This window comes from Rickettsia fournieri (genome assembly GCF_900243065.1).
Classification (GTDB): Bacteria; Pseudomonadota; Alphaproteobacteria; order Rickettsiales; family Rickettsiaceae; genus Rickettsia; species Rickettsia rickettsii.
The window spans coordinates 335,858-566,543 of record NZ_LT978484.1 but is presented as its reverse complement, the minus strand read 5'-3'; the positions used below and the strand labels follow the sequence as shown (position 1 = coordinate 566,543).

The window sequence follows — 230,686 nt, the reverse complement described above, 5'->3', positions numbered from 1 at the left end:
TACTATTTGGTATAATTGCTTCCATAATTAGGAAAAATATGATTGACCATTAATAAAGGGGGTATATAATATTTTTTTATTTTGCAATTATAATGACTAAATTACTAAAATCATTTTTTATTACTATCATCATTTTTAATAACATTGCTTGCGCAAAAGAAACAGGGTTCTATATAGGAGCAGAAGGTGGAATAGTTGAACCGGTCGTTAGTAAATTCCGACATAAACACTCAAATACCGAAATAATTTTAAAAAAATCAAGTATGTATAGTGGGAAAATAGGCTATATAATATATCCACAGATAGCTATTGAATGCTCAGCAACTTATCAACCTAAATATCGTCTGCATTACGTATTACCTCAGCAAAATTTAAGTAATGGTCTCACTATTCCTAAAACCCCAGGTAATACTACCGTATTATCAAATATATATATGCTAAATCTTATTTATGATTTAGAAAAAATAAAAACTTGCACACCTTTTGTAATACTTGGAGGTGGAATAGCACAAGTAAAAGTTAAGCCTACCTCTTCTAGGTGGAGTGTTATAAATAGCGATTATTTTAAAGTAAGAAAAACTCATAAAAATTGTGTTGCTTGGCAAGCAGGTCTTGGAATTTCACAAGATGTAACTTCAAATTTAAGTATTGATGCAACTGCAAAATTACAAACGGCATATAGAGTAAGAATTAATTATGATACACTTGATATGAAAACGGGGCAATTCGTGCCAGCAAATCCTATCAAAAAAACTATAGCCGTTGGAGAATTTGGCGTAGGATTTACTTATAGATTGCCATTTTAATAATTCTGTGATTTATATGAAAGCTACAATGTCATCCCGCGGGATGACACGAATAATTCAACTATATAAGGAAAAAATATGTCTCCAAAAGCTACTAACTCTTCTTCTCCCCCTAACGGTCATGATAAGATGGCAAAAAAAACACATTCCGCACAATCCGTTGTTAACGGTGCGGTTTCAGATCATAACACTTATGATGAAGTACCGTATGAAAGCTACCCATATGCTCTTACAAATCCTTATCACTTAAGTACACTTGCAACTCTTTTCGGTGTAAATGCTCCTGAAGTCGAGAATGCAAAAATATTAGAGCTTGGTTGTGCAGCAGGCGGTAATTTAATACCACATGCAGTTCTTTATCCAAAAGCTTATTTTGTTGGGGTTGATTTGTCTAAGGTACAAATTGACGAAGCAAATAAAAATGTTAAAGCACTAGGATTAAAAAATATAGAATTCCATCATTGTTCGATAACCGACATTAACGATTCTTTCGGTAAGTTTGATTATATAATTTGCCATGGCGTAATTTCTTGGGTACCAAAAACCGTTAGAGATAAAATTTTTGAAGTTTGTAATAAAAATCTTAGTCCAAACGGAATAGCATATATTAGCTATAATACCCTCCCTGGCTGGAATATGGTCCGTACTATTAGAGATATGATGATGTATCATTCTAGCTCATTTGCAAATGTACGGGATAGAATAGCTCAATCTAGATTGTTACTAGAATTTGTTAAGGATAGCTTAGAAAACTCTAAAACTCCTTATGCAGAAGCATTAAAAACCGAAGCAGGGCTACTTGCTAAACAAACCGATCATTATTTACGTCATGATCATCTAGAAGAAGAAAATGCTCAATTCTACTTCTATGAATTTATGAATGAAGCAAGAAAGCACAATTTACAATATTTAGCCGATTGTAATCTTTCGACTATGTATCTCGGTAATATGCCGCCGAAAGTAGTAGAGCAGTTAAAAGCGGTAAACGATATAGTTAGAACCGAACAATATATGGATTTCATTACGAATCGTCGTTTTAGAACCACTTTACTATGTCATAGTGATGTGAAAATTAATAGAAATATTAACAATGATGATATAACGAAATTTAATATAATCTTTAATATAGTGCCTGAAAAACCACTCAAAGAAGTAGATCTTAATAATGCTTCCGAAAATTTAAAATTCTTCTTAAACGGCAATCAAGACTCTAACTTAACAACTAGTTCGCCTTATATGAAAGCTATTTTATACACTTTCAGCGAAAATCTAAATAATCCGTTAAGCTTTGAGAAAATAACCACTGAAGCTAATAAAAAGCTACATAATACTAAATTAAACGAAATCAAAGCTGAGCTTTTAAATAATGCAATGAAGCTAGTACTACAAGGTTATATTAGTATTACAAATCAGAAGCATCGAAATAACCCTGAGCTTGATAAGCCTAAAACAACAAAAATGGTGATACATCAAGCAACCAATACACCTTCTATGTGGGTTACAAATTTAAAACATGAACCGATCGGCGTTAATTTCTTTGAGAAGTTTGCACTTAGATATATGGATGGTAAACATGATAAAAAAGCAATCATTGAGGCTGTACTTGGTCATGTAGAAAAAGGCGAGCTAACTTTAAGTAAAGAAGGTCAAAAAGTAGAAAACAAGGAAGAAATACGCAAAGAACTAGAAAGCTTATTTATTCCGATGATCAAGAAATTTTCTTCTAATGCTTTGTTGGTGTAGCCAATTTGCACTCTGTCATACCGTGGTCTTGCCACGGTATCCATGATACTAAACAAAAATTATTTATTGATTCTCCTACGCCAATGGCGTATAATTATTATGAGTAAAAAACTGATTTCAGTTGTTGAGCTTCCAGAGTTTCAAAAATTCGCTAAGAATAATTTAAATGAAAAAGAATGCTTTGAAATAATACATTACATTGCTGCTAATCCTGACCAAGGTGATATAATAAAAGGCACTGGAGGTATAAGAAAGTTACGATTTACTTTAAGTAGTTAATAAAGGTAAAAGTGGCAGTATAAGAATAATTTATTTTTACTACAATGAAAATATGCCGGTATTTTTAATAACCGGTTTTATAAAAAGTAAGATGGAAAATATTAATCATAATAGTTGTAATGAATTAAAAAAATTAACTGAAGAATTGGTAAAATTATATGTCGGACTAGGCAAAAATGAATAATAAAAATACTAATCAAACCAACAAAAGTATATTAATTGGAATGCAAGAGGCTGTTTTATACACTAAAGGAAAATTAAAAGCAAATAAACATGATATAAAATTATCTAATATAGACGTGCATGAAGCAAGAGATAAGTTAAAATTAACACAACAACAATTTGCTACAACATTTGGAGTGAGTGTTGCAACTTTAAGAAACTGGGAACAAGGCAGAAGATTACCTACCGGAGCTGCAAAATTACTTCTTAAGATTATTGAGAAAGAACCTAATGTTGTAAAACGAGTTTTACGAGGATAAAATAGAGATAAGACACAACCTATATAAACACCATGCCTATATTTTTTTATTTATTTGCAACATTAATAACTATCAGTAGCTTATGCGTTGTCTTAAGCAAAAATTCCGTATATTCGGTATTATGGTTAATTTTTGCATTTATCAACGGTGCAGGGCTTATGATTTTGCTTGGAGCAGAATTTTTAGCTATGATGCTGATAGTGATTTATGTTGGAGCTGTAGCAGTATTATTCTTATTTGTGATAATGATGCTAGATATGCATTTTAATAAGACAATAACGCAGCTAAAAGCAAATCTAGCTTTAAGTATTTTTATAGCTTTGATTATGTTTGCCGATTTAGTAATAATTATTTTACTTGGTACTAAAAATATTAATTTCAACTCCAATGTATCGTTTGCCATAACAAATAATATCTCAAATACTAAAGCAATAGGAGGCGTACTATACACAGACTTTATGCTACCGTTTCAAATGGCAGGCCTTATATTATTTGTCGCTATGATTGCATGTATTACGTTAACACTAAAGAAGCGTGAGGGAGTAAAACGTCAAGATATATCAAAACAACTACGTCACAATAAAGAAAATACCATATTAATGACAAAGCCTATTCTAAATAAAGGTGTTGAGAATATTAAATATGAATGAATATATTTCGCTTAATCATTATTTAATCTTAAGCAGCTTAGTTTTTACTATCGGAATGTTTGGATTATTTATGCATCGCAAAAATATTATCAATATATTAATGTCTATTGAGTTAATGCTGCTTGCAGTTAACATAAATTTTGTTGCATTTTCCGTATATATGCAAGAATTATCGGGACAAATTTTTAGTATTATAATCTTAACCGTAGCAGCTGCCGAAACCTCAATCGGGCTTGCAATATTACTAATATATTTCCGTAATAAAGGCTCCATTGAAATTACCGACATTAATCAGATGTGGGGATAATGATGTATCAAAATATTTCTATAATGATCATCATGTTACCGCTTGCATCTAGCATAATAAACGGGTTATTCGTAAGGGTAATAGACAAAAAATTAGCGCAAGTAATTGCAACCGGCTTTTTATCTTTATCTGCCTTATTCTCATTAATAATATTTTGCGATGCAGGCTTAGACGGGAATATAATCCATATTAAATTATTACCATGGATTGAGGTTGGAAATTTTAAAGTAAATTGGTCGATTTATATCGATCAGCTAACTAGCATAATGTTTATAGCCGTAACATGGGTGTCAAGCATCGTGCATATCTACTCGCTTGGATATATGGCCGAAGATAAGGGGATTATACGCTTCTTGTCTTTTCTTTCTTTATTCACTTTTTTTATGTTAATGCTAGTATCTAGCGATAATTTCTTACAGTTATTTTTCGGTTGGGAGGGCGTCGGCGCTTGCTCATATTTACTAATAGGTTTTTGGTATTCAAAAGAATCAGCCAATAAAGCAGCGATTAAAGCTTTTATAATAAATAGAGCCAGCGATTTTGCTTTTATCTTAGGCGTAATGACGATTATTGTTTATTGTGGCTCGGCAAATTACAAAGATGTATTGTCATCTGCAGAATTATTATCTAATATAAAAATATTTTTACATTTTTCCATTCTAGACATTATTTGTTTATTATTATTCATCGGTTGTATGGGTAAATCTGCACAGATCGGTTTACATGTATGGCTTCCTGATGCGATGGAAGGACCGACTCCGGTATCTGCACTTATTCATGCAGCAACCATGGTAACGGCAGGAGTATTCTTAGTAGCACGCTGCTCGTATTTATTTGAATATAGCCCTTTAATTCTACAATTTATTACGATTATCGGCGGTGTTACTTGTCTCTTTGCTGCAAGCATTGCTATTATGCACAGCGATATAAAGAAGATTATTGCTTACTCAACTTGCAGTCAGCTTGGTTATATGTTCATGGCGTGCGGAGTATCTGCCTATAATAGCGGAATATTTCACTTAGTAACTCATGCCTTTTTTAAGGCCTTATTATTCTTATCAGCCGGCAGCGTAATACATGCCGTTCACGAGCAGGATATTTTTAAAATGGGTGATTTAAGAAATAAAATGCCGGTAACTTATGGCAACTTCTTAATCGGCTCACTTGCACTAATAGGGATTTATCCTTTGGCAGGATTTTACTCTAAAGACTCGATTTTAGAAGCGGCTTATAGTAGCGGCTCGTTTATGTTTATTTTTGGAATAGCAGCAGCAATACTTACCGCTATTTATTCAATGAAGATTATTATGTTGGTATTTCATGGCAAAACTAAGCTAGAAAAAGATGTTTTTGAGCATGCTCACGAACCGGCTAAAGTAATGAACAATCCACTTATATTACTTGTCGCCGGGAGCTTTTTTAGCGGTATGATCGGCTATTATTTACTTGCTATGGACAAACCAAACGGTTATTTCCATGCAAGCCTATTTAATTTACATATTTATAAATTACTAATTAGCCACCCGCCTTTATATATTAAGCTACTACCTATGGCAGTCGGTATAGTGGGGATTGTTACTGGGATTTACTTATATAAGTCAAGTACTGTTATGTCATTCCCGCAAAAGCGGAAATCCAGTAAAAATATTAAAAACGCCTGGATCCTGCGGTCAAGCCGCGGGATGACACCCCTTGTATTAATTTCCAACATATTACGAAATAAATATTACTTCGATGAAATATATAATTGCTTAATTGTGAAACCTATTAACTGTTTAGCTTCTTTATTTTATCTTGGCGATCAGCAAATAATTGATCGTTTTGGACCGAACAGTTTTTCACGAGTCGTTAATTGCTTTAGCGTTCTTACCGGCAAAATACAAACAGGATATGTTTTTAATTATGCTTTGTATATAGTATCATTTATTGTTGTAACAATTAGTTATTTTGTTTGGAAAAACATAATGTACTGATGTTATTTGCGTTAAAAACTAAAACCGTCATTGCGAGCGAATATAAAGAGCGTGGCAATCTCATGAAATAATAACAAATTCCTGAGATTGCTTCGTCAATTACTTCGTAATTTGCTTCGCCATGACGGAAAAAAACTCATAAAATCTTAAAGAATGTTAGAATTACCTATTATATCTATCAGTATTTTTCTGCCGCTAATAAGCGTGCTATATATTTTGCTGTTTATTAGTCAAAGTAAAAAAGCAGATAAACCGATATATGTAATGTATGTTGCAGTGCTTAGTTCTGTTTTAACATTCATCTCAACTATCTATATTTTAATAGAGTTTGACTCCTCAAAACCCGCTTATCAATTTGTTGAACGCTACGCTTGGCTTGATAAGATCGGGCTTGAATTCCATGTAGGCGTTGACGGTATATCAATATTTTTTGTGGTTCTAACTTCTTTTCTTACTCTTATTTGTATAATTGGAAGCTTATTTACCGTTAAAAAATATATTAAAGAGTATTTGGTATGTTTTTTATTAATGGAATCTTTTTGTATAGGGGCATTTACCTCGGTAAATTTACTATTGTTTTATCTGTTTTTTGAAGCAATATTAGTGCCGATGTATATTATGATCGGCGTATGGGGTGGCAAGAATAGAATATATGCGGCTCTTAAATTCTTCTTATATACGTTCTTTGGTTCTGTATTTTTCCTGCTTTCATTAATTTATATTTATAGCAAAATGCATAGCTTTGATTTAACCTATATCTTTCAGCTTACCGATAATATTCCATTATTTGCTCAGCAAATTTTATGGTGGGCTATCTTTATTGCTTTTGCCGTTAAAATCCCTATGATTCCTTTTCATACTTGGCTACCCGATGCACACGTACAAGCTCCAACCAGCGGCTCGGTTATTCTTGCCGGTATTTTGCTAAAACTCGGCGGTTACGGTTTTTTAAGAGTATTACTACCTCTATGTCCGAGTGTATCACAAGAATTTGCAATTTACGTAATTTACCTTAGCGTTATTGCTATAATATATGCATCACTCGTTGCGCTTGCTCAAAAAGATATGAAGAAGATGATAGCATATTCATCTATTGCACATATGGGATATGTTACGATAGGTATTTTTAGCTTTACTAAAGCCGGAGTTAGCGGAGCAATATTTCAGATGCTTAGCCACGGCGTGATTTCTTCATGTCTATTCTTAATAGTCGGTACTTTGTACGAAAGATTACATACAAAAGAAATAGCTAAATATGGTGGTGTGGCAAGTAAAATGCCGGTGCTTGCCGCATTTTTTATGATTGCAATGCTCGGCTCTGTCGGGTTACCCGGAACTAGTGGATTTATTGGAGAATTTTTAAGCCTGCTTGGGATTTATAAGGTGAATGTAGTAGCAACCTTTATAGCAGCTCTCGGCATAATCTTCGGGGCGGTTTACATGCTGAAATTATACAAAGAAGTAATGCTCGGTGAAATTACCAATAAAGAAATTATGCATTTCAGAGATTTATATAAATACGAAATAATCTCAATAGCTCCTTTAATATTATTAATTATTTACTTTGGTCTAATGCCGAGTTCTATTTTAAATGTATTTAGCTTATCGGTGGAAAATTTGTTGGTAAAATTTTAATTGCTTACAAAAAATATAAATGCTACTCTAATTATAGAACTTAAAAGTGAGATTTATATGAAAAATAGCAAAAGAAACTAAAAAACAAACCATGAATTAAACAACGCAACTAAAAAACTAGGTCAAGAAGCTAATAAGGTAACAGGCATAGATATAAGTCATGTGGTAAATCCTGATGCATCAGATCATAAAGAAGCTTGAAGAGATGCTCGTGAGAAACTTGGAATTGGTCATAATAATCAACAAGATAATACAGAATTAACTGGGACCACACCAGAAGAGCATCATGAAAATTAAATGCAACAGATGTCATACCGTGGCTTGACCACGATATCTAGTAAAATTATTAGTATTTTGAATTGCTTTTATGGATACCGTGGTCAAGCCACGGTATGACAAGGACATGCTATCACTTCATCAATTACAATTTAAAAACTTATTTGATCTAAATATTACTTTTCTTCCTTCTTCTATCACATATATAAAAGGAGCTAACGGTTGTGGGAAAAGCTCGTTGCTACGAATGATAGCAGGAATTATGCAACCGAGTAGCGGTAATATCTACTATAGAAACTGTAATATTAACAATATCGCTAAACTTTACTGCACTTATATCGGTCATAATTTAGGTCTAAAATCAGAAATGACTGTTTTTGAGAATCTAAAATTTTGGTCAGAAATTTATAATTCCGCTGAAACCCTATATGCTGCTATTCATTACTTCAAATTACACGACTTATTAGATAAAAAATGCTATAGTTTGTCTAGCGGAATGCAGAAAATCGTAGCCATAGCAAGGCTTATTGCTTGCCAATCTGACTTATGGCTACTTGATGAAGTTGAAACTAACTTAAGCAAAGAAAATAGGGATTTACTCAATAATCTAATTGTCATGAAAGCAAATAGCGGCGGTATTGTTCTTCTATCCTCTCATCTAGAAAGCTCTATAAAATCTGCACAGATATTACAGCTTGATTAATTATTATTGTTTTGCGTATTTTTATAAATCTCCCAATGTACAATAAAAAATATAAGGCTAACTATAATCCAAATTGAACAATTAATTATTGTACTTACAGCATGTGTTTTAGTAACTTCTATATATTATTCTTATAACTAATTCTCTTGTCTTCTAGCTCTTTTAGAGGCAACCCTTTTAATTGTTCATATAAATCCTTATAATATGATTTTAGCTTTAAATATTGCTCATTAGTACTATATATTTTATGAGTTCCTCTTATTCCGGTAGGAATAATGTAATGAATGCATTAAATGTAATAGAGAGCGTTATCAATAAAACTATAGTAGTAACAAAACAAACTACCATACTATAAATCTGTTTTATAAACATAATTTTTTAGTTTTTATAATTATTTACAATTAAGAGAATAAAAGTCAAAAAAAAGAAAAGCAATAATTAAATTACAAAGGTTTATGAAATCTCGAATGCAAGGTTCGAATTTTCATGATATATTTTTTTAATTTAACTTTTTTGAAATGAACCTATTAACAGAATCACAATAGCATAATATACGTATATATTCCGAATAAATGAAGAGTAATTAAACGAGTATATTACCTATACTCGTAATCTTTGTGTAGTTTACTAGCGAGTGCCTGTTCCCATCTATCGCCATTTTGCAGTAATCTTTCCTTATCGTAAATAAGTGCGGTATGAGTTAGACTTGCAAACTCAAAATTAGGACCTTCAACTATTGCATCTACAGGGCAAGCTTCCTGACATAATCCGCAATAAATGCATTTTGTCATATCTATATCATAACGAGTAGTACGCCTGCTGCCGTCTTCTCGTTCGTCCGCTTCAATTACTATCGCTTGTGCCGGACAAATCGCCTCACAGAGTTTGCACGCAATGCAGCGTTCTTCACCGTTTTCATAGCGACGTAGGGCATGTTCACCCTTAAATCTTGGACTAACAGGGCTTTTTTCATAAGGATAATTTATGGTAACTTTGGGCTTAAAGAAATACTTTAAAGTCAAAGCCATCCCCCTTACTATCTCATATAGAAAAAACGATTTTAAATAGTTTATCATAAAAATTATATATTAAAGATCAATGTATTTCTGCAGGGCATCACCCGCATGGATACCGAGTCGTCATTGCGAGCAGCCGTAGGCTGCGTAGCAATCTCGTCAAATATCCTTAGATTGCTTCGTCAATTACTTCGTAATTTCCTCGCAATGACAGGTAAACCGATCAAGCAACAATGACAATAACACCTAAATACTCGGTAAATTATCTGTATAAACAAGCACGTTTGATACTAACACTACCCAAAATAAAGTTAGAGGTAAAAATACTTTCCAGCCAAGTTGCATTAATTGATCATAGCGATATCTTGGTAAGGTCGCTCTAATCCATAAAAAACAAAACAATAAGAATCCGACCTTAAATACAAACCAAAAGAACCCCGGAATACAATCTAACCACGATATATTAAAGGGCGGCAAGTAACCTCCTAAAAAGAAAGTCGTAGTCATTGCACTAACTAATATCATATTAGCATATTCACCTAGAAAAAATAAAGCAAATCCCATAGAGGAATATTCAACATTATAGCCAGCGACTAACTCCGATTCTGCTTCAGGTAAATCAAAAGGTAATCTATTTGTTTCGGCAAGCACCGAGATAAAAAACACGACACCCATAGGTAGTAGCATTAAATCAATCCACCACGGCATTGTTCTTTGTGCTTCAATGATCTCACTTAAATTGAGAGTACCGGTAGTAAGTAGCACGGTAATAATAACCAGCCCCATTGACACTTCATAAGAAATCATTTGGGCAGAGGAACGTATAGCTCCTAAAAAAGCATATTTTGAGTTACTAGCCCAGCCAGCAATAATAATGCCGTAAACACTTAAAGAAGAAATAGCAAGAATATATAAAACACCTACATTAATATCTGCCAGAACTACGCCCTTTGCAAAGGGTATAACTGCCCAGCCGATTAAACTTAATATAAAAGTTATCATCGGTGCTAAAATAAATAATATTTTATCGGAATTGGTTGGAATGATCGGCTCTTTGAATAAGAGCTTAACCGCATCGGCAATAGGCTGAAGTAATCCAAACGGACCGACAACGTTAGGTCCTCGTCGAAGTTGCATTAATCCAATAACACGACGCTCTGCATATGTTAAATACGCAACGCACAATATTAAAGGGATAGTAATTGCAACTACCTTTAGAGCGATGATAATTAACGGAAAAATATATTCAAAAAAGAGTTCTAGCATGATTGTACTCTTATTATATCATTCCCGCAAAAGTGGGAATCCAGAAAATAATTTACAAAAAAAGAGCTGGATTCCCGCTTTTGCGGGAATAACATACGGGGTGAGAATAGCATATTTTCATTATGCCGCCTCCTCGTCTCTTGCTTCCTTAGCCTCAACGCACTTAGCCATAGTGACCGAATTTTTACTAATCACATCAGTCATATAATAATTAATAGGTTCTGCAGTGATAGGCTCTTTTGATAACTTATCTTTAGAGCTAAACTTACTAAATTTATTTTCTATAATTCTATCAATACTAGCAAATACCTTATATTCTTTAGCAAGCCTTACTCTTACTTCTTGCAAATTATCCATTCCGATATCTATTTTTAGATAACCGGCAAGCTCTTTAATAATTTCTATATCTTCTTTAGCTACCCCTACAGGCGATACTGCTTTTTCTGCTATTTGCGGTCTACCTTCTAAATTTACGTAAATTCCGCTCTGCTCGGTATAAGCAGCCGCAGGTAAAATTACATCAGCACTGCTAGCACCTGCGTCCCCGTGATGTCCTTGATATATTATAAAAGTCGATTTCAGCTTATCAAATGGGATGGCGTCCGCTCCAAGTAAATAAGCGAGTTCCAACTCTTCGAGCTTAATAGGAGTATTAAAACCAATATCAAGACCGCCAACTATAGAAGCGTGATTATGCAATATATTAAAACCTTTCCAATCATCACGCATAATATTATATTCAGTCACTATCTTATGAATAAGCGACAATATAGCATATCCGTCATCTCTTGCATATACACCGTCACCTACTATAATCATCAGATATTTTGCTGCTTTTAAGGCTTTCGTAAACTCATGAGTACCAATGGCTAGCTCCTCAATAATCTTAATATCACTTCCTAAATCCTGAATTTTATAGGTTTGGTTATGCCCCCCACCTATTCTTGCTACTTTTAGTGAGTCGGCACGTACTCGCATACCTATTCTACTATTTAATACTGGAGCTATTTGCCTTGGATTTGCTCCGATTAACAAACATAAATCAGCCTTTTCTATCTCTGCAATAGTAGTATTAAATAAATAATTGCCTCGCTGCATGGTATCTAGTTTATAGTCAAACTGATTAACGCTGTAATTATTAGAGCCAAGCTTTTGCAATAATGTTTTTAACATAAACATTGCTTCGACAGAAGAGAGAGAACCAGCAATAGCAGCAATCTTTTCTGGTTTTACGGATTTTATTTTATCCGCTACTGTCTTTAAAGCTTCACTCCAGCTAGCTTCTACTAACTTACCGTTTTTTCTGATATAAGGACGATCCAAGCGCTGATATTTTAAACCGTCATAACTAAAACGATTCTTATCCGAAAGCCACTCTTCATTTATTTCTTCATTAACACGAGGTAATATCCTCATTACCTCATCGCCTCTACTATCAATACGAATATTAGAGCCTTCGGCATCATGCACTCCAATGCTAGCGGTATGTTTTAGCTCCCATTTACGAGCTTTAAAAGCATAAGGCTTAGAGTTCAAAGCACCGACGGGACAAATATCGATCATATTACCGGAAATTTCGGAATCTAAAGTTTGCTCTAAATATGAAGTTACTTCCATGTGTTCTCCACGGTGAATAGCTCCCATTTCCTCTATTCCCGCTATATCGCTCGCAAATCTAATACATCTTGTGCATTGTATACATCTAGTCATAGCTGTTTTAATCAGCGGTCCTATATATTTATCTTTAATAGATCTCTTATTTTCGTGGAATCTATTAGTACCTTTGCCGTATCTGAAAGCCTGATCCTGTAAATTACACTCTCCGCCCTGATCACAAATAGGACAATCTAAAGGATGGTTAATCAGTAAAAACTCCATCATCCCTTCACGTGCTTTTTTTACCATAGGCGTATCGGTATGAATAACCATACCGTTACTTACCGGCATAGCACAAGAAGCTATAGGCTTTGGTGATTTTTCCATTTCAACCAAGCACATACGGCAATTACCAGCGATTTTTAGACGCTCATGATAACAAAAATGAGGGATTTCTTTTCCTGCTTGTGTACAGGCTTGATAAACGGTGCTACCTTCTGATACTTCTATTTCAGAGCCGTCTACGTTCAGCTTTATCATTTTTATTTTATCCAATAAGTCATAGGGTCTGGGGATGCTTTGTCTTCTATCATATATTTAAAACCGATGGCAACACGAAGTATATACCAAACAGCGAGTATAAAGTATAGTACTACTCCAATCATGATAAACGTAAATATAAAACATACAATCCACCCAAGAACCCCAAGGCAAAAAGTACGAAATAAAAACACGTAATGACTAATTGCAAAGTGATCGCCTTTATCTTTGTTAAGATATGCAAAAAATACCCCGATTAACGGCAATATCGGAGCTACGATCCCGCATAAATATAATATATATACCACAATTAAATTTTTCTTACCGCTCTCGGTATATTCTTTAAGATGCTTGTCCATATTTTTACCTCTTTATGTCGTTCCCGTGTGGCGTTGTTGCATGGCTATCTGAGTTGTCATTGCGAACAGCCGTAGGCTGCGTGGCAATCTCATGAAATAATAACAAAATCCCAAGATTACGTACGTACAATTGCTACGCAAATTCCTCGCAATGACGATACCAGCAAACTACCCCTTCAAACTCTCTACCACAAAATGCATAATACTGCCGTGCTTTATATAATTTATTTCATTATCCGTAAATATTTGCAATATTAAATCGATTGTTCTTATTGCACCGGTTTGTTTTTTTATCACGCATTTAACAGGATTATAAGAGCTTATATTCTCGCTTAAGCCTGTAATGTCAATAGTTTCTGAACCGTCTAACTTTAAATCTAATCTTGTATTATTGCCGGTAAAAGTTAACGGTAAAATACCCATACCTACTAAATTTGAGCGATGTATTCGCTCAAAGCTCTCGGCAATCACTGCCTTTACACCAAGCAACCCAGGTCCTTTTGCTGCCCAGTCTCTAGATGAGCCGCTGCCATATTCTTTACCTGCAAAAATCACTACTGATACATCATGAGCTTTGTAGTCCATAGCTGCATCGTAGATAGTTTGCTGCGTGCCGCTTAACTGGTTTATGGTAAACCCGCCTTCTACACCTTTACACATCTCATTTTTTATACGAATGTTAGCAAATGTGCCACGCATCATTACTTCATGATTTCCTCTACGTGATCCGTAAGAGTTGAAATCTAGAGACTCTATATGATGGTCCGTTAAATATTTAGCAGCAGGGCTGGTTTTACTAATATTACCTGCCGGCGAAATATGATCGGTAGTAATAGAATCACCGAGAATTGCTAGAATTTTTGCAGATTTTATATCTTGTATATTATTCTTGCTGCCTATATCCTTAAAATAAGGCGGATTATTAATATAGGTACTATTCTTATTCCAGTTATAAGTAGAACTATTAGTAACCTGTAAATCTTTCCACTCTTTCGTTCCGCTAAATATATCAGAATATTTTTCTATAAACATAGAGGAATTAATTGAATTTGCAATAACTTCATCTATCTCTTCTTTGCTTGGCCAAATATCTTTTAAATAAATATTTTCTCCTATAGGCATATTTGTTAGATCTATATTAAGAGTGCCGCTAAGTGCATATGCTACGACTAAAATAGGCGAGCCGAGATAGCTTGCTTTAGTAAGCGGATTAATTCGCCCTTCAAAATTCCTATTACCAGATAAAACAGAAGCAACAACTAGCCCGTTTTTGTTAATAGTTTCCTCTATTTCTGGATTTAGAGGTCCGGAATTACCGATGCAAGTAGTGCAACCGTAACCTACTAGATTAAACCCTAATTCATCTAAATATTTATCAAGACCACTAAGCTTCAAATATTCCGTTACGACTTTTGAACCAGGAGCAAGAGAAGTTTTAACCCAAGGTTTTACCTTTAACCCGTGTTCTAGTGCTTTTTTAGCAAGAAGTGCTGCACCAATCATAACCGAAGGATTAGAAGTATTAGTACAGCTAGTAATTGCTGCAATTACCACATCGCCGTTACCGATTTCGTAATTCTGATTTGCTACGGCATATTTTTTATCAATGTCTTTATTTTCTAAAGCAAAATTCGGTAATTCATATTTAAAATTACTTGCTACATCGTTTAAGTTTACTCGATCTTGCGGACGTTTTGGACCGGCAAGTGAACTATGTACCATAGATAAATCTAGCTCTAAAACCTCGGTATATTCTGCCGCATGTTCAAAATCATACCAAAGATTCTGCTTGATTGCGTATTGCTCTACTAATCTGATTTGCGTTTTTTCTCTACCTGTTAGCTCTAGATATTTTATAGTTTCTTGATCAATCGGGAAAAAGCCGCAAGTAGCACCATATTCAGGCGACATATTAGAAATAGTAGCACGATCGGCAATCGTTAGGTTTTTAAGACCCTCACCGAAAAACTCGACAAATTTACCTACTACTTTCTTTTTCCGCAACATCTCGGTAACGGTTAAAACTAAATCGGTTGCGGTAGCTATACCTGTTAATTTTCCTGTTAGTTTTACCCCAATTACCTCCGGCAGGATCATAGTAAGAGGTTGACCTAGCATGGCAGCTTCTGCCTCTATTCCGCCGACTCCCCAACCAAGCACCGATAAACCGTTTACCATAGTTGTATGGCTATCCGTTCCAACTAAACTATCAGGATAAAGAGTGCCGTCTTTATGCCACACGACTTTTGCTAAATATTCTAAATTTACCTGATGACAAATACCCGTACCCGGCGGCACTACTTTAAAATTATTAAATGCTTGCTGCCCCCATTTAAGAAATGCATAACGCTCTATATTACGTTTCATTTCCATTTGAACATTTTTATTGAATGAATCCTTAGCTGCATAAGAATCAACGCTTACGGAATGGTCTATTACCAAATCAACAGGAATAAGCGGGTTAATTTTTAACGGATCGCCTCCTATTTTCTTCATCGCATCACGCATAGCCGCCAAATCTACAATAGCAGGCACACCGGTAAAGTCCTGCATCAAAACTCTTGCCGGCATAAAATCTATTTCCGCATCAGATTTTTTAGTTTTTAGCCATTCTTTAAATACAAGTAAGCTTTGCTTTGAACCATTAGAACGTAATACATTCTCAAATAATACTCTTAAACTATATGGAAGCTTTTTTAAGGGAAGATCGATATCGCTTACCGCTTTATTTATATCGTAAATTTTGTATGAAGTATTATCGACTGATAACTCTTGTATATATTCTGAATTATGTACTTTTGACATTTGTTTCTCACTTGATTATGTGGAATGAACATCGTCATTGCGAGCAGCCTTAGCACTGCGTGGCAATCTCAGGAAGTTTGACAAGATTGCCACGTCGCTTCTCTCGCTCCTCGCAATGACGGAAAAAAGCCTTGCAATGACATTAAAATAACCTTATCCCAAAACGTAGATTTTTCAAACAACTTAATGTTGATCTGATAAAGTTTTTTGAAGATCGAGAAGCTTAGTTGCTATTTCCGCTTCACTTAAATTCGTAACGTTAATAGCCGTTTCCGTAGCTATATTAATATAATTTGCCGTTACTTCGGTCACACCACCAGAAATAAGATAAGTGTTTTCGGATTTATGCATATCATCTATATAAACCTGCATTAAACCGGCTTTTAAACTAACAATCATCGGAACGTGACTCGGCAGCACTCCAAACATACCCTCCTCACCCGGCATTGTTACCATTTTAGCTTGCTTTTCAAATGCAATACTTAAAGGAGTAATTATTTTGACTAGAATTGTTGCGTTCATAGAATAATATAGTAAACTTACTATGTCATTCCCGAGTAGGCGGGAATGACATCAATGTCACTTCAACGTCTGCGCCTTCTCTATAGCCTCGTCTATAGTTCCAACCATATAAAAAGCAGCTTCCGGTAAATCATCGTATTGACCCTCTACAAGTCCTTTAAAACCTGCGATAGTATCGGCTAGATTAACAAATTTGCCTGCAGCTCCGGTAAATACTTCAGCGACATGGAAAGGCTGCGATAAGAAACGCTGTATTTTTCTAGCACGTGCCACGGTTAGTTTATCTTCTTCGGATAGCTCATCCATACCTAAAATAGCGATAATATCCTGCAACGATTTATAAGCTTGTAAAACCTGCTGCACTTGTCTTGCTACACTATAATGTTCTTCACCGACAATCATCGGATCAAGTACCTGCGAATTACTATCTAACGGATCAACTGCCGGATAAATCCCAAACTCGGCTATCTGACGGCTAAGTACTGTTGTAGCATCTAAATGTGCAAAAGAAGTAGCAGGAGCAGGATCAGTTAAATCATCTGCCGGTACATATATAGCCTGCACGGAAGTTATTGAGCCGTGCTTAGTAGAGGTGATACGCTCTTGTAGTTCGCCCATATCGGTTGCAAGAGTAGGCTGATACCCTACCGCTGACGGAATCCTACCGAGTAACGCCGATACTTCAGAACCTGCTTGAGTAAAACGGAAAATATTATCTACAAAAAACAAAACATCCTGCCCTTCATTCATATCTCTAAAACTCTCCGCAATGGTCAGACCGCTTAACGCAACTCTTGCCCTTGCTCCCGGCGGCTCGTTCATTTGTCCATAAACTAAAGCTACTTTTGACTTTTCAGGCTCTGCAAGGTTAATAACACCCGAGTCAATCATTTCATGGTAAAGATCATTACCTTCTCTAGTTCTCTCACCGACTCCTGCAAATACCGTATAACCGCCATGTGCTTTAGCTACGTTATTAATAAGCTCCATTATAAGCACGGTTTTACCGACTCCTGCACCACCGAATAGTCCTATTTTACCGCCTTTAGTATAAGGAGCAAGTAAATCAATAACTTTAATACCGGTTACTAATATATTACGCTCGGTTGACTGATTGGTAAAATCAGGAGCAGGCTTATATATAGAAGAAATATTTGAGCTTTTAATGTCTCCTTTACCGTCAATCGGCTCACCTACAACATTCATAATACGCCCAAGCGTCTCAGTACCTACAGGAATACGAATAGGACTGCCTGTATCTATTACTTCTACGCCCCGCACTAACCCTTCCGTAGAATCCATAGCAATACAACGCACCGTGTCATCACCTATATGTTGTGCTACTTCCAGTACTATCCTTTGTTTATCGTTATAGCACTCTAGAGCATTTAAAATTTCCGGTAACTCACCGTTATTCGTAAATTTTACATCCACTACCGCTGAAATAATCTGAGTAATTTTTCCAATATTTTTTGTCATGATTTTTTCTTTTGTTAAAAAATATACTACGAATAAAATGAAGAACAGATAGACGCAGTTTAATGTGGAAAAGAGCAAGGCGTTTCATATTTTTTGACAGCGTACATACTAGTACGTGAGGATCAAAAAATATGAAACAACGACGCCAATTTTCAAATTAAACGAGTATATCTAAACCGCTTCTGAACCGGCTATAATCTCTATTAATTCCGTAGTAATAATAGCCTGTCTTGATCTATTTAGCTTTAAAACTAACTTGCTTATTAAATCATTAGCATTATTTGTTGCATTTTCCATAGCGGTCATTCTAGCTCCCTCCTCACTTGCTCTACTTTGTAGTAAAGCATAATTTATTTGGGAATTCACATATAAATTAATTAGATTAGAAATGAGATTCTCTCCCTCATATTCATAATTATAGTCAATTGATTTGGACTCGCCTACTATGTCACTCGTCGCTCTCCTATTATTTATAGGCTTCGCTCCTCGTTCCTTGTATCCGAATCCGACTAAATTAACTATAGGATTATCTATCATAGAATCATCCTGATATTTTGCTACCGGTAAAATCTGTTGTCTAGTCATAATTTGAGTCATTGCGTTCTTAAATTTATTAAAATATATAACACAATTACTAACTTTTAGATTTTCTACTGCCGACATAATTTTTTGTTTTACTTGTAGCATCAGATTTTCATCATGAATTTTGGGTAACTCAAAATAACTATCAATATAATTTACATATTGCCTTTTTAGTGCTTCGTAACCTTTTTTTCCAATAATGATAAGTTTTATTTGTTCGCCTTTATTTTCTAACTCTTTAATATCATTCTTAACTTGCTTAATTATACTGTAATTAAACGTTCCGCATAAACCACGCTGTGATGTCATAACTATCAATAAATTTGTTTTATTCGGCACGGTATTAAAAAATTTCTGCTCTTCTATAGATAACTCATACATATCAATTGATAATATAGCAGACATCATGTTACTAATAGCCTCAATATAAAAATTTGAATTGGCTATTTGACTCTTTATTTTTGCCATTTTAGAAGCTGATACTAGTTGCATTGCTTTAGTAATCTTTTGTGTAGATTTAACGCTTTTAATTCTAGTTCTTAACTGCTTTAAATTTGACATATTTATTTAGTATTTTTATGTCATTGCGAGGAACGAAGCTTTGTTGCAATCTCGTCAAATATCCTGAGATTGCCATGCTCCTTTCAGTCACTCGCAATGACGATTTAGTATCCACACAAAAACAACATCATCTTATTTAACAAATTCCTTAACGAAGTTTTCTAAAAATGCTTTCAGTTTCTGCTCGGTTTCTTCGGTTATACGTTGCTCGTTTTTTATTGATTCCAAAATATCTTTTTTATTTAACCTTATCTCCGTAAGCATTTTATCTTCAAATTCTTTTACTTTCTGAAGCGGGACATCATTTAAATATTTCTTAGTTCCGACATAAATACTTACTATTTGTTCTTCTACCGGAAAAGGATTATATTGAGCTTGTTTTAATATCTCAACTAATCTTTTACCGTGATCGATTTGTGCTTTAGTGGCAGGGTCTAAATCTGATCCAAATTGCGAGAAAGACTCAAGCTCTCTAAATTGAGCAAGCTCTAGCTTTACCGAACCTGCTACCTGCTTCATAGCCTTTATTTGTGCTGCAGAACCAACACGGCTTACCGAAATACCGACATTAACGGCAGGTCTTACGCCTTTATAAAATAGCTCACTTTCTAAGAAAATTTGACCGTCGGTAATCGAAATAACATTTGTTGGGATATATGCGGATACGTCACCTGCCTGCGTTTCAATTATAGGAAGAGCAGTAAGTGAACCGCTGCCTTTTTCCTCTGACATTTTAGCAGAACGCTCAAGCAACCTTGAATGCAGATAGAACACGTCGCCGGGATAGGCTTCTCGCCCGGGAGGTCTTCTAAGTAATAATGAGATTTGTCTATATGCAACGGCATGCTTACTTAAATCATCATAAATAATAAGTGCGTGCATGCCGTTATCACGAAAATATTCGCCCATACTACAGGCAGAATAAGGGGCAATGAATTGAAGAGCTGCAGCTTCTGAAGCAGTAGCCGAAACAATGAGTGTATAGTCCATGGCTCCGGCATCTTCTAGTTTTTTTACTATTTGTGCAACACTTGATCTTTTCTGCCCAATAGCTACATAAATACAATAAATTTTATCACTTTCATTAGTAAGTGAATGAACTTGTTTTTGATTAATAATAGTATCAACGGCTATAGCCGTTTTTCCGGTTTGCCTATCACCGATTATTAACTCTCTTTGTCCTCTACCTATTGGGATTAACAAATCTATAGCCTTTATTCCGGTTTGTACGGGTTCACTCACGCTCGTTCTTTCTATTATCCCCGGAGCCTTCATCTCGATATGTCTGTACTCTTTACTTGCAATATCGCCTTTGCCGTCAATAGGATTACCTAGAGCATCAACAACACGACCAAGCAAAGCTTTTCCTACCGGTACTTCTAAAACTTCTTTAGTTCTTTTGACATTATCACCTTGCTGTACTTGGTTATCATCCCCCATAATTACAGCACCGACACTATCGTTTTCCAAGTTTAAAACAAGGCCCTTAACACCGGATTTAAATTCTACTACTTCACCGGATTTTACATTAGCAAGACCGTAAATTTGGACTATACCGTCACCGACGGTTATTACCTGCCCTACTTCCTCAAGCTCACTTAAGCAATTAATATTAGCTATTTCCTTTTGTAATATTTCAGCTACTTCAATAGGCTTTAGTTTCATGCGGTTTATGTCTCCTAATTTTCTTGTCATTGCGAACGAGCATTGCCCGTGTGGATACCGAGTCGTCATTGCAAGCAGCCGTAGGCCTCGTGGCAATCTCATAAAATATCCTGAGATTGCTTTGTCAATTACTTCGTAATTTCCTCGCAATGACTATATAAATATCTATGCAGCAATATTAACTGTCTTTAAAGCTTTCGTTATTTTCTCTAAACTACCTTTTATTGAGTAATCTTGCAACATACTATCATATTTAATTACAATACCACCAATAATAGTATTATCTATATCAAATAATATTTCTGTTTTTTGATTTAATTCTTTTTCTATACGAGATTTAATCCACTCCTGCTCTTTAGGTTGTAACTTATTTGCAGAAATAACCTGAACTATCTTTATATTTTTACTTTCATATAGTAAAGTATTATAAGCATCTACTATATTAGATAAAATAGCAGTACGAGAATTTTTTACCAATAACAATAAAAAATTTTGTACTATTGTGCTAATTTTGATATTTTTTGCTAATGAATTGACTGCGTTAATTTTGTCGTTCTTATTTACTATAGGAGAAAATAGGAACTCTCTAATATCAAAATTATCGGTAATTATACGGTTTATAGAAGTAATTTCTTCAAAGATCTTATCTTGTATATTATCAACCATAGCGTTATTAAATAACGCTACTGCATAATTCTCGATTAAATTACCTTTGTTCATTTTCTTAATTTATATCTCCGAAGTAAAATGAAACGTATATACGAAGATCAACTTCAACAAGAGCAAGGAGTCTATAAGGCGAGGAGCGGAGCATATACTTAATACGTGAGCACCACAGCTCTTATAAGACGACGTAGCCAAATTTTTGAAGTTCATCGAGTATTATATATGTATTGCCCTATCATAAGCAGAGAATACTGATTCATGCATCATTTCCGATAAAGTCGGATGCGGGAAGATAGTGTTAATTAAATCCAACTCCGTTCCTTCTAAATTTTTTGAAACCACATATCCTTGTATTAATTCCGTAACTTCCGAGCCTATCATATGAGCTCCAAGCAACTCACCCGTCTTAGCATCAAATATAGTTTTAATTAAGCCATCGCTATCACCGCTTACTAAAGCCTTACCGTTAGCTATAAAAGGAAATCTGCCTATTTTAAGCTCATAACCTAAGGTTTTTGCTGCTTCTTCAGTCAAACCGACGCTTGCTATTTGCGGCGAAGAATAAGTGCAACCAGGAATATTATGTTTATTAATAGCATGCGGTTTTAAGCCCGCTATGCTTTCCGCTGCAATAATACCTTCATGGCTTGCTTTATGAGCTAAACAAGGCACTCCTGCTACATCGCCTATAGCATAAATTCCTGATGCCGCAGTTTGCATTAACCCGTTAGTAGTTATATAGCCGTTTTCTACTTTAATTTTTGTTTTCTCAAGACCTAAATTTTCCGTATTAGCTGTAATACCTACTGCCATAAGTAAAATTTCAGCTTGTAATTTTTGTGTTTTATCTGCTAACTCTAACTCAACTTCTATCTTATCTTTTGATTTTGTTTGCTTAATTAACTTAGAATTTGTAATAATTTTTATACCTTTCTTCTCAAAGTTCTTATGAGCGATTCCGCTAATTTCCATATCTTCAGCAGGCAATATTCTATTATGTGCCTCAATTACGGTAACATCCACACCAATACTATTATAAAACGAAGCGAATTCTATACCGATTGCACCTGAGCCGACAATAATCATAGATTTCGGCACATGCTGCGGTATCATAGCTTCTTTAGAAGTCCAAATTTGTTTACCGTCGGGCTTAAAGCCTTTTAAAACCCTAGATCTTGCGCCGGTAGCTATAATAATATTTCCTGCTTTTACTGTAGGTTTATCATTTATATTTATTACCTTATTTCCTGCAAGACTTGCTACTCCGTATATCACGGTCACTTTGTTTTTCTTCAGTAGTAACTTAACACCGCCTGCAAGCTTATTTGAAATCTCTCTTGAGCGTTCGACTATTTTCTTAATGTTGATTTCAGCACCTTTAGCATCAATTCCATAATCTTTAGCATGTTTTATATATTCAAAAACCTCAGCAGATTTAAGCAGGGATTTAGTCAGTATACACCCCCAATTAAGACATACCCCACCCAAATGCTCTTTTTCTATTAATACAACTTTTTTCTTTAATTGTGCTGCTCTAATTGCTGCAACATATCCACCTGGACCACCGCCTATAACGGCTACATCATATTGTTCCATTTTATTTTTATTTTGTTAGTTTGTTTGTTATGAGCATTAACGTCATTGCTAGGAGATGCACAAGCATCGACGCAGCAATCTCAGGAATCATATACTATCTCCTGAGATTGCCACGCTCCTTGCAGTCGCTCGCAATGACGAAAATGGAAATGACACTAGAGTATACTACTCTTCAGCATCCATCTATTCTTTTCATGCACCTTAATTCGTCCAATAATCATATCGGCTGTACCCTCATCACCCTTTGCTTGTGCTACTTTGAGTCCCTTATATCATGTATCTCTAATAATATCTTGATCTTTCGTTAGACTTTTAAGCATTTCATTTGCTGTTGCGTTTAGATTTGCCTCATCTATAGATGCAAGTTTTATTAAATCTGATAATGCGGGAACTTTAGCATTTAAACTTCTTATTCTTTCAGCAAGCTCATCTAAGCTTTCAGCTAAATCTTCATACTGCCCCTCAAATAATAAATGTAGACTTCTAAACTCTGCTCCTTCTACATTCCAATGATAATTTTGTGTTTTAAAATATAAAGCATAGCTATCTGCTAAAATTTCTATGAACTTTTTGACTTTATAACATTTCTTTAGATACTTCAAGCGATATTGAAATTTATATAATTTCACCTAATTGCAATGATTATATATTAATTATTAATTTTTGTTAATAATTTCTTGACTATCAAATAAGTACTGCTGATTATGCCCTTCAATTTTAAAAATCCAAAGGAATAGCAAAATGATACATCAATTAACTTCATTTTTAACCACTGTGGCAAGAATTACTACAGCAAGAGCAACAATTGGAGATCAAGAATATAATATGCTTCAAATAGGATATAACGGAGAAAATTATTATATAGATCCTACTACAAAAAATTTAATTGTATCGAATTGTCCTAAAAACAATATGACAACGATGGAGTGTAGCAAAGGAATTGAATTATTAAATAGCGATATCATGAACCTAATATTTAGAGGGTTTTTCAAAATAAGGGACTGTTGCGAGATAATTTTTAATAGTAAAATGAGAGGAAAACAGATAAATAAATATTTAGCTCTGTCCAAATATTTTTAAAAAGAAATTCTGTTTAATATTGAGATAAAATTTATTCAATAGTATAGTAATTTAATAGAGATTTGTTTACAGAGTTAGGATTTTTATTAACAAATTTCTCTAAGCTATTAAAGTTGTTAAAACCACTAATCGTTTTAAATTAAAACATATGGCATTCATAAATTCAGAGAATTGATTTTTGGCAATTCCTATATATCTAACCCGTTTATTATCTTTTGAAAATACCCTCTCAAAAGGTGCTCTGATTTTCGTATAATATTTATCAAGGTCAAAATTCTTATCTTTCATATTATTTTTCTTTATTGAGCAAAGATGGAACCCCTTTTTAGCTGCTGCATTCTTGGCAGAGATTGTACAATAACCTTTATCAACATATGTAGCACCGGAGCTTGGCATAACATGCTTAAAACCTTTGCTATCAGTAACATTTGCAGGGGTAACTGCAACCTTATTGATCATTCCTGATTGAATATCGACACTCACATGTTTTTTATAACCATACCAAAATTTATTTGCTCCCTTACAGCCAATTTTAGCTTGTTTATCCTTTACAACCTTAGGCAGAGTCTCATTATTCAATTTATCATATTTTTGTGTTCTTAGTTTATCACGTTCCTCCCAAAGATTAGCTTTTGAGATTAAATGAGAAGCATCTACAAAGGTAAATACTTCACCCATATAGCCTTGTGCTCGTAGTTGATCTCGGAATTTTACAAATATTTTTGATAGTAAATTAGTGCCTATTTTTTTACGTATTTTACTAAATACACTATAATCAGGCGTCTTCTCTGTAAGAGCAAAATCACAAAACCATTTTGCCGCTGTGCTATCAGCTAAATAACGTTCCAATTCCCGATCCGATAAGTCTTCCATAAATTGCAGCAGCAAACATTTAAACAGCCTCACTATACCATAGCCTTTATAGTTAGCTTCGCATTCTACTGCTAATAACTCAGCTTCAACTGCTTTAAAATTGAATAAACTTTTGAATTTACGATATTGATGATCCACACTTATTAACTCATCTAAACTTACCATTATCATTTGATACTCAGACATATGAACATATTTTTTGTTTTTTTTAATTATACCTGCTATCCTCTCATCTCGCAACAGTCCCTTTAATTTATGGGATAATATTTGGTTTATTTGTAGGTAAGCAATTAGGTATTATGCTATTTTCATATCCATTTGTAAAATTAAACTCTGTAATTTACCAAGTGATACTTCATGGTTAAAATTTTATTCTATAGCTATACTTGGAGGGATTGGATTTAAAGTTTATTTATAGGTAGTATTACGTTTGAGAGCAGCTGCCCTTCAAACTCTATAAGAGCTGCAGTAATAATAGGCTCTTTAATTTCTGCATTATTTGGCGTAGCCGTTCTAAAATATTGTACTGGAAAAGAGTAAAGAAGCAAATTAAACGAGTATACTCATTAAATAACGATGATAGGATTTTAATAACACATCATATTTTTGTTTGGAAAAAACAGGATATGGTACTATATAGATATTATTAGAAGAAGAAATCGCTTTTTCAAGCTTATTTAGCATAAAAGGCATATTATAATTATGCTCTACTAAAATTATTGAAGTAAGATTGTAAGTTACAATAAAATCAACCGCTTTCTTAATATTATCTTCTTCAGACATTATTTTATTCGGAGCAAATATTACCTGCTGTTCTATAACATTACGTTCCTTTAACAAATTTTTTAATTGCTCTGTAGATTCTATACCAGTAATAAATAATATAGGTGCATAGCCTGCCTTAAGCCAAGCAATACCGGTTTCAATTTTATGTCCTCCTCCTGCAAACACTATTATTGCATTAGTGGTATTACTATTAAGCTTATAAGAATTTATTAAATATAAATAATAACCAAAACCACCGACCCAAAGAGCAAAAATTGTGAGTAAAAATTTTCTGATCATTTAAATATTTTATTAAATTCAGTTTGAATAATTTTATCAAATTCAGACATTTCAACATGAATCCCTAACTGATTTAAAGATGTTACTAAAGAATTTTCAAGTCCACAAGGAATAATCCCACTAAACTTACTTAAATCTGTTGAAATATTTATAGCTACACCGTGATATGTAACCCATTTTCTTACTCTAACACCTATTGCAGCAATTTTAGCAAATTCATCTTTCCTTACTTTTACCCAAATTCCTACTTTATCTTTAATAATATATGCTTTAATTCCAAAATAATTTAAGCTATTTATAATCCATTCTTCAAGCATTTTTATATATAGCTTTAAATCTTTGTGTCGATTTGGTGAAGCTAAATTAAGAATTGGATAAATAACACGCTGACCCGGTCCATGAAAAGTAAATTTACCGCCACGTCCTGTGTAAATTACCGGAATATCACCGTAATTTAATAATTCTTCTTGTTTATAATTAGTACCAGCTGTATATACTGCCGAATGTTCAACTAAATAAATAATTTCCGGCTCATGATCACTAATTACTTTGTTAACGTAATCTTCCATTAATTTCAAAGTAACTTGATAATCCGCAAAATCCGGTATAGTTATAAATCTTATCATATTAATTCAGATTTATATTTCAATATTAATGCATCTAAAATGGGACTGTTGCGAGATGAGAGGATAGCAGGTATAATTAAAAAAAACAAAAAATATGTTCATATGTCTGAGTATCAAATGATAATGGTAAGTTTAGATGAGTTAATAAGTGTGGATCATCAATATCGTAAATTCAAAAGTTTATTCAATTTTAAAGCAGTTGAAGCTGAGTTATTAGCAGTAGAATGCGAAGCTAACTATAAAGGCTATGGTATAGTGAGGCTGTTTAAATGTTTGCTGCTGCAATTTATGGAAGACTTATCGGATCGGGAATTGGAACGTTATTTAGCTGATAGCACAGCGGCAAAATGGTTTTGTGATTTTGCTCTTACAGAGAAGACGCCTGATTATAGTGTATTTAGTAAAATACGTAAAAAAATAGGCACTAATTTACTATCAAAAATATTTGTAAAATTCCGAGATCAACTACGAGCACAAGGCTATATGGGTGAAGTATTTACCTTTGTAGATGCTTCTCATTTAATCTCAAAAGCTAATCTTTGGGAGGAACGTGATAAACTAAGAACACAAAAATATGATAAATTGAATAATGAGACTCTGCCTAAGGTTGTAAAGGATAAACAAGCTAAAATTGGCTGTAAGGGAGCAAATAAATTTTGGTATGGTTATAAAAAACATGTGAGTGTCGATATTCAATCAGGAATGATCAATAAGGTTGCAGTTACCCCTGCAAATGTTACTGATAGCAAAGGTTTTAAGCATGTTATGCCAAGCTCCGGTGCTACATATGTTGATAAAGGTTATTGTACAATCTCTGCCAAGAATGCAGCAGCTAAAAAGGGGTTCCATCTTTGCTCAATAAAGAAAAATAATATGAAAGATAAGAATTTTGACCTTGATAAATATTATACGAAAATCAGAGCACCTTTTGAGAGGGTATTTTCAAAAGATAATAAACGGGTTAGATATATAGGAATTGCCAAAAATCAATTCTCTGAATTTATGAATGCCATATGTTTTAATTTAAAACGATTAGTGGTTTTAACAACTTTAATAGCTTAGAGAAATTTGTTAATAAAAATCCTAACTCTGTAAACAAATCTCTATTAAATTACTATACTATTGAATAAATTTTATCTCAATATTAAACAGAATTTCTTTTTAAAAATATTTGGACAGAGCTAAATATTTATTTATCTGTTTTCCTCTCATTTTACTATTAAAAATTATCTCGCAACAGTCCCATTATAGGTACAAATAATAATTTATCTTCTTTCCCTAAATGCTCAAATGAATCTAGTACCATAGAAGTGGCTTTTTCATTCTTTTTTCCCTCTCCAGCAAGCCAAGCATATGACTGAGCTCTTATATTTCCTTTATCATCCGTAATTATATAAAAACCGGCATTTGCTTTACTCATACCGTCTAAAACACATCTTTCGGAATCATGTCCTATAGATTGGCAAGAATTACTAAATTTACCAAGCATAAAACCTTTCATATCATCGGCAGGTAATTTAGAAAAATTATACTTTTTGCCTTTTACCTCTATATCAAAATTAATATCAGACATATAATATTCTTTTATAAAGTTCAATGCTTTTTGAAAACTATTATTATCTAGTTTTCCTTTTAAAGAAAAATTAGCTAAATTTTTTGCATGTAATTTATTTTCTTCTGATAATTCTTCTTCGTTGTACTTATAAGATTCTTTAATTACTATTTCAGTTACTTGATTTACTAATTATTTAAATCATTTTTAGTTATCTGCTGAAAATCATTTAATTTATTTTCTTTAAGAATTTTTTGAAATTTTTCAGTTTTTTCCAGTAAGTGTGCATTACTGAAAATATATAATGAGTCTCTTCCAGATTTATTTAAAATTTGAAAAAATTCTAATGTTTTGGAAGACAATGTTTGTGGTAAATTAAATTGAAAACTCAATTCTATTGTTGCTTTTGTATCATAATTAACAGTTTTTAAGTAACTTTTTATATCGTCTAAATTTCCAAAGTAAGTAGATAATTTTTTAGCCATTTCTAAAGAATTTAAACCGCCATTCTCCGTATATAAGTCAGCGATTTTCGACAATATGGCAATACTTCCTTACATAGTTCTTTACTAATAAGATTTTTTTAAGGCGTGTATTTGTACTTAAATATTGCTTATGTATTTTTTCAAAAACATCATTAGTATTTAATTGATCAAAATTATTTTCTAATAATTCTTTTAATGTATAACTAGACTTTTTATTAAAGCCCTCTTTATATAATAAATGAATATTTGCCAATAATATTTCAGCATCGTCTTGGTTTATTCCAGCTTTTTTTAAAGTCATGGTATTACTTTTAGCATTTTCTTCTAAGGTTGTTATGGCCTTTTCTAAATTAATTTCTTCTTTTATAATTATTCTACAGAAAACCATAAAACATGGTAATAACCACAAAATATGATAATTTTTTAGAAAATAGCAAGAATTAGATTAATTTTTCTTAACGAAATCAAGGGATGAGTGTTAAGGATAATTTAGAAATACATCAAATAGCAAATTATATAGAGTAACTTGCTATTTATATTAGATCACACCAAATATTGCTTTAAACATCTACCGGTATGGCTTTCCTCACAGGCAGCGATGTCGGCAGGGGTGCCACATACAACTATCTTACCGCCTTTGTCGCCACCTTCAGGACCGACGTCAATAATATAATCTGCAGTTTTTATAACATCTAAATTATGCTCGATAACTAAAACAGTATTTCCCATATCAACAAGTTTATGTAACACTTTTAACAATTTATTAATATCGTCTATATGTAATCCCGTAGTCGGTTCATCAAGTATATAAAGCGTTTTACCGGTTGAACGTCTTGATAATTCTTTAGCAAGCTTAACGCGTTGTGCTTCACCACCTGAAAGAGTAGTAGCAGACTGACCGATTTTAATATAGCCTAGACCCACTTCATTTAAGGTAATTAATTTTTCATAGATTAACGGTATTTTTTCAAAAAACTGCATCGCATCTTCTACAGTCATCATCAAAATATCGGCAATAGATTTACCTTTATATTTTATTTCAAGCGTTTCTCTATTATATCTGTGACCGTTACAAATATCACACTTTACATATACGTCAGGTAGGAAATGCATCTCTATTTTTATTAGCCCGTCACCTTGGCATGCTTCACATCTACCGCCTTTAACGTTAAACGAAAATCTGCCTACTTTATACCCTCTAGCTTTTGATTCAGGTAATTCCACAAACCAATCCCTAATATGGGTAAAGGCACCTGTATAAGTCGCAGGGTTTGAACGAGGAGTTCTACCTATCGGAGATTGATTAATATCGATAATTTTATCAATATATTCAAGTCCTTTTAACTCTCTATATTTGCCGGGAAATACTTTGCTAGTTGGCTCTAAATGCTTTAGAGCCGCTTTATATAGAGTATGAATCATCAAACTTGATTTACCGCTTCCCGATACTCCCGTTATAGCGGTAAAAGTACCAAGCGGAATTTTGATATCAACATTATCTAAATTGTTGGAAACCGCCCCAAGTAATTCAATTGCCCTATTATCATGCCCTACTCTTGTTTCAGACGGCACTTTGATTGTTTGACGACCGCTTAGATACCTACCTGTGATACTTTCTTCAAAATTCTTTATTTCTTCAGCATTTCCTTCCGCAATAACACGACCGCCGTGAATACCGGCTCCCGGTCCTATATCAATAATATGGTCTGCTTCATATATTGTTTCTTCATCATGCTCGACTACCAAAACGGTATTACCCAAATCTCTAAGCCTTTTTAGTGTCTCAATTAATCTTGTATTATCTCGTTGATGAAGACCAATAGACGGCTCATCAAGTACATATAAAACACCACTCAGTCCTGAACCTATTTGAGATGCAAGACGAATACGCTGACTTTCCCCCCCCGATAAAGTACCTGCTTCTCGTGATAACGTTAGATAATCAAGCCCGACATTCATAAGAAATTTTAATCTCTCGGTAATTTCTTTGAGTATACGCTCAGCAATAAATAATTGCTTTTTATTTAATTTTTCTTCTAAGTGACTAAACCATTTTTGCAAGGCTGCAATACTCATACCTGCTACTTCGCCTATATGAAAATTTGCTATTTTAACGCATAATGCTTCGTCTTTTAATCTAAACCCTGAACAAGCAGTACATTTATGCTCTGACTTAAATTTAGCTAGTTCTTCTTTAATTAAAACCGATTCTATAGTACGGTCCTTTTCTTGCAAACTTGGTATTATACCGGCAAAAGGTTGTTTTATTATTTGCGTTTTAGAACCATCGTGAAATTCAAACTTTATTGCCTCTTCTCCTGAACCTTCAAATAAAATATCCTTAACATTTTGTGATAAACTTACAAAAGGTACTTCAATAGAAAATTTATAATGATCAGCAAGAGCCTTTAATGTCTCTAGGATAAATTTAGAAGCTGTACTACCCCAAGGCACTATTGCACCGTCTTTAATAGCAATTCTTTGATCCGGAACTATTAAATCTCTATCAAAGAAAAACTCCTTACCTATCCCTTCACATTTAGGACATGCTCCAAAAGGGCTATTAAAAGAAAAGATTCGAGGCTCTATTTCAGTAAGCTGAAAACCCGATACCGGACAAGAATATTGCTCGGAAAAAGTAATACGCTGATTTTTTTCAAACTCGCTCTTAACTGCCGGCGGTAATTCTACAATTTCCAAATAAGTAATACCCTCGGCAAGATTTAATGAACTCTCTAAGCTATCTGCAAGTCTATTACCTAAACTTTCGTCTAGAACTATTCTATCAACGATCACTTCTATATTATGCTTCTTATTTTTATCAAGTTTCGGTAAATCATCAATTTCGCAAACTTCCCCGTTAACTATTAATTTCTGAAAGCCTTGCTTTTTCAAACTCATAATTTCACGCTTGAACTCACCCTTATGTCCTCTAACAATAGGAGCGAGTAAATATATTTGCGTACCCTTAGGTAGTTCGTTAATTATATCTACCATCTCGGAAACTGTTTGGCTATGTATCGGAAGACCGGTTGCCGGAGAGTAAGGAATACCCACCCTTGCATATAATAACCTAAGATAATCGTAAATTTCCGTTATAGTTCCAACCGTAGAACGTGGATTTTTGGAAGTAGTTTTTTGGTCAATTGCAATAGCAGGCGATAATCCGGAAATAGATTCTACATTAGGTTTATTTTGTAAATGTAAGAATTGCCTTGCATATGAAGATAAACTTTCAACATATCGCCTTTGACCTTCTGCATAAATAGTATCAAACGCTAAAGAAGACTTGCCTGAACCGCTAAGACCGGTGATAACAACAAATTTATTCCTTGGAATATTAACATTTATATTTTTTAGATTATGCTCTTTAGCACCGCGTACCTTAATATATTCTTGGTTCATAATCACTTCACTACAAAATTTTTGAGATATTTTTTAAAAAACCTGTAGTATTATAGGCGCTTTTATTTTATTATTGCAATAATAATATTTTAAAGTAGGTAGTAATCTATGGCAGGTAGTTTAAATAAAGTAATATTAATAGGTAATGTAGGGCGTGATCCGGAAATGAGAACTACGGGCGAAGGGAAAAAAATCATTAATCTTTCCTTAGCAACAACCGAAACTTGGAAAGATCGCATTACCAGTGAACGAAAAGAACGAACTGAATGGCATAGAGTAGTGATATTTAGTGAAGGGTTAGTATCTGTTGTAGAACGCTATGTCACAAAAGGTAGCAAATTATATATTGAAGGTTCATTGCAAACCCGTAAGTGGAATGATAATTCAGGTCAAGAAAAATATACCACGGAAGTTGTGTTACAAAACTTTAATTCACAATTAATATTATTAGATAGTAAAAACTCTAATAATCATACTCAAGATTCAGGGCATAGCGAATATAAACATCCTGAAACTAAAAATCATTCCTTTGATCATAGCGACTTAGACGACGAAATACCGTTTTAATCAAAATTGTTATGAAAAATTTTATTTGGGCAATAATATTTTTAATACCAATATTTCTTTCAGGGTGTTCTACTACTCATGATGTAGCTAGCAGGGTAAAGCATTCGCAATATATAGCAACTCAAAATAACTTTCAGATGAGGCTAGTAAACGGTGGTGATTTTACTCTTACGACTTATCAGCGTATTACCGACCGTAACCTACCTTTTGTATTCTATATTGAGGGAGATGGACATCTTACGGATGGATCTGCTAATTCCGACAACCCTACTCCCGTTAATCCTATGCTCTTAAAGCTTGCTACAATGGATAAAAGACCGAACATTGTTTATATAGCAAGACCTTGCCAATATACTCCTTTAGAAATGAACTCAAAATGCATTAGCGATTATTGGTTAGATAAAAGAATGGGGCAGGAAGTCGTAGATTCAATTAACAATGTCATAAATATTATCAATAACGGACAAAAATTTAGCTTAGTCGGCTTCTCCGGTGGCGGCGGGCTTACAATATTAATTGCCGCTCAAAATAGTAATGTTAAAGATATTATAACGATTGCCGGTAATTTAGATACTAAAAAGTTTGATAAATATCATAATTATCGTGGTTACTTAGTTAAATCCTTAAACCCGATAAATTATGCAAAACAGGTTAATAATATCCCTCAATTACATCTCTCCGGTATGGATGACAAAAGAGTCCCGCATTTCATAGCAGCACTTTACGTAAAAACAAGTAACTCACCGTGTGTAAAAAAGCAAACTTTTCCTAATATTTCTCATGCAAAAGGTTGGGATAAAGTTTGGTCTAATATATTAGATATTCCTCTGATTTGTAATTAGGCATTAGGAAATATTATTAATTTATATTCAAGCACTTATCATGGCTTTTGCCCTTAATGTTATGCCGGCTGTACCAAATTGTTTTAGACATTTTCCAATCTTTAAACGCTTTACTTCCGTAACATTTACATATGCTGTATCAGCTGCTTGTATGTATGTTATTAGCTCTTTTGGTTTTCCTCATTTAATAAAAACCTTTGGAAACTGGGGAGTATTAATTATTATGATTCCAACAAGTATTGGATTTGGTATATTTCATTTTGAAAAATTGGAGAAAGCAAATGGAAATTATCCGACAAAATCTTTTGCTCCTTCTCCGGTGATGTCTGCTTAATTGATAAATATTTATAGCAGGTTTCCTGTAATATCTCTTAGTTTAAGACACTCAGCAAAAATTATAAAATTGCGTATTATTAGAGAATTACAGGAAATAATCAGAAGTTTAATAATTAGTAATAATTATAATCTATAATGTTGCCGACGTTTCACTAAGCCTTGCAGCTTAAGACCGCCTTTAGCACACATCCATCGCAGTAACTCGTTAGCAGCGTTTGCATATTCACCTCGGTTTAGCTTTTGCCGCAATGTTGATGCTTGAAATACCCCAGCCCCGCAGTTGAAAATAAACGAGATTAAGGCGGCTTGTTGGTTTTCGGTTAATGGCATACCCTAGTGGACGATTATCGATACATTTACCAGCTTCGAGTAATTATTATTTATCTTTCTACAGATCCTCGCTTGCTTTTTTGCGATATATTCTTGGGAGTAGTAATAAGAAATGAAGAAGGGGAGATTTATGTTTGTTAATAGTAGCCCTTATGCGTTCTAGTGTTTGTTTAGTATTTTTATTAGCATGTGTTATAGCATCCATATAAATACCTACTTCTTTCTGTTCTTTTTTGAAAGCTTTTTTTGAAAGCTTCTTTATTTCCTATGTTAGCCAAAGCTTTAAAACTATGTTTTATAACTTGTCCAATATTTTTAAAAACATGCAAATTATCTTTTTTAGCTGTTTCTGTGCACCATATATCTAGATTCTCTAATTCTTTTTTGATTTCAGGATTTGCCTTCCCTTTTTCATAAGTATTAATAATCTTTTCTAATTTTTCTTTAAACTCTTTTTCGTTATTACTCGGTTTTAAATTAAGCATTACACCAGAATGGTCTGATGATAGTTCTGTGAGGGTATTAATAATCATTTCTTCTTTTAATCCATTATTAGCTCCATTAAGCAAATTTGCATATTTATGTCTACATATGGAGCGATACTTGTGATATCATGATTATTAAATATTAGTTAACACAAAAGAAATTAAAGCTTTAATTAATAAACTTGAGAAATATTTTTATATTTCGTTTTATAAGGTGATAAATTTACTATTTAGAAGAAAGAGAAAAGCTGCTTAGTTTAGAGACTTGGTGAAAGACAATTAATATTCAGTTAAACGGTCAAAAGCTTGATTTTATGCTGCATCTGCGGTTTGATACGTTTGTAGAAATACCGAGAAATGCAGAATGGCGCACCCTAAAGGATTCGAACCTCTGACCCACAGATTAGAAATCTGTTGCTCTATCCAGCTGAGCTAAGGGTGCTAAACATTTATGGTAAACGTTATATCAGTTTAAGCAAAGTTTTTCAAGGATTCTTTTTTTATTAAAAATAATAAGCAAATATGATAAAAAATATTCATGGATAAATTCTACAATTACAATTCTTCTTCACATCAGGCTTTACTTAGTTTTAAAGTAAAGCCTAATTCTAAACAAAATCTAATTAGCAATTTTGTAATTATTAATAATATCCCATATCTAAAATTATCTATAAAAGCAATACCGAAACAAGGTAAAGCGAATGAAGAAATCATAAATTATTTAGCAAAAGAATGGAAATTATCACGTAGTAATATCGAAATTATTAAAGGTCATACTCATAGCTTAAAAACGATATTGATAAAAAATATTAATGAAGACTATTTAAATTTGATTATTAATTCCTATATTAAATAAGGTGCAGTTGTTGCTAGACTTCCAATGTCATTCCCGCATAGGCAGGAATCCAGTTTATATTTATTATTTTCTAGATTCCTGCTTCCGCAGGAATGACATAAGCAGTCATATGACGAAAAAATAATTTATTAACTAGAATAATTATGATACAAGAAAAAAAGAAATTTGATGCCGAGGTTGGCAAGATTTTAAATTTAATGATTCACTCTCTTTATAGTAATAAAGAGATTTTTATGAGGGAGTTAATTTCCAATGCTTCGGATGCTTGTGATAAATTACGTTATTTATCTCAAAGTAATAGTGCATTAGTAGCTGGCGATAGCAATTTTAAAATTACAGTTAAAGTCGATAAAGATAACGGACAAATCATTATCCGTGATAACGGCATCGGCATGAATAAAGACGATTTAATTGAAAATCTCGGTACTATTGCAAGATCGGGTACGGCAAATTTTCTTAAAAGCCTATCCGGTGATTCTAAAAAAGACAATATGCTAATCGGTCAATTTGGTGTTGGATTTTATTCAAGCTTTATGGTAGCCGATAAAGTGACTGTAACCTCAAGAAAAGCTGGGGAAGATAAAGTCCATATTTGGGAATCAGACGGGCTTGGTGAATATACTGTCTCAAATTCAGATAAAGAGTTCACAAGAGGCACGGAAATCGTTTTACACATCAAAAAGGAAGAAGATACATTCCTTGATCATTTTAGATTAAAACACATCGTTAAAAGCTATTCCGATCACATAGCAGTACCGATATATTTCTTTGATGAAGCTGGTAATAATGAAATCCAGCTTAATTCAGCTTCTGCATTATGGACAAGACCGAAATCGGAAATTACGGAAGAACAATATAAAGAATTCTACAAAAGCCTATCTTATGCCATTGATGCCCCTTGGATAACTATGCATAATAAAAACGAGGGAGCTATAGAATTTACTAACCTACTTTTCATTCCATCAAGCAAAACATTTGATTTATTCCACCCTGATCGCAAAAGGCGAGTAAAATTATATATAAAAAGAGTATTTATATCTGATGAGAATATAGATTTAATCCCATCATATTTAAGATTTTTACGAGGCGTGGTTGATTCAGAAGATTTACCACTAAATATTAGCCGTGAATCACTGCAGCATAATAGCGTGCTTGAGAAAATCAAAAATGCTATTACAAAAAGAGTGCTTGGCGAGCTTAGAAAAAAGAAAGAGGAATCACCTGAAGAATATAATAAGTTTTGGGCTAATTTCGGCGGTGCTTTAAAAGAGGGTTTATGTGAGGCTACTACCAACCATGAAAAATTATTAGAGGTATGCATATTCAGAAGTGCCTTGCATAATAAAATGATCAGCCTTGACGAATATATAGCGAATTTTAAAGAAGGGCAGAGTACTATATATTATTTAAGCGGTGATAACCCCGATAAATTACTTTCAAGCCCACAAATCGAAGGGTTGTTAAGTAAAAAAATCGATGTATTACTTTTTACCGATACAGTGGATGATTTTTGGGTAAATGTTAATAGCAAATATAAAGAACATGCTATTAAATCAGCGACAAGAAGCGATATCGATGTAGAGCAAACTACTTCACAATCTGAGGAGAAAAACACAGATAGTAAAAAATCCGATGATGAATATAAATTGCTAACAGATTATTTTAAAGAGACACTAGGGGAGTTGGTAAAAGAAGTTAAGATCTCTAAAAAACTTACTTCAAGTCCTGCTTGTCTTGCCGTTAGCGACGCTGCTATGGATATTCGTATGGAGAGATTTTTGATTGAACAGAAACAAATAGCTAATGCCTCAGCTAAAAATCTAGAGTTAAACCCTAAAAATAAAATCATAGAGAAAATCTTTAACGACTTAAAAGCAAATAATAAAAATAATGAAGAATTGGTTAATCTAATATTTGATCAAGCCTGTATTTTAGAGGGTGAACCGGTTGCTGATACAGGTGCATTTTCAAAGAGATTAAACGATATTGTACAAAAAGCCATATTATACCTTTAAACTTTTTTAATTTTAATGTAGAATAGTTGCAAACGTGAGTTTAGAAGTATTGTTCTGTTCGATGTCATTCCCGCGTAGGCGGGAATCCAGAAAGAACATTCAAAATATCTGATTATAGAATTTTATAATTAATAAAATGAATTCCCGCCTACGTGGGAATGACATCGAGAAAATGTCTTATTACGATATTATATTTAGCAAACATATAGATAAGATCAAAAGCGAAGGAAGATATCGAGAATTTAAGGCCTTAAAAAGACAAGCCGATAATTTTCCTTTTGCAGAACACGCTAATAAACAAATAGTTATGTGGTGCATTAATGACTATTTGGGTATGAGTAAACATGCAAAAGTAATGCACGCTTCTATAGATGCCTTGCTAAAATACGGTGTTGGATCAGGTGGAACTCGCAATATCGGCGGTAATAATATAGCCATTCTTGAGCTTGAAAAAGAACTTGCAAATTTACACAAAAAGCAAGCAGCTTTAGTTTTTACATCCGGTTTTGTTGCAAATGATACAACGCTTGCAAGTCTTGCTAAAATCATGCCGGATATAGTATTTTTCTCCGATGAGCTAAATCACGCATCAATAATTGCAGGGATTACAAGTTCAAGAGCCGAGAAATATATATATAGACATTTAGACGTTAAGCATCTAGAAGAGCTTTTACAATCAGTCGATATTAATAGACCTAAAATTGTTGTTTTTGAATCGGCTTACTCTATGGACGGTTTTTTCTCACCTATCAAAGATATAATCAACTTAGCCAAAAAATATAATGCTTTAACCTTTATCGATGAAGTTCATACGGTCGGTTTATACGGTAAACAGGGTGGCGGTATTGCCGAGCTTCTTAATTGTAGTGATCAAATCGATATTATTCAAGGGACGCTTGCCAAAGCATATGGTACTATCGGCGGTTATATCACTAGCAACCATAATTTAGTCGACGCTATAAGACTAACCGCTCCAGGGTTTATTTTCACTACTTCATTGCCGCCGGTAATTTCTACCGCTGCAACGCATAGTATTAGACATCTTAAAGAATCGAATGAAGAACGAATAAAACATCAAGAAGTAGTTACAAAACTTAAAAATTCTTTTGAACGTTTTAATATACCTTATTTGAAAAATGAAAGTCATATAGTGCCGATAATTATTGGTGATCCGATTAAAACGGCGAAAGCCTCAAATATGCTCCTTAATGAATACGGTATTTACGTTCAACATATCAATTTTCCAACCGTACCGAGAGGTACGGAACGCCTCCGAATCATCCCAACCCCTGCCCATACCGACAAAATGATCAATGATTTATCTGTAGCTTTAGTGCAGATATTTGCCGCACTTGATATAGAATTATCTTCTGCTAAAGAACTGAACGAAGAAGTACGCTTAAATCTTATTGCTTAACGCCATTGTGAGGAAAATTACGCAGTAATTGACGAAGCAGTCTAATAAAAAATGCTCTTAATGCCATTCTGCTTGGCATTGTTGCGTGGATCGGTTTTCCGTCATTGCGAGAAGAATTACGTAGTAATTCGACGAAGCAATCCAGTAAAAAATTCTGTAAATCAGAATTTTTTACTGGATTGCCACGTCGCTTCGCGCCTCGCAATGATGATTTGGCCTCCACGTAACAACACTTTCAGTTATTTAACTCATAACGATATATATCTTTGGTTAACAACGCCACAAATCTTATACCCAATTTATTTACTTGCTTTTGCTCCTAAATCATCTAGTTTATTGCAATATACTCTAAAAAAAGTAAGATATAACCATTTAAATTCTTTTTAAAAAATAAAGGGTTACCCCATAAATACCTTATCTTTATATAATTTAAAAAATAGTTGTATTTTTATACCACTATAATATTAATTTTTTATTTCTATATAATTAATTTGTTTACTTTGAAGAATTTATAATTTATTTTTTCTGCAAAATTTCAATACAAAGCTGTAATTATTAAGCTTTTAAAGTTAACTCAGATAAAGAACAAACGAGCAATAACAAAAAAGAAAAAAGTACTTCTACAAAATCGACTACGTCTAATCGCTTAGCTCATGACAATATCCATCTTTAATTTAGCAATGTCTAAAAAATATAAGTAATATGAATTTTAACTTAATATAATTACCGAATATGTCTTTTTTTGACCGCAAAACTGCAATTATTAAACTCTTAAAACTCATGCCGGCAAAGAGTTTACTGCTTCTAAAATAGCAACCTGGCTAGTTGATACTTATCCTGAAGAAGCAAAGAAAAAAGAGGAAGCAAGCAATGATAAACGATTACTTAAAAGCAAAGTAAGAAAGAGAAAAATTATTATCATGATTTATAGAAATGAATTGAATAAGCTATTGAACGCTATACAAAAAATAGAACCGAAAATTAAAATAACCAAGAGAGGACGCTGGTTTAGATATTGTTATGTTAACAAATTAATAACATAATTAATCATGATAATAAATGCTATGAGATATTTGATCTTAAATCCGCAATTATTAAGTTTCTTAAGATTAATGCCGGAAAAGAATTTACTGCTTCCCAAATAGCCGTATGGATAGTTGAAACGTACTCTCAAGAGGCTGCTCGAAAATTGTAAACAAGTAACGATAAGCTATTAATGAGCGTTAACAAGATGAGTAACACAAAAGAAATAGCGATAATTTTGTATAAAAATGAAATGAAGAAGCTATTACCTACAACCATACCAAAAATAGAACCGAACATTAAGATAATAAAAAAAGGGCTTTTGACTAAATATTGTTATGTTAATAATACTAATAGAGCGGTTAATTATAATGAGGTATATTATAATAAAAAATTTGACCGTAAAAATGCAGTTATTGAGTTCCTTAAAGCTCATCCAGGGAAAGAATTTAGTAATGCTCAAATAGCCACATGGATTGTTTTAATACTTATCCTGACGAAACAAAACGAAAAGTACAAACAAGCAACGACAAACGATTACTTAGCACTAAGAATAAAGTAGCAGAACAAAAATTATCATAATGATTTATAGACACAAATTAAGGTTATTACGTACTATATCAAACATCGAACCGAACATTAATACAATAAAAAAGGGAAATCGGGCTAAATATTATTATATTAATAATACCGATAAGATATTTGATATATCCAAAATTATTAAAGCCCTTGAAAATTATAAGAAGCAGGAGCTTACTGCTATGGAAATGGCTCAATTGCTATTAAGTGCTAACGCGAAATAGTTAGTGATTGCAAAAATAGACGACTATATGCCAGCAAAGGTGAGTTCTGCGAAACTCACAGTTAGCAATGCCTAATCCTAATGGGATTTTACAAAAACTATTGCATATTGCAGCTCTTTAGTTTATTTTGATTAGCAAACTATATACAGAATTAATGGATTATTAAAATGGGAATTACCATATTAAAAAACGAAGGATTGGATTTTCATGCAAGAATTTCTACTCCTTTAAGTGAGATAGATGACGATATTCAAAAAGAATTACTTGATTTAACCAAAAAAGTTAAAATAGCAGGTTTTAGAGCCGGTAAAGTACCGGTTTCAATTGTTAAGAAAAAATACGGTACTTCCGTCAGGAATGATATAATAGAAAGAAGAATTAACCATTCAGTAAATCACGTTATTAAAGAGCATAATCTAAATATAATCGGTAGACCCAAAATTGAAGAATTACAAAACGAATCCGATAAAGCTTTAGAATTTACCGTAAAAATAGAGCTATTACCTAAAATTACTATTCCGGATTTAAAAAAAATCTCACTAGACCGTCCAAAATTAGAAGTAAACTCTAAAGATGTTGAAGAACAACTAGAAAAACTTGCCGCATTAACAAAAAATTATACTAAAGAAAGTAAAGCAAAAATAAAAGACGGAGATCAGGTTACTATTGATGCAATCGGGTACATCAAGGAGAAAGCTTTTGAGGACGGTAAATTAAATGATTTTAAAGTAATAATAGGTAGTAATGCACTTATTCCCGGTTTTGAGAAACAATTAATAGGTTCTAAAACAGGTAGTGAAGTAGATGTTAATGTGACTTTTCCTGAAAATTACCATGCTAAAGATTTAGCAGGTAAGGATGCTCGTTTTGTAGTACAAATTAAAGCAGTACATACTGCAGAACCTACCGTTATCGATGACGAATTTGCTAAAAAATTCCAAAGTAATAGCCTTGAAGAATTACGTACACATTTTACTAAACAAATAGAAAATGAGTCGGAAGAAGCTATTAATACTATAATGAAAATGAACTTATTTGATAAGTTAGAAAAATTGTTAGATTTTGATGTACCGGAATCTTTATTAGAGCAAGAAAAAAATATTCTAAAGTCCGAAACCGATAAAAATGAACAAGATGAATCATTATTGAAAGATAAATCCTCTCAAGAAATAACAGCATATTATAATAAATTAGCCCTACGCCGTGTGCGAATAGGCTTATTACTTGCTGAATATGCAAAATCTAAAAATTTGCAATTAGAGCCTGATGATTTAAGAAAAGTTATTATGCAACAAGCACGTAATTTTCCTGGGCAGGAAAATATGATATTTGATTTTTATAAAAATAATCCTAGAGCAATTGAAGGACTTAAAGGTCCTGCCTTAGAAGATAAAGCTGTACAATATATATTTAATCACGAAATAAAACTTAAAGAAAAGAAATATACTAAGGAAGAGCTAGAGAAATATCTAGAAGCAGAAGAGCAACGTATTACTTTAATTTAAAGCTTATTCATTGTCATTGCGAGCGAACGTTAGTGAGCGTTGCAATCTCAGGAATCCTCGCAATGACAATCCTCAGTATCCACGCAGGCAATACCTAGTAGTATTACTCCTGATTTTTTATAGTCTCTAAAGCAAGTTTAACTATTTTATTTACTCCAGCATTAGTGTAGGTAGAGATAGGAAAAACTTCTTTATTAGTAACTTTCTGCAACTTATTTATTTTTTCCTGTATTTCCTCATCTGTGAGAACATCGCATTTATTAAGACATATGATTTCGATTTTATTTTTTAGATAATCGGAATATGATTCAAGCTCAAGACGTACCGTATTATAATCTGCAACTACATCATTACTAGAGCCGTCTATTAAATGTATTAATACATTACATCTTTCTATATGCTTTAAGAATTTATCGCCAAGTCCGTGACCTTGATGAGCCCCCTCAATTAAGCCAGGAATATCGGCTATGACAAACTCTTCGTCATCAACATATACCACTCCAAGCTTCGGCACTAAAGTAGTAAAGGGATAATCGGCAATTTTAGGCTTGGCTGCCGTTACAACGGATAAAAAAGTAGATTTACCGGCATTTGGAAGCCCCACAAGCCCAACATCAGAGAGAAGTTTTAAACTTAAATGAATCCACATTTCTTTGGCAATTTCTCCTTCCGTACGCTTTCTTGGAGCTTGATTAACCGACGATTTGAAATGGCTGTTACCAAGACCGCCACTTCCTCCTTTAATTATTTCAAAGCTTTGATCATCCACAGTGAAATCATACAATAATATATTGCCGTCCTCGGAAAAGATTTGAGTACCGATCGGAACATCAAGAACTAATGATTTTCCTGATTTACCGCTTCTATTTGAATCTTTACCGTTTTCGCCGTTTTCTGCGGTAAAATGCTGTTTATATCGATAATTTACTAGCGTATTAAGATGGTGATTACTCCTGAAAATAACACTACCACCACGTCCACCATCACCACCGTCCGGTCCGCCTCTGTCAATAAATTTCTCACGATGGAAACTAACACAACCATTGCCACCGTTCCCACCTTTTATATATATTTTAACTTCATCAATAAAATGCATATGATTTATATTTTCAACGTCATTGCGAGGCGCGAAGCGACGTGGCAATCTCATCAAATCTCTTGAGATTGCTACGCTCCTTGCAGTCGCTCGCAATGACTACAATGTTTACCTCTCCCGAATACCCTTATACTCTCTATGTACATAACCGGTGTAAAGCTGTCTAGGTCTGCTGATTTTTTGTTCAGGGTCTTCGTGCATTTCTTTCCATTGTGCCATCCAGCCTACGGTTCTTGCTATTGCAAAAAGTACCGTGAACATTTGCGACGGTATACCCATAGCCTTATAGATAATACCCGAATAAAAATCAACATTTGGATATAATTTTCTCTCAATAAAATATTCATCTTTAAGAGCGATAGCTTCAAGTTCTATTGCTATTTGTAGGAGCGGATTGTTGTCTAGCTGCCCGAGTTCCTTTAATACTTCTTTGCACGTTTCTTTAAGTACTGCGGCACGCGGGTCATAGTTTTTATATACACGATGACCAAAACCCATTAACCTAAATGGATCATTTTTATCCTTAGCTTTAGCTATATATTTAGGAATATACTCAGAACTACCGATTTCTTTAAGCATATTTATTACCGCTTCATTAGCCCCACCGTGAGCAGGTCCCCAAAGTGAGGCAATACCCGTGCTAATACAAGCAAAAGGGTTAGCTCCGGATGAGCCGGCAATTCGGACTGTTGAAGTAGAAGCATTCTGCTCATGATCGGCATGTAGGATAAATATCTTATTAAGAGCATTTTTTATTATTGGATTTACTGTATATTTCGTACAAGGCGTTGCAAACATCATATGCAGAAAATTTTCGGTAAAATCTAACGAATTATCAGGATAAATAAACGGTTGTCCTATAGAATATTTATAAGACATTGCAGCGATGGTATGTATCTTAGCAATCATTCTAATAGCGGTAAGTTCGTAATCTGCTTCCTTAAAATTCAATAAATCAGGATAAAATGCCGAAAGAGAACCGACAGCCGCAAGCATAATAGCCATAGGATGAGAAGAGCTACAAAAGGTTTGAAATAAATAGTGTAATCTTTCATTCACTAATGAATGATGAGCAACCTGTTTAGTGAAATTATTATACTGCTCACCACTTGGTAGTTCCCCATAAATCAGTAAATATGCTACTTCTAAAAAATCACTTTTCTCAGCTAAGTCTTTAATATCATATCCTCGATGCCGCAAGATTCCTTTATCACCGTCTATATAGGTGATAGTAGACTGACAAGAAGCAGTAGACATAAAACCCGGGTCGTAAGTAAAGCAATCGGCTTCCGCAGATACCCTACTTATATCGATTACATCCTCACCAATACTTGCTTTAAGTATAGGTAATTTAAATATTTTTCCTCTGATTTTTAATTCAGCAAATTCTGAATCATTATTATTTTCATTGGTCATATGGATATACCTTATTTTTATACATCAGTAAGTATAACCCTAATTTAATGAAATTAGAAATGAATTATGATTTATTAGAATTTAAAAATTTTCTTTGATATCTTGCTCAACTTGCAAGGTTAATGAAAATTTAAAACGCACATGCTTCTACTTTCAACTGCAAGCCTAAAGCGTTTAATAAAGATCCTATATTGTCGACACTTGGATTACCTTTGCTAGATAACATTATATATATGTTGTCTATTTATATGAGCTTCTTTAGAGATTTTTGCTATATCTCCTCTTGCTCTAACGCTTCATTAATATACCCTACTAATATTTCCTCATTTTGTAATTTTTCTTTTAAATAATCTGTAAACTTTCCATATAACACCCTCAATTTCGTTTATAAACTTCTTCTATTATTTCTAAGGCTTTTTTAATATCTTTGCCTTGAGTATCTTTATTACCTGCATTTAATAGCAGAATATCTGTTATAAAAATTGTATTTGTTTAGTGTTTTGCATATTAAGCTTAACTAGAGATGATTACACTGTCGCATATATACGACTAATTGTCCAGTGGAAAATTATTTTGAAAAGTACGTGAAGCTGTGAGTACTAGATTAATGTACAAGTTATGCAAGAAGTCTATTATTGACTAAATACTCCTTAATCTTGAGTAAATCATACCAAGAGGTGCGTTTTTGCATAGGTTGGCGGAGTAAATAGGCAGGGTGGAAGATTGCCGTAGTTTGAATAGGAGTGGATAAATATTTATTGGTATAAAAATAATATTCTTGTCTAATTTTAGTAATACCCGAATTTTTTCCAAGTAAGCTAGTTGCAGCCGTGCTACCGACTAGAATAATTAGCTGCGGGTTAATAAGAGCAATATGCTTCTCTACAAAAGGTCTACAAATATCGACTTCTTCGAACGTCGGCTGTCTATTAGCAGGAGGACGCCAAAATACCGTATTAGTAATATAAGCGTTATTTTTTCGTGAAATTCCGATAGCGTGTAGCATATTATCAAGTAAATTGCCACTTTCGCCGTAAAAAGGTATTCCTTTCAAATCTTCGGTACTTCCCGGGGCTTCGCCTATTAACATAATTTTAGCTTCTAAATTACCGTCACCGAAAACCGTATTAGTAGCAAATTTCTTAAGTTCACAACCATTAAAATTTAGTAGAGATTCTTTTAGTTCTTCGATATTATTAGCTTTATCGGCAAGAGATCTTGCTAGGGTTATATTATCATGAACTTTATCATTCATATTGAATGCAGTTTCTTTTGTAGACATAAGTTTTACTTGTGGCTTTTCAGTTAGTTCAGTATTATTACGTACCTTTAATTGCGGTGGATGTTCATGGCAATAATATTCAACACCGATTGCACTTAACCATTTAAGCGTATTATTCATTATCTTAAAATAAAATATGTTAAAATATTCCGTACCACACGAACTAAATGGCATAAGGCTTGATAAAGCTCTATCATCGCTTCTTGAAAATGTTTCAAGGAATCAAATCCAAAAAGCTATTAAAGATTCGCAAGTACTAGTTAATGATGTAATTATTTCTGATCCTGATGTTTTGGTCAAGGAGAATGATATTATATTATTTTCTTTTAAAGAACCTGAAGAGCTAAAAATTGCAACAGCAAATGTAGCACTTGATATAATATATGAAGACGATGATTTGATAGTAATTAACAAAGCTGCAGGTATGACGGTACACCCGGGAGCAGGGCATCATGACGATACGCTTGTTAATGCTTTATTACATCATACAAAAAACTTATCGGATATCGGCTCATCAGAAAGACCCGGGATAGTACATCGTTTAGATAAAGACACTACGGGCTTGATGGTAGTTGCTAAAAATAATAAAGCACATATGCTACTTGCAAATCAGATAGAACAAAGGCAGGTAATACGGAAATATAAAGTGTTAGTGTGGGGAGTAATAAATCCGCTAGAAGGAGTCATTAAAAATAATATAGGTCGCAGCCGAAGCGATCGCCAAAAAATGACCATATTAAAATATGGCGGCAAAGAAGCCGTTACACATTATAAGACTCTAGAATTATTTTATAAAGGTAGTATTAGTATGGTGGAGTGCAAGCTTAGTACGGGTAGAACTCACCAAATTAGAGTACAGCTAAGCCATTTAAAGCATTCGGTAGTCGGCGACCAAACTTACGGCAATAACGACCGAAAAATTGCTCATTCTCCCCCTGAACTAAAAGCAAAATTAATTGATTTTAAACGTCAAGCCCTGCATTCTTGGTATTTAAGTTTTACTCATCCGACTAGTAATGAGATTATGGAATTTTCTTGTGAGTTGCCAAGGGATATGGAAGAGATAATTAGTTTATAATTGACAAAATATTAATTTTTTAATATAATATTAAGGATTAATATTTATTTATAAAATGAAGCTAATTCTAAATTAGAAGAAGCCTTATATTCTATGGAAGAGGGTATTTTAAACCTTAGAAAACAAAAAGCGAGATTAGAAAAGATTTTTACTTTTCTGCAAGATTTAAGTACCGCCACAAACAAAATTATTTCCTTAGATATATCAAATTATAGAGATTGGCCAGAAGTAAAAGATTTTATTTTAAAATTAGGTAATAATTTATCTTTTAAACGCAATCTATAAAAATTGCTAGCTCTTCCCAATATAGTACAGAACATGAAATTAAAATTTCTGAATTCGTCAATGAAATTCTTTCTCTAAGATTAAAAACAGGCATAGATATTAATAATAGTACGTATATTGATGATGCAAATTATAGGAAAGAAATTTTATTAAAAAAATTTTTAGAAGAATTTAAAAAAAATGATTTTAATGAGCAAGAAGAACAATTAAATAAATTTATAAAAGTTGCATGCAAAGAAGCAAAAGCGCCTGATAATATAGACATGCAATACATGCAAGCTCTGCGGATTTTCTCCGAATTTGATTTCAGTAAAATAGATGAAAAATATTCTAATTTACAACATCTTTTTACAAAGCTATATAAAGCACAAGAAGTAAAATCAGAAATTTATCATTATGAAGTAGAAGATGATTTACATTTTTATATGGTAAAAGTTAATGGAGTAAATGTAACTACTTGGCAAAATTTCTCAAAGAAACAGGGGGAGTTTATAAACCAGTTCGGGAAAAAAGAATATAGAAAAGCTTTTATGGAACTAGATGCTTTTGACTCTAGCATAGAATATCATGACCAAGATTTAACAGATGTATATGTAGTTTTTACCTATAATAAAGCATGGGAACAGAAAAGTAGTATTGGTATACCATCGGTAGAAATGATTATAACTATGGCAACTTCCAAAACGCAAATTTTATTTCACATATAGGAATAATAAAAGCTCCAATATATGACTATAATAATACTAAAAAACATTTAAGTCTTTCGCTTAAACTTCATAGTTTTATTGCTAAATGTGCAGAGATTATTTATCCTAACAAAAAAGAATATATGATTACTGTTCCAACAAAAAATATGACTCATATTATTATTAAAGAATATGAGAAAAAACAAATTTTAGATAAAATATATATAGGACATCAAGACACAAAAATACCGCAAGAATCTTTAGAGGAATTAAAATCTAAATATCAAAATACTAAGTGTACACGATATGAGGGACAAGAGTATAAGCATTATTTTAAAGCTTATTTAGAATATATTTTAAAAAATCAACAAGAAATTTTAGGTGAGAAGAAAGCTCCCATAAAATTTACCGAAGCAGGATATGGTGCTTTTTCTGACTTGATTTTGTATGGGAAAAATGGTGAAGTACTAAATAAACTAACTGCTGACCAGATAAAAGGAGAGTTCGCTTGGTTTTGTACTAGTCCTTATTTATTAAAAAATCAACACGAACAAGAACCTTTAATCACTTGTGATTTAGAAACATTAGCAAATCTTAGCTTTAAAAATAGCTATATAGAACATGAATATTATTCAGAAATAATTGGTGATATAATAACATAAAACGGTTTATGAAAATAATTAAAATACCTAAAACCAAAAATTATCTTAAAATAGATATTATAACTCTAGAACCCGAATATTATAAGAATAAATTTTATATTTCGTGAATTTACTGAACTTAAAAAACTAGCATCGCTAGATAGTGTAGATGAGATTTTATAAATGAAAAATTTTGGCAGAAAATAAAACTTTCCATGCAATGTTCTATAAAGCAAATTCTTAGTGACGCTACAGATAAATTAAATAAAATAGGTATTAGTTCGCCGCAATTAGAAGCACGAATTTTACTACAGCATGTTATAAATAAACCTACTGAGTATTTACTTATTAATCTTGATGAGCAGTTAAATGAAGCCGAGATAGAAGCTTTTGAAAAACTGTTAGCGAGAAGATTAAAGCATGAACCGATAGTATATATTACAGGTGTTAAAGAATTTTACTCACGTGAATTTATTGTTAATAAACATGTATTAATTCCAAGAAGCGATACTGAAGTTTTGGTGGATGTTGTATTTCAATGTCATTCCCGCGAAAGCGGGAATCCAGAAAAAAAGCAACCGGATCCCTGCTTTCGCGGGAATGACATAAGCGAAAACTGCAATGACAAATTCTTAAATATCCTAGAACTTGGCACAGGTAGCGGCTGCATTGCTATCAGTCTATTATGTGAGTTACCGAATGCTAATGTAATTGCAACCGATATAAGTCTTGATGCTATAGACATTATCAAAAGTAATGCGGCAAAATATGAGGTAACGGATCGCATTCAGATTATTCACAGTAATTGGTTTGAGAATATTGAAACTCAGAAATTTGATTTTATCGTTAGCAACCCGCCATATATAGCTCACAGCGAAAAATCAGAGATGGCAATTGAAACAATCAATTATGAACCGTCTATTGCTTTATTTGCTGAAAAAGACGGACTGCAAGCTTACTTTCTCATCGCCGAAAATGCCAAACAATTCTTAAAACCAAACGGTAAGATTATATTAGAAATAGGGTTTAAACAGGAAGAAGCGGTAACCCAAATTTTCTTAGATCATGGTTATAATATTGAAAGCGTTTATAAGGATCTACAAGGTCACAGTAGGGTAATATTATTTTCTCCTATTAATCTCAATCGGTCATATGCAAGACGTATCGGTAAAAGCTTATCAGGAGTGCAACAGAATTTATTAGATAACAAACTACCAAAATATTTATTTTCTAAAGAAAAGCTTGTAAATGAAAAACGTAAAGTATTTCTTGAGATAGGCTTTGGTATGGGTGAGCATTTCATTAATCAAGCTAAAATGAATCCTAATGCACTTTTTATTGGGGTAGAGGTATATTTAAACGGAGTTGCAAATGTTTTAAAGCTTGCAGGAGAACAAAATATCACGAATTTTTTATTATTCCCTAATAATTTGGATTTAATATTAAATGAGATACCAAGCAATAGCCTTGATGGAATTTATATTTTATTTCCCGATCCATGGATAAAAAATAAGCAAAAAAAGAAACGTATTTTCAATAAAGAACGACTTAAGATTTTACAAGATAAGCTAAAAGACAATGGTAATTTAGTATTTGCTTCCGATATCGAAAATTATTTTTATGAAGCAATAGAGTTAATACAGCAGAACGGTAATTTTGAAATTATAAATAAAAATGATTATTTAAAACCGCACGATAACTATGTAATTACCAAATATCATCAAAAAGCTATTAAGGCGAATAGAACGCCGAAATTTATGATTTTGCGGCACGTTTTAGGCGATCATTAATTGCAGCCCCTATATTCACTTGAGGTATAGGGCTAACTGCTATACCTCTTACATCATGAGATGCAGCATAATCGTCAAGTATTCTTAAATAAGCATAAAGATTTGCAGCGGCTTCTATAAAGTCACCTTTTACACTTAAGTTTAATGAAAATCTTCCTGTAAGATTGCTATTGCCAAAATTTAATCCGATTTCTTTATCCTCTAAATTTATAGCATTTAGCCTAACCGGTACTTTTGGTGAATAGTGTTTTGCAAGCATTCCCGAAGCTTTTATAGTACTTATCTCTGATGCTTTTAAAACTTCTATCCCTAGTATTTCTCCTAAAATTTCAGCAGTTATAAACCCTTCTCTAAGAATAGTAGGAGTAACAGTTGTTGTATCGATTATCGTTGACTCTAGCCCATATTTAGACTGATAGATTTCAGGTGCTAAAATAAAAATTTCCTTATTATCCTTAAAATGTTTTGTGACATGCTCAGCGTTAGTCGGACTAATATAGTTTGAAGGGTTAGCACTTGGGGCAGCTATAGGTATGCCTGATTGTCTGATAAGCTCTAACGCTACAGGATAAGATGGTATCCGAAGTGCTATGGTATTTAGTCCTGCTGTTACGCTAGGGGCAATATTTGCATTCTCTTTTAAAGGGACAACTATAGATAATGGTCCAGACCAAAATTTTTCTGCTATTTTTGTAGCTAAATCGTCAAACTCCCCTATTTCCTTTGCTTGCTCTATGGAGGAGACATGCACGATAAGCGGATTGATAGCAGGGCGCTCTTTGAACTGAAAAATCTTTAAACACGCCTCATTATTTGTGGCATCCGCACCAATCCCATATACTGTTTCAGTCGGAAAAACAACCACTTTACCTGATTTTATAAATTGAACTGCTTTGTTTATCATAAGCGGTTAAACTTAGCTACTTTATCAAATAATTCACAAATATTCTGTAATAACGACAAACGATTTTGAGCGATCTTTGGATCAGAGTCATTAACGAGTACATTATCAAAAAAGCTAGTAATGGGAGTTAATAGAGACGATAATAAATTTAAGGCTTTCTTATAATCTTTATCAACTATACTATCTATAATTTGCGGAGAAATTTTTTGGATTACTTCAAATAATTCTTTTTCAGGTTGTGTACTAAAGAGACTCGCATCAACTAAGCCGGTAATTTTCTGATCACCAATTATATTGCTAGCTCGTTTGTAAGCATTTAATAATTGCTTGCCTGCGTCTTCTATTAAAAATTCTTTTAACGCATCAAGCTTAAAGTTTGTATCTACTAAATTTAAGTCAAGAACTGCATTAATTAACGCAATATCATAGTCATTTTTAAAGTAAAATTTTGCTCTTTCTTCAAAAAAAGATATTATTAAATTCTTATTTTCGTCAGATGAATCTTTATATAAGTTTATAGAAAAATTAATTAAATCATTAAAATTTAGCTCTAATTTATTTTCAAGTATTATTCTTATTATACCAAGAGCTTGACGTCTTAAGGCATATGGATCACCTGAGCCTGTTGGTGTTTCCCCTGCTATCATCAAACCTACTAAACTATCTAGCTTATCGGCTAAAGCAAGTAAAGCCGCATTTCCGCTTGGTACATTGTCGCTCAAACCTTGCGGTTTATAATGGTCTCTAATTGCAGCGGCTATTTCTGCATTTAGCCCTTCATGTTTTGCATAATAATAACCCATAATCCCCTGTAAATCAGGAAATTCCCCGACCATCTCAGAAACAAGATCACTTTTGCAAAGTCTAGCTGCTGTAATCAAATCCTTATTATTTGGAGCTATATAATTACAAATATCGGTTATGCGTTCAACTTTTTCTCTTAAATTACCAAGCTTTGCATGAAATGTTACAGCTTCTAATTGGACTAATCTTGATTCTAAAGTTTTAGCTATATCCTGCTTACAAAAATATAAAGCATCCGAAAGACGTGCCGATAGAACTTTCTCGTTACCTTGAATAACTAGTTCAGCATTTGTAAATCTGCCATTACTGACAAAGAGAAAATACGGTGTGAAATTTCCTGTTTTATCAAATAAACAAAAATATTTCTGATGCGTACGCATCGAAGAAATAAGTACTTCTTTAGGTAACTCTAAAAATTTTTGTGGTATTTTTCCAAGCAGTACAACAGGAAATTCGCTAAGCCCTATTACTTCTTCTACTAAACGATTATCTTCTTTTATAATTAAATCATGAGAATTTGCTAGTTCCAGTAAACCGGTTTTAATTATTGCCTCTCTCTTTGCTCTTTCTAAAATAACATGATTGTCTAAAAGCTTATTTCTATAATCTTCAAAATCTGTTACTTCTAATTTTTTATTATCAGTAAGACGATGCCCATACGTAATATTATTAGCGGTTAAATGCCCAAATTGCATCGGTAATATTTCGCCGTCAAATATGCATAAAATATTTCGCAGAGGTCTAATCCATTTTATTTTGTAATAACCCCAAAACATCGATTTTGCCCAGCTATATTTATTAATAGCCTCTATAATAATCTCCGGCAAAATCTCTTTTATTTCTCTTTCTTCTGTTTTTTTGACAAAGAAATAATATAGCTGATTACTAATTAATTTAGTAGAAAGCTCTAATTTACTAACATTATGAGCTTTACAAAAGCCGTTAATAGCGGCTTCCGGAGCTTCTATGCTTGGTCCTTTCATTTCTTCCTCTTTTGGCAAAGTTATCTTTGGCAAATGGGTAGCATGCAGCGTTATCCTGCGAGGTCCCGCGAATACTTGTACTTTTGCAAATATTTCGTTTTCTTCAAAAATTTTCGTGAATATATTTAAATAACCCTCTTCAGCATTTTTTTGCATAAAAGCCGGAATTTCTTCGCTAAATAGCTCTAATAATAACTCGCTCACTTGTTCATCTCCAACCATTTTATACAACAAATTCTAGCTAAATGACGCACTCTTAAAACATAAGAAGCACGCTCAGTGACGCTAATTACTCCAAGTGCATTTAGTTGATTAAATGCATGACTTGCCTTAAGGCATTCATTATAAGCCGGCATAGGTAAATTAGCTTTGATTAATCTCTCACACTGGTCTTCGCTATCCTTGAAATGTCGCAGTAACATTTCACTATCGGCAAGCTCTAAATTATATTTTGAAAATTGCCGTTCAGCTTCGAAATCCACTTCACCGTATTTTAAAGCTTTTTCGCCTACTTGCCCATTCCAATCAAGCTCTCTTACTTCATCAACACCTTGAATATATAAAGCAAGCCTCTCGAGTCCATAAGTGATTTCACCGGCAACGGGACGGCATTCAATACTGCCGATTTGCTGCATATAAGTAAATTGCGATACTTCCATACCGTTACACCATACTTCCCAGCCAAGCCCGGCAGCACCTAAGGTTGGCGACTCCCAATCATCTTCAACAAATCTGATATCATGAATTTTTAAATCTATGCCTAAACATTCTAAGCTTTTAAGATATAACTCTTGAATATTATCCGGCGACGGCTTTAATATAACTTGAAACTGATAATAATGCTGCATTCTATTAGGATGCATGCCATACCTGCTATCCCCTGGTCTTCTTGATGGCTGAACATATGCAACAGACCAAGGTTTAGTACCAAGGCAGCGAAGTACAGTTGCAGGGTGAAACGTACCGGCTCCAACATGGGCATCGTAAGGCTGCAATATTGCACAGCCATAATCCTGCCAATAATTTTGTAATGTCAGAATAATTTGCTGAAATGATAGTTTTTTCATAGGGTATTATTATTGGGAAAGAAAATTTTGATCAGTTAAAAGGATCGAATATTTTTATATTAAACATATTATAATGTTTGATATTTCTAGTAACTAGTATCATATTGCTTTGTTTTGCCTGTGCAGCTATTAAAGCATCGATTGCATTCGTACTATCAATACTCATTAATTCACCCCACTCCTCACATATTTCTTTGTCAATATTAAGAATTCTTTCATTATAATCTATTATTATTCTTTCTAACCATTTTTCTAATTTCAAACTTGCTATTTTATCTTTCTTTGCTAATTTTGATATTCCCTTTCTTATTTCGCCGATAGTAATACAACTTAAGTATAACTGGCTAGAATGAACAATTGAAAACCATGCTGCTACTTGAGAATTGGATTTTTTCTTTTGAATTTCAGATACAACATTAGTATCTAATAAATATTTCATAATTCAAAATCTCTAGCATATCCTTTTGCTCTCTGAATATCCAAATTATCTGTCTTAGGTATGTTCAATAAATATTCTTTGAAATCAGGTTTTTGTTTAGTAAGTTGTTTATAGTCTTTTATACTAATAATTACAACTGCTTCTTCACCCCTTTTTGTAATACATTGAGGGGTACCATGCATTGCAATATCAATAATATTACTTAACTTATTCTTTGCTTCGTGTAACTGCCATTTATTCATATAAAATCCTCATATAGCTAGATTGTCTAGATTATTATAATATAAAGATTCAAAAAAATAAAATATTTTTTTATTAATTTGAGGTCTTAATAATACTCCTTGCCGATCTCGATTTTAGGACGATTGTTTGCTACTCGCCAATCGTTAGTATCACGGAAAGAATAAACACAGCCACAAAATTCTTGTTTATAAAAGTTCTCTTCTTTGGCAATTTCGTACATTCTGCTAGCACCGCCATCTTTACGCCAATTATAAGTCCAATAGGTCACCCCTTCATAATGAGATGCCGCCCTAGTTCCTGATTCATTAATTTGGTTCATATCTTTCCATCTAGAAATACCAAGCGAGCTAGTTATAACTTTAAAGCCGTTCTCATAAGCATATAAAGCCGTACGCTCGAAACGCATATCAAAACACATTGTACAGCGTATACCTCTCTCAGGCTCAAGCTCCATCCCTTTAGCACGCCTAAACCAATTTTGCGGATCATAATCTGCATCTATAAATTCTATATTATGTTTCTCGGCAAATTTAATATTTTCATTTTTACGAAGCTCATATTCTTTTTTAGGATGAATATTAGGATTATAGAAAAAAAGCATAAACTTAATGCCAGTATCGATCATTTTTTCCATTAAAGGGCCAACACAAGGAGCACAACAACAATGGAGTAAAACCTTGCTTTCACCGTTTGGTATTTCAAAAACTTCGCTCATATTAATTTACTAGATTCTTTTTATAGGTTTCTTTATAGAATTTTAGAATTATAGAAGATAACAAGGCAAGTGCAATTAAATAATATGCAATAGCATAATTGTTTCCGGTAACTTTCGTTAATATCATTGCTAACATTGGAGCAGTACCGCCAAATATAGCAGCTGCAAGGTTGTATGAAAGTGCAACACCGGTAAATCTTATGCTAGTCGGAAATATCTCTACTAAAACCGTTGGAATAGGCCCCATATAGATGCTAATAACTCCAGCAAATATTACTTGAGATATTATAGCTAAAGTAAAATTCATCGACCCTAAGGCTACAAAAATAGGATAGACTGATAAAATTAACAAGATAATCCCCCATATTAGTACAGGACGTCGCCCCACCTTATCCGAAACATACGCAGATATAGGCAATACTATCATCATTACGATTAATATTATACTACTAACAATTGTGCTTTGCTGATTAGTATAACCGAGTGTTTGCATAAAATTACCAATAAAAACCGTAGAAGTATAAAAAGGAGCAGTTACGGTAATATACAGACCAAGTGCGATAATTAAGTTCTTTTGGGTATTTTGTTAATGTTTCTCGTAAAGGAAAACGTGCTAAACGCCTTGTTCCCTTAGCTTTTTTATAAATAGGACTTTCTGCTAGGTTTTTTCTAATATATAAACCTACGGAGCTAATAAATAAACCGGCAATAAAAGGTATCCTCCAACCCCATTCAAATAGCATATCAGCAGGCATAAAATAAGAAAAACCGGCTGCTGTACCAAGTCCAAGCAGCATACCACCGCACATACTAACAAATGAGCTACTCCCCGCAAGTCCTCGCTGCTCGAACGAAGCATGTTCTACAATATACGAAATACAACCGCTAAATTCCCCTCCTAAAGAAAAACTTGTATGAGTCTGATAATAGTTAAAATAATAGGAGCGGCAATTCCAATAGTTTTATAACTTGGTAAGAGCCCTATCCCGGCAGTCGGTATTGCCATAGCTATAATACCCATCACCAAAGCAGTACGTCTACCGAATCTATCACCTATATTACCGAAAATAATACCGCCGAGCGGTCGTACTACAAAGCCTGCAGCAAATACCGCAAAAGTTAACGTCTCTCGCATTTCTGGATCCGGGAATGCTGCCCTATAATATAAGCAAATTGCGCATATAATGCATAATCATACCATTCTAAAGCGTTGCCGATCATGCCGGATATTACTACTTTTCTCATTAAGTTATTTTATTGATTTAAAAAAAGATAATAAGAGTAATATTTTATATTCTCAAGTAAAAATAGCTTTATTTCATGCGAATAGCTTTGCTTGCGTTGATACCGTAGTCGCCATTGCGAGGAACGTAGCGATGTGGCAATCTAGAAAAATAATTAAAAAAATTCTGATTTACAGAATTTTTACTGGATTGCTTCGTCGAATTACTGCGTAATTCTTCTCGCAATGACTATACCCTATCTATGTTTTTCATTAACCACTTTCTTAGTTAATTTAGCATTGATTTGAGAAGGAGAAACTTTAATATTTTGTTTGATGTTTTTTGTTTTTTCTTGAGATAGAAGACTTTCTTTATCATTTTGTAATGTTTTCATAAACTTATCTATATTGCTTTGTTCTAGTTTTATTGCATTATCATTATTCAAAATTAATCCTCCAATTTTTTCACCAAGTTCAGGTGCATATCTGACGGCAAAAATTGATGCTGGTACAACTATGATAGAAAAAGCCGCTCCTGCAGTCGCAACACTGATTGCTCCGACTAATAAAGCACAAACAGCACCGGCGATTTTTCCAGTTGCTTGTTTAAATATATTACTTTTTTGTGTCAATACTAAAGACATCTCTAATATTTTATTAAATTCTTTCTTTATATAGATGGTTGCTTCATCAATATTATTATATTTCTTCATGGCATACATTACAGAAGCCTTAAATAATTTTTTGTGAGACTCCGCATAATTTATTATTTTATCAAAATTCTTCTCTTTTAAAAGAGTTTTAAATATATTTTTAATTTTTTCTTTTTCGGTACTATTTATTTCATCTCCAAAATAAACTTCTACAAGATTTTCTGCTATTATATCTTGTGATTGCTCTAAAATATTATTCTTATTTTGCTCATTTTCGTCTTCAGAAGTAATCATTATTGCAAATAACTCTAATGCTACAGAAAAATTATCATCGTTAATAACCCGCATACCTAAATAACTTTTGAGTCTAGAAATACATTTATTAATATATTTTTCAGCCTCTGGTTTAGAATTAAGCCTTAGCGTATAATCTATAGCAAGCATATTTGCAATAGTAGAGCAAGTAGATTTCATAAGATTATTGACAAAATTATTAACAATATCTTTTTTAAATAAATTAGTATTTACGTTATTAAGTACTATTGCATTATTCATTTTGGTAATTTATTTTGAGGCTAATTCTCTGATATATAATATCAATTTAGCATAAATAAGATTAGGAGCATGATTTACTGAAAGTTTATATATATTCTTAGGTGTTAACACTTCTTCATTACGTACTCGTACAAAAGATATAAGAGTATTAGGAGGCATATAAGAATAAATTTCAGAAAATATTTTTAGAAAAGTCAAAAAATCTGCACATGCATATTTTATATTTATGCTATAATTATTTACATGAATCGATTCACCTTCTCCTTCAATTGCCTGAACATTATTTTTAAAAAATACTGAATTTATAAATACATCTATAGGTTCTACTAAATCATATTTATTGCTTAAGCTTTTTATTTTAGGAATTAGTTCTTGATAATTTAAGCAACTCACACTACTTGGCACACTTAAATCTACATATTTTTTGTACGATTCTAATATTTCTTCTTTAGAGTTAATGACAGAATAAAGCTTTAAAACTTCCTCTGTTAGATTTTCTTGTAAAACTTGTTTATCAAGAATAGATTTACTGTATTCTTGCTGGAAAATTTTTATTATCCAAATAGTTAAGGAAATAAAGAAGAAATATATAATAAATTGAAAAAATATAAGATTCTTTAAATACATAATATATTTTTCAAACATTATTTTTACCTTGGGTTATTAGTGCCGTTGCATGGTTTATGTCATTCCCGCGTAGGCTGGAATCCAGAGTAAAGCGAGATAAATCGAGCTTTTAAAAAGCTTTAAAGTACTGGATTCCCGCCTACGCGAGAATGACATGGAATATTACGTTTTATTATCAACTATATTAACCGATAAAGGAATTACTACCTTACCGAATATATCAAGTATTTTATCCCTATATATAACATAATCTATCTGCAAATTAGATAATTTATTTTTTACGTTTGTCATATGATCATCTAGCATCTTTAGAGATTCATCTACCGATAGATTATTAGTATGATATTTAAGTATTAACTTGATTATTAATTGTCTCTTAGAAACTAACAAAATATTATCTATATTTGTTAATTCCCATTTAATTTCTTCTAATTTAAAAGCCGGATTTAAAGTAATTATTAGCCTTTTAAGTAAATCAAACGGCAGTGGTACCGGTGTTTCTAGTAATTTTTCTATTACATATAAATCAGCTAGGCTAGTAGTATTTTTAATATAAGGATATTTATATATGATATCATCATATTCTTGATTTGTTGCATAATATTTTTCATTAATAGAGTTTATGTCTTTGTAATTTTGTTTTGTATTATATTTGATAATACCGACCACTAATATTAATATTATAAGTAATGCACTATATAATTTAAATGTCAGATCCTTTATAGTAACTAGTTTTTTTATTGATTTTAAATTATTATTATAAGCGGGAAAACTCTTATATTCTAGAAACAGTCTACTAATATTCGTATCTATAAATCTTTCTTTTTCTAGAGTTTGCTTATTTAGTATATTATCAACCGGTATAAAGATTACAGGGCGTTCTTCAAAATTTGTTGATTCTAATAAAGATTTTAACTCTTCATCTACTATAAGAATTATACAGGCTCTTTGGTCAAGATTACTTATATAGTTTTTAAATAATATCAAACAATCATTAATTTCTTGTTCTATAATACCTTGAACATAGCCGGTTGTTTTATCCAATGGATACTCAAGATTTCTAATTGTTATTATATTATTTTTATGTTTGATAATAAATTTTATACCGCTAGCTTGTGATGCATATACACAAATTTGAAAATAATCGTTATATTTATCATTTTCTATATTCTGCACTATTTTATTTATAATAACTTTTAGCTCTAACGTTAAAAAGTAAATTCCTTTTAAATCAAGAGATCTTTTATCTATAATGCATGAAATTATATCACTTAAAGGTGTTTCAAATGGACACGACATAATTAAAATCGACCAAATTTCACTTGGGGTAGTAGTAATTTCGTAAACACAATGTGCTATAATGTCTTCTTTATTAAAATAACCTTCAATAAATTGTTCAATAGGATCAAGTTTAACTATTGACTGTAATATAGGTATTTGATCGTGCCGTGTTTTACATTCACTGCCGTCAAGTAAAAAATAAATATCACTTTTTGGAAATTTACTAAAAAAGTTTTTATAAGGATTTAAGTCTATCTGTTCCCGAGTAGGGATAAATAATTTATCTAATAATTTATTATCAAGAAAAGTACTAAGAAATACACCTTTATTACCTAGTAACACCACAATCTTTTTTCTTTTGAAAGAAAATATTTTTAATTTTGTAGCAAATTGAACAAAATGTAATTTGATCGAATCAAAAATATTTTTCATAAATAAATTTATTTTAATCATAATTCAGTGTATTTTACTATACTGGACGTCATTTCTGCGTGGATACCCGAACCGTCATTGCGAATGACTGATAAGGAGCGTGACAATCTCAGGACTTTGGCACGAGATTGCGTACGTACAATTACTAAGTAATTTTCCTCGCCATGACGAAAAATGATCCTCTCCGGAATGACATAACATTAAATAATATATCTTACCATGACTAAATTTACCACCGAAGAAGTTAGAAGTAAATTTATAACTTACTTTAAAGCAAATAATCATACACATGTACCGGCCAGTTCGTTAATTCCACACAATGACCCTAGCTTAATGTTTGTTAATTCCGGAATGGTACAATTTAAAAATGTTTTTACCGGACAAGAAAAAAGACCTTATAACAAAGCGGTAACTAGTCAAAAGTCTCTTAGAGCCGGCGGCAAGCATAACGACCTTGAGAATGTCGGTTATACGGCAAGACATCACACCTTTTTTGAAATGCTAGGTAATTTTTCATTCGGTGACTATTTTAAAGAACAAGCCATATATTACGCTTGGAATTTATTGACTAAAGAATTTGAACTCCCAAAAGACAAGCTTTATGCAACAATTTATCATACTGATGACGAAGCAGCTGCTTATTGGAAAAAAATAGCAGGTTTTGGGGATGATCGCATCATAAAGATCAAAACAAACGATAATTTTTGGTCAATGGGTGATACTGGCCCTTGCGGTCCTTGTTCCGAAATTTTTTACGACCACGGTGAACAAATATATGGCGGACTTCCTGGTACTAAAGATGAAGACGGTGATAGATTTATCGAGATTTGGAATATGGTATTTATGCAATATGAACAAATCGATAAAGATACTAGTATAGAATTATCGCAAAAATCTATCGATACCGGTATGGGTCTTGAGCGTATGACGGCAGTATTACAGCATGTTAACAACAATTATGATATAGATTTATTTCAGGAAATAATTAATTTTATAGAAAATATAGTAAAAGTGAAAGTAGAGGGAGAAGCTAAATTTTCTTACCGAGTTATTGCCGACCACTTACGAGCAAGTAGCTTTTTAATAGCTGACGGCATTATTCCTTCAAATGAGGGGCGTGGTTACGTACTTCGCCGCATTATGCGAAGATCCATGAGGCATGCTCATATGCTTGGGTCAAAAGAGCCGTTAATGTATAAATTACTGCCAAAACTTGTTGATTTAATGGGGAATGTTTATCCTGAACTTAAAAGAGCAGAAAGCTTTATAAGCAGTATCTTAGAACAAGAAGAAATTAGATTTAAAGCCACATTAGAACGTGGTCTCAAACTTCTTACCGAAGAAACAGAAACGCTAACAAAAGGTAATGAATTATCAGGAGAAGTAGCATTTAAACTATACGATACTTACGGATTTCCGCTTGATCTAACCGAAGATATTCTAAAAAATCGTGATATTTTCGTTGATCACAAAGGGTTTGAAGAGCAAATGCTTATGCAAAAAGAACGTGCTAGAAAATCTTGGCTTGGCTCCGGTGAATCAAAAACCAATCAGTTGTGGTTTGATATCAAAGAGCAACATGGTAGCACGGAGTTTTTAGGATATACACTTAATGAAGCAAAATGTAAAATAATTGCATTAATCAAAAATAATAATTTAGTTAATGATATAAAAGAGATAGATACACAATTCCTGCTAATCAGCAACCAAACTCCTTTCTACGGTGAATCAGGCGGCCAAATAGGTGACATCGGAACGATATTTGCAAAAGATTCTGAAGTAGAAGTAATAGATACTTTAAAATATTTAGGCTCTATTATAGTCCACAAATGTATTTTGAAAAAGGGGCAGATTAACGTAGGCGAGAATGCTAATTTTAGTATAGACATAAGATATAGGCAAAATTTAAGAATTCATCACTCGGCAACGCATATATTACATGCAGTACTGCATGAGGTACTTGGGAAACATGTTACTCAAAAAGGTTCGTTAGTCGCTCCGACTTATTTACGCTTTGATATTAGCCATTCTAAAGCTATGACTAATGAAGAAATCACTCTAATCGAAGATAAGGTAAATGAGATTATTAGAGATAATCATGAAGTAACTACTACATTAATGGCAACTGAAGATGCAGTTAAACAAGGAGCTATGGCACTGTTTGGCGAGAAATACGACTCTGAAGTAAGAGTAGTTAAGATGGGTGAGACTTCTTTAGAATTATGCGGCGGTACGCATGTCAGACGTACCGGTGACATCGGTTGCTTTAAAATCACAAGCGAAAGTGCTATAGCAGCAGGTGTTCGTAGAATTGAAGCAGTTTGCGGTGAATTCGTAATTAAATTAATGAGAGAAAAGGATAGTTTACTTAAATCGATAGAAAGCAGTTTCAAAACTAATAAAAATGAACTTATTACTAAGGTTAATAATATCTTAGAGCGTAACAAGGAAGTTGAAAAAGAGTTAGAAAAAACTCATTTAGCTAGTTTAGATTTAAGTATAGAGCAAATTGAAAAGCAAGCTGCACAAATAACAGGAATAAAACTATTATACAAAAAAGTAGGAAATATAGACAATAAAATATTACGTCAAGCTGCCGAAAATTTAACAAAAAAAGTAGAAGATTTGATAATGGTATATATTGCCGAGGGAATTGGTAAATTATCTATTACAGTTGCGGTGAGTAAAGCTATAACAGACAAATACAATGCAGATATAATTGCCAAAAAACTTTCTTTATTCTTAGGTGGCAGCGGCGGAGGTGGACAAGCAAGCCTTGCTCAAGCCGGTGGAAATGATATAGGTAAGCTAACTAACATCCATGAAAAATTATACAGTTTATTGACAGTGTCGTAGTGTACTAATTTAGGACGTCATTACGAGTGTGCTTTGTAGATGGATACCCGGTTGTCATTGGTAGTACTTGCGTGGCAATCTCGTCAAATATCCTGAGATTGCTTCGTCAATTACTTCGTAATTTCCTCGCAATGACAAGGTGGTATCCACGTAACAATGCCTATGCAGGGAGGCATTGTAATGACAAAATTTATGGTTGTTAATACGCTGCTTTCACAAAATAAAGACCGGAGGCGGGAGCAGTAGGACCGGCGGCTTTTCTATCTTTGGCTTCTAAAACATCTTTAATTTGTTCTGCCTGCCAAATATTTTTACCAACAAGTACTAAACTGCCGACAATATTACGTACCATATGATGCAAAAATGACGGGGCTGAAAGATATAATTTTATTTCTTCGTCTTCTTTAATAATATTAAGTTCAGTTAAAGTTTTAATCGGTGATTTTGATTGACATGAGCTAGCCCTAAATGAAGTAAAATCATGTTTGCCTAATAGATAGGCGGCAGCTTGTTGCATAGCCGGAACATCTAAAGGTGAACTAATCCACCATGCTCTATTTAAATCAATTACCGATGGATAAGGTCTATTAATAATTCTATATATATAATAACGAGAGGTAGCTGAAAACCTAGCATGAAAATTATTGGGGGCTAATTCACAATTCCATACTCCTACGGCATACGGTCTTGCAAAATAGTTGATAGCTGTAATAATTTTGTGAGGTTCTAAATATTTTGAAAGATCAAAATGTGCTACTTGACCTATAGCATGAACACCGGCATCTGTCCTTCCTGACCCAAACAATATCACCTGTTCACCGGAAAATTTATAAATCGCTTCTTCTAATATCTGCTGTACCGACATTACTCCTGCTTGTCTTTGCCAACCTGCAAGATCCGTGCCTAAATATTCAATGGTAATTTTATATCGATACATAATAGCCCACTGTCATCCCGTGGCTTGACCACGGGATCTTGTATCATAGCCCGTGTCCTGAGATCCCAAATCACGGGATGACAGTATAAGTATTATCATGCTTCTAGTAAATCCGATGGATTACCGTCACCACGCTTTCCTCCGCTTCTAAAGCTATTAAGTTTTTTGGATCTAATAGGATGTTGTAACTTTCTTAAAGCTTTTGACTCGATTTGTCTTATACGTTCTCTAGTTACTTTAAATTGCTGCCCTACTTCTTCTAATGTATGGTCAGTATTCATACCTATACCGAAACGCATTCTAAGCACTCTTTCTTCACGAGGCGTAAGGGTTGCAAGTACTCTAGTGGTAACTTCTCGTAAATTTGACTGAATTGCCGCATCAATCGGTGCTACTGCATTCTTATCTTCGATAAAATCGCCTAATTGACCGCCGTCACTATCATCACCTACGGGATTCTCAAGACTTATAGGTTCTTTAGCTATTTTCATGACTTTACGCACTTTATCAAGCGGCATTGAAAGACGGTTAGCGATTTCCGTTACTGTTGGTTCGTATCCGAGTTCATTAAGCATTTGTCTTGAAGTACGTAGTATCTTATTAATTGTTTCAATCATATGTACAGGAATACGTATAGTCCTTGCTTGATCGGCAATAGCTCTTGTTATAGCTTGTCTAATCCACCACGTAGCATAGGTAGAGAATTTATAACCACGGCGATATTCAAATTTATCCACCGCTTTCATAAGTCCTATATTACCTTCTTGAATTAAATCTAAAAACTGCAATCCTCTATTAGCGTATTTTTTAGCGATAGATATAACTAAACGTAAATTCGCTTCTATCATATCTTTTTTTGCTTGTAGCGTTTGTCTCTCGCTTTTTTGTATAGTATTCACTAGTTTTTTAAAATCATTAACTAAAAGACCGGTTTTAGATTCTATAACCGATAATTCAGCAATCATTTGATCTATATAATCCGATTCTTTAATCATTAACTCTTTCCAAGCGACTTTTTTATTTTTCAGCATTTTTTCTTTCCATGCTGCATTGATAACCGATCCTATATATTCATCAAGGAAATTTTGGCGAGTTACTCCATATTTTTCAGCAAGTTTTAAAAAAGCTGTTTCTTTATTAATTAAATCACGATTTATTCCATACATCTTACCTAAAATTTCTTCTGTTCTTTTAGAATTAAAATGTATTTCCGAAACTTCATTTATTAATAATTCCAAATTATTATATTTTTTGCTATTTTGTAAAACCTTCGGCTCAAAAGATTTCTCATAACATTTTTTAGCTTCAATGAGTAGCTCTTCACAGATAAAAGAAATCTTTTTCATACGCTCTATAATATTAGGTAATATCTGCGTTTCTACTCTAGACATAGATAAGTGATTATCCTCATGCTCTTCTCCTTCGGTCTCACTACTATGTTCTTCATCATTTTCGGGTGTTTCGTCATGTAACATGTTAGCTTCTAAATCTATCAGATCACGTAGTAACATTTTTTCATTAACTAAATCTTCATACCATACTATAAAACAACGCATAGCAATAGGACTTCTGCATAAGGAAGCAGTCATTGTTTTATGTCCTTCCTCAATCCTTTTTGCTATTTCTACTTCATTTTCACGAGTTAAAAGATCGACTCCCCCCATATCCTTAAGATATAATCTTACAGGATCATCAGTAGTACCTATATTTTCTTCTTCTACCTCATCCTCAGGTTCATTATCAACATTGGTAGATAGCTTAAATTCTTCATCCATTCCGATATCAAGCTTAATTTCATCATCTTCATTAGATTCTAAAATATCTACTCCTGCATCAGAAAATTTTAATATAGCTTCCTCTAATTGTCTTATTGAAGGATTTTTATTAAGAGGAAGAGCGTTGTTTATATCATCATAAGTGACCGGTATCTTTTTAGATTTAGCTTTTTTAAGTAAACTATCTATTTTATCTAGATCATTGTCTATATTGCTATTGCTCATTAAATACCTATATGCTTTTTTCTTTTAAAAGAAGTTTGAAATAATTAAGTTATCGTGTGATTAATAAAAGATTCGTTTAAAACTTGCAGTTCATTTGCAATCTTCAGAATTTCTTTTTTATATAGTAAAACTTTTTCAAAGTCGTGATTGTCAGTACTGTTTATGGTAATAGCGTATTCTTGTTGTAAATTTATTAGATAATATTTCTTATGTAGCCACTGCCATAATAAATCCAGTCTGATATTATTTTTATTAAATGAGATATCTAAAAACAAATTATCCGTTTTTGATAATAATAAAAAAATATCAAAAAAGCTAGTTTTTTCCACAATTGCAGTAATTTCACTTGCTTCTACGTTATTATCTATAATCTCGTTTAAATACCAATTACGGAATTCTTCAAGCGATTTATTATTAAAATTTAAATTTAAGATGAAATCTCTAATATCTTTTTCTTCAAGTATTATAGGAAATTTAACCAACAAAGCACAAAAAGCGTGTTCTAGTATTTCAAGCTCCGAATAGCTGTGACTTGAAATTATAGGAGCCAAATTTGAGTTTTTAGTTGTAGCTTTCTTCTGCGTTGTAACTAAATTTTGCCATATTTGATCTTTAAAAAACCTATAATAACTTGCTTTTAAATAACTATCCGATATTTTGCTGCAATAATTTGTTAAATTTTTTTCTAAATTAGCTTTTTCTTCCGCAGTTTTAAAACTCTTGCCGCTATACTCAATATGCCAAATCATTTCTGATAAGCTTATTCTTTTATCTATAAGCTTTGCAAAAAAATCAGCACCGTTTTTATTTACTGCATCGTCGGGATCAAGTCCGCTTGGTAACCTAATAAAAGAAATTTTCTTTTCACTATTAATCAGCGGTAATGCTAAGTTAATAGTTCTTATGCTAGCTTTTATGCCTGCATTATCTCCGTCAAGACATAATATAATTTCATCGCCAGCACGCCATAATTTATGTAAGTGATTCTCGGTAACGCTAGTACCGAGACTCGCAACTGTTTCACTAAAACCTGCTTGATGTAGTGCTATAACATCAAAATAACCTTCTACTAAAATCGAATGATTTTTTTTATAGCTACTGCTTATCGCTTTATGCTCACCGTATAGAGTTTCACTTTTTTGAAATACTGTAGTTTCAGGTGAATTTAAGTATTTAGGCAGCCCCTCCCCTAGTACTCTACCGCCAAAGCCTACAATTTTATTGTAAATATTTCTAATTGGAATAGTAATACGGTTAGAAAATAAATTATATATTTCACCGTTTTCTCGCTTGCCGATTAGCCCTGCTTTACCAAGCTTTATAATATCTATATTTTTATCGTGAAAAAATTTTTCAAATTTATTATTCTTCGGGGCAAAGCCTATTGAAAACTCTTTTACTGTTTCTTCGGTAATACCCCTTTCGTGTAGATAATGTAATATTTCAGGTGTTAATTGTGTCCTGAAAAACTTATTGGCGAGTTCTAAAATATTTAGAATTTCATCGGATTCTTCATAAAATTCTTTCTGTTTTGCAGTTAATTTCGGTATCTCTATACCGTAATCGATTGCAAGCTTTATAGCAGACTCATTATAAGATAAACCGCTAATATTAGAAGTAAATTTTATAACATCACCGGCTGCTTTACAACCAAAACAATAGAAAAATCTCTTACTATTACTAACCGTAAAAGATGGGGTCTTTTCTTGATGGAAGGGACATAAACCTACATAGTTACCGGATTTTCTAGTTAAAGCTACTTTTTGCCGCACTACATCCGATATGTTAATACGGTTTCTTAAGAACTCATAAAATTCCGGTGCAACTCTCATTATATTACAATATGTAGGAAAGAATAGCTGTAGAAAGACAATAAGAAAGCGGTATAGACAAATTATCGTTAATTCTTAAATCTTTTGAATAAAATTCAGCTACTGTAGCCCCTATGCAGCTTATAATAATAATAATAAAACTTGTATTATATCCTAAATAGAAATACACTAATATACTTATAAAAATTGCAGAAGCTGAAAAGGTAATAGAACCGGCTATAGATTTACCGTTACCTAAGCTATTTCCTATTTTAACGCCGACAAGAGCCGCTAAACAATCTGAAATAATTAAAATCAACCACGAACAAATCACTAAATTTTTAGGGAAAAGAAGAGCAGTTAAGAAAAAACCGAGCATCATAAAGCTAACGCCGCTTAAAGCAAAAGAACCGTTATTTTCTTCAAGCCTTATAACTTTTGAAAAAAATCTAGTTACAAATTCGCTAATTTTTGCATTATTATGACGTGATACATCTAAATATAATGTAATAGCCGTTATTATAAATAATAATAACGTAATAGCGGTTCTTGGAATAAATAAATAAAGCAGCGGAAATATTATAGCCGATAGGTGGAAAATTTTACGCTTTTTCTCAAAGTCCAAATCTTTAATTTCCATAAGATTACTAATTTGTTGCTATTGTTATATGAGAAATAATGCCAACATCATTGCGAGCAGTATTCGATGTTATTCCTGCGAAAGCAGGAATAACATAACAGAATCCGCTTAGACAAGGACCACTTGCAATGACGATATTTAGGCAATGCCAAATAATTAAAAAGGCTTATTTGACAAATTTCACTATTACAAATATACTTGCTGAAATCTATATTATTGAAAATAGTATACTAAAATTACTAAATCTATACAATATAATTATGAATACAAAATTTCCTATCACCGCTAAAGGTTTTGAAAAATTAGAACACGAGCTTAAACATTTAAAACATGTAGAACGTAAAAAAATTAGTGCAGATATAGCCGAAGCACGAGAACACGGCGATTTATCCGAGAATGCGGAATATGAAGCGGCACGTGAGAAACAAGCATTTATAGAAGGGCGTATTAAAGAGCTTGAAGATATGACAGCAAGAGCGGAAATTATTGATATTGGTAAATTATCGGGAGATAACATAAAATTCGGGGCTACGGTTACTTTGATCGACGACGATACTGAAGAAGAAGTAACATATATCATTGTAGGAGAATATGAAGCCGATATAACTAGAAAAAGAGTTTCAATCGCTTCTCCTATAGCAAAAGCTTTGATTGGAAAATCGGTAGGTGATTTTGTAGAAGTTACAACACCGAAAGGATCTAAATCATACGAAGTAGTTACCGTTGAATATAAAGAACTAGAACTTTAATTTGATTTTTTTGTCACTATAAACGTTAACCGTATGGCTTGTTATGTCATTCCCGCCTACGCGGGAACGACATCGAGTAGGTTTTTCGATCCATGCAAAAACCCCTGCTCCTTGCAATGACGATTTGGGTATCAACAACGCAGGTATGACATTATTAATTACTTCTTCTTAAACATCTCGAGCATTCTTTTTGTTACTATAAATCCGCCGAAGATATTTATAGAAGCAAGCAGCGTTGCAAAATACCCTAGTAGACCGGGAAACCCAAAAGCAGAGCTACTTGCAGCAATCATAGAACTAAGAACTATAATACCTGAAATAGCGTTAGTAATAGACATAAGTGGAGTATGGAGTGCAGGCGTTACTTTCCACACAACATAATAGCCCACAAAAGAAGCTAATACAAAAATAGTTATAGCAAATACTAGCGGATCTATAGTACTTGTGTTTGTTTGCCAACTAGTATCTATTACCAAATCTTTTAATTTATCTGATAATTCTTGGGTATTATGGGCAATTTCAGCAGCCTGTTTAGCCATCGTCGGTAATTGATTCATATATTTAATTTCTCACTCACAATTTTTCCGTCTTTAGTAATCAACATCTCACGTACTAACGCATCATCCATATTAAACTTACCGTCTTGCAATGCATAGGTTAGAAAATTATACAAATTCTTAGCATATAATTTTGAGCTGTCGGTAGCAATTTTAGTAGCAAGGTTTGATAAACCTATTATTGTAACTCCGTGCTTAGTAACGATCTTATCCGGTTCTGAACCTTCCACGTTCCCGCCTGTACTAGTCGCTATATCAACAATCACTGAGCCGCGCTGCATAGATTCTAGCATTTTTTCCGTAACAAGCAGAGGTGCTTTTTTTCCCGGAATTTGTGCAGTAGTAATAACTATATCATATCCTTTAATAATTTTTGCTAAAAACTCTTCTTGTTTAGCTTTATAATCTTCCGAACTCTCGTGAGCATAGCCTGATTTATCTTGTAAATCCTCCTGTAATTCCGGTGAAACAAACTTAGCTCCTAAGCTTTCTACCTGCTCTTTGGTAGCAGCTCTTACATCATATCCTGCAACAATGCTACCAAGCCTTTTTGCCGTTGCAATAGCTTGAAGACCGGCAACACCGATACCAAGCACTAAAGTTTTACACGGTGAAATCGTCCCTGCTGCCGTCATCATCATAGGAAAAGCCCTTGTGTAATGATAGCTTGCTTCAATTACCGCTCTATAGCCTACTAAGTTACTTTGAGAAGATAAAGCGTCCATATTTTGAGCTTTAGTAATTCTCGGCACAAACTCCATAGCAAAAGTCGTAAGGTTTTTTTTAGCTGCCGCTTTTATATATTCATGATTTAAATAAGGCGATAATAATCCTACAATAATTGCTCCTTTTTTTGCAAATTCAAGCTCACTATATTTATCCGTAACGGATGAAGGTTGCACCTTTAATATAATATCAGCATCAGAAATAATTTCGAGTGGTACCGAAGATATTTTAGCACCTAGAGCAACATATTCTTCATCAAGAAAACCGGCATGAAGCCCTATATCTTTTTCTACCATAACCGTATAGCCTTTTTTGACTAGCAATCCTGCTACTTCAGGCGTTATAACGGCTCGTGTTTCATGCTTGGCTTTTTCTTTTAAAGCAACGATTTTCATAAATACTAATTATATTTTGCATTAACTGAATACATAAGGTATTTTAAACATAATTTAAAATATAAAACAACGAAAATGAAAAAAATATTTTTTCTAATCATTATTTATCTTTTTGTGAATTCAAGCTTAGCATTTGGGGCAGATGATAAAACAGCTATTTCGGAGCTAAAAACTTATCTACGTACGATAAAATCGGTTGCGATAGATTTTACTCAAGAAGATTCGTACGGTAAAATAGTTAAAGGAAAATTACTGATCCATAAACCTTATAATTTTAGATGTAATTATTATCCTCCTTTCCCTTTAGTTATAATAGGTACTAAAAATTTCGTATCGATGTATGATTATGATATGGAGCAAGTAAGCCGTATTAATAGAAGCGAAAATACATTTAATTTTTTATTAGAAGATAATGAGCATTTTGACAAGGATTTTGTTTTTGAATCAGTAATTAACGAAAGAAATATTTCTAAAATTACTATCTATCATACTCTAACGGAAAAACGTAGCGAAATTACTTTTAATAAAGCTACTCAACAAATTGAAGCATTAAAAATATTTGAAGATAATAATATAGTCACTATTACTTTTGATAAAATAGCTAAAGTACAAAAATTTTCCGATGATTTGTTTAAAGTAAAAAACCCTGAAATATTCGGTCCTCCTAAAAGATTAACAAAATCGGAAATAGAAAAAAAATATATTGTTTCTTGAAAATAAACAGGTTATGTTAATTATGCTAGTAGTGGGCATTGTACCTGTTTAGTCGGTCAGGTCTGAAAGGAAGCAGCCAGAGTGGGATTTGATGGGTCATTACTAGCATTATTCTAATTTTTGTCATTTCTACAGCAAGGCGGTTCGTTTTATGTCATTCCCGCGAAAGCAGGAATTCAGTAAAACATATACAAAATACGTATTTTGTAGCAATATCAAGGTTATTTTCTCTAGATTCCCGCTTTCGCGGGAATGACATAGAGAACCATGCAATAAAGCCAGTTTTCTGCTAAAATGATATAAAAAGTCTTATAACTATCGTGCTAGATATAAATTCATCAAATCAATATATTCCTTTTGCAAGGAAATATCGCCCTAGTAACTTTGCCGAGCTTCAGGGGCAAGAGGTATTAGTCAAAGTTTTAAGCTATACTATTTTAAACGATAGGCTCGCCGGAGGCTATCTTTTAACAGGTATTAGAGGAGTCGGTAAAACTACTTCCGCCCGAATTATTGCTAAATCCGTCAACTGTTCTGCTTTAATTACCGAAAATACGACTATTAAAACATGCGAGGAATGTACGAATTGCATCAGCTTTAATAATCATAATCACCCTGATATAATCGAAATTGATGCGGCAAGTAAAACTAGCGTAGATGACATACGTAGAATTATAGAATCCGCCGAGTATAAGCCCCTACAAGGTAAGCATAAAATCTTCATTATTGATGAGGTGCATATGCTCTCTAAAGGGGCATTTAATGCACTTCTTAAGACACTGGAAGAACCACCACCTCATATAATATTTATCTTTGCAACGACGGAAGTACAAAAGATACCTGCAACTATTATCTCAAGATGTCAACGTTATGATTTAAGACGGTTGAGTTTTGAAGAGATTTTTAAGCTACTTGAATATATAACTAAGCAAGAAAATTTAAAAACCGATATAGAAGCACTAAGAATTATAGCTTACAAATCGGAAGGGTCGGCACGTGATGCAGTCTCTATTTTAGATCAAGCAGCTAGTATGTCGGCGAAATCTGACAATATAATTAGTCCTCAAGTAATTAATCAAATGCTTGGGCTTGTCGATAGTTCGGTTATAATAGAATTTGTCGAATGTATTATCCACAGAGAGACGGAAAAAGCTATAAATTTAATAAATAAACTTTACGGTTCTTCGGTTAATCTTGAGATTTTTATAGAATCGGTATCAGATTTTATTGCTTATCTTAATAAAGTAAAAATGTTACCTAATTATAGTTTGCCTATATATGAATCATTTAATGATAGAACTAAAAACATATTAGATAACACCAGCTTGCCGCACTTATCAATCTTATGGCAAATATATAATAAGGGAGTAGGGGAAATAAAAATTTCCTATAACCAACTAACAGAAACGGAAATGTTAGTTATAAAATCTATATATTCGACGTCGCTACCCTTGCTTACAGATTTTGACGGTAATAATCAAAATTTAAATCAATCAATTAATCCAGAAATAAAAAAAAAATTTGAAATTGTAGATTTTCTTGAATATTTATATAAAAATAATGAGATAGATATATATTATTTCCTGCTCAATCATACGGAACTTAAAAATCTCAGTAATAATAGATTAGAGTTCGTAAGTCTTGAAGTTACAAGCAAAATAAAAAGACAAATAGAAGATTTGTTAGCTGCTTTTACTAATGAAAAGTTTGAGATAGTAATAATAAAAGAGCAGAACAAGCAAACCTTAAAGAATCAGTTAATTGGTAAGATTGAAGCAAGTAACGATTTTGGTTTAATTAAAAAACATTTCCCAAATATAACAATTTCAGATATTTTACTTAAAAGCTAAAAATATATAGGATAGAATTATGGTAAATTTTAATCAGTTTTTAAAGCAAGCCCAATCAATGCAAAAGAAAATGCAAGAAGCTCAAGAGCAAATGGCAAATGCAAGATATACCGGTAAAGCCGGCGGCGGACTTGTTGAGGTTATTGCAACCGGTAAAGGCAACGTTGAAAAGATTTCAATTGATGAATCTTTATTAAAAGCAGAAGAAAAAGAAATGCTTGAGGATTTAATTAAAGTTGCCTTTAATGATGCTCAACAAAAATGTGATGAAGATTCTCAAAATTCTTTATCAGGAGCTTTAAACGGTATGAGCTTACCACCAGGCTTTAAAATGCCGTTTTAACACGGCTCTTTTATGTCATTCTTGCAAAGATCGTGTTGAGTGGACACAAGTCGTCATTGCATACGAACGTTAGTGAGCGTGGCAATCTCAGGAATTCTTCGCAATGACGGAAAAACTGCTCCACGCAACAACGTCTTTAGTCGCTTAGCTCATGACGATTTGGTATCCATATTTATTCACAAAATATCATCATAATAAGATGTATTCCCCAACATCTTGTTAAGCTCTGTTTGCGCTATCTCAGGCAAAACTTTAAGTTTCTCTTTTAATATTTGATATTCTTCATTATATATTTCTTTATATTTCAATAGCGTTTTATCCCTATTTTATACCTAAGAGACGGGATAATCATATCGTTTAGTTTATCTAATTTTTGCTCTAATTTTTCTTTTTGCTCTTCTGTTAGCTCTTTTTTACCGGTTTCTAAAAAACTTTTCAAATTACGAGCATCTTGTAGATAAAGTTTAACAACATCAATATTATAATTAGTATCCAAAAGTTTTATTGATGCTTTCCAAGCTATAAATTCTATTAATTTTTCAAATGAAAATTTCTACTAAATTTTCCGTTTCTACATTCTTCTGCCAATTTATGAAAATCATCTTCACAATTTACGTCATCAGGATTAGCCTCTGTCTTAAGTAGTATTTTAACTATATTTTCTTTACTTAGAATAGAAGCTATATGCAGAGGTGTATCATCGTGTTCATTTAGTGGTATTGCTGCAAACTCATTAGAAACAGCCATCTTATTATTGACAAGTTCTTTGATCTTCTTAATGTCTTAATTGTAAATAGTATTAAACAAATTGATTTCGTCATATTTATATTGATACACAAAACCCCTTTTATTTAAAAAAGGCATGTTGGCACTTTTTGATATAAAGGCCAAGAAATAATTAATAATTTAACTATTTCTTAATAATAAGGAAATTTGTAAAAAATAGACATCTTTCCAAAGCAGTTTATAGAGAGGAATTTAAAGGATACACGGAAGCACTTGCCGCTGCAGCATATATACACATACGTGAAGATTAGGGATTAGGATCGACGTACAAATTGCCTTTAGAAGCAAGTTATGCAAGAAGTCTAATAATTCAAGATCAATAAATCCTTATCAATCCTGAAACCTTTGAAACGCTCAAGTAGCGACATACCAAGAAGCGAAATATCAAGGTCACCAAGACCTACATGTCCTTTAATGTTCTTAAATTCCGTACCGATTACTACACTATTTAAGGTTATAGGGGCGGCTTTATTTTCGCCGTTAGCTGTTAGATAAGTTCTAGTATATTTTAATTTAGTTAAGTCAAAGCCTAATTTTTGAGCATCTTCTTTAGTTAAAGCTATATCACTTGCCCCTGTATCTACCATAAATTTTATTTTAACGTTATTTACAAAAGCATTGATATAAAAACGCCCGTCTCTGCTACGGGCTATAATAATTTCTCCGACTTCAGTAGACCATTTATATGATGGAATTAAAGCAGACATTACTCTATGATAAGCGTAGTTCAGCTCAAACCTAAAAGCATAACCAGTTATTATAACTAAGAAAATTACTGCCCACATTGCTAATTGCAAACAAAATCTGCGTATTTCATTTTGGCTAATAGTACTGTAAATTATACTAAATAATATTAATAATGACGCACAAAAACTTCCTATATTTTGTGGTACTTTAAAAAATTTTGGATAATGTTGATTGATATATTTGTATAATAAACCGGTTACAATTACGGTGCTGCAAATGATAAAAATAAGTTTTATGAGTTTTTTATTCATATAATATATTACAAGTAAATAAAGAATAGGTATACGAAGTTCTATCTGAGTATATAAATTTTAATCTATATAATCAAACCAAAGTCCCAGCCCATTTTTAAGTGGAAAACTACCTTCTTGGTTCACTAGAATAATAATTCCAAGTTCTTCTGACGGTATAAAGCCAAAAAAAGAATTAATACCGTTAATTATATAGCCTGAGTGAAAAATTAAATCCTTATTTGAGCATCCTTTTACTTTAAGAATACGCCATCCAAGAGCATAATATGACTCAATCATTTTTTGATCAATAGGCCAAATCGGTTGCCATTTAAATCCAAAAACATCTTTGTTTGATTCTACTATTTTATACATACGATCTTAAAGTACTTTTAGCAATAAGATTCGGTTTATAACCAAAACTAAGTGTGAATATTTCAATCATTCCATCTATCGATGCAAAAATACCGACAGATGCAGGTACCGTCTTTGGGTAATAAGGCGGAAACGGCAGCAATGTTATTACCTCCTGTCCGTCTATTATTGCTTTAGAATGCGGATAAGCAAGTTGTACATTCGGCCCTAGCGGTAATATTTGTATATCTTGCGTTCTAAGCGTTGTACGCAAATTATCTATTGCAGCATTTAAACTTGATTTTTTACAATTTAAAGCTTCTTCAAGTAAACTAAAATATGTTACTATACTTATAGCATTGCCCGGGTTTACAACTAGCTTGTTGTTTTTTTAGCAACGTTAAAAGCTTTGAGCGATTCATTCCTTGCTCAATTTCAATATTTCCTGAGAATTGATAACCTGTTGTATGGCTTAAAATATTATTAAGACTAATAGCATTTTAGGTATGGTAATTTGAATTTTCCGTCAAAATCTCAACTTATCTTGATCTACCATTAATGCAATTGCCGTTGCTGAAACAGCTTTTAAAACCGATGCTAAAGGAAATAAAGTTTTATCCATAAATAACTCCACTATTACCTTTCTGATTTCCAAACGTTGTTTTATAAATAACTTCACCTTTGTATAAAATTGCAATGGCTCCTCCTTGTAATTCGTCTTTTTGCAATTCAAGCTTTTTAGTTTTTGCGGTAATTCTACTCATGTCTGTGCCAAAACTGTACGATGTGATAATAGTAACATTATACTAAAAAATAGGATAAGCTTTTTATTCATATGGCGATATTATTTATTGATTCTATGTCATTCCTGCGAAAGCAGGAATCCAGCTTTCTAAACAAATTATATACTAAATTTTTATATGATTTTTTTTATTTTTACCATTTTTTACTGGATTCCCGCTTTCGCGGGAATGACAAAAGCTACTTTTAACCGCTATTGCCTTTTCTTTATCTTTTAATCTAATAAGTAGCAAGCTCTAATAAATATTTGTCATCTAAAGCTTCAATAATTTGCTCATATAATTCAGCTGGAATTAGATAAGCAATCGGTTTATTATGATTTAATAAGGCAACAGGCTCACCACTTGCCTTATCCAATAATGTAGTAGGGCTTTTTTTAAATTCTGATATACTAACTGCTAGATTTGCATAAATATGTTCCATTATTGACTCCAAGTAAACGAAGAAAGTTATACGAAGATCAACTTGGAAAAGAGCAAGGAGTCTGCAAGACTAGGAGCGGAGCGTATCCTTAATACGTGGCTACCTGCGAACTTATTTAGACGACGTAGCCAGTTTTTTAAGTTCATTGAGGATACCTATAATTAATACTAAATCTAAATACTAATTTATAGGCTATAATTTTATCTTTATCAAGAAAATCACCTTAAATCGCCGATATTCTCTAAAAACAACCTAGCTCGATGCGATGCCGGTTTATTAAAAAAATCCTCGGCAGGCTGATTTGCTAAAATCTGTCCTTGATCCATAAAAATAACACGATCCGCTATTAATTTTGCAAACTTCAAATGGTGCGTGACTACTACCATGCTCATTTGATCTTTTAATAAATTTATATTCTCTATAACATCTTTAATATTTTCAGGATCGAGTGCCGAAGTCGGTTCGTCGAATAACAAAATTTTCGGCTTCATCATTAAAGCCCTTGCTATTGCGGTACGTTGCTTTTGCCCTCCTGATAGGCTTGCCGGATATGAGTCAAATTTTTGCGTTAGCTTAAATTTTGCAAGCAATTCCTTTGCCATAGAAATTGCTTGTTCTTTTGGCAAATTTAAAACATTTACCGGCGTATAGATTAGGTTTTCTCCTACCGTTAAATGCGGGAATAGATTAAAATTTTGAAAAACCATACCAACTTTTAAAAGAAGCTTTCTTCTATCTTTAAGCAGTAGCTTCTTCCCGTCTACCAAAAAAGTACCGCTACTTGGTTCTTCTAAATTATTTAAAATTCTAAGCAGAGTAGTTTTACCGCTTCCCGAAGGACCGATTATTACAGTAGTTTCCTTAGTAGTAAAACTTAAATCAATATTCTTAATTGCGTAATTCTTGCCATAACGCTTACAAACTTTTTCTAAAATAATCATAAACTAGACCATAAATTTATAACCGTCATAAAGCGGCTTAACGTTATTTGGAAGCATTTTCGTAATCTCATGATAATCTATCGTGTGTCTCATATTGGTTAATAATATCTGCTCAGGTTTATATTTTTCACGCCATCCTAAAACTTTATCAAGCCCTGCATGATTCGGATTTGATTTATAATCCATACAATCTAATATCCATATTTTTATATCTTTTAAAAATTTATCTGATTCAGGAGGAAAATCGATTAAATCGGGCGAATAAACGAAATCACCTATACGTAAGCCTAAGCTATCTATAGGACCATGATGCTGTCTAAAAAATTGTATTTCGATAGTATTAATCTTAATTTTATCAAAAAAACTAACAGATTGAGTTGTGAACAGTCGCCCAAGCTTAAATAACTTATTGTTAAATAGATAATCAAATTTTGTATGGAGCTTTGCCGTACTATCGTGATCTGTATAGATTTCAAATGGCTTGCCTTGCATAAAAGTAAATACTCGTAAATCATCGATGCCGTTAACGTGATCGGAATGATAATGTGTTAATATAGCACAATCGAGCTTATTTATCTTTTCTCGTAATAGTTGATTTCTAATATCAAAACCGAAATCAACTAATATTTGACTATTTTCATCGTTAATATATATTGCTGATCTAGTCCTTTTATTGTACTTTGAAGGAGATGTGCAAGTACTACAATCGCATCCGATCACCGGTACGCCTATAGATGCTCCACACCCAAGTATTGTTACTTGTAACATAAATATTTAAAATAATGTTTGAAGTTTTTTATAATTTTTGCGGCTTAAATCAAGAAATATTCTTATTTTTGAATAAACTTACTAATATCGGCTTTATACCTTATTTTTTTAAAATAATTTCGTTTTGTTTTAATATCGCTAATTTCGCCTTAATATATATTTTATACTGTATATATTTTTATATTCAATTAAAGAAAACCAAAAATGATAAGAAGCGGCAAAATAAATTCTGGCACAATTATAATAAGTTAGTTGAAATCGGTATAATATACGGGGTATTCGGTTTAATTTTTACCGCTCTTAAATTTTCAGTTAATTTCCCTCGCCCTTATTGCAGTCTTCCTGTAGATAGTTTCATGACCATAATAAATACTGCAAACGAAAGATGCTTTTCAAGCTTTCCAAGCAGCCACGCAGCTCTTAGCGTGTTAGTAACGTATTTTGCTTGGAATTATATAAAATTACCATTAAAAATCTTAATGATTTGTGTTATTATGCTCGTGTCTTTATCTCGCATAAGCCTTGCTATGCATTACCCAAGTGATATAATCTACGGCATTATTATTGCATTTATAACAATACTGATAGGTAAGTTAATTTATCGTATCTTTGCAAATCATATAATAAGAAAGATCGGGGATTTTCTATTAATGAGGCAGTAATTAAGAAAAAACATATAAAAAACTTGTTTTTTAATCTTGAAAGTTTTTAATATGCGCGCTACAATGTAGCTACATTATTGAAAGAAGATTTTTATGTCTGCTGATTCTATTGTGCGAGCCCGTATTAATGAAGACGTGAAAGAAGAAGCAGCTTTAGTGCTTGCTGCTATGGGACTTACTTTATCTGATGCTGTTCGTATGCTGTTATTTCGTGTTGCTCGTGAAAAAGCATTGCCGTTTGATCCACTTATCCCAAATGATGAAACAATTAAAGCTATGAAAGCTGCAAGAAGCGGCAAATTAGTTCATGTTGGTAATATCAATAATTTGTTATCTGATTTAAATGAGAACGATTAAACGTACTGCACAGTTTAAACGTGGAATAAATTTGGATGATATTTTACTGAAAGCAGTTAGATACTTGGTTGCTGATATAACATGACCTATACATATGAGAGATCATGCCCTTATAGAGGTAATTGGAAAGATTTTAGAGATTGTCATATTAAACCGGATTTAGTATTAATTTATAGAAAACCCGATGCTGACACATTGGAGTTAATACGATTAGGTTCACACAGTGCACTTGGTTTTTAATTATTTTGAAATGAACCGGGAACGAGTTCCCCCAAAAACCATCTAACTATCCATAGTACTGGACAGTCTTTGAAAAGCGTTTGATGTCGCTCCTAGCTAAAAACGAGAATGACATCAAAAAACCAAACAAACATTATGCTACTATACCGAAAATACTTTATAAAAAATATCTTACCGCTGCTTATAGTCGTTACTTTTTCAGTGACTAGTATAGTATGGATAACGCAAATATTAAAACTTTTATATTTATTTGATAAAGGTATAAAAGTTATAGACTTCTTCAGTTTAATAGTTTTAGTACTTCCTACTTTATTATTTATTCTGTTACCGGTAATAACGGTTATTACCGTGATCTATATCTATAATAATTTAAAAGTCGAGCGACAATTAATTATATTACAAGCTTCAGGAGTTAATAATGTACAGCTAGCACTACCTGCTTTATATGTCGCATTAATAGTTATGCTACTTGCTTATTATATATCTTCTACCATCCTGCCGTTATCTCATATAAACTTAAAATCACGTTTAAACTTTATAAAGAATAATTATATCTCAAGTATGATTGAAGAGAAAACTTTTAATAAAGTAACGAAAGATATCACTGTTTTTATAGATAAAAAATCAGCAGGAAATATTATGAACGGCGTAATAATATTTGATAACCGCAACGCTGATAACCCATCAGTAATATTTGCGGGTTCAGGTACTCTTAATATATATGATAATAGCCCGATTTTTGAACTTAATAAAGGCATAAGACAAGAATATGACGTAAACGGTAATTTAACTCAGTTAACTTTCGATTCTTTAATGATAAAACTGCAAAATGATAATCCTTTAGTATCGCAAAGAACTAAACATAATAAAGAAGCAAACGAATATTATATAAGCGAATTACTTGCCCCTCCTCATGATTTAGCTATTACTAAAAAAATTAAATTAATTGCTGAAGCACATCAAAGAATAATTTGGCCTTTATACAATTTTGTATTACCTTTTGTAGCACTTGCAGTTTTTTTGAGATATCCTTATAGCAAAAAAACAACTTTTATGCCGGTATTATTTTCTGCCTTAACAGTATTGCTAGTTACTTCAAGTCATTTTATATTACAAAATTTTGCTTCAAAAAATCTAGATTTTATTTTTGCTTGTTATTTCAATTTGGTTATTGCTTTAACGATCGGATTATATTTATTTGTACGTAAAAGAATATAAATTTATTAGACTACTTTATTCCAAGCTCCACGAGGATTTTGAGTAAAACAATCTATTTTGTTTTCCTGTCCGGTAAATTTATTTATTTTAACTGTTAATTCTTTTAAATCTTCCGGTAAATCGGTTATTATAATTATCCTTTTGAAAACTCTTATATACTCTTTTGCTTGTAAAATTTTTCCTATATCTGTAGGCGAAATAATAACAAGCACACTAGCATTATTAGGATTTTGTAACTCATCGGTAATATAAATCGGCTGTTTTTCAGGCTGCGGATCAAGTTTACTACCGTGAGGTATAAATTGCTTACGTGAATAAGTCCAAAGATTTTTATTGAGCATTTCTTGTTGATCTGCATCTGCAGTTAATATCACACTTTTAAGATCAGAGTGATAGCATTTTTCTATCAGAAGCAATATCGATTTTAGAAGCAATTCATCGCTTGTTTGATAAATACTAAATTGCTGCATAAAAATTTTATGTTATTTTTTATGAGAAAATTTAAGTGGTACGGATGAAGGGACTTGAACCCCCACGCCTCACGGCACAAGAACCTAAATCTTGCATGTCTACCAGTTCCATCACATCCGCGTATGGTAATGCCATTCCTGTAAAAAGGTGGCCTTGTTGCATGGATTCTATGTCATTCCTGCCTCTGCGGGAATGACATCAAAGTATTTCCATCAAAAAGTTATAATACACATCATATAATTTTTGTAAATCGCTAATTTTTGTGTATTCGTTTATTTTATGTGCCGTTTCGGATAATAAACCAAACTCTACTAACGGACAATAATTTTTGACGAATCTTGCATCCGACGTACCGCCGCTTGTAGAGAATTCAGGCTTTATTTTAAGCGTATGCTCTACTACTTTAGCAAATTCTTTTATTTTATCGCTAGGGTTCTGAATAAAACTTTCAGCAGAACTACTATATTCTAACTTATAATCTACTTTATATTCTTTACAATGCTGTTTAATAATTTCTTCTACCTGTTTTGCTAAAGTTTCTGCACTATGTAAATTATTAAAACGTATATTGAAAGATGCTTCAGTACTTGCCGGAATTACGTTTGAAGTATTATTACTGACCTCGATATTCGTTACTTCAAGATTTGAACGTTGAAAAAATTCAGTACCTTCATCAAGTTTTATATTTGTTAACTCATTCAATATTATTATTAAGCAAGGCAATGGGTTATTTGCTTTATGAGGATAAGCTACATGCCCGCTTAAGCCTTCTATATTTAATTTAAAGTTAACACTTCCTCTTCTGCCAATCTTAATTGCATCGCCTATTTCTTTTTCACAAGTAGGTTCACCGACAATAGCAAAATTTATCTTATATCCTTGATCATAAATATATTGCAGCATTTCTTTAGTACCATGCTTTGCTTTTCCCTCTTCATCACTAGTAAGTAAGAAACTAATGGAACCTTTAAAATCGGTATTATTTTTTATAAAATCTAAGCTGGCAGCTAGAAAGCACGCTATAGCCCCTTTCATATCCACCGCACCTCTGCCATATATCTTACCGTCTTGCTGGCTAGCTTTAAATGGCCTCGCATTATGCCAAAGCTCATGATTGCCTGCCAGCACTACATCTACATGACCAACAAAGCAAATATTAGGCTCATTGCTACCAAAAACAGCATAAAGATTAGTGACTTGCTCACTTTTAGAATTACCGAATATTTTTATTTCGGTCTTAAAGCCGTGCTGTTTAAGCAAATCATTAATATACTCAATAGCCCCATCGCTCTTAGGAGTTACAGACTTAAAACCAATCAAATCTTTTAAGTAGTTAATGTACATCAATTATTGCCAAAGAGAATTTAATGTGGTTTTTAGTTTGTTTTCAAATTGTTTTATATAGTTTTTAAGGTTGTCAATCTTACTTTGTCAAGCTCTGTTACCATTTTTTGCTGTTCTTCAAGAGGTGGGATAGGAATTTGTAAATCCTCTAAATCTTTCAAATAAACGTGAGGTTGACCTGATCCAGCTTGCTTTTGGTATATTATATTTTGCTGAGATTTTAAAATATAATATAGATATTTAGTTAACAATAGTTTTTCATTAATTGAATAGATTACGTTATAATCTGAAGCCCACATTGGTGAATTATGATACCAAATATATCCAGCATACGCTCCCGCTGAAGAAATAGTGATTATGTTACCGTTAAAATTATATTGATTATGTGAATAAGGACTAACCCGACCAGCTGCTATTACTGGAATATCCCCTTAATTGCAGTATTAATGTTAATCATTTTACCTTTTTTACATACTATTAATGTTGTATACTCCTTATGCTCAAGAGATAAAATATTACTTTTTAATTTATTGATAACGATATCGCCAAATTTAACAATTTCCCATTGTTTATTTATTTCAAAATAAGGATGCCAATTATCTATTATCTGTTTTGCCCCCTCTATTATCTTTTGATAGCTATTCAATTCTTCAATAATTTTCTGTTGTTTTTCTAGAGACAGAAGAGAAATATAAATTGAGTTTATATGTTCTCTATTTAAACCAGGCTGAGCACCTTTATTATAAGCTAAGTTCTTATTAATTTGATTTTGAATTATATCGCTATTTAAACAATAAAATAAATAAGATTGATGTATAATATTCGGTTTCCCTCTAAAATATAAACATGTTCATTAACCATTACTTCTATTTGCGGTAAAATTTTATCATCTACAAAACATACTTTACCCGTTAATTCTCCATCTTTACACATTAAAATATCATTGTTTTTCACCAATCCTTTTTAGCTATTTGATAAAAATCGAGATCTATATCGAGATCTATAAAAGGAATTTTAGATAAATTTAATTTTCCATCCTCGCCTGTTTAAATCATTTATACCGACAATTTTTCTTTTTTTATTGTCTAGATGTAACGCCGATATTTTTAACCTCATAAAACCAATATTCTTTTTAATTATTCGGTTTATGTGCATCGATAAAATAAAGTATTGACGTTTTTACTCCTGTATAAGGTAAAAAAGTACCTTGCGGTAGAGAGATAACGAGTTGCAGCTTTGCTTTTGATAGTAAAAATTGACGAACAGCAGCGGTGTCTTTTCTGAATAAGAACCCTTCAGGTACTACCAATGCCATTCTACCACCCTCTTTTAAATTTTGCAGGCAATGCAAAACACAAGCAGCATCACCGTTATTTTTTGCAATGCCGTTATAAAAAGAGAAGTTATATGATTTTCTGTTATAGTTTTGCCGTTTTTGCTAGTTTTTTTAGTGATAGTTTGAAAAAATGGCAATTAGCAACAATTACATAAAACTTTAACTGCTGATCAGTTAAGGGTTTAACATCATTAGGGTTCTCAAGACTATTTATTTGCTGAATTCCGCTATGTCCATCACCATGCAAAATCATATTCATCTTAGCGATTCTAGCGGTTTTGGTTAACTCTCGCCCATATGATGTATTAAATCTTAATTTTTCTACACCGGTATTAATTATATTATTTTCTTTGATATAATTAAAAACTTCAGTTAAGAACCCACCTGTACCTAAAAAGGATCATAAATTGTTTCTTTAAATTTAGGATCAACCAAATTAATAATGGTTTTAACTATATTTCTCGGTGTAAAATATTCGCCTAAATCATTTTTCCGTTGATGTAATTTTTTCTAAGAAATACTCCATCGCCTTTTATATCTTCATATAAGATATAATCCGGTCTTTTTCCGTTTAATCTTGTCTGTTCTATTTTTGATTTTGGTTTTTGGAAATAAACATTCTTTTTAGTATCATTATCTATATGCCATCCCTTATTTACAAGGTTATTGCTGATAATACATTCAATCCATTCGGTTTGCTGTTCTGCTAACATAAGAATTGCTTAGATATTTTTTTTTGTAATTAATAATTATATCTTCTTACACTTATTATACAAGCTTATAAAAGTACAAAAAACAACTTTTTATCTCACTAAAAAATAAATTATTGCTATGGATTTATATAGATTTTTGACTTTCTTAATGAATTTAAATAACTTATTATTATGAGCTTGTTATAACTAATATTAAAATCATGAGTATAAATAACCAGTTAAGAGAATTAATTAAATCAGGTACTTTTGCCGGTATATTATTAATTATTGCTTTTACCTTAGCAATAATTGTCAGCAATAACATTTTCCTAACAAAATATTATTCTTCTTTTATTTACAGTAAATTTTCTTTAACAATAGGAAATGTAAGTTTACAAACAACTTTTATAGAGTTAGTTAATGACGGTCTCATGACTTTCTTCTTTTTATTAATAGGTTTAGAGATGACATTTCACCTAGTAGAAGGTGAACATAAAAATAAAAAAACTAATATTACCTGCAGCGGCAGCCCTTGGAGGTGTGGTAATTCCTGTCTTAATATACATGTTTTTTAATTACGATAAACCGGGATTAATAAAAGGATGGGCTATTCCTATCGCAACTGATACTGCTTTTGTCCTTGGTATTTTATCTTTTTTCAGCCGACATATATCTTTAGAATTACGAGCTTTTATTATAGGTTTCTCATTAATTGACGATGCTTTTACGTTAATTATACTAGCTTTGTTTTATACTAAAACAATCAATACTCCGGCATTATTAATTTCCTCTATAATTATATTCATCTTGTTTATATTGAATTATCGACAAGTTAAACAATTATTTTATTATATAATTGTAGGTTTATTATTATGGATTAGTATGGTGGAGTCAGGTATTCACGATACTTTATGCAGAGCCATTATAGCACTTTTTATACCTGTTAATATAAAAGGAGAATTTAATACTTCTTTTAAAAAACTTGAAAACTTAACTCGTCCTTTTGTAAATTACTTTATTTTACCGCTTTTTGTATTTATGAATTCCGGTATCCTTTTAGAATATTTTGCATTTAAAGGCATTTGTTCCAACTCAATACTTGCTTTAAGGGACTGTTGCGAGATAATTTTTAATAGTAAAATGAGAGGAAAACAGATAAATAAATATTTAGCTCTGTCCAAATATTTTTAAAAAGAAATTCTGTTTAATATTGAGATAAAATTTATTCAATAGTATAGTAATTTAATAGAGATTTGTTTACAGAGTTAGGATTTTTATTAACAAATTTCTCTAAGCTATTAAAGTTGTTAAAACCACTAATCGTTTTAAATTAAAACATATGGCATTCATAAATTCAGAGAATTGATTTTTGGCAATTCCTATATATCTAACCCGTTTATTATCTTTTGAAAATACCCTCTCAAAAGGTGCTCTGATTTTCGTATAATATTTATCAAGGTCAAAATTCTTATCTTTCATATTATTTTTCTTTATTGAGCAAAGATGGAACCCCTTTTTAGCTGCTGCATTCTTGGCAGAGATTGTACAATAACCTTTATCAACATATGTAGCACCGGAGCTTGGCATAACATGCTTAAAACCTTTGCTATCAGTAACATTTGCAGGGGTAACTGCAACCTTATTGATCATTCCTGATTGAATATCGACACTCACATGTTTTTTATAACCATACCAAAATTTATTTGCTCCCTTACAGCCAATTTTAGCTTGTTTATCCTTTACAACCTTAGGCAGAGTCTCATTATTCAATTTATCATATTTTTGTGTTCTTAGTTTATCACGTTCCTCCCAAAGATTAGCTTTTGAGATTAAATGAGAAGCATCTACAAAGGTAAATACTTCACCCATATAGCCTTGTGCTCGTAGTTGATCTCGGAATTTTACAAATATTTTTGATAGTAAATTAGTGCCTATTTTTTTACGTATTTTACTAAATACACTATAATCAGGCGTCTTCTCTGTAAGAGCAAAATCACAAAACCATTTTGCCGCTGTGCTATCAGCTAAATAACGTTCCAATTCCCGATCCGATAAGTCTTCCATAAATTGCAGCAGCAAACATTTAAACAGCCTCACTATACCATAGCCTTTATAGTTAGCTTCGCATTCTACTGCTAATAACTCAGCTTCAACTGCTTTAAAATTGAATAAACTTTTGAATTTACGATATTGATGATCCACACTTATTAACTCATCTAAACTTACCATTATCATTTGATACTCAGACATATGAACATATTTTTTGTTTTTTTTAATTATACCTGCTATCCTCTCATCTCGCAACAGTCCCATAAGGTGATGCAGCATCGTTACTACCAAAGTCTTCTACTAATTTATCAATATCTTTCTTGTTAATCTATTTTTTAGAGATTTCTTTAAATATAATATCGCTTCTTTTTTACTAAAAGACTCTAATATAATATTTTCTATATCATCACTTAAATTATTATTTTTAGTAGTAATTATCACTTGTACCTTATCATTAAGTATATTAATTATACTGTTAAGATAAGGCTCTATATATTTATGATCTTCAACATTATCAAAAATAAATAATATAGCTGAATTTAAATTAGCAATCCTCTCATGGACTAATCTTATTATGTTTTCTTCCTTTTCATCTATTACGTAAATAGTAAATTCTTTAGCAAGTTGTCTATATGCTTCAAGGACTTTGTCCGCAGAATCTGTGTTAATAAAACGTACTATTTTCTTTTTCGCTTGTGTTTGTCTATCTCCATATTTTATAGCTAGAGTGGTTTTACCGGCTCCAGCGAAAGCACTAACTGTTACAAATCGTTTTTCGTTTAAAGTTTCTTCTATTTGTTGTAATATTTCATTATGGACGATCAGATTATAAGTTGATAAAGGTGGGTAAATTGCTAATTATATTTTCTGTAACTTTAATTGATTCATTAGGAGTATAAGCATTGCAGTCTTCTAATACTTCCTTTGCTTCCCTACTTACTTCAATTAACCTTAAAATTTGCTCTCTTAAATCATCTACTTTAACTTTAGGTAAGTTTGTAAAGATATAATATTTGCCATATTGAGGTTTTATTTCATATAGTTCTTTTATTACTTTTAACTGTTGTTTTATTAAATTTGGTATTTCTTTTTTATCTATACTCAATTTGCTCAACTGTGCTAGATACCAATCGCTACTGTCCTTATTATTTGTATTTGCTATATCTACAGACAAATTTACTTCTTTTATACGATAATGACCTTTGTAAGAAAGTTCAAATTTTCCCTCAGGGGTTATGATCTCTTTTGATGGGCAACCTTGTGCGGCATTATTTTCTAAACGCTTATAAACCCCTAAAAATTGTCCGGTTGCAATATTACCGCTTATATAAGCTGATCGATTACCTCTAAGAAGCTTCCAAATGTCGTTGCAGTAGCATTTTTATATATTAGATTGCTTGCTAAAGGTAATAAATATCAAGTGCTTTATATAATGGGACTGTTGCGAGATAATTTTTAATAGTAAAATGAGAGGAAAACAGATAAATAAATATTTAGCTCTGTCCAAATATTTTTAAAAAGAAATTCTGTTTAATATTGAGATAAAATTTATTCAATAGTATAGTAATTTAATAGAGATTTGTTTACAGAGTTAGGATTTTTATTAACAAATTTCTCTAAGCTATTAAAGTTGTTAAAACCACTAATCGTTTTAAATTAAAACATATGGCATTCATAAATTCAGAGAATTGATTTTTGGCAATTCCTATATATCTAACCCGTTTATTATCTTTTGAAAATACCCTCTCAAAAGGTGCTCTGATTTTCGTATAATATTTATCAAGGTCAAAATTCTTATCTTTCATATTATTTTTCTTTATTGAGCAAAGATGGAACCCCTTTTTAGCTGCTGCATTCTTGGCAGAGATTGTACAATAACCTTTATCAACATATGTAGCACCGGAGCTTGGCATAACATGCTTAAAACCTTTGCTATCAGTAACATTTGCAGGGGTAACTGCAACCTTATTGATCATTCCTGATTGAATATCGACACTCACATGTTTTTTATAACCATACCAAAATTTATTTGCTCCCTTACAGCCAATTTTAGCTTGTTTATCCTTTACAACCTTAGGCAGAGTCTCATTATTCAATTTATCATATTTTTGTGTTCTTAGTTTATCACGTTCCTCCCAAAGATTAGCTTTTGAGATTAAATGAGAAGCATCTACAAAGGTAAATACTTCACCCATATAGCCTTGTGCTCGTAGTTGATCTCGGAATTTTACAAATATTTTTGATAGTAAATTAGTGCCTATTTTTTTACGTATTTTACTAAATACACTATAATCAGGCGTCTTCTCTGTAAGAGCAAAATCACAAAACCATTTTGCCGCTGTGCTATCAGCTAAATAACGTTCCAATTCCCGATCCGATAAGTCTTCCATAAATTGCAGCAGCAAACATTTAAACAGCCTCACTATACCATAGCCTTTATAGTTAGCTTCGCATTCTACTGCTAATAACTCAGCTTCAACTGCTTTAAAATTGAATAAACTTTTGAATTTACGATATTGATGATCCACACTTATTAACTCATCTAAACTTACCATTATCATTTGATACTCAGACATATGAACATATTTTTTGTTTTTTTTAATTATACCTGCTATCCTCTCATCTCGCAACAGTCCCATAATATACGGATTACAGACATTTACAAAATTTGGAGCTGATAAATAAGTTGTTATATTTAAAATTTTTACGTCAAAGGTAGTTTCATGGCTATACATCTGCGGCTAAAGATTTTCTGTAGCTAAACCCGGGCTATCGAATGTGATTGCCTTTGCTTTTGGATAATGAAAATCTCTATGAGCAAAATATAAACTAAGCTCTGCGAGCCATACACCTAAAGAATGACCTGTGAAAGATAAATTATAATTATTCTCTTCAGCATATTTGGTAATCTCCTTTGTAGCTTCATATGCGGCCGCTTGCTGTGCCACTATCTGTCCACCTAAAATACTTTTAAAATGAGCTTTAAACGGTGAATTAGTTTTGAGCAAATCTAATTTTTCAAATGTAGTACCTCGATAGGTAAGTACCATTTGTTTTACTTTTTCATTTACATATGCTTACTGCGTAATATCTACCTATTTCAGGCTTGTTAAATATTTTAAATACTTTCCTGTCTTTTAATTGTTCATTTCGGGTTTTGACCTTTTCATTATTTTCTTTTTCTACAGCAAACTCTACAATATCATTTTCCGTAGAATCCATATAAGCATGTAAACTAAATAAACCATGGACAAAGTCGGTAGGGTGGTGCTTTATAGTTTTGATTATTTAAGATAATTTTACTTTCAATCTTTTGTACAAGCTCACTAGAAGCATTAGGCACCTTGCCCCAGCTTACATTACCGATAAAATTATTATTTTGGATTTTAGCAGCTATTTCCTCTAGCTGCGGAAGCGTTAAATGTAGATTGCTAAAATCTAAATGAACAAATGAAGGGGCATGCTTTTCTAGACACACTATAATTGTTTTATAGTCACTTATAGTTTGAGAATATTGTATAATACTAATTGAACTGAACTTTGTGTTTTCAGCCGATTTTTTTGAAGCATCATAAATTAAAAGTTATTATTTTCAACTATTATTTTTATTCTGAATTTAAAATTAGATTATTTAAGATCTTATATTATAGGAAAATATAGAATGGTGACCCCTACGGGACTCGAACCCGTGTTCCCACCGTGAAAGGGTGGTGTCCTAACCGCTAGACGAAGGGGCCTTAATTTAAAGTAAGCAATATAGATATATTAGTCATACCGTGGCTATGACATTAAGTTAGAAGTTTTATATAACACCTTTGCAAATATTGCAAGTATAAAAATTATAGGTTTACCTTAAGCTTAACACTACCTTGATGACTTCTATAATGTTTATTTAGATAATAATTATAATCCAACGAAATAGTAGTATTTTTGATACTGCCTATAATACCCGTTCCTAAATTATAGGATGTTTTCGGTTGCTTCGGTATTAGATAATTATGTTTGAATGTATTATCAAATATTTTAACAACTCTATTTATTCTTTGGGTTTTCTCTTTAAAATTATGTTCTACCGCTCCTTGGAATGTTAGACTTAAATTATTAAATTTTAGAGCATCTTTTAAAGGTACTGTGACTTTAGTACCGACAATTCCGGACAATATATTATTCTCTTTCATTGTAAGAGCTATTTCTTGTACGTTAACACCGATTTCATTATATACCCCGTCTCGTGACTTCCCGTATCTTAAGCCGATATTCGGGGTAATAACGAACTTGCTCTGCAAAAGATAATTATAATGCAGTAATGCTTCCGCATTATAACTATGATTACGATGTTTTACATTACTTCTAATTTTAGTATCACCATATGAATAAGTTGTTTTATCTTTAATAAAGTTTTTAGAAGCAGATACTAAAGCTTGTAGTGCAAAATTCTTCGGTAATTCTTTTTGTCCGTAAATAGAAACCACATGACTATTAATAAGTTCTTTATCATTATTTTTACTATTTTTAAATTTAAATACTGAATGAACATTACTATAAGCTATACCTACGATATTATTGTCGATTTCAGCATCAAACCCGATAGTAGCACCTTTGTTAGTACCTCTATAACCGGTCATATTCTCAACGCGTCCATGATTATTAGTGCCGTACATACCACGCATCCACAAACCTCTTTTTATATGAGACTCTTCTTCATCACCGGCTCCCACTGCTACCATATTATTAGACATATTCATAGATGCATCTAATCTGTTACGAATCATATTATTTACAATAGTATTAACAACTTTCGCTTGATTTAAAGTAGGAGCGTTTTCTGAAATTTGCGTTTGCATTTCTTTTTTTGCTTCCTGTTCAAGAGGAATAGCAGTATCAACTTCCGTTATTTTAAGATTACCCCCATCGGAATCGGATAATTGCCCTATTGTTTCTTCTTCCTCTTCAAACCCTGAATCATAACTTTCTTCATCTTCGCTACCATCGCCTAATGCTAAACATTCCTTTTCTCTATCGTCACTTAATGCTAATGCACACTCATTACTTGATGCAAGTGCAGGTAATGAAGATAATTGTCTACTTACTTCTGTGTCTTCTTGTTCTTCATCTCCTGCAGGTAAGATAGATTCTGATTTACCATCCGACACTAACATTTCTTGTAACAATGACTGAGCAAGAATATCTGCAGCTTCTTCGCCTGTATACTTCTCTAGAAGTAACGAAGAAATTTTTTCATCATGTTCTTGTAATCGTGCATTTATTGCTAAAAGCATTTTTTCATCTAATTCCTCTACATCCTGTATACGATTACTTATATAAGCCATTGCTTCTTTAATATGATTAAGTTCCTCACTTCTAGAACTTGAGCCAGGCAATTCTTCTATTTTTTTTATTTTATTGCTTAATACTCTTATATAGGTATCTACATAATCTTTATCAATTTCTCTAGTTAGAGTATCTACCAAAGTTACAACATCACGACTACTCAAATCATCACCATTAGAGAAGCTGTTTATGCTACCAACTGAAGATGAACATGAAAATACCGGCTTACTCTCAGTTACCTTAGGTTTAGACTCAGTATCTAGATGCTTTATCTCCCCTTCTAACCAAATCTTTTCTGGATCATCATGATTTAAAGTATCTAACTCCAATTCCTTAGCTTTATAATCATTGGCTATTTTTTTATGTTTAGATTTTAATTCCCCTAATTTCATAACATTAGAATTATTTAAATCCTCTAAGCCACTAACCGAAGGTGAACGGGATAGATTTGATTCTGCATCACTAAGTACACTGCTTATGTCATCAATTGAATAGGAACGTAATATTGATACATCTGTGCTTGAAGACTTTTCATTTAAAGAAAATTCTGCTGCTATGGTTTTCCTTTTTGCTTTTAATTGTGATTCTTTTGAAGATAAGTCTAGTGCTTCCATAGCTAACCGTTTAAATTCTGGGTTTTCTGGATCTTGATATTGATCCAATGTGGCAATAGCTTGCTTTTCCTTAACTATTCTAGCTTCCTCTACTTCTAATAATTTATCTTCTAAATCCAAATACTCTAATTTCTTGTCAAGCTCGGCACTTCTGAATAATGGTATAGGTAATTTTCGTTTACTAGTATTCGTGTAACTTATAGATGGCTTAGGTTGCTCTGTCTTATATATTGTTTCTGATGCTAAATTCTCATAACTAACCGACTTATATATAGTAGATAAATTAGATAATGGCTGTGTACCTTTTTTAATAGTACTATCAACCAAATTTAGTCTACCTTGTGATCTATCATTTATTATAATATTTTTATGATCTTCTCGAAATTGTTGAGCTTGCGGAGAGTTATATAGTGACCCTACATTTATAGGTGGGGTTACAGCTAAATTTTTTGGTAAGTTATCCATATTAGCAGTCGGCATAGAATGACTATTTCCCCCATTTGGATTAAATCCAACATCTGCATCTGTTTCTGTTTCTATATTATTAAAGTATTTATCTGCTCTACTTTTAATAACATCCAATTTTTTTTCTGCTTTTGCATTATAAGCTTTTATATCTTCCGGTTTGCGTATTAATACCTTCTGTAATTCTTGAGAGATTTTAATTGCTTCTCGGTAATCATTTTCTATTTCCTGTAAAACTAAACTAAGTGATTTTCTTTGTGAAGGACTGGTTGTTTGCAGTATTGCGGTTCTCTTTGCATCTAAAAGGCTTATAAGCTGAGTTGCCTTTTTTGTGAATCCACTAACTACACTTAAACTAGACTCCTTATGATTCTCATTTCCCCAAGCGTGGCCAAATTCTCCCTCTTGATCTACTGTTCTTTGCTTTGAGGTTTCTCCATCTCTTTTCCTTTTTCTGTTCTCTGCATAAATTGACCCTACTTTTGATACAGCTCTCTTTATTATATTACCTTGTTTGTTCTTACTAGAAACTAAATAGGTACTTTCTTCAGTTAAAGTTTCTTGAGGTGTATAATGTAAATATAGCTCTAGATCATCCTGCACACCTAAAGTTTCTGCACGCATTTTTTCTGATTGCAGTTGTTGTATCTCCGGAATACTTCCACTTACATTATTTTTCCTCGATGAGTCACTTTTAGCAACCGTTGTATTTTGTGTTGGCGTTATTAAACTAAGAGTTTCTATAGTTAACGTATCAGGTTGTTTTAGATTCTGAACGAACGCGTCGCCAGCTAAATCTAAATATTCTAATCCTCTTTTGTCAAGCTTTGGACTTGAAGAATATGGTGCAGGATTTTTCCAATTGTTGTCAGATCTCAAGCTTTCATCTGTATTTGTGGTTTGTAACAATGCTGATTTTTCTTCAAAATTTGATGATATTACACTTTTAGCTGAAGACGAGCGTGATAATACTGGAATACTGCTTTTTCTTAAATTCTCTTCATACTCTGCATAAGACTGAAATATTTCCGCTTGCTCATATACTTTTTGAGTTTCTGAAATTCTAGCTTGCTGAATTTCATATAATTTCTCGAACAAACCTTCATATGCCTTTATACTGGCAAGATGTGCAATCTCACCTAATTTTTGACTAAATTGATCCGCACTAAACTTTCTCATTTCTGTTGCTAAACTATCTATTACACTATCTATTTGAGCTTGATTTGACTGATTTGGCTGTATGCTATTCAAATAATTAATGTATTGTGAAACCTTAGACTCGTAAATATCTTTTGAATGACTTGGAATAGGGTCCTCTATTTCTTGATTCGGCAACATTACTGTATAAGGTTGCTGCTGAACTTTTCTTGGCACTAAGTACCCATCTTCATCCTCTGGTTGTTCACATAAAATTCTCTGAACCCCATGACTTAATGGTATGGTTGGCTTTGCTTTTGGCGGCTGCTTATAAGTAGGACCGTCAGAATCACCATTCATTTTATCTTGCATGGCTCGTAATGCCGTTCTACTTGTTTCTTTTTTCGCACTAGCAGCTACTTCTTTAGCTTTATCTGATGCCGTTTTTATAGCTTTTTCTTGTTTCTTTATTTCTGATAACTGCTTTTGTGCTTCTTGTTTTTTCTTTTCTATTTCTGTTCTAGCACTACTTTTTCTTGCATTATCTCCGCTTGATTTATTTTTATTAAATACACCTTGCCGAGCCTCATTAATTCTTGCTTGCTGTGCTTGAAACGCACTAACTTTGGTTGACGCCGTTGTAACCGGAACTGTTTCCTGCGATTTTATCGAAACTTTATTTGCTGGAATATCTATTTTTTCTATTTTCTGAAATAATCTATCTGCTTTATTGTTTTTACTTGTTAACTCTTTTTCAAGTTTCTTTATTTTATCTTTATTTTCACCTATTTTGATTTTTGTTTCTATCTCTTCAGCTCTTGACTTGAGTTCTTCTGTTGTTTTTTGTGCTGAAGTTAGCTGCTTATACAACTTCTGCAATGGTTTTTTATTTTTTTTACCTGTGGTATCTTTAATAGCCTGTGTTACTTCAGCTAACTTGATTCCTATCATCTCATTAACTCGTGATATATTACTTACCATTCCTGCTGCAATTTCAGTACTGCTTTTTTTTGTAGGCAACGGTACAAATGTCGGCTTCAGAGGAACTTCTGGTTTAACCTGTGAGCTAGATTGCACTGTCTGTTGTTGCGGGTCGCTACTGCTAAACGATAATCTTCGTGCTGCCTTTGAGTTTGTGTTTATGTTTGGTGGTGTATTAGCTCCTAAACTATCATTTGGTTTAGAATCTGAAGTAGGCTGATACGGAGTCGCCGGTGTTGATGATGGAGTACCAGGTGCCGTAGTATAATGTTCAGGTGATGTCAGGGTAGTATTTGGTGTATTAGGTGCAGTGACAAAACTATTTGAATCTGGGCTAAAAGTAGGCGAAGACTCTGTTATTATAATCTCTGATTTTTGAGGCATTTGTTCTGTCGATTCAGGAGTATAAGTACTTTGACTTTGTGCTGTTTTTTCAGTGCCTGCAAATGTTTTGCGTCTAGTAATTGGTCGTACTTTTCTTGCTTTCTCGACATCAGACTTACTATGTACTACCACTTTATAATGATCCTCTATAGGAACATCTTTTAATGGATTAGATGCCTTAGGTTTGTTAGATATTTTCATTTCTCTTATTTCAGATGGAGTATATGTGTTTATTTCTGGTTCCGGTACAATTACTGTTCCTATCTGCTGCGGGGTATTTGTCGTATCTTTGTGTCCGTTTAATTGTGACACGTGATTCAACAATTTATTACTGAGGTCGATACGAAATGCTTCTTTACTCATCGCCATACCCTCAAAAGGTATTGTAATTATTGCTCCTACTGAAATAGAGGCAAACAGAGAATATTTTAAAAATCTTGATTTTTTTAGTAAATGTTGTTCTGTTAACTTATTCATTACAAATATCTCAATTTAAATTAAAATTTTATATACATAACGTTGGGCATTATAATAAATAAATTAATAAAAAGCAATATATAGGGACTGTTGCGAGATGAGAGGATAGCAGGTATAATTAAAAAAAACAAAAAATATGTTCATATGTCTGAGTATCAAATGATAATGGTAAGTTTAGATGAGTTAATAAGTGTGGATCATCAATATCGTAAATTCAAAAGTTTATTCAATTTTAAAGCAGTTGAAGCTGAGTTATTAGCAGTAGAATGCGAAGCTAACTATAAAGGCTATGGTATAGTGAGGCTGTTTAAATGTTTGCTGCTGCAATTTATGGAAGACTTATCGGATCGGGAATTGGAACGTTATTTAGCTGATAGCACAGCGGCAAAATGGTTTTGTGATTTTGCTCTTACAGAGAAGACGCCTGATTATAGTGTATTTAGTAAAATACGTAAAAAAATAGGCACTAATTTACTATCAAAAATATTTGTAAAATTCCGAGATCAACTACGAGCACAAGGCTATATGGGTGAAGTATTTACCTTTGTAGATGCTTCTCATTTAATCTCAAAAGCTAATCTTTGGGAGGAACGTGATAAACTAAGAACACAAAAATATGATAAATTGAATAATGAGACTCTGCCTAAGGTTGTAAAGGATAAACAAGCTAAAATTGGCTGTAAGGGAGCAAATAAATTTTGGTATGGTTATAAAAAACATGTGAGTGTCGATATTCAATCAGGAATGATCAATAAGGTTGCAGTTACCCCTGCAAATGTTACTGATAGCAAAGGTTTTAAGCATGTTATGCCAAGCTCCGGTGCTACATATGTTGATAAAGGTTATTGTACAATCTCTGCCAAGAATGCAGCAGCTAAAAAGGGGTTCCATCTTTGCTCAATAAAGAAAAATAATATGAAAGATAAGAATTTTGACCTTGATAAATATTATACGAAAATCAGAGCACCTTTTGAGAGGGTATTTTCAAAAGATAATAAACGGGTTAGATATATAGGAATTGCCAAAAATCAATTCTCTGAATTTATGAATGCCATATGTTTTAATTTAAAACGATTAGTGGTTTTAACAACTTTAATAGCTTAGAGAAATTTGTTAATAAAAATCCTAACTCTGTAAACAAATCTCTATTAAATTACTATACTATTGAATAAATTTTATCTCAATATTAAACAGAATTTCTTTTTAAAAATATTTGGACAGAGCTAAATATTTATTTATCTGTTTTCCTCTCATTTTACTATTAAAAATTATCTCGCAACAGTCCCCTTATAGGCTATCTAAAGCAGTAGCATATTTAAAAGCAAATAAATTACTTAAAGTAAATGATTACATTAATTACTTTAAAAATAGCAAAGATGACCATATAGAAACCGTTTTATTACTACAATTATTAGAAAAATCACCTTTAGCTTGGCAGATATTTTACAATATTCTGCAGATTTAGACCCTGATTTTATCAGTATAGAGATTTTCAAAGAATTATTTTTAATAGATGAAGAAAAGCTACAAGAACCTATAAAAAGGTTAAAAGCATTATCGATAATGAATCTAACATACCAAAATAGACAAGCCGGCTTACAATTACATAGATTAATGCAATTTATAACAAAGCAAATTTATAACAAAGCAATATATAAATAAATATAAAGAACATAATAAATATAAAGAACATGCGATAGATGAAAAAGAGATTTATACAAGACTAGCAGAAATCTTAGATGATTTATTTCCAATATTAACAGATGTTCCAAGTGAAGACTGGGAAAATTCTAAAATATTTTATCCCCATGTAGTAAAAATATTAAATGATGATATTGAAATGGATAAATGTAGAAAGGCAAATTTATATCAAAAAATGGGTTATTATATTTATAAAAAATAATGAAACTAGGGAGTTTATATTACAAAGAGGCGATTTTGAGGAAGTTACATTAGAAATTAAACAAAAAATACAAAAGAATGTTTTAAATAAAATATATATTAATGCTGATAAAGATAAGTGGAATAGTAAGTTCTCAATCTTAGGAAATTGGGGGCGAAAGGCTATTTAGGCGATAGATATTTATCGCAAAACAACTAGGAGTTTTATCTGACCTTAAAAATATAGAAATAGCTAAAATGTTATGTTTTGAAGCGATTTGCTTAGGAGCGATTAACAGCTCTAGTAAAAACTTCACTTGTGTAAAAGAATTTGTTAGAGCCTATCCTGAATTAACAAATAAGATAACGAACGAACATCCTGAATATTTTATTGATGGCTCAATATTACGGGTATGTGTTAATGATAAAGCAATTTTAAATAAATTGCTAGCTAGTGATTAGTGTGGCTATGTAGCTTTACCCTCATCCTGAGGAAAATCAGATTTATCCATTAAATTTTTAGCAATGTTGCTTTCTGAAAGCTTAACTGATTGAAAATATTCGGATACAAGTTTTATCACTTCATCACAAAATTCATCTTGGAGCTCTTTACTTGCGGTTGATTTTTGGTTTTGCATTAACTGTATAGCATCAGATTTTTTATGCTCTAAAAATTCTTCAATTTCTTTAGTTTTTTCTTGAATGATTTTCTTGGTAACTTCATTACTTTCTTCTATCATTTGAGAGCGTAAAGTTTCTAATTTCTTTATTTGTGCGTTGGTGTGTTTAAAGAGCAAAGCAGCATCTTCTTTTAACTTTTCAGCTTTTAGAACTTTTTCTTGGACTTCTAAAATCTTAGCATCTAAAGAATTTAAAATGGCTTTTTTTGCCGGTCTATAAACTAAATATACAAAAATTACAAAACTAACGGCAAGCCAGAAGCTCTCATCTAGGAAATTCATTATTTTACTTTTATATTTTGTAGTAAATTCATATCTGCTTTAGTGCCAGCTATTTTTTCAATAATATTAACGGCAAGCTTTATGATTGCTGCGCTTTTATTAGTTCTAAATTGCTTAGCAGCTAAATTTATATCTTCAATGTTTTGATTTATAGCGTTTTTTAAATCTTGCTCTAGATTCTTTTTTTTAATTAAAAATTCTGATTCTAAAGAGTCTATTTTTTCTTTTTTTAGCCTATCTATTTCAGTATTTGTTTTGTCTATTTCCTCGTTATAATATTTATTTAGCTTTTCTACTTCTATGGTCAATGTATCGGCTTGCGTAATATTATCTTGAATATTTGTCTTTCTATTATTAAAAATTTCTTCAGCTTTTGGAGTTATAAATTTATAAACAAAGATATACAATAAGCCGAAAGTAACGATAAGCCAAAAAATTTGTGAATAATAGGTAGCAATATCAAATTGAGGCATCTTATTTAAAAATGAATTTTAAGAAAAAATAAGTAACATAGCAATTACAAAGGAAAAAAGTCCCATTGCTTCAGCAAGACCTGCGCCGATCAGAGCCATTCTTTGTAAGTTTTCTGTAGCCGAAGGGTTTCGTGCTATTGAACTAAGTAGAGAGCTAAATATATTACTAACGCCTAAAGCTGCACCGTACATGCCGATAGCCATAAGTCCTGTACCAATAAATTTTAAAGAAACCATGTCCATAAAAAACCTCACTTTTAATTAATCAAAAAATTTTATCTAATTATCTGTATAATAGGCTTTTTGCACAACGAAGCTAATAAAGAGGAATTTGCAGGAAACACGAAGCACAGAACCGCAGCGTACAAAAAAGTACGTGAGGATTCGAGCATCGGATTGACGTACAAATTATCTTTAGAAGCAAGTTGTGCAAAAAGCCTAGTGTAAATTAATAGCATCATTAAGATACATACAAGATAAAATAGTAAAAATATAAGCTTGAAGTATTGCAACAAAAATTTCAAATCCAATTAGTATCACCATAAGAGGGATTGGCAGAAATTTCAAGTAAATCATTAATGAAACGGTAAAACCGGATATTACTTTTAATAAAACATGTCCCGCCATCATATTAGCGGCAAGTCGCAATGATAAACTAACCGGTCTTGCTAAATATGTAAATAGTTCAATTACTATCATCAACGGTGCTAACCATAAAGGAGTACCGTGCGGTAAAAAAAGGGTTAAAAAACGTAAGCCGTGTTTTACAAAACCGACTATAGTTACCATTAAAAATACTAGAATTGCCAAGGTAAAAGTAACGATAATATGACTAGTAGCAGTAAAGCTATAAGGTGTCATACCAAGTAAATTACAGAATAAAATGAAAATAAATAAACTAAAAACTAACGGAATAAATTTACGTCCTTTTACTCCTATATTCTGATTTAACATATCAGCTACAAGATTATAAACTATTTCAGCACTCACTTGTAATCTAGAAGGTACTAATTTCCGGTTATAAAAAGCTAAGTAAAAATAAGTTAGAGCTAAGATGCTAGCAAGTAACATATAGATACTCGAATTAGTAAAGCTGACGTCAAAACCGAACATTTTGATGTCTATTAATTTTTTGATATCAAATTGTGCTAAAGGGCTATGAGTCATTTCCTTACTTTTTATTATTTACTTTTTGCCTTATAATGTTAAAGCCAGCAATCATTCCTATTATTGTAAATATAATAAGAAATAAAGGTTTAGAATTAAAAAATTTATCCGTAAATATTCCAATTACGACACCTACCATTGTACCTGAAACTAAATCTACAGCGATAGTGAACGGGCTAATTTCTTGCCGAATTTTAGGATTAGAGAACTTAGGAGTTTTTAAGTCTTTAATTCTTGCTTTGATATCTTTTAGTTTTTCCGTATTCATTAGTTTATCTCCGTCTTGCGAGAAGACGCCATAGGCGTCGACGAAGCAATCTCAGGATATTTAACGAGATTGCCGTACAGTCTACGACTGCTCGCAATGACGATCTAAATTACAAGCTTATTTCATTTTTTGCTTTTTCTTTCTGCTCCTCTAAAGCTTTATCAACTGCTGTGGAAATAGTATCTATGCTATAACTTCCTGTTTGTACTCCGTTAACGAAGAAAGAAGGAGTACCTATAAATTGGGGTGCTTTTGCTACAAAATTGGTATTAGCAATTAGTATTGCAGTAATTTTATCATTATTTAAACATTGTTTATATTCTTCCGGAGAAATACCGCCAAGTTGTCCTATATCAGTTAATAATTCTCTGTATTTATTGCTATATGCCCACTTATCTTGTTGTATTAATATGATATTATGAAGTTGTGTAAAACTATTTGTATCCCCCTTGCAGCGGGCTAAAATTGCAGCATCTAAATCTTGTTTAGTAGCAATAAATTCACGAACCACATATGCAATTTTGTTAGTATCAATATATTTTTTCTTAAGTTCCGGAAAAATTGTTTGATGATAATAAGCACAATGCGGACAGGTAGGAGAAAAATACTCGACTACTATAACATTTGATTTTTTGTTACCGAGAACCATATCATTATCATCAACTTTAAAAGTGACTTTAACAGGTTTTATTGCAGGATTTTTTTGTTCTTGTGAAGCCGGCGTTGATACTTCATCAGTCTGATTATTATCATTAGCAGGAACTATTGATTCAGCCGTATTTTCAGAATTTACGGCTTTCTGATTCGTTTCTTTAGAAGTCGCGTTATTTTGTAGAGTTTCGTGCTCTATTATTTGTTTTTCCTCATGGTTCTTATCTTGTGCTTTTTCTTCTGAACAGCTACTCAAAAATAATAAAAATATTAGTACAATAAAAATACTTCGCATATTTATTCCTTTAACTTATTAATATTATCTACAATAAGATCGTATCAATTTTATTTCAATAAAAATCTCTACTTTATAATAAAAGCAAAATATGCTATGCTATAGAAAATAATAGTCTAACATTAAGTTCTTAGGCATTAAAACCACTACGGAGGAATTAATAATGGCAAATACAACACAATCTGAACAAAAATCCGAGTTTAAAATAGGGCAGAGAATTGTCTATCCTGCACATGGAGTTGGTGAGATAACAAATATAGAATATCATACTATTGCAGGTACTGAAATTAAAGTATATGTAATGTCCTTTTCGCAGGATAAAATGACATTAAAAGTGCCTGTTAGTAGAGCTGCGGTTGTTGGTCTTAGAGCGGTTGCAAGCAGAAAAGATTTAGATGTCATATATTCAACTCTTCAAGGTAAACCAAAACAAGGAAATAGAATGTGGAGTAGAAGAGCCCAAGAATATGAAGGTAAAATTAACTCAGGTAATATTGTAGCCATAGCCGAAGTATTACGGGACTTACATAAAAATGTTGATAATGATCGTTCTTACAGTGAAAGAACACTCTACGAATCAGCTTTAAATAGACTTGCAGGCGAGCTTGCTATCCTTGAAAATATCCACCCAACCGAAGCAATTAATAAGTTAGTTGAAGTATTGCGTGAAAAATTAGTAGCATAGTTATACTCGTTCAACTTGAAAAATTGGCTGTGTCGTCTTTGTAAGTCCTCGGATGCTCATGTATTAAGTATACGCTCTGCTCCTCGGCTTATAGGCTCCTTGCTCTTTTCCAAGTTGAGCTTCGTATAGCTACTCTTCATTGATTCGGATTATATTTTTATGGATTGGCTGTAGTCTACGACTATTCGCAATAACGAAAAAGCTGATCCATGCAACAAAGCAGACTTGACCACGAACATTTTAATTACTCTACTAACAGATAATTCATCCGGAATTTCTCAAGGGATGTATTAACTACATAGTCAACAAATTCTTTTAATAATTTTGGATCTGTTACTTCCTGTCCTTTATCGTCACGAGCAGTTAAAAGTTTTGAATTAATTTTTTCAAGAACGCCTTTCTTAATATCATCAATATTATGCGTACCGTCTAACATTTCTAAAATATATTTTTCATGTATCGGTATACCTACCATATCGTTAAGTCTATTAGTGACGCTAAACACGCTAGTTACATTATTAAAATATGCTTGTTTTGCTTGATATCTTGCAAATTCGCTAGTTTTAGGTTTTTCGGTGATAGTTGCTATAGCATGAGGTTTGGTCTCAAATATTTTGAGATAACCTTGAAAAATGAATATGATAAAATGCTGTTCTAATGCTGCTAAGAAATCTTGTAATTGATATTTACCAAGCTTTTTAAAAGCTTCTTTTGCTACTTGTTCTAAGCTTATCGGATTGCTAATATTTTCGGCATATACATATAAAATAGCTTTCATGATCGGCGAAGTGGTTGAAATAAAAGGCTCAGGTAAATTTTCGTAATAGAAGCTAACATTTTCCTGTTCGTTAGTTAAATCAACAGCTTTTTCTAGAATTACCGGTCTAATATTAAGGCTAGTAAAAAACTCTTTTAAATTATTAAATTCAATTTTTCTGTTTATAGGTATGTTTTGATGACATAATAATGTCGAGCGGAACTTTCTATTAGTGATAAAATCCATATATTGCTCAGTACGAACAATATCATTAACGGCTTGTAGCTTTTCTGCTGCCTGAGTAGGTAAATTACCGATAAACATTGCAGTAAGCGACGTATCACCTAAGTAATTTAGATGATTTTTTTGAGCTTTTTCTATGAATTGGTGAAAATATATACCTGTATTAATTTCGCCTAAATATTCATGTAATACATATGAGTCCGTATATGCAGATAATAATTTTGTTTCATCTCGTAAGAAATTAGAATAAGGTGTTGTGGAGCTTTCTAATGAGTCATTGATGAACTTTAAAAGTAATTTAGCTTGTTGTAATTTATCATGGCTAGTATTAAATAGCTCTGAATGGAACATAATCATTTCACGTATTGTTCTTTGCATATTCCAGCCCGGGAGCGTATTATAGCTTACAAAAGCTATGCCGTTCGGATTTAGCAGTTTATTACAGACTTCGAGTATTTTATCTTGTACTTCTTCAGGTACCCATGAATATACGCCGTGACAAACTATGTAATCAAACTTACCGTATGACTCATCAAGGTCCAATATAGATAATGCCTTTAGTTCGGCATTTTTTATTTTCAAATCACTGATAATTTTTTTACCTAATCCTATTTGTGTTTTGGATAAGTCAACACCTAGAGATTGTGATTTAGGATATGTTTCAGCAAAGTTAAGCAGATTAACACCTATTCCACAACCGAGTTCAAGTATTTTAGCAGTTTCAAGAGGTGGAGGGTTTAGCCCGAATAGCTTGCCGATAGTTCTTAAATAAGGTGGGGAGGTATAACTGAAAGTAAATGGAGAATAAGGTACTTCATCATAGGATATTTTATTAGCTTGTTTTGTCATAGTATTTACATAAATTAAAAATTAATTTTAAGCAGTTTCAAAAGATTAAGCAATATATTTATATACAAAAAACTTTAAATTTAACTAATGCTCATATAATATGTAAGTGAAGAGTAATTTTATTTTATGAAAAATAATAATAGTTATTTTGGTTTTTTAAGAGGTGCGATAAAAATCAAGAAGGATGTTGTAAATTTTTCTTGTGAATCTGATTGGGATAGTGCTTTATTGTATGGATCAGAAAATACTCTTGATGTCATTCCCGCTTTTAGCGGGCGTTGTTACATGGTGCGAGAAAAGTGTTCAATGTCATTCCTGCGAAAGCAGGAATCCAGCAAAAAAGTATTAAATACAGCAAATTTTTGAAATTAAAAGCTCGATTTATCTCGCTTTATGCGGGATTCCTGCTTTCGCAGGAATGACATAAGAGCCATGAAATAACACCGCTTTTAGCTAGGAATGACATTATTAAACAAACTATAACTTAATCAATTGTGCTTTAGTTGCAAAATTTTCTATTCCCTCTAGATTGGTAGTGGTAACCCATAGTTGCATGTTTAAGCCGGTAAAAAATTCGATTAAATATTGACGTCTTTTGTCGTCTAAATGCACAAAGACCTCATCTAAAAGTAAAATCGGTGCTATTTTAGTTAGCTTTATAGCATAATTCATTTCAGCAAGGATTATTGCAATTAATATAGCTTTTTGTTCACCGGTAGAACAGAATTTGGCTAAGATATTTTTCTTTTGATGCTTTACTAAAAAGTCACTTTTATGAACTCCAAAACTAGTGCGACCAAGTAGTTTATCTTTGCTTCTTGTTTGATAAAGTTCTGCAGTAATAAAACTAACAATATTTTCTTTACCGTTTAATATTTTTTGTTCAACAATGCCGTCAATCGATAAATCGGCTTTTGGAAATTCATTTTCAAGGTCATCTATTGCTTGCTGCATAAATTCTAAGGTTTTTAAGCGATTATTAGCAATATGGTTAGAAATATCAGCCATCTTTTCTTCAATAATTTTAAGCCAATTATCATCTCTTATATCTTCTACTAGAATTTTATTTCTCTCATGCATGTAATATTCGTATTTACTAACTAGCTCTGCATGCTTTGGATCAAAATTATAAACTATTCTATCAAGAAATTTTCTTCTATCACTGCTACCGCTTGTAAAGATTCCTTCCATGTGCGGAGTCAGCCATACCATGCTAGTGAATTTACTTAACTCATTATTGGCTATTTTACTTTCGTTATACTCAGTTATCCTTCTATTAGAACTACGTTTAAATTGGGTGGTAAATTCTGCAAGTCCTAGCTTACTTTGCAATAGAGCTTTAACTAGAAAATGATCTTCTGAAGTTTTGAATACATCGGCAAGTTTTGCTGATCTCAGTCCTCTTCCTGGATAAAATAGCGATATAGCTTCTAAAATATTAGTTTTACCGCTACCGTTTTCACCTATTAAAATTATTGGTGTATTATCTGTTTTTAGTTCAAGATTTTTAAAATTACGATAATTCTCAAGACTTAAGGAATGTAGGAAGATATTTTTCATTTTATGAAAGAATAATAGTTAAATTATTGATACGTTGCATTTATACCGTCTAGAAATTGCCATAGTAGTTTTGCTCCTTGATATGCTAATTTTTGTTCTTTTGAGCTTAAATTATTAATCAAATTTGCACATTCTTGTGTATGCCATTGATCAACTTTACTATGAACAATGAAAAATTGTAAAGTTCTGTAATCTGAATTTCCATAAAATTTTTGTAATCCTTGAATTTTAGAGTCAGATACTTTAGGAGTCTGACGCTCATAAACATAAAGTACCCCAAGACCTATAGAAAAAGATTTCTCTGTTAATTTAATAACCTTGAACAAGTTTTTGAGTTGAGTCTAATTTAGGTTCTGAAGTGCGTTGGTTTCTTAAACAAAGTCCTTCAGCAAAACGTTTCCATAGTTCTGGGTGATTTTCTTCACCTTGTTCTTCTTCTATAAGATTACCAAGTAATATTTGCCTAGCTTGTATATCACTACATTTGGAATGTAACGTGGGAAAGCTGTAACGTGATGATAATATTCTTTTGTGTAAATTTGTAAAGTAGAATGAGTAAGTTTTCCCATATGCCATAATTGATAAAATGGATGATTTAAGAGGTTATATTGCTCAAGATTTTTATATTAAGCTGTTCTAAAAATTTCATCTTACCTCCTCTTAGTAAATTTATAAATCTGATAATTGTTTGTCTTATCTATTATTACACAATGCCATTCCGCTAAAAGATTAAGAGGCAAAAAAGTATCTCCATCATAATTTTTATTTATTTTTGTAAGTAAAAATTCATAAATAAGATTTTGCTCTAGGAAAAGAGTTGCTATTTCTGCCCCTCCAACCATAAAAATTTTCTTATCAGTAAAAGGTTTTATTACCTGCCAAAAATCATCTAAGGATTTAATAAAAAATATATTATTATAAGATTGTAATGGTGTATTTCTTGAAAAAACAATACAAATACAATTTTTTAAAATCTTTGTAGGTATAGAGTCAAAGGTTTTTCGTCCCATGACTATAATATTATTTTTCACCGTCTGATAAAAATATTCAAACTCCTTAGTATAAGACCAAGGCATCTGACCTTTATTACCTATCACCCCTTGTGGATCACATGCCATTATACCGATGATTTTTCTATTTTTCATAAGATATAGTGAATCATATGGTCTGCTACAAAAAATCTTTGATGCTCTATAACATTATGCACTCGTAAATAATCAACTACGTTTTCCATTAAATATTTTGATATTGCTATTATTTCTAAGTCTCTTTCCGATGCTTTGGAATTATAAAAAGCAGAAATATAAGATTTTCGTGAGTGTCCTAGCAATATCTCACATACTAGATTTTTAAATTCTTTAATATGTTGTAATATATATATAAATTTTGATAAACGGATTTTCCAAAACCAATTCCAGGATCAAGAATGATATTTTTCTATCAAATCCACATTTTTCTAATTTTGTCATTTCTTGTTCTGTCTATATATTTAAGCTAGCAAGCGGAGATTTATCGAAATCAAGACATTTTTGTTTTTGCGGTGGAACGGTTAATGAATGCATAGTAATAATTTTACAATTATAATCGGCAATTAATCGTAATGTATAATCATCTAGATTATTTTTAACCAAGTTGATACAGGAAATAGGGTATTTTTTAAAAACACGTTTAATTACTTCAGGAGTAAAACTATCAATACTGACTATAACTTCCTTAAGCTCTTCAAGAACATTATTAAGCCTTGCATATTCTTCATCTTCATTAATAATTAAAGCAGAAGGACGTGTTGATTGTGATCCAAGCTCAATTATTGTAGCCCTTCATTTATCAAGCGTACAAAATTTCTAACGGCATCTCCTTTATGAAAACTCAATCCTCCATCAGAAAAAGAATCAGGAGTAATGTTTAAAATACCGACAAATTGAGGATTTAAAACAAGAGAGCGTATAACTCCTTGATTTTCAATTAAATGTGCTATTTCTGCAAAGGTTTTATTGTTGTAAAAATTATTGATCGGACATGAATAACGACATTCCAAGCTTAAACCTGCAATTAGATGAATAAGAAACGGTCTGTTTAATAATTCAGGATGCGGTATCTTTAAATCAGGTAAATCTATATGGCAATTATTCCAAAGTAGGATATCTAAGTCAATAACTCTTGGAGACCATTTATCGTAAGAGCTTGCTCGACCTAGTTGTTTTTCAATCTTTTTAAGCTTAATTAGAAGTTTACTAGGCGTTAAAGTACTTTTGCCCTGCACCACCATATTTAAATATGATTTATCCCAAGCTTTATCTGCATTAGGTGGTAGAATAGCTTGTGTTTCAAAGGTGATTTTAATTTAGTAACGGTTACGTTTAGAAAAATCTTTTCTAATTTAGATTCGATAAAATTTTGATAAATAATATCATATATTTGTGCGGCTAAATACTCGATAAGATTAAAGTGATTTTCTTGAGAAAGTTTTTGTACTAGCCGTACGATTTCTGCATAACAAACAGTATAGTTTATATTATCCGTTACAGTAGCAAGGGGAGAAGTTAAGAGAAAGAGTTTTATGTTAATTTTTACAGGTTGAGCGTGGTGTTTTTCTTGAGTACTGCAGCCAAGATGTACCCAAGTTATTAGTTCTGAAATATTAAGTTTACATGAATAATTTAAGTTGAAAGCTTGATACCTATCATAATATTAAAGTTAGTTTAGTATAAGCTCTTTATAAAAGATACAATAGTTAAATTGATATACCGCCACTTTTTTTAAAGCCGACATGAGCTTTTTCAAGTTTTTTAATAAGTCTAGGTGAATATGATTTAATTTCTTGTTCCTTGCCGCCTTCATATTTTTTAGCGAGTTTCATGCCCCCTTTGATCATATTATAGGCGAAGTTCATTAGCTTCGTTTCGCCTGCTATTCTTTTTGGGTTCATAAACATATAAATTTGGTAAACGGCAAAGCTTTTTAATAAACGTTTTAAGTCTATTCTAGCTTGTTTGGTTAAACCTTGTAATTTGTCTTTTGGGTTTAGGTTTTTATTAGCATCTTTAACTATTTTAGAATGCTGATGCATTAAATAATTACTGACTTCGGCAACATTCTTGTTAATGAGCTTCTCATCCATTTTAAGCATTTTAAGCTTTAAGTTTTTAGTTTTACCTAAATACTTACGGATTAATAAGATAATCCGACTTTGCAGTTGAGTTAAATCCATAGTTTGTTCATTTAAGATAGCAAGCATTCGTTCCATCTCATACTCAAATTCTTCATTTTGGCTTAATTCTTCAAAAATTTCCTCTACCTCTTTACTTTCAAGTACAAGATCGTCACTAATACCCATTAATGCATCTTTTATTTGATCAGCAATTTTTTTGGTATCTTCGGAAAATTGATTATTTGTCATAATCTAATTCATCGTTAAATATAGCTATTTTTATACTAGCACCACATTTCTGCTTGTCTATAAAAATTGTATTAAGAGATATTAAATTTTTCTCATTGAGGATATTCTGAGGAATTATAACAAGCACCTAACATATTGCTAGAATCTTCATTATTATCATAATATGGTCTAAATGAAGAATTAAGGTTTAAATCATCGAACTTAAGTAAAGGTTCTTTAAAGTATGAATCATGTGACCGGCTTGTCGTAATATTCGTATAATTAATTTCTAGTTTTTCTTCTTTAAATTTTTCTGCTAAATTTTTATATTTTTTCAGTTTTTTGTATAAATTTAAGTTGACTACACGGTGAAGAAATTATTGATGTTAACTCTTTAGACAAATCATATAATATTCCATAAGGTTTAGGTATTCCTTGTTCTGCTATGAGAGCTTTCGTATTAAGACAAAATACTTTTAGTGAATCTTGCAGACTTTTTTCTGATATATCTAGATTATATTGGTTATAAAAATCACCTTGGCTTGAATATAATTCAATTATTTCTGATGCTAATTTAGCTATATCTTGCGGATTCTTTTGCTGTATTTTCTTTTTTAGTTCTGATTCTTTGAGATGTAATAATTTATTAAAAGCTTCTTTTGCATAAGATATATGAGTAGTATTTTTAAAATATTCTAAAGCTTTTACATAATTTCCGCTCTTAAATTCAATCTTCCCAAGTTTTATATTTGCCTCTTCAGAACCAAGGTTAGCAGCGTTTTCATACAATCCTATTGAGTCTTTAGATAGTTTTGTTGAGCCATTAGGTGTACAGATTTGTGCTTGTTGACAATAAATTTTTGCTAATTGATGTTTATATAAGTTTTCGTTTTTATAACAACCATTAATAGATTTATGAGTTTCTTTTAGTAATTTTTCTAATAAATTATAAATAGGTAGCGCTTGATCAGGTAACACAGGCTGATGTAAAAGCTTATCATATATTACTTTATCGAGATTTTGAGATATTTCTGTAATAGATTTAGAGGCGGTAATATACTTCCAAAGAGATTTAGCTTCTTGCTTGCTGACTGAGCCTATTAGTTTTTCTAAATTACTAATGCTATTATTTATAGTTATACCTAATATATTATTAAAATTCTTAAAGCTCTTTGTTAAAAATAATTTAATATTATCTAAATTTTCAACATCAGTGCTAGAATTGTTAATGCTGTAAAAAGTTTTTTAAGTTATATATATTATAGATTACTTTTAAGTCTAAAACATCGTTATTTTTGATATCTTCATAAAATTTTTCAATAGTCTCATTTAATTTGTATAAAATGAATCTTTATCTTTGCATATTGTATGCTTAAATGATTCTAATAACGTTTCTTTTATGTTATATGCCCCGAGGTAAATAAATCGTTAAACCATTTTGCAGAATTAAGTGTAACCAAATTTTCTTTTTCAGAAAATTTGATGTTAGATAAATATTTAAGGTAATTTAGAAGATTCTCTAATTTATTTTCTGATTTCAGTGTTTCTAAAAGCTGATTTAATTTTTTAACGGTTTCTAAGAAAATTCCTATAGTTTTGGCATTGTCTTCTAACTGTTTATAATAATTTACTATATCTATTAATTGTTTCAATTTGTCTGTTTTAGGCAAAACATCTTCAAAACTTAAATTATTTTCTATATATGTTTTAAGCTCATTGATACTAATTGGTACTTCTTTATTAATTACATTTATAGAATTTAAAATGGGACTGTTGCGAGATAATTTTTAATAGTAAAATGAGAGGAAAACAGATAAATAAATATTTAGCTCTGTCCAAATATTTTTAAAAAGAAATTCTGTTTAATATTGAGATAAAATTTATTCAATAGTATAGTAATTTAATAGAGATTTGTTTACAGAGTTAGGATTTTTATTAACAAATTTCTCTAAGCTATTAAAGTTGTTAAAACCACTAATCGTTTTAAATTAAAACATATGGCATTCATAAATTCAGAGAATTGATTTTTGGCAATTCCTATATATCTAACCCGTTTATTATCTTTTGAAAATACCCTCTCAAAAGGTGCTCTGATTTTCGTATAATATTTATCAAGGTCAAAATTCTTATCTTTCATATTATTTTTCTTTATTGAGCAAAGATGGAACCCCTTTTTAGCTGCTGCATTCTTGGCAGAGATTGTACAATAACCTTTATCAACATATGTAGCACCGGAGCTTGGCATAACATGCTTAAAACCTTTGCTATCAGTAACATTTGCAGGGGTAACTGCAACCTTATTGATCATTCCTGATTGAATATCGACACTCACATGTTTTTTATAACCATACCAAAATTTATTTGCTCCCTTACAGCCAATTTTAGCTTGTTTATCCTTTACAACCTTAGGCAGAGTCTCATTATTCAATTTATCATATTTTTGTGTTCTTAGTTTATCACGTTCCTCCCAAAGATTAGCTTTTGAGATTAAATGAGAAGCATCTACAAAGGTAAATACTTCACCCATATAGCCTTGTGCTCGTAGTTGATCTCGGAATTTTACAAATATTTTTGATAGTAAATTAGTGCCTATTTTTTTACGTATTTTACTAAATACACTATAATCAGGCGTCTTCTCTGTAAGAGCAAAATCACAAAACCATTTTGCCGCTGTGCTATCAGCTAAATAACGTTCCAATTCCCGATCCGATAAGTCTTCCATAAATTGCAGCAGCAAACATTTAAACAGCCTCACTATACCATAGCCTTTATAGTTAGCTTCGCATTCTACTGCTAATAACTCAGCTTCAACTGCTTTAAAATTGAATAAACTTTTGAATTTACGATATTGATGATCCACACTTATTAACTCATCTAAACTTACCATTATCATTTGATACTCAGACATATGAACATATTTTTTGTTTTTTTTAATTATACCTGCTATCCTCTCATCTCGCAACAGTCCCAAAATATATGTTAAATTTTCGTCGTCGATTGTTATTTTATTATATTCATCTAGAATGATATAATTATCATCTCTAATATTTAATAGCTTTGTATAGTTTTGTATAGTCTTTTGCTTGTTCGCTAGCTTGAGGTAATAAATAGAATCTTTTATTTTATTAATGATACTCTTTTGTTCATTGCTAAAATTACCGAGTTTTATAGTGTCATCAATAATTTTAGATATACGAGTATGATTATTGCTTGCTTGGGCTATCGGTCACTACTATAGATAAATTACCTTCATTTATATCAATATATCTCAATAATTTAGTAAATTGTTCAAATATACCGACAAGTTTTTCTAGATTGGCTTTGACAAGGGAAGAGTTAGAGTTTTTGGTTTCAATATTTTTTATTGCTAATATAAATTTAGTAGGAGTCGTACTTAGAATTTTTTGTAGGAAAAATTTGTCAATAGTAGATTCAGAGGATGAATTAGCAGCATCCAAATAAGAACTGTTATATGTTAAATATTTTTCGTTTTTTATATAAAAACTATCTAAAATATTTGAACTTGCTGTTAGACTTTTTTTGAGAAGTCCCAATCTCCATACTCATTACTTTCTAATATTAATTCACCGTCTTTGAGAAAATTAGCTATGAGCTTTAAATCTTCTTTCTCTTGCCCTAATATAATTATAGCTTTATTACTCCTATCAATAATAGATTCATATTTCTCACTATCTTTATTAATTAAGTCGATAAAATTTTTATCCTTTAACATATCGGATATAAAATGTTCCATTTCTGCTTCCTTTATTTCTTCTTTTTTCAACATCATTATATCCCTCATATCTTCTGCTTTATTGTGTTCAATATTATTTGTTATTTCAAACGAATTTTGATTTAGGAGTGTTTGTATCGGTTGAGTTGCATTGTTGTTGTCATTTAGTATTTGAAATAAATGGTCTTCAGAAATAGTACTATCTACTATTTCCGTATGTTCTTGTTTTTTAAATTTATCATTTAAACGTTTTATATAAACGGTATAATTGTACATAATTAATCTGTTTCTTAGTTGTTTTTTTATTTAATAATCTTAGCTCAAAAAATTTCAATTTAGTTAATAAATTAATTAATTTTTACTAAAAATATCACAATTTAGATATTACGATATTTAATATACTGAAAGATGATTTTTATTGCATATATGATAAGAATAAGGTTTATTATAAATAAATATTAATAATTACTTAGGTTATGAGAAATAATAAAAACCAAATGTATATTATAAAAATTTTTATAGCCCTAGCTATGATTACGGGCATAATATTTTTATGTTTATTGTATTCTTCATTAACTCCGTCTAAGCTTAAGATTGGTGCGAAAACTAGTAATATGGACGATTCGCCTAAAATTAAGTTTACTCTTATAGATCAAGAAGGAAAGAAATTTGATAGTACCCATTTGCAAGGTCATTTAAGTTTGATTTATTTTGGTACTACCTATTCCTTTATATGACAATCAAACACTAAAAAGAGTAGAAGATATTATTAAGATTTTGAAGAAAGAGAATATTTTAGTACAAGTAGTTTTTATTACTCTAGATTCTGAGCATGATACAAGTGAAGTATTAAAAAAATATTTAGAAAAAATAGATGATAATTTTATAGGTTTAACAGGGAGAGTCCAAGATATTTTAGCAGATCAATTTAAGGTCTTCTATACATCCAAAATATTTGATGTAAAAACAAACAAATATGAATTACAACATTCTAATTTTGTGTATTTAATTAGCAGTCAGGGAAAATTTTTAAAGCATTATTGCTTAGGCTTACCGAAAAATGGTTAACAGATAATCTCTAAGCATTTCCTATTTGTGATGAGAAATGTATTTCATCAATGCCTAAGTGTTTTAATGCATTATGCCATTTACTTTCAGGATTATCGGCAAAAATAAATTCTTTATTACAATCCATAACCAGCCATAGATTTGTCTCTAATTCTTCTTCAAGCTGCCCTGGTTTCCATGCTGTATAACCGACAATGAATAAGCTATTTTTAGGTCCTCTACCGAAAGCTATATCTTCTGAAATTTCTAAATTAGAGCTTACTGCTAAATCATTATGGAAATCCAATAACAAATTTTTATTATAATCGCTAGAATGAAGAAAAAACCCTTTTTCATGTTCTACGGGTCCGCCAAGATATATAGGAACCGTAACCGGGGTTGTTATTTCGTCATTTTTTATTTTAAAAAACGATTTTAAATCTATATGATTTACTAAGCGGTTAAATATTAATCCTATTGCTCCTTCTTCCGTGTGTGATAACATATAAATTAAGGATTTATGGTAAATGCCTTTTGTAATTACATGCGGTGTAGCAACTAGTGTTTTACCGGATAAGTTATGAAAAATTTTATCGCCCATAAATAAAACTTTAATTATATAAGATTTAAATATATAAGATTTAAATCCAATTATTCAATAGAAGTTAACAATAATGATCACATTTTTTGATATTACTATTTTTGCTATTATTACTCTTTTCTCATTTTTCGGCTTATATCAAGGCATAATCGGGTTTGCAACTAGAATACTCGGTTTTATTACTTCTATAATGTTAGGATATTTTTTATATCCATATATTTCTGACCTAATCGGGAAATATATGGATAATGAGATTATAAGAATAATTATTGCCGGTGTTATATCTTATGTTATTGCTTTAATTTTATGTGTTTTTATAGTTTATAAATTTCTTGCTATAATTTCATTTATGAGAAACGGTTTTATTGACAGATTTTTAGGGCTATTGGCAGGATTTGCCGTAGGTATTACTATCTCGTTAGTACTATTTTTTATAACAATGATCTTTACTTCTGAAAACTATTTTAAAAGTAAATCTTTAAAAGATTTTGTAGTAAGTAGCAAACAGAGCAAATATGGAGGAGTACTGAAAGTTTCCATTACCACTGATTATTTATATGAATTAAGTAAAAATATTATAGTTATAATTCCAAACGAGACTTTAAAATCTATTGAAATATTTGAAAATAAAGACCTAAATAATTTCAAAAACTCTCTTAAGAAATCGAATGATTCTAACGATGATGAGGATGTATTTTCTCGAGAATTACAAGATGAGCTTTCTAATATATATGATGAATAGGATGTTATTTTGACGTCATTGCGAGGAAATTACGACATTGTTGTGCGGATCGAAAAACGCACTCGGTGTCATCGTGGCTTGACCACGGGATGACAACGGAAAACTGATCCACGCGGGCAATGTCTGCTCGCAATGACGATTACCTACCAAACAAACACCATAACCCCTACCTTTCATTAAACCAGCCTATTTCCCTTAAATTTCATAAATCACGCCATCGTAAATAATTAATAAATATTAACTAATAGTAAATTTATTCATTAATTATTGTGCGTCGTAAATAAATAGTGTATAATTACCGATAAGTTAAGTGGTAAAATCATTAAAAGCAATAAGTTATAGGGGAAATTATAACTAATAAGAACAAAACTTTTTTTTAATAAAATTTTACTAGCAACCAGTAGTATCGGGCTGCTTGCAAGCATGGGAGGCTTTGCGGCGGATATTATTCCGGCGGGAAATCCATCTTCTAATATAGGTACGATGAATGATTTGAGATATAATCACAACCATTATCTTCCACAAGATAATGACAATATTATTATCGCAGAAAATAACCATATGGTTAATTTTGCCCAAAAATATTAATATTAATGATATTAATCTTTATGGTTTTAATGGGGTATTTACTATTATTGAAGGCAATATTACTATAAATGCTTTAGGAGAAAGCGGTATAGTTTTTCAAAATCTCCCTACGGCATTCGGTACAAATATTGTGATTAATATTAATAGGGCTCACATGGCGAATGATGTAGCCGTACTATCAATTTTGAGGATGAGTAATGGAGTTCGTTCCTAATGGATATACTGATACTGCAGCTACCGGAACCGTTGCTTTACCGCAAGGATTACAAGTACAACAAGTAGGAGTGCAAGCAGCGGCACAACCGGCACATGCTCAAGCAAGAGCGGAAGCAGTGATAGTAGGAAACGTAATAGTAGCAAGAGAAACAGTAGATATGTTAGGACAGAGACAAGTACGACTAAGATATGGTAGCGGCTCCGGTGAGGGGGCAGCAACAAGTAGACAGAGAAAACTTAAGGTTAAGGCAAGCACAGAATGCACTAGCACGAATACAAGCTGAGAATCCGCAACAATTAGCAGATGCACAGCAACGATTAAATGCTGCACGTGCAGGAGCCGCGATATAGGGGACTAAAATCGAGCACAGCAAGCTTTATTTGATATTCGTAACGCTTCGTTTGTAGCACAGCTGGACTTAACAAATGCACAAAGAGAAGTACAGGTACAAATTGCAGTACTGCAGCGAGATGGACAAGCTAGACAAAGAGAGATACAATAACCAATTGATAATATAGCTCTAGAATTGGTTCAAGCTAGACAAGATCAAGTTGATGCAGAGACACAAGCTAACCTAGCCGGTTTAGTAGTACCGGCAGATGCACAAGCACAGCAACAAGCACAAGCTCAGCGTTAACGAAAGAGCTGAACAGCAAAGACTGCAAGCGGAGTATCGGCAACGTCAAGCTAACGAAATAAGAGTAGCAGAGGAATATGTTAAAAAACCTGAGTCGCAAAAATTAGCTGAGGCAATCAATAATGCTATCATTGTCCATACGGAAAATACTTTTGTAGCGGAAGCACAAAAGAAGTGATTAGAGAAAAATCTGCACTTGTTATGCAAAATCCTGAAAAACACGCTGTAGAGCTTGCTAAGGAATTAGTAAATAATAAAGCTGAGCTTAAAGAAGTAGCTAATGATGATACTGTTGTAGTGAGTAAAACAAAACAAGAACAATCCTTATTATTCGTAGCAAACTTAGCTCAAGTTGCACCTGATAATGCAAAAAAAGTAGTAGAGCATTTAACCGAGCAAGGAACAAGATCGGTTAGTGTAGTTACAGCTGAAGCAGTAACTACTAGTATTAATAATCACTTATCAGGCGGTACTATGATAGCCGTTGCAGCAGGTGATGAAGCAAACCCTATAATTACTAAAAAAGGATTATGGGTTGCCGGTACTTTCGGTTCAAGTAATCAAGATGCATATAAAGGTAATCCTAGCTATAAAGGCACGGTATCCGGCGGCACGATCGGCGGTGAGCTTTACATCGGGGAAAATAGTCTTGTCAGTATTGCATATAGCCGTATGAACTCTGACTTTAAGTTTAAAGGTTCAAGCACTGGTGATAAATTATCGGCAGAAAGCTATATTATTTCTCTATACGGTCAACAACAATTTAGTAATGGCTTTATATTACAAGAAATATTTTCAGCAAGTAACAGTAAAATCAACAAAAAGGACTTAAGACCGGTAGGACTTCATAGCTATAAAACTGCTAGCGGTAAATATACAAGCAAAGCTTATGGTTTTGAGGGTAATGTCGGTTATCAATTCTCTGCCATGGACGGTATAAATTTAATGCCTAATATTGGTATTAGATATAATACATATAAAGATACCCAAACCGGTACAGGTGTCAATAATATTTTGTCGCTGGTAAGTCCGGTAACTTAACTACAGGGATTGCAGGCATAAAATTAACCGCTCCTAAGAGATTATCAAACGATACTCAAATAGTACCGGGACTACATGCTTCTGTAGAAAATAGCTTTAGCAATAAGCAACCTAAGGTGAAAGCTAGATTTATTTGGGCAGATAATTACTTTGAGAACACTACAAGTAGCAGCACACCGAAAGTCGGCTATAATGTAGGTGCAAGTTTACTTACCGCTCATAAGAATATTGAGCTATTTGCAACGTATAACTGTAATTTACGCAGCAAATATACTAGCCACCAAAGGTTCATTAAAGTTAAAGATATTGTTCTAAAAATATCATTCCTGTGCGGGATACCAAATCGTCATTGCGAGCAGCCGTAGGCTGCGTGGCAATCTCATGAAATAATAACAAACTCCTGAGATTGCTTCGTCAAATTAGAGTCTATAATAAAATTTGTGTAAGTTGCAAAAAAAGCAGTAAGAGATTACTGTAAAAAGAAGTAACTAAAACAAAGGGAAATTATGGCTAAAGAAATAGGTAAAGATAAAGAAAAATTAAACATAAGTAATCAGCTAGTAGAAGAATTATTATCAAAAGCAGACCCATCAGAGTTATTTGGTCGAGATGGTTTATTTCAACAGCTAAAGAAACAAATAGTTGAGAAAATATTAGCAAGTGAGTTAGATCATGAATTGGGCTACTCAAAGCATAGTAAAGTAGAAAAAGTAGACAATAATCGTCGTAATGGTAGCTATGAAAAGACAGTAATTGATGATGATGGTCGTAAGTTGACATTAGAAGTACCAAGAGACCGGGAAGGTGAGTATAATCCACAATTAATACCAAAAGGGCTGAGGAGATTTAATGGATTTGATGAGAAGGTAATTTCACTTTATGGTAGAGGTATGACAGTCAGTGAGATTCGTGGTCACTTAGAAGAAATATATCAAACTGAAGTATCTAGTGATTTAATATCAACCATAACAGATGGAGTACTAGAGGAGGTAACTAGGTGGCAAAATCGCTATTTAGATAGGATATACCCAATATTGTATTTGGATTGCATATATGTTAAATCTAGAGATAATCATATAGTAATAAATAAAGCTGTATATTTGGCAATTGCGGTTAATATAGAAGGCAAGAAGGAGTTATTGGGCATTTGGATAGGAAAAAATGAAGGCTCTAAATTTTGGATGCAAGTATAACTGAATTAAAGAATCGAGGTGTAGAACAAATTTATGTTGCTTGCGTTGATGGTTTAAAAGGTTTTTCTGAGGCTATCAGTAGCATATTTCCTGCTACTATAGTACAACTATGTATAGTGCATATGGTACGCAATTCAGTAAAGTACGTGTCACATAAGGATTTAAAAGAGGTAACATCAGATTTAAAACAAATTTACACGGCAAATAACGAAGAAATGGCTCGTTTAAAACTGCAACAATTTAGTGTAAAATGGGATAAAAAATATCCAGTAATTTCTGATATTTGGCAGCGTAGTTGGTCAGGAATAATACCATTTTTTGCCTTTCCTGAGGAGATTAGAAAGGTGATTTATACCACGAATACCATAGAGTCTATAAATCGTCAAATTAGGAAAATTATTAAAAATAAAGGTGTATTTCCAGATGATAAATCAATTCAAAAGATAATATTTTTAGCCTTGCAAAATGCGGCTAAAAAATGGACTATGCCTATAAAAGATTGGTCATTAGCTTTAAATCAATTTGAAATACTTTGTGGGAATTTTAAATATGATTTATTGGAAAATAAAAAATGAACTTACACAAAAAAAATGATTGACTCTCAAATTACTTTGTAAATTTCCTCGCAATGACGAAAAAACAATATCCACGCAGCAATGCCTCATCGCCTTGTGAATTCCTTGCTCTTTTTGAAGTTAATCTTCATCTACCATTCTTCATTTCACATCAGTATACTCATAATTCCCTAACCGGTTTTAGTACTAACTTTTTGTTACTAAAGATATTGATTTTAGAAAAGAAATTACTTTTGGGCTTTTTAAAATCACGTTGATAATTTTCACCGGTGATAGCATTATAGCTAGTAATTAAAGAAGGTATAACCTCGTTATAATATATTTTATAAAGGTCATGCATAGTTTCTTTGGTAGTTAAATATCCCCATTTTACGGCTTGTTGCGGTACTCTTGCTAAGGCTTCAATGCAGGCTATCGCTTCTTCAATTTCAGGATTTTTATTTTTATACACGTCAGCTGCCGGTGATAAATTAGCTTGCATATCTTTAAACATAGCATCAATCATTAATGCCATATATTCATCGGTTTTAAATTTTCTTACAAATATTAGATTATTCCTACTGCTATAATTTAAAAGCCGAAATTTATATATAAAAATCATGAATTTTATAGCATAAACTTTTAAGCCGCTAACTTTATTTGCATTATAAAATTTAAGTTTCGTTTCATAATCTAATTGCTTTTTCATACCTGCTTTAAGGAGCTTACTCAGCAAATTATGACAATGTATTATGTCATTTTTTCTAGCAATTCGTACTTTATCGGTAGCTTTAGTACCGGAAAAATTAGCCGAATGGCGAGTTATTTGCCTGCCTTTATCATCTCTTTTTATATCGGCAAAATGCCCAAGCTCTTGGGCTGCGATAATCTGAAGTCTTGCTGCCGCAGCAAAGCCGTTGCCGTAAGTCGGATGATCTTTATTGTTTTCAGCAAAAGGATTACCGCCGCATGAAACAAAAATAGCTACGTCCTTGCCGTTAGTGCTTTGCATACCGCTATTACCGCCTACTCGTTGCCAGCTAACCATATCCATCATATCGCCGATATTATGTGAGTAGGTAAGAAATACTTCCGTCTTATTAAGAAGAAGCCACCTTATTACGATCGGATGAGCCGACTGAACAAAAATACGTGCTAGCATTTCGGTTACTTCTTTCTTAACCGGCTGTAGCTTTTGTATTTGCTTTTTTAAATTATCGAAAATTGATTTTATTTTTTGATCTGAAGCGGAATTTCTGTATAAATTTTGAAAAAGCTTGGTAGTTTCAGGGATTAAATGCGGGCTTGTTAGCTCTTCTTGACTAACCATTAAGCTTATATTAAGAGCAGGTTCGGTAAACCTTGCAAAATTGCAGCAATCATCGGTATCTATCCGTAATTTACCGGACTTAATTAATTGCATAGCCAAATGCTCATACTCTATTTCCATGTCCTGCTTATAAATAGCAGGAACACGGTCAAGAATGTGATATATGCTAGTCATTTTAAAAATTTAGTTGTTATTTTCTACATTACTTGTTGGTAGTACATCATCATTTTCGTCTATATTTAAAGGTATGAGCTCTAAGTTAAATACAAGCTCAGGTTCATTAGGTACGTGCTTCGGTTTAGGTTCTTCTTCAAATATGAGGTTTACAACAACATCTACCTTAGGGAATACTGTATCAAAGCAATCTTTAAAAAATTTATCTGACGATTTTAACTTTATTGCATCTAATGCTTTTTGTCTACCATCTTTATTTTTAATACAGATGTTAATTGCCTCTCTCCTAAAGAATCAATGAGGATAATCATCAAAAATTTTTGTAATTAGCTCCGGCTGTTGCTCGCTAAAATATTTGAGACATACCTTATTACCATATCTAAATATTTTATATGCTAAGAATAAGACAAAACAACCTTGTTCTTCTTCAGTAAATTTATCAGCAAAATATTTTTGATTAAGAAAATCTTCAACTCCTCTTCTGATGCCGGTTGAAGAAATCGCTATTTTTTTTAAAAGTGGTTTTGAGCAATCAACCGAAAAGCAAGATATCTTTATACTTCGCAGCTGTCCGCTTTTTGCTTTCTCAGTTATTATTTCAGATTCAGGTACTTGCTTTTCCATTTGCCATAAATCGTACTCTACATTGCCGGGAGTAGTTTTCTTTATATAATCCCATGATGTGCTTAATCCTTCTTTTGTAGTAGTTAAAATTTGATTTAACAACGATTTAGAACTCTTTAATGGGACTGTTGCGAGATGAGAGGATAGCAGGTATAATTAAAAAAAACAAAAAATATGTTCATATGTCTGAGTATCAAATGATAATGGTAAGTTTAGATGAGTTAATAAGTGTGGATCATCAATATCGTAAATTCAAAAGTTTATTCAATTTTAAAGCAGTTGAAGCTGAGTTATTAGCAGTAGAATGCGAAGCTAACTATAAAGGCTATGGTATAGTGAGGCTGTTTAAATGTTTGCTGCTGCAATTTATGGAAGACTTATCGGATCGGGAATTGGAACGTTATTTAGCTGATAGCACAGCGGCAAAATGGTTTTGTGATTTTGCTCTTACAGAGAAGACGCCTGATTATAGTGTATTTAGTAAAATACGTAAAAAAATAGGCACTAATTTACTATCAAAAATATTTGTAAAATTCCGAGATCAACTACGAGCACAAGGCTATATGGGTGAAGTATTTACCTTTGTAGATGCTTCTCATTTAATCTCAAAAGCTAATCTTTGGGAGGAACGTGATAAACTAAGAACACAAAAATATGATAAATTGAATAATGAGACTCTGCCTAAGGTTGTAAAGGATAAACAAGCTAAAATTGGCTGTAAGGGAGCAAATAAATTTTGGTATGGTTATAAAAAACATGTGAGTGTCGATATTCAATCAGGAATGATCAATAAGGTTGCAGTTACCCCTGCAAATGTTACTGATAGCAAAGGTTTTAAGCATGTTATGCCAAGCTCCGGTGCTACATATGTTGATAAAGGTTATTGTACAATCTCTGCCAAGAATGCAGCAGCTAAAAAGGGGTTCCATCTTTGCTCAATAAAGAAAAATAATATGAAAGATAAGAATTTTGACCTTGATAAATATTATACGAAAATCAGAGCACCTTTTGAGAGGGTATTTTCAAAAGATAATAAACGGGTTAGATATATAGGAATTGCCAAAAATCAATTCTCTGAATTTATGAATGCCATATGTTTTAATTTAAAACGATTAGTGGTTTTAACAACTTTAATAGCTTAGAGAAATTTGTTAATAAAAATCCTAACTCTGTAAACAAATCTCTATTAAATTACTATACTATTGAATAAATTTTATCTCAATATTAAACAGAATTTCTTTTTAAAAATATTTGGACAGAGCTAAATATTTATTTATCTGTTTTCCTCTCATTTTACTATTAAAAATTATCTCGCAACAGTCCCAAAATTGCTATGGTTTCAGCATCCAAATCGCCAGAAAAATTACTAGGACGAAAATGCATTTGAAACGAAATTATAATATCTTTCATTTTAGAGTCTAAAATTTCGGTAACTTCAAGTTTATAACCGTATGTAATAAATTTTTGCTGAATTGCTGCAATATCGGTTATGTCGACTTGCGGCAATAGATCGTTAAACGCCTGTTCATCATACCAAACTCCAATATCGTTATCATATAATAGTTTCCAAGGAAATAGCGGGCCAGGGTCCTGTTTTCTACCTGGAGCAATATCAGAATGCCCAACTACTCTAGTAGGTTTAATATCATATCTAGCAATAATCTGTTTACACAAACTTATAACACTATTAATTTGCCTTTCCGAATAGGGTAGCCAAACTATATCATTGTTTTTTGCATTTACTTCAAAAGCAGGATTTACGATTTCAATACCGATTGATGTATCATTAATACGCTCATGACCTTGCCAGTAAACTTACTCCAGCATGCCATGCTCTATCACGCTCTTCTACTAATTGAAATATATGTTCAGGGTTTTCATTGTTTATTAAATATGGCTACTTAACTTTTCACCGGTTAGAAAATCTAAAGACTGCTTAAAATCACACTGTGTATAATGTAGCACTAGGAATTTAATACGTTTATTAAATCCCACAGCTCTATAAGATGTTTTATCGATTACTATCATATATAAAAATTTTAAAGGATGTCACTATTGTATGTTTTTTTCTATATAATTCTTGTGAAAGCTTGCTTGCATGGATCGGTAAATCGTCATTGCGAGAAGAATTACACAGTAATTCGACGAAGCAATCTTAGGAAGTTTGTTATTATTTCATAAGATTGCCACGCAGCCTACGGCTGCTCGCAATGACGATTTGGTATCTATATAAAGATAGTCCCAGTATGACAAGAAAAATTTTGATGGTGCCGGATATCGGATTTGAACTGATGACCTACCGCTTACAAGGCGGTTGCTCTACCACTGAGCTAATCCGGCATATTAATATGATTATAGAGAAGAGATATGTGCTGTCATACCCGTGTCTTGACCACAATATCTAGAAAAATAACTTGTAACAGTCAAATTTACTAAATCCTGCACTCAAATAGCGGGATGACAGGGGCTGAATTGATCCACACAGTCAATGCCTGCTCGCAATGACGAAAATACACTATAACTAAGCTTCTTTAGCTTCCTTTTTACTTAGTCTAGCTTTGCGGTTTTTTGCTTTCACTTCCATTTCCTTTTTAACTTTCTTAGGAAGAGTAACACCCGCTTGCTCAATAAATTTTGCGACTCGCTCAGTTGGTTTAGCACCGGTGCCAAGCCAATATTCTATACGATCTTTTTTTAAAACAACACGCTCACTATTATCTGAAGCAAGCATTGGATCATAAGTTCCGACTTTTTCTAAAAAGTCACCGTCACGAGGTGCTGTTGCGTTAGCTACCACTACACGGTAAAAAGGACGCTTTTTAGCACCGCCTCTAGCTAAACGAATTTTTACTGCCATATATTACTTACAATTATTTTATTTTTTCTTCTTTAAAAAGAACATGTTTTCTAACTACTTTATCATACTTACGAAAAGAAAGCTTCTCGGTTTGGGTCTTCGGATTACGTTTCTTTACCCAAAAAACACCTGTGCCGGCAGTACTTACTAGCCTTACCAAAACATTTTTATTTTTCTTTGCCATTAGCTGACACCTTAAATCAAGATATTATTTTATTATTCTAAGAAAAGCAGAATAAAACGAAATTGAAAAATAGTCAAGTAAAAACTAGGCATTGCAAAATAAAGAGAGATACGTCATTGCGAACGACTAAAAGGAGTGTGGCAATCTCGGGAAATTAAAACGAGATTGCCACACTCCTTTTAGTCGTTCGCAATGACGCCAATTTTTCAAATTAAACGAGTTACCGTCCAAATAAGCGTTCGATATCCTTAAGCTTCAACTCAATATAAGTAGGTCTGCCGTGATTACATTGACCTGAAAGCGGCGTATTTTCCATTTGACGCAGTAAGGCATTCATTTCATCTGCCGATAATTTTCGTCCTGCTCTAATAGAGTAATGACAGGCATAAGTTTCCGTTACATGCTCGATTAACTCTGTCAAAGCTATATTCTTGCCAAAATCTGATAAATGATCGGCGAGATCCTGAATTAACTTTTGTACGTTTACATCTCCAAGGATATTTGGAATTTCAGTTACTATAATAGATTTTTCGCCGAATTTTTCTAGAGTTAAACCGAGTTTATATAGTTTTTCTCTATGGTCATATAAACAATCTGCTTTTTTTTCATTTGGCAGTTCTACTATCTCAGGGATAAGCAAACGCTGTTTGATTAACTCTTCCGTTTTAAGGTAATCTTTTATTTTTTCATACCCTAAACGTTCGTGTGCTGCATGCTGGTCGGTAATCACTATACTATCTTCGGTTTGTGAAATAATATAAGTCGTATGAAGTTGTGCTTTAGCTGCCCCAAGTTTATATTGTTTACGGGTTTGCTGTTCATGTTCTATACGGTCTTCTACTTCTTGTTCTATTTTAGCATGTGATAATGTATCGATTAATTTTTGACAAACATGATTTTGAGGAACTGTATTAAGTGTAGAATGAGTAGTAGGTCTATAATCTGCCGATTTACTATTAACATTTATAACTTTACTTACTGGCGATTGTTTGTTAACTAAAGGATTTTTAAATAACTCAAGAGCATCAGAGTCGATAGTAGTAGAAGTAACATGGCTTTTATTTGTTAAAGCATTTTTAATTGCTTCTATTAATAAGTTTCGCACATAATTCGGGTCATGAAACCTAACCTCTGCTTTTGCCGGATGTACGTTAACGTCAACAAGTTGCGGATCGATTTGTAAGAATATAGCACATAGCGGATAACGATCACGAGCTAAATAATCTTGATATGCTACCCTTAAAGCTACCTGTAATAATTTATCTTTTACTGGTCTATTATTAATAAATAAAAACTGATCTTCACTTGAAGCTCTATTATATGTCGGGCTACTAGTATAGCCGCAAATAGAGAAATCAGGTGTTTTGAAGTCTATATAAGCGGCGTTTTTTATAAAATCATCACCTATTACATCAATTATACGCTGTTTTAGGTTAGTTTCAGCATCTTTATTTTGTCCCTTTAGTTTTAATAAATTCTTGCCGTCATGTGTTAAACTAAAAGAAATTTCAGGATGTGCTAGAGCGATTTTCTTAACCACATCTACAGTTGCTGCAAGCTCTGTTTTATCGGCTCTAAGAAATTTTAAACGTGCAGGTGTTGCGAAAAATAAATCACGTATCTCTATTTTAGTACCTTCATTATGAACAGAAATAGTAACTTGTTTTTCATTGCCGCCGATTAACTTAATCTGAAATGCTTTGTCGGCATCTCGTTTTTTAGAAGTAATTAGCATTTTGCTAATAGCAGCAATAGACGGCAGTGCTTCACCCCTAAAACCGAAAGTATTAATATTTAGAAAATCGCTTTCATCAAGCTTAGAAGTTGTATGACGTTCAACAGCAATTTCTAATTCCTTATCAGTCATACCAATACCGTCATCGGAAATAATGATTAGATTTTTACCGGCACGTTCTAAAATAATATCTATTTTAGTACTACTTGCATCAACAGCATTTTCAACTAATTCCTTTACTACCGATGCGGGCCTTTCTATAACCTCACCGGCAGCAATTCGGTTGATAGTACTTTCTGACAAAAATTTTATAGTCATTTTGTTACTAGTTTAAATTTCTTACTACAATATGGGCAGATAACTTCCTTTTTTTCTTTATCTATCTCTAAATAAACTTTCGGATGGTCATATGGAGGTTCTTTGCCCTGGCAAGATACAGATGCATCAACACTATTAACAATTTCCATAGATTTATACATTATTTCTTTAAGTGTAATCTAATATAAGTTACTTTTAAATAAAAGACAAATATTACTTGATTAAATATGTCATCCCGTGACTTGATCAGCTTTGTTGCATGATTCTAATTTTCTTGTCATTGTGAGGAAATTACGTAAGTAATTGACTAAGCAATCTAGTGCCAAAGTTCTAAGATTGCCACGCAGCCTATGACTCTGCTCGCAATGACGATTTAGCTGGCTGGTACAAGCCACGGTATGACAGTGCATATTTTATAAGGAGATAAAAATGAAAGACAAAGTAGCAGTTATTACCGGTTCTACTAGCGGTATCGGGCTTGAGATAGCAAAACATTTTGCAAAAACGGTTTTGCAAAAGAAGATGAAGTAGCCACAATTTCAGCAGAATTGAAAGAACTTGGGGCAAGGGCTGTATTTTATCAAGGAATAAATTTGGAAAAACCTGATGAAATTCATTCTATGTTTGAGAGGATAATAAAAGAATTCGGTAAAATAGACATATTGGGACTGTTGCGAGATAATTTTTAATAGTAAAATGAGAGGAAAACAGATAAATAAATATTTAGCTCTGTCCAAATATTTTTAAAAAGAAATTCTGTTTAATATTGAGATAAAATTTATTCAATAGTATAGTAATTTAATAGAGATTTGTTTACAGAGTTAGGATTTTTATTAACAAATTTCTCTAAGCTATTAAAGTTGTTAAAACCACTAATCGTTTTAAATTAAAACATATGGCATTCATAAATTCAGAGAATTGATTTTTGGCAATTCCTATATATCTAACCCGTTTATTATCTTTTGAAAATACCCTCTCAAAAGGTGCTCTGATTTTCGTATAATATTTATCAAGGTCAAAATTCTTATCTTTCATATTATTTTTCTTTATTGAGCAAAGATGGAACCCCTTTTTAGCTGCTGCATTCTTGGCAGAGATTGTACAATAACCTTTATCAACATATGTAGCACCGGAGCTTGGCATAACATGCTTAAAACCTTTGCTATCAGTAACATTTGCAGGGGTAACTGCAACCTTATTGATCATTCCTGATTGAATATCGACACTCACATGTTTTTTATAACCATACCAAAATTTATTTGCTCCCTTACAGCCAATTTTAGCTTGTTTATCCTTTACAACCTTAGGCAGAGTCTCATTATTCAATTTATCATATTTTTGTGTTCTTAGTTTATCACGTTCCTCCCAAAGATTAGCTTTTGAGATTAAATGAGAAGCATCTACAAAGGTAAATACTTCACCCATATAGCCTTGTGCTCGTAGTTGATCTCGGAATTTTACAAATATTTTTGATAGTAAATTAGTGCCTATTTTTTTACGTATTTTACTAAATACACTATAATCAGGCGTCTTCTCTGTAAGAGCAAAATCACAAAACCATTTTGCCGCTGTGCTATCAGCTAAATAACGTTCCAATTCCCGATCCGATAAGTCTTCCATAAATTGCAGCAGCAAACATTTAAACAGCCTCACTATACCATAGCCTTTATAGTTAGCTTCGCATTCTACTGCTAATAACTCAGCTTCAACTGCTTTAAAATTGAATAAACTTTTGAATTTACGATATTGATGATCCACACTTATTAACTCATCTAAACTTACCATTATCATTTGATACTCAGACATATGAACATATTTTTTGTTTTTTTTAATTATACCTGCTATCCTCTCATCTCGCAACAGTCCCATATTAGTAAATAATGCAGGTATTCAGCATGTTGCTGCTATCGATGAATTTCCTGAAGATAAATGGGAGCAAATTTTGCGTATAGATTTAATAGCATCTTTCTATACTACAAAATACGCAATACAGATTATGAAAAAAAACGGCTTCGGGCGAATTGTTAATATCGCTTCCGCTTATGCATATGTCGCATCACCTTTCAAGTCGGCATATGTAGCAGTAAAGTACGGTATCCTTGGGCTTACCAAAACCATTGCTTTAGAAGTGGCTGAGAATAATATTACAGTTAATGCTATCTGTCCCGGTTACGTCAACACACCATTAGTAAGGAATCAAATAGCAGATACTGCTAAAGCTAGACATATCAGTGAAGAATCAGCGTTAAGGGATGTAATCCTTAAATCTCAAGCTACGAAAAAATTTGTAGAAGCTGATGAAATAGCAAACTTAGTAATATTCTTATGTGACAAAAAAGCATCATCAATAACAGGTAGTGGACTCTTGATAGATGGCGGCTGGACGGCACAGTAGTTTTTAATTCTTAATATTTGTTAGTTATTGAGAAATAACTAACAATAAAAACTTCTTGCAAAAATTTAATTTACTCCTTTACACTTGAAATAAACCACAATTTATTCAAGGAGGAATTTATGCCAGAAAAAAAACATCTACATTTTCAAACTGAAGAAACTGAATTAAATAGAGTAAAAATGCCAAATTAATTCATTTTAAAGATGAACTGGGCAGCCCCATAGATGGGCAATTAGTTATAGGAGAAGTTGAAGAAGTAAAAGAAAAAGAATTTTCTAGACCCGTAGAAGTAATTTGGGTAAGTTTAAAAAAGCTCTAGCCTATCTTGGAATTATTAAAAATACGAAAAAAGTAGTAAGCAAAGAAGAGAAAATTATAGGCACCTATGAATTAGGCAATTTTACTAATGATAAGAATTCTATAGAGAACTTTTTGAACAACCTAGATTTCCATGAAGAAAAACTTTACGCATATGATCTTAGTGGTACAAAAGTTGGAGAAGTAGGTGATTTTGGAAAAGTAGTATTAGATGAGAATATTAAGCTTGATGAAACTATTCTTCAAAAAAAATGGTAAATTCTTAGATTTAGAAGGTAAAGCTTTACAAAATCAGTTTATACAAAAAGGTAGCGGAGTTTACCATTTAAGTATTGCTACAGACGTAAAATATTTTGATAAAGATTTGAAGTATTAAGACTTCAAAAGATGTTACGAATCTTAACACAAAGCCCGTAAAAAGTGCTCTTAAAGGTAGCAGAGAAGCTGCAAAAATAGGAATTCCGGTAGTTCCCACTAGAGGATAACTAGGTTATAAGTGCTTGACCATTATAACGTGTATATTATAATAGTTATGACCAAATTAATATGTACGTTATAATAGTCATAATAAATTATGACTATTATTTAGCCTTTTGCATGTCTAATATAGCTTGTATTTGAGCTTGTGTCTCAAAAGTCATTTGGCTCTAATTCTAATGCTTTGTTGTATGATTCAAGAGATAAATCGTATTTGCCTAATTTTTCCAAAGTAAGACCTTTATTAAGATGTGCTTTATAATCATTGATATTTAATTTAAGTGCTGCATCAAAAGCTTTTAATGCTAAATTATATTTTTTAAGAATTCCTAAAACTATTCCTTTATTCACGTAAGCTCTAAAATCATCAGGATTAAGCTGTATGTTTTATTATACATTTTAATAGCTAAATCATATTCTTCTATATTAAAATATATATTTCCTTTATTAAAGTATATTACAGGCTCATTCGGTTCTAGCTCTAATGCTGTATCATACGATCTAATAGCTTCTTCATATTCCTGTAACGCATCTAAAGCTAAACCCTTATAGAAATATGCTTTAGCGTCATTAGGATTAAACTCATTTCCTTTATTTTATGCTTCAAGTGCTAGTTCGTATTTTTCAAGCTTTCTTAATATTTCTGCTTTATTGTTATAAGCATAAGGATGACTTGGATCTATTTCGATTGCCTTATTATAAGCTTCTAAAGCTAAATCGTATTTTCCCAACTGAATTAATATCGCTCCTTTATTAAGATAAGCCTGAAAATGATTAGGGTTTAGTGCAATTGCTTTGTTATAAGCTTCAAGGGCCAACTCATATTTTTCAGGAAATCTAAGTCCCAGTATTCTTAGTCTAAATCCATATCCAATATATGCATCATTCGGATTTTGTTTTATAGCTTTATCACATTTTGCTAATTCTTTTTCAAAATCATTTGCAACTGATTCAGGTTGTTTATTAAACAAGAACTTATAACCACAAAAACATATTACTATCACCACAAGAATTAAAATGCCGACAATTAAATATTTATACTACATATGTTAATTAATAATATATAAAAAATTAAATATTATAAAAGTTAATTTATAATGTTATAAATTACACTTTATAAATGATGTAACTTGTCTATAATAACTAATTAGTAATTAAGTTATTTAAAGCTCGATGAATAGGTCTAAGTTCATTTTTTTATCTGCTATTTCAGGTAATGTACTCGAATATTATGATTTTACGGTATATTCAGTTTTTTCGCTGATTATTGGACAAGTTTTTTTTCCAGGCGAATCAGAATTCATTAGAATTCTTCTAAGCCTTGGAGTATTTGCGGTTGGCTTTCTGACAAGACCGATAGGAGGCATATTATTCGGTTATATCGGTGATAGATACGGTAGACGTATCGCTTTAATAATCTCGATGCTAGGTATGACTATTCCGACCTTTATTATGGGTCTCATACCCTCATATGCAAGTATTGGGATTTATGCCCCTATAACTCTAGTTATAATGCGGCTTATTCAAGGTTTATGTATTAGCGGTGAAGGAACGGGAGCGGCTATTTTTATCCTTGAACATCGTCAAAATTTAAGACCGGGTTTTACGGCAGGTTTAGTACATGGTTCAAATATCGCCGGTACCTTAATTGCAACATTTATCGGTATTATAATAGAACGTTATTTCTCTCATATAGATTTTGCTTGGCGTTTTGCTTTTCTGCTTGGCGGATTTATGGGTCTTGCAGGATTTTACTTGCGATTGCGTGTATCGGAAACACCGATTTTTAAAATGCTTGAGAAAAAGAAACAAGTTCTTAAAGCACCTTTTTCCAATGTAATTAGAACTGCTTGGAGATCGATGTTTTTAACTATGTGTATAGGTGCTATCGCTAGCAGCGTTATGTATTTAGTAAAAACATATATAAATGTTTTCTATTATAATGTAATGCATCTTAGTAATACTATTGCTTTATCATATTTAGCGTATAGTTCGTTTATTGCTATGATAGCGATGCCGCTTGCCGGCGGTACTTCCGATATTATCGGAAAATTTAAAATGGCAATGCTTGTTGGTGTTGCTATCTTGATATTGATTTTACCGACCATGTTACTTATGTCGACAGAAGAGATATGGCAACAAATTATAGCTCTTACAATACTTGGTATGCTCGCAGGAAGCATAGCAGGTACAGCTTATATACTCGTTATATCCTTGTTTACGGCAGAACAAAGATTTACCGGTGTTGCTTTCAGTTACAATTTTGCAATAGCGATATTCGGCGGAACTTCACCTATTATTTCTCGTTGGCTTGTAGAGCGCACAAGCTTATTTTATGCTCCGGCTTTTTATATTATGATCATTGCTGCCGTATTTTTAGTGATTATGTATATGATGAGGAAAGTAATTAAATCGTTGCTTAATAATTATGAACATAGAAAATAAAGAAATAACAAGTAGTTGGTTTACTAATTTACGTGATTTATTGTGCAAAGAATTTGAAAAAATCGAAGAAGAATATGCACAAACCAAAGGTTTAAAACCGGCTAAGTTTATACGCTCAAGCTGGCAACGTAACGGCGGCGGTGGCGGTGTCATGTCTCTCATGAAAGGAGAAGTATTTGAAAAAGTCGGGGTTAATATATCTACCGTATTTGGTGAATTTTCTCCCGAATTCCGCAGCGAAATTCCAGGAGCAGAGCTAGACGGGAAATTCTTTGCAACAGGCATTTCATTAGTCGCACATCTTAAATCGCCGCTAATTCCCGCTATGCATTTTAATACTCGTTATATAGAAACTTCTAAAAGTTGGTTTGGCGGCGGTGGCGATTTAACACCTTTTTATCCGGAAAAAAACGAAACTGTAAAGTTTCATGCAGCTTTTAAAGAAGCGTGCGATAAGTATGATTCTAGCTATTATCCTAAATTCAAAAAGCAATGTGATGAATATTTTTATCTAAAGCATCGAAAAGAGCCGAGAGGAGTAGGCGGAATATTCTATGATTACTTAAATAACGGTAATTTTGAACAGGATTTTGCCTTTACACAGGACGTAGGTAAGGCTTTGTTGTCGGTATATCCTGAAATCGTTAGAAGTAAGTTATTTTTACCTTGGACAGCTGAGCAGAAAGAATACCAGCTTATAAAGCGAGGTAGATATGTAGAATTTAATTTGCTATATGACCGCGGTACTAAATTCGGCTTAATGACCGATGGAAATGTCGAGGCAATATTAATGTCATTGCCACCTGAAGTAAAGTTTAATTGACTTTTTTAAAATCGTAACCGGAACGGCAAAATGCTATTTCGGTGTGTTGAAACTTCTGTAAAAAGTGAGAGTATTTTCCACAAAACCGATGCAATCCTTGGTTTATAGTGAAATACATTGAATTAGATGATATTTATAAGAAATATTTTATTTTTTTAAGGATATAGCGAATGCCAACCCATTTACGATATGAGATATATTATTTAAAAATTAAAAAATGTCACCTAATTCAATGCATTTCACTATAACAAAAATTTTTACTTTGTAAGTTTAGGCGGGAAATAATGTTTTGTTGAGATTACTTTTTTACCAGTTTTATTTTCCAAAGCCGTTTTAGCGTTTTTAGCTATACTTCCTCCTATTTTACCTGCAACCTTATTTTCTTCCATTCCTGTTGCATTATTAGTTTCTGTTACCTGACGAGTAGATAATTCAGCAAGAGCAGTAAAAATTAATTCTGCTTCATTCATGTGATCACGTAAATTTTGATTTGTTAAGCCTTTTATATTTTTGTGTTCTTTAAGTTATACCAGCCCATTCTTGATGAATAATATTAGTTAATATAGCAAATTCATTCTCTTTTGTTACTTCATGGTTTTTCCAAGTAATCAGTTAATTTATTTCGTGTTTCCTGCCCCATCATACATTGTTAAATCCATTTCTCGCTACGACCGTGTCGTTTCCAATTATCCCTTGCTCTATCAATTGACTTTTCCGGATCAGAAATTTCTTGAATCCTCTCATAACCGACTTTAGCAAGCCATTGTTTAAACGGTTCTGCCTTTGGAGACGGAATAGATTGTATAATACGAAGTAATGACTCTGTATTTGCACAGTCTGTTATATATTTTTTCCATCTGTGGCAGTTAATTTCAGTCCGTGACAATTTGTCACGACCTCACTTTTTTCTTCGTTTAACCTTTGTTTTAATTTTCTCCAATAAGCTCCAGGGTCACTACTATCAGTCAATGCTCCTACTACGTCGACTACTGAAAACCACCATTTGTTATTATGCAAAATTCTTCTAATGGTTTTATCTTTAAAGATTACTAACTTATTAAGTTTATCGCTATTATTCATAATGTTCCATATTATTTTTTATGAATTATAGGTATTCTAAATAAATTTTACAACTTACATTAGAAATAAAAAATCCTTTAGATAAATAAACTATTAGTTAAGTTATAGATTGACTTTTAAAGGAAGTTAGGTATAAGCTTTAACTGAAATAGTAAAACACTATTTCGGGGTGTAGCAACCTCTACCAAAAGTGAGAACATCTCTCACATAATTGATGTTAATCCTCGACCTTATGGTCGGAGGATAATAGGCATGTCCAGAGCTTAAAAGCAATGCTTTAAGCAAAACCTATTATAGCTGACTTTTGGCAGTTTTGCTAACTCCCTGACCACCAAGGGTTTATTTCTCTTCGGTGGTTGAAACTTAAGCAATTTAAGTTTAATTAATCGGGAGTAACTACATATCCAACCAAACTAACAAGAGCCTACCTGAACTCGTAGCAGAGTTTACTTCAAAAGAAAATTTAGAAATCCTAAAAGTTGAGATAGCAGAGTTGCTAGAAAGACCTTTGAAAAAGAGAGATATCAACGCAATAGAGAAAACGCTTAGCAGAATTAGAAGCAATATTTGGTATTGCTAAAATATAGATTAGCAGACATTGCTTTATTATGTCATTCCTACTTTCCTTTCACGGAAAAACATTGCCGGCATGGATCGGTTTTAACATCATTATGAGAGAAATTACGTAAGTAATTGACGAAGCACAATCTTAGAAGTTTGTTATTATTTCCTGCTCGCAATGACGATATATCTTTAACAATCCCTTTTCAAATAAAAAGAGTATACTAGTCAAATGGTTTCACTATAACCATAATTACTGCAACAATCATGCAAATAGCCGGAATCTCATTAACTATGCGATAAAATTTTTCTGAATGGACATTCTTACCATTTGCAAAATCTTTTCGCCATCTTGCAAGTAAACCGTGAAATATCACTAAAACTAATACTGCAAACATTTTAACGTGAAACCAAGTATCAAGAGCAACAAACCCGTAAATATGAGCATTTATTAAACCAAAAATAAATGTGCTAATCATTGCCGGATTCATAATGAATCTGAGTAATTTTAGCTCCATTACTTGTAAAGTACTATCTAGCTCGCTACCTATTTTAGCTTTGATATGATAAACATAGATTCTAGGTAAATAAAGAAGTCCTGCCATCCAACATATAGCAGATATCAGATGGACTGACTTAAACCATAGATAGTAACTTGCCATTCTTTTCCTTATTAACTTGTTAATTTACACAAACATTTAGTAAATTCGTTTGGACATATTCTTGTACTAGAGCTACTCATAACTAAATTAGTATCAACCTTATTAATAAATCGTAGTAATATATTTGTCAAACTATTAATAAAAATTTTATTTGTTCCAAGTGTCGGAATTCGGGTATATTGAATTTCATATTTATCTGCGATTAATTTATATTCAATATCAAGCTCTACTAGTGTTTCAACATGCTCGGATACAAAGGATATAGGTACGATAATTATGTCTTTTTTTAACTTTCCTGCTAGCTCTATTTCGTCTTCCGTATTCGGTTTTAACCACTCTATAGGTCCTACTCTACTTTGATAAGTTATCTTATAATCTAGATCTTTTATATTTAATTCTTTAACTATTGCTTGTACTGTTTCTTTTATCTGAAAACTATAAGGATCGCCTGCTTTTATTATTTTTTCGGGTAACCCGTGAGCAGAAAATAATATACGAAAATTCTTATCGTATAGTTTTTCTTTAATTAATGAAACATGGGCTTTTATAAAATCTTTTTCTAGAGGATAACAGCAAATTGTTTTAATTGGAATATCAATATCAAGGTTTTGTAAAAAATTTTTAACCGATGATCCTGTCGTGGTACTTGAAAATTGAGAATATAGAGGCAATAATATTACTTCGCTTGGATTATATTTTTTTATTTGACCTATTACTTCTTTAGCAAACGGTGCTGAATATCTCATATTTATAAAAATAGCGAAATCTTCTTTTATAAGTTGCTTTAGCTTTTCGGTTAGTGCTAATTTCTGCTCCTCTGTTTCCTGAAGTAAAGAAGATTTACCACCAATTAAAGAATAAATTTTTTGAGATTTTTTCTCTCTAGTAATAGAAATTATTTTAGCGATAATATAACGCAAAGGATTTGGTAGATTAATTATAGCTTTGTCATAGAATAGATTAAATAGAAAAGGCTTCACTGATTTAAGGTCTTTTGGACCGCCTAAATTAAAAAGTACTATTGCTATTCTTTTCTTCATATAACCTAACATATTTTGTCAAAAATTCTACATTTTCCGTAGGTGTTTCAGGCAAAATACCATGTCCTAAATTAAAGATAAAATTCTTTCCTTTCATTGCCTGAAGAATTTTATAAGTTTTTTCTTTAATAATTTCTTTATTAGTTAATAATACAACCGGATCTAAATTACCTTGTACTATTACTTTATCACTCCACTCTTTCATTTTTTCAAGAGGGACCATTTGATCTACGGCTAAAACATCTATCGGTACTTCTTTTATAAATTTTTCGTATAATAATCCTGCTCCTTTAGGAAAAGTAATTATAGGAGTTTTTGGAAAAACTTCTTTTACTTTTAGTACAATCTTTTTTGTCGGCTCTATTACAAATTCAGTAAATTCCTCTTCTGCAAGTACTCCTGACCATGAATCAAAAAGCTTTAAAACATCTGCTCCAGATTTTGCTTGATTTATAAGATGATCAGCTGTTTTTTCCGTAATAAAATTTAATAATTCTTCAGCAAGTATTTTATTTTCATATATGAATTTTTTGCTCGTTTTAAAATCCTGTTTTCCTTTTCCTTCTAGCATGTAACTCATCACTGTCCAAGGACTACCTGCAAATCCTATTAAAGAAATGGGGGATGGTAATTCTTTTTTTACTTTTTTTATTATTTCATAAACCTTTTCTAATTTATCATTCGGATTGATTTGCAGATATTTAAAATCTTCTTGTGATTTGAATTGCTTTAATATAGGCCCTATATTTTCTTTAAAATCCACTTCCCATCCAAGAGCATGAGGTAAAACTAATATATCGGAAAAAATAATAGCTGCATCAAATCCATAACGTTTTATCGGTTGTAAGGTTACTTCCGTTGCTTTGCTAACATCATAACAAAAATCTAGAAAATTTTTTGTTGTTTCTCTTACTTTTTTATATTCCGGCAAATATCTACCTGCTTGACGCATAAACCAAATAGGTATTTTATTACTATTTCCTTTTAATGGATTTATAATTTGCTTCATACTATTACTAAAAATATTAAAATAATAAATATATTTATTATTTGTTGTTTATGTAAATAGAATTATGTAGATTAAATGTTTTAAACAGAGTTATCAACAAAATTTTCATTAAAATTTTCTTAAAAATATAGGCATTTTAAATTATTATTCACATAAGTTTGTAATGAATTTATACAAGTGGATAATTAAGTGTAAAATTCATTTATAGCTTAGAAAAGACTATTTTTTCAAAGAAAAATGATATTTATTCACAATTTTATCCACAAACTATTTATTTAAAAGAAAATACACTAGATTTACTTGATTTAATAAGGATTTGAGGAAATTTTTAATAGGTTTTAATAGGAAAAATAATAAGTTATTAAAAAATTTATCCACAATTACATGTGTAAAGTATGACAAAGCTAATTATTCACTTAGTTTCAGACTCTTCCGTGCAAACTGCAAAATATGCAGCAAATTCTGCCCTTACACAATTTACTTCCTTAAAACCAAAATTATATCATTGGCCAATGATTAGAAATTTGGAATTGCTAAATGAAGTATTAAGTAAAATAGAATATAAACATGGGATAGTATTATACACGATTGCTGATCAAGAACTCCGAAAAGCTTTAACGAAATTTTGCTATGAATTAAAAATTCCATGTATTTCTGTAATAGGTAAAATTATTAAAGAAATGTCTGTTTTTTCAGGTATTGAAATAGAAAAAGAACAGAATTACAATTATAAATTTGATAAAACTTATTTTGATACACTTAATGCCATAGATTATGCTATAAGACATGATGACGGACAAATGCTTAATGAATTATCAGAGGCTGATATAATATTAATAGGTCCTTCTAGAACTTCTAAGACACCGACTTCCGTATTTCTAGCGTATAACGGTTTAAAAGCTGCCAATATTCCTTATGTTTATAATTGCCCCTTTCCTGATTTTATAGAAAAAGATATAGATCAATTGGTAGTAGGACTCGTTATTAATCCAAATAGGTTAATTGAGATAAGAGAAGCTAGATTAAATCTATTACAAATTAACGAAAATAAAAGCTATACGGATTTTAATATAGTACAAAAAGAGTGCCTAGAAGTCAGAAAAATTTGTGATCAAAGAAATTGGCCGGTAATTGATGTGTCGACTAGATCAATAGAGGAAACAGCAGCTTTAATAATGCAAATATATTATAATAGAAAAAATAAATATAATAAATAAAAAGATTTTCATTATTTACAAGTAGAAGTCTGTACTTTATAATTTTATTTATAAATATAGATGTTGTCCATATATGGACAATGCTACAAAAACATAGAGGAATTTATGGCAAATAACGTAATGGATAGCTCTTTTAAAAAGGAAGTATTAGAATCGGATTTACCTGTACTGGTTGATTTTTGGGCAGAATGGTGCGGACCGTGTAAAATGTTAACACCGATAATAGATGAAATCAGTAAAGAATTACAAGGCAAAGTAAAAGTACTTAAAATGAATATTGATGAAAATCCTAACACTCCTTCAGAATACGGTATTCGTAGTATTCCAACGATAATGTTATTTAAAAATGGTGAACAAAAAGATACTAAAATAGGTTTGCAACAAAAAAAATCTCTTTTAGATTGGATTAATAAATCTATTTAATATTTATTTTATGTCACTTAGCCATCCAAAAGTATTTATAGAGATAACTAATGGTTATGTTGAAGGTATTGATACTCATAAAAGAGCTCAAGGTTTAAAGCATTTCTTCTTGAAAAAAGGAGTCTCTCTTTCTCCAAATATACCTATATTAAACAATATTAATTTTTCTTGTTATGAGGGAGAAAAAATAGCTTTTATAGGGAGTAACGGTTCGGGAAAAAGTTCGTTTCTAAAGCTAATCGCCGGAATATATCCGTTAAAATCCGGTACAGTCAAAGTTCATGGAGATATTGCGGCAATTATAGATATGGGAGTTGGTTTTGAGTCTGAGCAAACTGGTCGTGAAAATATAAAAATGTTAATGCTATATAATAATATGCTGGATAAATATAGCAAAAAAATTGAAAAAGAAATTATAGATTTTTCAGAACTTGGTAGTAAAATTGATTTACCGATAAAAATTTATAGCTCCGGTATGTTATCACGTCTTGCTTTTTCTGTATCGATATTTCAAAATCCGCAGATTCTATTACTTGATGAAGTTTTTGCGGCAGGCGATAGCTATTTTATAGAAAAATCTCTTAGTTTAATGAAGAATAAATTTAAAAATACTCCTATTTCAATAATAGTAAGCCATCAAGAAGAAATTATAAAAGATAATTGCGATAGATGTATTTTATTAAAAGACGGCAATATTATAGGTGATGGTACACCATCGGAAATGTTTAAAATCTATAACCAACAACAAGGAAATTCATAAATGATAAAGTATTTTTTTTCTAAAAAATACTGGCGGGCAATAGCATTACTAGTTAAAGCTTCTATAATTAGGCAAAATAAAGATTCTTTTTTAGGTTCTTTATGGAGTTTAATTCAGCCTTTTATTCACATAATGGTAATTTCATATTTTTTTGGTTTTTTATTAAGACAGCCGAGAGAATTTATGGTAATGAACTTAGTCGGTGGTATTCCTTTGTGGAGTTTTATAGTAAGCAGCTTAACGATTTGTTCAAGTTCTTTAGTTACACGTGATCAAATAATAAAAAAAGTTAGAATTTCTAAGACTTTTTTTCCTGTTGCGGATAGTTTAGGGCAATTATATACTTTAATTTGCTCATTTTCGGCAATGTATTTTGCTTTTATTTTATTATTTCCAGAAAAATTTTCTTGGCAAATAATATTTATGCCGATATTAATTTTGCCCTTAATAATATGTGTGATTAGCGGTTCTATCGCAGTAGCATTTTTAACGCCGTATATTCGAGATATTCCGCAAATGTTGAGTGTTATTCTTGGAGTTATTTATTGGAGTATACCGATAGTTTATCCATATTCGCTAATTCCGGAGTCTAAAAAGATATATTTTGAATTTAATCCGTTCTTTTTAGTTATAAGACCCGTACAAGCGTTGGTGATTGACGGAACATTACCGGATATGATGCTGATAGTTAAGTCTATTATAGTTGCATTTAGTACTGTTTGTATTAGTTATTTAATTTATAGACAATTTTCTAAAAGAGTTATTTATTATTTATGAAACTTGGTTTTAATCTAGATTTTAATGAATTAGATTTAACCGGACTTAAAAAATTAGATCAAATATTTTTAGATTATCTCTTTAAAGCCGATAGATCTTTGCATAAAGATTTAATGTTATTTAGATCGACTCCTCTCTCCATTATTCCAAAAGATTATTCCGAATTTTTGCTAAAAATTTCCCCTCATTTAGACGATTTTTTAGCAGAGTTATTTTGTATTTCAAAAGAAATAACGATATCAAGGTTAAAACATAAAGATTTTGATATTATTTATGAATGTAAAAGAAAATTTGTTCAACGTGTTGCCGTAAAAAAATATCCACCGGAAAAAATAAAAGATATTGATTTTGAAGATGTGTATTTAAAGCTAACTGATTTAATAGGTGCGAATTTTACTTCTAGAGAATTTGCCAAACAAATAGTTATATGGCAACAGGCAGAAGAAAGTTTTGCAGAAGAATTAGACATAGCAGCTAGGTATGCTGCGTATAGGGTTTATTTGTGTGAGGGTATCAAGCCACAGGATAACATCCTATTCAACCTCCCACAAAAACTAGATAAAGAAAATCTAATAGACGATAAAAAAATATTAAAATATCAAAAAAATGAGAGAGTAGATTTTGACTATACAGATTCTTTTTTAAATCTAGATGAAGCTTTAAACCATTCTCATTATTGTATTTATTGCCATAAGCAAGATAAGGATAGCTGTTCTAAGGGGTTACTGCAACCTCAGAATCGTCATTGCGAGGAGCGAAGCGACGTGGCAATCTCAGGAGATTTGACGAGATTGCCACGCTCCTTGCAGTCGCTCGCAATGACGGATTTAAAACAAGGCTGCCCGTTAAAACAAAAAATTTCTGAAATGAACTATGTTAAGGCACAAGGTTTTAACCTAGGTGCTCTTGCTATTATCGTTATTGATAATCCGATGGTTGCAGCAACAGGTCATAGGATTTGTAATGATTGCTCAAAAGCTTGTATTTACCAAAAGCAAGATCCGGTAAATATCCCATTAATAGAATCAAATATTTTAGAAGAAACGCTTAAATTACCTTACGGCTTAGAGATATATTTACTGCTTACTCGTTGGAATCCGCTTAATATTTATGCACCGCTTCCGAAAGAACCTACTAATTATAATATTTTAGTTACCGGTCTTGGTCCTGCAGGTTTTAGTCTTAGCTATTATTTATTACGGTCAGGTCATAATGTTGTGGCTATTGACGGTTTAAGAATTACTCTACTGCCTTTTGACGTTCATAAGCCTATAAAATTTTGGCATGAATATAAAAATTTGTTATCGGAAAGAATGCCAAGAGGATTTGGAGGGGTAGCGGAATATGGGATTACCGTTCGGTGGGATAAAAACAATCTCGATATATTGCGGCTAATATTAGAGAGAAATAATAATTTCAAATATTATGACGGAGTAGCTTTAGATTTTAATATAACGAAAGAACAAGCTTTCGATTTGGGTTTTGACTATATAGCTTTTTGCATTGGAGCAGGTCAGCCGAAAGTTTTGGATATAGAAAATTTTGAAGCTAAGGGCGTAAAAACGGCTTCTGATTTCTTAATGACTTTGCAAAACGGAGGGGCATTTTTGAAAAATTCTAGTACTAATATGGTAATTAGGATGCCGATTGCGGTAATAGGCGGCGGTCTTACTTCCTTAGACGCAGCAACGGAAAGTTTATATTACTATAAAAAACAAGTAGAGGAATTTGCCGAAGATTATATAGAAAAAGATTTAACGGAGGAAGATAAAGAAATAGCTGAAGAATTTATTGCTCATGCAAAATTGTTTAAAGAAGCTAAGAATAATGAAGAATTAAGAAAGGTTTTTAATAAGCTTGGGGGTGCTACTGTCTACTATCGTGGAAGATTGCAAGATTCGCCGGCATATAAATTAAATCACGAAGAGCTAATATATGCATTAGCACTCGGTGTTGATTTTAAGGAAAATATGCAACCTTTAAGGATTAATGTTGATAAATACGGTCATGTGGAATCTGTGGAGTTTGAGAATCGAAACCGTCATTGCGAGCAGTCAAAGACTGCGTGGCAATCTCAGGAGTTTGGCTTAACAAGATTGCCGCGTCAATGCTACGCATTTCCTCGCAATGACATTAAAACCAAAACCGTGATTATGGCAATCGGTATAGAAAATAACACTCAATTCGATGAGGATAAATATAGTTATTTCGGTGATTGTAATCCTAAATATTCGAGTAGTGTAGTGAAGGCTCTTGCTAGTACCAAAGAAGGGTACGACGCTATTAACAAAAAGCTTATAAATAATAATCCTAGCTTTAAAGGTAGTTATAAAGATTTTTGTACGCAGCTTGATTATTTGCTGACTTCTAGGGTTAATAAAATAAATATTTTAGATGATAAAACTTTCGAGTTGATAATTCATTCGCCGCTTGCTGCTAAAAATTTTAAGTTCGGACAGTTTTTTCGCTTACAAAATTATTCTGAAGATGCTGCTAAGTTAATAGAGCCTGTAGCCTTAAGTCCTATCGATATTGATGTAGAAAAAGGCTTAATTAGCTTTATAGTTTTTGAAGTCGGTAAATCTACTAGCTTATGTAAAACATTATCCGAAAATGAGAAAGTAGTTTTAATGGGACCGACAGGTTCGCCGCTAGAAATACCTCAAAATAAAAAAATAGTTATTGTTGATTTCGAAGCCGGTAATATAGGCTTATTAAAAGTTCTAAAAGAAAATAATAATGAAGTTATATTTGTTACCTATCCTGATATAAAAATCCGTAAATTAGTTTCAGTGGATATAGTAATAATTAATGCTTCTCCTGAAATAATAGAAGAATTGCAAAGTCTAAAAAATGAAATATTCAGTGAAAATACAAAAATAATAGTTAGCGTTAATTCATCGATGCAATGTATGATGAAAGGAATTTGCGGACAATGTATTCAAAAAGTTAAAGGAGAGCAGAAATATATTTTTGCATGTAGCCAGCAAAATCAAAATGCAGAAATAGTTGATTTTAAGAGCTTGAAAACTCGTTTACGCCAAAACTCTTTGCAAGAAAAAATGAGAAAATTAGTGGCTAATTCATCCATAATTTAATAGCTTCAATTAACTCTTCTAGTTGTTCAGGTGATAATTCACCAATTTTTTTTGAATTTTATCACTTCTTATAGCACTAATTTTTCAACCATAATATGAGATTCTAAATTAAGACCATTTAGCTCTGTAGGAGTCAATAACAGGCGAAAAGTTGGGGCATCTATTAAATCCGTTGTTAGAGGGCAAACTGTTATACAGGGATGATTTTTATATAAATTAGATTAAACAACAAAAGCGGGGCGAGGTTTACCATAATCTCCAGATATTACACCACAATATATCTTTTTTTAATTTCTATTATTTCCATTCATCTAACCAACTTTCTTCATTGTGTTTTAACCATAAGTCGGCATCAGGATTGTTTTCTTTACTAGCTAATAAGGATTGACGTTTAGCTTCTTTGGCTAGGTCTAAATTTTCTAGTTGTTTAAGATATATACGTATTGCTTCACTAATTATCCAGCTTTTTTCACGGTGTAAATCATAAGTTGCTTTTTCAAGTTATTTATTTCTAAGCGTATACTAGTCGTAATACTTTTTGTCATTTTTATCCTCCTTATAATATTTAATTGTAACACAAAGTGTTACATACCGCTAGTTAAATAAATTTACTTCTCAAAACGACAAAATGCTCTACTACTATCTTGATTAAGAAAATCGATAATTTGTATTACTATAGAATTATTGTTATATTTCTCAGCAATTTGTTTTATACGCTCAGCAAAATTACCTTCACCTGAGAAGATTTCTTCGATAGCTTTTAAAGCACTTAAAGACTTTACTTTATCAAACCCTTTTCTATTCATACCGATTAGATTTAAGCCCTCAAGCACCGCACGTTTGCTACTTACAAGCCCAAACGGTATTACATCTGCTCCGACCGGTGATAGCCCGCCGATCATCGAATATTCACCGATTCTAGCATATTGATGTACGGCAGACAGTCCGCCGATTATTGCATAATCACCTACCCCAATATGACCTGCTAGGCTTACATAATTAGCAAATACTACATTATTGCCGATTTTACAATCATGACCTATATGGACGCCGACCATAAATAAATTATTATTTCCTACTCTTGTCATCATTCCACCGCCTTGGCTTCCTGCTTGTACCGTAACATATTCTCTAATAGTATTATTAGAGCCAATTATCGTGCTTGATCGCTCATTAGCATATTTTAAGATTTGTGGAGGTTGACCTATTGATGCAAAAGGATAGATTACGGTATTTTCGCCGATTTCGGTAATCCCTTCAATTACTACATGGGATTTTAGTTCGACATTGTCATGAAGCACAACTTCAGGACCTATAATACAATACGGTCCGATTTTTACGTTTTTACCAAGCTTTGCACCTTCTGCAATTACAGCTGTAGTATGGATATTAGAATTTGACACTATGTCCCTATGCTTTATCTTTAATCATTGCGGTAAACTTACTTTCTGCAGCTATTTCACCTTCGACCGTAACCGTACTTGAAAATTTCCATACGTTAGCTCTTTGCTGATCAATAACAGCGTGGATATGCATAGTATCCCCCGGCTGAACAATTCTACGAAATTTTGCATTTTCGATAGCCATTAAAAACACTTCTTTATTCTTAGTAGAACCTAAAGATTTAGCAACTAATATAGCAGCTAATTGTGCCATAGCCTCAACCATTAGAACACCAGGCATAACAGGCCTTGCCGGAAAATGTCCTGTAAATTGCGGTTCGTTAACGGTAACGTTTTTAATACCTGTTATTGATTTGTTAGGATCAATTTTAAGTACTCTATCTACTAATAAAAATGGATAGCGATGAGGTATCCAATCCATGATTTCAGTAATATCTATGATCATTTATTTAGATCTCTTCTTTAATGTAAATTTTCCGTCATTGCGAGGAATTTGCATAGCAATTGACGAAGCAATCTAGTAAAAAGTACTAAAATCAGCACTTTTTGCTAATTTTTTTGGATTGCCACGTAGCCTAGCTCACAATGACTACTCAGGTATTCATGCAACAACAAAGCTCTTTTCAATAGCAAGTTACTTTTTTAATTTGCTATTAGAGGTCTTTAGTAATTGTTTCATAATAATAGATTGTCTATGCCAATCCATAATAGGAATTGCAGGGCTGCCGCCGACAATTTTACCTGCTTCTATATTTTGTGCTACACCGCCTTGTGCCACTACCTGTGCCCCGTCGCCTATATTTAGATGTCCGGCGATTCCTACTTGCCCTCCAAGAGCACAATATTTACCGATCGTGCTACTTCCTGCTATACCTGTCTGTGCTACGATAATAGAGCCTTTACCTATTTTGACGCCATGCCCTATTTGTACTAAATTATCTATGCGGCATAAATCTTTTATAATTGTATCTTGAAGTGATCCTCTATCAATAGTAGTGTTTGCACCAATTTCAACATTATTGCCGATTTTAACTATTCCTATATGAAATATTTTGTGATGTACGCCTTTTTCGGTAGAAAATCCAAACCCATCCTGTCCAATTTTTGCACCTGCAAGTATTACGACGTCGTCACCTATAATTGCATAATTTATTGAAACATGTTGTTCTATTCTAGCGTTTCTGCCGATATTTACGCCTCTACCTATAAAACTTCCAGCTTCTATAATACTATTATCACCTATAATAACATCGTCTTCAATAACTACATTGTGACCTATATAACAATTTTTTCCGATAGTCGCCGAATCTGCAACAATAGCGGATTTCATTATTTTAGCAGGGTATGATTTAATAGGAGCATAAAAAAAATCTATTAATTTGCCGTAAGCAAAATATGAGTTCTGGGCGTGTAATAAAACAGTATTTGGATTTGCTTCTCCCGTAAAATTTTTCGGCACTATACAAGCAGCAGCTTTGGTAGTTTTTAAAAATTCGGAGTATTTAGGATTGCTTAAAAAGCTAATATCATTTGGTGATGCTTCATGCAGAATTTTAATATCATGAATAGCTATATCTTCATGAATCTTAGGAGGTGCTATAATATCGTGTAAAAAATCTATAATTGCTGTTAGTTTTCGTGGCCCTAGATTTTTATAAAAATTACTACTTACCATATAACTTTAAGCAAATTAATCATTAGCGATAGTATATAAGTGATAGTTTTATTATGCAACAAAATTTACAGGTGGCATAAAAGGTATTGCTAAGTAAAGAATTATATCGTCATTGCGAGCAGCCGTAGTCTGCGTGGCAGTCTCATGAAATAATAACAAACTCCTGAGATTGCTTCGTCAATTGCTATGCAAATTCCTCGTAATGACGGAAAAACCGATCCACGCAACAACGTCTACTTGATTGTAAGATCTAGATAAAAAGTCACAAATATTAATTTTTATTAATATAAACCTAATATTTATCTTAATATCTAGAAAAATATTTAGTTAATATTAATTTACGTTTTATTAAGAAGAATTAAATTAATATATTGTAGCTATTTTTTGTTGCTGAATTATAAAGCTTTTTTGAAATAGAAGTAGCTATTTTAGTACAAATCTTATCAATTTTTACAAAAATATTAATAATCTAATTTCTTTTAATAAAGCCTAAATTATATTAACTAAATCAAGGTATTGAAAATGTTAGAAATAAACAACTTAGCCTTTGCAGGTGGTGAAGTAAAAGTCATCGTATATGCAGGTGCTCTAAAGGCATTAAAAGACAAAGATTGTTTAAAAAAATATCCAGAAAGTAGTTGGAGCTTCCGGTGGTGCAATAGCTGCTTTCTCCATAGCACTAGGATATCAACCGGAAGAAATTGAGGATATACTTAAGAAAATTGATTTTAATAAATTTTCAGATCATACTAGTAAATGGGACCAAGTGTATAATCTTGTATTCTACGGAGGGTTAAATTCTGAGAAATATCTAGAAGAATTTTTAGGGCAATATAAAAGACAAGGGATTTGACCCCGATATTACTTTTAAACAGCTACATGACAGTCAAAAAACAAATATAGATTTATACTTAGTGTGTACTAATCTCAGTACTCAATTTCCGGAAATTCTATCTTATGAAAATGCTTCTGATGAGAAAGTCATAAAATTCGTATACGCTTCAGGGGCTTTTCCTATATATTTTCAGTCCGTACAAAAAACTGTTCAAGGAGTAGTTTCAACATATGTGGATGGTGGAGTTACGAATAATTACCCGGTTGAGGTGTTTGATGATAAAACTGCAGCACGAAGCCTCCCTCAAACATATAATAAAAATTATAAAACTCTTGGGTTTAAACCAATCAATAAAGAAATATTAGAAGCTTATCAGAATGGTACAGAACCTAAACCGTTTGTGGATACTACTACTGTTGTGGATCAACTATATGCATTAGCTGAAGTTCTCACAAGCTTTGACTTGATAAGTTGTTTTCAGAATCATGATAGAACAGTTTTTATTGATGATCATAATATATCAGCTTTAAGTTTTGATATCACAGCTGAACAAAAAGAAACATTAATAAATTCAGGTTATTCTGCAACTTATGACTATGTGACGAGAATGGAGAATATAATGCTTGCAGGACTAGGAGTAAATGATTCTAATGATAGCCTTGTATTATAACAACGCGAGTGGATAACCCGCTATTCGCTTTAATCTTGTTTTACAGATAGCATACAAGGTATTGCAAAATAAAGATTGATATCGTCATTGCAAACGACTGTAAGCTTTGTTGCATGGCTCGAAAAACCCGCTCGATGTCATTTCCGCGAAAGCGGGAATTACATAAAACGAGTCATGTGAGCAATACCAATTTTTGAAATCAATAATCATATTGACTTGTTTAAAGTTTTGCTTAGAATCATCTTGGAACAGCTAAGGTTGTTCTGGAGTATAGAAACCTCCATCAACAGGCGGTAAAATCACCGTTAAATTGGTTTATTCCTCGATATTTTACGGTCGGGGAGGTAGTAGTCATGTTCAGGGCTTAGAGTATTAACTTTAAGCCTAAAAACTACTCAGCTGTTCTTGTTGACGGTGTTTCTAACTCCCTGATCACCAATCGGGCTTTAACTTAGCTTCTTGGTGATCAAACTTGAATCATTTAAGTTTAACTAATGAGAACTAAGCCGTTATGAACACTAAAACAGTAGAAATAGCTATTATTGAGCCATATCTAGATTTTTTTATTAAAGACAAATACTTATTACGTGAAATTTATCCAAATGGTATAAATAGGGAATTAAGAATAGAATTTATTTTAGTTAAAAAACCTTACACATCATATTCTTACTACAAATTAATTAGAAATTTATTCAATTTACCATACCAAAAGTTATACTTATAATCGATAAACAACTTTTAAAAGCATCGCTTGGTTTATTTCGTTCAATTATTCTTGGCACTGTATTATATCTAAACTTAGTTAAAATTTTTATCTATGATAAGAATGATTTTGTATTGAACATACGAGCTTTAAAAAGTAATGAAAATTACTTTTTGTTATATTAAAATTAATTACTTTAAAAAACTGATTAACTGGGAGTAATTAAATAAGCAGAATTTAAATGGTGGAGGCAAGCATACTCAAATGCTTTCAAGAATTGAATTTTATTTTGAGAGGTGAGGATGCGAATCCTTGATAAAATGAAAGAGCAATTTTTGAAAGCAGAAGAGTATAGATGATTTGCTCCACCAAGCGATAGTATATTAAGTAATACTTTTTTGTATAACAAAATTTATAAGCATCATAAAAATTAAAGATGAAGGCAAAATTGTCCCTTTTTATTAATTCTATGTAGCGCTACTTTTTCCAGACAACTCAACATCTATCCCCATTTTTCATTTTCTAAGTGGGAGATAATACAACATATTGCTTCATTTGGTAAGCATGATAAATGTAAAAAAGGGTTTTAGAATCCGATTGAATTTCCAGTTGAATTTTTTATATACTCCTGCAATGGCAAATGGGAATAATTTCATAAAATTATTCATCGTTATTATAATAGATTCAGGATTATTATTTTGTTCTTGTAAATAAGATGCTAATAGTTCCTTATTTACTTTCACTTTTTTATAGAATTTTGTAGCATATGCAATTTTAAAAAAATTATCTAAACCATTGTTATAAAAAAGTTTTATTTAGAAATGAAGCTAAATTTTTTAATAAGTTTTGTTGTTTTTCTTGCAATAATTCCCTTACCTCGGCAAATGCTTTGTCCGTATCTGTGTAGCTTGCAGCCATATTCCTATTATTATCAGCACGAATAATCATCTCAGGTGGCAGCAGCTTAATAAACTCTAGAGAAACTGCTATCATGCCTTTTTTGGCTGCAAGCATTAACAATGTCCTTCCGAATTTATCAATAGCGTTAATATTTTCCCCAAACATTCTTGGAATAAGCTCTATACAAACATTATCTAAATCACGCCACATAGCCTTTGTTAATGCAGGCTGACCACGTATATTCTCGATCGTATTAATAGCCCGTCAGACATCTTGGGAATAAGTTTTAAACAAGCTTCTTCTAAACCTGCATCAGCAGCTAAAATTAAGGCTGTATTACCATCCTCATCGGATTGATTAAATAAATTAGTATTTTTTATTTTATCAATTAATTTTTCAACTTCTTTTTTATCTTCATCTTTTGTGTGTATTACACACGTTAATTTTTCTAGTAAAGATATTAGTTGATTATATAATATTTCATCTGATTCTTCAGGTGTTGATTCTTTATGTATTCCAAAAATTTTTTTATACGTATAAACATAATTTATCCTTATTAACCTAAAGTTAATTAAAATTACAAAAATAAGTTTACAGATGCAATAGAAATTTAATTGAAGATATAAAATAACGGGATTTAAAGTAAGGAATGGTGGTGGCCACGGTTGGAATTGAACCAACGACACAAGGATTTTCAGTCCTTTGCTCTACCGACTGAGCTACGTGGCCGTATATACTCGATGAACTTGAAAAATTGGCTTCGTCGTCTTTGTAAGTCCTCAGATACTCACGTATTAGTATACGCTCCGCTCCTCGGCTTACAGACTCCTTGCTCTTTTCCAATTTGATCTTCGTCTATACTATTCTTTCATTTATTAGGGTGTAAGAACAAGAAATATAACTTAAGCTTATAATAGATTAATCGGCTTTTGTCTATTCTTAATTAGTAATATTAGACAAAAATACTTAATTATGATATTATGAGTGTTTATTTTTATAACGGTTTTTATGATCAAAATTGGCAATATTGAGCTTTCTTCAAATATTATACTAGCTCCAATGTCGGGTGTTACGGATTTGGAATTTAGAAGATTGGTGAAAAGATTTGGTGCAGGGCTTGTAGTTTCTGAAATGGTAGCAAGTAGAGCAATGATTGTGGAATCTAGACAGTCACTAAAAAAAAGTGCCATTATGCGTGATGATGAAACAAGTGCTTGCGTACAGCTAGCAGGCTGTGAGCCGAATGTGATAGCAGAAGCTGCTAAAATGAATGAGGGTATGGGGGCAAAAATTATCGATCTTAATTTTGGCTGTCCGGCGAAAAAAGTAGTAGGCGGTTATTCAGGCTCGGCTCTAATGAGGGATGAGCAGCTGGCAGCTAAAATTTTTGAAGCTACCGTTGAAGCGGTTAAATTGCCGGTAACCGTTAAAATGCGTATAGGTTGGGATGATAATACGAAAAACGCTCCGACTTTAGCCAAAATTGCTGAAAGCTCAGGTGTTCAGATGATTACTGTTCACGGTAGAACTAGATGCCAGTTTTATTCCGGTAATGCCGATTGGGATTTTATACGATCAGTTAAAGAATCGGTAAAGATTCCGGTTATTGCTAACGGTGATATTACTAATTTTGCTAAGGCAAAAGAAGCCCTACAAAAATCCGGTGCAGACGGTATTATGGTCGGTAGAGGAGCATATGGCAAACCTTGGCTTATTTCACAAATTGATCATTATCTTAAAACAGGTGAAGAAAAATCTGCTCCCTCTATAGCAGAGCAGCTAGATATCGTAACCGAGCATTATGAGGCAATACTTGATTATTATGGTGAATCTGTGGGCGTACCTATTGCACGTAAGCATATTGGCTGGTATAGTAGCGGTTTACCGAATTCAGCAGAGTTTAGAGGTGCTGTTAATTTAATGAACAATCCTCTAGCTGTAAAAGAGAAAATTGCGGAATTTTATACGAGCGTTATGGAGACGAATAAATTAAAAGAATTTTAAGTTTTATTTTTGTAATATTGTTTTTTAGTTTAAGCTATGCAAGTGAAAAAGCAGTAATTATAACTGATTATAAACCGGTATTTTTTCCTGTAATTGCTGAAAATAAAAAAATAAGAATTGCTATTCGTTCTTATTTAAATAATGAAAAATCATATTTCGTTTTAGTAGATCCGAATTCTTTTAAAACTGAAATAGCCCTACAAGAGCTGGTAATTTTACCTACGAATAAAATAGAAAAAGAAAATCTTCTAAAAAAATTAAGTAAAACTCCGTATATTAAAGTTTTAAATAAATATAGTTCTACACCTTATATACAACAAAATTACGGTGCTACGAGTAGCATGTATAAAGTAAAAGGACAGTTCTTGACAATTGACATGTGTCCTTCTTCCAAAAGCTTTGAAGAAGATTTTTTTAAAAAGCTCGTAGAATTATCGATCAAACTAAATAAACCTATTCCGATTGCTATATGTGTTTCAGGATTATGGATTAATAAGCATACAGAAGAATTCTTATGGTTATTAAAACAACAAGAAAACGGTTATTTACAAATAACATGGGTTAATCATTCATTTAGTCATCCTTATTTTAAAGATAAACCTCTTGAAGATAATTTCCTTCTTTCCAATAAAGATGATTTTGAAAATGAAGTATTAGAAGCAGGGAAAATATTAGTAAGTTATAATATTGCTCCGTCACCTTTCTTTCGTTTTCCTGGATTAGTTTCCGATCAAACATTAATAGAAAAACTAAAAGATTTGGGATTTATTCCGCTTGGGAGTAATGCATGGCTTGCTAAAGGTGAAAAAGTTCAAAATGGTTCTTTTATATTGGTACACGGTAATAGTAACGAAAAAGCCGGAATAGATTTAATTATGCCGATGTTACCGGAATTAAAATTACTTCCTATTGAAAAGGCGTTTTTATTACATGACAATTGATTAGTTAGATATTAATAATACGGTAAGCCCATAGTTGTTCTTATATCACATGAAGAATATGAGAAAATTAATCAGCTTGAAGATATGTATTGGGCAATGCAAGCAAAAAATGCGAGTAAAAGCGGTTTTTTATCAGAGGAAGAGAGTAAGGATTTTTTAAATAAGATATTAAATATCTTTCTTATAGGAAAAAGAAATGATGGAGAAGTTTATAAATTATTTAAAAGAAAAATTAAATAGTTCATAATTATAACTTAACTTTTCTAGTAGGCCTTTTATCTCTTTGAATATCAAGTTTTGTATCGAATAGCGGAGAATCTTGTAAAAAATCAATAAGGGAAGATTATTGTGAATTTTCTTTATGATTTGTTATTATACTACATAAACGTTTATTATTATTTAATACTTCTAGATTTACTTCGATTAAAGGCGGAGTAAGTAAATGCTTAATAATTTCAGACCATTCTATTAAAATTAAATTGCCGTTTAATGCCTCTTCAAATCCAAGTTCATAAATTTCTTCAGGTGATTTAAGACGATACAGGTCATAGTGATATATAGTGAAGTTAGATGCTTTATACGTTTGCAGTAAGTTAAAAGTCGGGCTTATAATGCTTGTATTTTCACCGCAAAAATATTTAATAATTTCACGACAAAAAAATGTTTTACCTGCTCCAAGGTCACCGTTAAGTAAAACTATATCATTTGGTTTTAAGCTTTGTGCTAAAAGTTTTGCAAGCTTCTTTGTCTCTTCTTCGCTATTTAGTGTATGCATTTTTTAACTTGATAAATCATTTGTAAATATTGATTCTGAAAAGTGTTGGAACCTATATTCTGCACATTCCAGTTTTCGCTATTTAATATTATTATTTTAGCGTTTAATTTGTCATATAACCGTGAATTTTGTTCATTACTTAAAACAAGACATTTGTTATTAGACTCTTTAATTAAATCTTCTAGCTTGCTTATATATCGGAGGCTTTTTTGACTGTCGCTATATAATTTTGCAGTTTTAATATTAGTATTAAGAAAAAAATACTCGCTACTGTCACTTAATAAAATTACGTCTTTTATCGTTGCAAGCTCATTATTTTTAATCTCTTGTAGCTTATTTAATTCTTTAAGTGCTGTTGAAAGGTTATTATTAATATCTTCTTGTAGCTCAGGAAAATTTTCACTAAATATTCGTGCAAATTCCTGTAGTAAAATCACAGCATTATTAAGATCAAGCCAAATATGCCAATTATCTTTTATAGTGGTTAAAGATTTAATATCACTGATTTTTATAATGTTTTTGCTATGATTATCAATTAATTTCTCGGCAAAACCGTCAAATTGTTCATTAATATAAATTGCTATATCAGAATTTTTGACTTTTACTAAATCATTAGGTTTTAAATTATAATGATGTGGACAGTCACTACTAATAGCTAAGCTCTCGATATCCGCTTTATCCTTAACAAGCATCGAAACAATACTGCCGATTGGCATAATACTTACAACTATCTTAGGCTTAGCATAGCTAGTAAGGCTGAGGAATGTAAGGAATAGTAATGTTAGGTATGTCATCTCTGTGAAGGCTTGCTTGCGTTGATACCAAATCGTCATTGCTAGCGACTGAAAGGAGCGTGGCAATCTCAGGATTTTGGCACGAGATTGCTTCGTCAAAATTTTCAATTTTTCCTCACAATGACGGTTTGACTTACTAGCTCTCATAATTTCGCCAACAATTCTAATTTACTAGGTTTAAAATCCTGCTCTATCCAAAAATTTTTTAGATATTCTAGTTTTTCTCCTATCTCTTTTTTTTCTATATTCATATTTAACAAATCATTACCGTTTACTTGGAATTTAGGACGTAATAACGCATCATATTTAAGAATAAATTCTTTTACTTGTGAATGATTTAATTTACCGATTATGCTAGCTGATAATAAATATTCCTTATAATTCTTTTTTTCAAACCAAATTTTTTTCATGTTAAATTTAGCGTCATTCAGAAAGTTCGTTATTGATAATATTTGTATTGCTTCATGTTTTGAGAATTTCCAATCTAGAAAGACCTTTAAATTTAAATCTTTTTGACAATATAATAAGAGTGCATATCGAGTAACTAATTCTAATTTAAAATCATTTGCCTGCTCAAAAAATTTTATTTCATAATTTTGGATAGAGAATATTAGTTCTAATATTCCTATTTCAAACATAGCTTTTAAAATTTGTGCTGCTCTTTTTGAAACAATAATTTTATCCATTTCGCTTTTAATTCGCTCTCGTGATAAAGTTTTTAAGCCGTCTTTTAAAGCTTTACATGCTTTAAAGCTGCCATCATCAAGCTGATTCGCATAATAGCTAGAAAACCGAAAAAAGCGTAGAATTCGCAAATAATCTTCTTTAATTCTATCTAGAGCTTCCCCTATAAATACAACCTTTTCCTGCTGCAAATCCTTAAACCCTTCAAAATAATCATATATCTCGTTCTTAAAGGGACAATAGCTTAAAGCATTAATAGTAAAATCTCGTCTTGCGGCATCTTCGGCAAAATCGTTGGTGAATATTATTTTGGCATGTCTGCCGTTACATTCAATATCTTTCCTAAGAGTCGTGATCTCAAATTTTTCATTATTTAAAGTAGCCGTAATCGTGCCGAATTTTAAACCGGTCGGAATAGTTTTTATTTTAGCTCCAGATAAAATATTTGTTACTTCACTAGGTGTCAAATTAGTAGCTATATCTATATCGTAGCTACCTTTCTCAAGTCGATCTCTTGGATAACTTGCTTCTAAAGGTAATTTGTACGTCGATCCGGCACTCGAATCCTCACGTACGTTTATGTACATTGCGATTCTGCGTTCCGTGTCTCCTTCAAATTCCTCTTTATTAGTTTTGTTATGTAAGAGATCTAGTAACGCATCACGTACGCAGCCGCCTATAAGTCTTGCTTGTCCTTTTTCATTTAAGAGACTCAAGATTTTTCTATATCCTTTTGAGGGGATTTTTAGTATTTTGTGTGTAACTTGCATTATTCGATTTTACCTAAAGTATCGGATATTTTAAAAAGACTTTGATGTCATCCTAGCTAAAAACTGGACCTTGTTATATGGCTCGTTTATGTCATTCCCGCTTGGCATTACTGAGTAGTCATTGCAAGCGACTGTAAGGAGCGTGGCAATCCAGAAAAATAATAAAAAAATGTTAAAAACTAGCATTTTTTACTGGATTGCTTAGTCAAAACTTACAGTTTTTCCTTGCAATGACGGATAAACCTATTCACGCAACAATGCCGAGCGGGAATGACATAGAACAAAAACAGTCCGGTACTAAGATTTTACCGTACATTCCTTTTTATTGCAAAAGATAAGTGTAACAGGGCTTTTTTTAAAAAAATCTTTATTAATCGTTATTAAGCTCCCGCGGCATTTAGATTTATAATTGAGATTAATATGAATTTCGGCTTTCTCACAATGATTATCTTTATTAATGACAATTTTTTGTCCGTAGTTGGTTAAAAAATATTATTCTCTAAAGGTAACACCATACTATCTTTTTGTCCAAACCAATTAGCCCAGTGAGTTCTATTGAAAGCAGGCATTGTATCAGCATGTATTACTAGTTTATTTTCTCTATCTTTAACGCCTACCGCCATATGATTTGCATCAAATATTAATTCCGGCTTTGGGGAGTAGAACATAAATATAAAAGATATTGCCATGATTGCAAGACCAAGCAAACGCCAAGCAGTTTTCCATATACAAATCCAAAAAAGCCGAATAAAAAGAGTAATATGCTGAAATTGGTAATATAACCGAAATACCATACAGCAGCTGGTAAACTATTAAAATAGGCGGCTGATTTTATTATTATATCAATAAAGAATCCCATAAGCTTTAGGATATAGTTATCAAACCCGATCATGGTAAAAGGCAGAGATAACAAAGCAAGCGGCATAAGAAAAAATGACGTTATCGGAACGACAATGAGGTTAGCTGGTACTGAGTAAGTAGCAAATATAAAGAATTGATTAATTACTACAGGTGCCGTTATGATGCTTGCTAAGAAGCTTGAATAAATATTTGAGGCTGTATAAAATTTTACTGCTCCAAAAATGCCTTTCTTTTCTCCAAGTAACCATGAATTCTTTAAGTAAAATTCATAACCGGCAACAAGCGATAATACGGCGATAAAAGATAATTGGAAACTTGGATGAAAAATATATTCGGGATTTAACGATAATATTATAAAAGCCGCAATTGCAAGTGAATGAAGGGGGAAAGCAAGAGCGTCCGGTAAATATAATACCGTAAATAAAAATTGCAGCAGTAATAAAAGCTCTAGTCACTGCTATTTGCATACCGCTTAGTTCTAAATAACCAAAGCTTCCTATTAGCGAACAATAAGCAGAGATTAATTTTATATTGAAATTATATGCCAAATAATTTGAAAGATATAATAAAAACCTTGTAGTAAGGAAAATAATCATCACAACTAAAGATAGATGCAATCCTGAAACACAAAGCACGTGTGATATACCGCTTTGCCTCATATCCTGCATTACTTGCCTGTTTAAACCTTTTGTCTCGCCAAGTAATATTGCAGCTGCAAAATTCCCTTTATCTTTTCCTAGCTTTTCTATTAAATTATTATAAATATAGGAACGCACTCTATAAATAAAACTATCAAAATTTGTTTCATTACGTTCTATAATTTGCGGCTCAGACATCGCATAGCCGTTTGCTCCAATATCCGATAGATAAGCGTAAAAACCAAAATCATAACCCCCGGGTAGTATACTATTTTGCGGCTTATAGAGCTTAGCAAGCAAAGTAATTCGGTTATTTACCCTAATTTCTTGTATATATTTTTTCGGTATACTAATTTTAACTTTTTGTAAGTTACGATTAATTTTTTCTATCTTTATGCGACTTAATACTACTTATCCTCCTATAATAGTCGGTTTTATCGATTCTATTTTACCGCTAATTTTAGTGATGATAGATTTATAAAGCATTTCGCTATGTAAATTACACGATATTTAGAGATGAATATGCCAAAAATAAAAGCAATAATCATTCAGTAAGTAAACTGTAAAAATATATTAGAATTTCTAGTAAAGGTTAATATTAAACAAACACAAAAAATGAAAAATCTGTTATATTTTCAATGATTAGAACCAAATTCTCTTGTAATTATAAGTTAAGATAAATTAACTTATATGGGACTGTTGCGAGATAATTTTTAATAGTAAAATGAGAGGAAAACAGATAAATAAATATTTAGCTCTGTCCAAATATTTTTAAAAAGAAATTCTGTTTAATATTGAGATAAAATTTATTCAATAGTATAGTAATTTAATAGAGATTTGTTTACAGAGTTAGGATTTTTATTAACAAATTTCTCTAAGCTATTAAAGTTGTTAAAACCACTAATCGTTTTAAATTAAAACATATGGCATTCATAAATTCAGAGAATTGATTTTTGGCAATTCCTATATATCTAACCCGTTTATTATCTTTTGAAAATACCCTCTCAAAAGGTGCTCTGATTTTCGTATAATATTTATCAAGGTCAAAATTCTTATCTTTCATATTATTTTTCTTTATTGAGCAAAGATGGAACCCCTTTTTAGCTGCTGCATTCTTGGCAGAGATTGTACAATAACCTTTATCAACATATGTAGCACCGGAGCTTGGCATAACATGCTTAAAACCTTTGCTATCAGTAACATTTGCAGGGGTAACTGCAACCTTATTGATCATTCCTGATTGAATATCGACACTCACATGTTTTTTATAACCATACCAAAATTTATTTGCTCCCTTACAGCCAATTTTAGCTTGTTTATCCTTTACAACCTTAGGCAGAGTCTCATTATTCAATTTATCATATTTTTGTGTTCTTAGTTTATCACGTTCCTCCCAAAGATTAGCTTTTGAGATTAAATGAGAAGCATCTACAAAGGTAAATACTTCACCCATATAGCCTTGTGCTCGTAGTTGATCTCGGAATTTTACAAATATTTTTGATAGTAAATTAGTGCCTATTTTTTTACGTATTTTACTAAATACACTATAATCAGGCGTCTTCTCTGTAAGAGCAAAATCACAAAACCATTTTGCCGCTGTGCTATCAGCTAAATAACGTTCCAATTCCCGATCCGATAAGTCTTCCATAAATTGCAGCAGCAAACATTTAAACAGCCTCACTATACCATAGCCTTTATAGTTAGCTTCGCATTCTACTGCTAATAACTCAGCTTCAACTGCTTTAAAATTGAATAAACTTTTGAATTTACGATATTGATGATCCACACTTATTAACTCATCTAAACTTACCATTATCATTTGATACTCAGACATATGAACATATTTTTTGTTTTTTTTAATTATACCTGCTATCCTCTCATCTCGCAACAGTCCCATTATATATTAGACTTCTTTTCGAACTCGCTTATAGGGAGGAATTTGGAGGACACACGGAACGCAGCACCGCAGCGTATACACTAGTACGTGAGGATGCGAGTACCGGATTGACGTACAAATTACCCCTAGAAGTAGAGTGCCAAAAGAAGTCTATTGACTATTAGACTTAAAAATGGTCTACTTATCAAGAATAAGGCTTAAGGTTTATATGATAAAAAAAATAATATTTGGAATAGCTATTTTACTTAGTACAAGCTGCTTTGCCAATAGTACAACTTCTGACGGCTCAAAAAAAGATGCAGCAAAAACTAACGATGTTACAACACAAAAAATTATAGATGATTTTTCTACTTACGCCGGTACTATAAAACCGGAAGTACGGGAGGAAATACAAAAATATAGAGTAGCAATAGTCAAGATTAATAAGAAGAAATGTGAACTATATAACAGCCTTTCCAAAGAGGCTCAAAATTTTTTAGCAGAGCAACAAAAATATAAACAAAAACTATCTATCTCTAAACTACCGGCAGAAAACGACCAAAAGAATAATACTGCTGATTCTAATGATAATAAGAGCAAAGATACAAAATAAATTACTTTTCTTAGCCGTTATTGTGCGGGTCAAAAATCGTCATTGCAAGCAGCCGTAGGCTGTGCGGCAATCTCATGAAATAATAACAAACTCCTGAGATTGCTTCGTCAATTGCTACGCAATTTCCTCGCAATGACAGATAAACCTATCCATACAACAACTCCGCTTTTAGCTAGGTATTTCATAAATCTGCTCTACTACACCATCAAGACCCATTAAAAAAGTATAAACTTTTAATTGAGGGAATTTTTCTTTTATTATATCACGGGCCTTGTTTAAAATTGCTGCATGTGCTGCCGTTTCTTTTTCCTTGGTATTTAGCTGTTCCTGACCTATAAGTATTTTATAAGCTCCACATTCTCTATGATCAAGAAAAACAATTTGTTTTATGTTATGTAATTCTTGCAAAATCTCAATAGTATCTTCTATTGTTTTTTCCCAATAAGTATATTTGTCGTTAACGAGAGCAAGCGATGCACCGGGCAGTGATACTTTATCAAAATTATCTTCTAATCCTAATTGCTTCATTAATTTATCTGTTTCGTCTATTAATCTAAAATCTACACAACTAATTAAAAGAGTAGAAGCTTCATTTAATGTTTTTAAATGTTCATTACTTACTTCTACCTTTACAACTTTCTTATTGGCAATTATATCATTGTTAGCAGCGTAAAGATTTAAACTAGACACTATAATAAACCCTAAAATTATATATTTTACATGTATCATAAAATTCTCCTATTTAAAAATATTTCTTACAGGCTTTAAAATAAGAATAACCTGTAATGATTGTTAAAAAAGCGGCAATCCATAAAATTATTTCCCCTACTATATCTAAATAAATAATTCCTGAACCTTTTGAGCCTAGTATCAATATCGATAAAGCAAACATTTGTAAAAACGTTTTTACCTTAGCGAGTCTCGATACAGGCACACTAACCTTTACTAGAGCTAAAAATTCCCGAAGACCGCTAACTAAAAATTCTCGTGCTAAAATTAATAAGCAAGGTATCTCATCTACATTATCTTTTTTTAGTAGCATGATAATAACGCAACCTACAAGTAGCTTATCTGCTATAGGGTCAAACATCTTGCCGAAACTTGTAACTAAATTATATTTTCTTGCAATATAACCGTCAAAAAAATCCGTAATACTAGCTAAAACAAATAATAATGCCCCAAGTTTACGTGCAAGTGAATTATTTATATGAAATACCAGTATAATAACTGGAATTACCATTATTCGAGCAATAGTTAGATAATTAGGTAAATTTTTATCTATTCTCATTAATTAATTAAATTTATTAATATAATATTGTTGAATGATGGATAGAATATTATTCCAAGACCAATATATTAAAAGTCCCACAGGAAAACTACTAAACATAAATAAAAAAATTAGCGGCATAAATTTCATTACTTGAGCTTGCATAGGATCCGCAGGTTCAGGACTCATTTTTTGCTGTAAGAACATAGTAATAGCCATTAAAATAGGCCATGCTCCAATCATTAAAAATGACGGCGGCGAGAACGGTAATAAGCCGAATAAATTAAAAATAGTAGTAGGGTCAGGTGCAGATAAGTCTTTAATCCAGCCGTAAAACGGTGCTTGCCGCATTTCAATAGTTACATACAATACTTTATAGATGGAGAAAAATACTGGAATTTGAACAAGTATAGGTAAACAACCAGCTACCGGATTTACTTTTTCTTTTTTATATAAAGCCATAATTTCTTGATTTAAACGTGCTTTATCATCACTGTATAAATTTTTTATCCTATCGATTTCCGGCTGTAAATTTTTCATTTTTTTCATCGAACGATAAGACTTATTGGCTAAAGTAAACATTAATAGCTTAATTATAACCGTAACAATTAATATACTAACACCGAAATTACCGACATAGCCATAGAAATAATTCATGGCGTAGAAAACCGGTTTGGTAATTATATAGAACCAGCCGAAATCAATAGCTCTATCAAATAATTTAATATCATATTGCTTTTCATATTTATCAAGCAAGTCTACTTTTTTTGCTCCAGCAAAAATTCTGCTTTTAATTGAAAAATTTTCGCCGGGCTTTATTATTTGTACCGGTGAAATAAAATCTACCTGATATCTTTCAGTCCCTTGCTTAAGAGCATAATTAAAATTCGAGCTGTAATTACTTGATTTATCCGGAATCAAGGAAGATAACCAATATTTATCGGTAATTCCTATCCAGTCAACCTTACTTGCTGCAAATTTTTCACTTTTCTTATCTTTAATATCATCATAAGAATATTCTTTAAGATTCTCGTCTATACACCCGATAGGTCCTTGATGTAATATATTCACCGCTTTCTCTACGGCAATATATTTACGATTTATTAAACCGTAAGATTGCACAGGAAGTTCTTTATCACTATTATTAACGATGGTTTGCTCTATAGTAAATAAATAGTTTTCATCGACAGTAATAGTAATTAAAAATTTAACTCCGTCTTCATTAACCCAAAATAAATGAACAGGTTTTTCAGGGCTTAATATTTCACTATCACTATTCCATATAGTATCGTTGTTAGGGAGTTTTACACTAGATAAATTACTAACTAAACCAACTTCAGCAAAATATGCATTTTCTGTATTAGCCGGTGCAAATAATCTCACTTCAGGACTATTTTTAGATAAATCTTGTTTATATTTCTTTAATATTAAATCATCAAATCTAAGTCCTTTTAATGAAATAGAACCGGTAAGTGATTCAGATTCTATTTTAATACGCTGTACTTGACTTTCTTCTTGAACAACAATACCAGTTGCAGGTGCGACTAAAGCTTTTAACTGTTGTTTCTTTAAATTTTCTGCTTTCTGCACTGCTATTTGCTGTTGCTGTTTTTTTTGTTCAGGTTTTACAACAAAATACTGCCAACCGAAAATTATACTTAAAGACAGTATAATAGCGGCTATTAAATTAATTATATTATTATTCATTCCTAGGTCTTAAATTTTAATATTTTTAAAGCTTTAAGTTTTAAAGCATTTAGAGAAAATAATCAAGTAGTATATATACTGCTTTGCTTTCAAAAGTAGTGAATATCCAAGCTGAAAGACAACTTCCATCTTGGATACAAATTTAATTTATTTTTTTATTTTTACTACTTTTCATTTTACTTCGGATATATTATACCACTCCTACATTCTGAAATATTTTTAATTTAAATTCAGGAAGTATAGAAATGAAATGTTCAGAAATATTGTCCTGTATATTTTCATAACCTACTAAATTGACTTCTTTAACAAAGATATATATTTCTATAGGCAACCCATTAATCGTAGGTTCAAGCTGTCTTACTAGAAAAGTAAACCCTTCGGTATAAACTGCCGGATTATTTTTTAGATATTCCTGAATATATAATTTGAATAGTTTAATGTTGGTTAAATCTTTCTCTTCTTTATCAAGAGTGATTTTATCTATTACATCCTTTGATATATAAGGAGATTTTTTTAGTGCTTTTAAAATAGTAGCATCACAGAAGTTAATAGTTGCCATATTAATATTAAATACTCTCTTTACCCTTCTTGCTCCTGATTCACTAATTCCTCTATAATTAGTTACGTTAGAATTTAAAATACTGTAAGTAGGAACTGTGGAAATAGATTGGTCAAAATTCCTAATTGTTACTACGGAAATAGTAATTTTTTCAACTGTTCCTTCAATTGCGCCTATACGTACCCAGTCTCCAATATTAATAATTTCTTGAGTAGTTAGTTGCAAGCTTGCAAGTAATCCTAAAACGATATCTTTGAAAACAAATGTTAAAAGAGCTGCGGCTGCACCTAAGCTTGTTAAGAATGTACTAAGCGAAATATTTAATATATATGAAATAGTTACCATTGCTGCAATAACTATGACAATAATTTTTAATATTTGAAAATATAAGCTAAGCGGTGCATTTTTTGTAACGGCTTTGATTCTATTGTGATACAGATCTGCAAAAGCATCTATAAGCGTTAATAATAACATCGTCACAGATATACCAGTATATAAGATTACTATAGTATCTTTGATTCCCAGTAATACATGTGCTTTAAAAGAAGTAGAATGAAAAATCTTTCCCCAACATACAAAGTAAAGTGCTAATAAAGTATGTAATAAATAACGAAATATAGGATATTTTTTTATCCTTTCATAATCATCATAATGATGTCTAGTTAAATAATTTTTTACAGGAATAAAAATTAATCTTTTAATTAGAAATATCACCGGTATAAGAGATACTAACATAACAAACAATAATACTAACTCAGTACTTGAGGTATGATATAGATCCATTAAATATTGCATATTTTACCTATCATTATTATTATAAATATAAATCTTTTTTATTATTACTAAGAATTTTATTTTTATCAATAATTTTAACTCAAAAGAATTTGGTATTGCTAAGCAAATATAGATACTGTCATTGCGAAGCCACGAAGCAACTGCAGCAACCCATAAAAATAATAAAAAACTGAATTGCCTCGTCAATTACTTACGTAATGTTCCATAACTCAGACGTTAAATGAATTAAATAACTTATTTATCTATGACATTTCCTAATATCAATCCAATTATTTTCTCTATAGATCCACTTACTATCTCTTGGTATTCTCTTTCATATGTAATAGGAATTTTGCTAGGCTGGTTCTATGCAAATAAAATTATAGAAAAATTTAAGCCTCAAATTACCAAAAAAAATCTAGAAGATTTCATTACTTATGCCGTTATAGGCATAATAGTCGGAGGCAGACTAGGGTTTGTTTTATTATATAACCCTTCTAGATATTTTTCAAATCCAATAGATATCTTAAAAACTTATGAAGGCGGGATGTCTTTCCATGGCGGAGCTTTAGGGGGGACTATTGCTGCTTATTTGTTTTGCCGAAAATATAAAATTAATTTTTTAAGTCTCACGGATATAATAGCCCCTGTAGTACCTATCGGATTATTTTTAGGTAGAATCGCTAATTTTATTAACGGCGAACTATACGGACGTATTACAAATTCTTCTTTTGGTATGATTTTTCCGAATAGCGATTTTATGCCAAGACATCCTAGTCAATTATATGAAGCTTTTTTTGAAGGTTTAGTATTATTTAGTATCTTAGCATATGCAACATTTAAGCACAAAACTCTTAAAAAGTGCGGTTTAAACTCAGGAATATTTTTAACATTTTACGGTCTTTTCCGAATCACTATTGAAATATTTAGAGAACCCGACATACAAATCGGGTTTATTTTAGATAGCTTAACTATGGGACAAATTTTATCTGTACCTATGTTACTTTTAGGAAGTTATTTAATATGTCAATCGAATCCAAAATAAGACAATTAATTGATCAAAACGGTTATATTACTTGCGATGTCCTCATGCAGGAGGTATTAAACTTAAATCCTACTTCCTATTATAAGCAAGTAAAATCATTGGCTAACGAAGGTGACTTTGTTACGGCTCCTGAAATTTCACAGCTATTCGGTGAAATTATCGGCTTATGGTGTATCAGAGAGTGGCAAAGAATTGGCTGCCCAAAAAGTCTTAGTTTAGTAGAGCTTGGTCCTGGTCGAGGTCTATTAATGCGTGATTTACTACGTACTGCAAAATTAGTACCAGAATTTTATAAAGCTTTATCAATTGAACTAATAGAAATTAATAAAAATTTTATTGCTCATCAAAAGGCTAATTTACAAGATATTAATTTACCGATTAGTCATCAATCATCTATAGAAGATATACCAAAAAAACCTACTATAATAATAGCTAACGAATTCTTTGATGCTATACCTATAAAGCAATATATTAAAGTCAAGGAATTATGGTATGAAAGAATATTTGTAGTGCAGCCGGTAGACGAAAGAATTAAATATGATAAAACAAGCGTTAATAAGCAATTACAAGAATATCTGCTGCGTACTCATATTGAAGCAAAAGACGGGGCAATACTTGAAGAATCTTATAAATCGATAGAAATTATAAAATTTATAGCGCAGCATCTAAAAAGACTAAGCGGCAGTGGCTTAATAATAGATTACGGCTATGATATAGCTCCGAATGGTAGAACTAGATATCAATATAATCAAACATTACAAGCGGTTAAAAACCATAAATATTGCCCCATCCTTGAAAATCTTGGAGAAGCTGATTTATCGGCACATGTGGATTTTTATGCATTAAAGACGGTAGCTAAAAACAGCAAAATAAACGTAATAGATACAATATCGCAACGAGATTTTTTAATAGAAAATGGAATCTTATTACGCAAACAAACATTGCAAGACAAGCTTAATGATAGACATCTTTTCAAATTCGCTTATAGAGAGGAATTTAAAGGAGACACGAAACGCAGCACCGCAGCGTACACTTTAGTACGTGAAGATGCGAGTATCGGATCGACGTATAAATTACCTCTAGAAGTAGAGTTTGGAAAGATGTCTGAGCAGACACAAATAATAGAAAGACAGGTAGAAAGACTAATATCACCGAAACAAATGGGAGAATTATTTAAAGTATTACAAATTATGAATTAATTTAGGTTTTGTGGACATTTCTAAAAAGATTTAATTTTGGCTATTTGTTGCTGCAAATTATAAGATTTTTTTGAAATATGAATAACTATTCCAGCAAAAATCTTATTAATTTTCGCTACAAAATACCTCAAAATAGCAAATCAACTAGAAATGTCCACAAAAAAACCTAGGTTCTAAGTCTTGATTATAAATAGACAACTTAAGTCCCCTTCTTCACATTTCAGCATGGCTTCAAATTCTTTTATACGCTCTTCGGTTTTTCCTGTAAGACACATAAGCAGTACCATTGGATATACGGAACCGCCATAAACCCTAAAACTTCGAAATTCACAATCAGCATCTCGGTACTTAATCCATAAATTTGGGGATTTTTTAAGTAAATTAACTTGTTCTTGTTTGTCTGAAATATGTTTTAATATTTCTTGGTATATTTGATTTAGTTTCTTATCAACTTTCTTATATTCTGCAGCGACACAATAATTCATGTCACCTTGTGTCATGGTATTATTACAATCAACAGAAAATACTTGCTTTTTTCATTATTTTATCATTTTTAAAAATAATTAATTAAGCATCACACACCGTGACGTTCTGCAATTAAACTTTTTATTTTACCGATAGCTTTAGCAGGATTTAAGCCTTTCGGGCAGGTCTTAGTACAGTTCATAATCGTATGACAACGGTAAAGCTTAAATGGGTCTTCTAAAGCTTCAAGACGTTCACCGGTATTATCATCCCTTGAATCGGCAATCCATCTATATGCTTGTAGTAAAATCGCAGGACCCAAATATTTATCACCGTTCCACCAATAGCTAGGACAAGAAGTAGAACAGCAAGCACATAATATACACTCATATAAACCGTCAAGCTTTTCTCGGTCTTTAATCGACTGTAACCTTTCAGAGTTTGAAGGGGTAGGGCTATCGGTTTTGAGCCAAGGTTCTATAGATTCGTATTGTGCATAAAAATGCGACATATCAGGTACTAAATCTTTCACTACTTTCATATGAGGAAGCGGATAGATTTTGATATCGCCTGATATATCTTCTATTGGTTTTATGCATGCTAAAGTATTTGTACCGTCAATATTCATTGCACAACTACCGCAAATTCCTTCCCGACAAGAACGCCTAAAAGTTAAAGTAGAATCAATTTCGTTTTTGATTTTAATTAAAGCATCTAAAACCATCGGTCCGGTTTTGCTTAAATCTATCTCAAAACTATCGATAGTAGGATTCTCATCAAGATCAGGGTCATACCTATAAATTTTTATCTTTCTAGGTTTAAGCATTTCCTCTTGTTCCTTATGCTCTCTACCTTTTTTTACTACTGAATTTGGCGGTAACCTTAACTCTGCCATTTAAGTACTCTCTTAAAATTTGTTTTTAGAACTATACAAAATAATTAGCTAATTCACAATCTTTCATACCTGTTACGTGGATGACATTAATATCTCTAGGTTGCCATGCTACTTACAGTTACTCACAAGATATTGCCAGCGTGGATACCGATGTCATTCCCGCAGAAGCGGGAATCCAAAAAAATAGTCTTAGTACTAACAAAATAAACCTAAAAAAACAAGTTTTTTGTAGGTTTTACTGGATTCCCGCTTCTGCGGGAATGACATCAAGAGCATTTACTGGTCCACGCAACAATGCCTACTCACAATGACGATATTTATAGTTAGCAATCCATATACGAAGATCAACTTCAAAAAGAGCCAGGAGTTCACAAGACAAGGAACACAGTGTATACTTAATACGTGAGTACCGCAGTACTTATAGAACAACTTAGCCAATTTTTGAAGTTGATCGAGTATATTCCATTATACATTAAACTGCTCTTTTTATTGAGTCATATATATTTGCTATTATTTATGAAATTACTGAATTGCCTATAACCCTTTAATCCATCTGCAACATAATGATCTTGAGGGAAACCCATTAAATATTTACATTCATTGATTGCTAGTCTTCTTATCTTATCACTTATATAATAAAGACCGGTTCTAGCACCGACACCAACACCAAAAGCTGATAAAGTGAATGACCGAAAGGGCTGTAAATCCTTTCACCTTGACCGCCTTTATTAACTTGACCAATCCTAATTGGTTTTCAACCGGTGTTTTATCTAAAATAACATCATCTCTATTAATATATACGTTTTTATCAACATCCTGTTCTAAAATATCATTAAGAAAAATCATTTCATAAGACTCTTCCGGTTTTACATATTTGAGTGTATATTCACTGCTAAAATCTTTTCGTAAACAAACAAAATAAACTCTTTCTCTTTGTTTGCGGTACTCCAAATAATGAAGCATTTAATACATTTCTATATACTTTATAGCCAATCTCATCTAATTTTTGGTCTATAGTTTCAATTACGCTGCCATTATTAATATTCAGAATATTTTTAACATTCTCAAGCAATAATATATAGGGTTTGTGATATTGTACTATTCTGATTATTTCATACAAGAGTCTACATCTCCTATACCAAGCCTCTTACCTGAAATACTAAAAGATTGGCAAGGAAAACCGGCACATAAAATATCATGTTTAGGGATTTTGGTTTCTGATATTTCCGTAATATCACCGTATGGCTTATCACCGAAATTTCTTTTATATGCTTCTTGTACGTCTTTGTCTATATCAGAAGAAAAAACACATTCAAGACCCTTTATTTCCAAGGCTTTTCTAAAACCACTGATACCACAAAATAAATCTATAAATTTATACATAAATTATACTACTAAACTTAGGAAGCGGAATTTTCTTTTTTAGCTTTAGTTGTTTTTGTTTTCTCAGGTGATTTTTCTTTATCTATTTTTATAGTAGATGAATCATTAAAAGGAAATTTATTCTCCTCTTCTGAATCTAAAGCTCTACCACTAAGTAAATTTTTAATTTGCTGACCGGACAATGTCTCATATTCAATTAAAGCATTTGCTAAGGTATGAAGTTGATCTATATGTTTTGTTAAAATATCTTTTGCAAATTCATATCCTTGCGTAATAATTCTTTTAACTTCAGCATCAATTAACTCTGCAGTAGCTTCCGAGGTTTCATTATTAGGTTGTCTACCATACATATCGTCACCACTTGAACCGTGAAATATCGGTCCTATTAAATCACTTAAACCTGCTTTTGTAACCATCGCTCTTGCAATATTAGTTGCACCTTTTATATCCGACGAAGCTCCTGAGGTAACTTTATTTCTACCGAAAATAATTTCCTCCGCTACTCTTCCTGCCATATAAACTGCTATAGATGATTCCATCTGTTCACGATTCTGAGAATATTCATCAGTTTCAGGAAGTCTTTGCACCATCCCAAGAGCATTACCACGTGGTATAATCGTAGCCTTATGAATAGGTGATGCTGCAGGACAATAAAGTCCTACTAATGCATGTCCGCCTTCATGATATGCAGTCAACCTTTTTTCTTTCTCCGACATTGCAATGGAGCGACGTGCAACTCCCATCAGCACCTTATCTTTTGCCTCTTCCATGTCGTGCATATCTACTTCTTTCTTACCAAGCCTTGCAGCAATAAGAGCAGCTTCATTAACTAAGTTAGCAAGTTCAGCACCGGAAAAGCCCGGGGTACCGCGAGCAATAATTCGTGCTAGTACCGTACTATTATATTTAATTTTCTTTAAATGTACTTTTAGAATTTGCTCACGACCGTTTATATCAGGGTTTGCAACGGCAATTTGACGATCAAACCTACCGGGACGCAGTAATGCACGATCAAGAACGTCAGGACGGTTTGTAGCTGCAATGATCACAACTCCCTCGTTTGCTTCAAATCCATCCATTTCGACTAACATTTGGTTTAAGGTTTGCTCACGTTCATCATTGCCGCCACCCATACCGATACCTCTATGGCGACCTACCGCATCAATTTCATCGATAAAGATAATACAAGGAGCATTACGTTTACCCTGTTCAAACATGTCACGCACACGGCTTGCACCGACACCTACAAACATTTCAACAAAATCAGAGCCGGATATGCTAAAAAACGGAACATTAGCCTCACCTGCAATTGCTTTAGCAAGAAGTGTCTTACCGGTTCCGGGAGGACCTATAAGTAAGCAGCCTTTCGGTATTTTACCGCCAAGCTTTTGGAACTTGCTTGGATCTCTTAAAAAATCTACTATTTCAGTTAATTCTTCTTTTGCTTCATCGATACCTGCTACATCTTTAAAGGTAATTTTTGGTCCTTTATCTGATAGCAACCTAGCTTTAGATTTTCCAAACCCCATGGCTTTCCCACCTCCGTGCATTTGACGCATGAAAAAAACCCAAACACCTATCAATAAAAGCATAGGAAACCAAGAAATTAAAAAGCCTAAAAAGGTATTCATTCTTGTTTCAAGAGGCACTACTTCAATATTAACGTCATTGCTAGTAAGACGATTTACTAAATCAGGATAATCAGGAGCATAAGTGTTAAAAGTAGAGCCGTCATTTGAAGTGCCTTCAATTACTCTACCCTGAATTTTTACCGAATTAACGGTCTTTTCATCAACTCGTGTTAAAAAATCCGAGAAAGTTATATTATTTCTTCCGCCAAGTAAACCGTCAGATTGGAACACATTAAAAAGTAATATTACAAAAATAAAAAGTGCTGCCCAAGCTAAAATACTTCTACCTTGATTATTCATCGATATAAAACCTAATAAAAATTTTTATTGGTATAAGAGAGGTCTGTAAATAAATTTTAATTAGTAGTTAAAATTTATTTACAGATAACCTCTTAAATACCGGTGTTAGCAAAAATGGGTGAAACGAGATACAAAATTTGGAGAAAAAGATACTTCAAAGTTCCACATGTCGTTATCATAATATGATATATGTGGTATTGCTATAACTTTTTCAAGTATTTTAATTATAGGTAAGGTCAATAAAACTGCATTGTGGTTTTTGCAGGATAGATTTTTCAAAGGTTCTAAATCTAATTGTTTCTTTATTATTTTATAATCTTCTAACGATAGATGAGTTACAAAACAATTTGGAGTTTCTTGATTTTTTGTGATACAAAATCTATTATCCCAAATAACGAATTTATCTAGTAATATTTTACTCTCAGGTAATTTTTTGCCGAATTCCCTGTATATAAGTAACTCGTTTTGTATACGCTTAATTATACAACCATGAAGTGTATTCTTAAAGTTTACGTCTTGAGTAATTAATTTCAAAATAGGTTCTACCGAATAAAAACGAGCTGCTCTAGATTGTCCACTAATTATTATCAGTAAAAAATTAATTATTTGTACTTTCACCTCATTTGAAAACTTATCAAATTTAACTAAATCAAGAAAAGCAAAGCCATATTCAAAAATCTTGACCGCTTCAGCTATCGCCGATATTAATTCAGGCTTAAACTCGTTTTCTATAAGTTTGTTGGTTTTAAGTTGTTGTGAGATTATTGCAGCTTTAGACATCTTTCCAAACTTTGCTTCTAGAGGTAATTTAGACGCCGTTCCGGTACTCGCATCCTCACGTGGCATTGTTGCATGGATCAATTTTACCTCTGTCATCCCGTGGCTTGACCATGGGATCCAGTTAAAAATACTAAAATTATTAGTACTTTTTATTGTCTTTATGGACCCCGTGGTCAAGCCACGGGGTGACACAGTGAGTTTTACCGGTCCACGCAACAATGCATCCTCACGTACTTTTTTATACGCTGCGGTGTTGCGTTCCGTGTCTCCTTTAAATTCCTCTCTATAAGCTGGTTTGGAAAGATGTCTAATATAATCTGCACCTTTAGCTAATTTTTGCCTAATAACATTTCGTCTATATTTATCAGATGAATTTGACTCATCTTCAAACCATGTTATATTATGACTGACTAAATATTCTACTAATTCACTTTTTGGAATATTATATAGCGGTCTAATTATGTGTATATTATTATACCAATTGATATTACTGCTACTAAGTCCAAATATACCGCTATTACGCTCTAATCTTAAACAAAAATTTTCTACGTAATCATCTTCATGGTGAGCAGTTAAAAGTACTAATATATCGAGTTCTAGACATAGATTTGTCATCAAATCATAGCGTCCTTCTCTTGCTCTTTCTTGTAAATTGGAAAAATTATTTTGATGGTCAAAAGATAAACTATAATGCTTGCGATTTAGACTATTACTGATATTTTGGATATAATGGGTCTCTTGCTTCGACTGTTCCCGTAAGTTATGATCAACCGATATAACAAATAATTCTATATTATTTTTTTCTGCCCAAATATTAGCAAGATAAAGAAGTGCTACCGAATCGCTCCCACCAGATACTGCAATCGATATTTTAGATAAGCCAAAATTACCTATTAGATTATTGATATTATACTCAAATTTTTCATATAGCATGGTTGAAAAATGTTAGTATTATAAAGTGTTTGGATATTGTGGTCAAACGTAGTAGTATGTCATTTCCGCGTAGGCGGGACGTTGTTGCATGGCTCTTATGTCATTCCTGCGAAAGCAGGAATCCAGAAAAAAAGTATAAATACAGCAAATTTTTGAAATTAAAAGCTCGATTTATCTCGCTTTATGCTGGATGCCCGCCTACGCGGAAATGACATCGAGCAAGTTTCTCAATCCATACAACAATGCTCTGCTTTTGCAATGGTAACAAAAAACTACACAATTAGATGATAAAAAAAATTTATGCTGACTCAGCTAAATCTTCTAAAGTTTCAGTCTTTTGTTCGCATAAATAATCTTGTGCTTCTGATTCTGATCTTGCAACAATAACCGTAACTATAGCATTAAGCTCTGCATGGAGTCTTATTTCAACTGTATAAATTCCGGTAGATTTAATTTGTTTCTCAAGAATAATATTTGAATGAGAAATATTATAAGATACATTTTCAGATAATTTATCGGCTATTTCTTTATTAGTAACCGAACCGAAAAGTTTACCGTCATCTGATGTTTGACGGATAAAAACTAATTTTTGATCTTTAATAAGAGCATTAATTTTTTCTACTTCTTCTCTTATTTGCTTATCTTTTGCTTCAAATTCATGTTTTTGTTTAACTATTAGCTCTTTATTAGGCTCAGTAGCTCTAATAGCTAATTTTTGCGGTAAAAGATAATTACGACCAAACCCGTCTGCTACTTTGAGTATGTCGCCAATTTTACCTAATTTTCTTACGGGTTTTATTAATATAATTTCCATGTATTATGCCTTTATTTAGCTTGAAATACAAAAGGTAATAACGCTAAAATTCTTGCAATTTTAATAGCATTATTTAGCTTTCTTTGTTTTTTTGCACAAACATTTGTGATCCTGCTTGGTAACATTCTACCGCCTTCAGAGACAAATTTTATTAAAAGCTCAGGGTTTTTATAATCAATAACAGGTGCATTAGGCACAGAAAGAGGGCATCCTTTACGTCTTCTAAAAAATACTTTTTTAGCAGTTTTATCTCCTACCTTGCGAGCAGCTGTTTCACTAGAATTATTACTTTTTAACATTCTTTAACCTTAATTCTTACAAATTTAATTATTAATCGTTACGTCAATTACCGGAGTATTCTCTGTACTTTGATTTTTTAATATCGGTGAAGGTGCACTACTAATTGAATCTGCTTGAATTGTAAGAAATCTAATGATATTTTCGTTAAGCTTCATTTTTCTTTCTAGCTCTTCTTTTACATTACCAGTAATATCTAGACCTAAAAAATAATAATGTCCTTTTTTGTTATTACCGATTTTGTAAGCTAAAGTTCTTAACCCCCAATATTCTTTTTTTATGATAGTGCCATTATTATCTTTAATAATTTTAGCAAAATCATCAACGATTTTATCTACATCGTTTAATGATACGTCTTGGCGTATAATAAAAACTGATTCATAAAAGCTCATGATATATAAGAATCTCCAACAAACAAACTTTAAAATAAAGCTATTTATAGCAACTAAAACTATTAAATTCAAGTATTATCTTTAAAAAATTATTATTTCTTTGTTTCTTTTTATAAAAAGTTTGCTATAAACCCTAATAAATTAGAAAATTATTACAAAAATTTTTAATTATTTACTAAATATTAATGAAGATTAATTCAGTATTTGATAAGCTATTACCTGAAGTTTTAATTATAGAAAAAAAATAAAAAAAGTGTTAATATTTCTTTAAGTAATGATATAGAGAGAGCAGGATTTAATATAATGAGGGCTTCAACTCTAAAAAAAGCATTAACTTATTTTTTTAGTCAGCTGCTTGCTATCATGATTATTAGTGCAGAATTACAAGAAAATCCTTTAATAACAATAAATAACGTTTAACAGAAATAGACGATAACGTGCTATTTTTTATAAGCCCTTCTTATCTGAGCAAATAGTAGGTACTTTAAAGAGCTTATTGAGACGTTCCAAGTCAGTTGTACAAGATAATATTATTAAATTTAAGAACCTAAATATTGATTTAAATAATGAAAAAGTATACAAAGACGGACTGAATATTCGTCTAGGTCCTACTGAGTTTTAAATTTTACGACTTTTTTTTCAGGTTCCAAATGAAGTATTTTTGCGTCAAGAAATAATAAAATATTTATGGGAAAGTGAAGAGACCTTTAATGAACGTCTCATAGATGTTCATATAAATAGGATTAGAGAGGCCTTAGGGAAAGACAATTTAATTATTACAACCGTTCGTTTTATCGGTTATTGTCTAAATAAGGATAACTAGAATTTTATTGTCAAAATTTTCTTTGTATTTATGCATTAAGTATGTTAATATCTATTAATATTTATGTATAATATAATTAAGATTTTATTCGTTGCCGATTTATATATTTTATAACTAAAAACTGTAAATTTTATGTTAAGTAAACTAAATAAGCCCGCTTTATTTGCTTTAATATTTTATCCTATTTTTATTATATCTCTTGTAGTTAAATATTCGTTTGATTATGGAATAGGGCTAACTGAAGTTATTTTTATAATTGCTAGTTATTATATTAATAATATTACCGTTGGGATCGGTTTGCATAGGTTATGGTCTCATAATTCCTATAAAATAAATAAATATGCCGAGTTTGTCTTAATTATGCTGTCTGCAGGAACATTACAAGGACCAGCTTTATCTTGGGCATCGAATCATTATAAACATCATAGATATACGGATCAAGACCAAGATCCGCATACTCCTTTAAAATTTGATAATAAATTTTTAGGCTTTATGTGGTCTCATATAGTATGGATGCTAGTCGGAAGCGGTAGCTATAAGTCTATTGATCGCATTACTTGGGCTAAGCACGGGAAAAACAATTTATTAAAATGGCAGCTAAAATATTATTGGCAAATAGCAGCTTTTATGAATATTGTCGTGCCTTTATTTATCGGTTACTTAGTCGGCGGTACTATGCAATCGGCATATGCAGGATTTTTATTTATGGGGCTTGGTAGATTCCTACAGCAGCAAGCAACCTTCTGCGTTAATTCTTTATGCCACTTTGCCGGTAGTAAAAAATATTACAAAGGCACTGCCGGAGATATTTGGTGGATGGCATTATTCTTACTAGGTGAAAATTGGCATAATTACCATCATGCTTTTCCTTCAGATTATCGTAACGGTACAAAATGGTATCATTTGGACGTTCACAAATGGATAATATTTTTAATGAGTAAAATCGGTTTAGCTTCAGAACTTGAACGTACTACAAAAGTACGTATACAGGCAAAAATACAAGAAACTTTAAGCTATCTTAGTGAAAAACAAAAGCAAAAATTGACTTTAATGCAAACTAAAATAGATCATTTATTAGAAAATCTATGCTTAAAAATTAAAGAGCTTGAAGAATCATCTATTACTATCAAAGAACAATTTAAAAAATCTTTTGTAGAAATACAAGAATCACTTAAAAATTTAGCGGAGCAAGTAAGTTCTGCAACGCAAATAACAGAAAGACCTTCGGAAAAACTATTAAAAATAGTTAATAAAAAAATTATTGATGCCGAACAATCTATTTATAAGCTGTATAATCAATTAAATACCTTAAAGGTATCTTAAATTAGGCATTATTAAAGATAGATATCGTGATTGCAAGCGGGTGTTAATGATAAAAATTTTAGGTATAGAATCAAGCTGTGATGATACAGCTGTTTCTATAATCACCGAAAATCGAGAAATCTTATCTAATATAATCATTTCACAAAATACAGAACATGCAGTTTTTGGAGGGGTAGTACCTGAAATTGCTGCACGTTCTCACTTATCACATCTAGATAAAGCATTAAAAAATGTTTTAAAAGAAAGCAACACTAAATTAACGGACATTAGTACAATTGCTGCAACTTCCGGTCCAGGTTTAATCGGCGGTGTTATAGTTGGCTCAATGTTTGCAAGATCGCTAAGCAGTGCTTTAAAAAAACCCTTTATTGCAATTAATCATTTAGAAGGTCATGCTTTAACCGCAAGACTAACCGATAATATTCCTTATCCTTACTTACTCTTGTTAGCTTCGGGCGGACATTGCCAATTTGTAGCAGTTTTAGGTCTCGGAAAATATAAAATACTAGGATCTACTATAGATGATGCCGTAGGCGAAGCCTTTGACAAGGTAGCTAAAATGCTAAACTTAGATTTTCCCGGAGGACCTGAAATTGAGAAAAGAGCAAAACTTGGCGATCCTCATAAATATAAATTTCCAAAACCTATAATTAACAGCGGTAATTGCAATATGTCCTTTTCAGGGCTTAAAACTGCCGTGCGTACTTTAATAATGAATTTAAAGGAAATTAATGACACTGTAATCAATGATATAGCGGCAAGTTTTCAATTTACTATAGGAGAAATTCTAAGTAGTAAGGTACAAGATGCTATTAGAGCATATGAACAAATAACAAATAATTTTGATAAGAAGAATATAGTTATTGCCGGCGGTGTCGCTGCTAATAAATATTTACAAGAAGTATTAAGTAGTTGTGCTAAAACATATGGTTATCGGCTTATTTATCCACCTATCCACTTATGCACCGATAATGCTGCAATGATTGCATATGCAGGACTTGAGCGTTACAATAATAAGTTATTTACTCCTTTGAATTTCTGTCCAAAAGCTAGGTGGAGTTTAGAGGATATTAGTAATTAAAATTTATTTACTGATATCCTATAAGAAGAAATATAATTTTTTAATATTGACACTTCTTAATTTAGTAGTATGATATGTAATTACCATGAAACATGGCAATTACATATATAAAAAAGAGGTAAGTTTATGAGCAATAGCAATTATGAAAACATATACAAAGCATTTAATTGTTTTTCAGAAGCAACCAATTCTGCCTATTCAGCCGTAAATACTTTTTTAGAACTACCTAATGTATTTAATAAATATCCTACTGTTATTTCTTTAATTTTTTCTAAAACAGCAAAATTAGACTCTAATATAACCAATATAATTAAAAACGGTGTTATTATATATGAGATATCAACAACCTTAATAGGGGCAGTAAATACTTTTTATAAAGATAAAAAACTAGTCGATAAAATATTAAAAGACGGACAGAATGCTATTGATAAGCTTATTGAAACAACAACCTATTTATCGCCAATAGTTACAGATATTACAAATTCTTACTTAGTTGATCCGTATAAAGAAGAAAAAGCACTATTATTTGACTTACAAATTCCTAACTCTACTAGTAGTGATTATTATAAATTATCAGGTACTGAAAGTATAACATTAGCTGAAATTGAATATTATTAATACTAATTAATAGAATTTTTTTATTACTTTTTCTAGATGACCATACTCCTTTTAGTTGTGGTCTTGTTGCATTGCTCGTTTTGTGTCATTTCTGCGGAAGCGGGAATGACATCAAACGCGTTTTTTGAGCTATGCAACAAATCTTTTAATAGCCCGCAATGACAAAATCAATAATTATTAAACAGTGCCTTTAACAAGAATAGTGGATTATGCAATAATTCGTTATTCGGAAAAAATTAATCAACTCATTGTTACCTTCAATTCTTTATCCTTTGCATTTATTTTAACCGTTTTACCGCTACTTATTTCGCCTGCTAAAATCATTTTGGCTAAATTATTTTGTATTTCCCGCTGGATAAGACGTTTTAAGGGTCTTGCTCCAAAGCTTGGATCATAACCTTTTTCGGCTAAATAATTTAAGGCAGATTCATCAAATTCAAGAATAATATTTTGTGCTAGTAAAATTTTCTTTAAGCTTTCAAGCTGTATCTTAACTATATCATGAATATTATTACGATTTAGGCGATGGAATAATATAATCTCGTCTAGTCTGTTTAAAAACTCAGGTTTAAATACTGCTTTTACATATTCCATAACCTCATCCTTTACTTTATATGTATCTTCGTCCTCTTTCTGATTAACGAGTATCTCAGCACCTAAATTAGATGTTAAAACTATTATAGTATTCTTAAAATCAACCGTTATACCTTGACTATCTGTTAATCTTCCCTCATCAAGTATTTGCAGCATAATATTAAATATGTCGGGATGGGCTTTTTCAACCTCATCAAATAATATTACCTGATAAGGACGGCGTCTTACTGCCTCCGTCAACACTCCGCCTTGATCATATCCGATATAGCCGGGAGGAGCTCCTATCAGGCGAGAAATAGCGTGCTTCTCCATATATTCCGACATATCTATACGAAGTATTGCATTACGGTCATCAAAAAGAAAACCAGCTAAGGCTTTGGTAAGCTCGGTTTTACCGACTCCGGTCGGTCCTAAGAATAAGAACGAACCAAGCGGGTGGTTAATATCTTGAATCCCTGCACGTGATCTTCTTACCGCATCACTAACACCTTTAATTGCCTCATCCTGCCCTATTACCGATTCTCGTAATTTCTGCTCCATCACAAGCAGACGCTCACGTTCACTTGATAGCATCGTATCAATTGGAATACCAGTAATACGAGAGATAATACTTGCTACATCGCTTTCCGATACAATTTCTTTTAACAGCCCTTTATTATCCATACTTTCGGCTTCCTGAATCTTTTTCATAATCTCAGGTATAATTCCGTATTTTAGCTCACTAGCTTTAGCAAGATTAGCATCACGTTCGGCACGTTCAAGCTCGTTTCGGCTACGGTCTAGTTCTTCTTTGAGCTTTTGTGTTTGCTGTAGTTTAGACTTTTCAGCTTGCCATTTAGCTCCCATATCATAGGATTTAGACTCTAATTTTTCTAATGCTGTAGTTAAATGCTCTATTTTCTTTTTAGAATGCTCGTCATTTTCTTTTTTAAGTGCTGCAAGCTCTATTTTTATCTGAATAATACGACGGTCCAGCTCATCAAGCTCTTCTGGTTTACTTGATAGTTCTATTTTCATACGGCTACAAGCTTCATCAATCAAATCAATAGCTTTATCAGGTAAATAACGATCGGTAATATAACGGTTTGATAACGTCGCTGCTGCAACTATTGCACTATCGGAAATTCGCACTGCATGATGCAGCTCATATTTTTCTTTAATTCCTCTAAGTATTGATATAGTATCCTCAACCGTTGGCTCACTCACGTAAACAGGCTGAAAACGACGAGCAAGTGCCGCATCTTTCTCGATATATTTACGATATTCATCTAGAGTAGTAGCACCGATACAATGTAGCTCACCACGAGCAAGCATCGGCTTTAGTAAATTCGAGGCATCCATAGCACCGTCGGTTTTTCCCGTACCGACTAAGAGATGCAATTCATCGATAAATAAAATAATTTCACCGCTTGATTCTTTGATTTCGCTAAGCACTGCTTTAAGACGCTCTTCAAATTCGCCTCGATATTTAGCTCCCGCTATTAAAGCTCCCATATCAAGCTCAATAATACGGCAATTAATAAGCGATTCAGGTACGTCCTTACTAAATATTCGTTGTGCAAGCCCCTCTATTATAGCAGTTTTACCGACTCCAGGTTCTCCGATCAATACAGGATTATTTTTCATACGTCGTGATAGTACCTGCACCGTTCTTCTTATTTCTTCATCACGTCCGATTATCGGGTCAAGCTTACCGCTTTCGGCAAGCTCTGTTACGTCTCTGCCGTATTTCTTTAAAGCATCGTAACTATTTTCTGCCGATTCGGTATCTGCTTTTTTGCCTTTACGAAGCTGTAAAATAGCTGTTGCTATTTTTCTATTATTAATTCCCTTATTCGTTAAAATTTTACCGGCTATAGTATTATCATAAGTTAATGCTTCAAATATACGCTCTATGGTTACAAAGCTATCCCCACTGTCTTTAGCAATGCTACTAGCTTTTTCTAAAACTTTAAGAGCTTCAGCAGAAGAATAAACTTGTCCCCCTCCCTCAACCTGAACTTTTGGGATTTTATTTAGTTCTAGCTGAACTTGATCTTTTAATAAGTTTATATTACCGCCGGTATTATTAATAAGGGTTTGAATTATACCTGTTTCTTCACTTAAAAGACTAGATAATAAATGCAAAGGTAATATTTGCTGATGATCATTTTTAGCAGCAAGTGATTGGCTACTAGCTATCACTGATTTAGCATGTGTAGTAAATTTATCAATATTCATATAAATAATATATTTTAATTAATAAAGTTAAATATTTTTAACTAGACTATTTTTATATATAATAATTTTTAATTAAAATAACAAGAGATGCACAACTACATATAGAATTTTATAATGCTTTCATCATTAAAAAAACAATTTGATAACGATAAGGAGTTTTTATTAAATCATACAAAAGAATTTTTAACCACACCCGGAGTAGGCGTTACTTTAGAAATAAATAGAGCGAAAATTGAAGAAGCTGTTGAAAAAGGCAGCTTTACCGAGGCATTACAGGGTTTAGCAATGTTACGTCATGAGAAAACCGGTATAAAGCTTACTAAAATTGAAGGGAAAAACGGTGAAACTCCAATATTAATACGTGACGGTCGTAACAATCCCAATGAAAAAATTGTTTTAGGCACTAAAGCTTTTGAAATGCAATATTTAAATGCTATCAGAGGAGCGATAAACATAGCAAAGGGCAAAAATAAACCTGAGCTTGTGCTGAAATTAAATAAAGAAGCAGTAAAATTTATTAATAGTTTTAATGCTTTGAACATGGAAAAATCACAAGAAAACATCTAAAAAAATATGCAAGCTGAAATTGACAGTGTTGCTGAATTGCTAGGAAAAAATGGTATTAAAAATGCTCATAAAAAATTAAATGTTGCTAAAGATTTTCAAAATTTCAATGATGAGCATTGTAATATAGTAACTTTGTCAAAAGTCATCAATGATGAGGGAAAAGAGCATATTGTAGTCGAAGCGGAAGTAGCTTTTAAAGGCTTAACAGAAGAACAAAAGCAAGAATATCAAAATAGAGACGGTAAAAACTGGTATAATGTAATGCCTGAATGGAAGAGGAAGCTTGTTGATCAGTATACTGATACAATTTAAAACGGTAGGCATGTTATCCCAACCCAGTTACGACAAATTGTTGGCATGAAAAACGCCTTTGAGAAAATTGGGGCAATAACCGACAAAGACGGTAAAAATTTTGAAACATTGCTTACATCTAAACATGCAGGTACATTAAGCCTCGATTTCAAATGATATAGATTCTAGACAAAAAATTACCGACTTAAATGCACGCCAAGCTCAAGAATGGCTTGAAGACGGCGTTACTCTTCATACTAATACATTAAACTCAGGTCCTATAGGAGCTGGTGGCAATGATCCTACAATTGTTGATCAGACAAAAAAATCTATGGAAAATGTCGGTGGGAAAAATACTAATACTCCTCTTAATTTATTTAGGCTTATAGGAGTAACAAATAACTTTGCAGGAGTGAGTGATACTTTAAACAAAATAGCAAAAAATTTACCGACTGAAAAAGGAATTGATGAATTAAAAGCACATATTAAACCTAGAAGCAAATTTGAACGTTTTTTTAGGATAAATAAACCTAAAGGAAATGCAGCAGAAACAATTAACAATGCAAATTTAACGGATCAGGAAAAAGAAATATTTAAAAAAGCTGTAACATTAAGAAAAAATATTGAGCAAGCAGATATTCCTTTTAGAGTATCCTTCGAGACAAAACTTCCTTTTATATCTTTTGATAAAGAAAATATTAATCTAAATATATCAGATGTCTTAAGTAATTTAACAGCGAAAATAAGACAAAATAAACAAGAAACTAAAACCACTAGTTTAATAAATTTACCTCAGGAAGAAATATTAACAATGTGTGCCAGCGGTAAAGATAGAGAAGGGCTTAATAAACATAATAAAATATCTCAAGCAGTATCAAAATATACCGGTATAAAAAGAAACAGACATCGATAAACAATTACTTAAAAACTGTGATATTGCTCAGCAAGCAGGTAGTATTTATACGGGCGGTGCAACAAATAGGTTGTTACGGCACTAAAAAATAAAATAAAAGAGTCATTCCAAAAAGTAGAAAAGAAACACTTGCTGTTATAATGGCATTAACTGATAAATAAAATTGCAGACAAAAAAAAGATGGATAAAAAGATAGATGCAGAATATGAAAAAAAATCACCCTAGAGAATCCATCGCAATACGCAGTGATAGGAAAATTGTTAAACCGTTAACTAAATCGGTATCACAGCTTAAACCAAGTATAACCCCACCGGTTAAATTTAATAAACGTCAAAATATAGGTATGGAGAAATAATGTCAGAACTTGCAATTGTAACAGGCGGTACTAGAGGAATAGATAAAGCTACCGCTTTATAATTAAAAAATAAGGGTCTTACGGTAGTTGCTAATTTTTTCAGCAATTACGACACTGCTAAAGAAATGGAAGAAAAATACGGTATAAAAACCAAACGCTGGAATGTTGCAGATTTTGAAGAATGTAGAAAAGCAGTAAAGGAAATTGAAGAGGAGTTTAAAAAACCGGTAAGTATTCTTGTAAATGCCGGTATTACCAAAGATAAAATGCTACATAGAACGAGTCATCAAGATTGGAATGATGTGATTAACGTTAATCTCAATTCTTGCTTTAATATGTCTAGTAGCGTAATGGAGCAGATGCGAAACCAAGATTACGGTCGTATAATAAATATCAGTTCAATTAATGCTCAAGCAAGGCAGTTTGGGCAGACTAATTACTCTGCTGCTAAAGCTGGAATTATCGTCTTTACTAAGGCCCTTGCTCGTGAAACTGCTTCTAAAAATATCACCATTAACTGTATAGCTCTAGGGTATATTGCAACCGAAATGGTAGGAGCAGTACCCGAAGACGTGCTTGTTAAAATCGTTAATAATATCCCCAAAAAAAGACTAGGACAGCCGGAAGAAATAGCTAGAGCCGTGGCATTTTTAGTTGATGAAAATGCCGGATTTATAACAGGTGAGACTATTTCTATCAACGGCGGCCATAATATGATTTAAACAATTAACTAATAATAGATTAGAATATGAAAGAGATCGTAAACCAATTAATCTCTAAAGGAAGAGAACTTTTCAGTAAAAATGAATATAAAGAAGCACTTAATATATTTACCTTAAATTAAACAATATAAAGGTTTTCTACATTCTATTATTATGAAGGCATCACTTACTTGTGTTGGGGAGAGTATTATAATAATGTTGAACAAACAGACCTTTTACCTTAAGGCAGTAGCTTCATTACGACAAGCAGCTCTATATAAATCTAAACCTAAAGATACTGATGTTTTATTAGGAAAAGCTTTTTATAAAGCAGGCAAATTAAGCGAAGCTGGTACTGTACTTAACAAATATGGGACTGTTGCGAGATAATTTTTAATAGTAAAATGAGAGGAAAACAGATAAATAAATATTTAGCTCTGTCCAAATATTTTTAAAAAGAAATTCTGTTTAATATTGAGATAAAATTTATTCAATAGTATAGTAATTTAATAGAGATTTGTTTACAGAGTTAGGATTTTTATTAACAAATTTCTCTAAGCTATTAAAGTTGTTAAAACCACTAATCGTTTTAAATTAAAACATATGGCATTCATAAATTCAGAGAATTGATTTTTGGCAATTCCTATATATCTAACCCGTTTATTATCTTTTGAAAATACCCTCTCAAAAGGTGCTCTGATTTTCGTATAATATTTATCAAGGTCAAAATTCTTATCTTTCATATTATTTTTCTTTATTGAGCAAAGATGGAACCCCTTTTTAGCTGCTGCATTCTTGGCAGAGATTGTACAATAACCTTTATCAACATATGTAGAGCACCGGAGCTTGGCATAACATGCTTAAAACCTTTGCTATCAGTAACATTTGCAGGGGTAACTGCAACCTTATTGATCATTCCTGATTGAATATCGACACTCACATGTTTTTTATAACCATACCAAAATTTATTTGCTCCCTTACAGCCAATTTTAGCTTGTTTATCCTTTACAACCTTAGGCAGAGTCTCATTATTCAATTTATCATATTTTTGTGTTCTTAGTTTATCACGTTCCTCCCAAAGATTAGCTTTTGAGATTAAATGAGAAGCATCTACAAAGGTAAATACTTCACCCATATAGCCTTGTGCTCGTAGTTGATCTCGGAATTTTACAAATATTTTTGATAGTAAATTAGTGCCTATTTTTTTACGTATTTTACTAAATACACTATAATCAGGCGTCTTCTCTGTAAGAGCAAAATCACAAAACCATTTTGCCGCTGTGCTATCAGCTAAATAACGTTCCAATTCCCGATCCGATAAGTCTTCCATAAATTGCAGCAGCAAACATTTAAACAGCCTCACTATACCATAGCCTTTATAGTTAGCTTCGCATTCTACTGCTAATAACTCAGCTTCAACTGCTTTAAAATTGAATAAACTTTTGAATTTACGATATTGATGATCCACACTTATTAACTCATCTAAACTTACCATTATCATTTGATACTCAGACATATGAACATATTTTTTGTTTTTTTTAATTATACCTGCTATCCTCTCATCTCGCAACAGTCCCATATTAAAAAAAAACAAGGTGATAATACTTTTATTTATGAGGAAGCATTGATGAAAATATGTCAAGAAAATTTTCGTTATTATTTTGATCCACAAAATTATACTAAAATTTAAAACCCTACTATTGTATATACTTAATACTGCAGCAACTAATAACCCTATTACTATAGGTTATAGTAAAGGATACAAAATATTTGAGGTACTTAAAGGAAATAATTTGAATGGAATTTCTTCAGAAATAAAGGATTTAATATCTAACCCGATATCTAGGCACTACTCAAGGTACTAGCACAATAGAAAACTTATTAGAACTCATAACAAAAGACTTATCTGAAATAGCAGCTAATCCGATTAATAACACAATAACAAGCTCTACTGCCAAAATTGCTGAATCAATCTTTTCCGATAACACTGAAAGTTGGACTGAAACGGGAATAAATTTAATTAATAACACCGTAGCAAACCTTACTAATACTGCTTTCAATACAACTTACAACTCTCAAGAAAATATGTTTGATGAGAGTGATAACGATAATTCCTTGGTTGCTCAATATATAAGCATTGGTACAACTGTAGTTGCCTCCATAGCTGTTATAATAGGTGTAGGGGTAACTTGGTACTTTAGTATAGACAACCTATAGTATTGCTTTTTAATCAACAACCAATAGCAAATTCACTGTTGGTTGTTCCTCGAAAATAAAAATTGAGATTTATTTCAATTCTTTATTTATCAATTCTTTTAGCTTTTCTTTCGCTGCTTCTTTAGAACGCTGCCCTGCATAAGAATCATAATTTTTATTATCTTCAATGAAATGTACAAAGAAAACTGTTCTGTCATTTTTTTGTAGCCAACCTATAAACCATCCGATTTTACGATCCTTTAACTTTACAGTTCTATCTTGGCTAAGTTTATTACCGCTGCCGGTTTTACCGTAACGCTTCCAACAATCTACAAAATCTTCAATAAACAAAATATTTTTAGTCATTTCTTGGGCTTGAACACTTACAGGCAATTTATTCTCTGCTAGTTTCTGAAGAAAAGCTAATTGTTCTTACGGTGAAATTTTTAAAGAACTAGAAAGCCATGCATTAGTTAAACCGTTATTCTTTCCTTTATCTCCTCCTGAAATATCACGATTACCATAATCAAATTATGTTACATAATCACGAAATTTTTCAATACCTAATTCTTTAGTAATAATCTTAGAATACCAAACACAGCTATTCTTCATCCAATCTTTAGGTGTTTGGGATTGTTTCCAAACTTCAAGATAGTCAGCATATCCTTCCTTAAAAGGTAATTTTGGATGAGTTTCATCAATTAAAAACCCATCATCATAACCCATTAAACTTATAGCAATTTTAAATGTTGAGCATGGAGCATAACGAGACTTGCAATTACCTTCTTGTTTTATAATTTTCATTAACTAAAAAACAATCCGCTTGAGTTATAAAAGGTATAGTAAGTGATATTAGGGCAGTGAGATATAAAATAATTTTTTTCATAGGTTAAAATAAAAATAGGTGGTTTTGTTGCATGACATCGAGCACAGGGGATGACATTGGCTTAAACTAATTATACAGTTTAGTAAATTTCCTGAGATTGATCTTCCTTACTCGGTACATAATCAAAAATATCATTATTATCTTGATTATCAATCATATCTTCATTCTCAAGCATCTGAACATTATTTACTTTAAATGCTTCTATAACAGTACCGCTTGGTGTAATTTTACCAGTTGCTCTATCTACGGCGATTAGCTTAATTGAATCTGGAACTTTGAAAGGCAGCGATGGCTTATCCTTATAAGCATTACTCATAAAATCAATAAAAATCGGTAATACTACGTTTGAACCTGTTGCTCTTTTTCCAAGCTCTTTCGGTGTATCATAACCCACATAACTGCCGACTACTATTTTGGGTGTAAAACCTATAAACCATGTATCTTTACTATCGTTACTAGTACCGGTTTTTCCGCCGATAATTTTCCCTAACTTCTTCGCAGCATAACCGGTACCTCTATCTATTGCTCCGGTTAAAAACGAAGTAATTTGATAATCACTAGCTTCATCCGTAACTCTATAGATATATTCTTTCGGTATTTCTAATATTGCGGTATCTAAATTACTATCCGAAACATTACAAGCAAGACATTCTCTATCATCTCGCCTATAAATAATTTTACCGTTACGATCTTTAATTAATTCTACAAAATGAGGCTCCACTTTTTTACCGCCGTTAGCAATAATTGCATAAGCATTAGTCATTCTGCTAAGTGTGGTTTCAATTGAACCAAGTACCATAGAGTAAACTTTTTTTGGTTCATTATTAATACCGAAACGCTTAATTATATCAACGATTTTTGTAAGTCCTACGGCAGTTGCAACTCTTACGGTTATAAGATTACGAGATTTTTCAAGACCAGTACGCATAGTGATTTCACCTAAAAACTTACCCTCATAATTTTTAGGACGCCAACTAGGCATCCCTGGACCTTGCGAAATCTCAATAGGTCCATCATTAAAAATCTGATTCGGCTTAACACCATTTTCAAGAGCTGCTAAATACACAAAGGTTTTACTCAAAGAACCGGGTTGACGCAGTGCTTGAGTTACTCTATCAAATTTACTTGTGGAAAAATCATAACCGCCGACGCTTGCAAGTACCTGTCCGGTATTTGGGTTCATAACCATAATAGCACCGTTTACTTCAGGAATCTGACGAAGAGCATACCCCTCTTTTATAGCCTCAACCACTATCACATCACCTTTTTTAAGCAAGGTCTTAACTGATTTAAGATTACTTCTTGCCCATTTCATTTCAGCAATAGGCATCTTAGATTTGCTGCCGTCTATAAGTCCAATCTCTACATGATTATCGGCTACATCTAGAACTACAGCTAATTTATACTCTAAAAGCGATGGAGGAGTCGGTAGTTTTTTTAGCTCTCCTTGCCAATTATCAAGAGAAATATTAGCTATAGGCTTTCTAAAACCACGCCTTCTATCAAACTCCCTTAGACCTTTTCTTAGAGAGTTTTCAGCTAATTGCTGCATCTTTGCATCTAAAGAAGTAATGATAGTAAGACCTCCGGTATAAAATTCTTCCTTACTATTTAACATCCTAATTACTTCTTCTCTGACCTGTGCAGCATAATAATCTGCCGTAACAGTTTCTTCCTTAGCTCGTTTACGTAAAACTATCGGGCTATCCATAGCTTCTTTCGCAGCGTCTCTTGTTATATAACCATCTTCAAACATACGTGCTATTACGTAATCACGACGAGCTTTTACTCTAGCATAGTTTCTCTCAGGATTAAGTTCGGAAGGGGCTTTAGGCAGTGCCGCAATAAAAGCTGATTCTGCAATAGTAAGTTCCTCTACGGATTTATTAAAATAATTTTGTGCAGCTGCCGCAACACCGTATGCACCACGACCAAAAAATGTTTGATTAAGATATAATTCTAAAATTTGATCCTTAGTAAATACTCTTGAAATCATATAAGAAAGAATCGCTTCTTTAATCTTACGTTCAAGAGAAACTTCGTTAGTTAGCAGAAAATTTTTAACCACTTGCTGAGTAATGGTAGACGCTCCTTCCATACGCCTATGATGTAAATAATTAGATATGTTTAAAAATGCCGCTCTAACTATTCCAAGCAAATCAACGCCGGGATGGTTATAGAAATTCTTATCCTCAGCTGCAATAAAACTTTCTATTAGCGAACTCGGTACGCTATTAATCGGTACAAATACACGACGTTCAAAAGCGTACTCCTCCATTAATTTGCCGTCACGGGAATAAATACGCGTTACCGACGGTGGATAATAACGTGCAAGCTGTGAGTAATCAGGCAAATCACGTGAATAGTGGTATATTATATAAGCAGTAATCCCGCAACCTACTAAAATAAGGAAGACAAAAATTTTTAAACAAAAAAGAAGAGATTTATACATGACTTATAATATTTCGCCGGTTAAACTATTAAGTGAAGCCTTAGTAATTTTTACATCAATGATTTTACCAAGTAAAGATTTATTAGGGTTTTGGATATATACGGACTGCATGTATGGAGTTTTACCTATTATCTGGTCGTCGAATTTACCATTGCGATCAAATAGAACTTTCATAGTACTACCAACACAACTTGCATTAAAAGCTAGTTGCTGAGCCATGAGTTCTTGTTGTAATATAGTTAATCTCTCTGATTTTATATGTTCAGGTATTTGGTCGGTTCTAGTTGCACCAGGTGTGCCGGGACGTGGGCTATATTTAAACGAATAACACTGACCGTATTTTACTCTGCGGACCAAATCTAACGTATCCTCAAAATCTTCATCTGTTTCACCGGGAAACCCGACAATAAAATCAGAGGATAAAACTATATCGGGCCTTGCTTCTCTTAAGCGATTAATTATATCAAAATAATATTCCCAATCATGTTTGCGGTTCATGGCTTTTAATATTTTATTTGAACCTGACTGCACCGGTAGATGTAGAAACGGCATTAATTTAGGTTCGGTACCGTGCAGCTTTATTAGATCATCATTCATATCTATCGGGTGTGAGGTGGTATAACGTAATCTCTCTAAATTGGGAATTTGTGCTAGATGTTTGAGTAAATCGGCTAGACTAAATATTTTATCTGCAGGACCTTTACCATGATATGCATTGACATTTTGTCCAAGTAACATAATTTCTTTAGCACCGCTACTAACTACTTTTAGTGCTTCTCTGTAAACCTGCTCTACATTTCTTGAAAATTCAGCACCTCTAGTATAAGGTACTACACAGAAAGTACAAAATTTATCGCACCCTTCCTGTACCGATATAAAGGCACTTGTTCCTTGCGGATATAATTGCTCAGGTAGCTGATCAAATTTTGCTTCTTCAACAAAATCAAGATCGATTAAGTGCTTTTCGTGTCTAACGACTTTTGAGATTAATTCCGGTAGGTTATAATAAGATTGCGGACCGACAACAATATCAACATAAGGAGTTCTTGTAAAAATCTCCTCCCCTTCCGCCTGTGCAACACAACCGGATACAACTATTATTGCAGAACTTAAACCTTGTTTTGTTCTGGTATCTTGTAGTTTCTTAATACGACCGAGTTCAGAATAAGTTTTCTCGGCTGCTTTCTCTCTGATATGACAAGTATTTAGAATAATAACATCTGCTTCTTCAATATTTTCAGTAGGTTCATAGCCAAAGGGATAAAGCAAATCCTGCATCTTAACGGAGTCATAAACATTCATCTGACATCCGTAGGTCTTAATATAAAGTTTCTTACTCATAATTTTTTATATATATCTTTAAACTAAAAGCCTAGTATACGAAGATCAACTGCAAAAAGAGCGAAGAGTTCACAAGGCAAGATGAGCTGTAATGTAATACACGAGAACCGAAGCTCTTGTAGAACGACTCAGCCAATTTTTGCAGTTCATCGAATATACTATAAAAAGTTTTATATTATACTATATTTATATCAATCTTTAAACTAAAACCTTGATGGGCATTGCTCAATAACTATAGATATCTTTAAAAGCCCCCGTCATTGCGAGGAAAAACTGCAAGTTTTGACGAAGCAATCCAGTTAAAAATGCTAATATTTAGATTTTTATTATTTTTGCTAGATTGCCACGCTCCTTGCAGTCGCTCGCAATGACGACTCGGTATCCACACAGGTAATGCTGAGTTAGGAATGACACTCAATCCTTACGGATTAATTCTTGCTGTGCAGATTCTTGCGGTGATTTCTTTTAATTTTTCTATTCTTTCAATAAGACAAAGCAGCTGTTCTTTAGTAATTTTATAGTTTTTATCATATCTTGCATCAACATAAGCTTTTTCAAGAAGCTCAAAACACTTTTTTTGTTCTTCGGTTAATTGAAGAAATACACTCCATAATTCATTGTCATAATTTCCTGCCATGCTACCTAGTTCTTGTAAATTATGTAATTTAGGTTTGTAGTTTGAGAAAACTAATAAAATAGTACTGTAAAGACTTTCCGTAGCTTGATGAAGGGCAAAGGCTGATAAAAAGCATACTCCAAATCGTTTAAATAAGTAGTTGCCCCTTTTAAAAAACCTTTACCTCTACCAAACCAATATTCATAATAATCTTTAGCGATGTCTTTCATCTCGCTCCAAGGTAAATCTTTAGCCTCGCTAAGTATAAATTCACCGCTATCATATAAAAGAATACCTTCTTTTTTTATATCGGTATAAAAATAACGTCCTTTTTCTAACTGCCTACTTATTTCCTCTATTGACTCTAGAATTATCGATATTCTTGAATCATACGGAATAATTTGCTTAGGGTTTATTATTCCTGTGTTTTCTAATCTTATATATATATTATCTTTTAATCTTAAAGCAGTGTATCCTTTATATTTACCTTTTTTCAGAATTATATCAGTATCGCTATGATAGCCGTAAGGTAGATCACGTACCCAATCTCCTCCAGCAAAAGAGCCGTACAAGATAATCATAGCGATTTTTCCTGTGCAATATCTAAAATCTGCTGCACTATAAAATTAAGCCTTGCTCTAATTTTAAGAGAACGTTCGGGTAAGGTGGTTTTCATTTAAATATCTATACTTTATATTTTTCTGCTTTTAGCTTTTTTATTTCTTTTATTGTAAGCTTAGTATATCGTGCTATTTTCTCTATAGGTTCATTCTCTATTAGCATTTCTTTTGCAGTTTCAATTTTCTCTTTCTCTATGCCCTTCTCCATCCTGGCATTAAACTTTTCTTCAAACTTGTCTATTTCTTTTTATATAGCCATTTCAGCTCTAAAATAATCATCATGCTCCTGTTCTGTCCATTTATATTGCTCTAAACTTGCATATGCCGATAACACAATTTCATTTTTAATCTCTTTTGGCGGTTCTTATTCTTGCGAAGCATATTTTAATAAATGCAACCATTCATCGGTATTATCTTTAAGATCATTTTTTTTAAACTTTCCTAGTTCAATAAATACATAAGTTAATGAAAACAAATATTGTTTATGGGTATTACTTTCTTTTATATGATGATAGCTAATATACGGCAATTCATCAGGCAAAGCTTTTGCTCCTATGATAGAAATTATTACTACCGGCAATAAATCCTTATGTTTCATACCCTTCTTAATTTGACTAACGTAGGTATAACAACTGTAAAGCTGCGTTCTATTAAGATAATCTTTCTCCATTTTACGCTGCATCTCGATTATATACCATCTACCGGTTTCATCTTTAACTTGTAGATCGAACAAACTTCTTTGCCCTTCAAGAAATAAAGGTAACTGTTCAGTAGTTATATAGCTTAAATCTATGATTCTATCTCCTTGCGATAACCTAAGAAGAGAGTTCAATAAATTTATTAATTTTACTTTAGCGCTAAATAATTTTTTAAATGCGACATCATTTGTACCGTCTAAATATCTTTGGATAAATAATTATATCTTTGGTGAATTTTTATACATAGCAAATTAACTTCAAATAGTAAATTACTTTTACAATTTATTATCGGTACTAGGCTTCTTGCATCACCTATCTTAATAAAGAGGAACTTGAAGAAAGCACGGAACACAGCACTGTAGCGTACATAAAAGTGCGTGAGGATGCGAGTACCGGATTGACGTACAAATTTTACCTTTAGAAGGAGGTTATGCAAGAAGCCTATTAATACCTATCATTATCATCATACACTCCCCAAATTACTTTCTTGGAAATCCAACCTGTGTAATCCTTACATGTAATTTGGCAGAATCGTTCTTTACATTTTTTTAAACTACAACGAACTTTTGGCATTAATTTTGCTATAACTCGGCTTTTAGGGTCTGCGGATTTGGTAAGTTCTATTTCCTTATCAGAAGTAATAACTACTGATCTTTTACCTGATAAAACGCTTGAATGTATCCAACCGCCTTCACCGTTAATGTCACGTACTTGTCGCCATTGCTTGTACTCTGCAGTTATTTCTACCGGTTCGCCTTTTTTAACAAAAACCCATTCTACGGTAGATTTAGTAGTTGGTCCGCTCCTTGCATTTACTTCATTAGATTTTATTGAAACAAATCTCGGAATAGGCAATTTTTTATTATCGGCATTAATTGTTGTTGATAATATTACAATAATTAAAGTAATAAGAATTTTAATCATTATCTTCCGCTTCAGATAAAGCATCCTCTTTTTTTTCTATTATATAATTACCAAGCCTAAATTGTACTTTTATTCTATTAATTTCCTGCTCGCTAATACCTATATTTTTTAGGACTGTTCCACCTATTTGTAATCCAGTCTCATAACTTTCTGGAATAATAGTTGTGGCACCTAAATCATAAAACTCTCTAGCATTTTTTAAATTTTTTAACTTAACGACAACCGGTATATCCTGATAATTACCGCTAATTGTTTTAAGCGATTTCTTGATAGTTACTTGATTATTCATAGTAAGTATTATAGCGAATGCTCTTTCCGTACCTAATGCCTTTAAAGTATCGGCTTGCGATACATCACCTTTAAAAACCGGCAAACCGTTTGATAGCTCTTCTTTTACTCTATCATCATCTAAATCAAGTATTACGTAACTTATACCTTCCGCTTCCAAAACTCTTGCTACCATTTTACCGGTATTACCGAGTCCGGCAATAATAATATGGTTTGTTAAATCTCTTGCCCCAAGCTCAATCATTTGAGTCGGAGTTTTACCAAGTCCTTTATCAACTTTCTCGGCAATCTTTTGTCCTAAAGCTGCGAGTAATGGAGTAAGTGCCATAGAAAAAGTAACTACGAGTAATAATATATCGGCAGTACTTTCTTCTAATACTCCACTATCTTTACCTAAACTGAATAATATAAAACCAAACTCTCCGCCTTGCGATAATAATAAGCCTGAATAAAAAGCAACTCCTTTATTAAAACCGAATAAAATACAAAAAGCCGTTATGATTAAGGTTTTTATACCTATTAAAGCAATAGATAAAGTAAGAATATGAGATATTTTTTCATACATTTCTAGGGCATCGATATTCATACCCACGGTCATGAAAAACAATCCTAAAAATAAACTTTTGAAAGGATAAATACTTTCCTCTGCCTGCAATCTAAATTCAGTTTCCGCAACTAATACTCCGGCAACAAATGCTCCTAGAGCTAAAGATAAACCAAATGTTTCGGTAGCCCAAGCAGCAGAAAGTACTATTAACAAAGTCATCGAAATAGGTAACTCGCTTGCATTATTACTTTCTGATGAAATGAATGAAAATACAGGACGAAGAAAAACACGACCGACAATAAATATTGTAAGTAAGGCCGTTACGGCTTTTAAGAGTGCAATACCAAGAGCCGCTGCAAGCGAGGCTTTATTGTTACCGGCAAGTAACGGAACTATCACAAGCAATGGCACTACGGCCAAATCTTGTAGTAACAGAATAGCTAAAGAAACTCTTCCTATTTGCGTTGATTGACTACGATTTTCCTCAATAACCTGCATAACAAGTGCCGTAGATGAAAGGGCCAGACCACCGCCGGTAATAATAGCCGCACTACTATTGCCGTCTATAAGCACCATTGCACCGGCAATTACTATAGCGGTTGTTAAAACTTGCAAACTACCGAGACCAAATACATATCGTCTCATAGCTTTTAATCGCTCGAAGGATAACTCAAGTCCTATCGCAAATAATAGAAATACTACACCAAGTTCACCTAGTAACTTAGTTTGGTCATATGTTACGATTTTTAAACCGTGATCACCTATTGCAGCTCCGGCAATTAAGTAACCAAGTACCGGACTTAATCTAAGACGCTTAAGTATAGCCACGATAAAAACCGCAGTACCGAGTAAAATTATAACGTTAATAAGAATATGATCGTTCATCTTTTCCAAATTTCTTCTAACTTAAAATGCTCCCGTACTTCAGGATAAAAAATATTAATTAAAATAGTACCTGCATCTATTAGTACCCATTCTGATTTACCAAGCCCCTCAATATTACTATTTATACCAGCATTATTTTTTAATTCTAAAGCTACATATTCAGCAATTACTCCAACATTTTTAGTCGAACGACCGCTAGCAAATATAATATAATCGGCTAATTTATGTTTTCCTGTTAAATCAATTATCTCAATATCTTCTGCTTTTTTCTCACTTAAACATTCTAAGATAAATAATTTTAATTCTTCAGTTTCTTTTTTCATAATAATTAATAAATGACATAATAATATTAATTATTATATGCATAAGAGTCGATTTTATCAATGAATGTTTAAAATTCTATAATAAAAATTCACATAAAGCTTTACTTTAAGCAAAAAAACCTTAATTAATACTTAAATTAATATTGATAAAATAATGGCAATATCTGTAGAAGAGTTAGAAAAAATACTTAAAGAATCATTTCCGAACAGTACAATGAAAATTACTGATTTAGTAGGCGATCAAGACCATTATGCCTTAGAAATATCAGACGTTCAATTTAATGGACTTTCTTTAATTAATCAACATAAATTAGTAAAAAACGCCCTGTCTGAAATATTAAATAAAAAACTACATGCAATTACCATAAAAACTATCGCAGTTCCTGAAAAATAATTACAAATATTAATATAATAATCCTTATATAAATTCAACTTATTATTTAATTTTATGCAAACAGCTGATTATATAGTAATCCGCTATTCGGTGTGTAATTAAGAATAAGGATTTTAAAATCCTTATTCTTAATTGATGCGGGTTTTTAGAAGTTTACTTTAAGTCTTAGCGTACCGAACTGGGCATGGTATTTTTTAGCTAAGTTCCGACTGTAATGCACTCCGTACTCCATTCTACCCTTCTTAATTACTGCACCTGCCCCTAAATCATATAGCATTTTAGTAGGTTTAGGTGGCGGTACCGGTAGAGGCTCATTAAGACTGTTAAGATCTGCAACGATTGCCGGTGTTTTACCTTTGAAATCGTAATTAATAAAGGCATGAATTTGCGGTCTAATTATGAATTCATCCTTATAGTAGGTTGTCTTAATTTCACCGCCGAGTATACCTTCAACCTTGTTATATTGACGTTTCTGAATAGTTAGGTTTTGGAAAGAAGTACCGTATTCCTGATAACCGGAATCTTTAATCTTAGTAAGCCTGATTCCTGCCATCGGTGCAAATGAAGTTTCTTTCCATAGATCATTATAACCCCCAACTACTTGACCGCTATTAGCATTGCCTGTTTGCCCTGCATTTATAGTATCATAGAAGACATTTATAATAAGCTCACCGGTAGGAGTAGCAGAGCCTGTATAAGTAACTTTATTATTACCAAGATCGAAAGTTATATTACTTCCTGAGATATTGCCCCCGACATTTACGCTAGTATTATCACAGGTAAACATCATTGTTGCTTGATCGGCAACTTATAGTATTTGCTCCTAAATCCGATGCAATAAAAGCGGTTTTCTTCGGTGCAAAAGTAATAGCATTAGTGCCTATTACCACTTTTTGTAACCATACATCATCATCGAATTTATGACTACCGCAGTTAATCGGTGCTTGTACAAGTGCAGCATTAGTGTATTCCGCTGAAGAGTTGCTGCTGCTCCCTTTGAAGTTCTCTGAAACGATTTTTGTTTTGTAATGAAATTTTGTTGTTGCTCTTGGCACTTTAACACCGCCGACCGTGGCTGACGAAATGTCTAAACTTCTACTGTTATAACCGGTAAATACCGCTGATTTACCGGCATCAATAGTAATATCTTTAGCATAGCTATCCCCTTTTACTGTGCCTTTATTACTACTGAACTAGTTTAAGGTTTAAATTCTCACCGCCTAAATCATCGGTCAAACCATTATTAGCGTTAAATATTGCCGTACCTTGATTATTAAGTCTTGGTTGTTATACTCGAGTAAAAATCTGCGCTATCGATTGTGATTTTACTGTCTACACCGTTGAACTGAACGGTTTTAAGGTGATTTGAGTCTGAACCTACTGAACCACTACCGCTAGCTCCAGTTGTTAAATCATTTGATATTGCAAGAGTATGGATTTTATTACCTGTGGTCGTAATTGATTCATTTATTATACTTGTATTATTAAGGCTTAAAGTTGCAGACTGAGCAGTAGTAAATGAAATCGAGCCTGTTTTCACGGTACCTTGAATTGTAACATCACCCCCGTCTATTTGAACTATATCGACCATTCCTTTAGTACCTATACTACCGGAATAAGTAATAGCGGTAAATTCATCAAAAATTACCATGCTCTATCCTCAGGATTTAAAAGCAAAAAGAGAAAAGCTTGATCCTTCAGAAATATCTAAACTATTCGTTGTTCCCTTAAATTTTATGTCGCCACCATTTATTAATATTACATATCCTGCATTAATACCTTCGGTACAATTTAATACATCACCGCTAATAGTTATATCACCCACTTTTGAAGTACTGCTACCTATAGCTCCACTAACGCTGCTTGGACCGGTAAACATTAAATCCACAGCTTTACCACATGTGATGTTAATACTACCGGTTAAATTAGTTACTTGAGTAAACACTATATTACCCGTGCCGGTTCCTTGGATTTCAGCAATTGACATATTACCGCCGGCGTTAATCGTAACAGTGCTGTTGTCAACACCTGCTTTTAACATTGCAAGGTTCGTAATTGTATTCGTTGAGTTTCCGTTACCGTCAACTGTACCTATAGTACCGTTAGTACCTCCGGTACTTGTTATATTACCGGTAATAGCTGATGTTATATTATTTTCTATATCACTAGCAAATATTGCGGTACCGGCATTATTTTGGCAATTCATATTACCGTCAATCTTTACAGCCCCAAGCTCGCTATTAATAGGACCGGAAGGAGTCGAGAAAAAAACATTTGATCCAAACTGATCCTATAGCAACTTTTGCAACGGATACGTCGATATTTGGGGTATTAAGAGCAGTTATTACCAGTGTTCCGTACCCTGTAAGTTGTACTTTACTCACCGGATTTGCTTTTGTTCCGATAGCATACTTATTAGCCATACCATCTATTGTTAACTTGGTATTAGTATTTCTTGCATTTATCTCAACTACACCGGTATTTGGAACAACTTGCTCTATATTACCTGTTAACTCTATAGTACTGTTCTTGCCACTAGCTACGGTAGTCATTAACTTTAAAACAGATGCGGGATTCACGAATGTAACACCTGGTGCATCTAATGGAAAATCACCGTTTAATGCATCAAGGGCATAAACGGCTGGTCCAGCATTAACCTCACCGATATTAATTTTGGCAATCTTAGCCGAGGTAAGTGATGCATCGGCAAAAACCCCACCAGCAGCAATATTAAGCACTGCTGTATTACTCACATCAAGTCCATTTGTACCTAACGTAGCATTAGTACCAACAACGCCGACATTACCACTAACATTTATAACAGCAAGGGGATTTGCCTTTGTGCCAAGAGTTTCATTACCCAAATTACCCTGCAAAGTTAACACATTGTTATTAGGTATAGTACTAGAAGTACTACTTAAATTGACGCTACCGCCTCCACCAGCAAAACCATCGACACTATTCATAAAGGTAACTTGTTGATTTTTGCTAGTAGTTAAACCAAATACGGATTTAGTATTATTCAAATTAATAGCACTTCCTAGCGTTAAAGCCTTGTTAGATACATCTATCGTAAATGCTGCAACTGCATTTCCCTGCCCGATATTAATTGTGTTTACCATACCTATACTTGAATCAGTAGCCGTTAAAGTAGTACCGGTAGTATAAACGTTTAATGTTCCTGTGTTCCCGTTTTTGATTTGGCTGTTAAGTAAATAACCTGCAGGATTTGCTCCCGAAAACTCTAAAACACCGCCATTGGTAAAATCCACGTTACCGCTTGTTGTAAGCGAGTCTTGTAAATTCGCCACAGCATTGTTACCAAGTGTTAAAGAAGTAGCGGATATACTTTTTTGCAAGATAACCGTTTTATTACCTGCTGCATTAACAGTAATTGCTCCAATATTATTTATGATTCCGGTAACGTTACCGCCTCCTAAAAATACTAAATTACTGTTAGTTGCTGCACTACTTGTCACTGCTGCTAAAGTACCGGTATCATTAACGTTAACCGTACCTGCAGACCCTTTAAAATCAGTATGTCCTGTAATAACTGTTGTGTTAAATTGTCCCTCCTGTTCCATTACTGCTATCTGCATTAAGTGCAATTTCTCGGCTACCGGAAGCCACGTGTACTCTTAATTGATCATCTACATCATTTGCTGGAACTAGGCTGAAGCTAGCCACAAATTCTTCAGCATTTGGCGATTCATTACTTACGTCATAAGTAGCATTTTGGCCGCCGAACTTGATACTATTTTCTATAGGTTGTATATCCATAACTTCATTAACGTAAAGACCTGAGGCTGGTGAAGTATCAGTAGCAAAATTAAGTAGCTGATTATTTGCACTATTAAAAGTTTTTGCCTTAATCCAACTTGGCTGTTTAAATTGAAAGTCAGTGTCAATCTGTAATGTAAGATCTGCCTGGCCTTGAACAGAAGTTACTATACTACCTGGACCTGAGATAAAGGCGATTCTATTATCACCAGTAGGAGGAAAAAGTGATGTAGCCTGAAAAATCAAAGTACTAGCTAAATCGTTAAAATTAAAGCTGTTAAAATAGTAAGTATTCCCTGGTGCTTCTCCTGGTCCTGGAGCGAAAGGAGGAACCGTTGCAAGTGCTTGTGCATTTGTAACTGGCGTACCTGTTAAAGTGATGTTTATAGCGTTAGGGACATCTACAACGCGCCCGACATTTTCTTTAGTAAGATCAACAGGTATAACCGGTCCAAGAGTTATGTTATTTGGCACAGTCATTGTTGCATTATTAAAGGTATCTAAATATATAGCAGGAATTGCTGGCACATCTGCAGTAAAATTATTTACTTCGCCAAGGATTACAAATGAACCTGGTACATATGCTCCTCCGCCAAAAGCACTACCATCAGCTACTGAGCCCCCCCTACTGTTACGATTCGGTTAGCAGTACCAAGGGCACTAGTGCTAGCAAGCATCAATGCCGCAATTGATGCAAACATGCCTTTTTGTATTAAATTTTTTATCGTTGACTTGACATAATATCTCCTAAATTTGGGCTTAATTTTTCTAACTTATGATTACTTTTTCTTGCTTGAAATAAATTAAACTTTATGTACTTTTTATAGAAATTCGGTAAATCGTATATAAAACTTAAGAAATACAAGGGTAAAACCTATCTATTTTAGCTTCTTAGTGAAAACCGCAAAACTTTATTAATTTTTGTACCTCTTATATCATTCCTGCGAAAGCAGGAATCCAGTAATCTTTAATGTCATCCCGCAACTTGATTGCGGGACCTCAGGACACAGTCTGTTATACAAGATCGGGGTCAAGTCACAGTATGACAGCAAAAAAGACTGGATTCCCGCTTCCACGGGCATGAACATAAGGGCCATACAACAAAGCCACAGGACTGACACAATGACGCTTAGAACCTAACAAAACCACTTTTTCTAGGTAAAATCTATAAATTTTTACATAAACAAATTGATTTGCTACGAATAATAGAGTATATAGTATAGACATAATTAATTATCGGGGCGTAGCGCAGCCTGGTAGCGCATCTGGTTTGGGACCAGAGGGTCGGGAGTTCGAATCTCTCCGCCCCGACCATAAAAACATAAATTATAATGTCAAAAGACGACCTCATTCAGTTTACAGGTACAGTACTTGAACTTTTACCTAATGCTACTTTCAGAGTAAAGCTTGAGAATGATCATGTAATTATTGCTCATACTTCCGGTAGGATGCGTAAAAATCGTATCAGAATATTACTAGGAGATAAAGTGATGGTAGAAATGACTCCTTATGATTTAACTAAGGGTCGTGTGATTCATCGTCACTAGTCTTTATAAGTATGAAGCAGAACAGAAAAAACCTACCGATTATATTAGCATCAAGCTCTCCTGCAAGAATTGAGTTACTAAACAGAATCAAAATTATCCCTTCACAAATTATTCCGGCAGATATAGACGAAACACCTAATTTGCGTGAATTACCCGCTCCCTTAGCCATGAGACTTGCTTACGAAAAAGCTATAAAAATTGCATCTCAAATAGAGGAATCAGCTATAATTATAGCTGCCGATACCGTAGCGGCAGTAGGTAGAAGAATATTGCCGAAAGCTACTACTTATGAAGAAGTCAAGAATTGTATTAAGATGTTATCCGGGCGTCGTCATCGTGTCTATACCGGTTTATGTATTATCAAAAAAGAGAATGATCAGCTTACAGTTAGACAAAAAATAGTTCAGACTATTGTTAAGTTCAAAAAATTAAGTGAGGAAGAGATTAATTTTTATTGTTCTTTGGATGAGGGAATAGATAAAGCAGGCGGATGTAAAATTTCCGGTTATGCAGAAGCTTTTATCTCATTTATTTCCGGCTCATATTCAAATGTTATGGGATTACCTTTATTTGAAACAGTAAATGCTCTAACTTCTTTAGGTTTTAGATGTTCAAGTGTCATGCCTGCAAAAATGAATTATTGTCATTCCGCGACTTGATCGCGGAATCTAGTTAAAAATACTAAAATTATTAATATAATAATTTGTTTTTCTAGACCCCGTGGTCAAGCCACGGGGTGGCATTAAATGTTTTTGGATTCCTGCGATCCACGCACATAAATTACCTAACTACTTAATTCCTAGGCTCATCCAAATGACTTCTCTCATAATTTTCATGACGCTCTTGAGCTTCAATACATAATGCAGCAATAGGTCGTGCTTCTAATCTTTTTATACCTATTGGGTCGCCTGTTTCTTCACAGTAACCATATTCCCCATTTTTAATACGTGATAATGCTTCTTCTATTTTACTCATTAATTTACAATATCTATTTCTACTACGAAGCTCAAAAGCTCTTTCTGTTTCATGAGTAGCACAATCGTTAAGATCGGATTCTTTTAAATTTTCTTCCTTTAAATTATTTAAAGTCTCTTGAGATTCCTTTAATAAATCCTCTTTCCATCTTAAAAGTTTTTGTCTAAAATATTCTAGGTGATTAGGACACATATATTCTTCATCTTGAGAAGGTTTATATCCCATAGGTAATTTAGGTGTTTCTAGCATATTAACATCTCAATATTAACTTTAATATATTATGTTTATAAGATTTTTAAAATAATATATAACTTAAAATTAATGCAAGAAGATTATGAATATTAATATATTTTATTTTTTAATTGGATATGCGGTAGTATAGACAGCTTCTAAATGCTTTATACTTGTTTTAGTATAGTTTTGTGTAGTAGATAGACTTTTATGACCTAATAGCTCTTGAAGAGAGCGTAAATCTGCACCATGCTCAAGCAAATGTGAAGCAAAACTATGTCTAAATGAATGAGCAGTTAAATGCTGCGGTAAACCATAAAAATGCTTTAATTTAATTAATTCACGATTAAATACCGGTGGTTGCAATTTCTTACCCTGCTTTCCTCTAAATATGGGTTCATTATCACCTAACTTATATGGCAATATTTCTAAATATTGGGTAATTAAATTTTTAGCAATCGGTAACCACGGAATTATTCTTTCTTTACTACCTTTACCTATTATTCTTATAAATTCTAGATTTTGTAGATGAAGTTTCGTAATTGATAATGCTTCCGATATACGTAGACCTGAAGCATATATAAGGACAAGTAGGGCTTTATTTCTAAGTTCTACCCATTTAACATTCCCGTATTCTTCAATATGTTCAAGTGATATTACTACATCATCTTCCGATAAAGCTTTTGGTAACAATTTAGTCTTTTTAGGAGATTTTATAGAAAAAATTATATGACTATTTAATTGTGTTGTTTTCTCTAAAAACCTATAAAAATTTTTTACTGCAGATAAACCACGTGAAATTGAAGAAGCGGTAAAATTATCACAGTTACGTTTTGCAAGCCAACTTCGGATTAATCTTATATCTGCGGTTTTAATATGATTTATCGTTACAAGCTCTGAATTATAATAATTCATAAACTCAAGAAAATGCTTAAGGTCATTATTATAAGAAATTGCTGTATGATTAGAGTAATTTCTTTGCAAAACGAGGTATTTTTGCCACTTATTTATTAATGCTTGAATTGATGTATCTAACATTTATAAAAACTTAACTATTTTTAATATTATTCTTAATGCTAACAATTATTGACTCATAATTTTATAAATGTTAGCATGAATTGAGGGTTTATGTTTACATATACGTAACCTATAAAACATAAAAAATTTTTTAGGAGAATGAATAATGTGAAATAATACACAATTTTTAGATTTAATGAAATCCTATATGAATCCAGAATTTTATATGAGTTCTATGAAAAATATCCCTAGTGTAGATCTTGCATCTATCACAAATACAATGCAAAGAGCTATGAATATTCTTTTAATAACTAACCAAATTGCTACAGAAAGCATGCAATCTTTGCTTAAGAAAAATTCCGAAATTATACAAAATAATGTTAATACTATTTTGAATACTACTAAAGAAGCAGCAACTTCTAAAGATTTCAAACAAGCTAGTGAATGTCATCAAAAATGTTTAAAATCTATTTATATCTTTTAGCTACTAGATGCCTGCTTTCGCAGGAATGAGATAGTGGGAATCTCCTATAAGTTGCTCGCCTTTCTGTTTAACCAATTTTGTAAATAAGATTCTGCTAGCTCCTGATCTTCTATAATAATTACATTTTCAGCATTACGTTTATCGGCAGCAGCCGTGAAATTAAACGAACCGGTTATTACTTTCTTTTTATCAATAATTATAACTTTATTATGAGCGATTCCTGGTACTTTATCTATACCTACATCAATTTTTGCTCGTTGTAATTCATGTAATTTAGAAAATTTTTGCTTTAAATTACTACGATCAAGCAATATTCTAACCTTTACTCCTCGCGCTTGTGCATTAATAAGTACAGTAGTAATTAACGCATCGCTCATACCGTATGCCTGCATATAAATAGATTCTTCAGCTTTATCTATCTGATTGGCTATAAACTTAGTACAACCGGCAGGCGGAATAAAACATGTACTAACTTTACTTCTTGAAAGCTCTGAAATATTGTAATGCTTTATTTGCAGAGTAGATAAAGCTAATGATTTTTGACTTATTAGATTAGTAAAATAATCCGGATTCTGTCCATAAATACCTAAAGCAATTCCCAAGATAAAGGCAATAGATATTTCTATAAATTTATTATTTTTTCTCTTCATGACTTATTTATATTTTAGGCGTTGCATAGATCGGCTTTTCCGTCATTGCGAGGAAAATTACAAAGTAATTGACGAAGCAATCTCATGAGATTGCCACGCAGCCTATGGCTGCTCGCAATGACGATTTAGTATCCCCACAAACAACACCTACTTCCTTACGTAATTTCCTGGAGCTTCTTCAATAGCCTCTAGGTTCTGATAATCTAAAGAATCTACTAGCTTATTATCATTATTTTTTATAAGCCAATAATTCCACCATGAGCCTTTATATTCCGTAGCTTTCATAAGCCACTCATGACTACTTAAACTTAAGTCGTCATTAAACCGATATTTAGCACTAGCGGGAGGGTTAACTACACCTGCTACATGCCCTGAATCCGTGAAACAAAAAATCTTATGTCCGTTTAATAATTTTACTCCATCATATATTGAACGCCATGGAGCTATATGATCTTCTTTTACGGCTACGAAAAAAGAGTTACAATCAACTTTTCCAAGAGCTATTTTTGTTCCGAGTACCTCTAAATTATTAGACTCTTTTAGCAAGTTATTGCAATGTATTTTGTAAATATTCCTAATACATTTTTGCCGGCAAGTTAGTAGGATCCGCATTCCAATATAGCAAATCAAAAGGCATCAGTTTTTTACCGAGTAAGTAATTATTGACAACAAACGTCCAAATTAAATCATTAGCCCTTAGTAAACTAAAGCTATTTGATAAATATTACCCATCAAAATAGCCTTTTAGTTTTATATCTTCCTTAATGTAGTTAATCGTAGCTTCATTAAAAAATATTCCAAGCTCGCCTGGATGAGTATAATCAAGCAAAGTAGTAAAGAAAGTAACACTATGAACGGAATCTATTTTTTTGCTTTGAAGTAGGCAATAATTATAGCAAGGAATGTACCTCCCATGCAATATCCGACAAAATCAATTTTCTCAAAACCAAGATTTCTAACATACTCAAAAGGTGCTAAAATACCGTCTTTGAAATAATCCTCGAAGCCTTTTCTGATAGAGAGATATCAGGATTAACTCATGCAATAAGAAAAACTTGAAAATTATTTTCTACTAAGAAAAATACTAAAGAATTATGCGGAGATAAATCGAGTATATAATATTTATTTATACATGGCGGACTCTTATGCACTTTCTCTTTCGGCTCATAACATATTAATTGCATTAAATCATTTTGGAATATAACTTTTCCTTTTGTCGCCGCAATATTTTTACCGAGTTTAAAAGCAGATTTATCGGTAGTTTTAATATTTAATATATCACCTGAACTTTTTATATCTCTTAAGAAATTTTCTAGCCCTTGTACTAAATTTTGCCTGCCACTTTCTAATGTCTCACGCAAAACTTTTGGATTACAAAAAGCAAAATTTGAAGGTGAAAACGCGTCGATAAAATGTTTAGTTGCAAACTCTAAATGTTGCTTGAGATCATTTGACAGCTCATACTGTTCTATATTCTTCTTAAGCCACTCGCTAGATAGTAAATAATATTGTTTAACAAAGTCAAAATAAGCATTATCCTCACATGAAAAATCTTTAAATCTTTTATCTCGATTATCCGGAGAAAATACCGCTTTTGCCGGACTACCGACAAATTTTGCAAAGCTATTCGCTGTAAGCTCTCTTAACTTATCAATATATTCAATATTAAGCTGACAAAATTTTTCAGGATTTGCCCAAAATTGTTCTACCATTAAAGAGGCTATAATTCTGTTTTTATCACTATCAATTAGGCTCCTAGGAATCATACTCCCCCTACCTTGCATGAAATGCGAAATAAGCTCTTGATATTTATCGGCAATTTCTTTGAAATTATTACTTATCGTCTCGTGCGGGATGTTATACATATTTAGTGCCAAGATATTTCAAAAAATTAACAATTAATATAAACAGTAGACGAAGTTTAATTTGGAAAAGAGCAAGGCGTTTCATATTTTTGGACCGCAGCGTACATACTAGTACGTGAGGATCAAAAAATATGAAACAACGACGCCAATTTTTCAAATTAAACGAGTATACCTTATATCTTTAAACTATTCCACATACTATTAACCTTGTCGATAACTTCCTGACTCATTTCTATTTTTTTACCCCATTTTCTATTTGTCTCAGGGTATATTTTATCGGTTGCATCTATTCCCATTTTACTACCAAGGCCTGACTCAGGAGATGCAAAATCCAAATAATCTATCGGGGAATTATCTATAAAGCTCGTATCACGCCTTGGGTCGCTTCTTGTTGCTATTGCCCAAATTACTTCTTGCCAATTACGAACATCAATATCGTCATCTACAACTATAATAAACTTACTATACATAAAGTGCCGTAAGTAAGACCAAATCCCAAGCATTATTCTTTTAGCATGACCGGGATAGGATTTTTTAATCGATACTACCGCAACTCTATATGAACAACCTTCAGGTGGAAGCCAAAAATCGACTATTTCCGGAAATTGTTGCTGCAATATAGGAATAAAAATTTCATTTAATGCTTCACCTAAGATTGATGGCTCATCAGGCGGTGCTCCTGTATAGGTGCTTAAATATACTGGATTTTTCTTCATCGTTATTGCGGTAACCGTAAATACAGGAAATTCCTCAACATCATTATAATATCCGGTGTGATCCCCAAAAGGACCTTCAGGTAAATACTCCTCTAAACTTACATAGCCTTCCAGCACTATTTCACTATGTGCAGGTACTTTGAGGTCAATAGTTTTGCATTGTACCAACTCTACTTTTTTATTACCGAGTAAACCAGCAAAATTATACTCCGAGATATTCTCAGGTATCGGCATAACTGCTGCCAAAGTTACCGCTGGATTTGCCCCGATAACGATAGCAGTAGGAAAAGGTTCTTTTTTTGCTTCTTTCCAACGTTTATGATGCTCTGCTCCGCCCCGTAACTTTAACCAACGCATCAATAGCTTATTTTCTGAAATAACCTGCATTCTATATATGCCAAGGTTGTAATTATCGATTTTATCTTTTGTTGGACCTCTAGTAAATACTATACCCCAAGTAATTAAAGGAGAAATATCATCCGGCCAACATCTTTGGATCGGCAATATATTGATATTCGGTTTGTCAATGACGATTTCATGACAAGCTGCTTTTGATACGGTTTTAGGAGACATAGCAAATATACGCTTAGCAAGCGGTAACATTGACAATGTGTCTTTAAAAGATGCGGGAGGTTGCGGCTGTTTAAGGAATGCTAGTAAAACGCCAAGTTCTCTTAATTCTTTGGGTGACTTAAGTTTAAGCCCCATACAAATACGATTTATACTAGCATAAAGATTAGTTAGAACAGGTATGTCGGACTTAATGCCGTCGACTTTTATAACATTTTCAAAAAGTAATGCAGGTCCGCCTTGTGCTAATACTCTTCTACTAATTTCAGTAATTTCTAAGTTAGTTTTAACCTCAAGAGCAATACGCTTTAACTCACCGTTTTTTTCTAAAAATTTTAAAAACTCCGGTAAATCTTTAAAGCTCATAGTTTTTTTTTTGTTTATAATGTGCGGCTTATTTTATCGTCATTGCGAGCAGCCATAGGCTGCGTGGCAATCTCATTAAAGATCCTGAGATTGCTTAGTCAATTACTTCGTAATTTCCTCGCAATGACGATACGGTATGACCTGATGGATTTCGCTACTTACTAAAATTAGCTTTTACCTGCATATCATTCTGAATGATTGTGTAGTTAATTAGCTCATCAATTACAGAATTTTTAATATTATATATTATATTTTTTTCTGAATTGACATGAATATTTTTAGCTGTTAATTCATCGACACTGCTAGATTTAATATGTGCAAAATATACTTCATCACCTACTTGAAATACAGGCGTATTACTTCCTATTGTAGTATTAAAAATTGATAATAATATTTCAGGAGTTAGTGTTAGATCATTTTCCATTTCGGATCTAATATAGCTTTTTTTGCTTATTTTTATTCCGGTAGCTTTAAGCTCTTTTATGTTCTCTTGATCTGAATTATATTCCTTTGCTAAATCCTTGATAATTTTTAAGTTTACATCTGCAATATTCCGCTTTATCCAAGCTTTATTTACCTGCTCTTTAATAGCATCAAATTCAGGTATTTTTGCCGGCTGAATAGATTTTAATTCTACCAATATAAGATAGCTTTTATCCTCTGTTTCTATAGGATAAGATAATTCACCTTCCGAAAGCTCAAAAATACTATCGGCATTTTCAGCAATTATTTTATCTTCAATAAGCTCTGCATAACTGATATAGTTAACGTTTTGTATCGGTAGCTTATATTTTTCGGCAATTTCAACTAAGCTAGAACCGGCTGCCGTCTCATCTTCCAGCTTTTTAGCAAACTCCATATTAAGTATGTCAATTTTTTGAGCCTTTAATAAATCATGTAATTGTTTTTGTACCGCTTCAAAACTTTGATCACCGAATTCATCTTTATTTTCATTATAAAATTCTAACAACTCATCTTGAGTAACTGAGACTTTTAAATCCTTAATATTAGCTTTAATATAAGAAAAGCTGCGTTTCTCAGGTACCTCAAACGCGGTTTTATTATCTTGGTAAAAATCCTTTAATTGCTGACCGGTAGGAGTAGGGATTTGTAAATCTTTCGGTTTATTTTGTAAATCTATTTGTATTAATTCTACTTCTCTTTTTTCAGCCATATAATCTACTATATTGTCAGTCATAGCTTTAGGAACATAGAAACTTTCTATAAAAGTACCAACAAAAATATTTTTTAGAGCTTTTTCTTTGAAGTTTAATAAATATTTTTCTTCATCCATATAAGAATTTCTAAAATAAGTTTTAAAAATTTTTATATTGAAAACACCTTGCTCATTTTTAAAAACCGGTGATTCTTTAACTAAAATTTTAACTGTATCATCACTGAGATCTAAGTCATAATAACTCACTAAATAATCTAAGACATTATCGTAAACAAGCCTTTTTAGGATTCGGTTATCAATATTTAACTGTGCTATTTCTTCATCTGTTAAACTTGTTCCCGTTTGCTTACTTATAGAATTAATTTCTAAAGATTTTGCTCTCAAAAAATCTTCCTGGGAGATATTTTTCACATGAGAAAAAGTAACAATATCGCCGCTTCTTCTTCCATTTAATACATCTTTAATACCAAAGCCGACAAAAGCAAAAGCTATCATTGCGAATAAAACCCGCATTATAAAACTATCGGCAGTTTTTCTAATATTATCTAACATAATTTTTTATTTAAGTTTTTATCGTCATTGCAAGGAAATTACGAAGTAAGTGACGAAGCAATCTCAGGATATTTGACGAGATTGCCACGTCGCTTTGCTCCTCGCAATGACGTTTCTCAAGACTACATTATAAAGCAAAAAAGCCTATATAGTCAAACTATATAGGCTTTTTTTATGATTATAGAACGGTTAATTAAAAATTAACACGAACTTTTACACTACCTTGCTGAGCGAAATACTTACTTCCGATATTGGTATCGTAGTTAATCCCGTATTCCATCATTTTATGCTTAGCAGTAACACCGACACCGACATCAAAACTTGTTTTGCTTTGCTTAAAGCTGTTGGTTGGGAGAGGAGCAGTCATACCTTGTAATCTTGCATCAATCGCCGAAACTTTATTCTTGAATGCATAATCGACCATTGCGTAAAACTCAGGTGTTAGCACTATTTCATTGACATTGATATTACTTGATACTTTAGCACCGAGTAAACCGTCGAAAGTATTATAGTTCTTGCCTTTAACGGTAAGATTTTGGTAAGTAGTACCGGTTTCCTTATAGCCCTTATCTTTGATAGTCGAATATCTAAGCCCAGCTAGCGGTGTTAAGTTAATGTTCTCAGGCATCATATAGGTATAACCAGCCATTAACTGACCTGTATAGCTTTCGGATTTATACTTACCGTTTGCAGTTTGATAACCGACAGTCTCTAGTGCCGTTGCAATAACACGTCTTGATTTGCTTCTTATCTTATTATCTGAGTAAGATGCTATAGCTTCAACGAAGAGATTTTCATAAGGTACATTATATAAACCGTATAAAGAATAGATGTTGCTCTCTACCTTATTCTTATCGCCCGTTTTATTATTTTTTAGCTTAATGTCCGTATCGGATCTTGTATATGCAAGTCCGAGTGCTAGATCATCGCTAACGAAGCCGTCAAAACCTATAATGCCACCAGTTGTATCAGACTTATAACCACTTATATTGTTACACATCTTCTGCGTTGCATTACCGACAAACGGGCTTATCCACGCACCAAACTTAGCATCCATATCTTCATCACCGGAAGAAACAGGACCTTTATTCGCTACTTGTACTTTATCCATTCTAGCATTTAGAGCAGTTATATTACTTGATATATTACTCGCTACAACTTGATTATTAACGGCAGCTATAGTATCACTAGGTTTTACAACATCTTGCATGAGATGAGTTGTAGCATCTGCTTCCTGTAGCGGTGTCATTAGACCAAAGTTATTGAAAGCTTGACGTGCATCTGAACCATTGGGAGCATCCTCCATTAACTCAAGCGATTTCTTTATATTTGCAGCATTTGGGATATTTGCAAGCGGTCCACCCGGTGCAAAATCTTCATCTATCACATCTGCAGCTATATCCTCTACAAATAACGTTAAAGTCGATGCATCAAAAGTAAAGTCAACAAAACGGTTGTCATTATTAATAGTTATTTTAACATTCTCTTTAGGAGTAGGCTTTAAATCACCTGCTGTTTCTGCAGATATTACCGTATATTTTGTATCTGGGCTTATATTATTCATGTCGAAATTAGTAGCAGTAACAACAAGTGCTAAAGTTGAAACCCCTGATAAATCAAGAGTACTACCTGATTTAATTAAGATATTACCACCTGACTTAGCTGCTCCATCAAAAGTAGTATTTAAGGTTAGCGTATCGGTAAAGCTACCGGTGCCAGTATATGTTACGTGATTTGCACCTAAAGTAAGTGTAGTACCGCTACCTGTTATATTACTATTAAAGGCTAGGCTATTGCCGAAATTAATAGTAGCACTGTTAGCTACAAAGCTGGTAGCTGTTATATTTTTAGCAAAACTAGTGATAGAACCTTTGGCTAAAGTAACCGCACCTGTATTAGTGAATGTATTGGCAAAACTTGTAGTACCGCCAAGTGTCGCTGTACCTTTTGCGTTAACACTGCTTGCAAAACTTGTAGCACCTGCCGTTGTGATATCACCAACCGAATTAGCCGCAGTCCCTACAACACCGCTAACACTACCGCCATTCGTGAAGTTTAGCTTCAAAGCCTGACCACCGGTTTTATTTATGCTGCCTGTTAAGTTAAAGTTTGCAGGTAATGTTAAAGTATTTGTGCCTGTACCTTGGATTTCGCCGATTTTAACGTTACCGCCTTTGGCAATAGTTACATTTCCTGCACCTACTTTTAACATAGCAATCCCGTTTACTCTATTAAGATTACTTGCACCTAAAACTATTAACGTACCGTTATTAGTACAGCCGGTATTTTGGACTGCTCCCGCAACACTTACATTGTTATTTAATGTTACCGTACCGTTTTTTGCATTAAAATCTAAGAAACCGCCAATATGACCGGTTTGAGTTAATTGAACAGCATCATTAAATAAAACTACATTTGCCTTAGTAGCTCCAAGTTCTAATTTACCTGTAATATCAAGCTCTATATTTGTTGTATTAAAAGTGGTACCTGCCGCACTGCAATCTCCCGCTCCTTTGAAAACTATAGTTTGTAACTTATGAGCTCCACCAAACGTCTTGCCTCCGGCTATCGTTAATTTTTTTCCTGCAGTTACAGAATTTAATATTACTACACCCTCATTGTCATTATCAGGGTCTATATTCGCACCTAGTGTGATCGTACGGTCGTTTCCTGAACTATTTTGTAATATTAATTGAGCATCCGCATGTGCAAATTGAATATTTCCTGCCGGTATATTTAAATTACCATTATTTGCATCAATCGTATAAGTAGCATCGTTTATTTGTATAATACCAGCATTAAATGCTGTACTACTAGTAAAATCTGCATTATTGTTAATACGCACGTTCTGTATACCTTCTAAATTTACATCGTCAGTTATTGTAACGGCATTATAAATAAGTAAAGTGTTAAATTTATTACCGCCTCCATCACCGATATTTCTAGCGGTACCTGCTACATTACTCCCAATATTCAGGCCATTAACCCCACCATCAAAGACTACATTACCTTCATCAGCACCGGGAGCTACTAAATCAGCTGCTAATAATATATTTTTTACTCCGACTCCGGTTAAGTTAGAAAGTACTAAAGCAGAATCTAGAACTCCAAAATTAATATCTTGAGCATTTAATATAGTAACATCACCAGCACTTGCATCAATTGCAAAAAGATTACCGGCTCCAATATTGATTTCTGCAACTGTTCCTATAGTTGAATGATATGCCGTAAGTGACTTTGTATTAACATTTAATATAGCGTTATTGCCGTTTGCTATAGCTCCTTTAAAATAATAAGGGATTGTGTTACCACCACCATCAAGAGGTCCGTTAAACTCTAAAGTACTCCTGGCTCCAAAATCTATATTATTCGCAGCTAGGCTTCCTTCAGCTTTTAATGTTATTTCTGCTCCTACATTCACTGTTGCTAATGCTGCCGTATTACCTATATTGCCAGTTACTGTACTATTACCGGTAAACGTTGCTATACCATTATTTGCATTACCGGTATTATCTATCGCTCCGGTCACCACTACAGGATTCGTAAATGTCACTGCTGACGCATTATCCGTTAAGTTTATTGCATTCGCTTTTACCACTCCGCCTTGTACTTGTAGCAAACCTGCTCCTACATTCACTGTTGCTAATGCTGCCGTATTACCTATATTGCCAGTTACTGTACTATTACCAGTAAACGTTGCTATACCATTATTTGCATTACCGGTATTATCTATCGCTCCGGTCACCACTACAGGATTCGTAAATGTCACTGCTGACGCAGCATCTGTTAATTTAGTCGTAGTAGCTTTAATAACCGCTCCCCCTAACGTGGCTTTACCTGCTCCTACACTTATCGTGGCTAATGAATTTGTATTACCTATATTCCCGCTTACTTGACTTAATGCACCATTTAAATTTAAGACACCTACATTATCACCGCCTGTGGTGTTATCAATCGCACCTGTTAATACTGCATTTGCATTTGTAAGGGTTAATACCGACGCAGCATCTGTTAATTTAGTCGTAGTAGCTTTAATAACCGCTCCCCCTAACGTGGCTTTACCTGCTCCTACACTTATCGTGGCTAATGAATTTGTATTACCTATATTCCCACTTACTTGACTTAATGCACCATTTAAATTTAAGACACCTACATTATCACCGCCTGTGGTGTTATCAATCGCACCTGTTAATACTGCATTTGCATTTGTAAGGGTTAATACCGACGCAGCATCTGTTAATTTAGTCGTAGTAGCTTTAATAACCGCTCCCCCTAACGTGGCTTTACCTGCTCCTACACTTATCGTGGCTAATGAATTTGTATTACCTATATTCCCGCTTACTTGACTTAATGCACCATTTAAATTTAAGACACCTACATTATCACCGCCTGTGGTGTTATCAATCGCACCTGTTAATACTGCATTTGCATTTGTAAGGGTTAATACCGACGCAGCATCTGTTAATTTAGTCGTAGTAGCTTTAATAACCGCTCCCCCTAACGTGACTGTACCTGCTCCTACATTTATCGTGGCTAATGAATTTGTATTACCTATTGTTCCGTTAATGGCAGCATCTGTCTTGACAGTTATTATACCTCCTCCATCTATATTTCCTGCAAGTGTTATCTTTGCCGGGGTTGCAGATTGTATAATTAGTTCAGCATTCACTCCCCCTAAAGTTATATTTCCTAAACCTGTATAATTATCGGCAGGAGCATCAAAACCATGATTTGCAGCAACAGCATTAGTACCGTTTAAAGTTAAGCTTTTGCCGGCAGTAATAGTAACAGGCAACAAGTTACCTCCCGTTATAATCGAACCAACGACGGTATTTTGAGCAATATTTAGACCTACGGGAGTAGTACCCGCAACATTTATAGCCGTAATAATACGATCGACTACATCTGCAGTGATAGTATAATCACCACCGTAAGTAAATGCCCAATTGTTTTGAGGACCGCCAGCAGGAGTACCATTAGCTACCCCTCCAGCCGTTATCTCATTCCAATTATTGGCAGCAGCATTATTACTAAATGCTGCATCATTATTAGTAGCAATAACACCTGCAGCAACACCGAGTGCCCCACTACTACTCAGCATTATCGCTGCGGTTGAGGTGGTGAATAAAGCGGCTTTAAGACCTTGTTGTATTGCTTTTTGAAATAATTTTGGAGAAATATTCGCCATATGTAAACCTTAATAAAAATTAAATCAATTAAAAAGTGTTATAATTCTAACGCAACTTTTTTAATATGTCTATTATAATTAATAATTTTAGGATGATATTTTTATGTATATATTATTCCTGCGAAAGCAGAAATCCAGCGCATAAAGCAAGATAAATCGAGCTTTGAATTTCAAAAATTTACTGTATCTATACTTTTTTCTTGGATTCCTGCTTTCGCAGGAATAACATAAGAGCCATGCAACAACACCTACGGCTGCGTAGCGCATGACGAAAAAATACCCTACCTCTCAGGCAATAATATCTCTCTTTTACCTGTATGATTCGGTGGTGAGACTATTCCCTCTTTCTCCATCTTCTCAACTAAGTTGGCAGCTTTGTTATAGCCAATTCTAAGCGACCTTTGGATATAGCTAATGGAAGATTTGCGTTCGTAACGCACTATCTGCACAGCTTTTTTGTAAAGTACTTCATCAGAGGTGCCGTCACCGATATCAATGCTACTATCGTCCTCTTCAGGTTGCTCGGTAACGGCAGAGATATATTCAGGCGTACCGCTCTCTTTCAAATATTCCGTAATTTGCTCAATTTCGGCTTCATTAACAAACGGTCCGTGTACCCTACTTATCTTGGAAGTACTCCCCATAAATAACATATCACCCATACCGAGTAACTGCTCGGAGCCTTGCTCTCCTAAAATCGTTCGGCTATCGATTTTAGAGGTAACTTTAAAACTAATACGACTTGGAAAATTGGCTTTAATGACACCAGTAATAACGTCTACAGAAGGTCTTTGCGTTGCCATAATAATATGGATGCCTGCCGCTCTTGCCATCTGAGCAAGCCTTTGAATCAGCATTTCAATATCCTTACCGGCAACTAGCATTAAATCAGCCATCTCATCAACAATAACCACTATGTAAGGCAGTTTTTCCATGTTCATTGTAACGGTTTCGTAAATAGGCTTACCTGTTTCAGGGTCAAAACCAGTTTGAATCGAACGCTCAATTACTCTCTTCTCTTTAACCGCTTCTAAGATTTTTGCATTATAACCTGCGATATTCTTAACACCGATATTGCTCATCATTCTATAACGGTTTTCCATTTCCTTAACTGCCCATTTAAGAGCAACTACCGCTTTAGAAGGCTCGGTTACCACGGGAGTTAGCAAATGCGGTATTCCATCATAAGCCGATAATTCAAGCATTTTCGGATCAATCATGATAAAGCGACATTCTTCGGGAGTATAGCGGTATAAGAGCGACACAATCATCGCATTAATACCGACGGATTTACCTGAGCCGGTGGTTCCTGCTACTAATAAATGAGGCATTTTAGCAAGATCGGCAATCAGCGGCTTACCTGCTAAATCTTTACCCAAGACTAACGGCAATAAAGTTGATTTGTCTTGGTATTCTGGGGTCTCTATAAGTTCTTTTAAGCAAAAGAATTCACGCTGCTTATTAGGAAGCTCAATACCAAGTACGTTTTTGCCGGGTATGACTGCTATCCTTGTTGATAAAGCAGATAGTGAGCGTGCTATATCGTCAGATAATCCTACTACCCTTGATGTTTTCGTGCCTGCTGCCGGCTCAAATTCATATTGAGTTACCACCGGTCCTTGATTGATATTAATTATCTGCCCTTTAACTCCAAAATCATTCAGCACGGTTAATAACTCTTCAGCCTTTTGTTTAAGCTCTGAGGAAGAAGCTCCTTTTACATGATGGTTTTCAGGATCACGTAATAACGAAATAGGCGGCAATTCTGCTATTTCGCTTTGAGATATTTTAGGGCTAACAGGTTTGCTAAAGAATTTTATAGGATTTGCAGGTACGGATCTCGCTTCTTTAGGAAATTTTACTTTTTCACTTACAGGCTTTTGGTAAGAAGAAGTTATATTTATCTTATCATTGTTTTTAGTAGGGAATAATCTTATCGACGACAATCGTGAAAATACATTATGTAAAAAAGATTGTATCCGATAGATTAAAAATTTACCTAGCTTAATAATAAAATTACTTAAAGAAGTAAATTTAATTTCAAATAAAACAACTAATATAATAAAGGTAAAAAATATTAATAATAAGTATAGTTGATTTGTAAATCGCTCAAAAAAATTAGAAGCTATTATTCCGATAGCTCCACCTGCATTTGCCGGTATGAATTCTAGCTTAATCTTAGATAATAATGTGCTACTGCTAACGAGAGCAAGCAACATTACAAACATACGGATAAATGAGCCGCGATATCTTCCATACCAACAATTTCTCCCCCAAACAAAGCAAGCAAGCGGTATGATAAAAGCAGCCAACCCAAAAAATTGATATAAACAATCCGATAAATAAGAGCCAAAAATTCCGACTAAATTACTATGGTACTCTGTTGTGACCGAGTTAAACGACGGATCGTCTATATTATATGACGTGAGAACAGTAACAATCCCAAGCCCGATTATCCCTAAGATAACCGCTTGTACCTTATTGCTTGAAAGAATTTTATTTATGTAATATAGCATAGTTTTAAATATTAAGCTAAATTATGAGTTTTATATCTTTTTCTATAATACTCTATAGGCTTTTCAATAAAGAAATAATTATTACTGTTATAAAAGTAACCAACGTATTAAGAAATATCCCATTATCAGCCAAATATGAAATAGCAGGTAATATATTATACAAGACAATTAAATGACAACAATATATTGAGTAAGAGAGTAAAGCAATTAATTTGTCTAACTTATTATCTTTGGTTAAGTCAAATATTTTTCCTAAAGATAGAGCAAATAAACAATAAAAAAGTAATTTTTTTAGTTGAGGCTCTATTGGGATAAACGGAAAAGTAATAATTATTAATATAATATATAAATAGAGTAATTGACTAAGCCAAGACTTTTTTTCGTTTATTTCTTGATTAGTATAAATATAAAATGCTTGACTACCAATTAAGAAAACTGCAAGTTCAGAAGGAAAGAATCTATAAGACCAAGAATCTCCTATAAATCCATTAAACTAAGAATAATTCTAGTAATTAAAGATATACAAATTATGGATAAAATATAGATATTTTTCTTTTTTAGAATCCAAGGTGCCATTAAAGAAATTTCTAACCCAATTGATCAACCAGGAGGTATCAACAAAAATTGATAAAGAGGAGGCGTGGAGTCAATAAAGTATTTTGTAAAATGTACTGTATTATTATTAATTCCAATAAACATTGTTACATCTTGCAACAACATTGTTAGGTTTGCAACAATAAAAAAAACCAGCCGGAAATGGAAGATTACACAATTGCCTTAAAAAAGAAAATTTTTGCTGCAAGAAGAAAGTAACTAAAATACAAAAGATATAAGTAGGATAAAGCCTTAAATATCTATGTTTCCAAAATTTTATTTTGCTTGTATAATTGCTCTGAATCATAGCCATATAAAAGCCGGAAATCATGAAAAAAGATTGTACTGCAATTGTTGTACCTATAAATTTAAGCAATGGATGAGAAGTTGAATGTGCAGCCATAACAGAAAGAGCAAATAATAACCTAACTACACCCATTATGTTAAATAATAATTATATTAGCAATTATATAATATCCAAAACCTACATCAAGTAACATAACAGCACTTCTCAATAATAGGATAAGTTATTTACATTAAAAGAGCCATTTTGTATTATGAAAAATATATTTTTTTTGAGGGAAAGGTAACCAAAATTCATGACCATAAAAATCCACACGGGAAAAGATTTCATAAAGATGCGGGCAGCAGGAAAATTAGCTGCAGAGACGCTCGATTTTATTACTGATCACGTAAAACCGAATGTCACTACTAATAGTTTAAATGGCCTTTGTCATAATTTTATTACTTCTCATAATGCCGTTCCTGCACCGTTAAATTACAAAGGCTTTCCGAAATCGATTTGTACTTCTATAAATCATGTGGTTTGTCACGGCATTCCAAACGATAAACCGTTAAAAAACGGTGATATAGTAAATATTGATGTTACGGTAATTTTAGACGGTTGGTACGGTGATACTAGCCGTATGTATTATGTCGGTGACGTAGCAATTAAGCCAAAGCGTCTTATTCAAGTAACTTATGATGCAATGATGAAAGGGATTGAAGTAGTTAGACCCGGTGCTAAACTCGGTGATATCGGACATGCTATTCAAAGCTATGCCGAGAAACATAATTATTCTGTGGTTAGAGATTATACGGGTCACGGTATCGGAAGAGTTTTTCATGACGAACCATCAATATTAAATTACGGTCGCAGCGGCACGGGTCTAACGTTAGAAGAAGGGATGTTTTTCACCGTTGAACCTATGATAAATGCCGGTAATTATGACACTATATTAAGTAAACTAGATGGATGGACAGTTACTACACGTGATAAATCATTATCGGCTCAATTTGAGCATACTATAGGCGTGACTAAAGACGGTTTTGAAATATTTACGTTATCACCTAAAAAACTTGATTATCCTCCATACTAAACTGTAGGGTAAAAATTGACTTTGTTGTATGGCTATCTATGTCATTCCCGCGGGACATTGTTGCGTGGATCAAAAAACGCACTCGGTGTCATCCCGTGGCTTGACCACAGGATCCAAAAAGCATTTAAAAAGACTAGATCCCGCGATCAAGTTAGCTAGGATGACATTAAAGATTACTGGATTCCTGCTTTTAGCTAGGAATGACATCAGCAACATTTTACTTATTTATAATTTGAATAAACATAAAGAATGTTAGAAAATAATTTGTTAGAATTTAGTAATGATGAAATAGATACGCATCATTATATAGGTCACCGTAAAAGAGTAAAAGAACGCTTCGTTGCCGCTGGAGCAGAACATTTTTCTGATTACGAATTACTTGAAGTAATGTTATTTTCGGCTATCCCTCGTAAAGACATAAAACCTCTTGCTAAAAAATTACTTGATCATTTTGATATTACGGATTTAATTAACCTTGATAAGGAAAGGCTACTTAGTATTAAAGGCACCAATGAAAATTTATATATCAATTTTGCTCTACGTGAGCTGATAAATTAGAGTATTGAAACAAAAAATAATAAATAAAAATATTAGTGCTTCTTGGAGTTCTTGGATTGATTATTTAACAGTTAATATGGGCAATATGCGACTCGAGCAATTGCGTATATTATTTTTGAATAAGAAAAATATTTTAATTGCTGATGAGGTTTTAAGTCAAGGAACTATAGACCAAGCTGCGGTATATCCACGTGAGATAATTAAACGAGCTTTATTTAACGAAGCAAGCAGCCTTATACTTGTGCATCATCATCCAAGCGGTAGCCCTGAACCTTCAAAAGCCAACATTCATATGACAAATAAGATAGTAGAGAAATGCCAAACCGTAAATATTATAGTTTTAAATCTAATATGTTCCTATGAATATAAATAGCTACAGCACATTATTTATTTTTTCTTTTATATCCACCGCTATATTAACATATATATTAACTAAATATCTTCCTACTATCGGTTTAGTTGATATACCAAGTAACCGTCGTTCTCATGATAAGATAACACCGCGCGGCGGCGGTCTTGCTATTGTAGTTGTTGTAATGATTGCTTTGAGCGGGTTTGAATATATAATGAGCAATAACTTTGTTAATTCAATAAAAATATTACCGTTATTATTGGCAATTGCTTCGATTTCCTTTTTAGATGACTTAAAAGCCGTACCTATTCTAATTCGTTTAATAGTTCACTTAATTTGTGCAGCTTTTGCTATTTTTCTTTTTTCGCAGCTAAACTCTGTACATATACTAATATATTCTATTTTAGTTATAGCTTTAAGCGGTTTTATTAATATATATAATTTTATGGACGGTATAGACGGTATGAGTTGTGTGGAATCTATCCATCTATCTAGCACTATGCTTATATTATGTTTTTTACAATTTCCGACTATTAATAATCCATATTTTATAGCTAGTGTAAATGTTATTATTCTTGGTTGTTCTTGTGGTTTTTTAATATTTAATTGGCATCCGGCAAAAATATTTTTAGGAGACGTGGGAAGTATTAGTCTTGGATTCTTAACGGGTCTTTGTTTGCTCCTGCTGGCTCTTACAAGCACTAATTTATTTATAGCTTGTGCTATTGCTAGCTTATATTACATCACTGATGCAGTGCTAACCATATTAATTCGGCTACTCAATAAAGAAAAAATTTGGCAGCCTCATTTAAAGCATTTTTTTCAAAAAGCAGTACAAAAAGGTAAATCTCATAAACAAGTAGTATCGATTATAGCAGTTTGTAATATATTTTTAATGATCATATCGGTTACATCTTTACATTTTCCCGTAATATCTATAATGCTTGCTTTAGCCGTCATAACTTTAACAGTGCAGAGTTTATTAAAATGAAGCTCATTAAAGAGGATATCGATAAAATAGTTAGACGTATATTTGCTAAACAACATCCATTGCTGCCTGAAATCATGATTAACTGGAATAAAATAGTCGGGTTTAACTTCAGCACTAAAGCATTACCTTTAAAAATCACCACCTATACTTATAAAAAACAAAAAATTAATACGCTGTTTATACAAGCTGAAGATAATGCTACTGCAGCAAAATTACCTTATTATCAAGATATTATTCTAGAACGTATTAAAATTTATTTAGGCTTTGCAGCAATACATAAAATGAACGTAACGTTTTATAAAGGCAAAAAGAGTCTTTAGATTAAGAGTTTATTGGCATGAATATCAATGCCATCTCTACTATAACTCCGCAAGCTTGTAGGTGTTGTTGCCTGGCTCAGTTTATGTCATTCCCGCTTCCGCGGGAATGACATCGTACGGGCTTTTCGAACCATACAACAACTACGCAGCCGTAGGATCTAGGAAAAATAATGAAAATGCTGTAAATCAGAATTTTTTACTGGATTGCTTCGTCAATTACTTAGTAATTTTCCTCGCAATGACGAAAAAGCTGCATCATGCGATAATACCTTGCAGTCGCTTAGCTCATGACGTCTCAGTATCCACGTAGGCAATACCAAGGCATACAAACAAAAAAAGGAGTCTTTATTAAAGACTCCTTTTTCGTGTTAATAGCTTGTAAAAAGATTTAAGACTAATTACATATCAAATCTTAATCCTGCCATTAAGTTATGACCTTTATAACGGGTTCCGCCAAATTTAACTTTATCCCCGTCAATAGTTTTGGTGGTATTTTTTGTTTTACCGTAATCTCTCCAGCTATAAACTAGTTCAGCTTTTACACCTTGTGCAACTTCAAATGAAGTTCCTAAAGATAATTGATAAGCAAAGTTAGTTTTGTTTTTAGTAGTACCGTTGAAAGTGTCAGTTACACCATTTTTAATATCTTTAGAGTTAATTTTTTCCTTTACAAAAGCAGCACCAACACCTGCACCTGCAAATACTTTAAACATGCTTAAATCGACGAAATCAACATAACCGTTAAGTAATAAACTTACAATAGTAGGTTTATTTTTTACTGAGAAAGAATTACCGTCTGGATAAGTTTTTGATTTCTTTAAATGACTACTTGCTACCGTTCCAATTGTTAAATCGGTTCTTAGATTATCCATGATATAGTAACCCGCACCGATCTCACCTGTAAATCCTGTATTATTTATATGAGACTTTAACTTAAAATCTGCTCCTTTAGGTTTTGTTTTGTTAAAAATCACACCGCCGGCATTAAGTTTTAAATACCATTGATTTTCCACAGATGATGACATCGATGAATTAGTAGATGAATCTACAGAAGAATTCATATCGCAATCAGCAAATGAAAGACCAGAAGTTAAAAGTGCTGTGCTTGCAGCTGCTATTAAAAGTAATTTTTTCATATTGTTAAATTTTTCCTTTAAATTTTATTAGTTGTTAGTAAAAACGATATTAGATAATAATTTTACAATTTTCACCTAAATTCGATAAAAAATAGCTTTAAGTGACATTTCTGAGTTGTCATCTAATGTCACTCCGTGGCTTAACCACCGGGATCCAGTTTTTTTTTATTTCTAGATACCGTGGTTAAGCCATGGTATGATATTAGGTTATTACCTAAAACTATTAATATATTCTTGTTAATTATATATCAAATCTTATACCGGTTGTTAAGTTATGGCTTTGATAACGCATACCACCGGTTGGTACACTTGTTCCTTGGTAAATTACATTCTTACTTTTTGTTCTACCATCATCTATCCAGCTATAAGCTAGTTCTACTTTAACACCGTCGGCAATTTGTGCAGAAGTACCTAAAGTTAGCTTGTAAGAAATATTAGTTCTGTTTTTAGTGTTAGATGAAAGACCGGTTATCCCATTATATGTAATTTTTTCTTTAACTAATGCAGGACCAACACCGGCACCAGCAAAAACATCGAACATATCAAAATTAGTTAAATCTACATAACCATTAATAAGTAAACGTGTAATAGTAGGTTTATGGCTTGCTGAAACATTAGTACCGGTAAAAGGTGCATTAGTCGCAGCTCCGGATTTCTTTAACTTACCACCGATTATAGTACCTAAAGTTAAATCGGCTCTAAAGTTTTCGGAAATATAATAACCGATACCTAAATCAACTGGAACAGTTGTATTAGATTTTAATTTAACACCGGTTGCCTTATCTTTTTCTTCATTAAACATTGCTGCACCGGTATCTATTCTTAAATACCACTCATGATCCATGCCCTCAGCAAATGATACGCTAGAAGATAAAATTGTTGCACTTGTAGCAGCTATTAAAAGTAATTTTTTCATGATTAGCACCTCAAATTAAATAATTAAACATTATCTTAATGGCATATATAACATATTATATTTTTTAGTTCTATATTTAATCGGCAACTAGATTCATAATAATAAAGCTTTTATTAAGTTTTGTGACAAAATAAACACATATAGTTAATTCATGTTATTTTAGGTTCTGTGAAGATTTCTAATTGATTTGTTATTTTGAAATAGGATTAACTATTCCTTCAAAAATCTTATAATTTTCGCTTAAAAATATCTCAAAATAACAAATCAATTAGAAATCTTCACAGAACCTATGTATTTATTAAATTTATCTTTCTCATCTTTAAATTTATCGGCATCAGGCAAAGCAGGTTTTTTTTTGGTAATATTTTTCCATCCTTTATTTTCTATAAAATCTTTTGCACGTTCTACCCATTCTATTAACCCCGGTGATTCAGGTTTAATAGCACCTATAGGACAATCAGGAACACAAACGCCGCAATCTATACATTCATCGGGGTTAATGACTAACATAAAATCATCTTCCCTTTCACCTTCATAAAAACAATCTACAGGACATACTTCAACACAATCGGTATATTTACATTTTACGCATTCATCGGTTACAACATAAGTCATTTTATTATCTGTTTTTGATTTTGTCGATTAATATAGAAGTTCTTAAAAGTAATACTAATAGAAAATATAATATAAAACTAATAAACATGATAATTAAAGGCTTTAGCATTGAAGAGTGAATAGTTGGACTCCCTAGCCTTAAAACACTAGCAGGCTGATGCAGACTATACCAAATATTTACCGAGAATTTTACTATCGGTATGTTAATCAGTCCGATAAGAGCAATAATAGAAGAAGGATTTTGTGCCTTTCTTATATTATCCGCACTATTCACTATAATAATATAGCTTAAATATAATAAAAATAATATGAGCATGGAGGTAAGTCTTGCATCCCAAACCCACCATGTCCCCCATATAGGTTTTCCCCATAAAGAACCTGTTACTAAACTAATCAAAGTAAAAGTAGCCCCAACGTAACTAGAAGCTACAGCTAGCAAATAGCTAATAGTAGTTTTCCATACTAAATAGCTAAAGCTGCATACTGCCATGAAAACATAAACACCAAGAGCCATCCAAGAGGCAGGGACATGAACATACATAATGCGTACAAAATCACCTTGCTGATAATCTACCGGCGAAACTATGAGGGCTAAATAAAGACCTATAATCATCATTACGCAAGTAGATATAGCTAATATAGGTATTATAACCTTTGATAATTTATTAAAATAATAGGGGGTTAATAGTTTTAGCATGTTTTCTTACTTCTTTATGTCATTCTTGCAATCCTCTATGTCATTCTGTGGCTAGAAATAACAGTTCTTATCCTCTTAAAAAACTCTTTCATTAATAGCCCCGAATCTTCGGCAAGAATTCCGCTATATATTTCCGGTCTATGAAAACAAGCACTACTGTTAAAATATCGCAAATTACTTTCGACTGCTCCGTGCTTGGAATCAGAAGCCCCATAAAATAAACGTTTTAACCTGCTATGAGCTATAGCTGCCGCACACATAGCACAAGGTTCTAAAGTAACGTAAATATCATAATCATTTAAATTTTTAGAAGATATAAGATTACATGCTTCATTAATAGCAATAATTTCAGCATGATAAAGAGCGTTATTTTTTTCTTCCGTATTGTTATGGGTACTAGCAATAATTTTCTGATTTAACCTATCTACAATTACCGCCCCGACCGGGACTTCCTTTTTATCAAAAGCAATCTTGGCTTGTTTTAAAGCTTGCTCCATGAAAAAATTATTAAAATTAGCTTCTTTATCTAACAATATATTCACGGTAATTTACGTGTTCTTCGATTCCAAAAGGATCTTGGTGGATAATTATTTCAGCCTCCGGAAATTCCTGCAATATTTCAAAAGCAATCTCATCGCTAATTTTATGAGCATTATAAAGCGACATATTGCCGTCCATTTCCAGATGGCACTGGATAAAAGCTTTTTGACCGGCATATCTAGTTTTCATTTCGTGCATACCTTTTGCCCCTAAATGGTTATTAACTATCGAGATAATTTTTTGTCTATCTTGTTCGGGTAATTCATGATCTACTAAATTTTTAAATGCCTTTTTAAATAAAGAATAAGAAGAGTGAAATATATATAACGAAATAACTACACCAAATAATGGGTCAACAAACCAAAAATAATCACTTAAATTTATAGAGATAATTACTATAACATTAGTTAGTAAGTCTGTGAAATAATGAAGCTTATCGGCTTTTACTATTTCCGATCCTGTTTTTTTAATTACATAAGTTTGGTAAAGCACTAAAATAATTGTTAAGAATATACATACATACATTACAGTAGTACCATCGCTAATATTCTCCGGTTTTGTTTTTTCAAATAAAGATTTAACCGAAGAAAAGCCTACAAAAAAAGCTGAAGCAAAGAAAAATATCGATTGAGAAAAAATTGTTAAATCCTGCATTTTTTCATACCCGAATCGATGATGATGATCCGGCGGTTGCAGGGCAAATCTTAAAGCTATTAGATTAATAAAGGAAGAAGTTATATCAAGCATTGAATCAATTAAAGAAGCAAGGATTGATTGCGAATCGGTAACAACCCAAGCATATAATTTTATACTTAAAATAATTAATGCCGTAGTAACCGATAAATAAGATGCCGATTTTATTAACCGATTACGGCTATTAGTATCCATGACAAATCTTTCCAATTTATTTATTTGTAGTTTAACAAAGAAAATATAAAATTCAATTATAATGAGGTTCTGTGAACAAAATTAAAAATAATATTTTAAAATACAAATAATTTAAATTTTGTTTACAGAATCTAGTTTTAGCTTTACAAAATTCTAAAAACCATATACTTATTAATTATATATTAATTTAGAGAGAATTGTATGAAACTATTATCTAAAATTATGATTATAGCTCTTGCAACTTCTATGTTACAAGCCTGTAATGGTCCGGGCGGTATGAATAAACAAGGTACAGGAACACTTCTTGGCGGTGCTGGCGGCGCATTACTTGGTTCTCAATTCGGTAAGGGCACAGGACAGCTTGTGGGAGTAGGTGTAGGTGCATTACTTGGAGCAGTTCTTGGTGGACAAATCGGTGCAGGTATGGATGAGCAGGATAGAAGACTTGCAGAGCTTACCTCACAGAGAGCTTTAGAAACAGCTCCTAGTGGTAGTAACGTAGAATGGCGTAATCCGGATAACGGCAATTACGGTTACGTAACACCTAATAAAACTTATAGAAATAGCACTGGTCAATATTGCCGTGAGTACACTCAAACAGTTGTAATAGGCGGAAAACAACAAAAAGCATACGGTAATGCATGCCGCCAACCTGACGGACAATGGCAAGTTGTGAATTGATAGACAAAACGTCATTGCGAAGAAAATTACGAAGTAATTGCCGAAGCAATCCCAGGAATTTTATTATTTCATGAGATTGCCACGCAGCTTATAGCTGCTCGCAATGACGTTATAACAAAAGGAGCAACCTATGACTTTCATAATAGTACGGCATTTAAACATAATGATCGCATTCCTGATAAATTTATTTGTACAGGACAAAATGTTTCACCGCATCTAGAATGGAGTAATGCTCCTTCAGATACTAAATCTTTTGCACTTATAATGGATGATTCGGATGCACCGGTAGAAATAGCACCGCCACACGGTATATGGGATCATTGGGTAATATATAATATTTCTGCTTCTATTACTAAGCTTTCAGAAGGACAAATAGATAGTAGTATTAAAATTTTAAATAATAGCTGGCAAGAAAAAAAATACGGCGGTCCTTGTCCACTTGCCAGCAAACCTCATCGTTATTTTTTTAAACTATATGCTCTAAATGATTATCTTGAGCTTGATGAGAATGCTAGCAAGCAAGATTTAGTATTAGCCCTGCAAAAACATTTACTTGCCGAGGCAGCACTAATCGGCATTTATTCTATTTAATGAATGCTATTTATTGCCCACTGTGTCATCCCGTGGCTTAACCACGGGATCTAGAAAAATAACTTAAAACATTAATAACTTTAGTATTTATTACTGGATCCCGTGGTTAAGCCACGGGATGACAGAAGTGAACTGACACATGCAAAAACCTATAATCGAGTTTCGTAACGTATCTAAAAAATTCGGTAATAAATTTCCGATAAATAACGTTAGTTTCACTGTCAAAAAAAATAATATCACTACTTTAATCGGACCTAACGGTGCAGGTAAAACTACCATAGTACGATTAATGCTTGGACTTGAAAAACCTACAAGCGGCGAGATTATAATTGATCCCAAACTAAAAATTGGATATGTACCGCAGAAGTTCGGATTAACCCCTGATTTACCTATTACAGTAAAAAAATTTTTAGAGTTGTTAGCACCGAGTAATTTTAATAACAATATTAAAGAGCTTAACTCATTTATTGATTTGGAACATATAAAAGATCAAGAAATTTCTAAGCTCTCAGGAGGGCAGTTTCAAAAGGTAGTTCTTGCATGTTCAATAGTTAATAATCCCGACTTAATTATTTTAGATGAACCATTACAGTCTTTAGACGTAACAAGCCAACAAGAATTTTATCAGCTTATTAATTTGATTCGTAAAAAGCTCAATATTACGGTTTTTATGATTTCTCATGATTTATTTACCGTAATAAAAAACTCCGATCAAGTGATATGCTTAAACGGTCACATATGTTGCAGCGGAATACCAAATGAAATAACTCCTAACTCTGAATTCTCAAATGCACTTTCTGCTCTAGGCTTCTATACCCACCACCATGACCATAAGCATTAGAATTATTGTATAACTTATTTGTCTCCAAAAGGATCTCTCCTTATTAGCTAGGTTATGCAATAATTCTATTATACTTGAATTATATTCCACGCTCACCTAAGCTTGTTCTGTAGCATCACCTATCACCTCTACTTTTAATGCATTGTGATCCGTATTATGAAACTGAGTTCAATCATTTTCATTTGTATTACCTGATTCTTGTTGGCATGTTATCACATTAAACAATTCTTTCGTAGTGAGCCTGGCCTTAGATAAGCTTTTTACCTTATAACTATTTTCAATAAAGAGTTTCTGGTTCCATTGCAAGTAATTCTTTCACACTAACACCGGCGTCAGTCAAACTTTTTATATTATCGTCATTTTCAACAAAGAATTCTTGTTTATCGTTTTCTATATTGGGACTGTTGCGAGATAATTTTAATAGTAAAATGAGAGGAAAACAGATAAATAAATATTTAGCTCTGTCCAAATATTTTTAAAAAGAAATTCTGTTTAATATTGAGATAAAATTTATTCAATAGTATAGT

243 protein-coding genes, 6 tRNA genes, 1 other RNA gene and 27 pseudogenes (1 of these 277 only partly in view) are annotated in these 230,686 nt (G+C 32.5%); 99 read left to right on the top strand and 178 right to left on the bottom strand.

Going from position 1 to position 230,686, the window contains the following annotated elements; translation table 11 throughout:
- From C4Q30_RS06065 to ccmA, 11 genes are all read left to right on the top strand, one after another.
- Positions 1–53, top strand: the 3' portion of a protein-coding gene (locus C4Q30_RS06065) for a TerC/Alx family metal homeostasis membrane protein (RefSeq protein WP_103897497.1). It extends 853 nt beyond the left edge of the window; 53 of the gene's 906 nt are visible here — the last part of the coding sequence; the start codon falls outside the window, past its left edge; the stop codon is at positions 51–53.
- A 39-nt stretch (positions 54–92) separates the two neighbouring features.
- Positions 93–806 (top strand): outer membrane protein, encoded by a 714-nt coding sequence (locus C4Q30_RS06060; protein ID WP_103897496.1) that lies wholly within the window; start codon positions 93–95, stop codon positions 804–806.
- 78 nt (positions 807–884) lie between these two features.
- A complete protein-coding gene (locus C4Q30_RS06055; RefSeq protein ID WP_103897495.1) occupies positions 885–2,549 on the top strand; it encodes a methyltransferase regulatory domain-containing protein in 1,665 nt (554 codons plus the stop codon).
- Positions 2,550–2,648: 99 nt separating this feature from the next.
- Positions 2,649–2,828 carry a hypothetical protein gene (locus tag C4Q30_RS09880; RefSeq protein ID WP_245207514.1) on the top strand — a complete coding sequence of 60 codons (180 nt, stop codon included), beginning with the start codon at positions 2,649–2,651 and terminating at the stop codon, positions 2,826–2,828.
- A gap of 52 nt (positions 2,829–2,880) precedes the next feature.
- On the top strand, positions 2,881–3,012 hold the full coding sequence (locus tag C4Q30_RS09875) for a hypothetical protein (RefSeq protein ID WP_245207513.1): 132 nt from the start codon (positions 2,881–2,883) through the stop codon (positions 3,010–3,012).
- Positions 3,005–3,310, top strand: coding sequence for a helix-turn-helix domain-containing protein (locus tag C4Q30_RS06045; RefSeq protein WP_041404426.1), 306 nt, complete (start codon positions 3,005–3,007; stop codon positions 3,308–3,310). The genes C4Q30_RS09875 and C4Q30_RS06045 overlap by 8 nt, the downstream gene beginning before the upstream one ends.
- A gap of 32 nt (positions 3,311–3,342) precedes the next feature.
- The gene (locus tag C4Q30_RS06040; protein ID WP_103897493.1) at positions 3,343–3,960 is read left to right on the top strand and encodes an NADH-quinone oxidoreductase subunit J; all 618 of its coding nucleotides are present in this window, start codon (positions 3,343–3,345) and stop codon (positions 3,958–3,960) included.
- Positions 3,953–4,267, top strand: coding sequence for an NADH-quinone oxidoreductase subunit NuoK (gene nuoK, locus C4Q30_RS06035; RefSeq protein ID WP_012151334.1), 315 nt, complete (start codon positions 3,953–3,955; stop codon positions 4,265–4,267). The genes C4Q30_RS06040 and nuoK overlap by 8 nt, the downstream gene beginning before the upstream one ends.
- Positions 4,267–6,240: an NADH-quinone oxidoreductase subunit L gene (nuoL, locus tag C4Q30_RS06030; RefSeq protein WP_103897492.1), complete on the top strand. Its 1,974-nt coding sequence runs from the start codon at positions 4,267–4,269 to the stop codon at positions 6,238–6,240. The genes nuoK and nuoL overlap by 1 nt, the downstream gene beginning before the upstream one ends.
- 153 nt (positions 6,241–6,393) lie before the next feature.
- On the top strand, positions 6,394–7,875 hold the full coding sequence (locus C4Q30_RS06025) for an NADH-quinone oxidoreductase subunit M (RefSeq protein ID WP_103897491.1): 1,482 nt from the start codon (positions 6,394–6,396) through the stop codon (positions 7,873–7,875).
- 403 nt (positions 7,876–8,278) lie between these two features.
- Positions 8,279–8,854 (top strand): heme ABC exporter ATP-binding protein CcmA, encoded by a 576-nt coding sequence (gene ccmA / locus C4Q30_RS06020; RefSeq protein ID WP_103897490.1) that lies wholly within the window; start codon positions 8,279–8,281, stop codon positions 8,852–8,854.
- 596 nt (positions 8,855–9,450) lie between these two features.
- On the opposite strand, the gene nuoI is transcribed toward ccmA, so the two are convergent.
- The 12 genes and pseudogenes from nuoI to C4Q30_RS05960 form a co-directional block, all read right to left on the bottom strand.
- Positions 9,451–9,930, bottom strand: a complete 480-nt coding sequence (gene nuoI / locus C4Q30_RS06015) for an NADH-quinone oxidoreductase subunit NuoI (RefSeq protein WP_017442668.1) — start codon at positions 9,928–9,930, stop codon at positions 9,451–9,453.
- A 186-nt stretch (positions 9,931–10,116) separates the two neighbouring features.
- The gene (nuoH, locus tag C4Q30_RS06010) at positions 10,117–11,136 is read right to left on the bottom strand and encodes an NADH-quinone oxidoreductase subunit NuoH (protein ID WP_014121107.1); all 1,020 of its coding nucleotides are present in this window, start codon (positions 11,134–11,136) and stop codon (positions 10,117–10,119) included.
- 120 nt (positions 11,137–11,256) lie between these two features.
- Entirely contained in the window at positions 11,257–13,272 is a 2,016-nt protein-coding gene (gene nuoG, locus C4Q30_RS06005) for an NADH-quinone oxidoreductase subunit NuoG (protein WP_103897748.1), read from the bottom strand.
- A 2-nt stretch (positions 13,273–13,274) separates the two neighbouring features.
- Positions 13,275–13,631, bottom strand: a complete 357-nt coding sequence (locus C4Q30_RS06000; protein WP_103897489.1) for a DUF4870 family protein — start codon at positions 13,629–13,631, stop codon at positions 13,275–13,277.
- Positions 13,632–13,799: 168 nt separating this feature from the next.
- Complete coding sequence (gene acnA / locus C4Q30_RS05995) at positions 13,800–16,436, bottom strand: aconitate hydratase AcnA (protein ID WP_103897488.1); 2,637 nt, start codon at positions 16,434–16,436, stop codon at positions 13,800–13,802.
- Between the two features lie 183 nt (positions 16,437–16,619).
- Complete coding sequence (locus C4Q30_RS05990) at positions 16,620–16,958, bottom strand: F0F1 ATP synthase subunit epsilon (RefSeq protein WP_103897487.1); 339 nt, start codon at positions 16,956–16,958, stop codon at positions 16,620–16,622.
- Between the two features lie 57 nt (positions 16,959–17,015).
- Positions 17,016–18,437 (bottom strand): F0F1 ATP synthase subunit beta, encoded by a 1,422-nt coding sequence (gene atpD / locus C4Q30_RS05985; protein ID WP_103897486.1) that lies wholly within the window; start codon positions 18,435–18,437, stop codon positions 17,016–17,018.
- 171 nt (positions 18,438–18,608) lie between these two features.
- Positions 18,609–19,580 carry an ATP synthase F1 subunit gamma gene (gene atpG / locus C4Q30_RS05980; RefSeq protein WP_103897485.1) on the bottom strand — a complete coding sequence of 324 codons (972 nt, stop codon included), beginning with the start codon at positions 19,578–19,580 and terminating at the stop codon, positions 18,609–18,611.
- 132 nt (positions 19,581–19,712) lie between these two features.
- Complete coding sequence (atpA, locus tag C4Q30_RS05975) at positions 19,713–21,245, bottom strand: F0F1 ATP synthase subunit alpha (protein ID WP_103897484.1); 1,533 nt, start codon at positions 21,243–21,245, stop codon at positions 19,713–19,715.
- A 165-nt stretch (positions 21,246–21,410) separates the two neighbouring features.
- Entirely contained in the window at positions 21,411–21,965 is a 555-nt protein-coding gene (gene atpH, locus C4Q30_RS05970) for an ATP synthase F1 subunit delta (protein WP_103897483.1), read from the bottom strand.
- A 162-nt stretch (positions 21,966–22,127) separates the two neighbouring features.
- Positions 22,128–23,507: a dihydrolipoyl dehydrogenase gene (gene lpdA, locus C4Q30_RS05965; protein ID WP_103897482.1), complete on the bottom strand. Its 1,380-nt coding sequence runs from the start codon at positions 23,505–23,507 to the stop codon at positions 22,128–22,130.
- Between the two features lie 155 nt (positions 23,508–23,662).
- Positions 23,663–24,109, bottom strand: a pseudogene (locus C4Q30_RS05960) (Dps family protein).
- Positions 24,110–24,248: 139 nt separating this feature from the next.
- On the opposite strand from C4Q30_RS05960, the gene C4Q30_RS05955 reads away from it, so the two are divergent.
- On the top strand, positions 24,249–24,587 hold the full coding sequence (locus C4Q30_RS05955; protein ID WP_245207512.1) for a hypothetical protein: 339 nt from the start codon (positions 24,249–24,251) through the stop codon (positions 24,585–24,587).
- A gap of 99 nt (positions 24,588–24,686) precedes the next feature.
- On the opposite strand, the gene C4Q30_RS05950 is transcribed toward C4Q30_RS05955, so the two are convergent.
- Positions 24,687–25,700 carry a transposase gene (locus tag C4Q30_RS05950; protein WP_209445201.1) on the bottom strand — a complete coding sequence of 338 codons (1,014 nt, stop codon included), beginning with the start codon at positions 25,698–25,700 and terminating at the stop codon, positions 24,687–24,689.
- Between the two features lie 8 nt (positions 25,701–25,708).
- Here C4Q30_RS05950 and C4Q30_RS05945 point away from each other — a divergent pair.
- Positions 25,709–25,878: pseudogene (locus C4Q30_RS05945) on the top strand (Na+/H+ antiporter NhaA); the annotation flags it as partial.
- On the opposite strand, the gene C4Q30_RS08855 reads toward C4Q30_RS05945, so the two are convergent.
- Genes C4Q30_RS08855 through lipB form a run of 3 tightly spaced genes read right to left on the bottom strand, consistent with a single transcriptional unit; the run spans position 25,862 to position 27,151 of the window.
- Entirely contained in the window at positions 25,862–26,008 is a 147-nt protein-coding gene (locus tag C4Q30_RS08855; protein ID WP_198913042.1) for a hypothetical protein, read from the bottom strand. The pseudogene C4Q30_RS05945 and the gene C4Q30_RS08855 sit on opposite strands and share 17 nt — an antisense overlap.
- A 1-nt stretch (position 26,009) precedes the next feature.
- Positions 26,010–26,525: a YdcF family protein gene (locus C4Q30_RS05935; protein WP_103897481.1), complete on the bottom strand. Its 516-nt coding sequence runs from the start codon at positions 26,523–26,525 to the stop codon at positions 26,010–26,012.
- Positions 26,522–27,151, bottom strand: a complete 630-nt coding sequence (lipB, locus tag C4Q30_RS05930) for a lipoyl(octanoyl) transferase LipB (RefSeq protein WP_103897480.1) — start codon at positions 27,149–27,151, stop codon at positions 26,522–26,524. Before lipB ends, C4Q30_RS05935 begins: the two co-directional genes overlap by 4 nt.
- Positions 27,152–27,190: 39 nt before the next feature.
- Between lipB and C4Q30_RS05925 the strand changes: the two genes are divergently transcribed.
- The gene (locus C4Q30_RS05925) at positions 27,191–28,213 is read left to right on the top strand and encodes a transposase (protein ID WP_209445172.1); all 1,023 of its coding nucleotides are present in this window, start codon (positions 27,191–27,193) and stop codon (positions 28,211–28,213) included.
- A gap of 241 nt (positions 28,214–28,454) precedes the next feature.
- On the opposite strand, the pseudogene C4Q30_RS05920 reads toward C4Q30_RS05925, so the two are convergent.
- From C4Q30_RS05920 to uvrA, 4 genes and pseudogenes are all read right to left on the bottom strand, one after another.
- Positions 28,455–28,724, bottom strand: a pseudogene (locus C4Q30_RS05920) (hypothetical protein); the annotation flags it as partial.
- Positions 28,725–28,891: 167 nt separating this feature from the next.
- Entirely contained in the window at positions 28,892–29,242 is a 351-nt protein-coding gene (locus tag C4Q30_RS05915; protein ID WP_103897478.1) for a hypothetical protein, read from the bottom strand.
- Complete coding sequence (locus C4Q30_RS09870) at positions 29,226–29,576, bottom strand: hypothetical protein (RefSeq protein WP_245207510.1); 351 nt, start codon at positions 29,574–29,576, stop codon at positions 29,226–29,228. The genes C4Q30_RS05915 and C4Q30_RS09870 overlap by 17 nt, the downstream gene beginning before the upstream one ends.
- A gap of 155 nt (positions 29,577–29,731) precedes the next feature.
- Positions 29,732–32,593, bottom strand: a complete 2,862-nt coding sequence (gene uvrA, locus C4Q30_RS05905) for an excinuclease ABC subunit UvrA (protein ID WP_103897477.1) — start codon at positions 32,591–32,593, stop codon at positions 29,732–29,734.
- 108 nt (positions 32,594–32,701) lie between these two features.
- On the opposite strand from uvrA, the gene C4Q30_RS05900 reads away from it, so the two are divergent.
- The 3 genes from C4Q30_RS05900 to C4Q30_RS05890 are packed head-to-tail and all read left to right on the top strand — an operon-like array spanning position 32,702 to position 34,336.
- A complete protein-coding gene (locus tag C4Q30_RS05900; RefSeq protein WP_014014871.1) occupies positions 32,702–33,160 on the top strand; it encodes a single-stranded DNA-binding protein in 459 nt (152 codons plus the stop codon).
- A gap of 11 nt (positions 33,161–33,171) precedes the next feature.
- The gene (locus tag C4Q30_RS05895) at positions 33,172–34,002 is read left to right on the top strand and encodes an alpha/beta hydrolase family protein (RefSeq protein WP_103897476.1); all 831 of its coding nucleotides are present in this window, start codon (positions 33,172–33,174) and stop codon (positions 34,000–34,002) included.
- 40 nt (positions 34,003–34,042) lie between these two features.
- Complete coding sequence (locus C4Q30_RS05890; protein ID WP_103897475.1) at positions 34,043–34,336, top strand: hypothetical protein; 294 nt, start codon at positions 34,043–34,045, stop codon at positions 34,334–34,336.
- A gap of 125 nt (positions 34,337–34,461) precedes the next feature.
- Here C4Q30_RS05890 and C4Q30_RS05885 read toward each other — a convergent pair whose 3' ends face one another.
- The 3 genes from C4Q30_RS05885 to C4Q30_RS05870 all read right to left on the bottom strand — a co-directional run bounded on the left by C4Q30_RS05885 (position 34,462) and on the right by C4Q30_RS05870 (position 35,595).
- Positions 34,462–34,668 carry a lysozyme gene (locus C4Q30_RS05885; protein ID WP_103897474.1) on the bottom strand — a complete coding sequence of 69 codons (207 nt, stop codon included), beginning with the start codon at positions 34,666–34,668 and terminating at the stop codon, positions 34,462–34,464.
- 182 nt (positions 34,669–34,850) lie between these two features.
- Positions 34,851–35,237 carry a hypothetical protein gene (locus C4Q30_RS05880; RefSeq protein ID WP_103897473.1) on the bottom strand — a complete coding sequence of 129 codons (387 nt, stop codon included), beginning with the start codon at positions 35,235–35,237 and terminating at the stop codon, positions 34,851–34,853.
- A 281-nt stretch (positions 35,238–35,518) separates the two neighbouring features.
- A tRNA-Arg gene (locus C4Q30_RS05870) sits at positions 35,519–35,595 on the bottom strand.
- Between the two features lie 96 nt (positions 35,596–35,691).
- On the opposite strand from C4Q30_RS05870, the gene C4Q30_RS05865 reads away from it, so the two are divergent.
- From C4Q30_RS05865 to tig, 6 genes are all read left to right on the top strand, one after another.
- A complete protein-coding gene (locus C4Q30_RS05865) occupies positions 35,692–36,009 on the top strand; it encodes an A1G_07140 family DUF167 domain protein (RefSeq protein WP_103897472.1) in 318 nt (105 codons plus the stop codon).
- Positions 36,010–36,152: 143 nt separating this feature from the next.
- Positions 36,153–38,024 carry a molecular chaperone HtpG gene (htpG, locus tag C4Q30_RS05860; RefSeq protein WP_103897471.1) on the top strand — a complete coding sequence of 624 codons (1,872 nt, stop codon included), beginning with the start codon at positions 36,153–36,155 and terminating at the stop codon, positions 38,022–38,024.
- Positions 38,025–38,196: 172 nt separating this feature from the next.
- The gene (gene hemA, locus C4Q30_RS05855; RefSeq protein WP_103897470.1) at positions 38,197–39,441 is read left to right on the top strand and encodes a 5-aminolevulinate synthase; all 1,245 of its coding nucleotides are present in this window, start codon (positions 38,197–38,199) and stop codon (positions 39,439–39,441) included.
- A 1,276-nt stretch (positions 39,442–40,717) separates the two neighbouring features.
- Positions 40,718–41,026, top strand: coding sequence for a hypothetical protein (locus C4Q30_RS05845; protein WP_209445238.1), 309 nt, complete (start codon positions 40,718–40,720; stop codon positions 41,024–41,026).
- A 19-nt stretch (positions 41,027–41,045) separates the two neighbouring features.
- Entirely contained in the window at positions 41,046–41,267 is a 222-nt protein-coding gene (locus C4Q30_RS10520; protein WP_103897469.1) for a hypothetical protein, read from the top strand.
- 167 nt (positions 41,268–41,434) lie between these two features.
- Positions 41,435–42,772, top strand: coding sequence for a trigger factor (gene tig / locus C4Q30_RS05835; protein ID WP_103897468.1), 1,338 nt, complete (start codon positions 41,435–41,437; stop codon positions 42,770–42,772).
- A gap of 103 nt (positions 42,773–42,875) precedes the next feature.
- Here tig and obgE read toward each other — a convergent pair whose 3' ends face one another.
- The 3 genes from obgE to C4Q30_RS05815 all read right to left on the bottom strand — a co-directional run bounded on the left by obgE (position 42,876) and on the right by C4Q30_RS05815 (position 46,686).
- On the bottom strand, positions 42,876–43,868 hold the full coding sequence (gene obgE / locus C4Q30_RS05830) for a GTPase ObgE (protein ID WP_103897467.1): 993 nt from the start codon (positions 43,866–43,868) through the stop codon (positions 42,876–42,878).
- 108 nt (positions 43,869–43,976) lie between these two features.
- Entirely contained in the window at positions 43,977–45,284 is a 1,308-nt protein-coding gene (locus tag C4Q30_RS05825; protein ID WP_103897466.1) for a citrate synthase, read from the bottom strand.
- Between the two features lie 616 nt (positions 45,285–45,900).
- Complete coding sequence (locus C4Q30_RS05815; protein WP_103897465.1) at positions 45,901–46,686, bottom strand: uracil-DNA glycosylase family protein; 786 nt, start codon at positions 46,684–46,686, stop codon at positions 45,901–45,903.
- Positions 46,687–46,702: 16 nt separating this feature from the next.
- Here C4Q30_RS05815 and C4Q30_RS05810 point away from each other — a divergent pair, with 16 nt between their 5' ends.
- The 5 genes from C4Q30_RS05810 to trmB all read left to right on the top strand — a co-directional run bounded on the left by C4Q30_RS05810 (position 46,703) and on the right by trmB (position 51,046).
- On the top strand, positions 46,703–47,644 hold the full coding sequence (locus tag C4Q30_RS05810) for an RluA family pseudouridine synthase (RefSeq protein WP_103897464.1): 942 nt from the start codon (positions 46,703–46,705) through the stop codon (positions 47,642–47,644).
- A 93-nt stretch (positions 47,645–47,737) separates the two neighbouring features.
- Complete coding sequence (locus C4Q30_RS05805) at positions 47,738–47,929, top strand: hypothetical protein (RefSeq protein ID WP_103897463.1); 192 nt, start codon at positions 47,738–47,740, stop codon at positions 47,927–47,929.
- A gap of 272 nt (positions 47,930–48,201) precedes the next feature.
- Positions 48,202–48,636: a hypothetical protein gene (locus C4Q30_RS09865; protein WP_245207508.1), complete on the top strand. Its 435-nt coding sequence runs from the start codon at positions 48,202–48,204 to the stop codon at positions 48,634–48,636.
- 146 nt (positions 48,637–48,782) lie between these two features.
- On the top strand, positions 48,783–49,277 hold the full coding sequence (locus tag C4Q30_RS09860) for a hypothetical protein (protein ID WP_245207507.1): 495 nt from the start codon (positions 48,783–48,785) through the stop codon (positions 49,275–49,277).
- A gap of 194 nt (positions 49,278–49,471) precedes the next feature.
- Positions 49,472–51,046, top strand: a complete 1,575-nt coding sequence (trmB, locus tag C4Q30_RS05785; RefSeq protein ID WP_103897462.1) for a bifunctional peptide chain release factor N(5)-glutamine methyltransferase PrmC/tRNA (guanosine(46)-N7)-methyltransferase TrmB — start codon at positions 49,472–49,474, stop codon at positions 51,044–51,046.
- On the opposite strand, the gene C4Q30_RS05780 is transcribed toward trmB, so the two are convergent.
- The 10 genes and pseudogenes from C4Q30_RS05780 to C4Q30_RS05735 form a co-directional block, all read right to left on the bottom strand.
- Positions 51,012–51,950 carry an L-threonylcarbamoyladenylate synthase gene (locus C4Q30_RS05780; protein ID WP_103897461.1) on the bottom strand — a complete coding sequence of 313 codons (939 nt, stop codon included), beginning with the start codon at positions 51,948–51,950 and terminating at the stop codon, positions 51,012–51,014. The genes trmB and C4Q30_RS05780 overlap by 35 nt on opposite strands.
- Entirely contained in the window at positions 51,947–53,941 is a 1,995-nt protein-coding gene (gene glyS, locus C4Q30_RS05775; protein ID WP_103897747.1) for a glycine--tRNA ligase subunit beta, read from the bottom strand. The genes C4Q30_RS05780 and glyS overlap by 4 nt, the downstream gene beginning before the upstream one ends.
- Positions 53,938–54,804: a glycine--tRNA ligase subunit alpha gene (locus C4Q30_RS05770; protein WP_103897460.1), complete on the bottom strand. Its 867-nt coding sequence runs from the start codon at positions 54,802–54,804 to the stop codon at positions 53,938–53,940. The genes glyS and C4Q30_RS05770 overlap by 4 nt, the downstream gene beginning before the upstream one ends.
- 31 nt (positions 54,805–54,835) lie before the next feature.
- Entirely contained in the window at positions 54,836–55,243 is a 408-nt protein-coding gene (locus tag C4Q30_RS05765) for a type II toxin-antitoxin system VapC family toxin (protein WP_014014890.1), read from the bottom strand.
- Positions 55,240–55,485, bottom strand: coding sequence for a type II toxin-antitoxin system Phd/YefM family antitoxin (locus C4Q30_RS05760; RefSeq protein WP_103897459.1), 246 nt, complete (start codon positions 55,483–55,485; stop codon positions 55,240–55,242). Before C4Q30_RS05760 ends, C4Q30_RS05765 begins: the two co-directional genes overlap by 4 nt.
- Before the next feature lie 86 nt (positions 55,486–55,571).
- A complete protein-coding gene (locus tag C4Q30_RS05755) occupies positions 55,572–56,201 on the bottom strand; it encodes an epoxyqueuosine reductase QueH (protein ID WP_012151426.1) in 630 nt (209 codons plus the stop codon).
- 1 nt (position 56,202) lies between these two features.
- A pseudogene (locus C4Q30_RS05750) lies at positions 56,203–57,446 on the bottom strand (MFS transporter).
- Positions 57,447–57,680: 234 nt separating this feature from the next.
- Positions 57,681–58,631, bottom strand: a complete 951-nt coding sequence (locus tag C4Q30_RS05745) for an RP853 family protein (RefSeq protein ID WP_103897458.1) — start codon at positions 58,629–58,631, stop codon at positions 57,681–57,683.
- A 9-nt stretch (positions 58,632–58,640) separates the two neighbouring features.
- Positions 58,641–59,276 (bottom strand): hypothetical protein, encoded by a 636-nt coding sequence (locus C4Q30_RS05740; RefSeq protein WP_064428958.1) that lies wholly within the window; start codon positions 59,274–59,276, stop codon positions 58,641–58,643.
- A gap of 144 nt (positions 59,277–59,420) precedes the next feature.
- Complete coding sequence (locus C4Q30_RS05735; protein ID WP_103897457.1) at positions 59,421–60,992, bottom strand: hypothetical protein; 1,572 nt, start codon at positions 60,990–60,992, stop codon at positions 59,421–59,423.
- A gap of 198 nt (positions 60,993–61,190) precedes the next feature.
- Between C4Q30_RS05735 and alaS the strand changes: the two genes are divergently transcribed.
- Complete coding sequence (alaS, locus tag C4Q30_RS05730; RefSeq protein ID WP_103897456.1) at positions 61,191–63,827, top strand: alanine--tRNA ligase; 2,637 nt, start codon at positions 61,191–61,193, stop codon at positions 63,825–63,827.
- A gap of 199 nt (positions 63,828–64,026) precedes the next feature.
- On the opposite strand, the gene truA is transcribed toward alaS, so the two are convergent.
- The 4 genes from truA to C4Q30_RS05710 all read right to left on the bottom strand — a co-directional run bounded on the left by truA (position 64,027) and on the right by C4Q30_RS05710 (position 69,215).
- Positions 64,027–64,764 (bottom strand): tRNA pseudouridine(38-40) synthase TruA, encoded by a 738-nt coding sequence (gene truA, locus C4Q30_RS05725; RefSeq protein ID WP_103897455.1) that lies wholly within the window; start codon positions 64,762–64,764, stop codon positions 64,027–64,029.
- 95 nt (positions 64,765–64,859) lie between these two features.
- A complete protein-coding gene (gene rpoD, locus C4Q30_RS05720) occupies positions 64,860–66,764 on the bottom strand; it encodes an RNA polymerase sigma factor RpoD (RefSeq protein ID WP_103897454.1) in 1,905 nt (634 codons plus the stop codon).
- Positions 66,765–66,808: 44 nt separating this feature from the next.
- Positions 66,809–68,596 carry a DNA primase gene (gene dnaG, locus C4Q30_RS05715; RefSeq protein ID WP_103897453.1) on the bottom strand — a complete coding sequence of 596 codons (1,788 nt, stop codon included), beginning with the start codon at positions 68,594–68,596 and terminating at the stop codon, positions 66,809–66,811.
- A gap of 4 nt (positions 68,597–68,600) precedes the next feature.
- The gene (locus C4Q30_RS05710) at positions 68,601–69,215 is read right to left on the bottom strand and encodes a diacylglycerol/polyprenol kinase family protein (RefSeq protein ID WP_103897452.1); all 615 of its coding nucleotides are present in this window, start codon (positions 69,213–69,215) and stop codon (positions 68,601–68,603) included.
- A gap of 260 nt (positions 69,216–69,475) precedes the next feature.
- On the opposite strand from C4Q30_RS05710, the gene greA reads away from it, so the two are divergent.
- The gene (gene greA / locus C4Q30_RS05705; protein ID WP_004997127.1) at positions 69,476–69,964 is read left to right on the top strand and encodes a transcription elongation factor GreA; all 489 of its coding nucleotides are present in this window, start codon (positions 69,476–69,478) and stop codon (positions 69,962–69,964) included.
- Between the two features lie 158 nt (positions 69,965–70,122).
- Here the strand turns inward: greA and C4Q30_RS05700 are convergent, their stop codons facing one another.
- Positions 70,123–70,521, bottom strand: a complete 399-nt coding sequence (locus C4Q30_RS05700) for an NAD(P) transhydrogenase subunit alpha part 2 (protein WP_010977888.1) — start codon at positions 70,519–70,521, stop codon at positions 70,123–70,125.
- Entirely contained in the window at positions 70,518–71,642 is a 1,125-nt protein-coding gene (locus C4Q30_RS05695; RefSeq protein ID WP_103897451.1) for a Rossmann-fold NAD(P)-binding domain-containing protein, read from the bottom strand. The genes C4Q30_RS05700 and C4Q30_RS05695 overlap by 4 nt, the downstream gene beginning before the upstream one ends.
- A 75-nt stretch (positions 71,643–71,717) precedes the next feature.
- Here C4Q30_RS05695 and C4Q30_RS05690 point away from each other — a divergent pair, with 75 nt between their 5' ends.
- From C4Q30_RS05690 to C4Q30_RS05675, 4 genes are all read left to right on the top strand, one after another.
- Complete coding sequence (locus tag C4Q30_RS05690) at positions 71,718–72,356, top strand: outer-membrane lipoprotein carrier protein LolA (protein ID WP_103897450.1); 639 nt, start codon at positions 71,718–71,720, stop codon at positions 72,354–72,356.
- Positions 72,357–72,376: 20 nt separating this feature from the next.
- Positions 72,377–72,470, top strand: an RNA gene (ffs, locus tag C4Q30_RS05685) — signal recognition particle sRNA small type.
- 206 nt (positions 72,471–72,676) lie between these two features.
- A complete protein-coding gene (gene dnaX / locus C4Q30_RS05680; protein WP_103897449.1) occupies positions 72,677–74,206 on the top strand; it encodes a DNA polymerase III subunit gamma/tau in 1,530 nt (509 codons plus the stop codon).
- 19 nt (positions 74,207–74,225) lie between these two features.
- Positions 74,226–74,549: a YbaB/EbfC family nucleoid-associated protein gene (locus C4Q30_RS05675; protein WP_014121165.1), complete on the top strand. Its 324-nt coding sequence runs from the start codon at positions 74,226–74,228 to the stop codon at positions 74,547–74,549.
- Positions 74,550–74,853: 304 nt separating this feature from the next.
- Here C4Q30_RS05675 and C4Q30_RS05670 read toward each other — a convergent pair whose 3' ends face one another.
- A complete protein-coding gene (locus tag C4Q30_RS05670) occupies positions 74,854–75,045 on the bottom strand; it encodes a hypothetical protein (RefSeq protein ID WP_014121166.1) in 192 nt (63 codons plus the stop codon).
- A 35-nt stretch (positions 75,046–75,080) separates the two neighbouring features.
- Positions 75,081–75,296, bottom strand: coding sequence for an ankyrin repeat domain-containing protein (locus C4Q30_RS05665; protein WP_103897448.1), 216 nt, complete (start codon positions 75,294–75,296; stop codon positions 75,081–75,083).
- A gap of 176 nt (positions 75,297–75,472) precedes the next feature.
- On the opposite strand from C4Q30_RS05665, the pseudogene C4Q30_RS05660 reads away from it, so the two are divergent.
- Positions 75,473–75,583: pseudogene (locus C4Q30_RS05660) on the top strand (palindromic element RPE1 domain-containing protein); the annotation flags it as partial.
- A gap of 54 nt (positions 75,584–75,637) precedes the next feature.
- On the opposite strand, the gene C4Q30_RS05655 reads toward C4Q30_RS05660, so the two are convergent.
- The 7 genes and pseudogenes from C4Q30_RS05655 to C4Q30_RS05630 all read right to left on the bottom strand — a co-directional run bounded on the left by C4Q30_RS05655 (position 75,638) and on the right by C4Q30_RS05630 (position 79,599).
- Complete coding sequence (locus C4Q30_RS05655; protein ID WP_103897447.1) at positions 75,638–76,333, bottom strand: TIGR02281 family clan AA aspartic protease; 696 nt, start codon at positions 76,331–76,333, stop codon at positions 75,638–75,640.
- A gap of 60 nt (positions 76,334–76,393) precedes the next feature.
- Positions 76,394–76,687: a serine hydrolase gene (locus tag C4Q30_RS09110; protein ID WP_245207506.1), complete on the bottom strand. Its 294-nt coding sequence runs from the start codon at positions 76,685–76,687 to the stop codon at positions 76,394–76,396.
- Positions 76,680–76,940 (bottom strand): hypothetical protein, encoded by a 261-nt coding sequence (locus tag C4Q30_RS09105; RefSeq protein WP_103897446.1) that lies wholly within the window; start codon positions 76,938–76,940, stop codon positions 76,680–76,682. Before C4Q30_RS09105 ends, C4Q30_RS09110 begins: the two co-directional genes overlap by 8 nt.
- 252 nt (positions 76,941–77,192) lie before the next feature.
- Positions 77,193–77,363 (bottom strand): beta-lactamase family protein, encoded by a 171-nt coding sequence (locus C4Q30_RS09850; RefSeq protein ID WP_245207505.1) that lies wholly within the window; start codon positions 77,361–77,363, stop codon positions 77,193–77,195.
- Between the two features lie 292 nt (positions 77,364–77,655).
- A pseudogene (locus tag C4Q30_RS05640) lies at positions 77,656–77,890 on the bottom strand (type II toxin-antitoxin system Phd/YefM family antitoxin); the annotation flags it as partial.
- A gap of 218 nt (positions 77,891–78,108) precedes the next feature.
- The gene (locus C4Q30_RS05635; protein ID WP_014014917.1) at positions 78,109–78,831 is read right to left on the bottom strand and encodes an amino acid ABC transporter ATP-binding protein; all 723 of its coding nucleotides are present in this window, start codon (positions 78,829–78,831) and stop codon (positions 78,109–78,111) included.
- Positions 78,832–78,834: 3 nt separating this feature from the next.
- Positions 78,835–79,599, bottom strand: coding sequence for an MBL fold metallo-hydrolase (locus C4Q30_RS05630; RefSeq protein WP_103897444.1), 765 nt, complete (start codon positions 79,597–79,599; stop codon positions 78,835–78,837).
- A gap of 14 nt (positions 79,600–79,613) precedes the next feature.
- On the opposite strand from C4Q30_RS05630, the gene C4Q30_RS05625 reads away from it, so the two are divergent.
- The 4 genes from C4Q30_RS05625 (at position 79,614) to C4Q30_RS05610 (ending at position 82,076) form a co-directional block, all read left to right on the top strand.
- Positions 79,614–80,261, top strand: coding sequence for a phosphatase PAP2 family protein (locus C4Q30_RS05625; RefSeq protein ID WP_103897443.1), 648 nt, complete (start codon positions 79,614–79,616; stop codon positions 80,259–80,261).
- 93 nt (positions 80,262–80,354) lie between these two features.
- The gene (locus tag C4Q30_RS05620; RefSeq protein WP_014014920.1) at positions 80,355–80,618 is read left to right on the top strand and encodes a type II toxin-antitoxin system RelB/DinJ family antitoxin; all 264 of its coding nucleotides are present in this window, start codon (positions 80,355–80,357) and stop codon (positions 80,616–80,618) included.
- Between the two features lie 81 nt (positions 80,619–80,699).
- Positions 80,700–80,858: a type II toxin-antitoxin system mRNA interferase toxin, RelE/StbE family gene (locus C4Q30_RS10785; RefSeq protein ID WP_458692642.1), complete on the top strand. Its 159-nt coding sequence runs from the start codon at positions 80,700–80,702 to the stop codon at positions 80,856–80,858.
- Positions 80,859–80,993: 135 nt separating this feature from the next.
- Complete coding sequence (locus C4Q30_RS05610; protein ID WP_103897442.1) at positions 80,994–82,076, top strand: LptF/LptG family permease; 1,083 nt, start codon at positions 80,994–80,996, stop codon at positions 82,074–82,076.
- Positions 82,077–82,081: 5 nt separating this feature from the next.
- Here the strand turns inward: C4Q30_RS05610 and C4Q30_RS05605 are convergent, their stop codons facing one another.
- The 10 genes and pseudogenes from C4Q30_RS05605 to C4Q30_RS09080 all read right to left on the bottom strand — a co-directional run bounded on the left by C4Q30_RS05605 (position 82,082) and on the right by C4Q30_RS09080 (position 85,940).
- Complete coding sequence (locus C4Q30_RS05605) at positions 82,082–82,546, bottom strand: DNA polymerase III subunit chi (RefSeq protein WP_004997101.1); 465 nt, start codon at positions 82,544–82,546, stop codon at positions 82,082–82,084.
- Positions 82,547–82,582: 36 nt separating this feature from the next.
- Positions 82,583–82,667, bottom strand: a tRNA-Leu gene (locus C4Q30_RS05600).
- 78 nt (positions 82,668–82,745) lie between these two features.
- The gene (gene dapE / locus C4Q30_RS05595) at positions 82,746–83,891 is read right to left on the bottom strand and encodes a succinyl-diaminopimelate desuccinylase (RefSeq protein ID WP_103897441.1); all 1,146 of its coding nucleotides are present in this window, start codon (positions 83,889–83,891) and stop codon (positions 82,746–82,748) included.
- A gap of 53 nt (positions 83,892–83,944) precedes the next feature.
- Positions 83,945–84,307 carry a restriction endonuclease subunit S gene (locus tag C4Q30_RS09845; RefSeq protein WP_342447544.1) on the bottom strand — a complete coding sequence of 121 codons (363 nt, stop codon included), beginning with the start codon at positions 84,305–84,307 and terminating at the stop codon, positions 83,945–83,947.
- Positions 84,307–84,537 (bottom strand): hypothetical protein, encoded by a 231-nt coding sequence (locus C4Q30_RS09840; RefSeq protein WP_245207583.1) that lies wholly within the window; start codon positions 84,535–84,537, stop codon positions 84,307–84,309. The genes C4Q30_RS09845 and C4Q30_RS09840 overlap by 1 nt, the downstream gene beginning before the upstream one ends.
- Before the next feature lie 15 nt (positions 84,538–84,552).
- Positions 84,553–84,845: pseudogene (locus C4Q30_RS09835) on the bottom strand (restriction endonuclease subunit S); the annotation flags it as partial.
- Between the two features lie 178 nt (positions 84,846–85,023).
- Positions 85,024–85,242, bottom strand: a complete 219-nt coding sequence (locus tag C4Q30_RS10285) for an N-6 DNA methylase (protein WP_280641674.1) — start codon at positions 85,240–85,242, stop codon at positions 85,024–85,026.
- A gap of 67 nt (positions 85,243–85,309) precedes the next feature.
- Positions 85,310–85,564 carry an N-6 DNA methylase gene (locus tag C4Q30_RS10280; protein WP_280641707.1) on the bottom strand — a complete coding sequence of 85 codons (255 nt, stop codon included), beginning with the start codon at positions 85,562–85,564 and terminating at the stop codon, positions 85,310–85,312.
- Between the two features lie 53 nt (positions 85,565–85,617).
- A complete protein-coding gene (locus tag C4Q30_RS10275) occupies positions 85,618–85,683 on the bottom strand; it encodes a hypothetical protein (protein WP_280641706.1) in 66 nt (21 codons plus the stop codon).
- A 23-nt stretch (positions 85,684–85,706) separates the two neighbouring features.
- Positions 85,707–85,940: a hypothetical protein gene (locus tag C4Q30_RS09080; protein ID WP_209445212.1), complete on the bottom strand. Its 234-nt coding sequence runs from the start codon at positions 85,938–85,940 to the stop codon at positions 85,707–85,709.
- 200 nt (positions 85,941–86,140) lie between these two features.
- Between C4Q30_RS09080 and nhaA the strand changes: the two are divergent.
- A pseudogene (gene nhaA / locus C4Q30_RS10725) lies at positions 86,141–87,110 on the top strand (Na+/H+ antiporter NhaA).
- Between the two features lie 99 nt (positions 87,111–87,209).
- Here nhaA and C4Q30_RS05565 read toward each other — a convergent pair.
- The 9 genes and pseudogenes from C4Q30_RS05565 to C4Q30_RS05530 all read right to left on the bottom strand — a co-directional run bounded on the left by C4Q30_RS05565 (position 87,210) and on the right by C4Q30_RS05530 (position 97,357).
- Positions 87,210–88,232: a transposase gene (locus tag C4Q30_RS05565; RefSeq protein WP_209445172.1), complete on the bottom strand. Its 1,023-nt coding sequence runs from the start codon at positions 88,230–88,232 to the stop codon at positions 87,210–87,212.
- Positions 88,213–88,793, bottom strand: a pseudogene (locus C4Q30_RS10515) (ATP-binding protein). Before C4Q30_RS10515 ends, C4Q30_RS05565 begins: the two are co-directional and overlap by 20 nt.
- 1 nt (position 88,794) lies before the next feature.
- Positions 88,795–89,142, bottom strand: a complete 348-nt coding sequence (locus C4Q30_RS05555; protein WP_103897439.1) for a hypothetical protein — start codon at positions 89,140–89,142, stop codon at positions 88,795–88,797.
- A 442-nt stretch (positions 89,143–89,584) separates the two neighbouring features.
- A complete protein-coding gene (locus tag C4Q30_RS05550) occupies positions 89,585–90,607 on the bottom strand; it encodes a transposase (RefSeq protein WP_209445172.1) in 1,023 nt (340 codons plus the stop codon).
- Between the two features lie 102 nt (positions 90,608–90,709).
- Positions 90,710–91,018 carry a lipase family protein gene (locus tag C4Q30_RS05545; RefSeq protein WP_209445211.1) on the bottom strand — a complete coding sequence of 103 codons (309 nt, stop codon included), beginning with the start codon at positions 91,016–91,018 and terminating at the stop codon, positions 90,710–90,712.
- 13 nt (positions 91,019–91,031) lie between these two features.
- Positions 91,032–91,190, bottom strand: coding sequence for a hypothetical protein (locus C4Q30_RS09815; RefSeq protein WP_245207504.1), 159 nt, complete (start codon positions 91,188–91,190; stop codon positions 91,032–91,034).
- Between the two features lie 13 nt (positions 91,191–91,203).
- On the bottom strand, positions 91,204–91,446 hold the full coding sequence (locus tag C4Q30_RS09810; protein WP_245207503.1) for a hypothetical protein: 243 nt from the start codon (positions 91,444–91,446) through the stop codon (positions 91,204–91,206).
- A 184-nt stretch (positions 91,447–91,630) separates the two neighbouring features.
- Positions 91,631–91,705: transfer RNA gene (locus tag C4Q30_RS05535), tRNA-Glu, on the bottom strand.
- A 102-nt stretch (positions 91,706–91,807) separates the two neighbouring features.
- The gene (locus C4Q30_RS05530; protein ID WP_103897438.1) at positions 91,808–97,357 is read right to left on the bottom strand and encodes an autotransporter domain-containing protein; all 5,550 of its coding nucleotides are present in this window, start codon (positions 97,355–97,357) and stop codon (positions 91,808–91,810) included.
- Between the two features lie 90 nt (positions 97,358–97,447).
- Here C4Q30_RS05530 and C4Q30_RS05525 point away from each other — a divergent pair, with 90 nt between their 5' ends.
- The 5 genes and pseudogenes from C4Q30_RS05525 (at position 97,448) to C4Q30_RS05505 (ending at position 99,700) form a co-directional block, all read left to right on the top strand.
- Complete coding sequence (locus tag C4Q30_RS05525) at positions 97,448–98,461, top strand: transposase (protein WP_209445201.1); 1,014 nt, start codon at positions 97,448–97,450, stop codon at positions 98,459–98,461.
- 178 nt (positions 98,462–98,639) lie between these two features.
- Positions 98,640–98,822, top strand: a pseudogene (locus C4Q30_RS10510) (NB-ARC domain-containing protein); the annotation flags it as partial.
- Positions 98,789–99,019: a hypothetical protein gene (locus tag C4Q30_RS05515; protein WP_103897437.1), complete on the top strand. Its 231-nt coding sequence runs from the start codon at positions 98,789–98,791 to the stop codon at positions 99,017–99,019. The pseudogene C4Q30_RS10510 and the gene C4Q30_RS05515, both read left to right, overlap by 34 nt.
- A 164-nt stretch (positions 99,020–99,183) precedes the next feature.
- Positions 99,184–99,429, top strand: coding sequence for a hypothetical protein (locus C4Q30_RS05510; RefSeq protein WP_103897436.1), 246 nt, complete (start codon positions 99,184–99,186; stop codon positions 99,427–99,429).
- Between the two features lie 67 nt (positions 99,430–99,496).
- Positions 99,497–99,700 (top strand): hypothetical protein, encoded by a 204-nt coding sequence (locus C4Q30_RS05505; RefSeq protein WP_103897435.1) that lies wholly within the window; start codon positions 99,497–99,499, stop codon positions 99,698–99,700.
- 5 nt (positions 99,701–99,705) lie between these two features.
- On the opposite strand, the gene C4Q30_RS05500 is transcribed toward C4Q30_RS05505, so the two are convergent.
- The 3 genes from C4Q30_RS05500 to C4Q30_RS05490 are packed head-to-tail and all read right to left on the bottom strand — an operon-like array spanning position 99,706 to position 100,916.
- Positions 99,706–100,200 (bottom strand): F0F1 ATP synthase subunit B, encoded by a 495-nt coding sequence (locus C4Q30_RS05500; RefSeq protein WP_014013746.1) that lies wholly within the window; start codon positions 100,198–100,200, stop codon positions 99,706–99,708.
- Positions 100,200–100,673, bottom strand: a complete 474-nt coding sequence (locus C4Q30_RS05495; RefSeq protein ID WP_014120444.1) for a F0F1 ATP synthase subunit B family protein — start codon at positions 100,671–100,673, stop codon at positions 100,200–100,202. The genes C4Q30_RS05500 and C4Q30_RS05495 overlap by 1 nt, the downstream gene beginning before the upstream one ends.
- 18 nt (positions 100,674–100,691) lie before the next feature.
- The gene (locus C4Q30_RS05490) at positions 100,692–100,916 is read right to left on the bottom strand and encodes a F0F1 ATP synthase subunit C (protein WP_010976714.1); all 225 of its coding nucleotides are present in this window, start codon (positions 100,914–100,916) and stop codon (positions 100,692–100,694) included.
- Between the two features lie 21 nt (positions 100,917–100,937).
- Here C4Q30_RS05490 and C4Q30_RS05485 point away from each other — a divergent pair.
- Positions 100,938–101,117, top strand: a pseudogene (locus C4Q30_RS05485) (palindromic element RPE1 domain-containing protein); the annotation flags it as partial.
- On the opposite strand, the gene C4Q30_RS05480 reads toward C4Q30_RS05485, so the two are convergent.
- The 3 genes from C4Q30_RS05480 to C4Q30_RS05470 all read right to left on the bottom strand — a co-directional run bounded on the left by C4Q30_RS05480 (position 101,112) and on the right by C4Q30_RS05470 (position 103,054).
- The gene (locus C4Q30_RS05480) at positions 101,112–101,840 is read right to left on the bottom strand and encodes a F0F1 ATP synthase subunit A (RefSeq protein ID WP_103897433.1); all 729 of its coding nucleotides are present in this window, start codon (positions 101,838–101,840) and stop codon (positions 101,112–101,114) included. The pseudogene C4Q30_RS05485 and the gene C4Q30_RS05480 sit on opposite strands and share 6 nt — an antisense overlap.
- Positions 101,841–101,844: 4 nt before the next feature.
- Positions 101,845–102,108: an AtpZ/AtpI family protein gene (locus C4Q30_RS05475; RefSeq protein WP_014365153.1), complete on the bottom strand. Its 264-nt coding sequence runs from the start codon at positions 102,106–102,108 to the stop codon at positions 101,845–101,847.
- A gap of 109 nt (positions 102,109–102,217) precedes the next feature.
- Positions 102,218–103,054, bottom strand: a complete 837-nt coding sequence (locus C4Q30_RS05470; RefSeq protein ID WP_103897432.1) for a DsbA family protein — start codon at positions 103,052–103,054, stop codon at positions 102,218–102,220.
- A 163-nt stretch (positions 103,055–103,217) separates the two neighbouring features.
- Here C4Q30_RS05470 and C4Q30_RS05465 point away from each other — a divergent pair, with 163 nt between their 5' ends.
- A complete protein-coding gene (locus tag C4Q30_RS05465) occupies positions 103,218–103,739 on the top strand; it encodes a CarD family transcriptional regulator (RefSeq protein ID WP_103897431.1) in 522 nt (173 codons plus the stop codon).
- A gap of 244 nt (positions 103,740–103,983) precedes the next feature.
- On the opposite strand, the gene C4Q30_RS05455 is transcribed toward C4Q30_RS05465, so the two are convergent.
- Positions 103,984–105,588 carry a methyltransferase regulatory domain-containing protein gene (locus C4Q30_RS05455; protein ID WP_103897429.1) on the bottom strand — a complete coding sequence of 535 codons (1,605 nt, stop codon included), beginning with the start codon at positions 105,586–105,588 and terminating at the stop codon, positions 103,984–103,986.
- A gap of 126 nt (positions 105,589–105,714) precedes the next feature.
- On the opposite strand from C4Q30_RS05455, the gene C4Q30_RS05450 reads away from it, so the two are divergent.
- Complete coding sequence (locus tag C4Q30_RS05450; RefSeq protein ID WP_209445210.1) at positions 105,715–105,954, top strand: hypothetical protein; 240 nt, start codon at positions 105,715–105,717, stop codon at positions 105,952–105,954.
- 111 nt (positions 105,955–106,065) lie between these two features.
- Here C4Q30_RS05450 and recF read toward each other — a convergent pair whose 3' ends face one another.
- The 14 genes from recF to C4Q30_RS05375 form a co-directional block, all read right to left on the bottom strand.
- Complete coding sequence (gene recF / locus C4Q30_RS05445) at positions 106,066–107,148, bottom strand: DNA replication/repair protein RecF (protein WP_103897428.1); 1,083 nt, start codon at positions 107,146–107,148, stop codon at positions 106,066–106,068.
- Positions 107,149–107,171: 23 nt separating this feature from the next.
- Positions 107,172–107,474, bottom strand: a complete 303-nt coding sequence (locus C4Q30_RS05440; protein ID WP_103897427.1) for an iron-containing redox enzyme family protein — start codon at positions 107,472–107,474, stop codon at positions 107,172–107,174.
- A gap of 111 nt (positions 107,475–107,585) precedes the next feature.
- Positions 107,586–107,717 (bottom strand): hypothetical protein, encoded by a 132-nt coding sequence (locus C4Q30_RS05435; protein ID WP_103897426.1) that lies wholly within the window; start codon positions 107,715–107,717, stop codon positions 107,586–107,588.
- Positions 107,718–107,798: 81 nt separating this feature from the next.
- A complete protein-coding gene (locus C4Q30_RS05430; RefSeq protein ID WP_103897425.1) occupies positions 107,799–108,293 on the bottom strand; it encodes a dihydrofolate reductase in 495 nt (164 codons plus the stop codon).
- Positions 108,290–108,478, bottom strand: coding sequence for a pterin-binding domain-containing protein (locus tag C4Q30_RS10265; RefSeq protein ID WP_280641673.1), 189 nt, complete (start codon positions 108,476–108,478; stop codon positions 108,290–108,292). Before C4Q30_RS10265 ends, C4Q30_RS05430 begins: the two co-directional genes overlap by 4 nt.
- A gap of 151 nt (positions 108,479–108,629) precedes the next feature.
- The gene (locus tag C4Q30_RS10260; RefSeq protein WP_280641703.1) at positions 108,630–108,914 is read right to left on the bottom strand and encodes a dihydropteroate synthase; all 285 of its coding nucleotides are present in this window, start codon (positions 108,912–108,914) and stop codon (positions 108,630–108,632) included.
- Positions 108,915–108,955: 41 nt separating this feature from the next.
- On the bottom strand, positions 108,956–109,414 hold the full coding sequence (folK, locus tag C4Q30_RS05415; protein ID WP_245207502.1) for a 2-amino-4-hydroxy-6-hydroxymethyldihydropteridine diphosphokinase: 459 nt from the start codon (positions 109,412–109,414) through the stop codon (positions 108,956–108,958).
- A gap of 5 nt (positions 109,415–109,419) precedes the next feature.
- A complete protein-coding gene (locus C4Q30_RS05410) occupies positions 109,420–109,776 on the bottom strand; it encodes a dihydroneopterin aldolase (RefSeq protein ID WP_245207571.1) in 357 nt (118 codons plus the stop codon).
- A 106-nt stretch (positions 109,777–109,882) separates the two neighbouring features.
- Entirely contained in the window at positions 109,883–110,548 is a 666-nt protein-coding gene (locus C4Q30_RS05405) for a DUF5394 family protein (RefSeq protein ID WP_103897423.1), read from the bottom strand.
- Between the two features lie 303 nt (positions 110,549–110,851).
- Positions 110,852–111,505: a hypothetical protein gene (locus tag C4Q30_RS05400; RefSeq protein ID WP_245207501.1), complete on the bottom strand. Its 654-nt coding sequence runs from the start codon at positions 111,503–111,505 to the stop codon at positions 110,852–110,854.
- 419 nt (positions 111,506–111,924) lie between these two features.
- Complete coding sequence (locus C4Q30_RS05390; protein ID WP_103897422.1) at positions 111,925–112,197, bottom strand: hypothetical protein; 273 nt, start codon at positions 112,195–112,197, stop codon at positions 111,925–111,927.
- A gap of 278 nt (positions 112,198–112,475) precedes the next feature.
- Positions 112,476–113,498, bottom strand: a complete 1,023-nt coding sequence (locus C4Q30_RS05385; RefSeq protein WP_209445172.1) for a transposase — start codon at positions 113,496–113,498, stop codon at positions 112,476–112,478.
- A gap of 232 nt (positions 113,499–113,730) precedes the next feature.
- Positions 113,731–114,081 (bottom strand): hypothetical protein, encoded by a 351-nt coding sequence (locus tag C4Q30_RS05380; protein WP_245207500.1) that lies wholly within the window; start codon positions 114,079–114,081, stop codon positions 113,731–113,733.
- A complete protein-coding gene (locus C4Q30_RS05375; RefSeq protein ID WP_103897421.1) occupies positions 114,057–114,536 on the bottom strand; it encodes a hypothetical protein in 480 nt (159 codons plus the stop codon). Before C4Q30_RS05375 ends, C4Q30_RS05380 begins: the two co-directional genes overlap by 25 nt.
- Before the next feature lie 200 nt (positions 114,537–114,736).
- Between C4Q30_RS05375 and C4Q30_RS05370 the strand changes: the two are divergent.
- Positions 114,737–115,328 (top strand): annotated as a pseudogene (locus C4Q30_RS05370) (SCO family protein).
- Positions 115,329–115,338: 10 nt separating this feature from the next.
- Here C4Q30_RS05370 and C4Q30_RS05365 read toward each other — a convergent pair.
- Positions 115,339–115,908, bottom strand: coding sequence for a YqgE/AlgH family protein (locus tag C4Q30_RS05365; protein WP_103897420.1), 570 nt, complete (start codon positions 115,906–115,908; stop codon positions 115,339–115,341).
- Positions 115,909–115,981: 73 nt separating this feature from the next.
- Here C4Q30_RS05365 and C4Q30_RS05360 point away from each other — a divergent pair, with 73 nt between their 5' ends.
- The 7 genes and pseudogenes from C4Q30_RS05360 to C4Q30_RS05335 all read left to right on the top strand — a co-directional run bounded on the left by C4Q30_RS05360 (position 115,982) and on the right by C4Q30_RS05335 (position 120,901).
- Positions 115,982–116,650, top strand: a complete 669-nt coding sequence (locus C4Q30_RS05360) for a CvpA family protein (RefSeq protein ID WP_103897419.1) — start codon at positions 115,982–115,984, stop codon at positions 116,648–116,650.
- Between the two features lie 529 nt (positions 116,651–117,179).
- The gene (locus tag C4Q30_RS08840; protein WP_198913025.1) at positions 117,180–117,452 is read left to right on the top strand and encodes a hypothetical protein; all 273 of its coding nucleotides are present in this window, start codon (positions 117,180–117,182) and stop codon (positions 117,450–117,452) included.
- On the top strand, positions 117,436–117,738 hold the full coding sequence (locus C4Q30_RS08835) for a hypothetical protein (protein ID WP_198913040.1): 303 nt from the start codon (positions 117,436–117,438) through the stop codon (positions 117,736–117,738). Before C4Q30_RS08840 ends, C4Q30_RS08835 begins: the two co-directional genes overlap by 17 nt.
- 316 nt (positions 117,739–118,054) lie before the next feature.
- Positions 118,055–118,270, top strand: a complete 216-nt coding sequence (locus C4Q30_RS09800; RefSeq protein WP_245207499.1) for a hypothetical protein — start codon at positions 118,055–118,057, stop codon at positions 118,268–118,270.
- 23 nt (positions 118,271–118,293) lie between these two features.
- Entirely contained in the window at positions 118,294–119,133 is an 840-nt protein-coding gene (locus C4Q30_RS10255; protein ID WP_342447543.1) for an autotransporter outer membrane beta-barrel domain-containing protein, read from the top strand.
- Positions 119,115–119,498: pseudogene (locus C4Q30_RS10250) on the top strand (hypothetical protein); the annotation flags it as partial. The gene C4Q30_RS10255 and the pseudogene C4Q30_RS10250, both read left to right, overlap by 19 nt.
- Positions 119,499–119,639: 141 nt before the next feature.
- Positions 119,640–120,901: pseudogene (locus tag C4Q30_RS05335) on the top strand (IS256 family transposase).
- A gap of 160 nt (positions 120,902–121,061) precedes the next feature.
- Here C4Q30_RS05335 and C4Q30_RS05330 read toward each other — a convergent pair.
- Both C4Q30_RS05330 and C4Q30_RS05325 read right to left on the bottom strand, forming a co-directional pair.
- The gene (locus C4Q30_RS05330) at positions 121,062–122,384 is read right to left on the bottom strand and encodes a DUF2748 family protein (protein ID WP_014013769.1); all 1,323 of its coding nucleotides are present in this window, start codon (positions 122,382–122,384) and stop codon (positions 121,062–121,064) included.
- Positions 122,385–122,393: 9 nt separating this feature from the next.
- Positions 122,394–122,920: pseudogene (locus tag C4Q30_RS05325) on the bottom strand (hypothetical protein).
- A gap of 207 nt (positions 122,921–123,127) precedes the next feature.
- Between C4Q30_RS05325 and C4Q30_RS05315 the strand changes: the two are divergent.
- Positions 123,128–124,150: a transposase gene (locus C4Q30_RS05315; protein ID WP_209445172.1), complete on the top strand. Its 1,023-nt coding sequence runs from the start codon at positions 123,128–123,130 to the stop codon at positions 124,148–124,150.
- A 157-nt stretch (positions 124,151–124,307) separates the two neighbouring features.
- Here the strand turns inward: C4Q30_RS05315 and C4Q30_RS05310 are convergent.
- The 6 genes and pseudogenes from C4Q30_RS05310 to C4Q30_RS05285 all read right to left on the bottom strand — a co-directional run bounded on the left by C4Q30_RS05310 (position 124,308) and on the right by C4Q30_RS05285 (position 128,263).
- A pseudogene (locus C4Q30_RS05310) lies at positions 124,308–125,036 on the bottom strand (N-acetylmuramoyl-L-alanine amidase).
- A 237-nt stretch (positions 125,037–125,273) separates the two neighbouring features.
- A tRNA-Thr gene (locus C4Q30_RS05305) sits at positions 125,274–125,348 on the bottom strand.
- A gap of 181 nt (positions 125,349–125,529) precedes the next feature.
- Positions 125,530–125,865, bottom strand: coding sequence for a 30S ribosomal protein S16 (gene rpsP / locus C4Q30_RS05300; protein WP_014121177.1), 336 nt, complete (start codon positions 125,863–125,865; stop codon positions 125,530–125,532).
- A 13-nt stretch (positions 125,866–125,878) separates the two neighbouring features.
- A complete protein-coding gene (rpmG, locus tag C4Q30_RS05295) occupies positions 125,879–126,049 on the bottom strand; it encodes a 50S ribosomal protein L33 (RefSeq protein ID WP_004997072.1) in 171 nt (56 codons plus the stop codon).
- Positions 126,050–126,269: 220 nt separating this feature from the next.
- Entirely contained in the window at positions 126,270–128,102 is a 1,833-nt protein-coding gene (gene mutL / locus C4Q30_RS05290) for a DNA mismatch repair endonuclease MutL (RefSeq protein ID WP_103897418.1), read from the bottom strand.
- Positions 128,099–128,263 carry a zinc-finger domain-containing protein gene (locus C4Q30_RS05285; protein ID WP_008579257.1) on the bottom strand — a complete coding sequence of 55 codons (165 nt, stop codon included), beginning with the start codon at positions 128,261–128,263 and terminating at the stop codon, positions 128,099–128,101. Before C4Q30_RS05285 ends, mutL begins: the two co-directional genes overlap by 4 nt.
- A gap of 387 nt (positions 128,264–128,650) precedes the next feature.
- On the opposite strand from C4Q30_RS05285, the gene C4Q30_RS08830 reads away from it, so the two are divergent.
- Positions 128,651–128,791 carry a hypothetical protein gene (locus tag C4Q30_RS08830; protein ID WP_198913039.1) on the top strand — a complete coding sequence of 47 codons (141 nt, stop codon included), beginning with the start codon at positions 128,651–128,653 and terminating at the stop codon, positions 128,789–128,791.
- A gap of 157 nt (positions 128,792–128,948) precedes the next feature.
- Here C4Q30_RS08830 and C4Q30_RS05280 read toward each other — a convergent pair whose 3' ends face one another.
- Entirely contained in the window at positions 128,949–129,971 is a 1,023-nt protein-coding gene (locus tag C4Q30_RS05280; protein ID WP_209445172.1) for a transposase, read from the bottom strand.
- On the opposite strand from C4Q30_RS05280, the gene C4Q30_RS05275 reads away from it, so the two are divergent.
- Positions 129,922–130,497 carry an SDR family oxidoreductase gene (locus C4Q30_RS05275; RefSeq protein ID WP_245207498.1) on the top strand — a complete coding sequence of 192 codons (576 nt, stop codon included), beginning with the start codon at positions 129,922–129,924 and terminating at the stop codon, positions 130,495–130,497. The genes C4Q30_RS05280 and C4Q30_RS05275 overlap by 50 nt on opposite strands.
- A gap of 294 nt (positions 130,498–130,791) precedes the next feature.
- Positions 130,792–131,073: a hypothetical protein gene (locus C4Q30_RS09790; RefSeq protein WP_225981278.1), complete on the top strand. Its 282-nt coding sequence runs from the start codon at positions 130,792–130,794 to the stop codon at positions 131,071–131,073.
- A gap of 372 nt (positions 131,074–131,445) precedes the next feature.
- On the opposite strand, the gene C4Q30_RS05265 is transcribed toward C4Q30_RS09790, so the two are convergent.
- The 4 genes and pseudogenes from C4Q30_RS05265 to C4Q30_RS05255 all read right to left on the bottom strand — a co-directional run bounded on the left by C4Q30_RS05265 (position 131,446) and on the right by C4Q30_RS05255 (position 132,263).
- On the bottom strand, positions 131,446–131,643 hold the full coding sequence (locus tag C4Q30_RS05265; protein ID WP_245207497.1) for a tetratricopeptide repeat protein: 198 nt from the start codon (positions 131,641–131,643) through the stop codon (positions 131,446–131,448).
- On the bottom strand, positions 131,640–131,717 hold the full coding sequence (locus tag C4Q30_RS09785; protein WP_245207570.1) for a hypothetical protein: 78 nt from the start codon (positions 131,715–131,717) through the stop codon (positions 131,640–131,642). The genes C4Q30_RS05265 and C4Q30_RS09785 overlap by 4 nt, the downstream gene beginning before the upstream one ends.
- A 21-nt stretch (positions 131,718–131,738) precedes the next feature.
- A pseudogene (locus C4Q30_RS09780) lies at positions 131,739–131,843 on the bottom strand (tetratricopeptide repeat protein); the annotation flags it as partial.
- Between the two features lie 45 nt (positions 131,844–131,888).
- On the bottom strand, positions 131,889–132,263 hold the full coding sequence (locus C4Q30_RS05255; protein WP_103897417.1) for a tetratricopeptide repeat protein: 375 nt from the start codon (positions 132,261–132,263) through the stop codon (positions 131,889–131,891).
- A gap of 202 nt (positions 132,264–132,465) precedes the next feature.
- Here C4Q30_RS05255 and C4Q30_RS05250 point away from each other — a divergent pair, with 202 nt between their 5' ends.
- Positions 132,466–133,737 carry an MFS transporter gene (locus tag C4Q30_RS05250; protein ID WP_103897416.1) on the top strand — a complete coding sequence of 424 codons (1,272 nt, stop codon included), beginning with the start codon at positions 132,466–132,468 and terminating at the stop codon, positions 133,735–133,737.
- Positions 133,721–134,560 (top strand): oxygen-dependent coproporphyrinogen oxidase, encoded by an 840-nt coding sequence (hemF, locus tag C4Q30_RS05245; protein ID WP_103897415.1) that lies wholly within the window; start codon positions 133,721–133,723, stop codon positions 134,558–134,560. Before C4Q30_RS05250 ends, hemF begins: the two co-directional genes overlap by 17 nt.
- Positions 134,561–134,817: 257 nt before the next feature.
- On the opposite strand, the gene C4Q30_RS05240 is transcribed toward hemF, so the two are convergent.
- The 5 genes from C4Q30_RS05240 to hemE form a co-directional block, all read right to left on the bottom strand.
- Positions 134,818–135,030, bottom strand: coding sequence for a hypothetical protein (locus tag C4Q30_RS05240; RefSeq protein ID WP_103897414.1), 213 nt, complete (start codon positions 135,028–135,030; stop codon positions 134,818–134,820).
- A gap of 179 nt (positions 135,031–135,209) precedes the next feature.
- Positions 135,210–135,446 carry a BRO-N domain-containing protein gene (locus C4Q30_RS05235; protein WP_245207495.1) on the bottom strand — a complete coding sequence of 79 codons (237 nt, stop codon included), beginning with the start codon at positions 135,444–135,446 and terminating at the stop codon, positions 135,210–135,212.
- 979 nt (positions 135,447–136,425) lie between these two features.
- Positions 136,426–136,863 (bottom strand): protoporphyrinogen oxidase HemJ, encoded by a 438-nt coding sequence (gene hemJ / locus C4Q30_RS05225; RefSeq protein ID WP_103897412.1) that lies wholly within the window; start codon positions 136,861–136,863, stop codon positions 136,426–136,428.
- Positions 136,864–136,874: 11 nt separating this feature from the next.
- A complete protein-coding gene (gene hemH / locus C4Q30_RS05220) occupies positions 136,875–137,915 on the bottom strand; it encodes a ferrochelatase (protein WP_014121181.1) in 1,041 nt (346 codons plus the stop codon).
- The gene (gene hemE / locus C4Q30_RS05215) at positions 137,872–138,912 is read right to left on the bottom strand and encodes a uroporphyrinogen decarboxylase (RefSeq protein WP_103897411.1); all 1,041 of its coding nucleotides are present in this window, start codon (positions 138,910–138,912) and stop codon (positions 137,872–137,874) included. Before hemE ends, hemH begins: the two co-directional genes overlap by 44 nt.
- Positions 138,913–139,307: 395 nt before the next feature.
- Between hemE and C4Q30_RS05210 the strand changes: the two genes are divergently transcribed.
- From C4Q30_RS05210 to C4Q30_RS05190, 5 genes are all read left to right on the top strand, one after another.
- On the top strand, positions 139,308–140,129 hold the full coding sequence (locus C4Q30_RS05210) for a pyruvate, water dikinase regulatory protein (protein ID WP_103897410.1): 822 nt from the start codon (positions 139,308–139,310) through the stop codon (positions 140,127–140,129).
- Between the two features lie 105 nt (positions 140,130–140,234).
- Positions 140,235–140,552: a thioredoxin gene (gene trxA, locus C4Q30_RS05205; RefSeq protein ID WP_014408103.1), complete on the top strand. Its 318-nt coding sequence runs from the start codon at positions 140,235–140,237 to the stop codon at positions 140,550–140,552.
- Between the two features lie 10 nt (positions 140,553–140,562).
- Positions 140,563–141,312: an ABC transporter ATP-binding protein gene (locus C4Q30_RS05200; RefSeq protein WP_012150227.1), complete on the top strand. Its 750-nt coding sequence runs from the start codon at positions 140,563–140,565 to the stop codon at positions 141,310–141,312.
- Positions 141,313–142,089, top strand: a complete 777-nt coding sequence (locus tag C4Q30_RS05195; RefSeq protein ID WP_103897409.1) for an ABC transporter permease — start codon at positions 141,313–141,315, stop codon at positions 142,087–142,089.
- Positions 142,086–145,187, top strand: coding sequence for an FAD-dependent oxidoreductase (locus C4Q30_RS05190; RefSeq protein WP_103897408.1), 3,102 nt, complete (start codon positions 142,086–142,088; stop codon positions 145,185–145,187). The genes C4Q30_RS05195 and C4Q30_RS05190 overlap by 4 nt, the downstream gene beginning before the upstream one ends.
- Positions 145,188–145,205: 18 nt before the next feature.
- Here the strand turns inward: C4Q30_RS05190 and C4Q30_RS10720 are convergent.
- The 5 genes and pseudogenes from C4Q30_RS10720 to lpxD all read right to left on the bottom strand — a co-directional run bounded on the left by C4Q30_RS10720 (position 145,206) and on the right by lpxD (position 148,265).
- Positions 145,206–145,468 (bottom strand): annotated as a pseudogene (locus C4Q30_RS10720) (type II toxin-antitoxin system PemK/MazF family toxin).
- Between the two features lie 16 nt (positions 145,469–145,484).
- Positions 145,485–145,732: pseudogene (locus tag C4Q30_RS10500) on the bottom strand (hypothetical protein).
- A gap of 63 nt (positions 145,733–145,795) precedes the next feature.
- Complete coding sequence (lpxA, locus tag C4Q30_RS05175) at positions 145,796–146,590, bottom strand: acyl-ACP--UDP-N-acetylglucosamine O-acyltransferase (RefSeq protein WP_014013725.1); 795 nt, start codon at positions 146,588–146,590, stop codon at positions 145,796–145,798.
- Positions 146,591–146,597: 7 nt separating this feature from the next.
- Positions 146,598–147,035, bottom strand: coding sequence for a 3-hydroxyacyl-ACP dehydratase FabZ (gene fabZ, locus C4Q30_RS05170; protein ID WP_017443477.1), 438 nt, complete (start codon positions 147,033–147,035; stop codon positions 146,598–146,600).
- Between the two features lie 189 nt (positions 147,036–147,224).
- On the bottom strand, positions 147,225–148,265 hold the full coding sequence (gene lpxD, locus C4Q30_RS05165) for a UDP-3-O-(3-hydroxymyristoyl)glucosamine N-acyltransferase (protein WP_103897407.1): 1,041 nt from the start codon (positions 148,263–148,265) through the stop codon (positions 147,225–147,227).
- A gap of 625 nt (positions 148,266–148,890) precedes the next feature.
- On the opposite strand from lpxD, the gene C4Q30_RS10715 reads away from it, so the two are divergent.
- The gene (locus C4Q30_RS10715; protein ID WP_103897405.1) at positions 148,891–149,118 is read left to right on the top strand and encodes a patatin-like phospholipase family protein; all 228 of its coding nucleotides are present in this window, start codon (positions 148,891–148,893) and stop codon (positions 149,116–149,118) included.
- The gene (locus C4Q30_RS05145) at positions 149,099–149,770 is read left to right on the top strand and encodes a patatin-like phospholipase family protein (RefSeq protein WP_342447541.1); all 672 of its coding nucleotides are present in this window, start codon (positions 149,099–149,101) and stop codon (positions 149,768–149,770) included. The genes C4Q30_RS10715 and C4Q30_RS05145 overlap by 20 nt, the downstream gene beginning before the upstream one ends.
- Positions 149,771–151,271: 1,501 nt before the next feature.
- Here C4Q30_RS05145 and C4Q30_RS05135 read toward each other — a convergent pair.
- From C4Q30_RS05135 to C4Q30_RS05125, 3 genes are all read right to left on the bottom strand, one after another.
- A complete protein-coding gene (locus C4Q30_RS05135; RefSeq protein ID WP_245207494.1) occupies positions 151,272–151,583 on the bottom strand; it encodes a hypothetical protein in 312 nt (103 codons plus the stop codon).
- Positions 151,584–151,591: 8 nt separating this feature from the next.
- Positions 151,592–152,059, bottom strand: a complete 468-nt coding sequence (locus C4Q30_RS09775; RefSeq protein WP_245207493.1) for an ankyrin — start codon at positions 152,057–152,059, stop codon at positions 151,592–151,594.
- Positions 152,027–152,102: transfer RNA gene (locus tag C4Q30_RS05125), tRNA-Phe, on the bottom strand. Before C4Q30_RS05125 ends, C4Q30_RS09775 begins: the two co-directional genes overlap by 33 nt.
- A gap of 279 nt (positions 152,103–152,381) precedes the next feature.
- On the opposite strand from C4Q30_RS05125, the gene dusB reads away from it, so the two are divergent.
- From dusB to C4Q30_RS09070, 3 genes are all read left to right on the top strand, one after another.
- A complete protein-coding gene (gene dusB / locus C4Q30_RS05115) occupies positions 152,382–153,377 on the top strand; it encodes a tRNA dihydrouridine synthase DusB (protein ID WP_103897738.1) in 996 nt (331 codons plus the stop codon).
- Positions 153,362–154,318, top strand: a complete 957-nt coding sequence (locus C4Q30_RS05110) for a polysaccharide deacetylase family protein (RefSeq protein ID WP_103897403.1) — start codon at positions 153,362–153,364, stop codon at positions 154,316–154,318. Before dusB ends, C4Q30_RS05110 begins: the two co-directional genes overlap by 16 nt.
- A 96-nt stretch (positions 154,319–154,414) precedes the next feature.
- Positions 154,415–154,558 carry a hypothetical protein gene (locus C4Q30_RS09070; protein ID WP_172795061.1) on the top strand — a complete coding sequence of 48 codons (144 nt, stop codon included), beginning with the start codon at positions 154,415–154,417 and terminating at the stop codon, positions 154,556–154,558.
- Positions 154,559–154,565: 7 nt separating this feature from the next.
- On the opposite strand, the pseudogene tsaE reads toward C4Q30_RS09070, so the two are convergent.
- The 6 genes and pseudogenes from tsaE to C4Q30_RS05080 all read right to left on the bottom strand — a co-directional run bounded on the left by tsaE (position 154,566) and on the right by C4Q30_RS05080 (position 160,737).
- A pseudogene (gene tsaE / locus C4Q30_RS05100) lies at positions 154,566–155,093 on the bottom strand (tRNA (adenosine(37)-N6)-threonylcarbamoyltransferase complex ATPase subunit type 1 TsaE).
- On the bottom strand, positions 155,081–156,034 hold the full coding sequence (locus C4Q30_RS05095) for a metal ABC transporter solute-binding protein, Zn/Mn family (RefSeq protein WP_103897402.1): 954 nt from the start codon (positions 156,032–156,034) through the stop codon (positions 155,081–155,083). The pseudogene tsaE and the gene C4Q30_RS05095 overlap by 13 nt, the downstream one beginning before the upstream one ends.
- Entirely contained in the window at positions 156,031–157,341 is a 1,311-nt protein-coding gene (locus C4Q30_RS05090; protein ID WP_103897401.1) for a palindromic element RPE1 domain-containing protein, read from the bottom strand. Before C4Q30_RS05090 ends, C4Q30_RS05095 begins: the two co-directional genes overlap by 4 nt.
- 482 nt (positions 157,342–157,823) lie before the next feature.
- Positions 157,824–158,030, bottom strand: a complete 207-nt coding sequence (locus C4Q30_RS09770) for a hypothetical protein (RefSeq protein WP_245207492.1) — start codon at positions 158,028–158,030, stop codon at positions 157,824–157,826.
- Positions 157,982–158,861 (bottom strand): annotated as a pseudogene (locus tag C4Q30_RS09765) (ComEC/Rec2 family competence protein). Before C4Q30_RS09765 ends, C4Q30_RS09770 begins: the two are co-directional and overlap by 49 nt.
- A gap of 853 nt (positions 158,862–159,714) precedes the next feature.
- Positions 159,715–160,737: a transposase gene (locus C4Q30_RS05080; RefSeq protein WP_209445172.1), complete on the bottom strand. Its 1,023-nt coding sequence runs from the start codon at positions 160,735–160,737 to the stop codon at positions 159,715–159,717.
- 8 nt (positions 160,738–160,745) lie between these two features.
- Here C4Q30_RS05080 and C4Q30_RS05075 point away from each other — a divergent pair.
- Positions 160,746–160,895 (top strand): annotated as a pseudogene (locus tag C4Q30_RS05075) (palindromic element RPE1 domain-containing protein); the annotation flags it as partial.
- A 50-nt stretch (positions 160,896–160,945) separates the two neighbouring features.
- The gene (locus C4Q30_RS05070) at positions 160,946–161,329 is read left to right on the top strand and encodes a hypothetical protein (RefSeq protein WP_103897400.1); all 384 of its coding nucleotides are present in this window, start codon (positions 160,946–160,948) and stop codon (positions 161,327–161,329) included.
- Positions 161,330–161,497: 168 nt separating this feature from the next.
- On the opposite strand, the gene C4Q30_RS05060 is transcribed toward C4Q30_RS05070, so the two are convergent.
- The 4 genes from C4Q30_RS05060 to C4Q30_RS05045 all read right to left on the bottom strand — a co-directional run bounded on the left by C4Q30_RS05060 (position 161,498) and on the right by C4Q30_RS05045 (position 165,657).
- The gene (locus C4Q30_RS05060; RefSeq protein WP_103897399.1) at positions 161,498–162,058 is read right to left on the bottom strand and encodes a carbonic anhydrase; all 561 of its coding nucleotides are present in this window, start codon (positions 162,056–162,058) and stop codon (positions 161,498–161,500) included.
- 13 nt (positions 162,059–162,071) lie between these two features.
- The gene (gene pgsA, locus C4Q30_RS05055) at positions 162,072–162,617 is read right to left on the bottom strand and encodes a CDP-diacylglycerol--glycerol-3-phosphate 3-phosphatidyltransferase (protein ID WP_103897398.1); all 546 of its coding nucleotides are present in this window, start codon (positions 162,615–162,617) and stop codon (positions 162,072–162,074) included.
- A 3-nt stretch (positions 162,618–162,620) separates the two neighbouring features.
- Complete coding sequence (gene yidC, locus C4Q30_RS05050; RefSeq protein ID WP_103897397.1) at positions 162,621–164,303, bottom strand: membrane protein insertase YidC; 1,683 nt, start codon at positions 164,301–164,303, stop codon at positions 162,621–162,623.
- Between the two features lie 190 nt (positions 164,304–164,493).
- A complete protein-coding gene (locus C4Q30_RS05045) occupies positions 164,494–165,657 on the bottom strand; it encodes a mechanosensitive ion channel family protein (protein WP_103897396.1) in 1,164 nt (387 codons plus the stop codon).
- Between the two features lie 244 nt (positions 165,658–165,901).
- On the opposite strand from C4Q30_RS05045, the gene lgt reads away from it, so the two are divergent.
- Both lgt and C4Q30_RS05030 read left to right on the top strand, forming a co-directional pair.
- Positions 165,902–166,681: a prolipoprotein diacylglyceryl transferase gene (gene lgt / locus C4Q30_RS05035; protein WP_103897395.1), complete on the top strand. Its 780-nt coding sequence runs from the start codon at positions 165,902–165,904 to the stop codon at positions 166,679–166,681.
- Entirely contained in the window at positions 166,660–167,880 is a 1,221-nt protein-coding gene (locus C4Q30_RS05030; protein ID WP_103897394.1) for a class I SAM-dependent methyltransferase, read from the top strand. The genes lgt and C4Q30_RS05030 overlap by 22 nt, the downstream gene beginning before the upstream one ends.
- 173 nt (positions 167,881–168,053) lie before the next feature.
- Here C4Q30_RS05030 and C4Q30_RS05025 read toward each other — a convergent pair whose 3' ends face one another.
- The 9 genes and pseudogenes from C4Q30_RS05025 to rpsF all read right to left on the bottom strand — a co-directional run bounded on the left by C4Q30_RS05025 (position 168,054) and on the right by rpsF (position 175,770).
- A complete protein-coding gene (locus C4Q30_RS05025) occupies positions 168,054–168,380 on the bottom strand; it encodes a lysozyme inhibitor LprI family protein (RefSeq protein ID WP_209445209.1) in 327 nt (108 codons plus the stop codon).
- Between the two features lie 74 nt (positions 168,381–168,454).
- On the bottom strand, positions 168,455–169,240 hold the full coding sequence (locus tag C4Q30_RS05020) for a succinate dehydrogenase iron-sulfur subunit (RefSeq protein WP_014120462.1): 786 nt from the start codon (positions 169,238–169,240) through the stop codon (positions 168,455–168,457).
- 648 nt (positions 169,241–169,888) lie between these two features.
- The gene (locus tag C4Q30_RS09755) at positions 169,889–170,086 is read right to left on the bottom strand and encodes a hypothetical protein (RefSeq protein WP_245207490.1); all 198 of its coding nucleotides are present in this window, start codon (positions 170,084–170,086) and stop codon (positions 169,889–169,891) included.
- A 46-nt stretch (positions 170,087–170,132) separates the two neighbouring features.
- Positions 170,133–170,623, bottom strand: a pseudogene (locus C4Q30_RS09750) (DNA cytosine methyltransferase).
- Positions 170,624–170,640: 17 nt separating this feature from the next.
- Positions 170,641–172,554 carry an ATP-dependent zinc metalloprotease FtsH gene (gene ftsH, locus C4Q30_RS04995; protein WP_103897391.1) on the bottom strand — a complete coding sequence of 638 codons (1,914 nt, stop codon included), beginning with the start codon at positions 172,552–172,554 and terminating at the stop codon, positions 170,641–170,643.
- A 105-nt stretch (positions 172,555–172,659) separates the two neighbouring features.
- Complete coding sequence (tilS, locus tag C4Q30_RS04990; protein ID WP_103897390.1) at positions 172,660–174,267, bottom strand: tRNA lysidine(34) synthetase TilS; 1,608 nt, start codon at positions 174,265–174,267, stop codon at positions 172,660–172,662.
- A 298-nt stretch (positions 174,268–174,565) separates the two neighbouring features.
- Complete coding sequence (rplI, locus tag C4Q30_RS04985) at positions 174,566–175,081, bottom strand: 50S ribosomal protein L9 (RefSeq protein ID WP_103897389.1); 516 nt, start codon at positions 175,079–175,081, stop codon at positions 174,566–174,568.
- Positions 175,082–175,092: 11 nt separating this feature from the next.
- Positions 175,093–175,380 (bottom strand): 30S ribosomal protein S18, encoded by a 288-nt coding sequence (gene rpsR / locus C4Q30_RS04980; protein WP_103897388.1) that lies wholly within the window; start codon positions 175,378–175,380, stop codon positions 175,093–175,095.
- Between the two features lie 24 nt (positions 175,381–175,404).
- Positions 175,405–175,770 (bottom strand): 30S ribosomal protein S6, encoded by a 366-nt coding sequence (gene rpsF, locus C4Q30_RS04975; RefSeq protein ID WP_103897387.1) that lies wholly within the window; start codon positions 175,768–175,770, stop codon positions 175,405–175,407.
- 661 nt (positions 175,771–176,431) lie between these two features.
- On the opposite strand from rpsF, the gene C4Q30_RS09745 reads away from it, so the two are divergent.
- The 4 genes from C4Q30_RS09745 to C4Q30_RS04955 all read left to right on the top strand — a co-directional run bounded on the left by C4Q30_RS09745 (position 176,432) and on the right by C4Q30_RS04955 (position 179,615).
- Complete coding sequence (locus C4Q30_RS09745; protein ID WP_245207489.1) at positions 176,432–176,593, top strand: winged helix-turn-helix domain-containing protein; 162 nt, start codon at positions 176,432–176,434, stop codon at positions 176,591–176,593.
- A gap of 132 nt (positions 176,594–176,725) precedes the next feature.
- Positions 176,726–177,916: an acyl-CoA desaturase gene (locus C4Q30_RS04965; RefSeq protein WP_103897386.1), complete on the top strand. Its 1,191-nt coding sequence runs from the start codon at positions 176,726–176,728 to the stop codon at positions 177,914–177,916.
- A 46-nt stretch (positions 177,917–177,962) separates the two neighbouring features.
- On the top strand, positions 177,963–178,997 hold the full coding sequence (gene tsaD / locus C4Q30_RS04960) for a tRNA (adenosine(37)-N6)-threonylcarbamoyltransferase complex transferase subunit TsaD (RefSeq protein ID WP_103897385.1): 1,035 nt from the start codon (positions 177,963–177,965) through the stop codon (positions 178,995–178,997).
- A 126-nt stretch (positions 178,998–179,123) separates the two neighbouring features.
- Positions 179,124–179,615: a DUF5424 family protein gene (locus tag C4Q30_RS04955; RefSeq protein WP_103897384.1), complete on the top strand. Its 492-nt coding sequence runs from the start codon at positions 179,124–179,126 to the stop codon at positions 179,613–179,615.
- A gap of 240 nt (positions 179,616–179,855) precedes the next feature.
- On the opposite strand, the gene clpB is transcribed toward C4Q30_RS04955, so the two are convergent.
- Positions 179,856–182,429, bottom strand: a complete 2,574-nt coding sequence (gene clpB, locus C4Q30_RS04950; RefSeq protein WP_103897383.1) for an ATP-dependent chaperone ClpB — start codon at positions 182,427–182,429, stop codon at positions 179,856–179,858.
- Positions 182,430–182,543: 114 nt separating this feature from the next.
- Between clpB and C4Q30_RS04945 the strand changes: the two genes are divergently transcribed.
- The 6 genes and pseudogenes from C4Q30_RS04945 (at position 182,544) to C4Q30_RS04920 (ending at position 185,646) form a co-directional block, all read left to right on the top strand.
- Positions 182,544–182,996, top strand: a complete 453-nt coding sequence (locus C4Q30_RS04945) for a hypothetical protein (protein ID WP_245207488.1) — start codon at positions 182,544–182,546, stop codon at positions 182,994–182,996.
- A gap of 6 nt (positions 182,997–183,002) precedes the next feature.
- Entirely contained in the window at positions 183,003–183,308 is a 306-nt protein-coding gene (locus tag C4Q30_RS04940) for a hypothetical protein (RefSeq protein WP_245207487.1), read from the top strand.
- A 310-nt stretch (positions 183,309–183,618) separates the two neighbouring features.
- Positions 183,619–184,200 carry a hypothetical protein gene (locus tag C4Q30_RS09740; RefSeq protein WP_245207486.1) on the top strand — a complete coding sequence of 194 codons (582 nt, stop codon included), beginning with the start codon at positions 183,619–183,621 and terminating at the stop codon, positions 184,198–184,200.
- A 205-nt stretch (positions 184,201–184,405) separates the two neighbouring features.
- On the top strand, positions 184,406–184,555 hold the full coding sequence (locus C4Q30_RS08825; protein ID WP_159344234.1) for a hypothetical protein: 150 nt from the start codon (positions 184,406–184,408) through the stop codon (positions 184,553–184,555).
- Positions 184,555–185,277, top strand: a pseudogene (locus C4Q30_RS04925) (SDR family oxidoreductase). The gene C4Q30_RS08825 and the pseudogene C4Q30_RS04925 overlap by 1 nt, the downstream one beginning before the upstream one ends.
- Positions 185,278–185,430: 153 nt before the next feature.
- Positions 185,431–185,646, top strand: a complete 216-nt coding sequence (locus C4Q30_RS04920) for a hypothetical protein (RefSeq protein ID WP_103897381.1) — start codon at positions 185,431–185,433, stop codon at positions 185,644–185,646.
- 164 nt (positions 185,647–185,810) lie between these two features.
- Here C4Q30_RS04920 and C4Q30_RS09050 read toward each other — a convergent pair whose 3' ends face one another.
- The 15 genes and pseudogenes from C4Q30_RS09050 to rsfS form a co-directional block, all read right to left on the bottom strand.
- Positions 185,811–185,999: a hypothetical protein gene (locus tag C4Q30_RS09050; RefSeq protein WP_103897023.1), complete on the bottom strand. Its 189-nt coding sequence runs from the start codon at positions 185,997–185,999 to the stop codon at positions 185,811–185,813.
- Positions 186,000–186,010: 11 nt separating this feature from the next.
- The gene (locus C4Q30_RS04910) at positions 186,011–186,835 is read right to left on the bottom strand and encodes a transposase (protein WP_209445208.1); all 825 of its coding nucleotides are present in this window, start codon (positions 186,833–186,835) and stop codon (positions 186,011–186,013) included.
- Between the two features lie 274 nt (positions 186,836–187,109).
- On the bottom strand, positions 187,110–187,316 hold the full coding sequence (locus C4Q30_RS08820; protein WP_014014823.1) for a hypothetical protein: 207 nt from the start codon (positions 187,314–187,316) through the stop codon (positions 187,110–187,112).
- A gap of 226 nt (positions 187,317–187,542) precedes the next feature.
- Positions 187,543–187,818, bottom strand: coding sequence for a penicillin-binding transpeptidase domain-containing protein (locus C4Q30_RS04905; RefSeq protein WP_209445207.1), 276 nt, complete (start codon positions 187,816–187,818; stop codon positions 187,543–187,545).
- Positions 187,819–187,983: 165 nt separating this feature from the next.
- Positions 187,984–188,256 carry a penicillin-binding transpeptidase domain-containing protein gene (locus C4Q30_RS04900; protein ID WP_103897378.1) on the bottom strand — a complete coding sequence of 91 codons (273 nt, stop codon included), beginning with the start codon at positions 188,254–188,256 and terminating at the stop codon, positions 187,984–187,986.
- Positions 188,257–188,417: 161 nt separating this feature from the next.
- Positions 188,418–190,790 (bottom strand): penicillin-binding protein 1A, encoded by a 2,373-nt coding sequence (locus C4Q30_RS04895; RefSeq protein ID WP_103897377.1) that lies wholly within the window; start codon positions 190,788–190,790, stop codon positions 188,418–188,420.
- Positions 190,791–190,793: 3 nt separating this feature from the next.
- Complete coding sequence (miaB, locus tag C4Q30_RS04890; protein ID WP_103897376.1) at positions 190,794–192,131, bottom strand: tRNA (N6-isopentenyl adenosine(37)-C2)-methylthiotransferase MiaB; 1,338 nt, start codon at positions 192,129–192,131, stop codon at positions 190,794–190,796.
- Positions 192,132–192,375: 244 nt separating this feature from the next.
- A complete protein-coding gene (locus tag C4Q30_RS08815) occupies positions 192,376–192,549 on the bottom strand; it encodes a hypothetical protein (RefSeq protein WP_198913037.1) in 174 nt (57 codons plus the stop codon).
- Between the two features lie 3 nt (positions 192,550–192,552).
- On the bottom strand, positions 192,553–192,828 hold the full coding sequence (locus tag C4Q30_RS09735) for a HEPN domain-containing protein (RefSeq protein WP_245207568.1): 276 nt from the start codon (positions 192,826–192,828) through the stop codon (positions 192,553–192,555).
- Entirely contained in the window at positions 192,819–193,328 is a 510-nt protein-coding gene (locus C4Q30_RS09730) for a hypothetical protein (RefSeq protein WP_245207485.1), read from the bottom strand. Before C4Q30_RS09730 ends, C4Q30_RS09735 begins: the two co-directional genes overlap by 10 nt.
- Before the next feature lie 103 nt (positions 193,329–193,431).
- Positions 193,432–193,575 (bottom strand): hypothetical protein, encoded by a 144-nt coding sequence (locus tag C4Q30_RS09725; RefSeq protein ID WP_198913036.1) that lies wholly within the window; start codon positions 193,573–193,575, stop codon positions 193,432–193,434.
- 39 nt (positions 193,576–193,614) lie between these two features.
- Positions 193,615–194,277: pseudogene (locus C4Q30_RS09720) on the bottom strand (Rpn family recombination-promoting nuclease/putative transposase).
- A 232-nt stretch (positions 194,278–194,509) separates the two neighbouring features.
- On the bottom strand, positions 194,510–194,989 hold the full coding sequence (locus C4Q30_RS04860; protein WP_103897374.1) for an SH3 domain-containing protein: 480 nt from the start codon (positions 194,987–194,989) through the stop codon (positions 194,510–194,512).
- Positions 194,982–196,709, bottom strand: a complete 1,728-nt coding sequence (locus tag C4Q30_RS04855) for a monovalent cation:proton antiporter-2 (CPA2) family protein (protein ID WP_103897373.1) — start codon at positions 196,707–196,709, stop codon at positions 194,982–194,984. Before C4Q30_RS04855 ends, C4Q30_RS04860 begins: the two co-directional genes overlap by 8 nt.
- Positions 196,706–197,032: a ribosome silencing factor gene (gene rsfS, locus C4Q30_RS04850; protein ID WP_103897372.1), complete on the bottom strand. Its 327-nt coding sequence runs from the start codon at positions 197,030–197,032 to the stop codon at positions 196,706–196,708. The genes C4Q30_RS04855 and rsfS overlap by 4 nt, the downstream gene beginning before the upstream one ends.
- Positions 197,033–197,186: 154 nt before the next feature.
- Between rsfS and C4Q30_RS04845 the strand changes: the two genes are divergently transcribed.
- On the top strand, positions 197,187–197,426 hold the full coding sequence (locus tag C4Q30_RS04845; RefSeq protein WP_012151363.1) for a BolA/IbaG family iron-sulfur metabolism protein: 240 nt from the start codon (positions 197,187–197,189) through the stop codon (positions 197,424–197,426).
- A 145-nt stretch (positions 197,427–197,571) separates the two neighbouring features.
- Here the strand turns inward: C4Q30_RS04845 and C4Q30_RS04840 are convergent, their stop codons facing one another.
- The 7 genes and pseudogenes from C4Q30_RS04840 to C4Q30_RS10490 form a co-directional block, all read right to left on the bottom strand.
- Entirely contained in the window at positions 197,572–198,213 is a 642-nt protein-coding gene (locus tag C4Q30_RS04840) for an autotransporter outer membrane beta-barrel domain-containing protein (RefSeq protein ID WP_245207566.1), read from the bottom strand.
- On the bottom strand, positions 198,200–198,481 hold the full coding sequence (locus C4Q30_RS04835; protein ID WP_103897370.1) for a hypothetical protein: 282 nt from the start codon (positions 198,479–198,481) through the stop codon (positions 198,200–198,202). The genes C4Q30_RS04840 and C4Q30_RS04835 overlap by 14 nt, the downstream gene beginning before the upstream one ends.
- A 218-nt stretch (positions 198,482–198,699) precedes the next feature.
- On the bottom strand, positions 198,700–199,077 hold the full coding sequence (locus C4Q30_RS04830; RefSeq protein ID WP_245207483.1) for a hypothetical protein: 378 nt from the start codon (positions 199,075–199,077) through the stop codon (positions 198,700–198,702).
- Between the two features lie 9 nt (positions 199,078–199,086).
- Positions 199,087–199,632, bottom strand: coding sequence for a hypothetical protein (locus C4Q30_RS09710; RefSeq protein WP_245207482.1), 546 nt, complete (start codon positions 199,630–199,632; stop codon positions 199,087–199,089).
- A gap of 34 nt (positions 199,633–199,666) precedes the next feature.
- A complete protein-coding gene (locus tag C4Q30_RS09705; RefSeq protein ID WP_245207481.1) occupies positions 199,667–201,025 on the bottom strand; it encodes a hypothetical protein in 1,359 nt (452 codons plus the stop codon).
- Positions 200,988–201,452: a hypothetical protein gene (locus C4Q30_RS10495; protein ID WP_342447536.1), complete on the bottom strand. Its 465-nt coding sequence runs from the start codon at positions 201,450–201,452 to the stop codon at positions 200,988–200,990. Before C4Q30_RS10495 ends, C4Q30_RS09705 begins: the two co-directional genes overlap by 38 nt.
- 187 nt (positions 201,453–201,639) lie before the next feature.
- Positions 201,640–201,883 (bottom strand): annotated as a pseudogene (locus C4Q30_RS10490) (cell surface protein).
- 560 nt (positions 201,884–202,443) lie between these two features.
- On the opposite strand from C4Q30_RS10490, the gene C4Q30_RS04795 reads away from it, so the two are divergent.
- The 3 genes from C4Q30_RS04795 (at position 202,444) to C4Q30_RS04785 (ending at position 203,412) form a co-directional block, all read left to right on the top strand.
- Positions 202,444–202,520: transfer RNA gene (locus C4Q30_RS04795), tRNA-Pro, on the top strand.
- A gap of 17 nt (positions 202,521–202,537) precedes the next feature.
- Complete coding sequence (gene infA, locus C4Q30_RS04790; RefSeq protein WP_010977828.1) at positions 202,538–202,753, top strand: translation initiation factor IF-1; 216 nt, start codon at positions 202,538–202,540, stop codon at positions 202,751–202,753.
- 11 nt (positions 202,754–202,764) lie between these two features.
- Complete coding sequence (locus tag C4Q30_RS04785; RefSeq protein ID WP_103897369.1) at positions 202,765–203,412, top strand: Maf family protein; 648 nt, start codon at positions 202,765–202,767, stop codon at positions 203,410–203,412.
- Between the two features lie 133 nt (positions 203,413–203,545).
- Here the strand turns inward: C4Q30_RS04785 and dksA are convergent, their stop codons facing one another.
- Together dksA and C4Q30_RS04775 are read right to left on the bottom strand one after the other, a co-directional pair.
- Positions 203,546–203,977 carry an RNA polymerase-binding protein DksA gene (dksA, locus tag C4Q30_RS04780; RefSeq protein WP_014014842.1) on the bottom strand — a complete coding sequence of 144 codons (432 nt, stop codon included), beginning with the start codon at positions 203,975–203,977 and terminating at the stop codon, positions 203,546–203,548.
- Positions 203,978–204,079: 102 nt separating this feature from the next.
- Positions 204,080–204,997, bottom strand: coding sequence for a tyrosine recombinase XerC (locus C4Q30_RS04775; RefSeq protein WP_014014843.1), 918 nt, complete (start codon positions 204,995–204,997; stop codon positions 204,080–204,082).
- 187 nt (positions 204,998–205,184) lie between these two features.
- On the opposite strand from C4Q30_RS04775, the gene C4Q30_RS04770 reads away from it, so the two are divergent.
- Entirely contained in the window at positions 205,185–205,460 is a 276-nt protein-coding gene (locus tag C4Q30_RS04770) for a phasin family protein (RefSeq protein WP_014411110.1), read from the top strand.
- A 44-nt stretch (positions 205,461–205,504) separates the two neighbouring features.
- On the opposite strand, the gene pld is transcribed toward C4Q30_RS04770, so the two are convergent.
- The 8 genes from pld to C4Q30_RS10710 all read right to left on the bottom strand — a co-directional run bounded on the left by pld (position 205,505) and on the right by C4Q30_RS10710 (position 220,057).
- Positions 205,505–206,110: a phospholipase D gene (gene pld / locus C4Q30_RS04765; RefSeq protein WP_103897368.1), complete on the bottom strand. Its 606-nt coding sequence runs from the start codon at positions 206,108–206,110 to the stop codon at positions 205,505–205,507.
- A 147-nt stretch (positions 206,111–206,257) separates the two neighbouring features.
- Positions 206,258–206,656, bottom strand: coding sequence for a hypothetical protein (locus C4Q30_RS09695; protein ID WP_245207479.1), 399 nt, complete (start codon positions 206,654–206,656; stop codon positions 206,258–206,260).
- Between the two features lie 491 nt (positions 206,657–207,147).
- Positions 207,148–207,975 carry a poly(3-hydroxyalkanoate) synthetase gene (locus C4Q30_RS04755; RefSeq protein ID WP_103897367.1) on the bottom strand — a complete coding sequence of 276 codons (828 nt, stop codon included), beginning with the start codon at positions 207,973–207,975 and terminating at the stop codon, positions 207,148–207,150.
- Positions 207,976–208,148: 173 nt separating this feature from the next.
- A complete protein-coding gene (locus C4Q30_RS04750) occupies positions 208,149–209,627 on the bottom strand; it encodes a UbiD family decarboxylase (RefSeq protein WP_103897366.1) in 1,479 nt (492 codons plus the stop codon).
- 154 nt (positions 209,628–209,781) lie between these two features.
- On the bottom strand, positions 209,782–211,356 hold the full coding sequence (locus C4Q30_RS04745) for a SurA N-terminal domain-containing protein (protein WP_103897365.1): 1,575 nt from the start codon (positions 211,354–211,356) through the stop codon (positions 209,782–209,784).
- Positions 211,357–211,549: 193 nt separating this feature from the next.
- The gene (locus tag C4Q30_RS04740) at positions 211,550–216,544 is read right to left on the bottom strand and encodes an autotransporter outer membrane beta-barrel domain-containing protein (RefSeq protein ID WP_103897364.1); all 4,995 of its coding nucleotides are present in this window, start codon (positions 216,542–216,544) and stop codon (positions 211,550–211,552) included.
- 281 nt (positions 216,545–216,825) lie between these two features.
- The gene (locus tag C4Q30_RS04735; protein WP_103897363.1) at positions 216,826–219,060 is read right to left on the bottom strand and encodes a DNA translocase FtsK; all 2,235 of its coding nucleotides are present in this window, start codon (positions 219,058–219,060) and stop codon (positions 216,826–216,828) included.
- Between the two features lie 682 nt (positions 219,061–219,742).
- Positions 219,743–220,057 carry an acyltransferase family protein gene (locus C4Q30_RS10710; RefSeq protein ID WP_410525783.1) on the bottom strand — a complete coding sequence of 105 codons (315 nt, stop codon included), beginning with the start codon at positions 220,055–220,057 and terminating at the stop codon, positions 219,743–219,745.
- 196 nt (positions 220,058–220,253) lie between these two features.
- On the opposite strand from C4Q30_RS10710, the gene map reads away from it, so the two are divergent.
- From map to C4Q30_RS04700, 5 genes are all read left to right on the top strand, one after another.
- The gene (gene map, locus C4Q30_RS04725) at positions 220,254–221,033 is read left to right on the top strand and encodes a type I methionyl aminopeptidase (protein ID WP_010977838.1); all 780 of its coding nucleotides are present in this window, start codon (positions 220,254–220,256) and stop codon (positions 221,031–221,033) included.
- 249 nt (positions 221,034–221,282) lie between these two features.
- Positions 221,283–221,591: a UPF0758 domain-containing protein gene (locus tag C4Q30_RS04715; RefSeq protein ID WP_103897361.1), complete on the top strand. Its 309-nt coding sequence runs from the start codon at positions 221,283–221,285 to the stop codon at positions 221,589–221,591.
- Positions 221,592–221,595: 4 nt separating this feature from the next.
- Positions 221,596–221,964 carry a JAB domain-containing protein gene (locus C4Q30_RS04710; protein ID WP_103897360.1) on the top strand — a complete coding sequence of 123 codons (369 nt, stop codon included), beginning with the start codon at positions 221,596–221,598 and terminating at the stop codon, positions 221,962–221,964.
- Positions 221,951–222,934 (top strand): MraY family glycosyltransferase, encoded by a 984-nt coding sequence (locus tag C4Q30_RS04705; RefSeq protein WP_014014854.1) that lies wholly within the window; start codon positions 221,951–221,953, stop codon positions 222,932–222,934. The genes C4Q30_RS04710 and C4Q30_RS04705 overlap by 14 nt, the downstream gene beginning before the upstream one ends.
- Positions 222,931–223,254 (top strand): DciA family protein, encoded by a 324-nt coding sequence (locus C4Q30_RS04700; protein ID WP_103897359.1) that lies wholly within the window; start codon positions 222,931–222,933, stop codon positions 223,252–223,254. Before C4Q30_RS04705 ends, C4Q30_RS04700 begins: the two co-directional genes overlap by 4 nt.
- 398 nt (positions 223,255–223,652) lie before the next feature.
- Here C4Q30_RS04700 and C4Q30_RS04695 read toward each other — a convergent pair whose 3' ends face one another.
- From C4Q30_RS04695 to C4Q30_RS04670, 6 genes are all read right to left on the bottom strand, one after another.
- A complete protein-coding gene (locus C4Q30_RS04695; protein WP_103897358.1) occupies positions 223,653–224,390 on the bottom strand; it encodes an outer membrane protein in 738 nt (245 codons plus the stop codon).
- Between the two features lie 241 nt (positions 224,391–224,631).
- Positions 224,632–225,306, bottom strand: a complete 675-nt coding sequence (locus C4Q30_RS04690) for an outer membrane beta-barrel protein (protein ID WP_103897357.1) — start codon at positions 225,304–225,306, stop codon at positions 224,632–224,634.
- A gap of 264 nt (positions 225,307–225,570) precedes the next feature.
- Positions 225,571–225,921 (bottom strand): ferredoxin family protein, encoded by a 351-nt coding sequence (locus C4Q30_RS04685; RefSeq protein WP_014014858.1) that lies wholly within the window; start codon positions 225,919–225,921, stop codon positions 225,571–225,573.
- A 4-nt stretch (positions 225,922–225,925) separates the two neighbouring features.
- Positions 225,926–226,618 (bottom strand): heme ABC transporter permease, encoded by a 693-nt coding sequence (locus C4Q30_RS04680; protein WP_103897356.1) that lies wholly within the window; start codon positions 226,616–226,618, stop codon positions 225,926–225,928.
- A gap of 35 nt (positions 226,619–226,653) precedes the next feature.
- A complete protein-coding gene (locus tag C4Q30_RS04675; protein WP_103897355.1) occupies positions 226,654–227,160 on the bottom strand; it encodes a nucleoside deaminase in 507 nt (168 codons plus the stop codon).
- Complete coding sequence (locus C4Q30_RS04670; RefSeq protein WP_014014861.1) at positions 227,141–228,046, bottom strand: cation diffusion facilitator family transporter; 906 nt, start codon at positions 228,044–228,046, stop codon at positions 227,141–227,143. Before C4Q30_RS04670 ends, C4Q30_RS04675 begins: the two co-directional genes overlap by 20 nt.
- Before the next feature lie 201 nt (positions 228,047–228,247).
- Between C4Q30_RS04670 and C4Q30_RS04665 the strand changes: the two genes are divergently transcribed.
- A complete protein-coding gene (locus tag C4Q30_RS04665) occupies positions 228,248–228,727 on the top strand; it encodes an RT0821/Lpp0805 family surface protein (RefSeq protein ID WP_014121135.1) in 480 nt (159 codons plus the stop codon).
- On the opposite strand, the pseudogene C4Q30_RS10485 reads toward C4Q30_RS04665, so the two are convergent.
- Positions 228,726–228,833: pseudogene (locus C4Q30_RS10485) on the bottom strand (lytic transglycosylase domain-containing protein); the annotation flags it as partial. The gene C4Q30_RS04665 and the pseudogene C4Q30_RS10485 sit on opposite strands and share 2 nt — an antisense overlap.
- Before the next feature lie 5 nt (positions 228,834–228,838).
- On the opposite strand from C4Q30_RS10485, the gene C4Q30_RS04655 reads away from it, so the two are divergent.
- On the top strand, positions 228,839–229,318 hold the full coding sequence (locus C4Q30_RS04655; protein ID WP_103897354.1) for a YbhB/YbcL family Raf kinase inhibitor-like protein: 480 nt from the start codon (positions 228,839–228,841) through the stop codon (positions 229,316–229,318).
- Positions 229,319–229,457: 139 nt separating this feature from the next.
- The gene (locus C4Q30_RS04650; protein ID WP_014014864.1) at positions 229,458–230,159 is read left to right on the top strand and encodes an ATP-binding cassette domain-containing protein; all 702 of its coding nucleotides are present in this window, start codon (positions 229,458–229,460) and stop codon (positions 230,157–230,159) included.
- Between the two features lie 277 nt (positions 230,160–230,436).
- Here C4Q30_RS04650 and C4Q30_RS09690 read toward each other — a convergent pair whose 3' ends face one another.
- Complete coding sequence (locus C4Q30_RS09690) at positions 230,437–230,628, bottom strand: hypothetical protein (protein WP_245207478.1); 192 nt, start codon at positions 230,626–230,628, stop codon at positions 230,437–230,439.
- Positions 230,629–230,686: the final 58 nt, after the last annotated feature.

Bases quoted from the DNA above. Each gene is read 5' to 3' on its own strand.
- C4Q30_RS06060 (WP_103897496.1), top strand. From the start codon at position 93: ATGACTAAATTACTAAAATCATTTTTTATTACTATCATCATTTTTAAT.
- C4Q30_RS06055 (WP_103897495.1), top strand. From the start codon at position 885: ATGTCTCCAAAAGCTACTAACTCTTCTTCTCCCCCTAACGGTCATGAT.
- C4Q30_RS09880 (WP_245207514.1), top strand. From the start codon at position 2,649: ATGAGTAAAAAACTGATTTCAGTTGTTGAGCTTCCAGAGTTTCAAAAA.
- C4Q30_RS09875 (WP_245207513.1), top strand. From the start codon at position 2,881: ATGCCGGTATTTTTAATAACCGGTTTTATAAAAAGTAAGATGGAAAAT.
- C4Q30_RS06045 (WP_041404426.1), top strand. From the start codon at position 3,005: ATGAATAATAAAAATACTAATCAAACCAACAAAAGTATATTAATTGGA.
- C4Q30_RS06040 (WP_103897493.1), top strand. From the start codon at position 3,343: ATGCCTATATTTTTTTATTTATTTGCAACATTAATAACTATCAGTAGC.
- nuoK (WP_012151334.1), top strand. From the start codon at position 3,953: ATGAATGAATATATTTCGCTTAATCATTATTTAATCTTAAGCAGCTTA.
- nuoL (WP_103897492.1), top strand. From the start codon at position 4,267: ATGATGTATCAAAATATTTCTATAATGATCATCATGTTACCGCTTGCA.
- C4Q30_RS06025 (WP_103897491.1), top strand. From the start codon at position 6,394: ATGTTAGAATTACCTATTATATCTATCAGTATTTTTCTGCCGCTAATA.
- ccmA (WP_103897490.1), top strand. From the start codon at position 8,279: ATGCTATCACTTCATCAATTACAATTTAAAAACTTATTTGATCTAAAT.
- nuoI (WP_017442668.1), bottom strand. From the start codon at position 9,930: ATGATAAACTATTTAAAATCGTTTTTTCTATATGAGATAGTAAGGGGG.
- nuoH (WP_014121107.1), bottom strand. From the start codon at position 11,136: ATGCTAGAACTCTTTTTTGAATATATTTTTCCGTTAATTATCATCGCT.
- nuoG (WP_103897748.1), bottom strand. From the start codon at position 13,272: ATGATAAAGCTGAACGTAGACGGCTCTGAAATAGAAGTATCAGAAGGT.
- C4Q30_RS06000 (WP_103897489.1), bottom strand. From the start codon at position 13,631: ATGGACAAGCATCTTAAAGAATATACCGAGAGCGGTAAGAAAAATTTA.
- acnA (WP_103897488.1), bottom strand. From the start codon at position 16,436: ATGTCAAAAGTACATAATTCAGAATATATACAAGAGTTATCAGTCGAT.
- C4Q30_RS05990 (WP_103897487.1), bottom strand. From the start codon at position 16,958: ATGAACGCAACAATTCTAGTCAAAATAATTACTCCTTTAAGTATTGCA.
- atpD (WP_103897486.1), bottom strand. From the start codon at position 18,437: ATGACAAAAAATATTGGAAAAATTACTCAGATTATTTCAGCGGTAGTG.
- atpG (WP_103897485.1), bottom strand. From the start codon at position 19,580: ATGTCAAATTTAAAGCAGTTAAGAACTAGAATTAAAAGCGTTAAATCT.
- atpA (WP_103897484.1), bottom strand. From the start codon at position 21,245: ATGAAACTAAAGCCTATTGAAGTAGCTGAAATATTACAAAAGGAAATA.
- atpH (WP_103897483.1), bottom strand. From the start codon at position 21,965: ATGAACAAAGGTAATTTAATCGAGAATTATGCAGTAGCGTTATTTAAT.
- lpdA (WP_103897482.1), bottom strand. From the start codon at position 23,507: ATGGAACAATATGATGTAGCCGTTATAGGCGGTGGTCCAGGTGGATAT.
- C4Q30_RS05955 (WP_245207512.1), top strand. From the start codon at position 24,249: ATGATACATCAATTAACTTCATTTTTAACCACTGTGGCAAGAATTACT.
- C4Q30_RS05935 (WP_103897481.1), bottom strand. From the start codon at position 26,525: ATGATCAGAAAATTTTTACTCACAATTTTTGCTCTTTGGGTCGGTGGT.
- lipB (WP_103897480.1), bottom strand. From the start codon at position 27,151: ATGATAAGATTTATAACTATACCGGATTTTGCGGATTATCAAGTTACT.
- C4Q30_RS05925 (WP_209445172.1), top strand. From the start codon at position 27,191: ATGGGACTGTTGCGAGATGAGAGGATAGCAGGTATAATTAAAAAAAAC.
- C4Q30_RS09870 (WP_245207510.1), bottom strand. From the start codon at position 29,576: ATGGTTTTCTGTAGAATAATTATAAAAGAAGAAATTAATTTAGAAAAG.
- uvrA (WP_103897477.1), bottom strand. From the start codon at position 32,593: ATGAACCAAGAATATATTAAGGTACGCGGTGCTAAAGAGCATAATCTA.
- C4Q30_RS05900 (WP_014014871.1), top strand. From the start codon at position 32,702: ATGGCAGGTAGTTTAAATAAAGTAATATTAATAGGTAATGTAGGGCGT.
- C4Q30_RS05895 (WP_103897476.1), top strand. From the start codon at position 33,172: ATGAAAAATTTTATTTGGGCAATAATATTTTTAATACCAATATTTCTT.
- C4Q30_RS05890 (WP_103897475.1), top strand. From the start codon at position 34,043: ATGGCTTTTGCCCTTAATGTTATGCCGGCTGTACCAAATTGTTTTAGA.
- C4Q30_RS05885 (WP_103897474.1), bottom strand. From the start codon at position 34,668: ATGCCATTAACCGAAAACCAACAAGCCGCCTTAATCTCGTTTATTTTC.
- C4Q30_RS05865 (WP_103897472.1), top strand. From the start codon at position 35,692: ATGGATAAATTCTACAATTACAATTCTTCTTCACATCAGGCTTTACTT.
- htpG (WP_103897471.1), top strand. From the start codon at position 36,153: ATGATACAAGAAAAAAAGAAATTTGATGCCGAGGTTGGCAAGATTTTA.
- hemA (WP_103897470.1), top strand. From the start codon at position 38,197: ATGTCTTATTACGATATTATATTTAGCAAACATATAGATAAGATCAAA.
- C4Q30_RS05845 (WP_209445238.1), top strand. From the start codon at position 40,718: ATGAAGAAGCTATTACCTACAACCATACCAAAAATAGAACCGAACATT.
- C4Q30_RS10520 (WP_103897469.1), top strand. From the start codon at position 41,046: ATGATTTATAGACACAAATTAAGGTTATTACGTACTATATCAAACATC.
- tig (WP_103897468.1), top strand. From the start codon at position 41,435: ATGGGAATTACCATATTAAAAAACGAAGGATTGGATTTTCATGCAAGA.
- obgE (WP_103897467.1), bottom strand. From the start codon at position 43,868: ATGCATTTTATTGATGAAGTTAAAATATATATAAAAGGTGGGAACGGT.
- C4Q30_RS05825 (WP_103897466.1), bottom strand. From the start codon at position 45,284: ATGACCAATGAAAATAATAATGATTCAGAATTTGCTGAATTAAAAATC.
- C4Q30_RS05815 (WP_103897465.1), bottom strand. From the start codon at position 46,686: ATGAATAATACGCTTAAATGGTTAAGTGCAATCGGTGTTGAATATTAT.
- C4Q30_RS05810 (WP_103897464.1), top strand. From the start codon at position 46,703: ATGTTAAAATATTCCGTACCACACGAACTAAATGGCATAAGGCTTGAT.
- C4Q30_RS05805 (WP_103897463.1), top strand. From the start codon at position 47,738: ATGGAAGAGGGTATTTTAAACCTTAGAAAACAAAAAGCGAGATTAGAA.
- C4Q30_RS09865 (WP_245207508.1), top strand. From the start codon at position 48,202: ATGCAAGCTCTGCGGATTTTCTCCGAATTTGATTTCAGTAAAATAGAT.
- C4Q30_RS09860 (WP_245207507.1), top strand. From the start codon at position 48,783: ATGACTCATATTATTATTAAAGAATATGAGAAAAAACAAATTTTAGAT.
- trmB (WP_103897462.1), top strand. From the start codon at position 49,472: ATGCAATGTTCTATAAAGCAAATTCTTAGTGACGCTACAGATAAATTA.
- C4Q30_RS05780 (WP_103897461.1), bottom strand. From the start codon at position 51,950: ATGATAAACAAAGCAGTTCAATTTATAAAATCAGGTAAAGTGGTTGTT.
- C4Q30_RS05770 (WP_103897460.1), bottom strand. From the start codon at position 54,804: ATGAAAAAACTATCATTTCAGCAAATTATTCTGACATTACAAAATTAT.
- C4Q30_RS05765 (WP_014014890.1), bottom strand. From the start codon at position 55,243: ATGAAATATTTATTAGATACTAATGTTGTATCTGAAATTCAAAAGAAA.
- C4Q30_RS05760 (WP_103897459.1), bottom strand. From the start codon at position 55,485: ATGAATAAATGGCAGTTACACGAAGCAAAGAATAAGTTAAGTAATATT.
- C4Q30_RS05755 (WP_012151426.1), bottom strand. From the start codon at position 56,201: ATGAGCGAAGTTTTTGAAATACCAAACGGTGAAAGCAAGGTTTTACTC.
- C4Q30_RS05745 (WP_103897458.1), bottom strand. From the start codon at position 58,631: ATGAATAATGCAATAGTACTTAATAACGTAAATACTAATTTATTTAAA.
- C4Q30_RS05740 (WP_064428958.1), bottom strand. From the start codon at position 59,276: ATGTTTGAAAAATATATTATGTATTTAAAGAATCTTATATTTTTTCAA.
- C4Q30_RS05735 (WP_103897457.1), bottom strand. From the start codon at position 60,992: ATGATTAAAATAAATTTATTTATGAAAAATATTTTTGATTCGATCAAA.
- alaS (WP_103897456.1), top strand. From the start codon at position 61,191: ATGACTAAATTTACCACCGAAGAAGTTAGAAGTAAATTTATAACTTAC.
- truA (WP_103897455.1), bottom strand. From the start codon at position 64,764: ATGTATCGATATAAAATTACCATTGAATATTTAGGCACGGATCTTGCA.
- rpoD (WP_103897454.1), bottom strand. From the start codon at position 66,764: ATGAGCAATAGCAATATAGACAATGATCTAGATAAAATAGATAGTTTA.
- dnaG (WP_103897453.1), bottom strand. From the start codon at position 68,596: ATGAGAGTTGCACCGGAATTTTATGAGTTCTTAAGAAACCGTATTAAC.
- C4Q30_RS05710 (WP_103897452.1), bottom strand. From the start codon at position 69,215: ATGGAAATTAAAGATTTGGACTTTGAGAAAAAGCGTAAAATTTTCCAC.
- greA (WP_004997127.1), top strand. From the start codon at position 69,476: ATGAATACAAAATTTCCTATCACCGCTAAAGGTTTTGAAAAATTAGAA.
- C4Q30_RS05700 (WP_010977888.1), bottom strand. From the start codon at position 70,521: ATGAATCAATTACCGACGATGGCTAAACAGGCTGCTGAAATTGCCCAT.
- C4Q30_RS05695 (WP_103897451.1), bottom strand. From the start codon at position 71,642: ATGAAAATCGTTGCTTTAAAAGAAAAAGCCAAGCATGAAACACGAGCC.
- C4Q30_RS05690 (WP_103897450.1), top strand. From the start codon at position 71,718: ATGAAAAAAATATTTTTTCTAATCATTATTTATCTTTTTGTGAATTCA.
- C4Q30_RS05675 (WP_014121165.1), top strand. From the start codon at position 74,226: ATGGTAAATTTTAATCAGTTTTTAAAGCAAGCCCAATCAATGCAAAAG.
- C4Q30_RS05665 (WP_103897448.1), bottom strand. From the start codon at position 75,296: ATGGCTGTTTCTAATGAGTTTGCAGCAATACCACTAAATGAACACGAT.
- C4Q30_RS05655 (WP_103897447.1), bottom strand. From the start codon at position 76,333: ATGAATAAAAAACTCATAAAACTTATTTTTATCATTTGCAGCACCGTA.
- C4Q30_RS09110 (WP_245207506.1), bottom strand. From the start codon at position 76,687: ATGTATAAAATAGTAGAATCAAACAAAGATGTTTTTGGATTTAAATGG.
- C4Q30_RS05635 (WP_014014917.1), bottom strand. From the start codon at position 78,831: ATGATTATTTTAGAAAAAGTTTGTAAGCGTTATGGCAAGAATTACGCA.
- C4Q30_RS05630 (WP_103897444.1), bottom strand. From the start codon at position 79,599: ATGTTACAAGTAACAATACTTGGGTGTGGAGCATCTATAGGCGTACCG.
- C4Q30_RS05625 (WP_103897443.1), top strand. From the start codon at position 79,614: ATGTTTGAAGTTTTTTATAATTTTTGCGGCTTAAATCAAGAAATATTC.
- C4Q30_RS05620 (WP_014014920.1), top strand. From the start codon at position 80,355: ATGTCTGCTGATTCTATTGTGCGAGCCCGTATTAATGAAGACGTGAAA.
- C4Q30_RS10785 (WP_458692642.1), top strand. From the start codon at position 80,700: ATGACCTATACATATGAGAGATCATGCCCTTATAGAGGTAATTGGAAA.
- C4Q30_RS05610 (WP_103897442.1), top strand. From the start codon at position 80,994: ATGCTACTATACCGAAAATACTTTATAAAAAATATCTTACCGCTGCTT.
- C4Q30_RS05605 (WP_004997101.1), bottom strand. From the start codon at position 82,546: ATGCAGCAATTTAGTATTTATCAAACAAGCGATGAATTGCTTCTAAAA.
- dapE (WP_103897441.1), bottom strand. From the start codon at position 83,891: ATGTACATTAACTACTTAAAAGATTTGATTGGTTTTAAGTCTGTAACT.
- C4Q30_RS09080 (WP_209445212.1), bottom strand. From the start codon at position 85,940: ATGTTAGCAGAACAGCAAACCGAATGGATTGAATGTATTATCAGCAAT.
- C4Q30_RS05565 (WP_209445172.1), bottom strand. From the start codon at position 88,232: ATGGGACTGTTGCGAGATGAGAGGATAGCAGGTATAATTAAAAAAAAC.
- C4Q30_RS05550 (WP_209445172.1), bottom strand. From the start codon at position 90,607: ATGGGACTGTTGCGAGATGAGAGGATAGCAGGTATAATTAAAAAAAAC.
- C4Q30_RS05545 (WP_209445211.1), bottom strand. From the start codon at position 91,018: ATGGTACTTACCTATCGAGGTACTACATTTGAAAAATTAGATTTGCTC.
- C4Q30_RS09815 (WP_245207504.1), bottom strand. From the start codon at position 91,190: ATGGATTCTACGGAAAATGATATTGTAGAGTTTGCTGTAGAAAAAGAA.
- C4Q30_RS05530 (WP_103897438.1), bottom strand. From the start codon at position 97,357: ATGAATAAGTTAACAGAACAACATTTACTAAAAAAATCAAGATTTTTA.
- C4Q30_RS05510 (WP_103897436.1), top strand. From the start codon at position 99,184: ATGATGATATTGAAATGGATAAATGTAGAAAGGCAAATTTATATCAAA.
- C4Q30_RS05505 (WP_103897435.1), top strand. From the start codon at position 99,497: ATGTTATGTTTTGAAGCGATTTGCTTAGGAGCGATTAACAGCTCTAGT.
- C4Q30_RS05500 (WP_014013746.1), bottom strand. From the start codon at position 100,200: ATGAATTTCCTAGATGAGAGCTTCTGGCTTGCCGTTAGTTTTGTAATT.
- C4Q30_RS05495 (WP_014120444.1), bottom strand. From the start codon at position 100,673: ATGCCTCAATTTGATATTGCTACCTATTATTCACAAATTTTTTGGCTT.
- C4Q30_RS05490 (WP_010976714.1), bottom strand. From the start codon at position 100,916: ATGGACATGGTTTCTTTAAAATTTATTGGTACAGGACTTATGGCTATC.
- C4Q30_RS05480 (WP_103897433.1), bottom strand. From the start codon at position 101,840: ATGACTCATAGCCCTTTAGCACAATTTGATATCAAAAAATTAATAGAC.
- C4Q30_RS05475 (WP_014365153.1), bottom strand. From the start codon at position 102,108: ATGAATACGGAAAAACTAAAAGATATCAAAGCAAGAATTAAAGACTTA.
- C4Q30_RS05470 (WP_103897432.1), bottom strand. From the start codon at position 103,054: ATGCGAAGTATTTTTATTGTACTAATATTTTTATTATTTTTGAGTAGC.
- C4Q30_RS05465 (WP_103897431.1), top strand. From the start codon at position 103,218: ATGGCAAATACAACACAATCTGAACAAAAATCCGAGTTTAAAATAGGG.
- C4Q30_RS05455 (WP_103897429.1), bottom strand. From the start codon at position 105,588: ATGACAAAACAAGCTAATAAAATATCCTATGATGAAGTACCTTATTCT.
- C4Q30_RS05450 (WP_209445210.1), top strand. From the start codon at position 105,715: ATGAAAAATAATAATAGTTATTTTGGTTTTTTAAGAGGTGCGATAAAA.
- recF (WP_103897428.1), bottom strand. From the start codon at position 107,148: ATGAAAAATATCTTCCTACATTCCTTAAGTCTTGAGAATTATCGTAAT.
- C4Q30_RS05435 (WP_103897426.1), bottom strand. From the start codon at position 107,717: ATGGGAAAACTTACTCATTCTACTTTACAAATTTACACAAAAGAATAT.
- C4Q30_RS05430 (WP_103897425.1), bottom strand. From the start codon at position 108,293: ATGAAAAATAGAAAAATCATCGGTATAATGGCATGTGATCCACAAGGG.
- C4Q30_RS05405 (WP_103897423.1), bottom strand. From the start codon at position 110,548: ATGACAAATAATCAATTTTCCGAAGATACCAAAAAAATTGCTGATCAA.
- C4Q30_RS05375 (WP_103897421.1), bottom strand. From the start codon at position 114,536: ATGTACAATTATACCGTTTATATAAAACGTTTAAATGATAAATTTAAA.
- C4Q30_RS05365 (WP_103897420.1), bottom strand. From the start codon at position 115,908: ATGGGCGATAAAATTTTTCATAACTTATCCGGTAAAACACTAGTTGCT.
- C4Q30_RS05360 (WP_103897419.1), top strand. From the start codon at position 115,982: ATGATCACATTTTTTGATATTACTATTTTTGCTATTATTACTCTTTTC.
- C4Q30_RS08840 (WP_198913025.1), top strand. From the start codon at position 117,180: ATGACAATATTATTATCGCAGAAAATAACCATATGGTTAATTTTGCCC.
- C4Q30_RS08835 (WP_198913040.1), top strand. From the start codon at position 117,436: ATGGAGTTCGTTCCTAATGGATATACTGATACTGCAGCTACCGGAACC.
- C4Q30_RS09800 (WP_245207499.1), top strand. From the start codon at position 118,055: ATGCACAAGCACAGCAACAAGCACAAGCTCAGCGTTAACGAAAGAGCT.
- C4Q30_RS10255 (WP_342447543.1), top strand. From the start codon at position 118,294: ATGCAAAATCCTGAAAAACACGCTGTAGAGCTTGCTAAGGAATTAGTA.
- C4Q30_RS05330 (WP_014013769.1), bottom strand. From the start codon at position 122,384: ATGACTAGCATATATCACATTCTTGACCGTGTTCCTGCTATTTATAAG.
- C4Q30_RS05315 (WP_209445172.1), top strand. From the start codon at position 123,128: ATGGGACTGTTGCGAGATGAGAGGATAGCAGGTATAATTAAAAAAAAC.
- rpsP (WP_014121177.1), bottom strand. From the start codon at position 125,865: ATGGCAGTAAAAATTCGTTTAGCTAGAGGCGGTGCTAAAAAGCGTCCT.
- rpmG (WP_004997072.1), bottom strand. From the start codon at position 126,049: ATGGCAAAGAAAAATAAAAATGTTTTGGTAAGGCTAGTAAGTACTGCC.
- mutL (WP_103897418.1), bottom strand. From the start codon at position 128,102: ATGACTATAAAATTTTTGTCAGAAAGTACTATCAACCGAATTGCTGCC.
- C4Q30_RS05285 (WP_008579257.1), bottom strand. From the start codon at position 128,263: ATGTATAAATCTATGGAAATTGTTAATAGTGTTGATGCATCTGTATCT.
- C4Q30_RS05280 (WP_209445172.1), bottom strand. From the start codon at position 129,971: ATGGGACTGTTGCGAGATGAGAGGATAGCAGGTATAATTAAAAAAAAC.
- C4Q30_RS05250 (WP_103897416.1), top strand. From the start codon at position 132,466: ATGAATAGGTCTAAGTTCATTTTTTTATCTGCTATTTCAGGTAATGTA.
- hemF (WP_103897415.1), top strand. From the start codon at position 133,721: ATGAACATAGAAAATAAAGAAATAACAAGTAGTTGGTTTACTAATTTA.
- C4Q30_RS05240 (WP_103897414.1), bottom strand. From the start codon at position 135,030: ATGAATGAAGCAGAATTAATTTTTACTGCTCTTGCTGAATTATCTACT.
- hemJ (WP_103897412.1), bottom strand. From the start codon at position 136,863: ATGGCAAGTTACTATCTATGGTTTAAGTCAGTCCATCTGATATCTGCT.
- hemH (WP_014121181.1), bottom strand. From the start codon at position 137,915: ATGTTAGGTTATATGAAGAAAAGAATAGCAATAGTACTTTTTAATTTA.
- hemE (WP_103897411.1), bottom strand. From the start codon at position 138,912: ATGAAGCAAATTATAAATCCATTAAAAGGAAATAGTAATAAAATACCT.
- C4Q30_RS05210 (WP_103897410.1), top strand. From the start codon at position 139,308: ATGACAAAGCTAATTATTCACTTAGTTTCAGACTCTTCCGTGCAAACT.
- trxA (WP_014408103.1), top strand. From the start codon at position 140,235: ATGGCAAATAACGTAATGGATAGCTCTTTTAAAAAGGAAGTATTAGAA.
- C4Q30_RS05200 (WP_012150227.1), top strand. From the start codon at position 140,563: ATGTCACTTAGCCATCCAAAAGTATTTATAGAGATAACTAATGGTTAT.
- C4Q30_RS05195 (WP_103897409.1), top strand. From the start codon at position 141,313: ATGATAAAGTATTTTTTTTCTAAAAAATACTGGCGGGCAATAGCATTA.
- C4Q30_RS05190 (WP_103897408.1), top strand. From the start codon at position 142,086: ATGAAACTTGGTTTTAATCTAGATTTTAATGAATTAGATTTAACCGGA.
- fabZ (WP_017443477.1), bottom strand. From the start codon at position 147,035: ATGATCATAGATATTACTGAAATCATGGATTGGATACCTCATCGCTAT.
- lpxD (WP_103897407.1), bottom strand. From the start codon at position 148,265: ATGGTAAGTAGTAATTTTTATAAAAATCTAGGGCCACGAAAACTAACA.
- C4Q30_RS05135 (WP_245207494.1), bottom strand. From the start codon at position 151,583: ATGTGGCGTGATTTAGATAATGTTTGTATAGAGCTTATTCCAAGAATG.
- dusB (WP_103897738.1), top strand. From the start codon at position 152,382: ATGATCAAAATTGGCAATATTGAGCTTTCTTCAAATATTATACTAGCT.
- C4Q30_RS09070 (WP_172795061.1), top strand. From the start codon at position 154,415: ATGCAAGCAAAAAATGCGAGTAAAAGCGGTTTTTTATCAGAGGAAGAG.
- C4Q30_RS05095 (WP_103897402.1), bottom strand. From the start codon at position 156,034: ATGAGAGCTAGTAAGTCAAACCGTCATTGTGAGGAAAAATTGAAAATT.
- C4Q30_RS05090 (WP_103897401.1), bottom strand. From the start codon at position 157,341: ATGCAAGTTACACACAAAATACTAAAAATCCCCTCAAAAGGATATAGA.
- C4Q30_RS09770 (WP_245207492.1), bottom strand. From the start codon at position 158,030: ATGGCAATATCTTTTATATTTATGTTCTACTCCCCAAAGCCGGAATTA.
- C4Q30_RS05080 (WP_209445172.1), bottom strand. From the start codon at position 160,737: ATGGGACTGTTGCGAGATGAGAGGATAGCAGGTATAATTAAAAAAAAC.
- C4Q30_RS05070 (WP_103897400.1), top strand. From the start codon at position 160,946: ATGATAAAAAAAATAATATTTGGAATAGCTATTTTACTTAGTACAAGC.
- C4Q30_RS05060 (WP_103897399.1), bottom strand. From the start codon at position 162,058: ATGATACATGTAAAATATATAATTTTAGGGTTTATTATAGTGTCTAGT.
- pgsA (WP_103897398.1), bottom strand. From the start codon at position 162,617: ATGAGAATAGATAAAAATTTACCTAATTATCTAACTATTGCTCGAATA.
- yidC (WP_103897397.1), bottom strand. From the start codon at position 164,303: ATGAATAATAATATAATTAATTTAATAGCCGCTATTATACTGTCTTTA.
- C4Q30_RS05045 (WP_103897396.1), bottom strand. From the start codon at position 165,657: ATGCAATATTTAATGGATCTATATCATACCTCAAGTACTGAGTTAGTA.
- lgt (WP_103897395.1), top strand. From the start codon at position 165,902: ATGACATTTCCTAATATCAATCCAATTATTTTCTCTATAGATCCACTT.
- C4Q30_RS05030 (WP_103897394.1), top strand. From the start codon at position 166,660: ATGTCAATCGAATCCAAAATAAGACAATTAATTGATCAAAACGGTTAT.
- C4Q30_RS05025 (WP_209445209.1), bottom strand. From the start codon at position 168,380: ATGACACAAGGTGACATGAATTATTGTGTCGCTGCAGAATATAAGAAA.
- C4Q30_RS05020 (WP_014120462.1), bottom strand. From the start codon at position 169,240: ATGGCAGAGTTAAGGTTACCGCCAAATTCAGTAGTAAAAAAAGGTAGA.
- C4Q30_RS09755 (WP_245207490.1), bottom strand. From the start codon at position 170,086: ATGATTTTTCTTAATGATATTTTAGAACAGGATGTTGATAAAAACGTA.
- ftsH (WP_103897391.1), bottom strand. From the start codon at position 172,554: ATGAATAATCAAGGTAGAAGTATTTTAGCTTGGGCAGCACTTTTTATT.
- tilS (WP_103897390.1), bottom strand. From the start codon at position 174,267: ATGCTATATGAAAAATTTGAGTATAATATCAATAATCTAATAGGTAAT.
- rplI (WP_103897389.1), bottom strand. From the start codon at position 175,081: ATGGAAATTATATTAATAAAACCCGTAAGAAAATTAGGTAAAATTGGC.
- rpsR (WP_103897388.1), bottom strand. From the start codon at position 175,380: ATGTTAAAAAGTAATAATTCTAGTGAAACAGCTGCTCGCAAGGTAGGA.
- rpsF (WP_103897387.1), bottom strand. From the start codon at position 175,770: ATGAGCTTTTATGAATCAGTTTTTATTATACGCCAAGACGTATCATTA.
- C4Q30_RS04965 (WP_103897386.1), top strand. From the start codon at position 176,726: ATGTTAAGTAAACTAAATAAGCCCGCTTTATTTGCTTTAATATTTTAT.
- tsaD (WP_103897385.1), top strand. From the start codon at position 177,963: ATGATAAAAATTTTAGGTATAGAATCAAGCTGTGATGATACAGCTGTT.
- C4Q30_RS04955 (WP_103897384.1), top strand. From the start codon at position 179,124: ATGAGCAATAGCAATTATGAAAACATATACAAAGCATTTAATTGTTTT.
- clpB (WP_103897383.1), bottom strand. From the start codon at position 182,429: ATGAATATTGATAAATTTACTACACATGCTAAATCAGTGATAGCTAGT.
- C4Q30_RS04945 (WP_245207488.1), top strand. From the start codon at position 182,544: ATGCTTTCATCATTAAAAAAACAATTTGATAACGATAAGGAGTTTTTA.
- C4Q30_RS04940 (WP_245207487.1), top strand. From the start codon at position 183,003: ATGCAAGCTGAAATTGACAGTGTTGCTGAATTGCTAGGAAAAAATGGT.
- C4Q30_RS09740 (WP_245207486.1), top strand. From the start codon at position 183,619: ATGGAAAATGTCGGTGGGAAAAATACTAATACTCCTCTTAATTTATTT.
- C4Q30_RS08825 (WP_159344234.1), top strand. From the start codon at position 184,406: ATGAAAAAAAATCACCCTAGAGAATCCATCGCAATACGCAGTGATAGG.
- C4Q30_RS04920 (WP_103897381.1), top strand. From the start codon at position 185,431: ATGAAGGCATCACTTACTTGTGTTGGGGAGAGTATTATAATAATGTTG.
- C4Q30_RS09050 (WP_103897023.1), bottom strand. From the start codon at position 185,999: ATGAAAGATAAGAATTTTGACCTTGATAAATATTATACGAAAATCAGA.
- C4Q30_RS04910 (WP_209445208.1), bottom strand. From the start codon at position 186,835: ATGGGACTGTTGCGAGATGAGAGGATAGCAGGTATAATTAAAAAAAAC.
- C4Q30_RS04905 (WP_209445207.1), bottom strand. From the start codon at position 187,818: ATGACTAAAAATATTTTGTTTATTGAAGATTTTGTAGATTGTTGGAAG.
- C4Q30_RS04900 (WP_103897378.1), bottom strand. From the start codon at position 188,256: ATGAAAATTATAAAACAAGAAGGTAATTGCAAGTCTCGTTATGCTCCA.
- C4Q30_RS04895 (WP_103897377.1), bottom strand. From the start codon at position 190,790: ATGTATAAATCTCTTCTTTTTTGTTTAAAAATTTTTGTCTTCCTTATT.
- miaB (WP_103897376.1), bottom strand. From the start codon at position 192,131: ATGAGTAAGAAACTTTATATTAAGACCTACGGATGTCAGATGAATGTT.
- C4Q30_RS09730 (WP_245207485.1), bottom strand. From the start codon at position 193,328: ATGATTATCTTGTACGGCTCTTTTGCTGGAGGAGATTGGGTACGTGAT.
- C4Q30_RS09725 (WP_198913036.1), bottom strand. From the start codon at position 193,575: ATGGAGAAGGGCATAGAGAAAGAGAAAATTGAAACTGCAAAAGAAATG.
- C4Q30_RS04860 (WP_103897374.1), bottom strand. From the start codon at position 194,989: ATGATTAAAATTCTTATTACTTTAATTATTGTAATATTATCAACAACA.
- C4Q30_RS04855 (WP_103897373.1), bottom strand. From the start codon at position 196,709: ATGAACGATCATATTCTTATTAACGTTATAATTTTACTCGGTACTGCG.
- rsfS (WP_103897372.1), bottom strand. From the start codon at position 197,032: ATGAAAAAAGAAACTGAAGAATTAAAATTATTTATCTTAGAATGTTTA.
- C4Q30_RS04845 (WP_012151363.1), top strand. From the start codon at position 197,187: ATGGCAATATCTGTAGAAGAGTTAGAAAAAATACTTAAAGAATCATTT.
- C4Q30_RS04840 (WP_245207566.1), bottom strand. From the start codon at position 198,213: ATGTTTACCTGTGATAATACTAGCGTAAATGTCGGGGGCAATATCTCA.
- C4Q30_RS04830 (WP_245207483.1), bottom strand. From the start codon at position 199,077: ATGGTAATTTTTGATGAATTTACCGCTATTACTTATTCCGGTAGTATA.
- C4Q30_RS09710 (WP_245207482.1), bottom strand. From the start codon at position 199,632: ATGAATTGCCAAAATAATGCCGGTACCGCAATATTTGCTAGTGATATA.
- C4Q30_RS09705 (WP_245207481.1), bottom strand. From the start codon at position 201,025: ATGCAGATAGCAGTAATGGAACAGGAGGGACAATTTAACACAACAGTT.
- infA (WP_010977828.1), top strand. From the start codon at position 202,538: ATGTCAAAAGACGACCTCATTCAGTTTACAGGTACAGTACTTGAACTT.
- C4Q30_RS04785 (WP_103897369.1), top strand. From the start codon at position 202,765: ATGAAGCAGAACAGAAAAAACCTACCGATTATATTAGCATCAAGCTCT.
- dksA (WP_014014842.1), bottom strand. From the start codon at position 203,977: ATGCTAGAAACACCTAAATTACCTATGGGATATAAACCTTCTCAAGAT.
- C4Q30_RS04775 (WP_014014843.1), bottom strand. From the start codon at position 204,997: ATGTTAGATACATCAATTCAAGCATTAATAAATAAGTGGCAAAAATAC.
- C4Q30_RS04770 (WP_014411110.1), top strand. From the start codon at position 205,185: ATGAATCCAGAATTTTATATGAGTTCTATGAAAAATATCCCTAGTGTA.
- pld (WP_103897368.1), bottom strand. From the start codon at position 206,110: ATGAAGAGAAAAAATAATAAATTTATAGAAATATCTATTGCCTTTATC.
- C4Q30_RS04755 (WP_103897367.1), bottom strand. From the start codon at position 207,975: ATGTATAACATCCCGCACGAGACGATAAGTAATAATTTCAAAGAAATT.
- C4Q30_RS04750 (WP_103897366.1), bottom strand. From the start codon at position 209,627: ATGAGCTTTAAAGATTTACCGGAGTTTTTAAAATTTTTAGAAAAAAAC.
- C4Q30_RS04745 (WP_103897365.1), bottom strand. From the start codon at position 211,356: ATGTTAGATAATATTAGAAAAACTGCCGATAGTTTTATAATGCGGGTT.
- C4Q30_RS04740 (WP_103897364.1), bottom strand. From the start codon at position 216,544: ATGGCGAATATTTCTCCAAAATTATTTCAAAAAGCAATACAACAAGGT.
- C4Q30_RS04735 (WP_103897363.1), bottom strand. From the start codon at position 219,060: ATGCTATATTACATAAATAAAATTCTTTCAAGCAATAAGGTACAAGCG.
- C4Q30_RS10710 (WP_410525783.1), bottom strand. From the start codon at position 220,057: ATGGCTGCACATTCAACTTCTCATCCATTGCTTAAATTTATAGGTACA.
- map (WP_010977838.1), top strand. From the start codon at position 220,254: ATGACCATAAAAATCCACACGGGAAAAGATTTCATAAAGATGCGGGCA.
- C4Q30_RS04715 (WP_103897361.1), top strand. From the start codon at position 221,283: ATGTTAGAAAATAATTTGTTAGAATTTAGTAATGATGAAATAGATACG.
- C4Q30_RS04705 (WP_014014854.1), top strand. From the start codon at position 221,951: ATGAATATAAATAGCTACAGCACATTATTTATTTTTTCTTTTATATCC.
- C4Q30_RS04700 (WP_103897359.1), top strand. From the start codon at position 222,931: ATGAAGCTCATTAAAGAGGATATCGATAAAATAGTTAGACGTATATTT.
- C4Q30_RS04695 (WP_103897358.1), bottom strand. From the start codon at position 224,390: ATGAAAAAATTACTTTTAATAGCAGCTGCAAGCACAGCACTTTTAACT.
- C4Q30_RS04690 (WP_103897357.1), bottom strand. From the start codon at position 225,306: ATGAAAAAATTACTTTTAATAGCTGCTACAAGTGCAACAATTTTATCT.
- C4Q30_RS04685 (WP_014014858.1), bottom strand. From the start codon at position 225,921: ATGACTTATGTTGTAACCGATGAATGCGTAAAATGTAAATATACCGAT.
- C4Q30_RS04680 (WP_103897356.1), bottom strand. From the start codon at position 226,618: ATGCTAAAACTATTAACCCCCTATTATTTTAATAAATTATCAAAGGTT.
- C4Q30_RS04670 (WP_014014861.1), bottom strand. From the start codon at position 228,046: ATGGATACTAATAGCCGTAATCGGTTAATAAAATCGGCATCTTATTTA.
- C4Q30_RS04665 (WP_014121135.1), top strand. From the start codon at position 228,248: ATGAAACTATTATCTAAAATTATGATTATAGCTCTTGCAACTTCTATG.
- C4Q30_RS04650 (WP_014014864.1), top strand. From the start codon at position 229,458: ATGCAAAAACCTATAATCGAGTTTCGTAACGTATCTAAAAAATTCGGT.